Annotated in this window: 228 protein-coding genes, 1 tRNA gene and 1 pseudogene (2 of these 230 running past the window's edge); 115 read left to right on the forward strand and 115 right to left on the reverse strand. The window is 68.9% G+C overall.

Annotated elements, in window-relative coordinates:
• Positions 1-265, forward strand: the end of a protein-coding gene (groL, locus tag FKO37_RS07280) for a chaperonin GroEL (RefSeq protein ID WP_037807888.1). Its footprint begins 1,364 nt before the window's first position; only the last 265 of its 1,629 coding nucleotides appear in the window; its start codon lies off the left edge, out of view; it ends in the stop codon at positions 263-265.
• Between the two features lie 67 nt (positions 266-332).
• Here the strand turns inward: groL and FKO37_RS07285 are convergent, their stop codons facing one another.
• Both FKO37_RS07285 and FKO37_RS07290 read right to left on the reverse strand, forming a co-directional pair.
• A complete protein-coding gene (locus FKO37_RS07285; RefSeq protein ID WP_037807882.1) occupies positions 333-542 on the reverse strand; it encodes a PspC domain-containing protein in 210 nt (69 codons plus the stop codon).
• An 85-nt stretch (positions 543-627) separates the two neighbouring features.
• Complete coding sequence (locus FKO37_RS07290; protein WP_134661898.1) at positions 628-1,566, reverse strand: o-succinylbenzoate synthase; 939 nt, start codon at positions 1,564-1,566, stop codon at positions 628-630.
• 68 nt (positions 1,567-1,634) lie between these two features.
• Here FKO37_RS07290 and FKO37_RS07295 point away from each other — a divergent pair, with 68 nt between their 5' ends.
• On the forward strand, positions 1,635-4,421 hold the full coding sequence (locus FKO37_RS07295) for a BTAD domain-containing putative transcriptional regulator (protein ID WP_238604046.1): 2,787 nt from the start codon (positions 1,635-1,637) through the stop codon (positions 4,419-4,421).
• 962 nt (positions 4,422-5,383) lie between these two features.
• On the opposite strand, the gene FKO37_RS07300 is transcribed toward FKO37_RS07295, so the two are convergent.
• From FKO37_RS07300 to FKO37_RS07310, 3 genes are all read right to left on the reverse strand, one after another.
• The gene (locus FKO37_RS07300) at positions 5,384-6,235 is read right to left on the reverse strand and encodes a DUF72 domain-containing protein (RefSeq protein ID WP_238604047.1); all 852 of its coding nucleotides are present in this window, start codon (positions 6,233-6,235) and stop codon (positions 5,384-5,386) included.
• A gap of 604 nt (positions 6,236-6,839) precedes the next feature.
• Positions 6,840-7,601, reverse strand: a complete 762-nt coding sequence (locus tag FKO37_RS07305) for a DUF4253 domain-containing protein (RefSeq protein ID WP_037807874.1) — start codon at positions 7,599-7,601, stop codon at positions 6,840-6,842.
• A 132-nt stretch (positions 7,602-7,733) separates the two neighbouring features.
• Positions 7,734-8,375 (reverse strand): DedA family protein, encoded by a 642-nt coding sequence (locus tag FKO37_RS07310; protein ID WP_238604048.1) that lies wholly within the window; start codon positions 8,373-8,375, stop codon positions 7,734-7,736.
• 654 nt (positions 8,376-9,029) lie between these two features.
• On the opposite strand from FKO37_RS07310, the gene FKO37_RS07315 reads away from it, so the two are divergent.
• Positions 9,030-10,148 (forward strand): sensor histidine kinase, encoded by a 1,119-nt coding sequence (locus FKO37_RS07315; protein ID WP_238604049.1) that lies wholly within the window; start codon positions 9,030-9,032, stop codon positions 10,146-10,148.
• Positions 10,139-10,783, forward strand: coding sequence for a response regulator transcription factor (locus tag FKO37_RS07320; protein WP_238604050.1), 645 nt, complete (start codon positions 10,139-10,141; stop codon positions 10,781-10,783). Before FKO37_RS07315 ends, FKO37_RS07320 begins: the two co-directional genes overlap by 10 nt.
• A gap of 1 nt (position 10,784) precedes the next feature.
• On the opposite strand, the gene FKO37_RS07325 is transcribed toward FKO37_RS07320, so the two are convergent.
• Complete coding sequence (locus tag FKO37_RS07325; RefSeq protein ID WP_238604051.1) at positions 10,785-12,431, reverse strand: DNA repair helicase XPB; 1,647 nt, start codon at positions 12,429-12,431, stop codon at positions 10,785-10,787.
• Positions 12,432-12,509: 78 nt separating this feature from the next.
• On the opposite strand from FKO37_RS07325, the gene FKO37_RS07330 reads away from it, so the two are divergent.
• The gene (locus FKO37_RS07330; protein ID WP_238604052.1) at positions 12,510-13,130 is read left to right on the forward strand and encodes a hypothetical protein; all 621 of its coding nucleotides are present in this window, start codon (positions 12,510-12,512) and stop codon (positions 13,128-13,130) included.
• 4 nt (positions 13,131-13,134) lie between these two features.
• Here FKO37_RS07330 and FKO37_RS07335 read toward each other — a convergent pair whose 3' ends face one another.
• On the reverse strand, positions 13,135-14,154 hold the full coding sequence (locus tag FKO37_RS07335) for an ABC transporter substrate-binding protein (protein WP_134661894.1): 1,020 nt from the start codon (positions 14,152-14,154) through the stop codon (positions 13,135-13,137).
• A 136-nt stretch (positions 14,155-14,290) separates the two neighbouring features.
• Here FKO37_RS07335 and FKO37_RS07340 point away from each other — a divergent pair, with 136 nt between their 5' ends.
• From FKO37_RS07340 to FKO37_RS07360, 5 genes are all read left to right on the forward strand, one after another.
• Complete coding sequence (locus FKO37_RS07340) at positions 14,291-16,960, forward strand: nitrate- and nitrite sensing domain-containing protein (RefSeq protein WP_238604053.1); 2,670 nt, start codon at positions 14,291-14,293, stop codon at positions 16,958-16,960.
• A gap of 3 nt (positions 16,961-16,963) precedes the next feature.
• Positions 16,964-17,641 carry a copper homeostasis protein CutC gene (locus FKO37_RS07345; RefSeq protein WP_238604054.1) on the forward strand — a complete coding sequence of 226 codons (678 nt, stop codon included), beginning with the start codon at positions 16,964-16,966 and terminating at the stop codon, positions 17,639-17,641.
• Between the two features lie 327 nt (positions 17,642-17,968).
• The gene (locus tag FKO37_RS07350; RefSeq protein ID WP_238604055.1) at positions 17,969-19,609 is read left to right on the forward strand and encodes a protease pro-enzyme activation domain-containing protein; all 1,641 of its coding nucleotides are present in this window, start codon (positions 17,969-17,971) and stop codon (positions 19,607-19,609) included.
• A gap of 101 nt (positions 19,610-19,710) precedes the next feature.
• The gene (locus tag FKO37_RS07355) at positions 19,711-20,928 is read left to right on the forward strand and encodes an acyl-CoA dehydrogenase family protein (RefSeq protein WP_238604056.1); all 1,218 of its coding nucleotides are present in this window, start codon (positions 19,711-19,713) and stop codon (positions 20,926-20,928) included.
• A 91-nt stretch (positions 20,929-21,019) separates the two neighbouring features.
• Complete coding sequence (locus tag FKO37_RS07360) at positions 21,020-21,736, forward strand: hypothetical protein (protein WP_238604057.1); 717 nt, start codon at positions 21,020-21,022, stop codon at positions 21,734-21,736.
• Here the strand turns inward: FKO37_RS07360 and FKO37_RS07365 are convergent, their stop codons facing one another.
• The 4 genes from FKO37_RS07365 to FKO37_RS07380 are packed head-to-tail and all read right to left on the reverse strand — an operon-like array spanning position 21,737 to position 25,155.
• On the reverse strand, positions 21,737-22,588 hold the full coding sequence (locus FKO37_RS07365; RefSeq protein ID WP_037807849.1) for an ABC transporter ATP-binding protein: 852 nt from the start codon (positions 22,586-22,588) through the stop codon (positions 21,737-21,739). It lies immediately after the preceding gene.
• A gap of 14 nt (positions 22,589-22,602) precedes the next feature.
• Positions 22,603-23,427 (reverse strand): ABC transporter permease, encoded by an 825-nt coding sequence (locus FKO37_RS07370; RefSeq protein WP_043827293.1) that lies wholly within the window; start codon positions 23,425-23,427, stop codon positions 22,603-22,605.
• Entirely contained in the window at positions 23,424-24,191 is a 768-nt protein-coding gene (locus FKO37_RS07375) for an ABC transporter permease (protein ID WP_037807847.1), read from the reverse strand. The genes FKO37_RS07370 and FKO37_RS07375 overlap by 4 nt, the downstream gene beginning before the upstream one ends.
• Before the next feature lies 1 nt (position 24,192).
• On the reverse strand, positions 24,193-25,155 hold the full coding sequence (locus FKO37_RS07380) for an ABC transporter substrate-binding protein (protein WP_037809278.1): 963 nt from the start codon (positions 25,153-25,155) through the stop codon (positions 24,193-24,195).
• Between the two features lie 701 nt (positions 25,156-25,856).
• Between FKO37_RS07380 and FKO37_RS07385 the strand changes: the two genes are divergently transcribed.
• The 6 genes from FKO37_RS07385 to FKO37_RS07410 all read left to right on the forward strand — a co-directional run bounded on the left by FKO37_RS07385 (position 25,857) and on the right by FKO37_RS07410 (position 32,717).
• Positions 25,857-28,937 carry a nitrate- and nitrite sensing domain-containing protein gene (locus tag FKO37_RS07385; RefSeq protein WP_238604058.1) on the forward strand — a complete coding sequence of 1,027 codons (3,081 nt, stop codon included), beginning with the start codon at positions 25,857-25,859 and terminating at the stop codon, positions 28,935-28,937.
• Positions 28,934-29,410 carry a roadblock/LC7 domain-containing protein gene (locus tag FKO37_RS07390; protein ID WP_369871052.1) on the forward strand — a complete coding sequence of 159 codons (477 nt, stop codon included), beginning with the start codon at positions 28,934-28,936 and terminating at the stop codon, positions 29,408-29,410. The genes FKO37_RS07385 and FKO37_RS07390 overlap by 4 nt, the downstream gene beginning before the upstream one ends.
• Before the next feature lie 27 nt (positions 29,411-29,437).
• Positions 29,438-30,214: a DUF742 domain-containing protein gene (locus FKO37_RS07395; protein ID WP_037807839.1), complete on the forward strand. Its 777-nt coding sequence runs from the start codon at positions 29,438-29,440 to the stop codon at positions 30,212-30,214.
• Positions 30,195-30,800, forward strand: coding sequence for an ATP/GTP-binding protein (locus FKO37_RS07400; protein WP_037807836.1), 606 nt, complete (start codon positions 30,195-30,197; stop codon positions 30,798-30,800). The genes FKO37_RS07395 and FKO37_RS07400 overlap by 20 nt, the downstream gene beginning before the upstream one ends.
• 453 nt (positions 30,801-31,253) lie before the next feature.
• Positions 31,254-31,685, forward strand: a complete 432-nt coding sequence (locus FKO37_RS07405) for a roadblock/LC7 domain-containing protein (protein ID WP_009083953.1) — start codon at positions 31,254-31,256, stop codon at positions 31,683-31,685.
• Positions 31,686-31,688: 3 nt separating this feature from the next.
• Positions 31,689-32,717, forward strand: a complete 1,029-nt coding sequence (locus FKO37_RS07410) for a DUF742 domain-containing protein (RefSeq protein ID WP_238604059.1) — start codon at positions 31,689-31,691, stop codon at positions 32,715-32,717.
• A 557-nt stretch (positions 32,718-33,274) separates the two neighbouring features.
• Here the strand turns inward: FKO37_RS07410 and FKO37_RS07415 are convergent.
• Positions 33,275-35,515, reverse strand: a complete 2,241-nt coding sequence (locus FKO37_RS07415) for a helicase-associated domain-containing protein (RefSeq protein WP_238604060.1) — start codon at positions 35,513-35,515, stop codon at positions 33,275-33,277.
• Positions 35,516-35,607: 92 nt separating this feature from the next.
• Between FKO37_RS07415 and FKO37_RS07420 the strand changes: the two genes are divergently transcribed.
• The 4 genes from FKO37_RS07420 to FKO37_RS07435 all read left to right on the forward strand — a co-directional run bounded on the left by FKO37_RS07420 (position 35,608) and on the right by FKO37_RS07435 (position 38,816).
• Positions 35,608-35,787 (forward strand): hypothetical protein, encoded by a 180-nt coding sequence (locus tag FKO37_RS07420; protein ID WP_037807827.1) that lies wholly within the window; start codon positions 35,608-35,610, stop codon positions 35,785-35,787.
• A gap of 147 nt (positions 35,788-35,934) precedes the next feature.
• The gene (locus FKO37_RS07425; protein WP_037807825.1) at positions 35,935-37,329 is read left to right on the forward strand and encodes an NAD-dependent malic enzyme; all 1,395 of its coding nucleotides are present in this window, start codon (positions 35,935-35,937) and stop codon (positions 37,327-37,329) included.
• 96 nt (positions 37,330-37,425) lie between these two features.
• Complete coding sequence (gene moaC, locus FKO37_RS07430) at positions 37,426-37,896, forward strand: cyclic pyranopterin monophosphate synthase MoaC (protein WP_037807821.1); 471 nt, start codon at positions 37,426-37,428, stop codon at positions 37,894-37,896.
• Positions 37,893-38,816, forward strand: a complete 924-nt coding sequence (locus FKO37_RS07435; protein WP_238604061.1) for a molybdenum cofactor biosynthesis protein MoaE — start codon at positions 37,893-37,895, stop codon at positions 38,814-38,816. The genes moaC and FKO37_RS07435 overlap by 4 nt, the downstream gene beginning before the upstream one ends.
• 161 nt (positions 38,817-38,977) lie before the next feature.
• Here FKO37_RS07435 and FKO37_RS07440 read toward each other — a convergent pair whose 3' ends face one another.
• From FKO37_RS07440 to moaA, 3 genes are all read right to left on the reverse strand, one after another.
• Positions 38,978-39,601 carry a transglycosylase family protein gene (locus FKO37_RS07440; RefSeq protein WP_037807815.1) on the reverse strand — a complete coding sequence of 208 codons (624 nt, stop codon included), beginning with the start codon at positions 39,599-39,601 and terminating at the stop codon, positions 38,978-38,980.
• 663 nt (positions 39,602-40,264) lie between these two features.
• A complete protein-coding gene (locus FKO37_RS07445) occupies positions 40,265-40,546 on the reverse strand; it encodes a MoaD/ThiS family protein (protein WP_238604062.1) in 282 nt (93 codons plus the stop codon).
• 4 nt (positions 40,547-40,550) lie between these two features.
• Positions 40,551-41,615: a GTP 3',8-cyclase MoaA gene (gene moaA / locus FKO37_RS07450; RefSeq protein WP_238604063.1), complete on the reverse strand. Its 1,065-nt coding sequence runs from the start codon at positions 41,613-41,615 to the stop codon at positions 40,551-40,553.
• 86 nt (positions 41,616-41,701) lie between these two features.
• Here moaA and FKO37_RS07455 point away from each other — a divergent pair, with 86 nt between their 5' ends.
• From FKO37_RS07455 to FKO37_RS07475, 5 genes are read left to right on the forward strand one after another with little or no spacing between them, the layout of a single operon-like run.
• Positions 41,702-42,160, forward strand: coding sequence for a MarR family transcriptional regulator (locus FKO37_RS07455; protein WP_238604064.1), 459 nt, complete (start codon positions 41,702-41,704; stop codon positions 42,158-42,160).
• A gap of 33 nt (positions 42,161-42,193) precedes the next feature.
• Entirely contained in the window at positions 42,194-42,598 is a 405-nt protein-coding gene (locus FKO37_RS07460) for a molybdopterin-binding protein (RefSeq protein ID WP_009083933.1), read from the forward strand.
• Complete coding sequence (modA, locus tag FKO37_RS07465; protein ID WP_238604065.1) at positions 42,595-43,392, forward strand: molybdate ABC transporter substrate-binding protein; 798 nt, start codon at positions 42,595-42,597, stop codon at positions 43,390-43,392. The genes FKO37_RS07460 and modA overlap by 4 nt, the downstream gene beginning before the upstream one ends.
• 49 nt (positions 43,393-43,441) lie before the next feature.
• Complete coding sequence (locus FKO37_RS07470; protein WP_037809276.1) at positions 43,442-44,209, forward strand: ABC transporter permease; 768 nt, start codon at positions 43,442-43,444, stop codon at positions 44,207-44,209.
• Entirely contained in the window at positions 44,206-45,285 is a 1,080-nt protein-coding gene (locus FKO37_RS07475) for a sulfate/molybdate ABC transporter ATP-binding protein (RefSeq protein ID WP_037807804.1), read from the forward strand. Before FKO37_RS07470 ends, FKO37_RS07475 begins: the two co-directional genes overlap by 4 nt.
• 300 nt (positions 45,286-45,585) lie before the next feature.
• On the opposite strand, the gene FKO37_RS07480 is transcribed toward FKO37_RS07475, so the two are convergent.
• On the reverse strand, positions 45,586-47,364 hold the full coding sequence (locus FKO37_RS07480) for a multicopper oxidase domain-containing protein (RefSeq protein WP_078870248.1): 1,779 nt from the start codon (positions 47,362-47,364) through the stop codon (positions 45,586-45,588).
• A 194-nt stretch (positions 47,365-47,558) separates the two neighbouring features.
• Between FKO37_RS07480 and FKO37_RS07485 the strand changes: the two genes are divergently transcribed.
• Positions 47,559-48,353 carry an HAD-IIA family hydrolase gene (locus FKO37_RS07485; RefSeq protein WP_037807803.1) on the forward strand — a complete coding sequence of 265 codons (795 nt, stop codon included), beginning with the start codon at positions 47,559-47,561 and terminating at the stop codon, positions 48,351-48,353.
• A 37-nt stretch (positions 48,354-48,390) separates the two neighbouring features.
• Positions 48,391-49,185 (forward strand): metallophosphoesterase, encoded by a 795-nt coding sequence (locus tag FKO37_RS07490; RefSeq protein ID WP_037807802.1) that lies wholly within the window; start codon positions 48,391-48,393, stop codon positions 49,183-49,185.
• Here the strand turns inward: FKO37_RS07490 and FKO37_RS07495 are convergent.
• The 4 genes from FKO37_RS07495 to FKO37_RS07510 form a co-directional block, all read right to left on the reverse strand.
• A complete protein-coding gene (locus tag FKO37_RS07495; RefSeq protein ID WP_134661881.1) occupies positions 49,182-49,739 on the reverse strand; it encodes a dihydrofolate reductase family protein in 558 nt (185 codons plus the stop codon). The two genes, FKO37_RS07490 and FKO37_RS07495, sit on opposite strands and share 4 nt — an antisense overlap.
• Before the next feature lie 129 nt (positions 49,740-49,868).
• Positions 49,869-50,240 (reverse strand): YccF domain-containing protein, encoded by a 372-nt coding sequence (locus FKO37_RS07500; protein WP_043827307.1) that lies wholly within the window; start codon positions 50,238-50,240, stop codon positions 49,869-49,871.
• Positions 50,240-50,986, reverse strand: a complete 747-nt coding sequence (locus tag FKO37_RS07505) for a PhzF family phenazine biosynthesis protein (RefSeq protein WP_238604066.1) — start codon at positions 50,984-50,986, stop codon at positions 50,240-50,242. The genes FKO37_RS07500 and FKO37_RS07505 overlap by 1 nt, the downstream gene beginning before the upstream one ends.
• Before the next feature lie 57 nt (positions 50,987-51,043).
• Positions 51,044-51,802: an ESX secretion-associated protein EspG gene (locus tag FKO37_RS07510; RefSeq protein ID WP_134661878.1), complete on the reverse strand. Its 759-nt coding sequence runs from the start codon at positions 51,800-51,802 to the stop codon at positions 51,044-51,046.
• A gap of 142 nt (positions 51,803-51,944) precedes the next feature.
• Between FKO37_RS07510 and FKO37_RS07515 the strand changes: the two genes are divergently transcribed.
• Entirely contained in the window at positions 51,945-53,603 is a 1,659-nt protein-coding gene (locus FKO37_RS07515) for an AMP-binding protein (RefSeq protein WP_238604067.1), read from the forward strand.
• A gap of 44 nt (positions 53,604-53,647) precedes the next feature.
• Here FKO37_RS07515 and FKO37_RS07520 read toward each other — a convergent pair whose 3' ends face one another.
• Positions 53,648-54,619, reverse strand: coding sequence for a R2-like ligand-binding oxidase (locus FKO37_RS07520; protein WP_037807791.1), 972 nt, complete (start codon positions 54,617-54,619; stop codon positions 53,648-53,650).
• A complete protein-coding gene (locus tag FKO37_RS07525) occupies positions 54,616-55,227 on the reverse strand; it encodes a TetR/AcrR family transcriptional regulator (RefSeq protein WP_134661877.1) in 612 nt (203 codons plus the stop codon). Before FKO37_RS07525 ends, FKO37_RS07520 begins: the two co-directional genes overlap by 4 nt.
• A gap of 109 nt (positions 55,228-55,336) precedes the next feature.
• Between FKO37_RS07525 and FKO37_RS07530 the strand changes: the two genes are divergently transcribed.
• Complete coding sequence (locus FKO37_RS07530) at positions 55,337-55,957, forward strand: HAD family hydrolase (RefSeq protein WP_238604068.1); 621 nt, start codon at positions 55,337-55,339, stop codon at positions 55,955-55,957.
• A 7-nt stretch (positions 55,958-55,964) separates the two neighbouring features.
• On the opposite strand, the gene FKO37_RS07535 is transcribed toward FKO37_RS07530, so the two are convergent.
• On the reverse strand, positions 55,965-56,192 hold the full coding sequence (locus FKO37_RS07535; RefSeq protein WP_037807785.1) for a hypothetical protein: 228 nt from the start codon (positions 56,190-56,192) through the stop codon (positions 55,965-55,967).
• 130 nt (positions 56,193-56,322) lie between these two features.
• Between FKO37_RS07535 and FKO37_RS07540 the strand changes: the two genes are divergently transcribed.
• Entirely contained in the window at positions 56,323-56,709 is a 387-nt protein-coding gene (locus tag FKO37_RS07540) for a cold-shock protein (protein WP_037718500.1), read from the forward strand.
• 83 nt (positions 56,710-56,792) lie between these two features.
• On the opposite strand, the gene FKO37_RS07545 is transcribed toward FKO37_RS07540, so the two are convergent.
• From FKO37_RS07545 to FKO37_RS07555, 3 genes are read right to left on the reverse strand one after another with little or no spacing between them, the layout of a single operon-like run.
• Positions 56,793-57,269 (reverse strand): DUF2771 family protein, encoded by a 477-nt coding sequence (locus FKO37_RS07545; protein WP_037807782.1) that lies wholly within the window; start codon positions 57,267-57,269, stop codon positions 56,793-56,795.
• 9 nt (positions 57,270-57,278) lie between these two features.
• Positions 57,279-59,285 (reverse strand): MFS transporter, encoded by a 2,007-nt coding sequence (locus tag FKO37_RS07550; RefSeq protein WP_238604069.1) that lies wholly within the window; start codon positions 59,283-59,285, stop codon positions 57,279-57,281.
• A 38-nt stretch (positions 59,286-59,323) separates the two neighbouring features.
• Positions 59,324-60,097 (reverse strand): glutaminyl-peptide cyclotransferase, encoded by a 774-nt coding sequence (locus FKO37_RS07555; RefSeq protein ID WP_238604070.1) that lies wholly within the window; start codon positions 60,095-60,097, stop codon positions 59,324-59,326.
• 51 nt (positions 60,098-60,148) lie between these two features.
• On the opposite strand from FKO37_RS07555, the gene FKO37_RS07560 reads away from it, so the two are divergent.
• Positions 60,149-61,228: a DUF3027 domain-containing protein gene (locus FKO37_RS07560; RefSeq protein ID WP_238604071.1), complete on the forward strand. Its 1,080-nt coding sequence runs from the start codon at positions 60,149-60,151 to the stop codon at positions 61,226-61,228.
• Positions 61,225-64,017, forward strand: coding sequence for a sacsin N-terminal ATP-binding-like domain-containing protein (locus FKO37_RS07565; RefSeq protein ID WP_238604072.1), 2,793 nt, complete (start codon positions 61,225-61,227; stop codon positions 64,015-64,017). Before FKO37_RS07560 ends, FKO37_RS07565 begins: the two co-directional genes overlap by 4 nt.
• A 6-nt stretch (positions 64,018-64,023) precedes the next feature.
• Here FKO37_RS07565 and FKO37_RS07570 read toward each other — a convergent pair whose 3' ends face one another.
• Positions 64,024-64,251, reverse strand: a complete 228-nt coding sequence (locus tag FKO37_RS07570) for a DUF2530 domain-containing protein (RefSeq protein WP_037809264.1) — start codon at positions 64,249-64,251, stop codon at positions 64,024-64,026.
• A gap of 83 nt (positions 64,252-64,334) precedes the next feature.
• On the opposite strand from FKO37_RS07570, the gene FKO37_RS07575 reads away from it, so the two are divergent.
• The 3 genes from FKO37_RS07575 (at position 64,335) to FKO37_RS07585 (ending at position 67,697) form a co-directional block, all read left to right on the forward strand.
• Positions 64,335-65,798 carry an NCS2 family permease gene (locus FKO37_RS07575; RefSeq protein ID WP_238604073.1) on the forward strand — a complete coding sequence of 488 codons (1,464 nt, stop codon included), beginning with the start codon at positions 64,335-64,337 and terminating at the stop codon, positions 65,796-65,798.
• Between the two features lie 43 nt (positions 65,799-65,841).
• Entirely contained in the window at positions 65,842-66,273 is a 432-nt protein-coding gene (locus tag FKO37_RS07580) for a MarR family winged helix-turn-helix transcriptional regulator (RefSeq protein WP_037807762.1), read from the forward strand.
• A 167-nt stretch (positions 66,274-66,440) separates the two neighbouring features.
• The gene (locus tag FKO37_RS07585) at positions 66,441-67,697 is read left to right on the forward strand and encodes an MFS transporter (RefSeq protein WP_238604074.1); all 1,257 of its coding nucleotides are present in this window, start codon (positions 66,441-66,443) and stop codon (positions 67,695-67,697) included.
• Between the two features lie 258 nt (positions 67,698-67,955).
• On the opposite strand, the gene FKO37_RS07590 is transcribed toward FKO37_RS07585, so the two are convergent.
• The 5 genes from FKO37_RS07590 to FKO37_RS07610 form a co-directional block, all read right to left on the reverse strand.
• Positions 67,956-68,756 carry an arylamine N-acetyltransferase gene (locus tag FKO37_RS07590; RefSeq protein ID WP_238604075.1) on the reverse strand — a complete coding sequence of 267 codons (801 nt, stop codon included), beginning with the start codon at positions 68,754-68,756 and terminating at the stop codon, positions 67,956-67,958.
• Between the two features lie 93 nt (positions 68,757-68,849).
• Positions 68,850-69,473, reverse strand: a complete 624-nt coding sequence (locus tag FKO37_RS07595; RefSeq protein WP_009083877.1) for a superoxide dismutase — start codon at positions 69,471-69,473, stop codon at positions 68,850-68,852.
• A 114-nt stretch (positions 69,474-69,587) separates the two neighbouring features.
• Positions 69,588-70,262 (reverse strand): heme oxygenase (biliverdin-producing), encoded by a 675-nt coding sequence (locus tag FKO37_RS07600; protein WP_238604076.1) that lies wholly within the window; start codon positions 70,260-70,262, stop codon positions 69,588-69,590.
• A 79-nt stretch (positions 70,263-70,341) separates the two neighbouring features.
• Complete coding sequence (locus tag FKO37_RS07605) at positions 70,342-70,944, reverse strand: TetR/AcrR family transcriptional regulator (protein WP_037819986.1); 603 nt, start codon at positions 70,942-70,944, stop codon at positions 70,342-70,344.
• A gap of 53 nt (positions 70,945-70,997) precedes the next feature.
• Positions 70,998-72,494: a glutamate-cysteine ligase family protein gene (locus tag FKO37_RS07610; protein WP_037819966.1), complete on the reverse strand. Its 1,497-nt coding sequence runs from the start codon at positions 72,492-72,494 to the stop codon at positions 70,998-71,000.
• A gap of 217 nt (positions 72,495-72,711) precedes the next feature.
• On the opposite strand from FKO37_RS07610, the gene FKO37_RS07615 reads away from it, so the two are divergent.
• Genes FKO37_RS07615 through FKO37_RS07625 form a run of 3 tightly spaced genes read left to right on the forward strand, consistent with a single transcriptional unit; the run spans position 72,712 to position 74,528 of the window.
• Positions 72,712-73,533 (forward strand): RNA methyltransferase, encoded by an 822-nt coding sequence (locus FKO37_RS07615; protein ID WP_037819964.1) that lies wholly within the window; start codon positions 72,712-72,714, stop codon positions 73,531-73,533.
• Positions 73,534-73,565: 32 nt separating this feature from the next.
• A complete protein-coding gene (locus FKO37_RS07620) occupies positions 73,566-74,156 on the forward strand; it encodes a DUF2537 domain-containing protein (RefSeq protein WP_238604077.1) in 591 nt (196 codons plus the stop codon).
• 18 nt (positions 74,157-74,174) lie between these two features.
• Entirely contained in the window at positions 74,175-74,528 is a 354-nt protein-coding gene (locus tag FKO37_RS07625; protein WP_037819959.1) for an MmcQ/YjbR family DNA-binding protein, read from the forward strand.
• A 360-nt stretch (positions 74,529-74,888) separates the two neighbouring features.
• On the opposite strand, the gene sepH is transcribed toward FKO37_RS07625, so the two are convergent.
• On the reverse strand, positions 74,889-75,725 hold the full coding sequence (gene sepH, locus FKO37_RS07630) for a septation protein SepH (protein WP_037819957.1): 837 nt from the start codon (positions 75,723-75,725) through the stop codon (positions 74,889-74,891).
• Positions 75,726-75,982: 257 nt separating this feature from the next.
• Entirely contained in the window at positions 75,983-77,107 is a 1,125-nt protein-coding gene (gene serC / locus FKO37_RS07635; RefSeq protein ID WP_043830521.1) for a phosphoserine transaminase, read from the reverse strand.
• Positions 77,108-77,174: 67 nt separating this feature from the next.
• Here serC and FKO37_RS07640 point away from each other — a divergent pair, with 67 nt between their 5' ends.
• Positions 77,175-78,323 carry a hypothetical protein gene (locus FKO37_RS07640; RefSeq protein WP_238604078.1) on the forward strand — a complete coding sequence of 383 codons (1,149 nt, stop codon included), beginning with the start codon at positions 77,175-77,177 and terminating at the stop codon, positions 78,321-78,323.
• Position 78,324: 1 nt separating this feature from the next.
• Here the strand turns inward: FKO37_RS07640 and FKO37_RS07645 are convergent, their stop codons facing one another.
• The 5 genes from FKO37_RS07645 to FKO37_RS07665 are packed head-to-tail and all read right to left on the reverse strand — an operon-like array spanning position 78,325 to position 83,135.
• Positions 78,325-79,671 (reverse strand): serine hydrolase, encoded by a 1,347-nt coding sequence (locus FKO37_RS07645; RefSeq protein WP_043830522.1) that lies wholly within the window; start codon positions 79,669-79,671, stop codon positions 78,325-78,327.
• A 23-nt stretch (positions 79,672-79,694) separates the two neighbouring features.
• On the reverse strand, positions 79,695-80,318 hold the full coding sequence (locus FKO37_RS07650; protein WP_037819947.1) for a response regulator transcription factor: 624 nt from the start codon (positions 80,316-80,318) through the stop codon (positions 79,695-79,697).
• Positions 80,315-81,502, reverse strand: coding sequence for a sensor histidine kinase (locus tag FKO37_RS07655; protein WP_238604079.1), 1,188 nt, complete (start codon positions 81,500-81,502; stop codon positions 80,315-80,317). Before FKO37_RS07655 ends, FKO37_RS07650 begins: the two co-directional genes overlap by 4 nt.
• Positions 81,481-82,284: an ABC transporter permease gene (locus tag FKO37_RS07660; RefSeq protein WP_037819984.1), complete on the reverse strand. Its 804-nt coding sequence runs from the start codon at positions 82,282-82,284 to the stop codon at positions 81,481-81,483. The genes FKO37_RS07655 and FKO37_RS07660 overlap by 22 nt, the downstream gene beginning before the upstream one ends.
• Positions 82,285-82,295: 11 nt before the next feature.
• Entirely contained in the window at positions 82,296-83,135 is an 840-nt protein-coding gene (locus tag FKO37_RS07665; protein WP_134729450.1) for an ABC transporter ATP-binding protein, read from the reverse strand.
• A gap of 151 nt (positions 83,136-83,286) precedes the next feature.
• On the opposite strand from FKO37_RS07665, the gene FKO37_RS07670 reads away from it, so the two are divergent.
• Positions 83,287-84,993, forward strand: a complete 1,707-nt coding sequence (locus FKO37_RS07670; RefSeq protein ID WP_134729489.1) for an SDR family oxidoreductase — start codon at positions 83,287-83,289, stop codon at positions 84,991-84,993.
• A gap of 14 nt (positions 84,994-85,007) precedes the next feature.
• Entirely contained in the window at positions 85,008-85,577 is a 570-nt protein-coding gene (locus FKO37_RS07675) for a TetR/AcrR family transcriptional regulator (RefSeq protein ID WP_037819941.1), read from the forward strand.
• 49 nt (positions 85,578-85,626) lie between these two features.
• Here the strand turns inward: FKO37_RS07675 and FKO37_RS07680 are convergent, their stop codons facing one another.
• Entirely contained in the window at positions 85,627-86,766 is a 1,140-nt protein-coding gene (locus tag FKO37_RS07680) for a citrate synthase 2 (RefSeq protein ID WP_037819940.1), read from the reverse strand.
• Between the two features lie 480 nt (positions 86,767-87,246).
• Here FKO37_RS07680 and FKO37_RS07685 point away from each other — a divergent pair, with 480 nt between their 5' ends.
• The 10 genes from FKO37_RS07685 (at position 87,247) to FKO37_RS07730 (ending at position 96,193) form a co-directional block, all read left to right on the forward strand.
• Positions 87,247-87,549, forward strand: a complete 303-nt coding sequence (locus FKO37_RS07685) for an urease subunit gamma (protein WP_134729449.1) — start codon at positions 87,247-87,249, stop codon at positions 87,547-87,549.
• 10 nt (positions 87,550-87,559) lie between these two features.
• On the forward strand, positions 87,560-87,865 hold the full coding sequence (locus FKO37_RS07690) for an urease subunit beta (protein ID WP_037819934.1): 306 nt from the start codon (positions 87,560-87,562) through the stop codon (positions 87,863-87,865).
• Positions 87,865-89,586 carry an urease subunit alpha gene (locus tag FKO37_RS07695; RefSeq protein ID WP_238604080.1) on the forward strand — a complete coding sequence of 574 codons (1,722 nt, stop codon included), beginning with the start codon at positions 87,865-87,867 and terminating at the stop codon, positions 89,584-89,586. The genes FKO37_RS07690 and FKO37_RS07695 overlap by 1 nt, the downstream gene beginning before the upstream one ends.
• A complete protein-coding gene (locus tag FKO37_RS07700; protein ID WP_134729443.1) occupies positions 89,586-90,272 on the forward strand; it encodes an urease accessory protein UreF in 687 nt (228 codons plus the stop codon). Before FKO37_RS07695 ends, FKO37_RS07700 begins: the two co-directional genes overlap by 1 nt.
• Complete coding sequence (gene ureG, locus FKO37_RS07705) at positions 90,262-90,963, forward strand: urease accessory protein UreG (protein ID WP_238604081.1); 702 nt, start codon at positions 90,262-90,264, stop codon at positions 90,961-90,963. Before FKO37_RS07700 ends, ureG begins: the two co-directional genes overlap by 11 nt.
• A complete protein-coding gene (locus tag FKO37_RS07710) occupies positions 90,960-91,673 on the forward strand; it encodes an urease accessory protein UreD (RefSeq protein WP_134729441.1) in 714 nt (237 codons plus the stop codon). Before ureG ends, FKO37_RS07710 begins: the two co-directional genes overlap by 4 nt.
• A 128-nt stretch (positions 91,674-91,801) precedes the next feature.
• Positions 91,802-92,467 (forward strand): pyridoxamine 5'-phosphate oxidase, encoded by a 666-nt coding sequence (gene pdxH, locus FKO37_RS07715; protein ID WP_037819929.1) that lies wholly within the window; start codon positions 91,802-91,804, stop codon positions 92,465-92,467.
• Between the two features lie 358 nt (positions 92,468-92,825).
• Positions 92,826-94,121 (forward strand): MFS transporter, encoded by a 1,296-nt coding sequence (locus FKO37_RS07720; RefSeq protein ID WP_255443303.1) that lies wholly within the window; start codon positions 92,826-92,828, stop codon positions 94,119-94,121.
• 92 nt (positions 94,122-94,213) lie between these two features.
• The gene (locus FKO37_RS07725) at positions 94,214-94,774 is read left to right on the forward strand and encodes a DUF3558 family protein (protein ID WP_238604082.1); all 561 of its coding nucleotides are present in this window, start codon (positions 94,214-94,216) and stop codon (positions 94,772-94,774) included.
• 45 nt (positions 94,775-94,819) lie between these two features.
• A complete protein-coding gene (locus FKO37_RS07730; RefSeq protein ID WP_134665377.1) occupies positions 94,820-96,193 on the forward strand; it encodes an APC family permease in 1,374 nt (457 codons plus the stop codon).
• Here FKO37_RS07730 and FKO37_RS07735 read toward each other — a convergent pair.
• The gene (locus FKO37_RS07735) at positions 96,153-97,781 is read right to left on the reverse strand and encodes a thiamine pyrophosphate-binding protein (protein WP_238604083.1); all 1,629 of its coding nucleotides are present in this window, start codon (positions 97,779-97,781) and stop codon (positions 96,153-96,155) included. The two genes, FKO37_RS07730 and FKO37_RS07735, sit on opposite strands and share 41 nt — an antisense overlap.
• Positions 97,778-98,575: a cyclase family protein gene (locus FKO37_RS07740; RefSeq protein ID WP_238604084.1), complete on the reverse strand. Its 798-nt coding sequence runs from the start codon at positions 98,573-98,575 to the stop codon at positions 97,778-97,780. The genes FKO37_RS07735 and FKO37_RS07740 overlap by 4 nt, the downstream gene beginning before the upstream one ends.
• A 243-nt stretch (positions 98,576-98,818) precedes the next feature.
• On the opposite strand from FKO37_RS07740, the gene FKO37_RS07745 reads away from it, so the two are divergent.
• Complete coding sequence (locus tag FKO37_RS07745) at positions 98,819-99,961, forward strand: aminotransferase class V-fold PLP-dependent enzyme (RefSeq protein WP_238604085.1); 1,143 nt, start codon at positions 98,819-98,821, stop codon at positions 99,959-99,961.
• Positions 99,962-99,970: 9 nt separating this feature from the next.
• Positions 99,971-101,401, forward strand: coding sequence for an amino acid permease (locus FKO37_RS07750; protein WP_238604086.1), 1,431 nt, complete (start codon positions 99,971-99,973; stop codon positions 101,399-101,401).
• Here FKO37_RS07750 and FKO37_RS07755 read toward each other — a convergent pair whose 3' ends face one another.
• A complete protein-coding gene (locus FKO37_RS07755) occupies positions 101,402-101,965 on the reverse strand; it encodes a TetR family transcriptional regulator (protein WP_238604087.1) in 564 nt (187 codons plus the stop codon).
• A gap of 87 nt (positions 101,966-102,052) precedes the next feature.
• Between FKO37_RS07755 and FKO37_RS07760 the strand changes: the two genes are divergently transcribed.
• Positions 102,053-102,778: an SDR family oxidoreductase gene (locus FKO37_RS07760; RefSeq protein ID WP_238604088.1), complete on the forward strand. Its 726-nt coding sequence runs from the start codon at positions 102,053-102,055 to the stop codon at positions 102,776-102,778.
• Here the strand turns inward: FKO37_RS07760 and FKO37_RS07765 are convergent.
• The 4 genes from FKO37_RS07765 to FKO37_RS07780 are packed head-to-tail and all read right to left on the reverse strand — an operon-like array spanning position 102,765 to position 105,761.
• Positions 102,765-103,517 (reverse strand): MBL fold metallo-hydrolase, encoded by a 753-nt coding sequence (locus FKO37_RS07765; RefSeq protein WP_238604089.1) that lies wholly within the window; start codon positions 103,515-103,517, stop codon positions 102,765-102,767. The two genes, FKO37_RS07760 and FKO37_RS07765, sit on opposite strands and share 14 nt — an antisense overlap.
• An 8-nt stretch (positions 103,518-103,525) precedes the next feature.
• On the reverse strand, positions 103,526-104,374 hold the full coding sequence (locus FKO37_RS07770) for an MBL fold metallo-hydrolase (protein WP_238604090.1): 849 nt from the start codon (positions 104,372-104,374) through the stop codon (positions 103,526-103,528).
• Complete coding sequence (locus tag FKO37_RS07775; protein ID WP_134665361.1) at positions 104,371-105,186, reverse strand: MBL fold metallo-hydrolase; 816 nt, start codon at positions 105,184-105,186, stop codon at positions 104,371-104,373. Before FKO37_RS07775 ends, FKO37_RS07770 begins: the two co-directional genes overlap by 4 nt.
• Positions 105,186-105,761, reverse strand: coding sequence for a TetR/AcrR family transcriptional regulator (locus FKO37_RS07780; RefSeq protein WP_037819906.1), 576 nt, complete (start codon positions 105,759-105,761; stop codon positions 105,186-105,188). Before FKO37_RS07780 ends, FKO37_RS07775 begins: the two co-directional genes overlap by 1 nt.
• A gap of 88 nt (positions 105,762-105,849) precedes the next feature.
• Here FKO37_RS07780 and FKO37_RS07785 point away from each other — a divergent pair, with 88 nt between their 5' ends.
• From FKO37_RS07785 to FKO37_RS07795, 3 genes are read left to right on the forward strand one after another with little or no spacing between them, the layout of a single operon-like run.
• On the forward strand, positions 105,850-106,755 hold the full coding sequence (locus tag FKO37_RS07785; protein ID WP_037819903.1) for an aldose 1-epimerase family protein: 906 nt from the start codon (positions 105,850-105,852) through the stop codon (positions 106,753-106,755).
• Positions 106,722-107,225: a GNAT family N-acetyltransferase gene (locus FKO37_RS07790; protein ID WP_238604091.1), complete on the forward strand. Its 504-nt coding sequence runs from the start codon at positions 106,722-106,724 to the stop codon at positions 107,223-107,225. The genes FKO37_RS07785 and FKO37_RS07790 overlap by 34 nt, the downstream gene beginning before the upstream one ends.
• A gap of 20 nt (positions 107,226-107,245) precedes the next feature.
• The gene (locus FKO37_RS07795; RefSeq protein ID WP_238604092.1) at positions 107,246-108,466 is read left to right on the forward strand and encodes an amidohydrolase; all 1,221 of its coding nucleotides are present in this window, start codon (positions 107,246-107,248) and stop codon (positions 108,464-108,466) included.
• 29 nt (positions 108,467-108,495) lie between these two features.
• On the opposite strand, the gene FKO37_RS07800 is transcribed toward FKO37_RS07795, so the two are convergent.
• Positions 108,496-109,071 (reverse strand): Uma2 family endonuclease, encoded by a 576-nt coding sequence (locus FKO37_RS07800; RefSeq protein WP_238604093.1) that lies wholly within the window; start codon positions 109,069-109,071, stop codon positions 108,496-108,498.
• A gap of 5 nt (positions 109,072-109,076) precedes the next feature.
• Positions 109,077-109,901, reverse strand: coding sequence for an NmrA family NAD(P)-binding protein (locus tag FKO37_RS07805; protein WP_238604094.1), 825 nt, complete (start codon positions 109,899-109,901; stop codon positions 109,077-109,079).
• Between the two features lie 67 nt (positions 109,902-109,968).
• Between FKO37_RS07805 and FKO37_RS07810 the strand changes: the two genes are divergently transcribed.
• The gene (locus FKO37_RS07810; RefSeq protein WP_238604095.1) at positions 109,969-110,331 is read left to right on the forward strand and encodes a helix-turn-helix domain-containing protein; all 363 of its coding nucleotides are present in this window, start codon (positions 109,969-109,971) and stop codon (positions 110,329-110,331) included.
• Here FKO37_RS07810 and FKO37_RS07815 read toward each other — a convergent pair.
• Positions 110,328-111,473 (reverse strand): acyl-CoA dehydrogenase family protein, encoded by a 1,146-nt coding sequence (locus FKO37_RS07815; protein ID WP_238604096.1) that lies wholly within the window; start codon positions 111,471-111,473, stop codon positions 110,328-110,330. The two genes, FKO37_RS07810 and FKO37_RS07815, sit on opposite strands and share 4 nt — an antisense overlap.
• Before the next feature lie 102 nt (positions 111,474-111,575).
• On the opposite strand from FKO37_RS07815, the gene FKO37_RS07820 reads away from it, so the two are divergent.
• The 4 genes from FKO37_RS07820 to FKO37_RS07835 all read left to right on the forward strand — a co-directional run bounded on the left by FKO37_RS07820 (position 111,576) and on the right by FKO37_RS07835 (position 116,090).
• Positions 111,576-112,163, forward strand: coding sequence for a TetR/AcrR family transcriptional regulator (locus FKO37_RS07820; RefSeq protein WP_037369544.1), 588 nt, complete (start codon positions 111,576-111,578; stop codon positions 112,161-112,163).
• Positions 112,164-112,218: 55 nt separating this feature from the next.
• Positions 112,219-113,160, forward strand: coding sequence for a carbohydrate kinase (locus tag FKO37_RS07825; RefSeq protein WP_037819887.1), 942 nt, complete (start codon positions 112,219-112,221; stop codon positions 113,158-113,160).
• 191 nt (positions 113,161-113,351) lie between these two features.
• Positions 113,352-114,668, forward strand: a complete 1,317-nt coding sequence (locus FKO37_RS07830; protein WP_009083788.1) for a citrate synthase — start codon at positions 113,352-113,354, stop codon at positions 114,666-114,668.
• A 63-nt stretch (positions 114,669-114,731) separates the two neighbouring features.
• A complete protein-coding gene (locus FKO37_RS07835; RefSeq protein WP_238604097.1) occupies positions 114,732-116,090 on the forward strand; it encodes a deoxyribodipyrimidine photo-lyase in 1,359 nt (452 codons plus the stop codon).
• Here FKO37_RS07835 and FKO37_RS07840 read toward each other — a convergent pair.
• Entirely contained in the window at positions 116,077-116,514 is a 438-nt protein-coding gene (locus tag FKO37_RS07840; protein ID WP_238604098.1) for a MerR family transcriptional regulator, read from the reverse strand. The genes FKO37_RS07835 and FKO37_RS07840 overlap by 14 nt on opposite strands.
• 37 nt (positions 116,515-116,551) lie before the next feature.
• On the opposite strand from FKO37_RS07840, the gene FKO37_RS07845 reads away from it, so the two are divergent.
• Positions 116,552-117,175, forward strand: a complete 624-nt coding sequence (locus tag FKO37_RS07845) for a class I SAM-dependent methyltransferase (protein ID WP_238604099.1) — start codon at positions 116,552-116,554, stop codon at positions 117,173-117,175.
• 59 nt (positions 117,176-117,234) lie between these two features.
• Here the strand turns inward: FKO37_RS07845 and FKO37_RS07850 are convergent, their stop codons facing one another.
• The 5 genes from FKO37_RS07850 to FKO37_RS07870 form a co-directional block, all read right to left on the reverse strand.
• Positions 117,235-118,413: an ABC transporter permease gene (locus FKO37_RS07850; protein ID WP_238604100.1), complete on the reverse strand. Its 1,179-nt coding sequence runs from the start codon at positions 118,411-118,413 to the stop codon at positions 117,235-117,237.
• On the reverse strand, positions 118,410-119,309 hold the full coding sequence (locus FKO37_RS07855) for an ABC transporter ATP-binding protein (RefSeq protein WP_240014641.1): 900 nt from the start codon (positions 119,307-119,309) through the stop codon (positions 118,410-118,412). The genes FKO37_RS07850 and FKO37_RS07855 overlap by 4 nt, the downstream gene beginning before the upstream one ends.
• 2 nt (positions 119,310-119,311) lie before the next feature.
• Positions 119,312-119,554 carry a helix-turn-helix transcriptional regulator gene (locus FKO37_RS07860; protein WP_037819875.1) on the reverse strand — a complete coding sequence of 81 codons (243 nt, stop codon included), beginning with the start codon at positions 119,552-119,554 and terminating at the stop codon, positions 119,312-119,314.
• 65 nt (positions 119,555-119,619) lie between these two features.
• Entirely contained in the window at positions 119,620-121,155 is a 1,536-nt protein-coding gene (locus FKO37_RS07865) for a glycerol-3-phosphate dehydrogenase/oxidase (protein WP_238604102.1), read from the reverse strand.
• Positions 121,152-121,796: a TetR/AcrR family transcriptional regulator gene (locus FKO37_RS07870; protein ID WP_037810967.1), complete on the reverse strand. Its 645-nt coding sequence runs from the start codon at positions 121,794-121,796 to the stop codon at positions 121,152-121,154. Before FKO37_RS07870 ends, FKO37_RS07865 begins: the two co-directional genes overlap by 4 nt.
• A gap of 16 nt (positions 121,797-121,812) precedes the next feature.
• Between FKO37_RS07870 and FKO37_RS07875 the strand changes: the two genes are divergently transcribed.
• Positions 121,813-123,423: an FAD-binding oxidoreductase gene (locus FKO37_RS07875; protein WP_238604103.1), complete on the forward strand. Its 1,611-nt coding sequence runs from the start codon at positions 121,813-121,815 to the stop codon at positions 123,421-123,423.
• A gap of 28 nt (positions 123,424-123,451) precedes the next feature.
• Positions 123,452-124,159, forward strand: coding sequence for a class I SAM-dependent methyltransferase (locus FKO37_RS07880; RefSeq protein ID WP_238604104.1), 708 nt, complete (start codon positions 123,452-123,454; stop codon positions 124,157-124,159).
• Here FKO37_RS07880 and FKO37_RS07885 read toward each other — a convergent pair.
• From FKO37_RS07885 to FKO37_RS07935, 11 genes are all read right to left on the reverse strand, one after another.
• A complete protein-coding gene (locus tag FKO37_RS07885; RefSeq protein WP_238604105.1) occupies positions 124,152-124,709 on the reverse strand; it encodes a gamma-glutamylcyclotransferase in 558 nt (185 codons plus the stop codon). The genes FKO37_RS07880 and FKO37_RS07885 overlap by 8 nt on opposite strands.
• Before the next feature lie 65 nt (positions 124,710-124,774).
• Positions 124,775-125,872, reverse strand: coding sequence for an S-(hydroxymethyl)mycothiol dehydrogenase (locus FKO37_RS07890; RefSeq protein ID WP_238604106.1), 1,098 nt, complete (start codon positions 125,870-125,872; stop codon positions 124,775-124,777).
• Between the two features lie 127 nt (positions 125,873-125,999).
• On the reverse strand, positions 126,000-126,506 hold the full coding sequence (locus FKO37_RS07895) for a DinB family protein (RefSeq protein WP_238604107.1): 507 nt from the start codon (positions 126,504-126,506) through the stop codon (positions 126,000-126,002).
• Positions 126,507-126,551: 45 nt separating this feature from the next.
• Positions 126,552-127,808 (reverse strand): peptidase C39 family protein, encoded by a 1,257-nt coding sequence (locus FKO37_RS07900; protein ID WP_199817516.1) that lies wholly within the window; start codon positions 127,806-127,808, stop codon positions 126,552-126,554.
• Between the two features lie 74 nt (positions 127,809-127,882).
• Positions 127,883-128,284: a PaaI family thioesterase gene (locus FKO37_RS07905; protein ID WP_037810973.1), complete on the reverse strand. Its 402-nt coding sequence runs from the start codon at positions 128,282-128,284 to the stop codon at positions 127,883-127,885.
• Positions 128,285-128,336: 52 nt separating this feature from the next.
• A complete protein-coding gene (locus tag FKO37_RS07910; protein ID WP_238604108.1) occupies positions 128,337-130,052 on the reverse strand; it encodes a TIGR03767 family metallophosphoesterase in 1,716 nt (571 codons plus the stop codon).
• A 576-nt stretch (positions 130,053-130,628) separates the two neighbouring features.
• The gene (locus FKO37_RS07915; protein ID WP_134729392.1) at positions 130,629-131,087 is read right to left on the reverse strand and encodes a DUF4190 domain-containing protein; all 459 of its coding nucleotides are present in this window, start codon (positions 131,085-131,087) and stop codon (positions 130,629-130,631) included.
• A gap of 91 nt (positions 131,088-131,178) precedes the next feature.
• On the reverse strand, positions 131,179-131,997 hold the full coding sequence (locus FKO37_RS07920; protein WP_238604109.1) for a carbohydrate ABC transporter permease: 819 nt from the start codon (positions 131,995-131,997) through the stop codon (positions 131,179-131,181).
• Positions 131,994-132,905, reverse strand: coding sequence for a carbohydrate ABC transporter permease (locus FKO37_RS07925; protein WP_037810979.1), 912 nt, complete (start codon positions 132,903-132,905; stop codon positions 131,994-131,996). Before FKO37_RS07925 ends, FKO37_RS07920 begins: the two co-directional genes overlap by 4 nt.
• A complete protein-coding gene (locus FKO37_RS07930) occupies positions 132,902-134,206 on the reverse strand; it encodes an ABC transporter substrate-binding protein (protein WP_238604110.1) in 1,305 nt (434 codons plus the stop codon). Before FKO37_RS07930 ends, FKO37_RS07925 begins: the two co-directional genes overlap by 4 nt.
• A 99-nt stretch (positions 134,207-134,305) precedes the next feature.
• Positions 134,306-135,934, reverse strand: a complete 1,629-nt coding sequence (locus FKO37_RS07935; protein WP_238604111.1) for a long-chain fatty acid--CoA ligase — start codon at positions 135,932-135,934, stop codon at positions 134,306-134,308.
• A gap of 461 nt (positions 135,935-136,395) precedes the next feature.
• On the opposite strand from FKO37_RS07935, the gene mihF reads away from it, so the two are divergent.
• Positions 136,396-136,707: an integration host factor, actinobacterial type gene (gene mihF / locus FKO37_RS07940; RefSeq protein ID WP_020664542.1), complete on the forward strand. Its 312-nt coding sequence runs from the start codon at positions 136,396-136,398 to the stop codon at positions 136,705-136,707.
• 92 nt (positions 136,708-136,799) lie between these two features.
• The gene (locus FKO37_RS07945) at positions 136,800-137,960 is read left to right on the forward strand and encodes an isochorismate synthase MenF (protein WP_037810985.1); all 1,161 of its coding nucleotides are present in this window, start codon (positions 136,800-136,802) and stop codon (positions 137,958-137,960) included.
• Between the two features lie 3 nt (positions 137,961-137,963).
• Here FKO37_RS07945 and FKO37_RS07950 read toward each other — a convergent pair whose 3' ends face one another.
• From FKO37_RS07950 to FKO37_RS07970, 5 genes are all read right to left on the reverse strand, one after another.
• Entirely contained in the window at positions 137,964-138,653 is a 690-nt protein-coding gene (locus FKO37_RS07950) for a 4'-phosphopantetheinyl transferase superfamily protein (protein ID WP_037811207.1), read from the reverse strand.
• Between the two features lie 127 nt (positions 138,654-138,780).
• Complete coding sequence (locus tag FKO37_RS07955) at positions 138,781-139,107, reverse strand: hypothetical protein (protein WP_037810987.1); 327 nt, start codon at positions 139,105-139,107, stop codon at positions 138,781-138,783.
• Positions 139,108-139,153: 46 nt separating this feature from the next.
• Positions 139,154-139,801 carry a TetR/AcrR family transcriptional regulator gene (locus FKO37_RS07960; RefSeq protein ID WP_037810989.1) on the reverse strand — a complete coding sequence of 216 codons (648 nt, stop codon included), beginning with the start codon at positions 139,799-139,801 and terminating at the stop codon, positions 139,154-139,156.
• Positions 139,798-141,336, reverse strand: coding sequence for an ATP-dependent acyl-CoA ligase (locus FKO37_RS07965; RefSeq protein WP_037810991.1), 1,539 nt, complete (start codon positions 141,334-141,336; stop codon positions 139,798-139,800). Before FKO37_RS07965 ends, FKO37_RS07960 begins: the two co-directional genes overlap by 4 nt.
• Positions 141,333-142,076 (reverse strand): enoyl-CoA hydratase/isomerase family protein, encoded by a 744-nt coding sequence (locus FKO37_RS07970; protein WP_037810993.1) that lies wholly within the window; start codon positions 142,074-142,076, stop codon positions 141,333-141,335. The genes FKO37_RS07965 and FKO37_RS07970 overlap by 4 nt, the downstream gene beginning before the upstream one ends.
• Before the next feature lie 47 nt (positions 142,077-142,123).
• Between FKO37_RS07970 and FKO37_RS07975 the strand changes: the two genes are divergently transcribed.
• The 7 genes from FKO37_RS07975 (at position 142,124) to FKO37_RS08005 (ending at position 148,897) form a co-directional block, all read left to right on the forward strand.
• Positions 142,124-143,701, forward strand: a complete 1,578-nt coding sequence (locus FKO37_RS07975) for an amidohydrolase (protein WP_238604112.1) — start codon at positions 142,124-142,126, stop codon at positions 143,699-143,701.
• A 398-nt stretch (positions 143,702-144,099) separates the two neighbouring features.
• A complete protein-coding gene (locus tag FKO37_RS07980; protein ID WP_043830620.1) occupies positions 144,100-144,540 on the forward strand; it encodes a GNAT family N-acetyltransferase in 441 nt (146 codons plus the stop codon).
• A 313-nt stretch (positions 144,541-144,853) separates the two neighbouring features.
• Positions 144,854-145,537: a metal-dependent transcriptional regulator gene (locus FKO37_RS07985; RefSeq protein ID WP_009083739.1), complete on the forward strand. Its 684-nt coding sequence runs from the start codon at positions 144,854-144,856 to the stop codon at positions 145,535-145,537.
• A gap of 68 nt (positions 145,538-145,605) precedes the next feature.
• Complete coding sequence (locus FKO37_RS07990) at positions 145,606-146,424, forward strand: LLM class flavin-dependent oxidoreductase (protein ID WP_037810999.1); 819 nt, start codon at positions 145,606-145,608, stop codon at positions 146,422-146,424.
• A gap of 72 nt (positions 146,425-146,496) precedes the next feature.
• On the forward strand, positions 146,497-146,847 hold the full coding sequence (locus tag FKO37_RS07995) for a hypothetical protein (RefSeq protein ID WP_037811001.1): 351 nt from the start codon (positions 146,497-146,499) through the stop codon (positions 146,845-146,847).
• Between the two features lie 194 nt (positions 146,848-147,041).
• Positions 147,042-148,097 carry an alcohol dehydrogenase catalytic domain-containing protein gene (locus FKO37_RS08000; RefSeq protein ID WP_238604113.1) on the forward strand — a complete coding sequence of 352 codons (1,056 nt, stop codon included), beginning with the start codon at positions 147,042-147,044 and terminating at the stop codon, positions 148,095-148,097.
• A gap of 176 nt (positions 148,098-148,273) precedes the next feature.
• On the forward strand, positions 148,274-148,897 hold the full coding sequence (locus FKO37_RS08005; RefSeq protein ID WP_240014168.1) for an alpha-ketoglutarate-dependent dioxygenase AlkB: 624 nt from the start codon (positions 148,274-148,276) through the stop codon (positions 148,895-148,897).
• Here the strand turns inward: FKO37_RS08005 and FKO37_RS08010 are convergent.
• The 5 genes from FKO37_RS08010 to FKO37_RS08030 are packed head-to-tail and all read right to left on the reverse strand — an operon-like array spanning position 148,866 to position 153,141.
• Positions 148,866-149,741, reverse strand: a complete 876-nt coding sequence (locus FKO37_RS08010) for a biotin-dependent carboxyltransferase family protein (RefSeq protein WP_238604115.1) — start codon at positions 149,739-149,741, stop codon at positions 148,866-148,868. The two genes, FKO37_RS08005 and FKO37_RS08010, sit on opposite strands and share 32 nt — an antisense overlap.
• Positions 149,738-150,343 carry an allophanate hydrolase subunit 1 gene (locus tag FKO37_RS08015; protein ID WP_238604116.1) on the reverse strand — a complete coding sequence of 202 codons (606 nt, stop codon included), beginning with the start codon at positions 150,341-150,343 and terminating at the stop codon, positions 149,738-149,740. Before FKO37_RS08015 ends, FKO37_RS08010 begins: the two co-directional genes overlap by 4 nt.
• Positions 150,340-151,089: a LamB/YcsF family protein gene (locus FKO37_RS08020; RefSeq protein WP_037811012.1), complete on the reverse strand. Its 750-nt coding sequence runs from the start codon at positions 151,087-151,089 to the stop codon at positions 150,340-150,342. The genes FKO37_RS08015 and FKO37_RS08020 overlap by 4 nt, the downstream gene beginning before the upstream one ends.
• A 1-nt stretch (position 151,090) precedes the next feature.
• Entirely contained in the window at positions 151,091-151,885 is a 795-nt protein-coding gene (locus FKO37_RS08025; protein ID WP_037811014.1) for a putative hydro-lyase, read from the reverse strand.
• Positions 151,882-153,141, reverse strand: coding sequence for an MFS transporter (locus tag FKO37_RS08030; RefSeq protein WP_037811016.1), 1,260 nt, complete (start codon positions 153,139-153,141; stop codon positions 151,882-151,884). Before FKO37_RS08030 ends, FKO37_RS08025 begins: the two co-directional genes overlap by 4 nt.
• Positions 153,142-153,249: 108 nt before the next feature.
• On the opposite strand from FKO37_RS08030, the gene FKO37_RS08035 reads away from it, so the two are divergent.
• Positions 153,250-153,966: a GntR family transcriptional regulator gene (locus FKO37_RS08035; protein ID WP_199817519.1), complete on the forward strand. Its 717-nt coding sequence runs from the start codon at positions 153,250-153,252 to the stop codon at positions 153,964-153,966.
• Positions 153,967-154,263: 297 nt separating this feature from the next.
• Here FKO37_RS08035 and FKO37_RS08040 read toward each other — a convergent pair whose 3' ends face one another.
• Entirely contained in the window at positions 154,264-155,481 is a 1,218-nt protein-coding gene (locus tag FKO37_RS08040) for a glycoside hydrolase family 16 protein (protein ID WP_238604117.1), read from the reverse strand.
• Between the two features lie 295 nt (positions 155,482-155,776).
• Between FKO37_RS08040 and FKO37_RS08045 the strand changes: the two genes are divergently transcribed.
• Entirely contained in the window at positions 155,777-156,505 is a 729-nt protein-coding gene (locus FKO37_RS08045) for a DUF2306 domain-containing protein (protein WP_240014169.1), read from the forward strand.
• 66 nt (positions 156,506-156,571) lie between these two features.
• On the opposite strand, the gene FKO37_RS08050 is transcribed toward FKO37_RS08045, so the two are convergent.
• Both FKO37_RS08050 and FKO37_RS08055 read right to left on the reverse strand, forming a co-directional pair.
• Positions 156,572-157,717, reverse strand: coding sequence for an acyl-CoA dehydrogenase family protein (locus FKO37_RS08050; RefSeq protein WP_238604118.1), 1,146 nt, complete (start codon positions 157,715-157,717; stop codon positions 156,572-156,574).
• Positions 157,714-160,065, reverse strand: a complete 2,352-nt coding sequence (locus tag FKO37_RS08055) for a bifunctional salicylyl-CoA 5-hydroxylase/oxidoreductase (protein ID WP_238604119.1) — start codon at positions 160,063-160,065, stop codon at positions 157,714-157,716. Before FKO37_RS08055 ends, FKO37_RS08050 begins: the two co-directional genes overlap by 4 nt.
• Before the next feature lie 66 nt (positions 160,066-160,131).
• On the opposite strand from FKO37_RS08055, the gene FKO37_RS08060 reads away from it, so the two are divergent.
• Positions 160,132-160,524, forward strand: coding sequence for a RidA family protein (locus FKO37_RS08060; RefSeq protein WP_037811023.1), 393 nt, complete (start codon positions 160,132-160,134; stop codon positions 160,522-160,524).
• Here the strand turns inward: FKO37_RS08060 and FKO37_RS08065 are convergent.
• Positions 160,514-161,362 (reverse strand): PaaX family transcriptional regulator C-terminal domain-containing protein, encoded by an 849-nt coding sequence (locus FKO37_RS08065; RefSeq protein WP_037811024.1) that lies wholly within the window; start codon positions 161,360-161,362, stop codon positions 160,514-160,516. The two genes, FKO37_RS08060 and FKO37_RS08065, sit on opposite strands and share 11 nt — an antisense overlap.
• An 81-nt stretch (positions 161,363-161,443) precedes the next feature.
• Between FKO37_RS08065 and FKO37_RS08070 the strand changes: the two genes are divergently transcribed.
• The gene (locus FKO37_RS08070) at positions 161,444-162,115 is read left to right on the forward strand and encodes a GNAT family N-acetyltransferase (protein ID WP_037811025.1); all 672 of its coding nucleotides are present in this window, start codon (positions 161,444-161,446) and stop codon (positions 162,113-162,115) included.
• On the opposite strand, the gene FKO37_RS08075 is transcribed toward FKO37_RS08070, so the two are convergent.
• Positions 162,101-162,559, reverse strand: coding sequence for a MarR family winged helix-turn-helix transcriptional regulator (locus FKO37_RS08075; protein ID WP_238604120.1), 459 nt, complete (start codon positions 162,557-162,559; stop codon positions 162,101-162,103). The genes FKO37_RS08070 and FKO37_RS08075 overlap by 15 nt on opposite strands.
• Positions 162,560-162,645: 86 nt before the next feature.
• Between FKO37_RS08075 and FKO37_RS08080 the strand changes: the two genes are divergently transcribed.
• Positions 162,646-163,050: a nitroreductase family deazaflavin-dependent oxidoreductase gene (locus tag FKO37_RS08080; protein ID WP_037811027.1), complete on the forward strand. Its 405-nt coding sequence runs from the start codon at positions 162,646-162,648 to the stop codon at positions 163,048-163,050.
• A 1-nt stretch (position 163,051) separates the two neighbouring features.
• Here the strand turns inward: FKO37_RS08080 and FKO37_RS08085 are convergent, their stop codons facing one another.
• Positions 163,052-164,194 (reverse strand): FAD-binding oxidoreductase, encoded by a 1,143-nt coding sequence (locus FKO37_RS08085; RefSeq protein WP_238604121.1) that lies wholly within the window; start codon positions 164,192-164,194, stop codon positions 163,052-163,054.
• Between the two features lie 70 nt (positions 164,195-164,264).
• Here FKO37_RS08085 and FKO37_RS08090 point away from each other — a divergent pair, with 70 nt between their 5' ends.
• From FKO37_RS08090 to FKO37_RS08105, 5 genes are all read left to right on the forward strand, one after another.
• A complete protein-coding gene (locus FKO37_RS08090) occupies positions 164,265-165,140 on the forward strand; it encodes a LysR family transcriptional regulator (RefSeq protein ID WP_037811030.1) in 876 nt (291 codons plus the stop codon).
• Positions 165,141-165,343: 203 nt separating this feature from the next.
• Positions 165,344-165,421, forward strand: coding sequence for a tryptorubin family RiPP precursor (locus FKO37_RS47715; protein ID WP_350539724.1), 78 nt, complete (start codon positions 165,344-165,346; stop codon positions 165,419-165,421).
• A 78-nt stretch (positions 165,422-165,499) separates the two neighbouring features.
• Positions 165,500-166,543 carry a cytochrome P450 gene (locus tag FKO37_RS08095; RefSeq protein ID WP_037811031.1) on the forward strand — a complete coding sequence of 348 codons (1,044 nt, stop codon included), beginning with the start codon at positions 165,500-165,502 and terminating at the stop codon, positions 166,541-166,543.
• A 42-nt stretch (positions 166,544-166,585) separates the two neighbouring features.
• Complete coding sequence (locus FKO37_RS08100) at positions 166,586-167,365, forward strand: oxygenase MpaB family protein (RefSeq protein ID WP_238604122.1); 780 nt, start codon at positions 166,586-166,588, stop codon at positions 167,363-167,365.
• A gap of 39 nt (positions 167,366-167,404) precedes the next feature.
• Positions 167,405-168,370: a DNA polymerase domain-containing protein gene (locus FKO37_RS08105; RefSeq protein ID WP_238604123.1), complete on the forward strand. Its 966-nt coding sequence runs from the start codon at positions 167,405-167,407 to the stop codon at positions 168,368-168,370.
• Here FKO37_RS08105 and FKO37_RS08110 read toward each other — a convergent pair.
• From FKO37_RS08110 to FKO37_RS08120, 3 genes are read right to left on the reverse strand one after another with little or no spacing between them, the layout of a single operon-like run.
• On the reverse strand, positions 168,353-169,090 hold the full coding sequence (locus FKO37_RS08110; RefSeq protein ID WP_308196517.1) for a class I SAM-dependent methyltransferase: 738 nt from the start codon (positions 169,088-169,090) through the stop codon (positions 168,353-168,355). The genes FKO37_RS08105 and FKO37_RS08110 overlap by 18 nt on opposite strands.
• Positions 169,087-169,485, reverse strand: a complete 399-nt coding sequence (locus FKO37_RS08115; RefSeq protein WP_037811036.1) for a 6-carboxytetrahydropterin synthase — start codon at positions 169,483-169,485, stop codon at positions 169,087-169,089. The genes FKO37_RS08110 and FKO37_RS08115 overlap by 4 nt, the downstream gene beginning before the upstream one ends.
• 11 nt (positions 169,486-169,496) lie before the next feature.
• Positions 169,497-170,471 (reverse strand): zinc-binding alcohol dehydrogenase, encoded by a 975-nt coding sequence (locus FKO37_RS08120; protein WP_238604125.1) that lies wholly within the window; start codon positions 170,469-170,471, stop codon positions 169,497-169,499.
• A gap of 33 nt (positions 170,472-170,504) precedes the next feature.
• Between FKO37_RS08120 and FKO37_RS08125 the strand changes: the two genes are divergently transcribed.
• The gene (locus tag FKO37_RS08125; protein ID WP_238604126.1) at positions 170,505-171,221 is read left to right on the forward strand and encodes a CDP-alcohol phosphatidyltransferase family protein; all 717 of its coding nucleotides are present in this window, start codon (positions 170,505-170,507) and stop codon (positions 171,219-171,221) included.
• A 379-nt stretch (positions 171,222-171,600) separates the two neighbouring features.
• On the opposite strand, the gene FKO37_RS08130 is transcribed toward FKO37_RS08125, so the two are convergent.
• The 8 genes from FKO37_RS08130 to FKO37_RS08165 form a co-directional block, all read right to left on the reverse strand.
• Positions 171,601-172,314: a nucleotidyltransferase domain-containing protein gene (locus FKO37_RS08130; RefSeq protein WP_238604127.1), complete on the reverse strand. Its 714-nt coding sequence runs from the start codon at positions 172,312-172,314 to the stop codon at positions 171,601-171,603.
• A 21-nt stretch (positions 172,315-172,335) separates the two neighbouring features.
• Positions 172,336-172,731, reverse strand: a complete 396-nt coding sequence (locus FKO37_RS08135) for a VOC family protein (RefSeq protein WP_238604128.1) — start codon at positions 172,729-172,731, stop codon at positions 172,336-172,338.
• A 60-nt stretch (positions 172,732-172,791) separates the two neighbouring features.
• Positions 172,792-173,520, reverse strand: a complete 729-nt coding sequence (locus FKO37_RS08140) for a cyclopropane-fatty-acyl-phospholipid synthase family protein (RefSeq protein ID WP_238604129.1) — start codon at positions 173,518-173,520, stop codon at positions 172,792-172,794.
• A 42-nt stretch (positions 173,521-173,562) separates the two neighbouring features.
• Positions 173,563-174,186 (reverse strand): TetR family transcriptional regulator, encoded by a 624-nt coding sequence (locus tag FKO37_RS08145; RefSeq protein WP_037811040.1) that lies wholly within the window; start codon positions 174,184-174,186, stop codon positions 173,563-173,565.
• Between the two features lies 1 nt (position 174,187).
• Positions 174,188-175,390 (reverse strand): NAD(P)/FAD-dependent oxidoreductase, encoded by a 1,203-nt coding sequence (locus FKO37_RS08150; RefSeq protein WP_238604130.1) that lies wholly within the window; start codon positions 175,388-175,390, stop codon positions 174,188-174,190.
• On the reverse strand, positions 175,387-175,578 hold the full coding sequence (locus FKO37_RS08155) for a ferredoxin (RefSeq protein WP_037811043.1): 192 nt from the start codon (positions 175,576-175,578) through the stop codon (positions 175,387-175,389). The genes FKO37_RS08150 and FKO37_RS08155 overlap by 4 nt, the downstream gene beginning before the upstream one ends.
• The gene (locus FKO37_RS08160) at positions 175,578-176,978 is read right to left on the reverse strand and encodes a fatty acid desaturase (RefSeq protein WP_238604131.1); all 1,401 of its coding nucleotides are present in this window, start codon (positions 176,976-176,978) and stop codon (positions 175,578-175,580) included. Before FKO37_RS08160 ends, FKO37_RS08155 begins: the two co-directional genes overlap by 1 nt.
• A gap of 123 nt (positions 176,979-177,101) precedes the next feature.
• Positions 177,102-177,977, reverse strand: coding sequence for a LysR family transcriptional regulator (locus tag FKO37_RS08165; protein WP_134729337.1), 876 nt, complete (start codon positions 177,975-177,977; stop codon positions 177,102-177,104).
• A gap of 129 nt (positions 177,978-178,106) precedes the next feature.
• Between FKO37_RS08165 and FKO37_RS08170 the strand changes: the two genes are divergently transcribed.
• Genes FKO37_RS08170 through FKO37_RS08195 form a run of 6 tightly spaced genes read left to right on the forward strand, consistent with a single transcriptional unit; the run spans position 178,107 to position 184,859 of the window.
• Positions 178,107-179,273, forward strand: a complete 1,167-nt coding sequence (locus tag FKO37_RS08170) for a CaiB/BaiF CoA-transferase family protein (RefSeq protein WP_182889621.1) — start codon at positions 178,107-178,109, stop codon at positions 179,271-179,273.
• Between the two features lie 3 nt (positions 179,274-179,276).
• Complete coding sequence (locus FKO37_RS08175) at positions 179,277-180,449, forward strand: acyl-CoA dehydrogenase family protein (RefSeq protein WP_037811046.1); 1,173 nt, start codon at positions 179,277-179,279, stop codon at positions 180,447-180,449.
• A 13-nt stretch (positions 180,450-180,462) separates the two neighbouring features.
• On the forward strand, positions 180,463-181,626 hold the full coding sequence (locus FKO37_RS08180; protein WP_238604132.1) for an acyl-CoA dehydrogenase family protein: 1,164 nt from the start codon (positions 180,463-180,465) through the stop codon (positions 181,624-181,626).
• Positions 181,627-181,640: 14 nt separating this feature from the next.
• Positions 181,641-182,498, forward strand: a complete 858-nt coding sequence (locus tag FKO37_RS08185; protein WP_238604133.1) for a 3-hydroxyacyl-CoA dehydrogenase NAD-binding domain-containing protein — start codon at positions 181,641-181,643, stop codon at positions 182,496-182,498.
• The gene (locus FKO37_RS08190; protein ID WP_238604134.1) at positions 182,495-183,976 is read left to right on the forward strand and encodes a CoA transferase; all 1,482 of its coding nucleotides are present in this window, start codon (positions 182,495-182,497) and stop codon (positions 183,974-183,976) included. The genes FKO37_RS08185 and FKO37_RS08190 overlap by 4 nt, the downstream gene beginning before the upstream one ends.
• Before the next feature lies 1 nt (position 183,977).
• Positions 183,978-184,859, forward strand: coding sequence for a hypothetical protein (locus FKO37_RS08195; RefSeq protein WP_238604135.1), 882 nt, complete (start codon positions 183,978-183,980; stop codon positions 184,857-184,859).
• Here FKO37_RS08195 and FKO37_RS08200 read toward each other — a convergent pair.
• On the reverse strand, positions 184,856-185,455 hold the full coding sequence (locus tag FKO37_RS08200; protein WP_238604136.1) for a TetR/AcrR family transcriptional regulator: 600 nt from the start codon (positions 185,453-185,455) through the stop codon (positions 184,856-184,858). The genes FKO37_RS08195 and FKO37_RS08200 overlap by 4 nt on opposite strands.
• Positions 185,456-185,579: 124 nt before the next feature.
• On the opposite strand from FKO37_RS08200, the gene FKO37_RS08205 reads away from it, so the two are divergent.
• Positions 185,580-186,572, forward strand: coding sequence for a fumarylacetoacetate hydrolase family protein (locus FKO37_RS08205; protein WP_238604137.1), 993 nt, complete (start codon positions 185,580-185,582; stop codon positions 186,570-186,572).
• Positions 186,573-186,582: 10 nt separating this feature from the next.
• A complete protein-coding gene (locus FKO37_RS08210) occupies positions 186,583-187,524 on the forward strand; it encodes an MBL fold metallo-hydrolase (RefSeq protein ID WP_238604138.1) in 942 nt (313 codons plus the stop codon).
• A 4-nt stretch (positions 187,525-187,528) separates the two neighbouring features.
• Here FKO37_RS08210 and FKO37_RS08215 read toward each other — a convergent pair whose 3' ends face one another.
• Both FKO37_RS08215 and FKO37_RS08220 read right to left on the reverse strand, forming a co-directional pair.
• Complete coding sequence (locus FKO37_RS08215; RefSeq protein WP_205670062.1) at positions 187,529-187,912, reverse strand: hypothetical protein; 384 nt, start codon at positions 187,910-187,912, stop codon at positions 187,529-187,531.
• Positions 187,913-188,005: 93 nt separating this feature from the next.
• Positions 188,006-189,193, reverse strand: a complete 1,188-nt coding sequence (locus tag FKO37_RS08220; protein ID WP_238604139.1) for a cytochrome P450 — start codon at positions 189,191-189,193, stop codon at positions 188,006-188,008.
• 206 nt (positions 189,194-189,399) lie between these two features.
• Here FKO37_RS08220 and FKO37_RS08225 point away from each other — a divergent pair, with 206 nt between their 5' ends.
• On the forward strand, positions 189,400-189,750 hold the full coding sequence (locus tag FKO37_RS08225; RefSeq protein ID WP_238604140.1) for an antibiotic biosynthesis monooxygenase: 351 nt from the start codon (positions 189,400-189,402) through the stop codon (positions 189,748-189,750).
• Here the strand turns inward: FKO37_RS08225 and FKO37_RS08230 are convergent.
• Positions 189,747-190,346: a TetR/AcrR family transcriptional regulator gene (locus FKO37_RS08230; RefSeq protein WP_238604141.1), complete on the reverse strand. Its 600-nt coding sequence runs from the start codon at positions 190,344-190,346 to the stop codon at positions 189,747-189,749. The genes FKO37_RS08225 and FKO37_RS08230 overlap by 4 nt on opposite strands.
• A 98-nt stretch (positions 190,347-190,444) precedes the next feature.
• Here FKO37_RS08230 and FKO37_RS08235 point away from each other — a divergent pair, with 98 nt between their 5' ends.
• Together FKO37_RS08235 and FKO37_RS08240 are read left to right on the forward strand one after the other, a co-directional pair.
• Positions 190,445-191,449 carry a hypothetical protein gene (locus FKO37_RS08235; protein WP_238608233.1) on the forward strand — a complete coding sequence of 335 codons (1,005 nt, stop codon included), beginning with the start codon at positions 190,445-190,447 and terminating at the stop codon, positions 191,447-191,449.
• A 32-nt stretch (positions 191,450-191,481) separates the two neighbouring features.
• Positions 191,482-192,795 (forward strand): MFS transporter, encoded by a 1,314-nt coding sequence (locus tag FKO37_RS08240; protein WP_037811062.1) that lies wholly within the window; start codon positions 191,482-191,484, stop codon positions 192,793-192,795.
• Here FKO37_RS08240 and FKO37_RS08245 read toward each other — a convergent pair whose 3' ends face one another.
• Together FKO37_RS08245 and FKO37_RS08250 are read right to left on the reverse strand one after the other, a co-directional pair.
• Entirely contained in the window at positions 192,796-193,458 is a 663-nt protein-coding gene (locus FKO37_RS08245; protein ID WP_238604142.1) for a TetR/AcrR family transcriptional regulator, read from the reverse strand.
• A gap of 55 nt (positions 193,459-193,513) precedes the next feature.
• The gene (locus FKO37_RS08250; RefSeq protein WP_238604143.1) at positions 193,514-194,146 is read right to left on the reverse strand and encodes a TetR/AcrR family transcriptional regulator; all 633 of its coding nucleotides are present in this window, start codon (positions 194,144-194,146) and stop codon (positions 193,514-193,516) included.
• A gap of 214 nt (positions 194,147-194,360) precedes the next feature.
• On the opposite strand from FKO37_RS08250, the gene FKO37_RS08255 reads away from it, so the two are divergent.
• Positions 194,361-195,296, forward strand: a complete 936-nt coding sequence (locus FKO37_RS08255) for an acetylserotonin O-methyltransferase (protein ID WP_238608234.1) — start codon at positions 194,361-194,363, stop codon at positions 195,294-195,296.
• Here FKO37_RS08255 and FKO37_RS08260 read toward each other — a convergent pair.
• Positions 195,293-195,853, reverse strand: coding sequence for a TIGR03086 family metal-binding protein (locus FKO37_RS08260; protein WP_238604144.1), 561 nt, complete (start codon positions 195,851-195,853; stop codon positions 195,293-195,295). The genes FKO37_RS08255 and FKO37_RS08260 overlap by 4 nt on opposite strands.
• 66 nt (positions 195,854-195,919) lie before the next feature.
• On the opposite strand from FKO37_RS08260, the gene FKO37_RS08265 reads away from it, so the two are divergent.
• The 3 genes from FKO37_RS08265 to FKO37_RS08275 are packed head-to-tail and all read left to right on the forward strand — an operon-like array spanning position 195,920 to position 198,507.
• Positions 195,920-196,888, forward strand: a complete 969-nt coding sequence (locus FKO37_RS08265; RefSeq protein ID WP_238604145.1) for a sigma-70 family RNA polymerase sigma factor — start codon at positions 195,920-195,922, stop codon at positions 196,886-196,888.
• On the forward strand, positions 196,882-198,048 hold the full coding sequence (locus tag FKO37_RS08270; protein WP_238604146.1) for an AAA family ATPase: 1,167 nt from the start codon (positions 196,882-196,884) through the stop codon (positions 198,046-198,048). The genes FKO37_RS08265 and FKO37_RS08270 overlap by 7 nt, the downstream gene beginning before the upstream one ends.
• Before the next feature lie 39 nt (positions 198,049-198,087).
• The gene (locus FKO37_RS08275; protein WP_238604147.1) at positions 198,088-198,507 is read left to right on the forward strand and encodes a hypothetical protein; all 420 of its coding nucleotides are present in this window, start codon (positions 198,088-198,090) and stop codon (positions 198,505-198,507) included.
• Here the strand turns inward: FKO37_RS08275 and ftsW are convergent.
• Positions 198,504-199,820 (reverse strand): putative lipid II flippase FtsW, encoded by a 1,317-nt coding sequence (gene ftsW, locus FKO37_RS08280; protein ID WP_238604148.1) that lies wholly within the window; start codon positions 199,818-199,820, stop codon positions 198,504-198,506. The two genes, FKO37_RS08275 and ftsW, sit on opposite strands and share 4 nt — an antisense overlap.
• A 111-nt stretch (positions 199,821-199,931) precedes the next feature.
• Positions 199,932-201,173, reverse strand: coding sequence for an LCP family protein (locus FKO37_RS08285; RefSeq protein WP_238604149.1), 1,242 nt, complete (start codon positions 201,171-201,173; stop codon positions 199,932-199,934).
• Positions 201,174-201,489: 316 nt separating this feature from the next.
• Between FKO37_RS08285 and FKO37_RS08290 the strand changes: the two genes are divergently transcribed.
• Positions 201,490-201,990: a pyridoxamine 5'-phosphate oxidase family protein gene (locus tag FKO37_RS08290; RefSeq protein ID WP_238604150.1), complete on the forward strand. Its 501-nt coding sequence runs from the start codon at positions 201,490-201,492 to the stop codon at positions 201,988-201,990.
• 62 nt (positions 201,991-202,052) lie between these two features.
• Positions 202,053-202,922, forward strand: coding sequence for an SDR family oxidoreductase (locus tag FKO37_RS08295; protein ID WP_238604151.1), 870 nt, complete (start codon positions 202,053-202,055; stop codon positions 202,920-202,922).
• On the opposite strand, the gene FKO37_RS08300 is transcribed toward FKO37_RS08295, so the two are convergent.
• Positions 202,843-204,333, reverse strand: a complete 1,491-nt coding sequence (locus tag FKO37_RS08300; RefSeq protein ID WP_238604152.1) for an MFS transporter — start codon at positions 204,331-204,333, stop codon at positions 202,843-202,845. The two genes, FKO37_RS08295 and FKO37_RS08300, sit on opposite strands and share 80 nt — an antisense overlap.
• Between FKO37_RS08300 and FKO37_RS08305 the strand changes: the two genes are divergently transcribed.
• The gene (locus FKO37_RS08305) at positions 204,289-205,242 is read left to right on the forward strand and encodes an Lrp/AsnC family transcriptional regulator (protein ID WP_037811078.1); all 954 of its coding nucleotides are present in this window, start codon (positions 204,289-204,291) and stop codon (positions 205,240-205,242) included. The two genes, FKO37_RS08300 and FKO37_RS08305, sit on opposite strands and share 45 nt — an antisense overlap.
• Here FKO37_RS08305 and FKO37_RS08310 read toward each other — a convergent pair.
• The gene (locus FKO37_RS08310; protein WP_037811079.1) at positions 205,239-205,985 is read right to left on the reverse strand and encodes an ABC transporter ATP-binding protein; all 747 of its coding nucleotides are present in this window, start codon (positions 205,983-205,985) and stop codon (positions 205,239-205,241) included. The two genes, FKO37_RS08305 and FKO37_RS08310, sit on opposite strands and share 4 nt — an antisense overlap.
• A 71-nt stretch (positions 205,986-206,056) precedes the next feature.
• Between FKO37_RS08310 and FKO37_RS08315 the strand changes: the two genes are divergently transcribed.
• From FKO37_RS08315 to FKO37_RS08330, 4 genes are all read left to right on the forward strand, one after another.
• Entirely contained in the window at positions 206,057-206,677 is a 621-nt protein-coding gene (locus tag FKO37_RS08315) for a TetR/AcrR family transcriptional regulator (RefSeq protein WP_037811080.1), read from the forward strand.
• 16 nt (positions 206,678-206,693) lie between these two features.
• A tRNA-Arg gene (locus FKO37_RS08320) sits at positions 206,694-206,766 on the forward strand.
• Positions 206,767-207,104: 338 nt separating this feature from the next.
• A complete protein-coding gene (locus FKO37_RS08325) occupies positions 207,105-207,614 on the forward strand; it encodes a hypothetical protein (RefSeq protein ID WP_134665210.1) in 510 nt (169 codons plus the stop codon).
• Between the two features lie 115 nt (positions 207,615-207,729).
• Positions 207,730-207,975, forward strand: coding sequence for a hypothetical protein (locus FKO37_RS08330; RefSeq protein WP_167754140.1), 246 nt, complete (start codon positions 207,730-207,732; stop codon positions 207,973-207,975).
• 72 nt (positions 207,976-208,047) lie between these two features.
• Here the strand turns inward: FKO37_RS08330 and FKO37_RS08335 are convergent, their stop codons facing one another.
• On the reverse strand, positions 208,048-208,980 hold the full coding sequence (locus tag FKO37_RS08335) for an IS3 family transposase (RefSeq protein ID WP_238604153.1): 933 nt from the start codon (positions 208,978-208,980) through the stop codon (positions 208,048-208,050).
• A gap of 126 nt (positions 208,981-209,106) precedes the next feature.
• Between FKO37_RS08335 and FKO37_RS08340 the strand changes: the two genes are divergently transcribed.
• From FKO37_RS08340 to FKO37_RS08360, 5 genes and pseudogenes are all read left to right on the forward strand, one after another.
• Entirely contained in the window at positions 209,107-209,487 is a 381-nt protein-coding gene (locus tag FKO37_RS08340) for a hypothetical protein (RefSeq protein WP_037811083.1), read from the forward strand.
• 309 nt (positions 209,488-209,796) lie between these two features.
• Positions 209,797-210,105 carry a type VII secretion target gene (locus FKO37_RS08345; protein WP_037811085.1) on the forward strand — a complete coding sequence of 103 codons (309 nt, stop codon included), beginning with the start codon at positions 209,797-209,799 and terminating at the stop codon, positions 210,103-210,105.
• Positions 210,105-211,760, forward strand: coding sequence for an alpha/beta hydrolase (locus tag FKO37_RS08350; RefSeq protein WP_134665200.1), 1,656 nt, complete (start codon positions 210,105-210,107; stop codon positions 211,758-211,760). The genes FKO37_RS08345 and FKO37_RS08350 overlap by 1 nt, the downstream gene beginning before the upstream one ends.
• A complete protein-coding gene (locus FKO37_RS08355; protein WP_200864272.1) occupies positions 211,757-212,278 on the forward strand; it encodes a hypothetical protein in 522 nt (173 codons plus the stop codon). Before FKO37_RS08350 ends, FKO37_RS08355 begins: the two co-directional genes overlap by 4 nt.
• A 118-nt stretch (positions 212,279-212,396) precedes the next feature.
• Positions 212,397-212,885 (forward strand): annotated as a pseudogene (locus tag FKO37_RS08360) (LppA family lipoprotein).
• Between the two features lie 84 nt (positions 212,886-212,969).
• Here the strand turns inward: FKO37_RS08360 and FKO37_RS08365 are convergent.
• The 4 genes from FKO37_RS08365 to FKO37_RS08380 all read right to left on the reverse strand — a co-directional run bounded on the left by FKO37_RS08365 (position 212,970) and on the right by FKO37_RS08380 (position 214,294).
• On the reverse strand, positions 212,970-213,191 hold the full coding sequence (locus FKO37_RS08365) for a hypothetical protein (RefSeq protein WP_037811091.1): 222 nt from the start codon (positions 213,189-213,191) through the stop codon (positions 212,970-212,972).
• Positions 213,188-213,559 (reverse strand): hypothetical protein, encoded by a 372-nt coding sequence (locus FKO37_RS08370; protein WP_051171965.1) that lies wholly within the window; start codon positions 213,557-213,559, stop codon positions 213,188-213,190. The genes FKO37_RS08365 and FKO37_RS08370 overlap by 4 nt, the downstream gene beginning before the upstream one ends.
• 108 nt (positions 213,560-213,667) lie before the next feature.
• Complete coding sequence (locus FKO37_RS08375) at positions 213,668-214,033, reverse strand: hypothetical protein (protein WP_051171967.1); 366 nt, start codon at positions 214,031-214,033, stop codon at positions 213,668-213,670.
• A 21-nt stretch (positions 214,034-214,054) separates the two neighbouring features.
• Positions 214,055-214,294 carry a hypothetical protein gene (locus FKO37_RS08380; protein ID WP_238604154.1) on the reverse strand — a complete coding sequence of 80 codons (240 nt, stop codon included), beginning with the start codon at positions 214,292-214,294 and terminating at the stop codon, positions 214,055-214,057.
• Positions 214,295-214,311: 17 nt separating this feature from the next.
• On the opposite strand from FKO37_RS08380, the gene FKO37_RS08385 reads away from it, so the two are divergent.
• Complete coding sequence (locus FKO37_RS08385) at positions 214,312-214,482, forward strand: hypothetical protein (protein ID WP_238604155.1); 171 nt, start codon at positions 214,312-214,314, stop codon at positions 214,480-214,482.
• 269 nt (positions 214,483-214,751) lie between these two features.
• Here FKO37_RS08385 and FKO37_RS08390 read toward each other — a convergent pair whose 3' ends face one another.
• Positions 214,752-214,961 carry a hypothetical protein gene (locus FKO37_RS08390; RefSeq protein WP_134729292.1) on the reverse strand — a complete coding sequence of 70 codons (210 nt, stop codon included), beginning with the start codon at positions 214,959-214,961 and terminating at the stop codon, positions 214,752-214,754.
• Between the two features lie 106 nt (positions 214,962-215,067).
• On the opposite strand from FKO37_RS08390, the gene FKO37_RS08395 reads away from it, so the two are divergent.
• On the forward strand, positions 215,068-215,463 hold the full coding sequence (locus tag FKO37_RS08395; RefSeq protein WP_051171969.1) for a hypothetical protein: 396 nt from the start codon (positions 215,068-215,070) through the stop codon (positions 215,461-215,463).
• Positions 215,464-215,527: 64 nt separating this feature from the next.
• Here FKO37_RS08395 and FKO37_RS08400 read toward each other — a convergent pair whose 3' ends face one another.
• Complete coding sequence (locus FKO37_RS08400) at positions 215,528-216,112, reverse strand: TetR/AcrR family transcriptional regulator (protein ID WP_037811096.1); 585 nt, start codon at positions 216,110-216,112, stop codon at positions 215,528-215,530.
• 70 nt (positions 216,113-216,182) lie between these two features.
• Between FKO37_RS08400 and FKO37_RS08405 the strand changes: the two genes are divergently transcribed.
• On the forward strand, positions 216,183-217,619 hold the full coding sequence (locus FKO37_RS08405) for a carboxylesterase/lipase family protein (protein WP_238604156.1): 1,437 nt from the start codon (positions 216,183-216,185) through the stop codon (positions 217,617-217,619).
• Here the strand turns inward: FKO37_RS08405 and FKO37_RS08410 are convergent.
• The 3 genes in view from FKO37_RS08410 to FKO37_RS08420 are tightly spaced (each overlapping or abutting the next) and all read right to left on the reverse strand, a layout consistent with a single transcriptional unit that may run on beyond the window.
• Positions 217,603-219,516 carry an acetoacetate--CoA ligase gene (locus tag FKO37_RS08410; RefSeq protein WP_238604157.1) on the reverse strand — a complete coding sequence of 638 codons (1,914 nt, stop codon included), beginning with the start codon at positions 219,514-219,516 and terminating at the stop codon, positions 217,603-217,605. The genes FKO37_RS08405 and FKO37_RS08410 overlap by 17 nt on opposite strands.
• Positions 219,501-220,316, reverse strand: coding sequence for an SMP-30/gluconolactonase/LRE family protein (locus FKO37_RS08415; protein WP_238604158.1), 816 nt, complete (start codon positions 220,314-220,316; stop codon positions 219,501-219,503). Before FKO37_RS08415 ends, FKO37_RS08410 begins: the two co-directional genes overlap by 16 nt.
• Positions 220,313-221,348, reverse strand: partial view of a bifunctional 3-(3-hydroxy-phenyl)propionate/3-hydroxycinnamic acid hydroxylase gene (locus FKO37_RS08420; protein ID WP_238604159.1) — the 3' portion only. 416 nt of this gene lie beyond the right edge of the window; 1,036 of the gene's 1,452 nt are visible here — the last part of the coding sequence; its start codon lies beyond the right edge, outside the window; it ends in the stop codon at positions 220,313-220,315. The genes FKO37_RS08415 and FKO37_RS08420 overlap by 4 nt, the downstream gene beginning before the upstream one ends.

Genomic DNA, 221,348 nt, shown 5'->3' on the forward strand with positions numbered 1-221,348 from the left:
CGCCGGTCTCGAGGGCGGCGTCGTGGCGGAGAAGGTCAAGTCCCTCCCGCAGGGCCACGGCCTCAACGCCGCCACCGGCGAGTACGAGGACCTGCTCGCGGCCGGCGTGCCGGACCCGACGAAGGTCACCCGCTCCGCGCTGCAGAACGCCGCTTCCATCGCGGCGCTGTTCCTGACCACCGAGGCTGTCGTCGCGGACAAGCCGGAGAAGGCTTCCGCCGCTCCGGCCGACCCGTCCGGCGGCATGGGTGGCATGGACTTCTGAGTTCGGCTGCTTTTCCGGCGAAGCCCGGTTCACCCTCGCGGTGGGCCGGGCTTCGCCCGTTCCCGGCTCAGTCTTCCGGAGTCAGGACGGCAGCGGCGGCGTAGACCGGCAGGATCACGCCCGCCGAGAGCACGGCGCCGGCGACCGCGGCGATGCGCACCATCGAGGGGTCGACGTTGAGGTAGTTGGCCCATCCGCCGCACACGCCGGTGAGCATGCGGTCGGAGCGGCTGCGGAAGATCTTCTTGGCCGGTGCGGCCTGCACGTTGTCCGTCATGCCAGCAATACTCCGCGACCGGGCCGCCCCGCACATCCGGGATCGCCCCGGAGAAAGCCCCGGGGCCGCGACCCTGAAGTCTCCCTTAGCCGCTGATCTTCCGGACCCGCTCGAACCGGTCCAGCCACACTCGGGACACCTCGGGCGACGCGGCGAACTCGGCGTAGGCGTCGGGTTCCGGGGCCTGGCGCAGCACTGGCAGGTAACCGTCCACAGGGGACAGTGTCTCGGTGCAGACATCCCCGCGCAGCAACGACATCGTGCCGAGTCCGCAGGCGAAATCCAGCTCCGGCAGCGCCCCAGCGAGCGCGAGCCCGGCGGCCAGCCCGACACTCGTTTCCACGGCCGACGACACCACGCATGGCAACCCGCACGCCTCCGCGACCTCCAGCGCACGCCGCACCCCGCCGAGCGGGGCGACCTTGAGCACGGCGATGTCGGCGGCTCCGGCCACGGCGACCTTCAGCGGGTCCTCCGCGCGGCGGATCGATTCGTCGGCCGCGATCCGCACCGACACCCGGCGGCGAACGGCAGCCAGGTCGTCGATCGTGGGGCACGGCTGTTCGGCGTACTCCAGTCCACCGGCCGCACGGTCGAGTTCGCCCAGCGCGTGTACCGCGGTGTCGACGTCCCATGCAGTGTTGGCGTCGACCCGGATCGCGCCGGACGGACCCAGCGCGTCGCGGACCGCTTCGACGCGCGCGCAGTCCTCGGCCAGCGTCGCGCGTTTGTCGGCGACCTTGACCTTCGCCGTGCGGCAGCCGGACTTGCGGACCAGTTCGTGTGCGCGTTCGGGCGACAAAATGGGGACTGTCGTGTTGACCTCGATCCGGTCGCGGACCGGCTCCGGCCAGCCTTCTTCGCTCGCTTCGAGCGCGGCGGCGAGCCACGGCACGCTTTCGGTGTCCGAATAATCCGCGAACGGGCAGAACTCGCCCCAGCCGGCGGTGCCGCGGAGCAGCAGTCCTTCACGGACGGTGATGTCCCGGAACCGGGAGTGCAGCGGGAGCGCGTAAACCTGCATGACTGCCGATCATGCCATCGTCGCGGCGCCGGGAACCGAGGTGCCGCGGGGGCCGTCTCAACGCCACAATGGAACGTGTGGACGGCCTCGACTTCCGGGTGCTCGGCCCGGCCGAGGTGCTGGCCGGGGACCAGGTGGTGCCGCTGGGCGGCAGCCGCCCGCTGATCGTGCTCGCCGGACTGCTGCTGCGGGCCAACCGGCTCGTTTCGGTCGACGTGCTCGGCCACTGGCTGTGGGGCGACGACCAGCGCCGGTCCAAGGGCGCGCTGCAGACGTATGTGCTGCGGCTGCGCCGGGCGCTCGGCGACGGCGCGGCGATCCGCACCGAACGCGGCGGCTACCTGCTGGAAGTCGACGAGAACGCGGTGGACCTTGGCCGCTTCCGCCAGTTCGCGGCGCGGGGCCGCAGCGCGGCGGAACGAGGCGAACACCGCCGGGCGGCCGGGTACTTCGAGGACGCGCTCGGGCAGTGGCGAGGTCCGGCGCTGCAGAACGTGGAGTCGGATGCGCTGCACCGGGACGAGGTCGGGCAGCTCGCCGAGGAGCGCACGCGGGTCCGCGAACTGTGGGCCGAGACGATGCTGACGGTCGGCGAGTACGACACTGTCGTGCCCGAACTGGAGCGGCTGACGCGCGAACATCCGCTGCGGGAACGTCCGCACGAGCAGCTGATGTACGCGCTGCTCCGCTCTGGGCGGCAGGCCGAGGCACTGGAGGTGCACCGGCGGATCAGCGGATTGCTCGCCGAGGAACTGGGCCTTGACCCCGGTGCCGGACTGCAGCGCGCGCACCGGCTCGTGCTGGGCGGTGACGAAGGCACGCGCTTCCGGACTCCGCTGGAACCCCATATCCCGCACCAGCTTCCAGCCGACCTGGGTGCTTTCGCCGGTCGAGCCGCGGATCTGAAAGCCCTGCGCGCCTTGCTGCCGGAGGCACTCGACGTCGGCACCTCCACGCCGATCGCCTCGGTGGAAGGCATGGGCGGACAAGGGAAAACGACCCTGTCCGTCCACTTCGCACACCAGATCGCCGACCGTTTCACCGGCGGGCAAGTATTCTTGGATCTCCGCGGCTACGGCCCGGGCGCGCCGGTGTCGCCGATCGCCGCGCTGGAGACGATGCTCCTCGCGCTGGGCGTGCCCGCCGACCGAATCCCGTCCGGTTTGGACGAACGCGCCGCGACCTGGCGCACCTACACCACCGGCCGGCGACTGTTGATCGTGCTGGACAACGCGAACAGCACCGAACAAGTGCGCCATTTGCTGCCCGGTCCCGGATGTCTGGTCGTGGTCACGAGCCGCTGGCAGTTGCGCGGACTGGTCGCGACGCACGGTGCCCGACGGATCGCTCTGTCCGAATTGGACAGCGAAGAGGCGGTGGAACTGCTCGCGTCGGCCATCGGCGTCGAACGAGTGCACGAGGACCCGATCGCGGCTGGCAAGTTTGTGGAGTATTGCGGCGGACTCCCGCTAGCGATCCGAATCCTCGCTGTCCGCGCCGCGCAATTCCCGCGGCTGCCACTGGGCGAGTTCGTGGCAGCCTTGCCCTCAGACGCCGGCCGGTTGAGCACCTTCGACCTAGGCGACGGCGACGAAACCAATATCCGCACGGTTTTTTCGTATTCCTACCGGGTTCTGTGCCCTGCGGCGGCTCGGCTGCTGCGATTGCTGGCGCTGTCAGTCGGCCCGGATTTGTCGCTGGGCATGGCAGTCGCGCTCAACGGACGGTCCGAAAAGGACACTCGCGGAGCTCTCGATACGCTAGTTTCGACGCACTTGCTCACCCAGCCGAAACCGGGCCGGTACCAGTTCCACGACCTGATTCGCGCCTACGCGACTGAGCTGTCGGATCAGGAAGACGACTCCACCGAGCGCACAGCGGCCAGCGCACGCCTGCTCGACTGGTACATCGCGTCGGCGCGAAACGCGGGTTTGGCGATGCGTCCGCACCAGCTGATGGACGAAATCGGCCCCATCCCGCCTGCTGGCGAGCTCGAGTTTTCCGACTACCACCGGGCGCTGGCGTGGTTCATCGAGGAGCACGGCAACCTGCTGTCGGTGATCCAATGGTCGTTCCGGATCGGGCGATACGCGCAATGCTGGCGTTTGGCGTGGTCGCTGTTCACCTACTTCGCCGGCCGCGCCCGGGTCGACGAATGGCGGTACGTCTTCGAGGTCGGTTTGCGAGCCGCACGCAATTCCGGCGAGCGGCATGGTGAAGCGGCGATCCTCAATGGACTAGGCGTGATCGAGGGAGTCGCCCGGAATTACGTGCTGGCGCGCGGATATCTGGAGCAAGCCCTGGCGGTGCAGCTGGAACTGGGCTCGCTGCCGGGGGAGGCGCGGGCGCGTTACAACCTGGCGATGACCGCGCAGGGCATCGAAGATTTCCCGGAGGCTTACCGGCACGGCCTGCGGTCGTTGGAAATCACTCGGGAACTGGGATTCACCTCGGTGGAGGCGAATGTCTTGCGCGCCTTGGGAGACCTGTGCGCGATGATGGGGGACTACCCGCAGGCCTTGTCGCTCGCGGACGAGGCACTGGCGTTGGTCCCGCCGGACGATTTGCCGCAGGGCCGCTTCTCCCTGGCCGCGAGGGCCCGCGCGCTGCTCGGCTTGGGACGCCATGTGGAAGGAATCGAGTGCCTGTCCGAGGCGGTCGACATGTTCTTCGCGATGGATGAGGAATATGAGGCCGCGGATGTGCTTTCGGAGCTGGGCACCGCACATCTGCGTTACGGACGCACCGCCGCGGCGCGAGATTGCTGGCTACGGGCGGTTCGGTTGCTGACTCGGTTGGATCACCCGGACGCGGAGCGGGTGCGGGCGCAGTTGGCTGGGTTGGTGCGGGGGTAGTTCTTGCTTCGGTGTCGCGACGTTGGACTGCGGGCGGCGCGGCTTCGCTGCTGGCGTGCTGGATTGCCGGACGCCGTGCGGGTGGTTTTGCTGCGGTGCCGCGATGTTGGACCGCGGGCGGCGCGGTCTGGCTGCTGGCGTGACTGGATTGCCGGACTTAGTGCGGGTGGTTTTGCCGCGATGCCACGACGATGGGACTGTAGCGGCGCGGCTTGGTTGCTGGCGTGGCTGGATTGCCGGGACGCGGTGCGGGTGGTTTGCGGCGATGCCACGACGTTGAGACTGTAGCGGCGCGGCGGGATTGTTGACGTGGCTGGATCACTCGGATGCGGTGCGGGGTGGTTTGTCGCGGCGTCGCGACGTTGGACCGCAGTGGCGCGGCTCGGTTGCTGAGGCGGCTGGATTGCCGGGCGCGCGGCGGGCGCGGCGGGTAGGTGCCCGGGGTAGTTCTTGCTGCGGTGCCGCGAGCTGAACCGCAGCGGCGCGGCGCGGTTGCTGACGCGGTTGGATTGCCTGGATGCGGTGCGGGATGGTTTGCCCCGTGCCGCGACGCTGGAATGCGGCGGCGCGGCTCGGTTGCTGACGTGACTGAATCACTCGGATGCGGGTCGGGCGCGGGCGCAGTCGGCTGGCTTGCGGTGGGGTGAGGTCCGTCCGTACTCGCTGCGGTGCGTGATTGGTTGAACCAATCCGATGCGGATCGGGTGCGCTCGGCCGGTGGGCGCGGGCAGCTTCGGCCGGTCGCCGCAGCCCAAGATCGCTGGCCGCGCGGTCTGGCTGGATGCATTGCGCGATAGACGGGTGCGGCTGGCGCGGGGCTGATCGGCCGTTTGGCGGAACGCTTCCCGCGGGGTCGCCGGAGGGCAGCCGGGCGCGGTGGTCCGCGTGCCGACCCCCAGCGGCAGCACGTAGACCACCGGCGGCCCGTACCGCTACCCAACCGAAGTGCGCTCACTGTCCGCTCACTGTGCCGGGTCGGTTTGGGTGGGGAGGCCGAGGAAGCGGGTGAGCGCGACGGCGTTGTGCGGGGCCGCGACTTTGCTGTCGTTGTCGAAGTAGACGTGCACGTCGCGGCGGCCGCCGTCGTGCCATTCGGTGATCTTCGCTGCCCACTCGCGCAGGGCTGAGTCGGAGTAATTGCTGGTGTAGAGCTCGTCCGAACCGTGCAACCGGACGTAACTGAAGTCAGTGGTCTGGTCCTCCCGGTACGGCCACGGCGCGGCGGCGTCGGAGGTCACCAGAGCGACCCGGTGTTTCTTGAGCAGGTCCAGCGCTTCGGGCGTGGTGAAGCTCGGGTGGCGCACTTCGAGCGCGTGCCGCACTGGCCGGTCGGGGCCGGGTTTCAGGAACGGCGGGGACTTGAGTTTGTCGTCGTGCTTCTTCCCGAGCGCGGCTGCCTCGCGGGTGGTGCGGGGGAGCTGGCCGATGAACGTCGAGACGCGATCAGGGTCGAAGGCCAGTCGCGGCGGGAGTTGCCAGAGGAACGGTCCCAGTTTGTCGGCGAGGGCTAGGACGCCGGACGCGTAGAAGTTGGCGAGCGCGGTTTCGACGTCGCGCAACTGTTTGAGGTGCGTGATGAACCGACCGCCCTTGACCGCGAAGAGGAATCCGGCCGGGGTTTCGGTGTGCCAGGCGAGGTATCGCTCCGGGCGTTGGAGCGAGTAGAAGGACCCGTTGATCTCGACGGCGTTCATCTGCCGGGAGAGATGCTCGAGTTCGCGCCGTTGCGGCAGGCCGGATGGGTAGAACGCGCCACGCCACGGCGGGTATCGCCAGCCGGACGTGCCCACTCGGATCTGGCCGATCTTGCTCACCGCCTTTCGCCGCCGAGGATTCCCGCCGGGACGGTTGCGGTAAACGCGTCCGCGCGGCTGTTTTTGGGACAGCCGGGCTAAGGATCGGGACAGATGTCCTGGGCGAAGGGACGTGGGTCTCATGGCGCGGACTCCGTTGCCTGCTCGTCGGGACGGGGCTCGGAGGGGACGGTGAGGAGAACAGGGGAAGCGAGCCCACGGAACGGGGGAGGTGGAGTTGAGGTGGGCGGTGGGCCCGGGCGGATTGCGGGGCGGCTGTTATCGCTAGTGCTCACGGTGGCATCGAAGAAAGCGGTGGCGTCGAGGGGAGCGGCGGCATCGACTGGAGCGGCGGTGCCGAGACGGGCGGAGGAGCCGGAATCAGCAGCGGTGGCGGGGTGGCCGGGAGTGACTGTGCCGGAGCCGCGAGAGGCGGCCGAAACCCCGCGAGAGGTAGCCATCCCGTTCGGTGGGCCAGTCTTGCCGCCTTCCTGGCCCACCGGACGGGCTGGACTTGCCTGCTCCCCGTGCATTCCCGCACCGGTCAGGTCCGTCGGACTGGCCTCGGTCGTGGCGAGCCCGTCTCGGGCCGCGGATCTGCCCGGCCCACGCATCCCTCACTCCCTCAAGCCCACGAGAACCTCCACCGGCGGGACTGCACCAGCGACGTCGCGTACTCCCGCAAGTTCCCCGGCTGCGTGAGGTACGTGGGGAGGCTGAAGGCACGGTGCTCCGCCGCCACTGTCAGTGCCCTGGCGTGGGTGCGGGGTGGGGCGGAAACTGACAATTCCAGTGAGTCGAAGCCCAGCGTCACCAAGGTTGCGCCGAAGCGGTCTTCCCAGCTGCGCAGGACTGCCGAGAGTTCCGCGACCTGGTCTGTCGACTTGATCATTCCCGTCCAGCCGATGAGGGCTGGGACGTCGGCCGGACGATCGGCTTGGACCAGGCCCAACCGGTGCGGGGTGCGGGCGGCCAGGATGGAGCCGGTGTTGCCTGCTTCGGCCAGTGGGTCCGAGCGGCGGTGCGAGCGTTTCGCCAGCCCGGGGAAGCGGGTGCCGAACGGGCGCAGGCAGGCTCCGTCGCAACAAGAGCCGTCCCACCAGCGGGCCAGGACTTCGGCGGGGTCGGCGTTGGCGACGCGGTGACCGGCCGGGGCTAGGCGGCCTCGGTCGTCCAGCCAGTCTTCGCCGCGGGCGGTGAAGCGCTGGTCGGGCGGGATCAGCACGGGCCACAACCCCGACCGCTCGAACTCCGCGACGCAGCTCAGGTACCGCTGCGGGCGCGTGAGCGGTTCCTCCGACACCCAGATCCGCCCGTGCCAGCGCCCTGGCGGCAAGGTCTGGACCGGCGGTGCCCCGACGCCGGGGCGGAACGGTGCGATCGTCATGAGCTTCCCCTCGAACTGGTGTTCGGTTCCTGCATATCGAACAGTAGTTCGAACCACCGACAATTTCCAGGGCACCGCTCGCTCATCCGTTCGGGTGAACCTCAGGAAAGCCCAGGTCGAGGGGCAAAAAACTCAGCGCCGGGAGACGCGGCGCACCCGGACCGCGACGAACAGGCCGATGGCGATCGCCACCGCGGCGAGCACGGCGTACTGGAACACCGACGCGTAGCGGTCCACCAGCGACCAGCTCTCCCCGAGCAGGTAGCCGGCCACGACGAAGGCGGTGTTCCACAGCAGGCTGCCCGCCGTCGTCAGCAGCATGAACCGGCCGAACGGCATCCGTTCGACGCCCGCGGGCAGCGAGATCAGGCTGCGGAAGATCGGCACCATCCGGCCGAGGAAGACCGCCTTGCCACCGTGGCGGGTGAACCACGCCTCGGTGCGGTCGAAGTCGGCGGCGTCCATCAGCGGCAGGCGGCTGAGCAACGCGCGGCATCGGTCGCGGCCGAGCAGGGCGCCCAGCCAGTAGACGATCACGGCGCCGGCGACTGAGCCGAGGGTCGTCCAGAAGAGGGCGCCGAGCAGGCTGAAGGTGCCGCGGCTCGCGGAGAAACCGGCTAGCGGGAGGACGAGTTCGCTGGGGATCGGCGGGAACAGGTTGTCCAGGCCGACGACGATCGCGGCGCCGATGCCGCCTAGCGAGTCCATCAGGCCGACGGCCCAGCCGGCCAGTCCGGTGAGGGGTTCGGCGGGGGTGGCGAGCAAGAGGTGCACGAGGGGTCCTTTCACGACGAAAGCTGACGTTGTTGACGGTAGGAAGCCAAGGCGCGCAACACATTGCGGTCGGCCACCCGGGGAAATGCGGGAAACCGCAGTGGGGTTTGGGGTGGGGCAGCGCGTTCGTTTGTGGAAGGCGGGGGATGTGGCTGGACGGGCAGGGCTCGGAAACCGAGGGGCTGGCGAGAGGCGGAAACCGCAGTGGGGTTGGGGCGGAGGGTTGACGAGTTCGGTCGCGGGAGTCGGCGGGATGTGGCGGGGCAGGCGGGGTTCGGAGGCTGCGGTGGGGTCGGGGTGGAAGAACAGCGAGTTCGGCCGCGGGAGGTGGGGCATGCGGGGTTCGGAGGCTGCGGTGGGGTCGGGGTGGAAGAGCAGCGAGTTCGGCCGCGGGAGGCGGGGAATGTGGCTGGACAGACGGAGTTGGAAGATCGCGGTAGGGCCGGGTGGAGGGGCAACGTGCTCGGCCGTGGGAGGCGGGGAACGTTGCTGGACAGGCGGGCTTCGAAGACAGCAGCGGGTCGAGGTGGAAGGGCAACGAGTCCGAGGAAGACGGGAGATGTGCCCCGACAGGGCGGGTCGAGAACCGAGGACCAGGCGAAATGCGGAAAACCGCAGTACCCCGCCCCCAGCAGGCTGGCTAGCCTGGGCGGCGTGAACAGACTGCGCCGTACAGCAGGTGTCGGCCTAGGTGCGCTGACGGCGCTCATCGAGCTCCCGTACCTGGTACTCGCCGCACCGCTCCTTGTCATCCCCGCGGCACGGCAGCGGGTCTTCCGCGGCGCGCGCGGGCTCGCCGAAATAGAACGCGCCCGTCTGAAGCGGTTCTTCGACGCCAGCAACGGCGACGATTACGACGGTCGCCGCGCCCTCCAGTACCTCCTCCCGCGCAGTTTGACCGGGCTTCTCGCGCTGGGGGTGTGGGTGTGCGTCGGCGCGGGGGTCGCGGCGGGGGCGTTCTACTTCGTCCAACTCGTCACCGGGCGGGCTCCTGGCGGTGCGGGTGATGGGAAACTTCTGGACTGGCTCCCCGTAGTGGCCCTCGGCGCGATCGGGGTGTTCCTTTGTGGACAGGGGCTGATCGGCGTAGCCGCGCTCGATCGGCGGTTGGCGCGGAGGTTCTTCGGGCCCAGCAGCCAGGAACTGTTGCGGCGCAGGGTGTCTGAGTTGGCGACCACGCGGAGTGAAGTGGTCGAGGCGGTCAACGGGGAGCGTCGCCGGATCGAGCGGGATTTGCATGACGGGGTGCAGCAAAGGCTGGTCGCGTTGGGGGTGTTGCTCGGCCGGGCGCGGCGGGCGGACGACCCGGAGCGGTCGGCGGAGCTGGTCCGCCAGGCGCACGAGGAATCGCAGGAAGCGTTGAGAGAGCTGCGAGAGGTTAGTTGGCGCGTGTACCCGATCGCGCTCGACGAGAGTGGTCTTGAGGCTGCGCTGGAGTCTCTGGCTGAGCGGGCCACGCTCCCGGTCGACCTTCGTTACGCGATTGACGAGCCATCGCCGGAATTGGCGACGGTGGTCTACTTCGTGGCGTCCGAGTCGGTCACCAATGCGGCTAAGCATGCCAACGCTAATAAGGTCACGATTGACGTCCGGCGGCAAGAAAACAGGCTGGAAGCAGAGATCACGGACGATGGTTGCGGTGGCGCACAGGTGGGCGAGAGTGGCGGGTTGTCTGGGCTGGCGAGGCGAGTGGCGGCAATGGATGGCGAGTTTTCTATACAGAGTCCCGAAAACGGGCCGACCACAGTGCGGGTGACGTTGCCGTGCGAGTGATTCTGGCCGAGGATGCGACCTTGCTCAGGGAAGGTCTCGTACGGCTGCTGGCGGAGGAAGGCCACGACGTCGTGGCTGCGGTCGGCGATGGAGAAAAGCTCCTCGAAGCGACGGCCGAGCATCAGCCCGACATCGTCGTCACCGATGTTCGCATGCCGCCGACCCACACTGACGAAGGATTGCGTGCCGCGCTGGAAATTCGTGAACGTTGGCCGGACACCGGTGTGCTCGTGCTGTCCCAGTACGTCGAGAAACGGTACGCGGCCAAGCTGATCGGCGGCGACGGCGGACGCGTCGGGTATCTGCTCAAGGACAGGGTCGCCCAGGTCGGCGACTTTCTCGACGCGCTGGACCGAGTCGCGGCCGGTGGTGCGGCCTTCGACCCGGAGGTGGTGCGCAGGCTGGTCGCCCGCACGTCGCACGAGGACGCGCTCGCTCGGCTGACTCCGCGCGAGCGCGACGTGCTGGAGAAAATGGCGCAGGGGCACACGAACGCGGGCATCGCCACGCTGCTGTACATCTCGCAGAGCGCCGTGGAGAAGCACGCGAACGCGATCTTCGACAAGCTCGACCTGCCGCAGGCAAAGGGTTACAGCCGACGTGTGCTGGCCGTTCTCCGTTACCTCGGTTCGTGATTCACAGCGGTCGGCGCAGGTCCTCCGCGTCGACGATGTGGTACGCGTAGCCCTGTTCGGCCAGGAAACGCTGCCGGTGTGCGGCGTACTCAGTGTCCACTGTGTCCCGCGAGACGATCGAGTAGAAGTGCGCTTGCCGTCCGTCGCCCTTCGGACGCAGGAGCCGGCCGAGGCGTTGCGCTTCCTCTTGCCGTGAACCGAAAGTGCCCGAAACCTGGATCGCCACCGACGCTTCCGGCAGGTCGATCGAGAAGTTCGCGACCTTCGACACCACGAGCGTGCGCAGTTCGCCGCGGCGGAACTTGTCGAACAGTTCCTCCCGCTCCTTGTTCTTCGTCGCACCCTGGATGACCGGGGCCTCCAGTTCCGCGCCCAGCATCTCCAGCTGGTCGAGGTACGCGCCGATCACCAGGGTCGGCTCGCCGGCGTGCTTGTCCACAATGGACCGGATCACCGGGATCTTCGTCATCGCCGTCGCCGCGAGCTTGTACCGCTCGTCGGAGTCCGCGGTGGCGTACTGCAGACGCTCGGACTCGGTCAGGGTCACCCGCACCTCGGTGCATTCCGCCGGAGCGATCCAGCCCTGCGCCTCGATGTCGCGCCACGGCACGTCGTACCGCTTCGGGCCGATCAGCGAGAACACGTCGCCCTCGCGGCCGTCCTCGCGCACCAGTGTCGCGGTGAGCCCGAGCCGCCGCCGCGACTGCAGGTCCGCGGTCATCCGGAACACCGGCGCGGGCAGCAGGTGCACCTCGTCGTAGACGACCAGGCCCCAGTCGCGCGAATCGAACAGCTCCAGGTGCCGGTACTCGCCCTTGGTCTTGCGCGTGACCACCTGGTACGTCGCGATAGTGACCGGCCGGATCTCCTTCTTCTCCCCGGAGTACTCGCCGATCTCGTCCTCGGTGAGCGACGTGCGCGCGACCAGTTCGCGCTTCCACTGCCGACCGGCGACGGTGTTGGTGACCAGGATCAGCGTGGTCGCCTTGGCGTGCGCCATCGCGGCCGCGCCGACCAGCGTCTTGCCCGCGCCGCACGGCAGCACGACGACGCCGGAACCGCCCGCCCAGAACGCTTCCGCCGCCTTCCGCTGGTAGTCGCGCAGGTGCCAGTTGTCCTCGGCGAGATCGATCGGGTGCGCTTCGCCGTCGACGTACCCGGCGAGGTCCTCGGCCGGCCAGCCGACCTTCAGCAGCGCCTGCTTGAGCCGCCCGCGTTCGGACGGGTGCACGATCACCGTGTCGTCGTCGATCCGCGAGCCCAGCATCGGGCTGATCTTCTTGTGGCGCGAGACCTCTTCGAGCACGGCGCGGTCGGTCGTGGTCATGACCAGGCCGTGCGCCGGGTGGTTGGCGATCTGCAGCCGCCCGAACCGGCCCATCACGTCCACGACGTCGATCAAGAGCGGCTGCGGCACCGGGAACCGCGAGTACGTGGTGAGCGCGTCCACCACCTGTTCCGCGTCGTGCCCGGCGGCGCGCGCGTTCCACAACGCGAGCGGCGTGATCCGGTAGGTGTGCACGTGTTCGGGCGCTCGTTCCAGTTCGGCGAACGGCGCGATCGCGATCCGCGCGTCGTCGGCACGCGGATTATCGACCTCGAGCAGCACGGTTTTGTCGGACTGGACGATCAGGGGGCCATCAGTCACCTCTCCTTTATACGTTCCCTCCCGGACCGCGGCCCGGGGATGCCAAGATGGCGGGACGAAGCCGCGGGAGGGGACCCAGTGACCACACCACCGTTCGGCATGCCGCCGGCCGCGAACCCGTACCAGCCGCTCCCGCAGCAGCCGGTCCAGGGCGGCCCGAAGCGGGTGTCGGGCAAGCAGAAGGGGCTCTTCGCCGCACTCGTCGTCGTGGCGCTCGGGCTCGGCACGCTCGGCGCGTTCGGGTTCGCCGCGGTCGTGCGCTCGGCGGGACCGCCGGTCGCGGGCAGCTGCCTTTACCTCACTTCGCTGGGCTCGAGGACGCAGACCTACACCGGAGCGGACTGCTCCGACCGGGCCGCCACCTACCGCGTCGACACCGTCTCGAAGGGCCGGTCCTCCTGCCGCGGCGAGGACTACGTGCCGTTCGAGCTGTACTCGTCGGCTCGCAGCACCACCAGCAGGCCGACCCAGACGCTGTGCCTCGCGTTGAACGTCGTGTCCGGCGAGTGCGTCCGCGACGTTTCGGACGAGTCGAAGGTCGGCAAGGTCGCCTGCGACGACCCCAAGGCGGAAGCGCGGGCGGTCGTGCACGACGGCGCGAAGTCGGCGTCGAGCTGCGGCGAGAAGGACTTGTCGCTGGTGTACGCGGGACCGCCGGTGCGGACGATTTGCCTGCAGCCGACCGGGGCGAGCATCTAGCGCCTCACAAGGCGTTCGGGAGCATCGCCGCCACGTCGAGCCGGTTCGCCAGCTGCCCGGAGCTGTGCATCAGGTCGGCCACGCGCTGCAGCCGGGTCGCCGACAGCGTGGTCGGGTAGCTGCCGAGCGAGATCAGCGCGGCGGTGGTCTGGTCGATGTCGGAGAACGACGGCAGCGCGTCGCGCACCTTCGCCGAGTCGGACGCGGCGAGCTGGGCCTGGGTGAGGACGTTGCGGAACGCCGTCAGCGTGCGCGGGTTCGCGGCGGCGAACTGGCCGGTCGCGGCGTAGCCCGACGCCGGGAAGTCCAGCGTCGCGCCGGTCGAACCGTCGGCGAGGACCTGCGCGCCCAGTTCCTTCTCCGCGCGGGTGATGTACGGCTCGACCATCAGCGCCGCGTCCGCGTCGCCGGACTGCAGCGCGGCGGGCATCTGCCCGAACGGCCGGGTCACGAACTCGATCTTCGACTTGTCGACGCCTGCCGTGCCGAGGACCGCCCGCGCGGTGAGCGCGCCGATGTCGTCGGGCGAGTCGACGGCGATCTTCGGCGACTTCTTCGCGGTCGGTTCGGAGTAGTCGGAACCGGGCAATGTGACGAGCGCGATAGTCGTGCGGCCGAAGGTGTACGCCTCGCCCTGCAATTGCAGCGCGGTGCCGGACCCGGCGGCGCGGAACAGCGACACGTCGCTGCCGAACGTCACATCTATCTGTCCGGACTTCAGTTTCTCCACGCCGTCGCTGTCGCCGAGTTCCACCAGTTGGACGTTCAGCCCGGCCTGGCGGAACTTTCCCGCGGCGACGGCGATCCGCAGCGGGGCGGTGTCGATCGGGCTCGCGACGCCGACCCGCAGCGTCGCGCGTTCCGGCGGTTGCGCTTGTCCGGTGTCACTGGATCCGAACACGGAGCAGCCGCTGAGTGCGAACAACGTCGCCACCAGCGCAAACCTCAGACCGGTCGCTTTCACTCGCCATCCCCTGCCGGGAGAATCTCTGCCTCGTGCTGGATCGTATGGGCCGCTGCCCATACGATCGCCCGCAGGGCCGTGCCCCCGCCAGGGTGGCTTCCCGATCTTTTCGCCGGCAACTACCGAGCGGTAGTTTCCGGCTGGAGCCCGATGACGTCCGTGGGCAGAGGTCCCCGCGGTGGAAAAGGAAGCACAGGTGACCCGTCGCGACGACCGTCCCCGTTCGGGTGACGCGACGGATCCGGCTGCCTCGCGCCCGGTCGGCGGCGGGTGGCGGCTGCGGAACTGGCGGCTGCGCACCAAGCTCTTCGTCGTCCTGCTGATCCCGGCGCTCGCCGTGGTCGTGCTGGTCGGCCTCCGGGTCAACAGCGACCTGCGCGACGCCCGCCAGCTCGCCGAGTTCGCCGCTCGCTGCCGGATCGACTCGACGGTCGCCGAGGTCGTGCACCAGTTGCAGCGCGAACGCGACGTCACGGTGCGGTTCGTCGCGGGCGACCGCAAGGGGGCCACTGACGTCCTCGTCGGCCAGCGCACCCGCGTCGACCTGGCGATCGGCGCGTTCGAGCGATCGCTCGCCGACAGCAAATCGCGGCTCGACGAATCCGCGGCGGGCGATCTGCAGCAGAGCGACGACCGGCTGCGAGTGCTGGGCGGCCTTCGGTATTCGGCTGAACACTCCGCGTATCCGGCGGACGCGGTGCTCCGTTCCTACAGCGAGCTGATCTCCGGCCTGCTCGACATCAGCGACACCGCCGCGGCCGACGTCACCGAACCCGACCTGGCCCGGCTGCGGCTCGCCGGGAACGCGCTCGCGCGGATCAAGGACCAGATGTCGGTCAAGCGCGCGATCATGTCCGAGGCGATCGCGCAGGGCACGCTCAACCGGGACCGGACGCGCGCGCTGCTCGGCGCGGAAGCCGAACTGGCCGCCGCGCGCAGCGACTACCGCACCTTCGCGACTCCGGACGAGCAGCGGATGTACTCGGACACGGTGATCGGCATCGTGGTCGACATCGGCAACGACATGGTCGAGTCGGCGCTCACGCGCACGGAGAACAACCAGCCGCTGTCCGGTCTGGACGCGGACCAGTGGGACACCGCGTCGACGTACACGGTCAATCTCGCCCACCAGGTGCAGCAGGCGCTGCTCGTCCAGCTTCAGGAGAAAACGGACGCGCGGGCCGCCAGCGCCCGCGCCTCGACGATCTGGGACGGCGGAATCGTCATCGGCGTCCTGTTGGTCGCCGGTGTCCTGTCGGTGGTGATCGCGCGCTCGCTGCTGCGGCCGTTGCGGATCCTGCGCCGCACCGCGCTGGAGGTCGCCGACCACCGGCTGCCCGAGGCGGTGCAGCGGCTGCTCACCGAGCCCGATCCGGCTCCGGAGAACCTGCGGCACCGGGCGGCGGTCGCGCCGGTGCCGATCTTCACCCGCGAGGAAGTCGGGCAGGTCGCGCGCGCGTTCGACGCGGTGCACGGCGAGGCGGTCCGGCTGGCCGCCGAGCAGGCGATGCTGCGCGAGAACGTGAACGCGATGTTCGTCAACCTGTCGCAGCGCAGCCAGGACCTGGTGGAGCGGCAGCTGTCCGTGCTCGACCGGATGGAAGCCGGCGAACAGGACCCGGAGACCCTCGGCGGGCTGTTCGAACTCGACCACCTCGCCACCCGGATGCGGCGCAACAGCGAGAACCTGCTGGTGCTGTCCGGCACCGACCTGGTGCGCGAGGACACCGGACCGGTGGTGGCCGACGAGATCATCGGGGCCGCACTGTCCGAAGTGGAGGATTACCAGCGGATCGAGATCGGCCCGGCCCCCGCGCTCGCGGTGCGCGGCGACGCGGTCAACGACCTGGTGCACGTGGTGTCCGAGCTGCTGGAGAACGCCACCCGGTACTCCGGGCCGCAGACGGCGGTCACCGTGGAGAGCGCGCGGACGGCCGACGGCGCGTGGCGGATCGAGATCACCGACCGCGGCGCGGGCATGCCGCAGGCGGAGATCGACCGCACCAACGCGCGGCTGGCGCATCCGCCGGAGGTCGACGTCGAGGTGTCGCGCCGGATGGGCCTGTTCGTGGTCGCGACGCTGGCCGAACGGCACGCCATCGCGGTGCGGCTGAGCCCGGCCGAGGGACGCGGGCTCACCGCGACGGTCGTCGTCCCGGCCGCGTTGATCACCGAGGCCCCGCCGTTGCCGCAGCCGCCCGCGCCGGTCGAACCGGAACCCGCGCCCGAGCCGGAACTGCTGGCCCCGCTCGCGCCGCTGGCCCCGGCCGAGGAGCCGGAGGAGCCCGCTGAACTGGTCGCGCCGACCCTCGACGACGCTGGTCCGCTGCGGCGCGCGCCGGTCGTCGAGGAGGCGCCGTCGTGGCCGGGCCCGGCGTCGCGGTCGCATCTGGAGATCGACGCGCCGACGGACCGGATGCCTGCTTATCGCGACGTGCTGTCGCGCTGGTTCGACCTCTCGGCGCCGCCGGAGGAACCGGTCGCGCCGGAGCCGCGGGTGGTCGCGCCGATGCCGGAGGTCCCCGCCTTCGAGCCCGAGCCCGAGCACGCCTACGCGGAGCCGCCGGAGTTCCCGACGGAAGACCCGGACGAGGCGGCCCCCGAATGGCCGACGCCCGCGCACGTAGAACAACCGGAGTGGCCGTCGCCGGAGCACCTGGAACAAGAGGACGGGGCCGAGGACACCTGGCCGTTCCTGCGGGTTGCCGACGTGGCGGGCGGCCCCGCCGCGGAGCCGGAGCCGCGGCCGATACTCTCGCTTTCCCCCGACGCGGTGCGCGCCCGGATGACGAGCCTGCAAGGCGGCTTCCGGCGCGGCAGGCACGCCAGGGGGGAAGACACCCCGCCACTGGATCGAAACGGATGAGGCATGAGTTCGAACACCGCCCTGCTGGAAGTGATCGCGCTGGGCTGCCACGACGCGGAGCGGGCGCAGGAGGGCGGAGCGGACCGGCTCGAACTCGTCTCCGACATGGCCAGCGACGGGCTCACCCCGAGCGAGGCGACGGTGCGCGAGGTGCTCGCGGCCACTGATTTGCCGGTGCGCGTGATGCTGCGCGCGGAGAACACTTTCGACGCGCGCGCCATCGACGAGCTGTGCGCTTCGGCGGCCCGGCTGGTGTCCGCGGGTGCGCAGGAGTTCGTGTTCGGGTTCCTGACCGAGGAGGGCGAGGTCGACGCCGAGGCGTGCCGCGCGCTGCTGAAGGAGATCGACGGGCGGCCGTGGACGTTCCACCGCGCCATCGACCGCTCGCGCAACCCGATCGCCGCGTACGACGTGCTGGCCGAGCTCGGCTGCGACACCGTGCTGGCGGCGGGCCACGCGAACGGTGTCGCGAGTGGACTGTCGGTGCTGCAGCAGCTGGCGCGGCGCACCGACGGTCCCGCGCTGTTGGTCGGCGGCGGCTTGCGGGCGCAGCAGGTGCATTTGCTGCGGGCCGGCGGCGTGCGCGGCTTCCACGTCGGTGGCGCGGTGCGTCCGTCCGGTTGGGACGCTCCGGTGGACGCGGCCGCCGTGCGCGAGTGGGCCGAACTCGTCAAAGGCTGACGCTCCGCTCCACTGGGGAAGGGAACCTCGCCGGGAATTCCAATTCCGGCAAGGTTCCCTTTTTTTGCTTGACGAGCACAGCGCGCGTGTGTGCGCAAGGGGTCCGGATTGTCCGGGGCTTCCGCATTCCAACGTCCGATGGTTTCCGGATGCGGCGGGACATCGCGGCGGGAATCAGTCATAAATCGTGCAAGTGGAAAACAAACCAACCGCGTTAAGGTCAGCCAAAAGTAGGTTTCTTTGTTTCGAGCGGTTTTTTAGGGTCGGGGATACGGGTCGGTACCGCGATTTAGCCGGCCCGGTCCCCGCCTCTCGAGAGGAATTCTCATGCGCTTGCGCAAGCTCGTCGCCGCCGCGGTTCCGCTGCCGGCGTTGCTGTGCCTGTCCGTGGCCGGCGTCGCGAACGCCGATCCGCTGGTCGCCCTTTCCGGCAACGCCGCACCGCTCGCCGCCAGCGCGCGGTCCGGTGACGTCGCCGCTGAGCAGCAGATTCCCGCCGCCCTGTCCCTGAAACTGCACAACCAGCAGGCGCTGGCCCGCTTCCTCGCCGACGTGCAGGACCCGGCCTCGCCGCAGTACCACCGATTCCTCTCTCCGGAGCAATTCACTGCTGCATTCGGCCCAACGCCAGCCGAAGCCGATCAGGCGGTGAATTTCCTCAAGCGCAGCGGTGCGCAGGGTATTGAGGTTTCCGGAAACCGCCAGGCGATCACCTTCTCGGCAACTGCCGGACAGCTGGAATCCGCCTTCCATACGCGCATCGGCAATTACACCGACACCGTCACCGGCCGGAAGTTCTACGCCAACGACTCCGCGCCGGAATTGCCCGCTTCGGTGTCCTCGGTGGTCGATTCGGTCGTCGGACTCGACAATCACGCGGTGAAGCACCACGCGAAGCCGACGCAGGCGCCGCGCACGGTCAAGCCGGTGACGCCGAGCATCCTCAAAACCGCGTACGGCACCAGCGGCATGTCCGCTACCGGCGCGGGCGTGAATGTCGGTTTCGTGGAGTTCGACGGCTACAAGAAGTCCGACATCACCGCGTACGACACCAAGTACGGCCTCAAGGGCGGTTCGGTCAGCACGGTTTCGGTCAACGGAGCCAACTACGACTCGAGCCCCGGCGACGGCCAGACCGAGGTCGACCTGGACATCGAGGTCGTGCACGCGCTCGCCGCACCGGCGAACGACTACGTGTACGAGGCCCCGAACTCCAACGCGGGCGAGCTGGCGATGTACCAGAAGATCGCGTCGGACAAGAAGGTCAGCGTCGTCTCGATCTCGTGGGGCTCCTGCGAGGCGGCGGAAGGCTCGGCCGCGGCCAACAGCGTCGACAAGGCGCTCGCGACCGGCACCGCCGAGGGCATCAGCTACTTCGCCGCCGCGGGCGACGACGGCACCACCGACTGCGCCCGCCAGACCGGCAGCAAGGCCCAGGCGGTGGACTTCCCGGCGTCGAGCCCGAACGTCTCCGGCGTCGGCGGCACGCAGCTGACGGTGAACTCGTCGAACGGCTACAGCAGCGAGACGACGTGGAACGACGGTGCTTCCGGCGGAGCGGGCGGCGGCGGCATCTCGACGATCTTCGCCGCGCCGTCGTGGCAGTCCAAGCAGAGCACGACCAAGCGCAAGGTCCCGGACGTCGCCGGGGACGCCGCGCAGGGTTCGGCGTACACGATCATCTCCGGCGGACAGACCGGGAACGTCTGGGGCACCTCGGGCGCGGCTCCGCTGTGGGCGGGCTTCGCGGCGCTGCAGAACGAGGTCCACAAGGGCGGCCTCGGCAACCTGAACGCGAAGTTCTACAGCATCGGCAACGGTTCCTCCTACGGTTCCGGTTTCCACGACGTGACGACCGGCAACAACACCTTCAACGGCACCACCGGCTTCTCCGCAGGCAAGGGCTACGACCAGACGACCGGCTGGGGCTCGTTCAACGGCTCCGGACTGTCCAAACTGATCGGCTGAGCGCACCGCACGGGAGCGCCTGTCCTGGGGTCCACCCGGGACAGGCGCTCCCGTGCGTTCGGCCGATTGACCAAGATCCGGGACGCTGTTTTGATGGCCGGGTGCAGCCTCTCCTGACGCCGAAGCAGCAGGCCCTCGTCGACCGTGCCGCCAAGCTCGCGGACATTTTCGCCGAGCGCGCGGCCGAGCACGACCGGGAAAACACGTTCCCGCACCAGAATTACGACGACCTGCGGGAAGCGGGCTTCCTCCGGCTGTCGGTCCCGGAGGAACTCGGCGGCTCGGGGGCCGGGCTGCCGGAAATCCTGCCGGTGCTGGAACGGCTCGCGATGGGCGACGGCGCGACCGCGCTGGCGTTCACGATGCACCTGTCCCCGCTGGGACAGTGGGCGAGCGTCTGGCGGCGCACGAAGGCGCCCCGGCTGGCGGAACTGCTGCGCAAAGCGGTGGACGGCGAACTGGTCTGGGCGTCGATCACCAGCGAAACGGGCCTGCGCAACGACATGACGGACGCGAAGACCCGCGCGGTCCGCGTCGAAGGCGGTTTCGAACTGTCCGGCCGCAAGAGCTTCGCGACCAACTCGGCGGTCGCCACGCACTGCTCCACCACCGCCCGCTACGAGGACGCCGACGGCGGCCCGCGGCTGTTGCTGTGCCAGATCGCGCTGGACGCGCCGGGCGTCACGATCCACCAGACGTGGAACACCATGGGCATGCGCGGCACTCAAAGCAACGACGTCGAACTGGACAAGGTGTTCGTCGAGGACGCCGCGGTGGTGCACTCGCTGCCGGTGAAACACCTCGACTCGCGGGTGCTGGAAACCGTCTGGGCCTGGGCGATGCCCGCGTTCTCGGCGGTCTACACCGGAATCGCGGCCGGCGCGCTCGACTGGACCGTGCGGACGCTGGTCCAGCGCGGCAAGGCCGAGGACCCGGTGCTGCAGGACGTGATCGGCGAATGCCAGATCCTGCTGGAAAGCTCCCGCGCGCTGATCTACCGCCAGGCCGACGAGGTGACGAGCCGCCGCCTGTTCACCGGGGACATCCAGGACGGCGTCGCCCGCAGCGCGATCGTGAAGTACACGGCGGCGAACAACGCGGTCCAGGTGATGCAGCGGCTGGTCGACGCGCTGGGCGGCATGTCCTACACGAAGGCGCTGCCGTTCGAGCGCATGTGGCGGGACGTGCAGGCGAGCACGTTCATGCCGATGGGCAACCTGGCGACCCGCAAACTGGTCGGGGCGAACGTGCTGGGCGTGCGGACGCTGCCGGAGATCGGCCCGGACGAGACCGGACCGGATTCCCGCGCCAAGGGCTGAACGGGTGAACCCGGCCGGAACCGGGTGAGTTCTCGCTGCTCAGCGGCTATCTTGATCGCTTCGGTCTTGGTGTCCAGGGGAGGGACAGCGAGTGGCGAAGCAGAAATTCCGCACGCTCAAGGACGGGCGAGTAGTCCCGATCAACGAGGGCGGCGGGGCGAAGGTTTTCGTGGCCGGAGTGGCGGTCGTCGCCGCTGTCGGGGGCGGCACGGCGGCCGGGATCGGCGGTTCCGCGAGCGTGGGATCCGGGGCCGCCGCGGAGGCGCTGCCGGGAAACCTCGCTGGGGATGTCGCGGATTCCCTGCCCGGCCGCAGTCTCGAGACGCGCAAAGCCGAGGGCAAGAAGTCCGCGAAGCGCGGCCGCAAGGACGAAACCTTCAGCCGGTTCAAGCTCAAACAGCTCAAGCAGGCCGCGAAACACGAGATCGACTGCCTGCTGAACTCCACCGACCGCGTCCGGGATTACCTCGCGGAGCACCGCTGCACCTCATTGAACCGCAACCTCTTCGCCGTCGGCGACGGTCACGGCAACGCCGCGGTGATTTCCGTTGCCCGCGTGGGGTTTCCGAAGAAGAGCGACGCTGAGGGCTGCGAGAAGGTTGAAGAGGTGCAGGGCAGCGGGGACGTCAAACCCCTTGGCGCTGCCCTGCTCGGCCTCGACGGCGTGAAGTTCTCCGGCCACCACTTCAAGTCCAGAGTGGACGGTCGGGCGATGGTGGTCGCCGAGACGGAAACCGTTGCCGGACACGTAGCTCCCGGCACCCTCGACGCGCTTGCCGACGTCTCGGTGTGGTTCCCGAAGCTGTGACTACTTCTTCTCCGGAACGACAGCGGCCTCGGAAGCAGCGGCCTCCGCCGCCTCCTGCTCCGCCAGGTCGGCCGCCGCCTGCACGGCCGGACCGTGCAGCAGCCGGGCCACTTCACCGCGCAGCGAAACGAATTCCGCCGATTCCCGCGTCGTGATCTGGTCCCGCTGAGCGGGCAGGTCCACCTTGAGATCCGCCACGATCCGCGCCGGCGACTTCGACAGCACCAGCACCCGGTCGCCGAGGTACACGCTCTCGTCGATGTCGTGCGTCACCAGCAACACCGTCGTGCCCTGTTCGACCTGGACCCGGCGCAGCAGGTCTTCCAGCTCGAACCGCGTCTGCGCGTCCACCGACGCGAACGGCTCGTCCATCAGCAGCAGCGCCGGACGGCTCGCCAGCGCGCGGGCGATCGACACCCGCTGCTGCATGCCGCCCGAAAGCTGCCACGGGTATTTGTTCACCGCGGCCGAAAGTCCGACCGCCTCGAGCGCTTCGGCGGCCCGGGCACGCCGGGTCGCCTTGTCGAGTTTGCTCCAGCGCAGCGGGAATTCCACGTTCTTCGCGACCGACAGCCACGGGAACAGGGAGCGGCTGTAGTCCTGGAACACCACGGCGAGATCGTCCGGCACCGAGGTGACGCGGTCGCCGTGCAGGCTCACCGTGCCCGCGCTCGGCGGGATCAGGCCGGCGATCGCGCGCAGCAGGGTGGACTTGCCGCAGCCGGACGGGCCGACGATGCACGCCAGCTGCCCGGTCTCCACCGTGAACGACAGTTCGTTGACCGCGACGTGCGCGGACTCGCCGCTGCCGTAGCGGTGGCTGAGGCCGGAGACCTCGAGCATGGTCGACATAACGGGAAACCTTCCTAGTTCCGGCCGGGCTGCCAGCCGAGCACCCGGCGTTCGATGCCGAGCAGCGCGGCGTTGAACCCGTACCCGAGGATGCCCAGCAGCACGATCCACGCCCACATCTGGTCGAAGTCGTACGAACGCTGGGCGGCGAGCAGCGCGTAGCCGATGCCGTTGAGCGCCCCCACCAGTTCGGAGATCGCCATCAGGATCAGCGCGATCGAAAGCGACACGCGAAGCCCGGCGAAGATCTTCGGCAGCGCCGAGGGCAGCACGACCAGCCCGATCCAGTACCGCTTCGGCGTCCGGAACGCGCGGGCCGTCTCGACCTTGACCTTGTCGACCGAGCGGACGCCGTCCACTGTGTTCATCAGCACCGGCCACAGCGAGCTGAAGATGATCGTCGCGGTCTGCATGCCCGGTCCGATGCCGAACAGGATGATGAACACCGGCACGAGCGCGGGCGGCGGAATGGCGCGGAAGAACGCGAAAAGCGGTCCCACGTAATCCATTCCGGTGCGCGAGCGGCCCAGCGCGGTGCCGAGCGCGACGCCGATCACCACCGCGAGCAGCCAGCCGCCGAGCAGCCTGCCGAGGCTCGGCAGGATGTGGTCGAACACCGGCTCGCCGAGGAACAGGTGCGAGGCCGGGCCGGAGAACCACAGTTTCGCGGCCGCGGCGGCGATCTTCGACGGCGGCGGGAAGAACACGTTTTCGCTCAGCTGCGCCGCGATCTCCCACAGCACCACCAGAATCGCGAACAGCAGCCACTTGCGGGCGAACCCGCTGAGCCCGCGGCTCATCCGGCGCGTGACGGTGGAGGGTTTTTCGACCACACTCACGCGGCGGCTCCTTCGACAGCGTTGCTCCAGCGGAACAGCCGGTTGCCCAGTCGTTCCAGGCCCTCGTTCACGAGGAAGCCGAGCAGCCCGGCGACCACGGTCCCGGCGAGCACCAGGTCCATCCGGCCCGGTCCGGAACTGGCTTCGAGCACGAACTGCCCGATGCCGAGTTTCGCCCCGGCCAGGAATTCCGTGCTGATCACCAGGATCAGCGAAATCGCCGCGGACAGCCGGATCCCGGTGAACACGAACGGCGCGGCGTGCGGCAGCGCGACCGAGGTCAGCACCCGCGAACGCGGAGTTCCGTAGGTGCGCGCGGTTTCCAGCAGCAGCGGGTCGATCTCGGCCAGCGCGTAAATGGTGTTGAAGAGAATCGGCCACACCGCCGCGTACACGGCGAGGGTGATCTTCGCTTCCGGACCGCCGCCGACGACGATCAGCACCAGCGGAATCAGTGCCACGGAAGGAATCGGCCGCAGGAATTCGACGATCGCCTTGGTCGCGTCGCGCAGCCAGCGGACGCTGCCGAGCAGCAGACCGGCCGGGACCGCGATGGCGATCGAGATGAGCAGCGCGATCAGCCACGCGAGCACGGAGGCGACCACGTCGCGGACGAATTCGACGTCGCCGAACAGTTCGCCGATCCGGGCGAACACCACGGTCGGCGGGGGAAGGTCGTTCTGGTCGATCAGACCGGCCCGCACGACGGCCTCCCAGATCAGGAGGAAGCCGAGCAGGCCGGTCAGGTTCCGGACGAGGCGCACGTCAGGACGCGTTCGCCTGCGGGACGATCATCGACTGCACGTCGATCTTCGACTGGATGGAACCGAACTGCTGCAGCAGGTCCGGCACCCGCTGGATGCGCCGGGCGTCCAAAGTGGACTGGAAGGTCAGCAGGTTCGTGATCTTCGCGGTCGCCTCGTCCACCTTCGAGAACTGGATCATCAGCGGCTCGATCTTGGAGCGGTCGGCCGATTCCTTGGTGGCGCGCAGCATCGCGCGCTGGAACGCGGCGACCGTCTTCGGGTTCGCGTCGGTGAACTTGCCGAGCGAGCCGTAGCCCGCGGTCGGGAAGTCCTTGGTGCCGCCGGAAGCGGTGTCGATGACCTCGACCGTCCCGTTGACCTTCGCCGACTGCGTGATGAACGGCTCGGTCAGGAAGCCCGCGTCGATGTCGCCGCGCTTGACCGCGGGGCCGATGTCCGGGAACCGCAGCGAAACCCACTTCACGTCGGTGAAGCTCACGCCGTTGTCGCGCATGACCGACTTGGTCAGCGTGTCGCAAATCGTGTTGGTGGCGGTGATCCCGATCCGCTTGCCCGCCAGGTCGTGCACGTTCTTGATGTTGCTGTTCGGCATCGCCACGACTTCGGTGCTCTTCGGGCCCGCCGAGGAGGCGTCGGCGACGAGCTTGATGTCCGCGGCGCCCTTGCTCTTGGCGATGAAGAACGGCGTGTAGCTCGCGTAGGCGATGTCGACCTCGCCCGCCTGCAGCTTCTGCAGCGACGCGTCACCGCTGGCGGCGTCGACGGCTTCGACCTCGAGTCCCTCGTTCTTGAAGTAGCCGTTCTGGACCGCGAGGTGGAAAGGCACCACGTCGATCGTCGGCATGATCGAGACCTTGATCTTGGCCTTCTCGACCCCGGAGCCGCCCTTCGCGCTGCCCGAATCGTCCGATCCGCCCAGCAGGCCGCATCCGCTGGCAGTCAAGGCAACGCCGCCCGCCATAGCGAGCGACAGGAACCCGCGCCTGCCGTAGTCGCGCCGGCTGCTCACCGCTTCATCAAACAAGGTCGCTCCTAGCACATGGGCCCGCGTCTGGCATGGACGCGGGGGGAAGGTGGCTCATTGTCCGGAGTCACGCGGCTACTGTAGAGAACCAGGACGATCACTCACAATGGGTGTTCATATACGATTCAGAAGTGGTGCTGGTCACTCGATCAGGTGATCGAATCCGCTGGTATGTCGGGGTATGTGAACGACCCGTGGGTGCCCGATGGGCCTTGATCCGCTGCCTGGGTGCTCTCCGGGCAACTTCTGGAGGGTTACAAATGGGCCAGGCGTTCGCTACCCTCTGCTCCGGCAATGTGAGGTGTGGACCACCGATGTAGTGAGAGCCCGGACTTGGGAAAAGGGCTCTCCGCGTACTCCGGCGACGAGCCGGTGGGGGGTGGCCTCGGCCGAACGGACTAAGAGATCGACCACGTGCGGGGACCGAACGTCATGTCAGACCTGAACCGATTCCGCGCCCGAGGCGACGGGCAGCCGCACCGCGAAGTCGATCTTTTCACTCGAAAGGGTGTAACAGTCCGGGACGCGGTCCAGACCACTCAGGTGGCGGATTACCTGCCGGGAGCGTGCGCGTAGTGGCCACGAGCACGGCAGGTTCGGAATCAACGGGCCCCTCGGGCCCGGACGGTGGTGCGGCGGTGCCGAACGAAGACACCGCGGGGGCAGGGGAGGCCTCCGCTCAGGAGAACGCGGGGACCGCGCAGCAGCGGTCCTGGCTCGCGCTCGGCAACTGGCGATTGCGGTCGAAGCTCGCGCTCATTCTCCTCATCCCCACGATCACCGCGCTGGTGCTCGGCGTGCTGCGCGTGGTCGACGACGTGCGGTCGGCGGTCGACCTCAACCACACCGCCAACCAGGTCGCCTTCGCCGAGAAGGTCACCGCGGTCGTGCACGACCTGCAGCGCGAGCGCGCGCTGGCGGTGGTCCGGATCTCGTCGGCGGACCCGCTGCGCCAGACCGGCCTCGACGCGCAGATGGCGAAGGTCGACCGCGACGTCGACGACCTGCGCAACGCCGCGGTCAACCTCGACAACGACGACCAGGCGGCCAGCGACCGCTACGCGCACGGTCTCCAGCGCCTCGACGCGCTGCGCCCGCTGCGCGCGGCGATGACCACCTCGGCCTACTCCGACCGCGCGGTCCTCGACACCTACTCTTCGGTGCTCGACTCGCTGATCCAGCTCGGCCGCGAGGTCTCCACCGCGACCACCAACCGCGACCTGCTCCGCCTCGGCACGAGCACGCAGTCGATCAGCGAGGCGAAGGAGTTCATCCTCCGCGGCGACTCCGCGCTGCAGATCGCCGCGTTCCGCGACGGCTTCCCCGGCAACCTGATCGACGAGACCCGGGCCGCCGAGGCCAGCGGCGACGCGTCGATCACCGCGTTCCTCGCCAACGCCACCGGCGACCAGGTCCAGCTCTACAACGACACCTACTCCGGACCCGAGGTCGACGAGCGTCGGCGTTTGCAGACACAGGCGTTCTCCTTCGCTCAGCAGAGCCAGCCGCTCAACCTCGACGGCACCAAGCTCGGCCAGGACTCCACCGTCGCCGCCGACAAACTGCGCGCGGTCGAGGTCAACCTGCTGACCCAGCTGCGCGCCCAGGCCGACGAACTGGCCAGCAACGCGGTGCGGTCGGCGTGGGTCGGCGGGGTCATCGTCCTCGCCGCGCTGGTCGCCGCGCTGATGCTGATGCTCGTCATCGCCCGGCTGATGCTGCGCCCGCTGCGGGTGCTGCGGAAGACCGCGCTGGACGTCGCCTACACCCGGCTGCCGGAAACCGTGCAGGCGATCCTGGACGACCCGGACCCGGTCAACGCCTCGAAGAAGGCGGTCGACCCGGTCCCGGTCCTCACCCGCGACGAGATCGGCGAAGTGGCGCGCTCGTTCGACGTGGTCCACGAGCAGGCGGTCAAGATGGCCGCCGAACAGGCGCTGCTGCGCGAGAACGTCAACGGCATCTTCGTGAACCTCTCCCGGCGGTCGCAGCGGCTGGTGGAACGCCAGCTCGGCGTCATCGACCGGCTCGAGGCCGACGAGCAGGACCCGGACCATCTCGCGAGCCTGTTCGAGCTCGACCACCTGGCGACCCGGTTGCGCCGGAACGGCGAATCGCTGCTGGTGCTTTCGGGCGCGGGCCTCGCGAAGTCGGTGCCCAAGCCGGTGCCGGCGGCCGACGTGATCGGCGCGGCGGTGTCGGAGATCGAGCAGTACGCCCGCATCGAGATCGGCATCGTGCCCGAGGTCGCGGTGCAGGGCCTCGCGATCCACGACCTCGTGCACGTGCTCGCGGAACTGCTCGACAACGCGACCTACTTCTCCGAACCGGAAACCAAGATCACCGTCCGCGCGGTCATCACGCGCAAGAAGGCGCTGGCGATCCAGGTCACCGACCACGGCGTCGGGATGAGCGAGGAGCGCCTCGCCGAGGTCAACGAGCGCCTCGCCGACCCGCCGGACCTGGACGTGTCGGTGACTCGGCGGATGGGTCTGTACGTGGTCGCGCGGCTGGCCCAGCGGCACGGCATCGAGGTGCGGCTGCGCGAGAACGAGGACATCGAGGGCGGCGTGATCGCCCGCGTCGTGGTCCCGGTCGAGCTGCTCACCCAGGTCCGGACGGTTTCGCCGACGATGCGGAACACCCCGCCGCCGCCGAACCGCAACGAGGTCTCGCACCCGAGCCTCCCGCCGCTGAACCGCGAGCCGGAACCGTCGAACCCGCTTCCGCTCTCGCCGCCGCCCGCGGCCGCCGAGCTGACCGAGGCGATGGGCTCGACCGGCTCCGGCGGAGCGGCCGACAACGGCGGACTGGTGCCGCTCGACCAGCCGATCAGCCTCGACGACCTCGTCGCGGGCAACCGCGCGGCCGGTCCGTTCCTCAGCCCGGCGACGCCCGCCTCGGAAGCCCCGGCGTGGCCGACCGCGGAAGACCTCGCGCCGCTCACTCGCGAGTCGTACGGCGAGGGCGCGAGCCTGGCGCAGACCGAATTCCCGCCGCTGGTGCTGCCGAAGCGGGAGCCGAAGTACGTCGCTCCGGAAGCGCCGAAGGAGCAGCCGCCCGCCGAGCCGGACGGTTCCGCCGCGCTCGAGGACGACGTGCCGACCCGGCGGCTGCCGATCTACCAGTCGGTGCTGTCGCGCTGGTTCAGCGAGGGCGAGGACAGCGAGCCCGGAACCGGAACGGCGCAGTCCGCCGCGTCGGAGCCGGAGCCGGAAGCCGCCGAGGCTCCCGCCGCCGAGCCGCGGGAGCGGGACGAGACTCCGGCCGAGCCGGTGCGGCAGCAGGCGAGCGAGCCGCTCGAGTCGACGCCGCTCTACCCCGGTTCCGACGAGCCGGAGGACGACAGCTGGCACAGCGTCTCCGACGAGGGATGGCAGGCGGCGCAGTCGCTGCTCGAATCCAAGAACGAGGAGATCACGCCCGCCGGGCTGCCCAAACGCGTGCCCAACGCGTACCTGGTCCCCGGCTCGATCGGCAACGCGCCGGAACCGGCGCAGCAGAACTCGTTCACGGACGCGACCACCGGAATGCCCGGAACGGGTGCGATCACCCGCTCGGCGACGGCTGCCCGCAGCCGGATGGCAAGCTTCCAGCGTGGGTACAAGTCCGGAAGGCACGCACTGAAGGAGCGGCCGCCGGACGCCCGGCTCGACGACGACGGGGTTCGCGTCACCGGGGCCGGGTATGTGAGCGACAGCAGTGAGGAGCGAGAGTGACACGGGCGGGAGTGCAGCCGGGAGGCGGCTCGGTGCAGCCGAACGGCAGGCAGGCCGGCGGCAGCGCGGCGAGCAGCTTCGCGTGGCTGATCACGGACTTCGTCCACCGGGTGCCCGGTGCGGCGCACGCGGTGGTCGTCTCGGCCGACGGTCTGCTGCTCGCGTCTTCGCGCGGGCTGCCGAAGGACCGGGCGGACCAGCTGGCGGCCGTCGCCTCGGGGCTGACCAGCCTCGCGCGCGGTGCGGCGAAGGTGTTCGAGGGCGGCCCGGTCGCGCAGACCGTGGTCGAGATGGCGAACGGATTTCTCTTCCTGATGTCGGTGTCCGACGGCTCGTGCCTCGCGGTGCTGGGTTCGCCGGAAAGCGACATCGGCTTGGTGGTGTACGAGATGACTCTGCTGGTCGAACGGGTCGGCCAGCAGCTGACACCGGAGATGCGGGCACAACTGCAGGGCGCTGCGGTCCGTCGCTAGGCGGACCTAGGACTACAGGAGTAAACCGTGGACGACGGGCGCTTGCGCGGCGACGGCCGGCTCGGTGACGAGCACACCGGGGGCTGGGGCGATCGGGACCAGAGCCGGGAGGACTGGAAGTCCTTCCGGGACCGGGTCGACCGCGAATGGCGTTCGAGGGACGTCCAAGCCGCGGATTCCGAACCGGTGCGCGAACCGCCGAACTGGCTGACCGATTCCAACGCCGGGCAGCAGCCGGGCATCACCGCGGTGCCCGGGTACCGCGAGCGGCTGCTCGGCGGACCCGGTTCGGAGCTGTTCGGCGGGGCGAGCGGACCGCTGTACGACTCGGCCGAGTTCGCCGCGTTCAGCGCCGAACGCGACGGGTCGCCGGGACCTTCGAGCTTCCCGTCGAACGGATTGGCCGCCGCGCTGCCGATGCAGGCGGCGGGCGAATACGTGGACGAGCCCGCCGAGGTGGAGACCTCCGGGCTGGTCCGGCCTTACTTCCGCACCCGCGGACGCACGAAGCCGACCTACGACCTCGCGATCGAGGCGCTGGTGTCGACGAGCGAACAGGGCAGGGTGCTCGACCGCGTCCGCGTGCCGGAGCACCGGTCGATCTGCGACCTGTGCCTCGACACCCGGTCGGTCGCCGAGGTGGCCGCGCTCCTGCGGCTTCCGCTCGGCGTGGTGCGGGTGCTGATTGGTGACGTGGCGGGCCTCGGCCTGGTGCTCGTGCACACGAGCAGCAGCACGAATTCGGGCGACCGCCCCAGTATCGAGTTCATGGAAAGGGTGCTCAGTGGGCTTCGGAGAATTTGACTCCGACGCGAACACACCGCAGACGGGTCCGACCTCGTCGGCCAAGATCGTGGTCGCGGGTGGGTTCGGTTCGGGCAAGACGACTCTGGTCGGGGCGATCTCCGAGATCGACCCGCTGACCACCGAGGCCATGATGACCGAGGCCAGCGTGGGCCACGACGACGTGTCGGCCACGCCGAACAAGTCGACCACCACGGTGGCCATGGACTTCGGCCGGATCTCGCTCGACTCCGACCTGGTGCTGTACGTGTTCGGCACGCCGGGCCAGCACCGGTTCTGGTTCATGTGGGACGACCTCGCCGTCGGCGCGATCGGCGCGGTCGTGCTGGTGGACACGCGCAGGCTCGCGGACGCGTTCCCGTCGATCGACTTCTTCGAGAACCGGAAGCTGCCCTACGTCGTGGCGATCAACTGCTTCGACCGGCTGCTGCACCACCAGATCGAGGACGTGCGGCACGCGCTCACCATCTCGCCGTCGGTCCCGATCATGGCGTGCGACGCGCGCGAGCGGGACTCGGCGAAGCAGGTGCTGATCTCGGTCGTGCAGCACGCGATCGCGCACGACACGGCTTTACGGGCGGGCTAGTCCCGTTCGCGGTCCCCGCCGCCGTCTGCGAAGGAGGCTTGCGCCGACTCCCAGATTCCCGTTACACCCCGGCTCGGGTGCGGCCGTTGGAGTGAACTCCACGGGCTTCACCCGCTTCGGGGAGTGGTGCCTCCGAGCGGGGCAGCTGAGTAGTCCTGTCCCGCTCGCGGCCGAGGCCGGCCGCCCCTGATCGGGGCGTCGGACCGGCGGTGACCTGCACGGACATCCCGCTGCGCACGGTGGCCGCCGCCACCACCGAGTGACCCGCGAATGCGTGGTTGTGCATGCGTTCGCGCGACGTTACATCCGGCAGACACGTACCGTGCCCGGGCACACGCTCGACACGACCGGGTGCGTGAATACGCTGGAACGACGACTTCACCGCGGCCGGGCGAGGATGGCCCGAGGGCGGCGAACGGGCGTCCGGCAGCGTTCGAGGAGCTTGGAGGGGCAGTGACCGATTCCGACCGGCCAGCGGACCAGGGCACGTTCAGCTGGCTGATCTCGGATTTCGTGCGCCGGGTCCCGGGTGCGGCGCACGCGGTGCTGGTGTCGGCGGACGGACTGATGCTCGCGCCTTCGGAGGGCTTGCCGCAGGAACGCGCCGAGCAGCTCTCGGCGGTGGCGTCCGGGCTGATCAGCCTGACCCAGGGCGCGGCGCGGTGCTTCGAGGCGGGCGGCGTGAACCAGACCGTGGTCGAGATGGAACGCGGGTACCTGTTCCTGATGTCGGTCTCGGACGGGTCCTGTCTGGCCGTGCTGGCCGCGCCGACGTGTGACATCGGGACAGTCGCGTACGAGATGACCCTGCTGGTCGAGCGGGTCGGCGAGCAGATCACGCCGGAACTGCGCGCGCAGCTGCAGGGCGGCGGGGTGCTGGGGTAGCCGATGAAGATCTCGGGTTTCGGAGACCAGGACACGGGCGCCTGGGACGCCCTCCACAAAGGCACGGAACGGGAGTCGTTCGACTCGCCGAGCCGGTACGACATGAGTTCGCTGAGCCTCCGGCTGCCGCATCGGCAGCCTCGGGCCACGCCTCCGCCGCCTGCTTCGCGGCACGCCCAGCCGCCTGCCCGGCGTCCGGAGCCCGCGCCTCGCCCGGCTCCCGCGCCGGTCGCGCCGCGCCCGGTGCAGCAGGCGGTGGCCCCGCCGCCCGCTCCGGTACCGGCTCCGGTGTCGGCTCCGGTGCAGGAGGAGAGCTGGGACGACGGCTACGAATGGGTCGAGGACGGCGAATCCGGTTACTGGGAAGAGCCGCGGCCGAACCACCGGTGGGAAGAGCCCCAGCAGCAGCGCTGGGAGGAACCGCCGCCCCCGCCGAGCCGTCCCGCGGCGCACGACCCGTACTCGTTCGACGAGTACGCCGGTTCGCCCGGCCCGGACGACCGCGTGGTCCCGGAAGGCTCGGCGTACCAGCGCCAGCACGTCGAACAGGCCACCCGCAGCAGGCACGCGCTGGCCGAAGAGCCCCCGGCGGAGGAGCGGTACTCCGACCCCGGCGCGGCTTCCGGAGTGTCCGAATTGGACCGGTTCTGGTCCGAAGAGGAGCCCGCGCAGCCCGAGCCGCCCGTACAACCGACGAAGTCGCGGGTGCGGCCGTACGCGCGGACCCGCGGCCGTACTCACTCAGACCACAACCTGGCGCTGGAGGCTCTGGTCTCCACCAGTGACGAGGGCCGCCGCTACCGCGGAGTGCGCTCGATCGAGCACCGGCGGATCTGCGATCTGTGCCTGGACACCCGGTCGGTCGCGGAGATCGCCGCGCACCTGCACCTGCCGCTCGGCGTGGTGAAGGTCCTGGTGGGGGACATGGCGGACATCGGGCTGGTCATGCTGCACCAGACCGACCTGGTGCTGGGCGACCGTTCGTCGAGGGAGTTCATGGAGCGGGTGCTGCAGGGGCTGCGCAACCTCTGACCGCGCTCACGGCGCATTGTCTCCGCTCGTGCCGTGGTGGCGCGCTTATGCCGCGCTGCCTCTGCTCGTGCTGTGGTGGCGCGCTCATGCCGCGCTGCCTCTGCTCATGGTGTGTTCGCGCGCCAACACCGCGCTGCCTCCGCTTCGCCTCACCCTGCCCCGCCTTGCCGCGCCTTGGCCCGCCTGACCCGGCCCCGCCTTGCCCTGCTCGCTCGCGTCCGGACTGCCCCAGCCGAAACCGCCCCAATGTGGCATTGGGTGCGTCAGACGCACCGAACGCCACATTGGGTGCGTGGGGCGCACCGAACGCCACATTGGGTGCGCGGGATGCACCCAATGCCACATTGGGTGCGTGGGGTGCACCGAACGCCGCATTGGGTGCGTGGGGTGCACCGAACGCCGCTTTGGCTGCTCCGGCCATGCCCCTACCACCGCGCTCAACGGAACCCGCTGGCTCGTAACGCACCCAATGCCATCGCCGCGGGTGCGGCGCTGCCGGGCCGCGAGATGGAGATGTCCGTGAGGGGAATCCTCACGGACCTTTCGGTCGTGCGATCTCAGTCCTCGACCAGGGCAGCGGAAGTGATGCGGTGCAACGGATACCGCTCATGGTTCGCACCCTCCAGCACCCCACCGCCGACCCGCAACGGACGCACCACGCGCTGGCTAGCCGTACCGCGCGAGTCGACGAAGCCGATCCACACCTCGCGTTGTTCGAGCGTCGCGCGGGACAGCAGGTCGAGCGTCGCCGTCGTGTCCGCACCGCCGCCGCCTGGGGCGCGCACCGTCGAACCGCGGCGGCGGGCCGAAGCTTGGTCTCCTGCGCGGAGATTCGACACGATCCGCGTCGCCTGTTCGTCGGTCAGCACCGCTTGTTCGCCCGGCCGGGCGCGGGCCCCGCGGGCGCGAGCGGGCAGGCGGCGTCCGGTGGGGCGCAGGTCGACCACTCGGCCGTCCGGGCCCTCCGCCGCGGGGGCGAAACCCGCGCCGCGCAAGGCTTCCAGTACCTCGGCCAGCGGGGCGGAGCTGATCAGCACAGTCGGCGCGATCAGTCGCAGGTCGTACTCGGCGGCGACCGGATTCGCGAGGACTTCGGCGAGCAGCGCCTCGTCGTCGCACCGCAGGAACGACCCTGCGGTGCCGCCGCGCAAGCGGCCGTGGCGGCGGGCGACGTCGTCGATCAGGTACGTGAGGCCTTGCGGCACCGGGGTCGCCGACTTGTTGCGGAACATCGCGTGCAGTTCGTCGGCGGTCCGTCCGGTGTCGAGCGCGCGCCGCACCGACGGCTCGGTGACGCGGTAAACCGTTGCGTGGCCAGCGGATTCGACGTCCGCGACCGCGGCCATGTCCGCCGCCAGTTCCGGTTCCAGCGGGCCCGGCGCGACAACCGTCAGGTCGGCCTGCACCAAGATGTGGTCGACTGGTGCGGGCAGCGCGTCGTGCATTGCCTCGACCGCGCCGGAGCGGTCGTCCTCCAGCAGCAGCCGGGTAGCGGTGGTGAGGGCACCGAGACCGACCAGGCCCAGCGCGGTCGCTTCGGCCATCGTCCAGCGGACGGTTTCGTCGCGCAGCCGGCCGCCTCGCCGAGGCGCGCGCCAAGCCAGTACCGCGACTAGCTCGTCGACACTTTTGACGCCTGCGCCCGGATTCAGTTCAGCCAGCGCGGTAAGCACGCGGTGCCGCGAAACCGGCGCGAGCGGCCGTCGCAGCTCTTCGGACAGCGGCGCGATCGGCTTGTCCTTCGCGTCGCGGCCACCGGCGAGCCCGGGCAACCGCGGAAGTTCCAGCCACGCCTGCGCGAGAGTCATCCACCGCTGCACCGAAGGCGACGCGAGCCAGCTGTCGGTGAGCATGGTGGGCACGTATTCGGGGGCGGTGTTTTCGCTGTCCGCAACGAGTCCCGCGCCGACGACCAGCTCCACGAGCAGCGTCGCGCGGGTCTCGTCGATCTCGAGATCTTTAGCGATCTTCTTCAGTTCCCGTACGCCGAGCCCGCCCGCTTTGAGCACCGGCGGCGGCGAATCCGACCACATCCGCAGCAGAGACTCGGTCTGCCGCAACAACTCCATCGCTTCACCGGCGGCGGTTTCGTCCACTGTGTCCGTCCGATGTGGATGGACGGGCAGCTCCGGCTCGACGAGCGTGTCCGGTTCGAACGCGTGCCCGCCACGCAGCAGCAGGCCGAGTTCGCGGGGCAGTTCGACGGTCTGGTCGTCCCGGCGCAGCAGCAGGCCGCGCGCGAGGAGCTTCTGCACCGGCGTGGCCGCGTCGGACAGTCCGACGTCGAAGCTCGCGTCGCGGGTGCGGCCGATCGGCGGCCCGGCGGCCAGCGCGGTGAGCACGGCCCGCTCGTCGTCGCCGACCTCCGCGAGCCGCGCGTCGATGTCGGTGGCGGCCAGCGCGGGCGACGGCGCGCCGAGCCCGGCTGGGAACGGCCCGAGAGCGTCGCGGGCCGCGGGTGGCACTCGCAGTTCGTCGTCAGCGCCCCAGACGAGCGCCCGGGCGCGCAGCCGGGCGAGTGGTTCGCTCACGTCGCGGCCGACCAGCGCCGTCACCGAGGACACCGGCGCCGGCTCGACGTCGGCACCGGCGACCAGCAGCGCGTCGATCACCGCGAGGGTGAACGTGTCGAGGTCTTCGCAGGCGCGGGCGACCGACCCCGGGGTGCCCGCGCGGGTGGCGAGCACGGTGGTGTCGGACGGAGGAGGGGTGGACAGATCGCGACGCGTGCGCAGCAGTTCGGCGAGTGCGTCGTCGGACTCCGCACGCAGCCAGTCCGCCAGAGAGGTCGCGGGCATAGACACCCAGGATACCGGGCGGGTGCGCGCGCACGACCGGTGTTCGGGCAGACTGTGTGCGAGTTTGCCGGACGAGGGCCTCGGAGGAAGCAGTGGCGAAGGGCGACAAGCAGAGCAAGGGCATCGACCCGACGTGGCCGGGCGAACCGGGCGAGCACCCGGTCACCGAGCTGTCCTCGGACCGGCAGGGAGCGCTTTCGCCGTTCGGCGACCTGGCCTTCCCGCTCGAGCAGGTGCCGTACGTGCACCCGGAGACCGAGATCAACCGCTGACCTGCGGACCGCGTTCGGGAGCGCCGCGCTGGTGGCGCCCCCGAACCTGAAGTTACTGGTCAGTCACCCGGTTGGGGTGTGGTGGCGCGGGTCACCGGACTAGATTCGAGCCGTCCGAACCCACACCACCTGCGGGGAGTACGTGTCATGCCGGTTCCCGGTCCCGGGTATTCGATCACCGTCCGGGTCGAGGCCCCGGCCTCGTCAACGGCCGCGGGTGATCTCACCACCGCGGTCGGCCGCGTCGGCGGCGTGCTGACGGCGTTCGACGTCGTCGAATCGCACGCGGACTCGATCGTCGTCGACATCAGCGCCAACGCGCTCTCGGAAAACCACGCGCAGGACATCACGCAGGCGCTCGACTCGCTGCCCGGCGTCCAGGTGCGCAAGGTCTCGGACCGGACGTTCCTGATCCACCTCGGCGGCAAGATCGAGGTCAGCCCCAAGGTCGCGCTCCGCAACCGTGACGACCTCTCCCGCGCGTACACCCCGGGCGTCGCCCGCGTGTGCCAGGCGATCGCCGCGAACCCCGAGGACGCGCGCCGGCTGACCATCAAGCGCAACACCGTCGCGGTGCTCACCGACGGCTCCGCCGTGCTCGGCCTCGGCAACATCGGCCCGGCCGCCGCGCTGCCGGTGATGGAGGGCAAGGCGGCGCTGTTCAAGAAGTTCGCCGGCGTCGACGCGTGGCCGGTCTGCCTGGACACCCAGGACACCGAAGAGATCATCATGATCGCGAAGGCGCTCGCGCCGGTGTACGCGGGCATCAACCTCGAGGACATCGCCGCGCCGCGCTGCTTCGAGATCGAGAAGCGGCTGCGCGAGCAGCTGGACATCCCGGTCTTCCACGACGACCAGCACGGCACCGCGATCGTCGTGGTCGCCGCGCTGCGCAACGCGCTGCGCGTGGTCGGGAAGAACATCGAGGACTGCAAGATCGTGGTCAGCGGCGTCGGCGCGGCAGGCTCCGCGATCATCCGCCTGCTGCTGCGCAAGAACCCGGGCGACATCGTGGCCGCCGACATCGACGGCATCGTCTACCCCGACCGCGGCAACCTCGACGACAACCTGACCTGGATCGCCGAGCACACGAACAAGGACGGCAAGTCCGGCACCCTGCACGACGCGCTGGTCGGCGCGGATGTCTTCATCGGCGTCTCGGCCCCGAACCTCTTCGGCGCGGAGCAGGTCGCCACGATGAACGACGACGCCGTCGTCTTCGCGCTGGCCAACCCGGACCCGGAGATCGACCCGCTGGAGGCGCAGAAGCACGCCGCGGTCGTCGCCACCGGCCGCAGCGACTTCCCGAACCAGATCAACAACGTCCTGGCGTTCCCTGGCGTCTTCCGCGGCCTGCTCGACGCCGCCGCGCACAACATCGACGACAACATGCTGCTGGCCGCCTCCGACGCGATCGCCGACGTGGTGGACAACGGCAAGCTCAACGCGTCGTTCATCGTGCCGAGCGTGTTCGACAGCGCGGTGGCCCCCGCGGTCGCGGAAGCGGTGCGCAACGCAGTCCGCGCCGAACGCGGGCAATAACCTCGCTCCGTCCGTGAAGGGCTCCTTGAGGGAATCAGATTCCCTCAAGGAGCCCTTCACGGACTTTGGGCGAAGTTGCGCAGTAGCCTCGCGGGCGTGAGTGAACTCAGCCACGTCGACGAGTCCGGGGCCGCCCGGATGGTCGACGTTTCCGGCAAGACCGCGTCCGCGCGCACCGCGCTGGCCGGCGGGACCGTCCACACCACGGCGGAGGTCGTCGGCCTGCTTTCGGCCAACGGCCTTCCCAAGGGCGACGCGCTGGCGACCGCGCGGATCGCCGGGATCATGGGCGCCAAGCGGGTGCCCGAGCTGATCCCGTTGTGCCATCAGATCGCGCTGTCCGGGGTCAAGGTGGAGTTCGAACTGGCCGAGACCGCCGTGCACATCAGCGCGACGGCCAAGACCAAGGACGTCACCGGGGTCGAGATGGAGGCGCTCACCGCCGTCGCGGTCGCCGGGCTGACCCTGCACGACATGATCAAGGCTGTCGACCCGGCCGCGACGCTCGACAACGTGCGGCTGATCCGCAAGGACGGCGGCAAGACCGGGACCTGGGAGCGGCCATGACCAAGACCGCGCGCGTCATCGTCGCGTCGAACCGCGCCGCGCGAGGCGTCTACGAGGACAAGACCGGCCCGGTGCTCGCCGCCTGGCTGGCCGAGCGGGGCTACGACGTGCCGCCGCCGGTCGTCGTCGAGGACGGCGACCCGGTGGGCGGCGCGCTGCGGGCCGCGGTGTCCGACGGCGTCCAGGTGATCCTCACGACCGGCGGCACCGGCATCTCGCCGACCGACCGGACCCCGGACGTCACCCGCGCGGCGCTGGATTACGAGCTGCCCGGCGTCGCGGACGCGATCCGGGCGGCCGGGCTGCCGAAGGTGCCCACCGCGGTGCTCTCGCGCGGCGTGGCCGGAGTCGCGGGCCGGACCCTCGTGGTGAACCTTCCGGGGTCGAGCGGCGGCGTGAAGGACGGTCTGCGGGTCCTGACGGACATTCTCGACCACGCGGTGGACCAGCTCGCCGGTGGCGACCACCCGCGCGAGGCGGTGCCGTCGGGTCCGGCGGTCCGGATTCTGCGCGCGGACGTGAGCGACCAGCCGCTGTCGGTCGAGGAACACGCGCAACTGGTGGAGGACGACGCGGCGGGTGCGGTGGTCACATTCTCCGGCGTGGTCCGCGACCACGACGGCGGCAAGGGCGTGCGCGATCTGACTTACGAAGGCCACCCGACGGCCCGCGACGTGCTCGCCGAGGTGGTCAACGACCTGGCGGCGCGCTGGAAGGGCGTGCGGGCGGTGGCGGTGAGCCATCGGGTCGGGGCGTTGGCGATCGGCGACGTCGCGCTTGCTTGCGCGGTCGCCGCCGAGCACCGCGGTCAGGCGTTCACGGCGTGCGCGGAGCTGGTCGATGAGGTCAAGGCACGGCTTCCGGTGTGGAAGCACCAGCACTTCACGGACGGCACCGACGAATGGGTCAACTCTCCCTGACCACCTCGTGCGCGGCGATGCCGGTAAGAACCGGCGTCGCCACTCACGAGCCCGGACACGACGAAGGGCCCCACCGCCAGGGGATTGACGCGGTGGGGCCCTTCGGGCGTTCTGTCACAGCAGATGCTGCGCCGGAACCAGCCTCACGAGGAGGCCAGGGTTCACTTGGTGGCGAGCTTCTGGCCGACCACGATGAAGTTCGCGTTCGACACGTACTGCTTGTTCAGGTCCTGCAGCTTCTGGTAGCCGCCCTGGATGTTGTGCTCCTTGGCGATCTTCGAGAGCGTGTCGCCAGCCTTGACGGTGTAGTCGCCGTTCGGGTTGGAGTTCGCCACCAGCGCGGCCACCGGCTGGGTGACCTTCTTCGGGGCAACGCTCTTCGGGGTCGCCTTCTTGGCGGTGCTCTTCTTCGGGGTCGCCTTGTGCGCGGAGGCCGAGCTGCCGGCCTTCTTGCTGCACACCGGCCACGCGCCGGGGCCCTGGCCCTGCATGACGCGCTCGGCGACGGCGATCTGCTGCTCACGCGACGCGCCCTGCGGGCTGCCGGTGCCGCCGTAGGCCTTCCAGGTGCTCTGGGTGAACTGGAGGCCACCGTAGTAGCCGTTTCCGGTGTTGGTGCTCCAGTTGCCGCCGCTCTCGCACTGCGCGATGGCGTCCCAGTTGGTCGCCGACGCGGGGGTCGCGGCGATCGCGAGGGGGGCGCCGACCGCGATACCCGCGACTGCGACACGGGCAATGGTGCGGGTGGCGGCGGACATCTTGCGGTGCTTGCCTCGGTAAGACATCTGAAAACTTCTCGATTCCTGCGCCTACGAGCTCGATGCTGCGGGTCGGGTTGGGAGCCCGTCCGTCCGTTGCCGGGCGGCTGACGCGGACGTCGCACGACGCGCCGTCTTCGTCCCCTCGTCTCTGTCCGGAAATGCTTTCGCTCGGGGTATGGGTCCGGGGATCCGTTGGACAGAGCTGGGCGCTACGGATTCCCGGTGTTGCTTGGTCGGTCGGGGCCAACCGAAAAGCGACGGTACGTAATTCGCGGCGTGATCGGAAATCATTCGGGGTGTGACCTACGTCACAGTAACGGCACGCAACCTGTCTCGATCCGCCTGTTTCCTCTGGTCAGAGCGTCGTTATCTGCCCGTTTTCTTGCCGAGATATTTCACGGATCGTGAGGCTTGGGTCACGTCGATAACGCGTCAAGGGGCCATTCGCGGCAGATAAGGGAGGGCACTCTAAACCACTCGTCAACGGTCGGCCACTGCCCGCCGAGTGGTTCTTTGAGCTGCGGAAATACGCCGTGAGCGAAACGCTTCGGAGAGTAGGGATAAAGCGTGCCGACCGCTCAGCGCGCCAGTGCCGCCATTCGCCGTGGTCCGGACCAATCGGCCGGAAACCGCCGCTCCGGCCGTGCACGCGGCGCTCAGCCGCGTGAACGGGGGCTTTCCGGTCGGTCATCCGCCGGCGAACGGCGGGAGGACGTCCAGGTAGGAGCCGTCACCGAGCGCGCGGCCGCGATCGCGGACCGCCACCTCGTTGACCAGGAAGCTCGCCGCGTCGAGAACGCGGGAAAGTTGCCCGGGGTGCAGCTCGCGCAGCACCTGGACGGCGTCCGCCACCGTCGCGCCCGCCGCCAGCTCCACCTTCTCCTCCTCGGTGCCCGCCGCGGCCCGCGCCGAGGCGAAGTACCGGACGACGACCGTCACCGGGGAAGAAGGCGCCGTGGGAGAGGTCATGGGCTCAACCGCCGATCGCGCTCATCGGCCGGATCGGCTGCGCGAAGCCGGCCTCGTTGATCTCGTGGCCCGCGAGCTTGCGCCACATCGTGTCGCGCCACGCGTCCGCCACCTCCTCATCGCGCGCGCCCGCGCGCACGAGGGCGCGCAGGTCCGTCTCGTCGTTCGAGAAGAGGCAGGAGCGGACGGCGCCGTCGGCGGTCAGCCGGGTGCGCTCGCAGGCGGAGCAGAACGGCCTGGTCACGGACGCGATCACGCCCACGTCGCCCGGTCCGCCGTCGACCAGCCAGCGCTCGGCGGGCGCGCCGCCGCGCGGGGCCGGGAACGGAGACAGGGTGAAGGCCTCGCCGAGCATCGCGAGGATCTCCTCGGCGGTGATCATGTCGCGGCGGTTCCAGCCGTGCTGCGCGTCCAGCGGCATCTGCTCGATGAACCGCAGGTGGTAGTCCTCTTCGAGGGCGAACCGCAGCAGCGGCACCGCCTCGTGCTCGTTGTACCCGCGCATCAGCACGGAGTTGATCTTGACCGGCGACAGCCCGGCGTCGCGGGCGGCGGCGAGGCCGGCCAGCACGTGCGGCAGCCGGTCGCGGCGGGTCAGTTCGGCGAAGCGCTCGCGGTCGATGGTGTCCAGCGACACGTTGATCCGGTCGAGCCCGGCCGCGACGAGGCCGGGGGCGCGTTTGGCCAGCCCGATCCCGTTGGTGGTCATGGACACCCGGGGACGGGGTTCGAGCGCGGTGATCCGCTCGATGATTCCTTCCAGTCCCGGGCGCAGCAGCGGTTCGCCGCCGGTCAGCCGGATGTCGGTGACGCCGAGCATCTCGACCGCGATCCGCATGAGCCGGACCAGTTCGTCGTCGGAGAGCACCTGCTCGCTCGGCATCCAGTCGAGGCCCTCGGCCGGCATGCAGTACGTGCAGCGCAGATTGCACCGGTCGGTGAGGGAGACCCGCAGGTCGGTCGCGACGCGGCCGAAGGAATCGACGAGACCGGGGTGCTCGGGCCGGGGCGTGCCGGACGGGCCTCGGTTGCCGGGGACGCGAGGAAACCCGAGATGTACTGCTGTCATTACGCTCAGGATAGCTTGCGCGGCCTGAAAAGGCAGGCTTGCGAAAAGCTGGAAAACCACCCTCGGTTCCGATGTGGAGGCACTCGGTGAGCACCGCTGAGACGAATAGTGAGCTGACTCACTTCGCGGCGCTGGCGGCTCAGCTGCGCACGCACGTCGTCCTCCGGCACGCCCGCGACGCCGCCCTCGAAGGGCTCTCGGCGACCGAACTGCAGGCGCTCGAACTCGCCGGGCAGACTGCCGATTCCCTTACCCCGGGCCGAATCGGGCAGCTCACCGGCCTGTCGACGGGTGCGGTGACCGGCGTGCTCGACCGGCTGGAGAAGTCCGGTCTGGTGCTCCGCGAACGCGACCGGACCGACCGCCGGAAGGTGCTCGTGACGATCACCGAGGCGGGCCGCGAACGCCTCGACGCGATCTCCGCGCGGGTCGCGCGGCGTCTTGCCGGGGTGCTCGCGGAGTTCACTTCCGCAGAACGGAAAGTCCTCGGGCGTTATCAGTTCGCAATGCTCGAAGCGTTACGCGAAAATGCGCATCCCGCATAGCTTTTCCGCATCTGCGGGGATAATGTTCCGGCCATGCCGCAATTTCGGTTGTCCGAGGCCGCTCGGCTGCTCGGCGTAAGCGACGACACCGTCCGCCGGTGGGTTCGCGCGGGTCAGTTGACCGCGACGGACGACGCCGCCGGTCGCAAGGTCGTCGACGGCGCTCAGCTCGCCGGGTTCGCCCGGGCCCAAGCCAGCGAACCGGACGACCCGTCGGCGGTCGGCCGCTCCGCCCGCAACCGCTTCGTCGGACTCGTCACCGAGGTCGTCGCCGACAAGGTGATGGCGCAGGTCGAACTGCAGTGCGGGGCGCACCGAGTCGTGTCACTGATGAGCACCGAGGCGGTCCGCGAACTCGGGCTGCGCCCGGGCGTGCTCGCGGTCGCCGTGGTCAAGGCGACCACCGTCGTGGTGGAAACCCCGGAAGGATCCCGATGAAGAAGCTCGCCCTCGTCGCCGCGGCGGCGATCGCGTTGTTCGCCAGTGCCTGCAGCTCCGGCGACCAGCCCAGCTCGAACCCGGGTGCGGGCTCCGCGTCCGCGCCCGCTCCGGGAGGCGGCACGCTGACGGTGTTCGCCGCGGCCTCGCTCACCGAATCCTTCAACGTGCTCGGCAAGCAGTTCGAGGCCGCGCACCCGGGCGTCAAGGTCGTCTTCGACTACGAGGGTTCGTCCGCGCTCGTGCAGAAGCTGGACAACGGGGCCAAGGCCGACGTGTTCGCCTCGGCCGACCAGAAGAACATGGACAAGGCCGTGCAGGACGGCGTGATCGACGGCCAGCCGACGGTCTTCGCCACCAACAAGCTCGCGATCGCCGTGGCCAAGGGCAACCCGAAGGGCATCAAGACCTTCGCCGACCTGACCAAGCCGGGCCTGAACGTGGTCGTGTGCGCACAGCAGGTGCCGTGCGGTTCGGCCACGCAGAAGGTCGAACAGAGCACCAAGACCACGCTCAAGCCGGTGAGCGAGGAGACGAACGTCAAGCAGGTGCTGGCCAAGGTCCAGTCGGGCGACGCCGATGCCGGGCTGGTGTACGTCACCGACGCGACGTCGGCGGCGGGCAAAGTGGACAAGGTCGACTTCCCGGAGTCCGCGGGCGCGGTGAACCAGTACCCGATCGCGGCCGTCAAGAACGCTCCGCAGGCGGCGCTGGCGAAGCAGTTCACCGACTTCGTCCTCGGGGAGCAGGGCAAGGCCGAACTGGCCAAGATCGGCTTTGGCCCTGGCAAGTAAGGCGGGCGCGGCGGCCGAGACCCGGCCGCCGCACGCCCGGGTTCCGCTGATCCTCTGGTTCCCCGCCGTCGTCGCGCTCGCGCTGGTGGTGCTGCCGGTCGTCGGCCTGCTCGTGCGGTCCGATCTGACCCGGCTGCCGTCGCTGCTGGTCACGTCGTCGTCGCTGAACGCGCTCCGGCTGTCGCTGACGACCGCCGCACTGTCCACAGTGGCCTGTGTAGTGCTCGGCGTTCCGCTGGCGATCGTGCTGGCCCGCTCCCGGGTGCCGGGCGTGCGGATGCTGCGTTCGGTGGTGCTGCTTCCGCTCGTGCTGCCGCCGGTGGTCGGCGGCCTTGCCCTGCTGTACCTGCTGGGGCGCAAGGGTTTCCTCGGCATCCTGATCAACTGGCTGACCGGCGAACAGGTGCCGTTCACGACGGCCGCGGTCGTCATCGCGCAGACGTTCGTGGCGATGCCGTTCCTCGTCGTCAGCCTGGAAGGCGCGCTGCGCGGCTCCGGCGACCGCTACGAGCAGGTCGCCTCGACGCTCGGCGCGCGCCCGTGGACGGTGTTCCGCCGGGTGACGCTGCCGTTGCTGCTGCCCGCGCTGGGCTCCGGCGTCGTGCTGAGCTTCGCTCGCGCGCTGGGGGAGTTCGGCGCGACCATCACGTTCGCGGGCAGTTTGGAAGGCGTGACCCGGACGCTGCCGCTCGAGGTCTACACGCAGGCCGAAGTGGACATCGACAGCGCGGTCGCGCTCGCGTTGCTGCTCATCGTGGTCGCGATCCTGGTCATCGCGCTCGCACGGCCGCGGTCGTGGGAAGGCGGGCTGCGGTGACCCTGTCGGCGAAGCTGGCGTTGAGCCGCGGCGAGTTCTCGCTCGACGTCGAGTTCACCGTGCCCGGCGGCTCCGTGCTCGCGCTGCTCGGGCCCAACGGCTCCGGGAAGTCCACTGTGCTCGGCAGCCTCGCCGGTCTGCTGCCGGTGAGCTCGGCGGACGTCACGCTCGCCGACCGGCGGCTGGCCGGGAACGGCGTCGACTCGCCGCCGCACGAACGGCGGATCGGCCTGCTGTCCCAAGACGCGCTGCTGTTCCCGCATCTGTCCGCAATGGACAACGTCGCGTTCTCGCCGCGCTCGACCGGTGCCAGCCGGGCGGAAGCGCGGGCGATCGCCTCGCGGTGGCTGGCCGAAGTGGACGCGGCGGAGTTCGCGAACCGGCGGCCGAGCCAGCTGTCCGGCGGGCAGCAGCAGCGGGTGGCGATCGCCCGGGCGCTGGCTTCCGCGCCGGACCTGCTGTTGCTGGACGAACCGTTCGCCGCGCTCGACGTGGACTCGGCCCCGGCGATCCGCGGCTTGCTGCGCCGAGTGCTGCGCGACGGCCCGACGACCGTCCTGGTCACGCACGACCCGCTGGACGCGTTGGCTCTTGCCGACCACGTGGCGGTGATGAACGGCGGCCGCATCGTGGAACGCGGCCCGACGCGCGAGGTGCTGGCCGCGCCGCGGACGCCGTTCACCGCGCGGATCGCCGGGCTGAATCTGGTGTCCGGAACAGCGGTGGACGACGGATTGCGCACGCCGTCCGGCGAAGTGGTGACGGGTTTGCTGACGCCGGACACCGTGGTGGGCGAGGCGGCGGTCGCGGTGTTCGCACCGAACGCGGTCGCGGTCTACCCGCACGACGGCGACCACCACGGCAGCCCACGCAACACGACCGACGCCGTCGTGGCGGCCCTGGAACCGCACGGACCGGTGATCCGAGTCCGGACCGAGGGCAGCGGCTGGGCACACGGCCTGACCGCCGACCTCACCCCGGCGGCGGTGGCCGAACTCGCGCTGGAACCCGGTTCGGCGGTGGCGCTGTCGGTGAAGGCCGCGACGGTGGCGGTACACCCGGCTGCGGCTTCCTGAGCCTCGCTTCCCCCGCGTGGGTTCGGTTCTTCGCTGCCGCTGGATGTCCGTGAGGGGAACCCTGACGGAATCTGATTCCGTGAGGGTTCCCCTCACGGACGTTCGCCTCGGCGGACCGCGTCTATCGGCCAAGGGCAACTTCGCGCACGGCGGCCGCTGTGCCCGCTATTGAGAAAACCCAATGCCACATTGGGTGCGTGGGATGCACCGAATGCCACATTGGGTGCGTGGGATGCACCGAACGCCGCATTGGGTGCGTCAGATGCACCCAATGCGGCATTGGGGCGCAAGCGATCCCGCTCAGCCGCCGTGGTGGTGGCCGCCGCCGGGGTGGACGTGGAATTTCGCCACCTCGGGCGGGTGGACGACGAACGGCCGCATCATGCCCTCGTCCTCGTGGTCGAGGATGTGGCAGTGGTACATGAACTCGCCGGTGCCGCCGCTGAACTGGCCGGCGACGCTCACCCACTGCCCGGGGTTCACGATGATCGTGTCCTTCCACCCCTCCTCGTACTTCTCCAGCGGGACTTCCGCGAACCCGTCGATCGGCCGGGAAGTGCGCTCGGCGGCCGGGTCGAACGTCGTGGTGAAGCTGCGGCGGAAGAGCGCCTGGAATTCGGTCAGGTGGATGTGGAACGGATGCGCGGGCCCGCCGTTCGCGACGTGCACGATGTTCCACACCGCCCATTTGCCGTGGTCGATGAAGATGCCGGTGGTGTCGTCGAAGAGCCGCCCGATCATCCGGAACGTCTTCAGCCCGCCCGCCGGGTCGTTGATCTGGATGATGCCCTTGCCGCCCGGATCGGCGTCGACCTGTTCGAGGTCCCACATCTCCGGATGGCCGCTGGCGTTGAGCAGCAGCGCGACCCAGACGTGGTCGTGGTCCTCCGGCAGCGTCGAACCGTGCTTGATCCGGACGTACGACGACGAGAGCTTTTCGGGCAGCTCGAACGAATCGTGCCGCGCGCGGCTTTCCACCCGGAACTCCATGACGTCCGGTTCGACCCCGCCGAGGTTGGGATCGGCGTTGCGCAGCTTGACTTTCTGCCCCTGGAACCGGCTGAAGTCGATCAGCACGTCGAACCGTTCGGCGGGCGCGACGGTCAGCCCGCCGGACGGCAGCGGCGCGGGAGCGGGCAGCAACCCGCCGTCGGTGCCGATCAGGCGGACGGCGTCGTTGCGCGGCACGTTGTTCTCGTCGACCAGGTTCAGCGTGAAGAACCGTTCGTTGGCCGCGTTGAGCAGCCGGAAGCGGTACCACCGCGCGCTGACGTCGAGGTGCGGCCAGATCACGCCGTTGACCAGCGTGAACGGACCGGAGAACGGGATCATCGGCCCGTTCGGCACGTACGGGAACTTGTACAGCAATTGCCCGGTGAGCGCTCCGGTCGCCGGGTCGGTGTCGAGGTTGCGGTCGGTCAGGATCAGCGGCAGTTCGCGATCGCCGCCGGGCAGGTCGAGCTCGTCCTCCTCGTCGTCGCGGATCAGGTACAGGCCCGCCAGACCGGTGTGGACGTTGAACCGGGTGATCGCCATGGCGTGGTCGTGGTACCAGAGCGGCATGGCCTGCTGCCGGTTCTGGTACTCGGCGAGCTGCGAAGTGCCCCGGAGACCGGCGTTGTGCGCCCATCCGTCGTTGCTCGCGTTGGTGCGCGCGCCGTGCAGGTGAACCACGGTCCAGGCGGGCAGGTCCGCGACGCCGTCGACGATCGAGTAGCCGGGCCGGTCGAGCTCGCGGCCGGGGCGGGTGGTCGGTGCGTCGCCCACCGGTCCTTGCACGGCGACCAACGGGAACTCGCCTTCTATTTCGTTCGACCACGAAATCCGCAGTTGTTTGCCGCTGCGCACTTCGATTGTCGGTCCCGGGAAATGTCCGGCATAAGTCCACAATGTACTCGGCGGCAATTGCGAGTGCAGCCGTTGCCGCTTCGCCACCATCGGAATGGTGATCATGTCCTGCCCCCACCACGGCGGCCGCAGCACCGGCGGAACCGGCAGCGGGTCAAGGAACTTGGTGAGCCCCCAGTTCGGCCCGGTGATCGGGGCCGCGGCGGCGGGCCGGTCGACAATTTCTGTCATCAGGTTGTTCCCCCTTCAAATCAAGGGGCAGGAAGAATTGCGCCACGGCGAATACGCCGGAGCTTACGGAAAAGATTCCCCCGAACCCCCTCGGTAACCGGTCCCGCGACTCCCCTCGCGTTACCGGCAATTTCCACTGTAGCCGTTTTCGTCGTATGCCGCAGGCGTCTCGCGCGCGTGATAGGTTTTCGCGCATGAGCGAAGGCCGGTGGACGTATCTCTCCGACATGGACGGTGTGCTGGTCAGGGAGGAACACCTCGTCCCGGGGGCGGACGAGTTCCTCGACGAACTGCGGAACAACGGTATCGACTTTTTGGTGCTCACCAATAACTCGATCTACACCCCGCGCGACTTGCGGGCGCGGCTGCTGCGCACCGGTCTGGACATCCCCGAGGAGTCGATCTGGACCTCGGCGCTGGCGACCGCGAAGTTCCTCGCGTCGCAGCGGCCGAACGGCTCGGCGTTCGTGATCGGCGAGGCCGGGCTCACCACGGCGCTGCACGAGGTCGGCTACGTGCTGACCGAGCGCGACCCGGACTACGTCGTGCTCGGCGAGACCCGCACGTACAGCTTCAGCGCGATCACCCGCGCGATCCGGCTGATCGAGGGCGGTGCGAAGTTCATCGCGACCAACCCGGACGCGACCGGCCCGAGCGTCGAGGGCTCGATGCCGGCCACCGGGTCCGTCGCCGCGCTGATCGAGCGGGCCACCGGCCGCTCGCCGTACTACGTCGGCAAGCCGAACCCGCTGATGATGCGGTCCGCGCTGCGCCGGCTGGGCGCGCATTCGGAGTCGACGCTCATGATCGGCGACCGGATGGACACCGACGTGCACTCCGGGATCGAGGCCGGACTGCAGACCATTCTGGTGCTCACCGGCATCTCGAACGAGGAATCGGTGGAGAACTACCCGTACCGGCCGACGAAGGTGATCGGCTCGGTCGCCGACCTGATCGGGCGAACGCTCGACCCGTTCGGCGAAGGCTGACCGCCCACCGCCCGGGATCAGGGCATATCGTCGAACGATGAGCGTCTATGTGGTGGGCGACGTCCACGGGCACCGGGACGCCCTGGTTGACGCACTGCGCGCCGAGGGCCTGGTCGACAGCGACGGCAAGTGGGCCGGCGTCGACGACCGCTTGTGGTTCCTCGGCGACTTCACCGACCGCGGCCCGGACGGCGTCGGGGTGATCGACCTCGTGCGCGAGCTGCAGGAGCAGGCGGCGGAGGCGGGCGGCTCGGTGCAGATGCTGCTCGGCAACCACGAGATCCTGCTGCTCGGGATGTACCACTTCGGCGACCGCCCGGTGCCGTCCGACTTCGGGCCGCGCAGTTTCGCGCGCAGCTGGGAGATCAACGGCGGCCTGCTGTCGGACCAGGACCGGCTCACTCCCGAGCACATCGAGTGGCTCACCGAACGCCCGCTCGTCGCGGTCGACGAGGACCACCTGCTGCTGCACTCGGACACCCTCGAGTACCTCGACTGGGGCGAGGACCTCGACTCGATAAACGCCACCGCGCACGACATCCTCTCCGGCAGCAACATCGAGGCCTGGTGGGACGTGTGGCGGCGGATGACCACCCGGTACGCCTTCCGCGGCCCGGACGGCGAGGAGAACGCCGACCGGCTGCTCAACGCACTGGGCGGCTCGCGGATCGTGCACGGGCACAGCGTGATCGCCGACCAGCTCGGCATCCACCCGACGCAGATCGAAGGCCCGTACCTCTACGCCGGAGGGAAAGCGCTGGGCATCGACGGCGGCCTGTTCGTCGGCGGCCCGTGCCTCGTGGTGAAGCTGCCCTTCGAGCCTGAGGACTAGCTGGCCGCGTACCGCAGTTCGAGGATCCCGGACGGGAAGGCGGTGCTCTTCACCAGCCGCAATCGCCGGGCTTCGCCGAGTTCCGGGAACAGCGCCGCGCCCTTGCCGGTGACGGCGGGGAGCACCCAGAGCCGGTACTCGTCCACGACGCCGAGCTTGATCAGCGAGTGCAGGAATTCGGTGCCGCCCGCGGCGACGAGGTCCTTGCCGGGTTCGGCCTTGAGCTGGGCGATCTCCTCTGCGAGGTCTCCGCTGGCGATCCGGGTCTCGGCCCAGTCCGCGCTGGTGAGCGTTCTCGAGAACACGACCTTGGGGATCGCGTTCATCGCCTTGGCCGAGGGATGGTCCGAGGTGGGCCAGAAACCCGCCATGGCTTCGTAAGTGTTGCGGCCCATGAGGAAGGCCCCGGCCTCCCAGAGCTGGTCGACGAAGTATTTCTCCTGCTCGGGGTCGTCGATGGACATCATGACGTCCCGGATGCCGTTGTCGGCGTCGGCGCTCTTGCCGTCGAGCGAGACGTAGAAACCGAGGATCAGCTTGCGTGCACTTGTCATGCGGCACAGCTTGCTGCCGATGGTTTGAGTTGTCAAGACAAAATTATTTTTCGGTAGGACTCGCGAAGAGGCCGCGAGGCGAACCGAACTGGCCGGTTCGCCTCGCGGCAGGTCAACCGGGGACGGACCTCAGGAGTCGACGATCTCCTTGCCCAGCGGCATCAGCGAGATCGGGATCATCTTGAAGTTCGCCAGGCCCAGCGGGATGCCGATGATCGTCAGGCACTGCAGGGCCCCGGTGATCAGGTGGCCGATGCTGAGCCACAGTCCGGCGACCAGGAACCAGATCACGTTGCCGACGAACGAACCGACCCCGGCCTCGCGGCGGTCGACGACCGTGCGGCCGAAGGGCCACAGCGCGTAGTTCGCGATCCGGAACGACGCGATGCCGAACGGGATCGTGACGATCAGGACGCAGCAGACGACTCCGGCGAACAGGTAGCCCAGCGCCATCCAGAAACCGGCGAGGACGAGCCAGATCACGTTGAGGATCAGTCGCATCAGACGTACAACTCCCCGCTCACTACGGTGACGGCCTGGCCGCGCAGCAGCACGCGGTCGTCGCGGACTTCGGTGCGCACGGTTCCGCCGCGGGCGGAGATCTGGTGACCGACGAGGGCGTTCTTGCCCAGTTTCCGCGTCCAGTACGGGGCCAGCGAGCAGTGCGCGGAACCGGTGACCGGGTCCTCGTCGACGCCTACCCCGGGGCCGAAGAACCGGCTGACGAAGTCGTCGCCCGCCGCGGTGATGATCAGCCGTCCGGTCCAGGTGGTGCGCAGGGCGTCGAGGTCCGGCTGTGCCTGGCGGACCGCTTCGGCGCTTTCGAGCTCCACGAAGAGGTTCTCTCGCGCCCGTCCGGTGAACTTCGCCGGCAGGTCGAGGATGCGGGAGAGGTCTTCGCCGGTCTCGACGGGCGGGTCGGCGGGGAAGTCCATCTCGATCCAGCCGTCGGCCTTGGTGCAGGTGAGCCTGCCGCTGAGGGTGTCGTAAACCTGGTGTCCGCCAAGGACATGCGTGACCGCGATGGTGGCGTGCCCGCAGAGCGAGACCTCGTCGGTCGGGGTGAACCAGCGCAGGGATTTCGCGCCCTCGCCGGTGGCGACCACGAACGCGGTCTCGGAGTGCTTCATCTCCGCCGCGACCTGTTGCATCCACTCGGCGTCCGCGGGTTGCTCGAGCACGACGACGCCCGCCGGATTGCCGGCGAACGCCTGGTCGGTGAAGGCGTCGACTAGGTGGAATTGCATGAAGCCGATCTTGCCCTGCCGCACGCGGGCAGGGCATCGGGGATTAGCCCTGAATTCTCAGCGCACGCCCTCTTCGATCGTCTCCAGCAGCCACGTCCGCAGGTGCGCGCCCGTCGACGGGGTGAAATGCAGCCGGAACCCGCCGTCGGGCAACGGTTCCGAGAACGTCAGGTACCGCCCGCCGTCGGTGTCCACGAACGTCGCGGTCGAGACCGGGCGGAGCGTGCCTTGTCCTGGCCGCAGCGAAAGTTCCACGGTTCCGTGCCGGTGCAGCGGCCACTGCGAGTACCCGGCCAGCGCGTCGCGATCCTGGCGCGACGGCGCGGGTGCCGCGGCGTTGCGTTTCGGCGGCGGGCCCTGGGTGATCGCGACCGGGGAGACGGGCAGCGCCGGATAGGGCGGGAACATGCTCAGCACCAGATCCACCAGCCGCTCCGGCCGGACCTGCTGGAAGCGAAGCCCGTCGTCGACCTGCTCCGAGAACACGCCGAGGCCCTCGCCGATGCACGCCCGGTACAGCACGGTCCCGGACGGCAGTTCGGCCGCGCGCACGATGATCAGCACGTCCGGCCTCGTCCACGCGCGCAGGGTCGCTTCGACATCGCGGTCGAGTTTCTCCGCGTCGGCCAGCCCCCGGCCGCGCAGCGCGGTCCACGCCTCCTCGGCCAGCCGGTTGTGCTCGGTCATCGTCGCGCCCGCGCTGCGGATCTCGAACGGATGCCACGACGCGGGCAGCCCGGTGCGCCGCACCGCCACGTCGGTCTCGGTCCAGCCCAGGGAGAATTCCTCTGGCAACGTCCCAGTCCCCTCGTGCACGAAACAACCCGCACCGAGGGTAGCGGAACGCGCACGACCATCAGCCGCTCGTGCGAGCGCACCCCATAACTAGGGTGGCGGAAAGGTCCGAAATCGAGCTTAGACTCGGGCTCGTCGACGAAGACCGCCACGGGAGGCACCGATGCCTGACGCGCCTGCACTGCCGAGTTACGCCTCCGGGACCTCCAGCGTCCCCCTGCTCGGCGACACGATCGGGGACAATTTCGACCGCACGGTGGCCGCGTTCGGCGACCGGGACGCGCTCGTCGACCGCGAGGCAGGCGCCCGCTGGACCTACCGCGAACTCGCCGCCGAGGTCGACACCCTCGCGCACGGGCTGCTGGCGTCGGGCATCGGCAAGGGCGACCGCGTCGGCATCTGGTCGCCGAACCGGGCGGAATGGACGTTCCTCCAGTACGCGACGGCGAAGATCGGCGCGATCCTGGTCAACATCAACCCGGCCTACCGCTCGCACGAACTGCAGTACGTGCTCAACCAGGCGGGCATCCGGATGCTCGTTGCCGCGGACAAGTTCAAGACGTCCGACTACGGGGCGATGATCGAGGAGGTGCGGCCGAACTGTCCCGGACTGGAAGCGGTCGTGCTGCTCGGCACCGCGTCGTGGACCGACCTGATGGAGTCCGGCCGCGGCGGCGACACGGAACGGCTCGCGCAATTGCAGGCCGGGCTGTCCGCGGACGACCCGATCAACATCCAGTACACGAGCGGCACCACCGGTTTCCCCAAGGGCGCGACCCTCAGCCACCACAACATCCTCAACAACGGCTATTTCGTCGGCGAGCTGTGCAATTACACCGAGGAGGACCGGGTCTGCATCCCGGTGCCCTTCTACCACTGCTTCGGCATGGTGATGGGCAACCTCGCGTGCACCAGCCACGGTTCGTGCATGGTCATCCCGGCCCCGGCGTTCGACCCGAAGGCCACGCTCGCCGCGGTCGCCGCCGAACGCTGCACGTCGCTGTACGGCGTGCCGACGATGTTCATCGCCGAGCTGAACCACCCCGAGTTCGAGACGTTCGACCTCGGCTCGCTGCGCACCGGCATCATGGCCGGATCGCCGTGCCCGGTCGAGGTGATGAAGCAGGTCATCGACCGGATGGGGATGACCGAGGTGTCCATTTGCTACGGCATGACCGAGACGTCTCCGGTGTCCACGCAGACCCGCGCGGACGATTCGGTGGAGCGCCGGGTGTCGACGGTCGGCCGGGTCGGCCCGCATCTGGAGTCCAAAGTGGTCGATCCGGAAACCGGGCTGACCGTGCCGCGCGGCATGCCTGGCGAATTGTGCACCCGCGGCTATTCGGTGATGCTCGGCTATTGGGAGGAACCGGAAAAGACCGCCGAGGCGATCGACGCCGCGCGCTGGATGCACACCGGCGACCTCGCGATCATGGACGACGAGGGGTACATCAACATCACCGGCCGGATCAAGGACATGGTGATCCGCGGCGGCGAGAACATCTACCCGCGCGAGATCGAGGAATTCCTCTACACGCATCCGGACGTGCTGGACGCGCAGGTGATCGGCGTGCCGGACGTCAAGTACGGCGAGGAATTGATGGCCTGGATCCGGATGCGCGAGGGTGCGCAGCCGCTGACCACGGAAGCGGTGCGCGAGTTCTGCCAGGGCAAGCTGGCGCATTACAAGATCCCGCGCTACATCCACGTGGTCGAGGAATTCCCGATGACGGTGACCGGGAAGGTGCGCAAGGTCGAAATGCGCCAGCAGTCGGTGACTTTGCTGGGGTTGGAGCAGGCGGCGTCGCAGAAGCACGCGTGAGCTGACACCGGCGGCCGTCCGATGTGGACGGCCGCCGGTTCGCGTCAGGCGGAAGCGGCCGCGGCGGCTTCGGCGAGGGCTTTTTCGTCCTCCTCGCCGAAGGTCTCCTCGAGTTGCTCGGGCGAGTAGTCGAGGTCGATCTGCTCGACCGGCGTGCCCCGCGCGGATTCGATCGCACCGAGGCGGCGCTGGGCGCGGTCGGCGGCGTACTGGATCAATTCCTCGGGGTCGTTGTCGAACGGGACCTCCTCGAATTGGTCCTGCACCCACTGGATCATGCCGAGCGCGTGCGGCAGCAGTTCGCCCATGCGTTCCTGCACGGCGTCCCACATCGCGTCGTCCGCGGCGACGTGCCGTCGGCAGGTGAACGTGCCCCACGCCATGTGGCGGCGTTCGTCGTCGCCGATGCGGCGCACCAGTTCCTGCATTCCCGGCAGGATCTGGTTCTGCGTGCAGATCAGCTGCCACGAGTAGTACCCGGTGAGCGCGAGGCTGCCTTCGATCACGTGGTTGTATGTCACGCTCGCGCGGATCTGGTTGAGCGGACTGGGATCGTCCTCCAGCGCGCGCAGCGACTGCGGCAGTTCCTCGTAGAAAAGCTTGCGGTAGTGCGGGTTTTCCGCGACGTAGGAATGCAGGTCGTCGTCCAGTCCGACGGCGTCCATCCAGCGCCGGAAAACCTCGACGTGCTTGGCCTCCTCGAAACAGAACTGCGTCAGGTACATCTCGTCGCCGAACCGGCCGGTCGACGACATCGCGCGCATGAACGGCTGGATGTCCTCGGTCACCGCCTCCTCGCCCGCGATGAACTGCGCGACGAGGTAGGTGGTCGAGCGCTGCTGCTCGGGCGTCAGGCTTTCCCAGCCCTCGCGTTCCCTGCTGAAATCGAGGTCCGCCGGGTTCCAGAACTTCTTGTTGCCCTTGACGAACAGCCGCAACGGGAACGAGTCCCAGTTCAGCCCGCCCTTGCGCAGGGACGAGAATCCGCTGCGCAGCTCCGGAAGCGTCTCGGTCATGACTGGCCCTCTCGTTTCACTCCATTGTGGACGAATTGGTCGATGGCGGGGGCGAGCACCGCGAGGACCGACTCGGCGGCCTCGGACGCGGAATGCGTCGGCAGCACCAGGTGGCTGAGCGACAGCCGGACCACCGTTTCGGCGAGCAGCGCGGCGGCCTCCTGGGTGAGCCGGGGTTCGAGCGCGAGGTACTGCTGCGCCGCGAGTTCGGCCGACGCGGTGAGGATCGGTTCGCCGCGCGAGGTCAGCAGGGGGAGCAGGTCCTCGCCCGCCTCGGTGCCGAGCGCCGCCGCGATCAGCCGGTTCTCCCTGGCGTGTTCGATCGTGTAGACGACCGCGCCGCGGATGCCCGTGAGCAAACTCTCGGCGTCCTCGAACCGGCAGCGGATGCCGTCGAGGAACTCCGCCGCGACGCGCAGCGCGACGGCCTGCGTGAGCGCCGCCTTGCTGCCGAACTCGTTGTAGACCGTCTGCCTGCTGACCCCGGCTTTCGCGGCCACGTCGGCCATCCGGAGGCCCTGGTGGCCGCGATCGGGGAGCAGGTCCGCGGCCGCGTCGAGCAGCGTTTCGCGAAGCGTCGCCTTGGTCCGCTCGGTGAAGCTGGTCACACCGCCAGCTTGACACAGACTGAATCTGTGTCAAGAACCTTTACCTGGATGGTGCACGTGTACAGCGGACCGTCCGGAACTGTCGGTCCGGACAGCTACCGTGTGGGACGTGGGCATCACGGTGGGGTTCGACCTCGACATGACATTGATCGACCCGCGGCCCGGCATGGTCGCGGCGATGAACGCGCTGGGCAAGAAGTCCGGGCTGACGTTCGACGGGGAGGCGTTCGCCTCGAACCTCGGGCCGCCGCTCGATCAGGCGCTGCGCGATTTCGGCGCGCCCGAGGACCGGATTCCCGAGCTGATCTGGCAGTTCCGCGAGCTGTACCCGGAGACGGTCGTGCCGAGCACGGTCGCGCTGCCCGGCGCGGCCGAGGCGCTGGAGGCGGTCCGGGCGGCAGGCGGGCGGACGGTCGTGGTCACCGGGAAGTACGGGCCCAACGCGCAGATGCACCTCGACGCGCTGGGCATGAAGGTCGACGCGCTGGTGGGCGAGCTGTGGTCCACGCAGAAGGCGGCGGCCCTGCTGGAACACGAGGCACGGGCGTACGTCGGCGATCACCTCGGCGACGTGCGGGGCGCGCGAGCGGCCAACGCGATGTCCGTGGCCGTGGCGACCGGGCCGTGCAGCCGCGAGGAATTGGCCGCCGAGGGCGCGGACGTGGTGCTCGACTCGCTGGTCGAGTTCCCCGGGTGGTTCGCCAGGACGTTCGTGGAAACCGCGGTGTAACCGCTGGTCAGCCGTGCTTTCCGGCGCGGGCTTCCTGGATCAGCGCGATCAGCCCGAGCAGGAGGCCGAGCGGGGTGATCACGCCGGCGGCCGCGCTGAGCCACACCGGCAGGTTCTCGAGTCCGGCGGCGAACAGCACGAACACTGTCGCCACGGCGAGCATGCCGATGGCGAACAGGCCGATGCCGAGCCGCATGAGGATCGGTTTGCCGGTCTGTTTCGCTGCGTTCTCCATGGGGTGAGAGTAACGGGACTATCCGCTTCTCCCCAGCGCCTGTGGCGAGATACGCTTATCGGACGCGCGCCTCGAGATCGCTCGGGGCGCGTTCGTCGTGACCTGCACAGCAGAAGGACTGGTGAGGGAAGTGCCGACCGGCAAGGTCAAGTGGTACGACGCGGAGAAGGGGTTCGGCTTCGTCACGCAAGACGGCGGTGCGGACGTCTACATCCGCAAGGCCGCGCTGCCCCACGGCGTGGAGGGCCTGAAAGCCGGGCAGCGGCTCGAGTTCGGCGTGGCCGACGGCAGGCGCGGACCGCAGGCGCTCTCCGTCCGGCTGCTGGACCCGCCGCCGTCGGTCGCCGAGGCGCGCCGCCGGCCCGCGGAGGAGCTGCACGGCCTCGTCGAGGACATGATCAAGCTGCTGGAGCTGAAGGTCCAGCCGGACCTGCGGCGCAACCGGTACCCGGATCGCAAGAACACCAAGCAGATCGCGGAGATCATGCGGGCGGTCGCGCGCGACCTCGACCCGTGATCAATCACGCCACCGCTTGAAAACAGTGAAGGGCTCCGTACGGGAATCTCCCCGCGCGGAGCCCTTCACGGCTTTTGGCCGGATCAGGCAGGCTGGACCTGCAGCGACCACAGCGCCGTCGTGACGGCTTCCGCGTCGTTCGGGTCGCCGGTGCGGCTGATCACCGATGCCTGTGCGATCTCGACCACCACGATCTGGTCGTCCTTCGCGGGCGGCGTCGCGGTGTAGGCGTAGCGGTCGCGGGAGGTGATGATGTCCTCCTTGAGCGGCTGGGGCTCGCCCTTGCCGTTCACGTACTGCACGGTGACCTTCCACGGCGTCTCGGCGATCTCCTTCGGCACCGAGATCTGCACCGAGCGGCCCGGCCGCACCTTGAGCTTGCCGGTCGCGCCGGGGTTGGCCGCGCAGACGCCGGACTTGATGTCGCAGTTGCCGATCGGGGCGACGTTGATCGTGTGCCCGTCGGCGTAGAAAGTCACCTCGGCCGGGCCCGGCGCGGAACAGCCGGCCACCGCGAAACCACCGGCCGCGAGCACGGCCACCACCCGGGAACGTCGCATGGCCCGAGATTACCGGCGGCCTCGCGCGGGCCCCTGGGCGGGGAAGCTGCCGGTCGGCTCCGGGCGCAATGGGCGATTTCCGCCGAGGCCGGGCAGCAGCGAACCGCCGCGCTGCACCAGGAACGTCTGCGTCAGGCCGACCGCCAGCAGGAGCGTGACGACCAGGAAGCCGATCCAGTACGTCGGCGGCAGCAGCAGTCCGACCGCGCCGCCCATGCACCACGACAGCTGCAGCACCGTCTCGGAACGCCCGAACGCCGAGGCGCGCGACTGCTCCGGCAGGTCCTCCTGGATCACCGCGTCGAGGCTGATCTTCGCCAGCGCGCTGGCGGTCGCGCCGATGAGGCCGACGATCGCCGCCGTGGCGAGGCCGGGCAGCAGCGTCGCGATCAGCGTCGTCACGACACACGCCGCCACGCAGGCAACGATCACCTGGTCCGCCGAACCGAAGTGCAGCCGCGAACCCAGTGCGTTGCCGACGAATCCGCCGACGCCCGCCGCCGCGCCGATGATGCCCAGCAACAGCAACTGGACGAACGGGCTGTGCCCGGCGTGTTCGGTCTGCGCCTTCACCGCGAAGGCGGCGAACATCATCAGGAAGCCGGTCAGCACGCGGACGGAACCGTTGCCCCACAAGGCAACGACGATGTGCCGTCCCATCGGCTGGCGCTGCCGCTTCTGCTTCGGCTCCGGCCGCGCGGACAGCGACGTCGGGACCTCGCCCTCGGTCACCTCGACCCACGACGGGATCCGCATCGACTGCACGGCCGCGGCCACGCAGATCACCGCGGTGAACCACAGTGCGCCCGAGGAGTTGGAGAGGCTGCTCACCCCGCTGGCCAGCGCGCCGAACACGCCGCCCGCGATCAGGCCGAAGACGGTGATCCGCGCGTTGGTCTTCGACAGCGTGATCTCCGGCGGCACCACGCGCGGCGTGACCGCCGCCTTCAGCACGGTGAACGACTTCGACAGCACCATCATCCCGAGCGCCGCCGGGTACAGCAGCCAGTCGTCGAAGTGCAGTGCCATCACCACGGCCATCAGGCCCTGGCCGATCGACGAGACGCACATCGCGAGCCGGCGGCCGCGCTGGATCCGGTCCAGCGCTGGGCCGATCACCGGTGCGACGAGCGCGAACGGCGCGATCGTGATCAGCAGGTACAGCGCGACCTTGCCCTTGCTCTCGCCGCTGGTCGCGGCGAAGAACAGCGTGTTCGCCAGCGCGATCGCCATCGCCGCGTCGCTGGCGTAGTTCAGCATCACCGCGTACATCAGCGAGGTGAGACCGGACTTGTCCGCGCCGTCTGCCTTGGTGGCGCGCTGGAACGCGCCGATCGCCTGTCCGCTCAGCTGACGGCTGCGCAGCGCGGCGACCCGCGTGACGGTGAGCTTCTTCGGCAGTTTCGGAACCGACCCGGCGCCGGGGACGGCGGTGGTGTTGAAGGCCTCGTCCTGCTCGTCTTCGACGCGTGGCTCGCCCGCGTAGCCGCCGGTGTCGTAGTGCTCGTAGCCGGCGCTGCCGGGACGGTCGTCGTACGGCCGCGGGTGGACGGGCTCGGTGCGGTGGTCGCGCGGCGGGTACGGCCGGGCGCCGCGCGGGGGCGGCGGCGGACGGTGTCCCATCGGGACAGCGCCGGTGGGCGCTTCCTCGGCGTTCGGCGGGAACGGCGGCGCGTCGTCGTAGAACGCGCTGCGCGGCTCCGGCCGTCCGGGATAACCGCGGGGAGGGCGCTGATCGACGTGCTCGGTTCGCGGTTCGGCCGGGCGTGCGCGCGGAGGTTCGGGCTGGATGCGCTCCGGCCGGGCCCGCGGCGGTTCCGGCGCGTACTCCGGCGGAGCCTGGCGAACGCGCTGGTCAACGGCCTGATCGACCCGGGTCGGCGGGGTGTCGCGCCACGAGCGGGCCTGCGCCGCGCCGGGCTCGGGAGTCCAGCGGCGCTTCTTCTTCCCACGGCCTTTGCCCGACTGCCCGCCGAGGGGGCTGTCGGAACCGGAGCGCGAGCTGAAGAGGGCCACGGTTCAATCCTGCCTCATCGAGGTCACGTACCGCCCGCTCACGTGCCGGTTCGCTGATTTTCCGGGACGAACTTCACGCGGAACGACGTCGGCCACAGCTTCCCGGTCAGCAGGAATTCGTCCGTGCCCGGGATCGCGGCGATGCCGTTCAGCACGTCCTCGCCGGGCCGGGACGGCGTGCGGAGCTTGCCGGCGTCGATCTTCGCGGTGATCCGTCCGGTGCCGGCGTCGATGCGCAGAATGGTTCCGGTCTGCCAGACGTTCGCGTAAACGGTGTCGCCGACGCACTCCAGTTCGTTCAGCTGGTCCTGGCCGACGTCGACGGAACCGGTGACCGCAAACGTTTGCGGGTCGCGGAAGGTGAGCATCGACGACCCGTTGCTCATCACCAGCCGTCCACTGGGCTGATGGCACAGTCCCCAGCCCTCGCCGTCGTAGTGCACGCGCCGCAGTTCGGCGAGCGTCTGGGAGTCGCGTTCGATCGCGATCCCGTCGCGCCAGGTCAGCTGCCACAGCTTCGGCCCGAGCACGGTGATGCCCTCGGCGAACAACGGCGACGGCACCGTCACCTGTTTGGCTGGTGTTCCGCCTGCCGGTCCCGCGGTGAGCGCGGACTTGCCTTCGAGCCCGCGGCTCTCGTACAGCGTCGTGCCGGAGTACTCGAGTCCTTCGGTGAAGGCGGTCGAGTCGTGCGGCAGCGTTCCGAGCACCTGGACGGTGAGCTGTTCGGGCTGGGCGGGCGTGGCTTGGGTGCCCGCGCATCCGCCGAGCAGGGCGGCGGCCACCAGGGGCCAGACGATCCGGGTTCGCACGAGGAACAGCCTGGCACGGGCGGCGCGGATGCGTGCGGCACAATTGGGGGTATGACGCTGCTGTTGACCCTGGACGACGGCTCTCTCCACCGGAAGCTCGCGGACGCTGTCGAGGCCGCGCGGGAGGCCGTGCTGGCGGAAGCACCCGCTGACCAGGTCGGCGAGCACGTCGGAGTGGAACGCGAGGACGCGGTCTCCGCGAGCCACCTCTTCGAAGCCTCGGTGCCCGGATACCGCGGCTGGCGCTGGTCGGTCACCGTCGCGGTGGCCGGGCCGGACGAGCCGGTCACGGTGAGCGAACTGGTGCTGCAGCCGGGCCCGGAGGCCCTGGTCGCGCCCGCGTGGGTGCCGTGGGAGCAGCGGGTGCGCGCGGGGGACCTCGGCGTCGGCGACCTGTTCCCCGCGGACAAGGACGACCCGCGCCTCTCGCCCGCGTACCTCCAGTCGGACGACCCGGCCGTCGAGGAAGCGGCGCACGAGGTCGGCCTCGGCCGGGTGCACGTGCTTTCGCGCTACGGCAGGCTCGACGCGGCCGCTCGCTGGCACGGCGGCGAGTTCGGCCCGCGTTCGGACATGGCCCGTAGCGCGCCCGCGACCTGCGGGACCTGTGGGTTCTTCGTGCCGCTGGCCGGGTCGCTGCGCGGCGCCTTCGGGGCGTGCACGAACGACATCGCGCCCGCGGACGGGCACGTCGTGGACGTGGCTTACGGATGTGGGGCGCACTCCGAGGTACGGGTCGAGGTGACGTCCTCGGTCCCGGTCGCGGAGCTGGTTTACGACGATTCGCTGATCGACTTCACGCCCGCTCCGGAGCCGGCTCCGGAACCGAGCGTCGCCGCGGACCCGGCGGTGGTGGAAGAGGCGGCGGCCGCGGCGGCCGAGGAGACCGCTGAGGTCGCGGCGGTGGAGCCGGAGGCGGCCGCGGAGGTGGCGGTCGAGGAAGCTGCCGTCGAGGTGGCTGCCGAGCCGGCTTCGGACGCGGCGGAGGAGTCTGCGGCGAAGGAGCCGGACGTCGTCGAGGCTTCGGCGGCGGGCACTGCTGCCGAAGTGGTCGTCGAGGCCGTTGCTCCGGACGCTTCTGATGCGACTTCGGGCGAGGACGACTCCGACGGGAGCGATGTCCTCCGGTGAACGAAGTCGCTGGGGGAGCGGCTGATCCTTTCGGGACAGTCCGGCTGCGGGAAGCGGCGCTGAGCGCCTGGCGCGATTCGCCCACCCGCTTCACCGAGGACACCAACTCGGAACGCGACCTGCGCGTCGGCGCTTACCGCGACCGGTTGTTCGTCGAACTCGCGCAGAACGCCGCCGACGCCGCGCAGATCGCGGGCGAACCGGGGCGGATCCGGGTGTCCGTTGTGGACGGTGAACTGCGGTTCGCCAACACCGGCGCGCCGCTGGACACCCGAGGGGTCGAATCGCTAGCGTCGTTGCGGGCGTCGGCCAAGGAAGGGACCGTCGGCCGGTTCGGAGTCGGATTCGCGGCCGTGCTGACCGTCACCGACGAGCCCCGGGTCGTTTCGACCTCGGGCGGGGTCGCGTTTTCCGCGCAGCGCACCCGGGAGGAATCCGGCCGGGACGGCGACGTTCCGGTGCTGCGGCTGCCGTTTCCCGTCACGGAACAGCCGCCTGCCGGATTCGCCACCGAAGTGCGGTTGCCGCTGAAGGAATCCGGGCAAGGCCTGCTCGACGGTCTGGCGAACGAGATCGAAGACCTCCTGCTGGCCCTGCCGTGGCTCGCCGAGGCCGAAGTGGACGGTCGCAAGTGGACTCGAAGCGGCGACGAGACCGTCGAGATCACTTCGCCGACCGGGCAACGACGGTGGCTGAAGCACGGAGTCTGGGCCGTTCCGGTCGACGCCGACGGCGTCCCGCAGCCGCTCGAAGACGATGTGCTGCACGCGCCGACGCCAACCGACGAAGGCCTTTCGCTCCCGGCCCGGTTGATTGCCGAAGTGCCGCTGGAGCCGTCTCGCCGCCGGGTGCTTCCCGGCGCGGAGCTCACTCGCGCGCTGGAGAGGGCGGCGAGTGAATACGTCGAACTGGTCCGGGCGGTCAAAGCGGAACACCGGCCAACCTTGGTCCCCGCCGCGGGATTCCCGCTGTCCACTGTGGACTCACAGCTGAAAGACCTGGTTTACACCTCGCTCGCGCAGGAACCCTGGCTGGCCACTGTGGACGGTCAGGAAGTCTCCGGACAGCAGGCGCGGGTGCTCGACGTCGACGGGCTGGCTCCGCTGCTGGCCGACGTCATCCCGGGCTTGGTGCAAGCGAATCCCCGGCTGCTCAAGCCGGTCTCCGCGCACATCCTCGGCATCGGCGACGTCCTCGAAGTCCTGACTGGCATCGATCGCGAACCCGGCTGGTGGCAGAAGCTGTACGCGGAGCTGGCGGTCGCGGTCGAGAGTCACGCGCTCAGCGCGAATCAGCTCGACGGACTGCCGGTCCCGCTGTCGGACGGGCGGACGTTGCCGGGCGTCAAGGGCGCGCTGCTCGTCGACGGCAGCAGCGAACTCCGCGAACTTCTGTCCGATGTGGACGTTCCCGGCCTCCGGCTCGTGCACCCAGGTGCGGCGCATCAGTTGCTGGAACTGTTAGGAGCCAAGCACGCGGACGCGCGGCAGCTGCTCGAAGCGGAACAGCTGCAGTACGCGGTCGAGCACAGTGTCGCCGACGTTCAGTCCGGTTTGGACGGAATGAACCTCGCGGGCGCGGTGCTCCGGCTGGTCACCGATTGCGGCGATCAGGCGCCGGAGTGGATCGGCGCGCTGGCGCTGCCCGCGGAGGACGGCTGGCGGCGCGCGGACGAACTGGTGCTGCCGACGTCGCCGTTGCTGGACGTCATCGACCCCGAGGTGTTCGAGCCCGGCGGCGCGCTTTCCGTGCTGGACGAGGAATTCGCCGAAGACTGGCCGACGGGAACCCTCGTCGCGGCGAAGGTGCTCGATTCGTTCGCGGTCGGGCTGGACGAGGATCCGCACGAACCCGACCACCACCTGCCGGACGAAGAGCAGTGGTGGGATTCGTTCGAGCAGCCGCCGACGACGGTCGTGTCCATTCGCGACCTCGACCTTGTCGCGGACGACGCCTGGCCGGACGCGCTCCGCTTGATCGCGTCCCGTCCGGAAACGTGGCAGGCACTGCACAGCCCGGACGGCCACGCGGGCTGGTGGCTCGCGCGGTACGCCCTGCTGGCCGGCGAAGCCCCCGGCGCGTGGCGGCTCGCTTCGGCGACCGCACTGGCGGGCCTGTACGACCCGGTGCCCGACCTCGAGTTGAGCGACGATCTGCTCCGCGCCGTCGGCGTCCGGACCGGACTGGACCTGGAGACCGCGGAGGACGTCACCGACCTGCTCGAACGACTCGGCGACCCGCAACGGACGCCGACCCCGGGCTTGGTCGCCCGCGCACACGCGGCGTTGGTGGCCGCACCGATCGACATCTCCGACGTCGACGCCCCCGCCCGAGTCCGTGCGGCGGACGGGAGCGTCGTCGAGGAAGCCGTGGTGCTGGACGTGCCGTGGGTCGCGGCTGCTTTGGACCCGGCGAAGCTCCTCGTCGCGCCCGCGGATCCGGAGCGACTGGCGGAACTCCTCGACGTCCCCGTCGCGAGCAGCCTGAAAGCCGAGGTCGAGAGCACCGGCGAGTACGTCGCGTGGGCCGACCTGCCCGCCCTCGCGCTCGCCGCGGACCAACTCGGCATCACGCTGCCGGACGGCGGGGTGCTGCTGCACGACCCGCTCACGGTGACGATCGAGGGTGCTTCGGCGGAGGTGCCGTGGTGGTCAGACGACCGACTGCACGCGGCGGACACGTCCGAGGGGCTGGCGCGCGCGTTCGCGTGGGCGAGTGATCGGTGGGGCGAGCGTTATCGCATCACGGCGCTGCTGGAAGACCCGGCGCCGCGCACCCTGCTGAACTGACGAGCCCTAAAGCCGCTGCGCCGACTTGGACCCGCGCCGAGCGGCAGCACGCTGCCAGAAAATAATCCCGAACCCGATGAACCCGAGCGCGATCCCGGCGAGGCACGTCTGCACCCACACGCCCTCGCTGGTGAAGAAAAGCACCACGAGCGCGACAAGCCAGAGCGCAGTACCTACGATCACCACCGGCGTCAGGTCGGTGAGCCGCTTCGGCAGGTCCGGCGTGTGCCGCAGGGCGGCCGGAGTGTCCGGGGCGCTGGTCGGTTCTTCCACGGGCCAGAGTTTACCCGGACGGAAACAGCGAGACAGGCGGGGAAATGGCGGAGCAGCGCGAGCGGGCGGGGTCCACACTGGACCGCTTCTTCCGGATCAGCGAACGCGGGTCGAGCACCGGGCGGGAGATCCGCGGCGGCGTGGTCACGTTCGTGACGATGGCCTACATCGTGGTCCTCAACCCGCTGATCATCGGCAGTTTCGCGGCCGACACCCCGTCCGCGCACAAGGACGTGCTCGGGCACATCCTCCCGGTGCCGCAGGTCGCGGCGGTGACCGCGCTCGTCGCGGGCGTGCTGACGATCCTGATGGGGCTCGTCGCGAACTATCCGTTCGGCATCGCGACTGGGCTCGGCATCAACAGCCTGCTCGCGGTCACCATCGCGCCGCAGATGAGCTGGCCGGAGGCGATGGGCCTGGTGGTCATCGAGGGTGTGATCATCGTCCTGCTCGTGCTCACCGGCTTCCGAACCGCGGTGTTCCGCGCCGTGCCGCCCGCGCTCAAATCCGCGATCGCGGTCGGCATCGGGCTCTTCATCTGCCTGATCGGCCTGGTCGACGCCGGGTTCGTGCGCAGGCTGCCGGACGACGCGCACACCACGGTGCCGGTCGGGCTCGGCATCGGCGGTTCCATCGCCTCGTGGCCGACCGCGGTGTTCGTCGTCGGCCTGCTGCTCACCGCGGTGCTCGTCGCCAAGAAGGTCAAGGGCGCGATCCTGATCGGCGTGCTCGGCTCGACGGTCCTCGCGATCGTGGTCGAGGCGATCGTGAAGGCCGGACCGTCGAACGGCACCGACCCGAAGGGCTGGAACCTCGGCTACCCGGCGCTGCCGAGCAAGGTCATCGGCCTCCCGGACCTGTCGCTGGTCGGCGACGTGTCGTTCGGCGCGTGGACCCGGCTGCCGATCATCACCGTGGTGCTGCTCGTCTTCACCCTCGTGTTCGCGGACTTCTTCGACGCCATGGGCACGATGACCGGCCTCGGCAAGGAAGCCGGGCTGGTCGGCAAGGACGGGCAGCTGCCGAACGTCGGCAAGGCGCTGTTCGTCGAGGGCCTCGCGGGCGCGGCCGGCGGGTTCGGCTCGGCCAGCTCGAACACGGTGTTCGTGGAATCCGCGTCCGGGATCGCGGAGGGCGCGCGGACCGGTCTGGCGAACGTCGTGACCGGTCTGCTGTTCATCGCCGCGATGTTCCTGACCCCGCTGTACCAGGTCGTGCCGGTCGAGGCGGCGGCTCCGGCGCTGGTCGTGGTCGGCGCGCTGATGATGGCGCAGGTCCGCGACATCGACTTCACCGATTTCAAGATCGCGCTGCCCGCGTTCCTGACCATCGTCGTCATGCCGTTCACGTACTCGATCGCCAACGGCATCGGCGCCGGATTCGTCAGCTACGTCGTGATCCAGGCGGTCACCGGCAAGGCCCGCAAGGTGCATCCGCTGATGTGGGTGATCGCGGTGGCGTTCGTGGCCTACTTCGCCGTCGGGCCGATCCAGGCCGCACTCAGCTGACCGGCGTAAACACCGGGCGCAGGTCGTGAGGTATGCTAACTATATGTCCGGCGACCCGCACGAGCGTTCCCTGGCGAGCCGCTTGCGTCTCGCGGTGGTGCGGCTCAACCGCCGTCTCCGGGCACAGCGGGTGGCTGACGACGTGTCGCTCACGCAGATCGCGGCGTTGTCCACCCTGCACAAGTGCGGCCCGCTGACCCCCGGTCAGCTCGCCGCGAAGGAAGGCGTCCAGCCGCCCTCGATGACGAGGGTCATCGCCGCGCTCGAGGAGATGGGGTTCGTCGAGCGCAGGCCGCACCCGACCGATGGCCGCCAGGCCATCGTCGAGCTGTCCGACGACGGGCTCACGTTCGTGCGCAAGGCCATCTCGGTGCGGGAGGCGTGGCTGGACCGGCAACTGGCCGAACTCGGCGAGGAAGAGCTCGAAGTGCTCTCCCGAGCCGCGGAGATCATCGACAGGATGGCGGGGAACTAGCACAGGTGACCACCACGGGTAGCGAAACAGGATGTCCGGCCCAATCCACTGCTACCCGGGACACGGCACCGCCGCCGTCCAGTTCCGCTCCACCCGGCCCCTCTTCCGTCCCGGCCGGGAAATCGTCTTCCGCCGCGGAATCCCCGGAGACCAAGACCCGCCGCACGATGTTCTCGTCGCTGCGCGTGCGGAACTACCGGCTCTTCTTCAGCGGCCAGGTCATCTCGAACATCGGCACCTGGATGCAGCGCATCGCCCAGGACTGGCTGGTGTTCACGCTGTCCGGCAACGACCCGGTGGCGCTCGGCGTCGCGGTCGCGCTGCAGTTCATCCCGACCGTGCTGCTGTCGCTGTGGGCGGGCGTGCTCGCCGACCGGGTCGACAAGCGCAAGCTGCTGATGCTCATCCAGGCGGCGAACTGCCTGCAGGCCGTGCTGCTCGGCGTGCTCGACCTGACCGGCGTCGCCCAGCTCTGGCACGTCTACCTGCTGTGCGTGATGCTCGGGACGACCTCGGCGATCGAGGTGCCGACGCGGCAGTCGTTCGTCGCCGAGATGGTCGGCCGGGACCAGGTGGCGAACGCGGTCGCGCTCAATTCGTCGATCTTCAACATGGCCCGCATCGTCGGACCGGCCATCGCCGGGTTCGCGATCACCTGGGTCGGCACCGGCTGGCTGTTCATCGCGAACGCGGCGAGCACGCTCGCGGTGATCACCGGGGTCGCGCTGATGAACCCGGCGAAGCTGTTCCGCGGTCCGGCGATCCCGCGCGCCAAGGGCCAGCTCATGGAGGGCCTGCGCTACGTGCGCGGACGGCCGGACCTGGTGACGGTCATGGTGCTGATGTTCTTCGTCAGCACGTTCGGCATCACCTACTTCACGTCGCTGCCGATCGTCGCCGCGAACGTCTTCCACACCCAGGCTGACGGGTACGGCCTGCTGTCGACGCTCGTCGCGGTCGGCACCTTCACCGGTGCGCTGGCGTCGGCTCGGCGCGGGGTGAAGAGCCGTCCCCGGGTGCGGCTGATGCTGGTGTCGGCGGCGCTGCTCGGGGTGTTCGAGTTCGTCACCGCGTTCATGCCGACGTACCTGGCGTTCGGGATCGGGCTGATCCCGCTCGGCTTCGCCACGATCACCTTCCTGAACACGGCGAACGCGCTGGTGCAGACGTCGGTGTCGCCGGAGATGCGCGGCCGCGTGATGGGCATCTACGTGCTGGTGCTGATCGGCGGCAACCCGATCGGCGGGCCGATGACCGGCTGGATGGCCGACGCGTTCGGCGGCCGGTCGCCGTTCTACATCGGCGGCGCGATTTCGGCGATCGCGGCGGTGGTGTGCGCGGTGGTGCTGATCCGGCGCGGCGGAGTCCGGATGCCCCGGCGGCTCGGCAACGGCTTGCGGATCCTGTCGCGGGAACGGGTCTGACCTGCGGAAATGGCTGTCCGGAGACAGCGGAGACCGCCGAAAGTCGTCACTCGGGAGGGTGAGACTGAGGTCTCCGCAGGGACGGGCTTGCCTCTATTGGTGAGGTTAGGCTAACCTCATACATGTCCGCTTCGTGGTGGGAGCGGCAGTCAGTTCGGGAACGGACAGAGCCCCGCGACCTGGGAACCCCGGGACGCGGGGCTCTGTTCATGGTCAGGGCTCTTCCCCGCGAGGGCAAGGCCGTTCACGGGGTGAGCGTCAGGACGGGTGCGGGGTCGGGGTCTCCAGCGGATGCTCGCCGGGCCGCATCGGGAGCCGGCGCAGCCGCAGGCCGAAGTACACGTGGTAGGCCACCCGCACGGCATCGTCGTTCGGCAGCAGCACCTCGTGGCGCACGCCGTCGACCGTCTCGATCAGCCGGTCGCCGGACAGCGTCACGCGGCCCTGGGCGGTCGGGCGCGAGCACGTGAGGGTCTGCGTGAAGTGCGACTGCGGCGACGTCGACTGCCACCACGCCATCGGCGCGAAGTCCGACAGTTGCCGTGGGCGGCGCTCGAGGCGGTACTCGGGCTTGCCGTCGCGCAGGACGTCCACGTCGCCGTACGGAGCGTCCAGGAGGAGGTATTCGCCCTCTGGATCGCTCTGCGGCTCGACCGCGGACAGCGCGAGCGGCTGCCGGCTGAACTTGCCGAAGCCGACGTCCACCAGGTACTGCTCCTCGCCGAGTTGGACGAGGATGGCGGCGTGGTCGAGCGGCGGTCCGGGCACCCCGGCGTCGTTGAAAACGCGAGCCGCGTGCAGCGTCGCGGCGAAGCCCAGCTCTCGCAGCAGGGCGGCGAAAAGACCGTTCAGCTCGTAGCAGAATCCGCCCCGATGGTGGCGCACGAGCTTGTCGAAGAGTGCTTCTTCGGTGAGTTCGATGGGTTCCCCGAGGTGCACGCTGAGGTTCTCGAACGGGACGTGCATCAGGTGCCGCTCCTGCAGCAGGCGCAGCGCGGCCAGGTCAGCCGCCGGAGGCACCGGCAGGTCCAGGCGAGCGAGGTAAGCGTCGACGTCCATGGGTTCCACTCTCACACCTCCAGTGCACTCCAGGTCAAGCGAAAAAACGGGGTCCGGCCTGTCGCCAGGCCGGACCCCGGGGTGCCGCTGGCCTCAGCTGAGCAGGAGGCCGTTGCCGCCGGCGACGGCGTTGTCGAAGCGCTTGCTGATCTCGGCCCAGTTGAAGATGTTCCACAGGGCGTTGACGTAGTCCGGCTTCACGTTCTTGTAGTCCAGGTAGAACGCGTGCTCCCACACGTCGACCAGCAGGATCGGCACGGTCGGCAGGATCAGGTTGTTGTGGTGGTCGCGCAGCTGCTGGGTGATCAGCGTCTTGCCGATCGGGTCCCACGACAGCGCGCCCCACCCGTTGCCCTGGATCGTGGTCGACACCGCGGTGAACTGGGCCTTGAACTTGTCGAACGAGCCGAACGCCTCGTCGATCGCCGCGGCCAGCTCGCCGGTCGGCTTGTCCCCGCCTTCCGGCGAGAGGATCTTCCACCACACCACGTGGTTGGCGTGCCCGGCCAGGTTGAACGCCAGCGTCGTCTCCAAGCCCACGATCGAGCCGAAGTCGCCCGCCTCCCGCGCGGCGGCGAGCTTGTCCAGCGTGTCGTTCGCGCCCTTCACGTAGGTCGCGTGGTGCTTGCTGTGGTGCAGCTCGTTGATCTCGCCCGAAATGTAGGGCGCGAGAGCGCCGTAGTCGTAATCGAGTTCGGGCAGCTCGTACCGGGCCATGGGCCCTCCTTCTGGTCGACGCGCGGTTGTGCTTGGCGGCTTCCCTCGCGGGAGCCTTCTGAAACCGAGCCTCGTACTTCGAGCTAGGTGGAGGTCAACCCGCTGTGACCCGGCTCATGCCGCCGGGTCCCGGTACCGCGCGAGGTCGAGGGCCAGTTCGTCGAACACCGCCACGTTGTGCTCGAACGCGACCACGGATTCGTCGATCACCCGGGCGCGGTCGTCCTCGCTCCACGGCGCCTCGTCGAGCTTCGCGCGGTAGCGGTCGCGGAACGCCGGGGCGCTGCCGATCTCGTCGAAGCGGTAGAAGAGCGTGCCCGCCTCGGCGAGGTCGAACTTCTTCTCCAGCAGCCGCCGGATGATCTGGCCGCCCGCGATGTCGCCGAGGTAGCGCGTGTAGTGATGCGCCACGAACCCGCCGGACCAGCGTGCCGCCTCGGCGATCCGCGCGGTGTAGGCCTCGGTCGCGGCGAGCGGGGCGATCTCGGTGCGCCAGCCGGGGCCGACCAGGCGGGCGAGGTCGCGTTCCAGCGCGGGCAGCCGGCGCAACTCCTCGAACACGAACTCGCCGCCGACCGGGTCGTCGGCCATCGCGTCGCCTGCCCGCTCGATCGCCTCGTAGATGAAGTAGTACTGGGTGGCCAGCGCCGCGTAGCCGTCCAGCGTCAGCTCGCCGCCGAGCAGCGCGTTCATGTACGTGGAGTGGTTGGCCTTGTCGTGGACCGTCCTCGTGGACGCGCGCAGCTGTCCGGAGAACGGGCTGGCTTCGAGGTCCGCGGTCACCGTCATCAAAGGCCTCCCGACGTTCTTTCTGACAAGCTGTCAGAAAGAACTGTAGGCCACGACCGGTACTTAGGCTACCCTAAAATCAGCGGTTTTCACTCGAACCGACCGCTCGCCGGACGAACCGCACGGCGGCCTCGATAGCGCCTTCGAGCTGGTCAGCGGGCACATCGATGACCTGACGGCTGCCGAGCGCGGCGGTGATCATCGGGACCACCACGTCGAGGTCCTGCGCGGGCCAGCTGCCCGCGTCGACTCCGGCGAGCAGTACCGAGCGAAGCTGTTCGATGATCGGGTCGGCGTGCGCGCTGATCCGCTGATACGCCGCGGGCGCGAGCGCGGACTCCAGCGCGGTGCCCGGCGGAAGGTGGTGTTCGGCCAGCACGCGCAGCTGCAGCCGGACGAACGTGGCCAGCTGGGCGACTGGGTCCGGTTCGGCGTCCACCGCCGCGCGCAGCCGCTCGACGTACCGCGCGGACTCGTCTTCCACGAACGCGACGAGCAGGCTCTCTTTGTCCGGGAAGTGGTTGTACATCGCGGTGCGGCCGAGCCCGGCCTCCGCGGCGACGCCGGCGAGCGTGATCGCGTCGAACCCGCGCTCGTACAGCTGCGCGCGGACGACGTCGAACACTCGCGACCGCACCTCGCGGCGGTGCGCTTCGAGCGAACCGCCCAGCACCTTCGGCACGCGCGCCACCCCCTTCCCGTGCGAAACACTGTAGGGGACCGCGCGAAAACGGCTCAGTCGTCGAGCGGCCAGGTGTGCACCGGCTCGCCGGCCTCGGAGAGTTCCAGGTACCGCCGCAGCATCCAGTTGAGGGCGGTTTCGCGGTCGGCTCCGCGTTCGTGCGCGCGCAGCACGTAGTCGCGTTGCCAGGCCGCGCCGCTGCGGCGGGCGAGGCAGCGGCGTTCGATGATGCCGAGGTAACGCACCCGGGCTTCGTCGGAGACGTCCGACCGGCGCAGGCCCTCGTGCGCCAGCGGCAGCAGGACGCGCAAGGCCAGTTCGTCCGGCGGGATCCAGCCGATGCCGGGCCAGTACAGCTGCGCGTCGAAACCCTTGCGCGCGCCCTCGTACAGGTTTTCTTCCGCTGCCTGGAACGACATCTGCGACCAGACCGGCCGGTCCTGTTCCGCGAGCGCGCGTTGGGCGCCGTAGAAAAACGCCGCGTTGGCCACGATGTCGGCGACCGTCGGACCGGCGGGCAGCACGCGGTTTTCGATCCGCAGATGCGGCAGGCCGTCGACGACGTCGTACACCGGCCGGTTCCACCGCCAAATCGTTCCGTTGTGCAGCCGCAGTTCGGAAAGTTTTGGCGCCTGCCCGGATTCGAGCGCTTCGATCGGGTCCTCGAGATCGGTCTCCGGCAGCAGTCCCGGGAAATAGCGGACGTTTTCCTCGAACAGGTCGAAGATCGACGTGATCCACCGTTCGCCGAACCACACCCTCGGCCGGACGCCCTGGTTTTTCAGCTCCTCCGGCCGGGTGTCGGTGGCCTGCTGGAACAAGGGGATCCGGGTTTCGTGCCACAGCGCCTTGCCCAGCAGGAAAGGAGAGTTCGAGGCGAGCGCGATCTGGACGCCCGCCAGGCATTGCGCGGCGTTCCAATGCGCCGCGAATTCCTCGGGGGCCACCTGCAGATGCAATTGGACTGAAGTACAGGCGGCCTCCGGGAGAATGGACTCCGCGTAGTGCCGCAGCCGCTCCGGCTGGGCCCCGGGCAATGCCGGACCGTCCATCGCGAGCGCGATCCGTTCGCCGCGGGCGGCGAAGATCTCGTCGTTCAGCGACGTGTAGCGCGTTTTGTGGGACAGCCACTTCTGGTCGAAATGCTCCGCTCCCAGCGTGGGCAGAATGCCGATCATGGCCACCGACGAGCCGGTGTGCGCCGCGCTCTCCTGCGCTTTCGCGAGGTAGGAGTGCAGGTCTTCTTCCAGGCGCAGCGCGGAATCCCCGGCGAGCGGACGCGGCGGCACGTTCAGTTCCAGGTTGTGCTGGCCGAGTTCGGTGGTGAACGACGCGTCGTCGAGCGCCTCCAGCACGACCGAGTTGGTCATCGACGGCCGCAGCTGCCCGTCCACCAGGTTCAGCTCGACTTCGAGCCCGATGTTCTTGCGGGGAAAGGAAAAACTCCCGTCGGTGAGCATCCGGGCCAGGGTGTCCAGGCATCGCTGGACCTTCCGGCGGTACCGTCCGCGATCGAGCCGGCCGGGGTGTGCCGAGAGATCCGTACCCATGGTTCGACGCGCTCCTTGGCTGCTGTCCGCAGTGGTCTGGGCGGCTAGTACGCCAGGCAGACCACCGTCGCACAGCGCCGCGCCATGGGCTAGCGGCCAAACTGGTGCTCTCCGTCACCGGCGGTTGACCCTGCGCGTAACTACGCCGTTTGCCCTAAAGCGCCTCGCACGTTCGGACCAGTGGGCACGGGTTCGGGCGGGTGCGAGACTGTCCGATGTGGCTCAACTGATCTTCACCGAGGACCGGGCGCATCCGGGGCTCGACGACTTCCGCGACCTGTCCACAGCGGACCGTCGGCCGGACCGCCCCGGCGGGCGCGGGCTGGTGATCGCCGAGGGAACCGTCGTGGTCGGGCGGCTGCTTGCTTCGCGCTATCCGGTGCGAGCGCTGCTCGGCGTGGAGCGACGGCTGCGGGAATTGGAAGACGAACTCGCGGGCGTCGACGTGCCCGCGTATGTGACGTCGGCGGAGACGATGGCCGACGTCGTCGGTTTCCACCTCAATCGCGGGGTGCTCGCGGTCGCGGATCGCCCGGAACCGCCGACGGTCTCCCAAATCGTGGACAGCGCACAGGTTTTGGCCGTGCTGGAAGGCGTCGGCGATCACGAGAATCTCGGCGCGCTTTTCCGCAATGCCGCCGCGCTCGGCGTCGGCGGGATATTGCTCGGCCCGGGTTGTTCGGATCCGCTTTACCGGCGCAGCGTGCGCGTTTCGATGGGCCACGTGCTGCGCGTCCCGTTCGCGACTTTCGACAGCTGGCCCGGCGGCCTGGATGTGCTGCGGGCACGGGGTTTTACGGTGGCCGCGCTCACTCCGCGCGCGGATTCCGTACCGCTGCGCGGATTGCGCGAAAAAGTGCCGGGCCCGATCGCGCTGCTGCTCGGCGCCGAGGGGCCGGGGCTGACGGACGAGGCGATCGAGGCCGCGGACGTCGCGGTCCGCGTGGAGATGGTGGCCGGGGTCGATTCGCTGAACGTCGCCACGGCTGCGGCGATCGCGTTCCACGAGGTCTCGGCGGGCGTCGCCCCACTAGAGTGACCCCCGGCACGTTTCTTGCGGGGAGGGGCACGATGGAGCTGCGCATCCGCGGCGAGCAGGCGGTGCTCGCCGGGCCGGGCGGCGAGCACGCGCGAGAGGTCGACCCGCGCCGGCTCGCGATCGGTGCCGAGCTCGCGCAAGCCCTGCACGAGTGGGCGCGCGTGGCGTCGGCGGTGGCGCGCTCCGACTCGGACGTCGACGTCGCCGGTTCGGTCGTGTCGCAGCGCGGACGTCAGCTCGCCGCGCGACTGGCCGCGGTGATGGGCACCGAGGTGCGCTTCGTCGACCCGGTGACCGGCGTGGAAACGGTGGTCGAACCGCCTCGGCGGCCGGATCAACCCGCGCGGGCCCGCACGCAGGAAGAGCCGACGCCTTGGCTCACCGGGCTGACCGTGTCGGTGTTCGCGGCCGCGGTGGTGGTCGTGGCGATGCTCGCGCTGGCCACCACGCTCGCCCGCGAGACGAGCGTGTGGCTCGCGTTGATCGCGGCGCTGGTGGTGACCGGCGGCGTCGCACCGTCCCTGTGGCTGGGCCGGAAGGTGCCGATCCTGCGCTGGGCGGTGTACGGCGCGGGCGGCGGCTTGGCCCTCGCGTGGATCGGCGTGCTGGCCACGGTGTTCTGACTCGCGGATACTGACGCGATGGCTCCGCTCGACAAGCTGCGCGCCCTCTGTCTCGCCCTGCCCGAAGCCACCGAACGACTCAGCCACGGCGAACCGACGTGGTTCGTCCGCGGGCGCAAGACGTTCGCGATGTTCGCCGACCGGCACCACGACGACAAGCTCGCGTTCTGGTGCCCCGCGCCGCCCGGTGTGCAGGAGGAACTGGTGCGCACCGAGCCGGAGCGATTTTTCCGGCCGCCCTACGTCGGAGTGCACGGATGGCTCGGCGTGCGGCTCGATGTGGACGTCGACTGGACCGAGGTGGACCAGATCGTGCGCGAGGCGTATCGGCACGTGGCACCCAAGAAACTGGCCGCGTTGCTGGACGCCTGACCCCGACCGCTGCGCTTCCGCCGCCGTCCGTGAGGGCCACCCTGAGGGAATCGGATTCCCTGAGGGTGGCCCTCACGTACCAGGATGCTGCGAGCACCGGCCGACGAGCCGCGCTGGGCGGCTTTCTTTCCTGCTGAAAGTCCGTGAAGGGCTCCTTGAGGGAATCAGATTCCCTCAAGGAGCCCTTCACGGACCGAAGCTGTCTCAGGTCGGGGGGGGCACGATCCGGAGGGTTCCCCTCACAGACGTCGGCAGGAGCGGAGAGCTGGCCGCACACCACAGCTACCGAGAAAACCCCAATGCGGCATTGGGTGCATCTGACGCACCCAATGTGGCATCGGGGCGCTTGAAGCGGGCAGGTCAGCCGCGCTGGGTGCGGACTCCGAGCAGCACGTCCTCCCAGGACGGCACGATCGGATGGTTCTTCTTCGCCTTCGTGCGCGGCTGCTCGGCTTCGTCGCCATCGGACTCGCCCGGGACACGAGGGATCTCGCGGGTCTCGTCGTCGCCCTCGTCCGGACCCTCGATGGCGCGCGGTTCCTCGACGGCGTCGAGCGTCGGCTGCACCACCGAATCGCGGGCGGGGGCCAGCGCCCGCACGGTGCGCGGGGCGACGTAGGAGTTCGGGTTCAGCAGGACTTCGGCGTTCTCGTCGAGCGCGTGCACCGTTCCGCCGTGCGCGCCGGGCGAGAACGACCAGTGCGCGCGGTTGTCGGAGCGGCCGGCTTTCCAGCGCAGCACGACGACCCACTTGCCGTCGTCGCCGCGCCAGGCGTCCCAGGCGGCCTGGTTGTAGTCGTGGCCGCGGACGCCGAAGGCGTAGGCGATGACCTCGCCGAGCGTCTGGACGTCGGGCCCGTCCTCGCGGACCGGGTGCGCCGACTGCGCGAGTTCCGCCGTGCGGGACCGTTCGAGCAGCACCGGATAAGCGAATCGCTCCACCCGCTGCGTCGAGACGCCCGCGCTGCTCGCGACCTGCTCGACGGACTCGCCCGCGCGGATTCGCGCCTGGATCTCGCGTGGCCGCATCTGGCTCTCCAACTCGATCTCGATCTGGCCCAGCCGGGCTATGTCCCCCCTCGCCGCCGCACGCAGTCTCTCGTCGGCCGGGAGCAGGAAGCGCGTACGGCTCGCCGGGTCCTCCAGCACGAGGGACTTCCCGTCCTCGTGCAGCCCGACCACCCGCAACGCCCGCATTTCTCGCCTCCCCGGTGTTCACCTTTGTGGGTGCCCACGTTAGAACGGCGCGTCGGCTTGACGTGCGAGGCGCGCCGACGCCTCACCCATCCGAACTCAATCCGACGGCACTTTCCCGGCCATTTTCGCCGCGCCGGGGATCGGTCACACTCGTGACACGCCGACCACGGTCTGTCACGAACGAGTGGTCATGAACGCGAACCGCCCCGCGAGCCGGAGGGCTGGCGGGGCGGTTTGGGCGTTTCGGCGCGTTCGGTTCAGCCGAGCCGTTCCACGACGTATTCGATGCTCTGGGTGAGCTTCGTGACGTCGTCCGGGTCGATCGCCGGGAACAGGCCGACGCGCAGTTGGTTGCGGCCCAGCTTCCGGTACGGCTCGGTGTCGACGATCCCGTTGGCGCGCAACGCCTTCGCGACCGCGGCGGCGTCGACCTCGTCGGCGAAGTCGACCGTGCCGACGACCTGCGAGCGCAGCTCCGGGTTCGTCACGAACGGCGTGGTGTACGAGGTCTTCTCGGCCCATTCGTACAGCCGGCTCGAGGATTCCTTGGTGCGCGAGGTGGTCCAGTCGAGGCCGCCCTGGCCGTTCATCCACTCGATCTGCTCGGCGAGCAGGAACAGCGTGGAGACGGCGGGGGTGTTGTAGGTCTGGTCCTTGCGCGAGTTGTCCAGCGCGGTGGTGAGCGACAGGAATTCGGGGATCCAGCGGTCGCCGCCGCCGATCTCGCCGATCCGCTCGATCGCGGCGGGCGAGGCGAGGGCGATCCACAGCCCGCCGTCGGACGCGAACGACTTCTGCGGCGCGAAGTAGTAGACGTCGAAGTCCTCGGCCTTGACCGGGAGACCGCCGGCGCCGGACGTCGCGTCGATCGCGACCAGCGCGCCGTCGCTGCCCTCGGGACGCCGCACCGGCACCGCGACGCCGGTGGAGGTCTCGTTGTGCGCCCAGCCGACGAGGTCCGCACCCTGCTGGTAGGCGATCTCCGGCGCGCTGCCCGGGTCGGCCTTCACCACGATCGACTCGCCGAGGAACGGTGCCTTGTTCGTGACGGTCGCGAACTTCGAGGAGAACTCGCCGTAGGTGAAGTGCTGGGCGCGCTCGCGCACGAGGCCGAACGCGGCGGCGTCCCAGAACGCGGTCGTCCCGCCGTTGCCGAGGATGACCTCGTACCCGTCCGGGAGCGAGAACAGCTCGGACAGCCCGGCGCGCACGCGGCCGACGAGCGACTTGACCGGCTTCTGCCGGTGCGAGGTGCCGAGGTAGGTGGAACCGGACCGGGCGAGGGCGGCGAGCTGCTCTTCGCGGACCTTCGAGGGTCCGCAGCCGAAGCGGCCGTCGGCCGGCTTGAGGTCTGCTGGGATCGTCAACTCAGCGTCGGTCATGTGCTTAGTCTCTCAGGTCGGGACAACGCAGGTAACGGCGGTTGGCGGGTGTCCGACATGTGGAATCGTGACGGAAACGCACGGTTACCGGCCGCGCTGGCGATGGTTTGCGCTCTTCGCCCTGGCCGCGCTGGTGCACCCGTGGGATTCGACTGCGCTGATCGGCCTTCCCCTCGGCCTGGTGGCGACCCTGGTGCTGGTTTTCGTGCCGAGGTGGCCGCGGTGGTCGTTCCCGCGGCGACTGGCCGCGCCCGCGGTGTTCGGGCTTGCGGTCGTGCTCGCTGGACTGTTCGCCGGAGCCTTGGTCATGGAGCCGCCGGACCCGGACGAGGTCGGCTCGGCGGTTTTCGTGCTCGTGCTCGCCGCCGCGTTCGTCATCGGCTCGTTGTGGTGGTGGCGGCCGTGGAGCCGACCGGCCCGGGCACGGCCGAAGGGACCAATGCGCGAGGTCCGCGCGACGCTTGACGGGGACACCACTCAGTGGGACTACGGGCAGGAGTCGCCGAGCCTGCTGCGCGTCGTGGTTCATCCGCGCGGCTACCTGACTTTGCTCGACTGCACGCCGGAGCAGGCGCGTGAACTTCGGCGGACCGGACGGCTGCGGCTGGACGAGCCGGACGCGCGGGGCCGGGTCGCGGTGGAGATCGGCGGGGTGGCGACGCCGGGGCTCTTCACGACCGATCCGACGGGATTGCCGCGGCGGAAGCCGTCGCTGCGAAGGTTGCGCTGGCAGGCCGCCATCGCCGTGCCCGCCGCGGGGTCGGCGGTGGCGGTCGCGGCAGGCGGGGCGGTCGCGGCGTTCTGGTTTATCGGCGGCTCGGGGTGGCCGGTGCTGATTCCCGCGCTGGTCTGGTGCGGGGTCGCGGTGGCGTGGGCGAGGCAGGCCCGCGAAACCGGGCAGTGGATGCGGGGCTCGCTCACTCCGGCCCGCGCGGCGCTGCCGGACCGGCACGTGTGGCCGGGCACGGCGGTGACCGGCTGGCTCGTGCTCGAACCCGGCTGGCCGGCGCGGTTCGGGATCGAGCGTTGCCCGCCGGAACTCGCCGCCGAGCTGATCGAGCATCGGCGGCTGTGGGTGTTCGGCACGCCGGAGATGGGCGAGGTTCTGCTGGGACTGCCCGGCCAGGGTTTCTACGCGAAGGCGTGGTTGTCCCCGGCCGGGCGAGCGCCTGCCTATGACGCCGAAGACCCCGGCGTCAAGGCCGCAGCGGAGTGACTCAGCGCCACCCACCCTCGTCCAGTCCGCCCGGGATCGGTGCGGCCGGGTCGTACGGCGTGCGGCTGAAGATGAACGTGGCGAGGTTCAGGTGGTTCGCCGTGCCGTTCGCGTCGCGGCCGACGGTGAGCGTTTCGCCCGCGTAATAGCCGTCCAGGCCGATCCACGTGTCCGGGCCCTCGGGGCGGAACCGGGACGCCCGGCCGGCGCCGACGGCCGGGTTCAGCGAGATCAGGCCGTCGCCCTGCACGCGCAGGAAGTACGGCGTCGGGCCCCAGTGCCACAGTCCGGTCAGCGCGAGCAGCTCCGGGTCCACAGTGGACGGGAGCCATTCCTCGGGCAGCGCGGGTTCGAGGTCGTCGGCGGTGGTGATCAGGTCGAGGCACAGCTGGGTGATGTTGACGCCCGAGGTCGAGTTCGCGAGGCACAGCGCGCCGGTGCCGCTGCGCGGGTCGACGATGGTCGCGGCGAGGAACCCGGGCATCGATCCGGTGTGCCCGGCCAGGTGCCTGCCCTGGTAGCGCACGACCATCAGGCCGAGCCCGAACCCGGTCGACCACACCTCGGTGTCGTCGACGGTGTTCATCGTCCGCATTTCGTCGACGGTGTCCGGCGAGAGCACGTCGCCGGTGTGGCCGCCGAGGAACGACGTCCAGCGGCCGAGGTCGGTGACGGTGGACCAGAGCTGCCCGGCCGGGGCCATCGCGCCGGCGTCCGGCCACTTCTCCGGCATGAGCACGTCGGCGAACGGGTGCACGGCGAATCCCTCGGCGTGCGCGCCTTCCGGGTGCGGCGTCGTGCGGTTCATGCCCAGCGGGGTAAGGATTTCGTCGCGCACGACGTCGAACCACGGCCGCTCGCGGAGCCGGGAGACCAGTTCGCCGAGCACGCCGTAGCCGACGTTCGAGTAGTGGAATTTGGATCCGGGACGCAGCTTCGTCGCGCCCTTCTCCAGGCTCGAGACCAGCGCCGCCCAGTCCGCGCCGGGCGCGCGTTCCCACCACTGGCCGGGCGATTCCGACGTGAGGCCCGACGTGTGCGACAGCAGCTGCGCGACGGTGACCGAACCGAACGCGGTGCCCGGCAGGTGCCGTTCCAGCGGGTCGGTGAGGTCGAGTTTGCCCTCGTCGCGCAGCCGCAGGACCGCGGTCGCGATCATCGTTTTGGTGATCGACCCCAGCCGGTACTGCGTGTTGTCGTCCGGGCGCTGGTCGCCGACGCGGCCGCGGGCTCCGGACCAGACGACGTCGCCGCCTCGGACGACAGCGGCGACGAGGGACGGGGCGCGGCTGACGGACTGCTCGTGTGCGAGCCGTCGGTACAGGGCGAGTTCGGTGGTGTCGAGCATGGCCGTCATTCTGCCCGGGCAGTTCAGCCGAGCAGTTGCCGGTCCAGCGCCGTCGTGACCGCTGCCGTGCGGTCGGAAACACCGAGCTTCGAGAACACCCGCAGCAGGTGCGTTTTCACCGTCGCCTCGCCGATGTGCAGCTCGCGGCCGATTTCCGCGTTGGTGCGGCCCTTCGCGACCAGTCGCAGCACTTCCACCTCGCGCGCGGACAGCGGCGAGGCCGGCGTCGGGTTCCGCATCCGGTGCACGAGCTTGCCCGCGACCGACGGCGCCAGCACGGTTTCGCCGCGATGCGCGGCCCGGATCGCCCCGGCCAACTCGGCGCGCGACGCGTCTTTCAGCAGATATCCCGACGCGCCCGCCTCGACCGCGCGGAGGATGTCGGCGTCGGTTTCGTACGTGGTGAGCACGACGATCCGGCGCGCGGGCGTTTCCTTGAGGATCGCGTGGATCGCGCCGACGCCGTCTAGGCCCGGCATGCGCAGGTCCATCAGGACGACGTCGGGCTGTTTCACGCGGTCGAGCGCCACCGCTTCGTCGCCGGAACCGGCCTCGCCGACCACCGTCAGGTCGTCCTCGGCTTCGAGCATGCCGCGCAGTCCTTCGCGCACCACGGGATGGTCGTCGACCAGCATGATGGTGATCACGCGGGCACCTCCAGTTCCAGTTCGGTGCCGCCGTTCGCGCCGGTCCGCACTTCCAGGGCGCCGCCTACCTGCTCGACCCGCGAACGCATGCCGCGCAACCCGAATCCGGCTCCGTCGGCATCCGGGGTGAAGCCGCACCCGTTGTCCTCCACGCGCAACCGTATCGCTCCGTCCACAGCGGACAGCCGCACGCGGACGAGAGTCGCGCCCGAATGCTTGCGTACGTTCGACAGCGCCTCTTGCGCCGCGCGCAGCAGCACAACTTCGACCGCAGTGGACAGTGGCGGCAGCGCATCGTCCACTTCGCACTCGACCGGGATACCGATCTCTTCGGCGAGCCGATCTGCCTGCCGCTGCACGGCTTCCGGCAACGAACCAGTGGCCAAATCGGACGGTGCGAGCGCGGCGACCATCGCACGGGCTTCAGCGAGATTCTCGCGCGCGGTGCGGCCGGCGAGCGCGAGATGTTTGCGCACTGTGGACAGATCAGTGTCCAGTTCGGACTCGATCGCCTGGGTCAGGGTGATGATGCTGGTGAACCCCTGTGCGAGCGTGTCGTGGATTTCCCGCGCCAGCCGTTCGCGTTCGGCCGCGGTGCCCGCTTCCCGCGACAGCCGGGCGACCTCGGCCTGACTGGATTCCAATTCGCGGATCAGCTCGGCGCGGGCGCGGCTCTGCTTCAGCACGTCGCTGGTGAACTTCCCGGCAAGCAGGCTGAAGACGATCAGGATCGCGGTCATCGGCAGCAGGACCGAGAGCAACTGGTTGTCCCAGCCGCCGTTCAGCACCGCCGAGACTGGCTCGAGCAGGATGAGCAGCGTCGTCGCGACCACCCCTGGCCGCAAATCCAGCAGCATGAACAGCAGCGGGCAGGCGAGGAACAGCACGAAGCTCGCCGAAGTGGTCGCGAGAATGGCGGTGCCGGTCAACGCGATCAGCGCCGCCGCCGCGACGGCCCGGGCGGTTCCGTTGTCCTCGCCGTGCACGACGCGCCGTCCCACGGCCAGGTAGCCGACCGCGATCGCGCCCATCGCGGACTCGGCCACGATCTTCTCCGCCGCCGATCCGTCGTTGAAGAGCACCAGGAAGGCGGTCGCCAGGTAGGCGACCGCGAACAGCACCTCCCAGGACCAGTACGACCGCTCCCACGCGTCGGCCTGGTTCACTTCGCTTCGTTCGTCCACCGGAACGTCACCCTCGCGAGCACCAGGCCCACCACGCACCACACCGCCAGCACCAGCGCCACCTTCGGAAGCTCCCATGTCCCCGCCATTTCCTGGGTCGCGGCCTCCGGCGGAAGGAACACCGAGCGGAAGCCCTGGCAGATCCACTTCAGCGGGAAGAACGACGCGACGTCGACCATGATCCTCGGCAGGTTCGTGATCGGCGTGACGAACACCCCGGAAATGAACTGCAGCACCAAGTACACCAGCTGCACGAGCGCCACGGTGCCGTTCGCGGTGCGGGTGGCCGAGCTGATCGCGATGCCCAGCAGCGTCGAGGAGACGATCCCGAGCAGCAGCACCCAGAGCAGGGTCAGCCACTTCGCCGGATCGGAGGGCAGTTCGAGGCGGAACAGCAGCATCGCCACCGCGGCCATCAGGACGGTCTGCGACACGCTGGTCACCGCGACCATCACCATCTTGCCGACGAAATAAGCCGCCGCGGGCATCGGCGTGCCGCGCAAGCGTTTCAGCGCACCGATTTCCCGGTCCGCGGCGATGCCGATGCCGACGCTGTTGAACGACGTCGACACGATGCCCGCGCCGATCATCCCGGCGGCGAGCAGTTGCCCGGACGACACTCCGCTCTGCCCGGTCGGGCCGTCGAGGATGGAGCCGAGCAGGATCATCAGCACCGCGGGCAGCGAGAAGGTGAACACCACCTGCTCGCGGTTGCGGAAGAACTGCCGCAGTTCGAGCCCGCCGCGGGCGAGGCCCAAGCGGAACGTCCCCGGCAGCGCCATGGTCGTCGTGGTCACGGTTGCTCCCCGATCAGGTCAAGATAGACGTCTTCCAAGCTGGGGCGCGTCACGGTGAGACCGGCGAGTTCCCCCTGCGTGCCGGCGAGTTGCGAGACGAGCTTCGTCGGGAACTGCGTGCGTTCCTCGTGACTGCCGCGTTCGTCCTGCCACCGCACGACCGCCTCGGCGCGTTCGCGGCCGCCGAGCGTCGCCGGCGTCCCCTCCGCGACGACCGAACCGCGCGCGATGACCGCGAGCCGATCGGCCAGCGCCTCGACCTCGTCCAGGTAATGCGTGGTCAGCAGGATCGTGGTGCCCTCATGGGCGAGTCCGTCGATGAGCCCCCAGAACTGCCGCCGCGCCTCGGGATCGAAACCGGTCGTGGGCTCGTCCAGGAACAGCAATTCCGGACGGCCGACGATGCCGAGCGCGACGTCCACCCGGCGGCGCTGCCCGCCGGACAGCGCCTTCACCCGCGCGCCCGCCTTCGCGGTGAGGCCGACCTGGTCGATCACCTCTTCCGGATCCCGCGGGTTCGGGTAGTACTTCGCGAAGTGCCGCACGGTCTCCGCGACGGTCAATTCCGCCGCGTCGCCGGCCGTCTGCAACACGATGCCGAGGCGGGCGCGCCACGCGCGTCCCGCGGTACCCGGGTCCTCGCCGAGGACAGTGGCTTCCCCCGCCGTCCGCTGCCGGTGCCCCTCCAGGATCTCGACGGTGGTCGTCTTGCCCGCGCCGTTGGGCCCGAGCAGGGCGAACACCTCGCCGTCACGGATGTCGAGATCGATCCCGGCCACGGCGAGGTGGCCCGGGTACTCCTTGCGCAGTCCGCGCACTCGCACTGCTGTGCTCATGGGTTCAGCGTGCGCCGCGGAGGGCGGTTCGCGGGACGTCCGGGCAGTGGAATCCGGCTGTCCGTCGAACGGTGGACACGCTGGTTTCCCGTGGAACCACGACGGCCTCTGTTGACAAGTTGTCTAACATGACAAGATGTCTCACAAGCAGGTGACGGCCAGTGACGGAGTTCGCCTTTCGGTCCGGGTGAGCGGCAACCCGGACGGGCCCACGGTCGTGCTCGTGCACGGATATCCGGACAACAGCTCGATGTGGGACGGCGTCGCCGAAGAGCTGCGCCGCGACCACCGCGTGGTCGTCTACGACGTGCGCGGCGCGGGCGAATCCGACAAACCGCGGGAGCGTCGGGCGTACCGGCTGGACCAGCTCGCCGACGACCTCGCCGCGGTGGTCGACGAGGTGCAGCCGTCCGGCAAGGTCCACCTCGTCGCGCACGACTGGGGTTCGATCCAGGCGTGGCACGCGGTCACCGGCGACCAGCTGCGCGGCCGGATCGCTTCGTACACCTCGCTTTCCGGGCCCAGCCTCGATCACGCCGGCGCGTGGTTCCGTGCCCAGCTGACCCGGCCGACGCCGCGTCGCCTCGGACACGCGCTTCGGCAGTTCCTGCACTCGTATTACATCGTCGCGTTCCAGGTGCCGCTGATCCCGGAACTGTTGTGGCGCACCGGAATCATGCGCACGATGATCCGGAAGCTGGAGCCCGCCGAAACGTCGCCCAAGACGTCGGACGGGGTGCACGGCCTGAAGCTGTACCGGGCGAACATGGGCCCGCGGCTGTCCCGCCCACGCCCGCGTCCGGCGGAAATCCCGGTGCAGGTGCTCGCGCCGACCGGCGATTCGTACGTCACCACGCCGCTGCAGACCGAGGTCGAGCGCTGGGTGCCGGATCTGCGTGTCCGGCGCGTGATCGGGTCGCACTGGATCACCCGGACCAAGCCGGAAGTGGTTGCTGCCGCGGCAGCTGAGCTGATCGCGTCGGTGGAAATCGGCGAGGAAACGCGGGCGCTGCGGCGGGCGCGGGTCGGCGGCGGCAGCGGTCGCTTCGCGCACCACCTCGTCGTCGTGACCGGTGCGGGCAGCGGGATCGGGCGGGAGACCGCGCTGGCGTTCGCGGCCGAGGGTGCCGACGTGGTCGTCAGCGACATCAACGGCGATTCAGCTGCGGAAACGGCGAAACTGGTGCGAGAGCGCGGAGTCGACGCCGGTGAGTACACAGTGGACTCTTCGGACGGCGAGGCGGTCGCCCGGTTCGCCGCGCAGGTGCGGGACGAGTTCGGCGTGCCGGACATCGTGGTGAACAACGCCGGGATCGGCATGTCCGGCCCGTTCCTCGACACGACGATCGAGGACTGGGAGAAGGTCGTGGACGTCAACCTGTGGGGCGTGATCCACGGGTGCCGCGCGTTCGCGCCGATGATGAAGGAACGCGCTGAAGGCGGGCAGATCGTCAACCTCGCTTCTGCCGCGGCATACCTGCCGTCGAAGATCCTCACCGCTTACGGCACCACGAAGGCCGCGGTGCTCGCGTTGAGCAATGGCTTGCGCGCGGAGTTGGCGTCCGAGGGAATTGGCGTTACCGCGGTTTGCCCGGGATTGGTGAACACCAACATCACCAAGACCACTAAGTTCGTCGGCGTGGACGAGGTCGAGGAGAAGCGGCGCCAGAAGGAATCGTCGAAGCTCTACGCCCGGCGCAATTTCGGTCCGGAACGAGTGGCGCGCGACATTCTGCGTGCGGTGGAGAAAAACGTCGCGATCCAACCGTCCACTCCGGAAGCGAAGGTCGCGCTGGTCCTTTCGCGGCTGACGCCAGGTTTGCTGCGCGCGGCGGCGAAACTGGACGTCACGCCGTGAGCCGTCCGCGCCGGATGACCGCGCAGGCCCGGCGGGACGATCTGATCGCGGCCGCGCTGGATTTGTTCGGCAGCCGGGCCCCGGAATTGGTCACGGTGGACGACATCGTGGCGCGCGCCGAGGTGTCGCGGCCGTTGTTCTACCGGTATTTCCCGAGCCTGCGGGAACTGCAAATGCAGGCGTTGCGCACGGTCACCGACGGTTTGGTCGACCGGCTCGCGACGCTTGAGGAAGGCCCGCCGGAAGAACGGTTGCGCGCGGCCGTACGGGGACTGGTTGATGTCGCCGCGCATTACCGCGAAGGCTATGTCGCGTTGCTGCGCAGCGGTTCGGTCATCGCCACTTCGGAGACGGACGCGGCGATCGACGAGGTCCGCAACCGTGCCGTCGAGCTGATCCTGGAAGCGCTGCCGATCCCCGAACCGTCACCGTTGGTGCTGCTGACCCTGCGCTGCTGGACCGCGGTGGTCGAGGGCGCGTTGTTGTCGTGGCTTCAAGAAGGCACCGTCCCGCGCGAAACGCTGGACGGCTGGCTGGTCGACCAGCTCACCGCGATGCTCGCCGCCACCGACGCGCACGTCTGAAAAGCCGTGAAGGCCCCCTTGGAAGCAAGGAGGCCTTCACGGACTTGGCTCAGATCTGGGTGACGCTGTCCCAGCCGTCGACCTCGGACGGCGTGCGCGGGCCGGGGCCGACGTACTTCGCCGACGGACGGACCAGGCGGCCGGTCTGCTTCTGCTCCAGGATGTGCGCCGCCCAGCCGGCGGTGCGCGCGGAGGAGAACATCGCGGGCATCATGTGCGGCGGCACCTTCGCGAAGTCCAGGATCACCGCGGCCCAGAACTCGACGTTCGTTTCGATCGGGTGGTCCGGACGGCGTTCGCGCAGCTCGGCCAGCGCGGCCTGCTCCAGCGCGGCGGCCACCTCGTAGCGCTCCGCGCCCAGTTCCTTGCAGGTCCGGCGCAGCACGCGGGCACGCGGGTCCTCCGCGCGGTACACGCGGTGGCCGAAGCCCATCAGCCGCTCCTTGCGGTCGAGGATGCCCTTGACCAGCGCGCGGGCGTCACCCGTGCGCTCGACCTCCTCGATCATCGGCAGCACGCGCGCCGGGGCGCCGCCGTGCAGCGGGCCGGACATCGCGCCGATCGCGCCGGACAGCGCCGCCGCGACGTCCGCCCCGGTGGAGGCGATGACGCGCGCGGTGAAGGTGGAGGCGTTGAGGCCGTGCTCGGCGGCGGAAACCCAGTACGCGTCGACCGCCTTGACGTGCGCCGGGTCCGGCTCGCCGCGCCAGCGGATCATGAACCGCTCGGTGATCGACTTGGCCTCGTCGACCCGCGACTGCGGCACCGCGGGCTGTCCGATGCCGCGCGCGGACTGCGCGACGTAGGACAGCGCCATCACCGAAGCGCGGGCGAGCTGGTCGCGCGCCTCTTCGTCGGTGATGTCGAGCAGCGGCCGGTAACCCCAGATCGGGGCGAGCATGGCGAGCGCGGCCTGGACGTCGACGCGGACGTCGCCGGTGTGTACCGGAAGCGGGAACGGCTCGGCGGGCGGAAGCCCGGTCCCGAACCGCCCGTCGACCAGGAGACCCCATACGTCGCCGAAGGTCACCTTCCCGGCGAGGTCCTCGATGTCGACGCCGCGGTAGCGCAGCGCACCGCCGTCCCGGTCGGGTTCGGCGATTTCGGTCCGAAACGCGACGACGCCCTCGAGCCCGGGCCGGAACCCGTCGTCGGCGTCGTTCGTGGTGCTGATCGTGGAGGTAGTCACTCTTCGCGAACCCTTTCGATGCGCATTCCCCGGCTGTGTTGTGCACGCGCGGACGGGATACACGCTGGCTCCTTGCGCGCCTCATCGCACGGTGGGACAAACCATGCTCCCTTTGCCCGGCCGGGGCAACGGAAGATGTCGTGGTTTCGGTCACGATTACGAGAACGATTCAGTCCAGGTGAGCGCTGGACGCCACTTTCTCCCGTCCGGTGAGGTGACCGCAGACTGGTACCCCGGTGGCGCGGAGGTGAACCCCGGCTTGCGGAGGCGGGCGGAGGTCACTCTCGGTGAGCGGGACGGGCGCCCTGCGTGCTCCGAAGTGGCAGGCCGCGCGCCGGGGTGAAATTGCGGAATCCTCGCCGCGGCGTTTCCGGCTTGTCCGAATTCTTTTCTGGTTCGGCGGACAACCGCGGTCCACGCCGCGTAAACACTGTGTTGCCGAATCAGGCGGAGCGGTCGCTCCGGTGGTAGACCTTTGCCATGCACCTGAGCCCGCAGGAACGCGACAAACTGCTGGTCCACGTCGCGGCGGACGTTGCTCGCAAACGGCTCGAACGCGGTCTTCGGCTCAATTATCCCGAAGCCGTCGCGCTCATCACCGATTACGTCGTGGAGGGTGCTCGCGACGGACGCACGGTCAGCGAACTGGCGGCGGGCGGGCGCGCCGTGCTGACCCGGGCGCAAGTCCTCGACGGGGTGCCGGAAATGGTCGATTCCGTGCAGGTGGAAGCCACGTTCCCGGACGGCACCAAGCTCGTCACGGTGCACGAACCGATTGCTTGAGGAGGAATTCGTGCGGCCAGGCGAGATCATTCCCGGCGACGAGCCGGTGCCGCTGAATCCGGGGCGCGCCCGGATCCGGCTGCGCGTGCGCAATCTCGGCGACCGGCCCGTGCAGGTCGGATCGCACTATCACTTCGCCGCGGTCAATCCCGGCCTGGAATTCGACCGCGAAGCCGCCCGCGGGCACCGGCTCGACGTGCCCGCCGGGACCTCGGTGCGGTTCGAGCCGGGCATCGACCGCGAGGTCGACCTGGTTCCGCTCAGCGGAAACCGGCGGGTGCCGGGGCTGCGGGCCGAATACGCCGGGGAGTTCTGATGCCGGAGATCGACCGCGTCCGCTACGCCGAACTGTTCGGCCCGACCGCGGGGGACCGGATCCGGCTCGCGGACACCGATCTGCTGATCGAGGTGACCGAGGACCGGTCGATCGGTCCCGGCGGCAGCGGCGACGAGGTGCTTTTCGGCGGCGGGAAGGTGATCCGCGAGTCGATGGGCCAGGGCATGGCGACCCGCGCCGAGGGAGCGCCGGACCTGGTGATCACCGGCGCGGTGATCCTCGACCACTGGGGCGTGGTGAAGGCCGACGTCGGCGTCCGCGACGGGCGCGTCGTCGGCATCGGCAAGGCGGGTAATCCGGACACTATGGACGGTGTCGATCCGGCACTGGTGATCGGCCCGGCGACGGAAGTGCTGGCGGGCAACGGGAAAATCCTCACCGCCGGTGGCATCGACTGTCACGTGCATTTCGTCTGCCCGCAGCTGGTGGACACCGCGCTCGCGGCCGGACTGACCACTTTGGTCGGCGGAGGAACCGGGCCGAACGAGGGCACCAAGGCGACCACGGTGACTCCCGGTGCCTGGAATCTCGGACGGATGCTGTCCGCAATGGACGGACAGCCGGTGAACGTGTTGCTGCTGGGCAAGGGAAACACCGTCCGGCAGGAAGCTCTGCGCGAACAGCTGGCGGCCGGAGCGGGCGGGTTCAAGCTGCACGAGGATTGGGGTTCGACGCCGGCCGCGATCGACGCCTGTCTCACGGTCGCGGACGAATCCGGCGTGCAGGTCGCGATCCACACGGACACGCTCAACGAGGCCGGGTTTCTGGAGTCCACGGTGGAGGCGATCGGCGGCCGGTCGATCAACGCCTACCACACCGAGGGGGCAGGCGGCGGACACGCGCCGGACATCATCGAGGTGTCCGGAATGGCGAACTTCCTTCCCTCGTCGACGAATCCGACCCGACCGCACACCGTCAACACTCTCGACGAGCACCTCGACATGCTGATGGTGTGCCATCACCTGAACCCGTCGGTGCCCGAGGATCTCGCGTTCGCGGAAAGCCGGATCCGGCCGAGCACGATCGCCGCCGAGGACGTGCTGCACGATCTGGGCGCGATCTCGATGATGAGTTCCGATTCGCAGGCGATGGGGCGGATCGGCGAGGTGATCATCCGGACCTGGCAGACCGCGCACGTGATGAAGGGTCGCCGCGGCGCGCTTCCCGGCGATGGTGCCGCGGACAACCTGCGCGCCCGTCGTTACGTCGCGAAGTACACGATCAACCCGGCGATCGCGCACGGAATGGACGCGGAGATCGGCTCGGTGGAGGTCGGCAAGCTCGCCGACCTGGTGCTGTGGGAACCGAAGTTCTTCGGCGTGCGCCCGCATGTGGTGTTGAAGGGCGGTTTCCCGGCGTGGGCGGCGATGGGGGACGCGAACGCTTCGATTCCCACGCCGCAACCGGTGCTCGCGCGGCCGATGTTCGGTTCCGCACCTGCGGTTGCGGCCGCGTCCAGTCTGCATTTCGTGGCTCCGGAAGCGCTGGATTCCGGTTTGGCGGAGCAATTCCGCATCGCCCGGCCGTTGGTGCCGGTCGCCAACACCCGCCGCCGGACGAAGGCCGACATGGTGCTGAACGACGCGACCCCGGAGGTGCGAGTGGATCCGGACAGCTTCGCGGTCCGCGTGGACGGGGAACTGATCGAACCGCATCCGGTGGCCGAATTGCCGATGGCACAACGGTATTTCCTGTTCTGATGGACCCGGTCGCTCTCATTCTCGCCGACTCCCGGTTCCCGGGCGGCGGGCACGTGCATTCCGGCGGCCTCGAAGAGGTGGCCGCACGCGGTCTCGTCCGGTCCGAACGCGACCTGCCCGGATTCCTTTTTGGACGGTTGCGTACCGCGGGATTTCTCGCCGCCGCGTTCGCCGCTGCCTCAGCGCACGCCGCGGCGCGGGCTGTCGAGAGTGTCCATTGGCGACGGCTCGATCAGGAACTCGACGCCCGCACGCCCTCGCTCGCGCAACGGGAAGCGTCGCGAGCGCAAGGCCGCGGCACCGCGCGAGCCGGACGTGCGGCGTGGCCGTCGCCAGTGCTGTCCCAGCTGCTCGCCGAGACGCCGCGCCCGCACCATCCGATCGTCAGCGGCGCGCTCGTCGGAATCAGCGGCGGCAGTCCGTTCGACGCGGCCATGGCGATCGCTTACCTCGCTGTGAGCGGCCCGGCGAGTGCGGCGGTTCGCCTGCTCGGGCTGGATCCGTTCGCCGTGAACGCGGTGGTCGCGCGGCTGGCCGGACCGTTGCGCGAAGTCAGCGGCCAGGCCGCCGAGACCGCCGGTGCCGATCCGGCCGATTTGCCCGCGCCAGCGTCGCCGGCGCTGGATCTGTTCGCCGAGGAACACGCTCGGCATCACCAGGAAGAGGTGCGTCTCTTTGCCAGCTGAACACGGTCACGGGCATTTCCACGCGGTCAACTTCGACCCGACCGCCGCCGAACCGGACCACTACGCCGCGGCGCCGACCGGCGGCCGGGCGTACCGGATCGGCATCGGCGGCCCGGTCGGCAGCGGCAAGACAGCACTCACCGCCGCACTGTGCCGCGCGCTCGGCGGAGAGCTGAATCTGGCCGTGGTCACCAACGACATCTACACGACCGAGGACGCCGACTTCCTGCGCCGGGCGGGCGTGCTGGACCCGGAGCGGATCGAAGCGGTGCAGACCGGCGCGTGCCCGCACACCGCGATCCGCGACGACATCACCGCGAACCTCGACGCAGTCGAACGGCTGGAGGAGAAGTTCCCGGGCCTGGAACTGGTCATCGTGGAAAGCGGCGGCGACAACCTCACCGCGGTGTTCAGCCGCGGCCTGGCCGACAGCCAGATCTTCGTGGTCGACGTCGCGGGCGGGGACAAGGTGCCGCGCAAGGGCGGCCCCGGCGTGACGACGGCCGACCTGCTGGTGATCAACAAAACCGACCTCGCCCCGCTGGTCGGCGCCGACCTGACCGTGATGACCTCCGACGCCCACCACATGCGCGGCGACCTCCCGGTGTTCACCCAGTCCCTAGTGGACACTCCGGACGCGCCCGCGGTGGCGGACTGGGTGCGCTCGCTGGTGCCGGTCCGGCAGGGGTGAAAGCCCACGCACGCCTGGTCGCCGCCTGCGACGACGGGCGGACGGTGCTGCGAGAACTGAAGTCGATGGCGCCGCTGACGCTCGTCCCGCGTCGCCAGCGCGGCCGCGGTGCGGTGGTGCACCTGGTCAACTCGGCCACCGCTCCGCTCGGCGGCGACGAACTGCGGCTCGAGATCCACGTCGGGGCGGGTGCGGAGCTGAAGCTGTCCGGCGTCGCGGCGACCCTCGCCCTGCCCGGTCTGCGCGACGTGCCCAGCTTGTCCACTGTGGAGGTCGTCGTCGAGCCCGGCGGTTCCTTCGCATACCTGCCGGAGCCGACCGTCGTCACCGCCCGCGCCGACCACGTCGCCGTGCTGCGCGCCGACCTGGCCTCCGACGCCCGGTTCCACACCCGCGAGGTCCTCGTCCTCGGCAGGGAAGGCGAACGTCCGGGCCGGTTGTCCTCCACAGTGCACGTGACCTGCGGCGGAGTTCCGGCACTCCGGCAGACGCAGACCGTCGGCGACGCCATTTTGGACGCGAGCCTCGCCGTGCTGGCCGGACATCGGGTGCTGGTGACGGAGATCGAGTTCGGCCGCGGATGCGGCCCGGCGGAGTCAGGCCCGTGGTGGTCGCGGACGCCGCTGGCCGCGGGCGGGATGCTGACCACTGCCCTGGCCCCCGACGTCGTGACGGCCACAGCTCTGGATCGATCCCGGACCAGCAGGTGAACAGCGGATGGCGGCCAGGCGTGGCAGGAGTCACCGTTCGGTGGGTTTCGCCGGGACCGGCGACCCAATACCGTCGCTGAATAGCCGTGATTCGACACCCTCACCAGGGGTAACGGAGGTTGGGCCGGATGACACCGGAGATCGACGAGGCGGTCGTGCGGCTGCCTGGCATGCGGGTGGCTTACGACAGCGCGCCGTTTGACGAGTCGGCGCTCGCGGCCACGTGGCATGACCAGCTGGAAAGCTGGCTGAGCCAGGCGGTGTCCGAAGCACTCGCGGAACCCAACGCGATGGTGCTCGCGACCGCCGACGCCGAGGGCAGGCCTTCTTCGCGCACGGTGCTGTGCAAGGGCTTCGACGAACGCGGAGTGGTTTTCTACACGAACTACACGTCGGCGAAGAGCCACGACCTCACGGCGACGCGCTACGCGTCGGCCACCTTCCCCTGGTACCCGCTGCACCGCCAGGTCACGGTCCGCGGCGAGGTCGAGAAGGTCAGCGCCGACGAGACGGCCGCCTACTGGGCCCAGCGCCCGCGCGGGTCGCAGCTGGGAGCGTGGGCGTCGCCGCAGTCGCGCGTGGTCGAGGGGCGGCGGGCGTTGGACAACGCGCTGCGCAATATCGAGCGCCGGTTCGGCGATGTCGAGCAGATCCCGGCTCCGCCGCATTGGGGTGGTTGGCGGATTCGGCCGGACTTTGTCGAGTTCTGGCAGGGGCGCGAGGATCGGATGCACGACCGGTTGCGGTTTCACCGGACTCATGACGGGTGGCATGTGGAGCGGTTGGCTCCTTGATCGTTGCTGCTCGTCGCCTGGCGGCGACATTGCGTCCGGCGGTGAGGCGGGGCACCCCGATTTTTCAGTGTGACTACGGCGCTGGGGTGCTTGTCAAGGCGGGAAAGATGCCTTGACAAGCACCCCAGCGCCGCGTTTTTGGCTTCGTATCGGGGGCGGGGGAGGTGTGGGTGCCTCGCTTTGGGTGCATCGGCTGCGGTTCGGTGGGTGGCGGGACCGTCGAGGGTCGTGAGGGGAACCCTGAGGGAATCTGATTCCCTCAGGGTGGCCCTCACGGACTTTCCCCAAGGGTGCGCGGGCCTCCGTGCGGGGAAAATCACCTGCGCCAGCTTCGTTAGCACAACTAAGCTGATAGCTCGTGACTTCAGAACCGGGGATACGCCCGCCCCGTACCGGGGCTCGCAAGCTCCTCGGCCGGATCGTTGTCGACACTCGTCCGCTCCGGATTCCGGCGTTTCGGCGGCTGTGGATGTCCACCGCGGTGACCGCGGTCGGGTCGCAGCTCACCGCGGTCGCGGTGCCGAAGCAGGTTTTCGATATCACCGGATCGTCCGGGTACGTCGGGCTGACCGGTGCGGTCGCGCTCGTTCCGTTGCTCGTGTTCGGGCTGTGGGGCGGGGCGATCGCGGACGCGGTCGACCGGCGGAAGCTGCTGCTCGTCACCAACGTCGGCGTCGCGATCACCTCCGCGCTGCTGTGGCTCCAGGCCTTCACCGGGATGCATTCGGTGTGGCTCGTGCTCGGGCTGCTCGCCGCGAACCAGGCGTTTTTCGCGATCAACATGCCCACGCGCGGCGCGGTCGTCGCGCGGCTGGTGCCCGCTCCGCTCCTGCCGTCGGCGAACGCGCTCAACACCACCATGGCCACGTTCGGCGCGGTGTTCGGGCCGCTGTTCGGCGGGGCGCTGATCCCGGTGATCGGACTGTCCACTTTGTACTTGGTGGACGTCTGCGCGCTGGCGATCACGCTGATCGCGGTGTGGCGGCTGCCCTCGATCCCGCCGCTCGGCGAGGGGACGCGCCGGGCGGGGATCGGCTCGGTCGTCGACGGATTCCGTTACCTGGCGCACCAAAAAGTGCTGCTGGCGTCGTTCGTCGTCGACATTATCGCGATGGTCGCCGGCATGCCGCGCGCGTTGATCCCGGAGATGGCCGAGCGGACGTTCGGCGATCCGCCCGGCGGCGGTCCGGCGCTCGGCATGCTCTACGCCGCGCTGCCCGCGGGCGCGATGCTGATCGGGTTGTTCTCCGGCTGGCTGCACCGGGTGCAGCGGCAGGGCGCGGCGGTCGTCATCGCGATCTGCTGCTGGGGTGCGGCGATGGCCGCGTTCGGGCTCGCGCATTCGCTGTGGCTGGCGGTGATCTTCATGGCGCTCGGCGGTGCGGCGGACATGGTCAGCTCGGTTTACCGGCAGGCGATCCTGCAGACCGCCACCACCGACGAGATGCGCGGACGGCTCCAGGGCGTCTTCACCGTGGTCGTCGCGGGCGGGCCGCGGATCGCCGACCTCACGCACGGCTGGTCCGCGGCGGCGTGGGGGACCAGGATCGCGGCGACCGGCGGCGGGCTGCTGGTGATCGTGCTGGTGGTGGCTTCGCTGGCTGTTCTGCCTGGGTTCTGGCGGTATCAGGCTCCGGTCGAAGAGGGCCACTGACAGTAGTGTTACTCCACCAAAACAACGCTGCGTAGCGCAGCTACTCCGATGAGGGCGGTGGTGGGGAGGAAGGTGGAGATAGCATGCCCGATATGCGTGCATATCCGATCGCTCTGCTGATCTCCGCCGCCGCTGTTCTGACCGCCTGCTCTTCTGGTGAGCAGAAGGCCGCCGCACCGACGCCGCCGCCCGCGAGCAAGGCGCCTGCCTCCTCGTCCGCGCCCGCCGCCAAGGCCGCCGACACCTGCTCCTTGCTGCCGTCCGACGACGTCTCCAAGGCGATCAAGATCCCGAACATCACCTCGAAGGCCGGGCCCGCCCACGACAATCCGAGCAACGGCGGCAAGGCCACGAGCTGCGAATACGTCGTCGAAGGCAAGACGGCAGGCGCGCTCGCGGTGACCCGCTACGAGGGCCGCAAGGCCAAGCCCGCCGACATGATCGCCGCGATCAAGAAGGCCAAGCCGGGCGCGGTCGACGTGCCGGGCTTCCCGGACGGCGCCGTTTTCTACACCGACGAGCAGAAGACCGCCACACTCGCCGCGGCCAAGGTGGCCAACGGGGTTCCGGTGCTGGTCAACTACACCGGACCGGTCAAGATGACCAAGGAAATGATGACCCCGCTCGTGCACACGGCGGTCGCCAAGGCCTGACGGCCGACTTCCCGTAAGCGTCCGGACAAGGCACACTAATCGCCCATGACGGACGTGAGCGAGGGCACATCCAAGGTCGCCGAACCGGCTTTGCTGCGGGTCATGGGCCCGAAGCTACTGCTGTTCTTCGTGGTCGGCGACATCATCGGCACCGGCGTGTACGCGCTGACCGGGCAGGTGGCCGGACGCGTCGGCGGCGCGTTGTGGCTGCCGTTCCTGCTGGCGTTCGTGGTCGCCTTCATGACCGCGTTCAGCTATCTCGAACTGGTCGGCAAGTATCCGCGCGCGGCGGGCGCGGCGCTGTACACGAACAAGGCGTTCGGGGTGCCGTTCCTGACCTTCATGGTCGCGTTCGCGGTGATGTGCTCCGGGATCACGTCCGCGTCGTCGGCCGCGGTGGCGTTCGGCGCGACCTATCTCGCGGCGTTCGTGAAACTGCCGACGGTGCTGGTCGGCATCGCGTTCGTGCTCCTGCTGGCGTTGATCAATTTCCGCGGCGTCGGCGAATCGGTGAAGGCCAACGTCGTCCTCACCTGCATCGAATTGTCCGGGCTGTTGATCATCATCGGCGTCGGCGTGTGGGCGGTGCTGAACGGGAACGGCGAACCGTCGCGGCTGGTCGAGATCGACACCGCGGACAAGACGTGGCTGGTCGCCATCTCCTCGGCGACGTCGCTCGCGTTCTTCGCGATGGTGGGCTTCGAGGACTCGGTGAACATGGCCGAGGAATGCCATGACCCGGTGCGGATTTTCCCGCGCGCGATGCTGTGGGGCATGGTCATCGCCGCGACGATCTACGTCCTCGTCTCGGTGACGTCCTCGCTGCTGGTGCCGGCCGCGGAACTGGCTGGCGCGAAGAGCGACGCGCTGCTGAGGGTGCTCGACATTGGTGCACCGGGCTTCCCGCGGGAGATCTTCTCCGCCATCGGCCTGTTCGCGGTGATCAATTCCGCCTTGATCAACATGCTGATGGCCAGCCGTCTGCTGTACGGCCTGGCGAACGAACGCGTCCTGCCGCCGGTGTTCGGCCGCGTGCACCCGACTCGCCGGACGCCGTGGGTGTCGATCATTTTCACCAGCGTCATCGCCATCGGTCTGGTGTCCTTTGTGGACATCAGTGCGCTCGGCGGGACGACCGCGTTGCTGTTGCTGGTCGTGTTCGCCATCGTCAACATCGCGCTTTTGGTGCTGCGCAAGGACAAGGTGGCGCACAAGCATTTCCGCGCGCCGACGGTCGTGCCGGTGCTGGCCGCGGTGTTCTGCCTGTACCTGGTCAGCCCGCTGTCCGGCCGCCCGGCGCAGGATTACCAGGTGGCCGGCATCCTGCTTGCCGTCGGCCTCGTGTTGTGGGTGGTGAACCTCCTGGTGAAGCGGGCGCTCAGTGGTGCGTCATCGCGGCCTGGAGCCACCAGGCGCTGAACCCGGCGATCTTCGCGTCGACCACCAGCGGACGCTCGAGCCCGGCGGCGACCCGCGTCGCGACCTCGTCGAGGTCTTCCTTGGCGCGGACGGTGACCGCGTCGCAGCCGTAACCGCGCGCGATGGCGGCGATGTCGGTGTCCGGGAAGGTGACGGTGTCGGCCGGATGTCCGCCGGGCTCGAAGAAATACACCTCGGCGCCGTAGGCGTGGTCGTTGTAGATGACGATGAGCATCGGCAGCTTCAGTCGTACGACGGTTTCCAGTTCGGCGATGCTCATCAGGAAACCGCCGTCACCGCACGCTGCGACCGGGAAGCGGTCCGGCTGGGCGAGTGCTGCGCCGATCGCGGTGGCGAGTCCGAGGCCGATCGACTGGAACGCCTGGGTGAAGCAGAAACCGTTCTCGTCCGGGACGTCCAGGTACATCGTGGGGTAGCCCATGAAGTTCCCGGAATCGACACCGACGACCCGGTTGGCCGGAATGAGTTCGTCCAGCGCGGCGGACAGCGTCCGCGGGTCGATGACCTCAGCGGTCCCGGCGTCGTCGTGTTCGTTGTCGCGCCAACGGATTTCCCGGGCGATCCGGTCCTTGAGCTCGTCACTGCGGTATCCATTGTGGACTTCGACCTGTTCGGACACCGCCGCGGCGGTACCGGCGACATCGCCGACGATGCCGAGGTTGACCGGCCGATTCCGGCCCAGCGCGGCGGACTCCAGATCGACCTGCACCAACGTGGTTTCCGGGGAGAGCAGCCGCCCGTGCGCCGTCGTCCAGTCATTGAGCGCGGATCCCCAGCCGACGACGACGTCCGCGCCCTGGATCAGCTCGGTGGTCAGCGGCGACGAAAACCCGCCGGACACCCCGATCGACCACGGTTCGCCAGTGAACAGTCCTTTCGCGACCGCACCCTCGGCAAGCAACGCTCCGCAACGGTCTGCCAGCGCGACCAGTTCGGCCCGGGCTTTCCGGGAACCCCGTCCACAAAGGAATACTGGACGCTCGGCTCGCTGCAGGAGCGAAGCGAGCGCCTTCACGTCCTGCTCAGCGGCGCGTGGTTGCGGCAGTGCCTCGATCGCGGTCAGTCCATCGAGGAGGCCTTCATCGAACGGCTCGGCCTGCACTTCCAACGGAAGTCGCAAAAGGACAGTCCGCCGATCGCGCCGAGCTTGCGTGAACGCTCGTCGCACATCGGCCAGCGCGGTTTTCGCTGACCGCACCAAAATGCTGCTCGCCCCAACGGACCGAGCGAGCGCGTCCTGGTCGATATGGAAGTTCGACAGCGGATCGGTCGCTTCGCCGGTGACGATGACCAGCGGGGTCCGGCTCTTCGCCGCCTCGCCGATCCCGGTGGTCGCGTTGCCCAGCCCGCAGCCCTGGTGCACCGATACCGCCGCGACCTCGCCGCTGCACCGCGCGTAGGCGTCGGCCATCGTGGTCGCGCCGCACTCGTGCCGAGCGGCGACGAACTCGGCACCACCCTGGATCAGACCGTTGGTGAAGTGGAAATTCCCGCTCCCCACCACGCCGAACGCCTTGCGGACGCCGAACCGGGCCAACGCGATTCCGACGGCTTGGGCAACGTTCACGATTCAACTCCCGGCGTTACCGCGAGCACGCGCGCCGGACTGCCGGTCCCGCCGACGATCGGCAGCGGGCAGACCACGACGAGCGCGCCGGTCGGCGGCAGCGAGCCGAGATTCTGCAGGGAAGTGATGCCGTACTTGTCCGCGCCGAGCAAATGGTGGTGCGCGGGCATCGGCGGGTCGAGCGCGAAGCCGTTCCCGGCGTCGATGCCGACAGTTTCCACGCCGTACCCGGCGATCGGCGTTTCCTCGGCAAGCCATTTCGCCGCGGCGGCCGAGATGCCGGGCGTGTGGCTGGCCCCGTCGGAGAAGTTGAGGAACGCGTCGCGGTCTTGGGCGTATTGATCCCATCCGGAGTGCACGAGCAGCCAGCCGCCCTCGCGCAACGGTCCGTGCTCAGCCTCCCAAGCCTGGATGTCGGCGATCTCCAGCAGGAAGTCCGGATTGCCGGCGACGCGCGCGGAGATGTCGAGGACGTGCGCGGGGCCGATCAGCCTGCTGACCGGCAGCTCCGAAACGTCCGCGCCGTCGCGGTTGGAGATCCAGTGCCGCGGCGCGTCGAGGTGCGTGCCGATGTGCTCGCCGGTGTGGATGTTGTTGTGCCGCCACAGCGGTCCGGAATCGTCGAACTCGCTGACGGACTCGAGGCTGAAGTCGATCAGGTTCGCGAACGGTTCGGGCAACTGCAGGGTCGGCGTGGCGGCGCTGAGCTTGTTGGTGAGGTCGACGATCCGCAGCCGGCCCTGCGCGAGCTGGGTCAGGAGCTGGTCGACCCCGGTTTCGGCGGGGGTGCTCATCGGTGCGTCCTCTCGGTCGCGGGGCGCGCTATTGCGGATCCTTGACGGTCGTTGACAGCGCGGAAGGCCATATCTACAGTACCGGTTTCAGCAGCACTGACGGAATAGCTGCCAGAGATCAGTCAGAGTGAACGCGGAGCCCCGACCAGGGCGTCTGGAGCCAGACGGAGCATCGACGCACGGTGCTCGCGCCGTTACGGTGGCGAACGGACCGGTCGCCCGCCAGTCAAGGAACGGAGTGTCGTGACCGACCAGCCCAGCCCAGCCGCTTTCCGGGCGCATTTCCCCGCCTTCGCCGACTCGGTGCACCTCGCGAGCTGCAGCCAGGGCGCGCTGTCGGACGCGCTGACCGCGGAGCTTTTCGAGTTCCAGCACACGATCCGCGAGCACGGGGCGCCGTGGGACAAGTGGATGGCGAAGGTCGCCGAGGCGCGGGCCTTGTTCGCCCAGCTGATCGGCGCGGACCCGGACGACATCGCCGTGGTGCCGTCCGCGTCCGAAGGCGCGTACCAGGTCGCGTCCACCCAGGCGTGGTCGGAACAGCCGGGAATTGTCACGACCGACCTCGAATTCCCTTCGCTGGGCCATGTTTGGCTCGCTCAGCAGGGGCGCGGCGCGGACGTTCAGTTCGTCGCGCACCACGACGGGCTGGTCGACACCGAGGATTACGCCGCGCTCATCACCGAGCGGACGCGACTGGTGTCCGTTCCGTTGGTCAGCTACGCCAACGGTTTGCGTTTCCCGGTGCGCGAAGTCGCCGCGCTGGCCCGGGAAAACGGCGCGCGGAGCTTTGTCGACGCGTATCAGGGGCTCGGCGTCGAGCCGGTCGACGTGACCGAACTCGGCTGCGACTACCTCGTCAGCGGCAGTCTGAAATACCTGCTCGGCATCTCCGGGATCGCGTTCCTCTACGTCCGGCCAGGCTTGCGCGACGCGGTTTCCCCGCCGCTGACCGGCTGGTTCGGCCGCACGAACCCGTTCGAATTCGACCCGCGGCACCTCGACTACCCCGAGCACGCGCGCCGCTTCGAGACCGGGACGCCGTCGATCCCGTCCGCGTACGGCGCGGTCGCCGGGCTGAAGCTGGTGCACCAGGTGGACGCGCACCGGGTCCGTGACCACATTGGACTGTTGACCGGGCAGCTGCAGCAGCGGTTGCTCGACGCTGGGGAACAGCTCCGGTCCCCGCTGGACGACGCGCGGCGCGGTCCGCTCGTCGCCTTGGCGGACCGGGATCCCGACGCGCTGGCGGCGTTCCTCGCCGGGCGGCGGATCGTGTGCAGTGCCCGCGGCGACGTGCTGCGGATGTCCTTGCACTACTACAACGTCGAGTCCGACCTCGACGCCGTCGTCGCGGCGATCGCCGAGTACCGGGCGAGCCAGTAGGGAGCAGACATGGCCGAGTCCCCGTCCCCGAACCGGTTGCAGCGGAGGCTGCGCAGCAGGCAGTTGACGATGATCGGAATCGGCGGGGCCATCGGCACCGGCCTGTTCCTCGGATCGAGCCTGGCGATCTCGCACGCGGGACCGGCCGTGGTGCTCGCCTACGTCCTTTGTGGACTGGTCGCGCTGGCGATTTCCTGGGCGCTGGCGGAAATGGTGGTGGTGCACCCGGCCGCGGGCGCGTTCGGCAGCATCGCGCACAAGTATCTCGGCGCGGGCAGCGGATTCGTGGTGCGCTGGGCGTATTGGGCGATGCAAGTGATCGCGATCGGCGGCGAGACGATCGCGGCCGGCGTGTACGTCCAGTTCTGGTGGCCGCAGATTCCGCTGTGGGTTCCGGTCGCGGTGTTCTCGCTGCTGGTGATCGTCGTCAACGGCGCGGCGGTGCACATTTTCGGCGAGTTCGAGTACTGGTTCGCGATGATCAAGGTGTGCGCGATCCTCGTGTTCGTCGCACTCGGTCTGATTCTCGTCTTCTTCGGCCTGCCGAAGGCGCCCGCGCCCGGTATCGCGAATCTCAGCGCGGGCGGCGGATTCCTGCCGAACGGCGTGTCCGGACTGTTGCTGGCCATGGTGTTCGTGCTGTTCAGCTACATCGGCACCGAGGTGGTTTCGGTGACCGCGGCCGAATCGGAAAACCCGACTCGCGACATTCCGCGCGCGGCCCGGGCCATGGTGGTGCGGCTGGCGATCTTCTACGTCGCCGCGATGCTCATCGTCGTGCTGGTGGTGCCGTGGACGGTCACCGGCGAAGGCGGGTCCATTACGGCCAGCCCGTTTGTCCGCGTCTTCCAGGCTGCCGGCGTTCCGGCGGCGGCAACGATCATGAACTTCGTGGTCCTGACCGCCGCTTTGTCGAGCGCGAACACCAACCTTTATCTCACCACGCGCATGCTGCATTCCCTTGCCGAGCACCGATTCGCCCCGGCCTGGGCCGGACGGCTGACGCGTTCTGGAGTGCCGCGCAACGCACTCGTGCTGTCTACCGCAGGACTGGTGATCGCGACCATCCTGTCCAAGAATTCCGATTCCAACGCGTATCTCGTGCTGTTCGGCATTTCGATCTTCGCCGCGCTCGTGGTGTGGATGATCATTCTGGTGACGCACCTGGCGTTCCGGATCCGCCGTCGCCGCGCCGGGCTGCCGCCGTCGCCAGTGCGATTGTGGGGTGCGCCGGTGGTGAACGTCGTGGTGATCGCTTTCCTTGCCACCGTACTGATTTCGACGTTCTGGATCGAAGGGCTTGACCCGGCGTGGAAGTTCGGGATCCCGTTCTTCGTCCTGCTCGTGGTGGCCTACCTGGTGCTGCGAATGACCGGACGGACGAAGCAAGCCGCGGAAGTGGAATTGGAAGATTCGACGCTGGTACGCGAGAAAGCCTGATCACGGGGCGAGGTGGGCGGCGAGTTCGTCGGCCGCCTTCCGCGCCTGTTCGGCAAAATTCGGGCCATCGGGCTGTTCGGTCCATCGCTCGAACGCGGTTTGAAAGATCGCGATACCGACCTGCGCGAGCATCTTCGCGCTCGATTCGGTCGCCCCGCGTTCCTGCAGTGCTTCGACGACCGCGGTGGTGACAGCCGCGAGTTTCGTCCGCTCGCGTTCCTGCAGCTCCGGGCTGGACGCGACGATCGCCCGGCGTTGCGCGGCATGCGAAACCAGGCCCGCGAACAAATCGCCAGCGTCGACCATCGCGGCCAATACCGCCTGGAACGGCGGCAGGGCAGGGTCGGCGCGTCGGACCGCGTCGGCCATCGCGGCCGGGAGTCGCTCCGACCCGGCGAACAGCACGTCGCGCTTGTCGGCGAAGTAGCGCGAGAACGTCCGGCGGGTCAGCCCGGCGCGCTCGGTGATCTGCGTGACCGTGGCGTTGTCGTAGCCGTGCTCGGCGAACAGCTCCAGCGCGGCCGCGCGGAGCCGCTCCTTGGCTTCGGGATCCCAGCGCGGCATGCAGCCATCTTAGCAGTGATGACACAGTGGGTCATCACTGCTACTGTTGATGTCTCACTGAGTCATCACGCTCCGGAAGGAACCCTCATGTCTTTGCTTGACCAGCGGGTTGTCGTCATCGGCGGCAGCTCGGGAATGGGATTGGCGACCGCTCAGGCCGCCGCGGAAGCGGGCGCGGCCGTCACGATCGCGGCGAGCGGCAAGGAACGGCTGGACGCGGCGCTCGCCGAATTGCCGGATACCTGCGAAGGATTCGTCACCGACGTACGCGACGAAGCGAACGTCGCGGCTCTGTTCGAGCACGTCGGCTCGCTGGACCATCTCGTGTACACCGCGGGTGACACGCTGGATCAACGGCCTTGGACAGAGCTGCCTCTCGAGACCGTGCAGAGCCTGTTTTACGTCCGTTTCTGGGGTGTCGTCAGTGCGGTGAAGCACGCCGCGCCGCGGATCCGCCCGGGCGGTTCGATCGTGCTGACGTCCGGGATCATCGGCGTCCGCCCGACACCCGGTGCGGCGCTCGCGGCCGGTTCCGTCGGCGCGGTCGAGGGGCTGGCGCGCGGCCTCGCCGTCGACCTGGCCCCGGTGCGGGTCAACACGGTCCGCCCGGGGCCGGTCCACACGCCGATGTGGGACGGCCTTCCGCAACCGCAGTTGGACGCGATGGTCGCCGCGTTCACGGAACGAACGCTGACCAAATCGGTCGGCGAGGCGGAGCAGGTCGCGGCGACCAACGTGTACCTGATGGAGAACCGTTTCGTCACCGGTGCGGTGATCACCGTCGACGGAGGGTTCGTGCTTACTGGAAGCTGACCTGATCTCCTGGCTTGAGCAGATGCAGCCGCTCTTCGAGCCCGGCCTGCGCGAAAGCCGGTCGGAGAGTGTCCGGGCCCTGGGTGAAATGCGCCCAATGCTCGAAGTGCAGCGGGACGACCTGACGCGCGTTCAGGATCCGGGCCGCCTCAGCCGCGTCGTCGCTGGGCAGCGTGAGGTACGCGTCGCCGACCAGCGGAGTTTGCGCTCCGCCCGCGAACAGGACGGCGATGTCGATCCGCTCGAAGCGCTCGGCGATCTGCCGCACCACGTCGAGGGAAGCGTTGTCCCCGCTGACGTAAACGGTCGGCTGGCCCTCGCTTTCGAGCACGAAACCGGTGACCTCGCCGACGAGATGCTCGCTGCCGTCGGGCCCGTGCTGCGCGGGCACTCCGGTGACGCGGACGCCGCCGAGGTCGTACGACTCCCAGTTCGCCAGCGCCCGAACGGGGTCGCCGATTCGTTCCCTCGCCGAGGCGGTGGACAGGACGAGCGGGGCGGCGAGGGCGTACTCCCGCCCCGCCGCGTCCAGGTTGTCCGGGTGGTGGTCGTGCGAAAGCAGCACCGCGGCCACCTCGCCGACCTCCGCCGCGGTGACCGCGGGACCAGCGGTTTTCGCCAGCTTCCGGGCACCGATCGGGTAATCGCCGGGGCCGTCGAAGGTCGGATCGGTGAGCAGGCGGGTCCCGCCGTACTCGATGAGGGCGGTCGGGCCGCCGACGTACCGGATGCGCGTCATGCGGGTAGTCAACTCGCGGACGGTTGCGCGGTATTCCGGCGCAGTGCCTGGAATTCGACCGGGCTGTGCGCGCTGAACACCGAGATCTCGTCCTGGTGTTCGCGGGCGAGGGTCTGCAGCCGGGCGAGGTTGGCGCGGCGAGCGGAGCCGTCCATCTGGTTGATCACCTCGAACGCGCGCATGCCGGGCGGGCAATGCGGGCTGACCGGGGCGACTTCGCCGTGGAAGAAGTACGCGTCGCCGGCGTGCAGGAGCCAGCCGTCGCCGGTGTCGACTGCGACGCCGGAGTGCCCGTGCGTGTGGCCGGGAAGCGGGACGAGCAGGATTTCCGGCGGCAGACCGCGCAGCGGCCGCACCGCGTCGAAGCCGAACCAGTTTTCGCCGGCCTCGTCGTAGGTGCTCCACAGTGGACTGTGCGCGAATTGCTCGGCCCGGTACCGCGTTTTCTCCGGGAAACTCTTCGGGTTGTCCGCGGCGCGACGTTCGGTGGTGCGGACATGCACGGTGGCGTCGGGGAAATCGGCGAGCCCGCCGGCGTGGTCGACGTCGAGGTGGGTCATCACGATGTGCCGGACGTCGGCGGGATCGTGGCCCAGCGCGCGGATCTGCGCCACCGCGGTTTCCTCCATGGTCGGCTTCGCCCCGACCATCGCCATGAACGGACCGCCGAGCCAGCGCCGCGATTCGGTGACTCCGCGAGTGCCGAACCCGGTGTCGACCAGCACGAGCGCGTCGGCGGTCTCCACGAGCAGGCAGTGCGCCACGATCGTGCTGCGCCGCAGCATCCCGGGGCGGCCGTCGAGCGCCTTGCCGCCGAGCGGACGCATCGTGCCGCAGTTGAGGTGGTGCACCTTCATACCGTGCTCCTCTCGCTGAGCCGGACGAAATCGGTCAGGTCGTGCGAGGCGAACACGGTCACCTCGTCGGCGTGGTCCCGGCGCAGCTCGCGCAACCGGCGCTGGTTCTCGCGCCGGGGCCCGGGCAGCGTCTGGACCCGCCGTTCGAACATAGCCAATCCAGGCGGGCAATAGGGCTCGGCGTCGATCTCCCGGTGGAAGAAATACGAATCACCCGCGTTGAGCACCCAGCCGGACCCGGTGTCGACAGCCACCCCGGCGTGTCCGACGGTGTGCCCGGCGAGCGGCACGAGCGCGACGCCCTCGACCCCGTCCAGCTCGCGGACCGCGTCGAGGCCGAACCAGCTGTCGCCAGCGTCCGAATAGGACTTCCACTGTGGACCGTGCCGGAACTGGACGTCGCGGTACCGCGGGTTTCCGGCGCGGTAGGCGTCGAGTTCCTTGCCGTAGACGTGCACGCGCGCCTGCGGGAAGTCGACGAGCCCACCGGCGTGGTCGAGGTCGAGGTGGGTGAGGACGATGTCGCGGACGTCGGCCGGGTCGAAGCCCAGCGCGCGGATGCGGCTCAGCGCGGTTTCGCTTTCGTCCGTCATCGGATTCGACGTGCGCAGGAAGCGCGGGCCGAGCCAGCGCGCGGCGTCGGTGACGGTGGGCGAACCCATTCCGGTCTCGATGAGGGTCAGTCCGGTGCCGGTTTCGACCAGCATGCAATGGCACACGAGGGTGGCGCGGCGCAGCAGCCCGGGTTTTCCGTCGACCAGCTTGCCGCCGATCGGACGCATGGTGCCGCAGTTGAAGTGGTGTACACGCATTAGGCGAACTCCCGTTCGACGGTGGTGTGCAGGTGAGCGGCGACGGCCTGCAGCGGCGCGGTATCCCGCCGAGTGCGCGCGAGCAGCAGCGCGCCTTCGATCGCGGACAGCACGATCGTCGCCAGCGAAGCGGCACGGTCCTCGGCGAGGCCGTGCGAGGTGAAGTAGGCGGAGATATCCCGCAGCCAGCCTTCGTAACCCTGGTCGCAGGCGGCGCGGATTGGCTCGCTGTCGGCGGCTTCCAACGCGACAGTCGCGATGGGACAGCCGCAGCGATAGTCCGATTCGGACAGTGAGGTGGCGAGTGCGGTGACGATGAGATCGATGGCAGTGGCCGGATCCGGTGCGCCAGCGGTGATTTCGCGGAACTGCCCGGCCAGCCGCTCCCCGGAAAGCTGTACCGCCTCGGCGGCCAGTTGTTCCTTGCCGCCGGGGAAATGGAAGTACAGCGAGCCCTTCGGGGCCCGGCTTTCGGACACGAGCTGGGTCATCCCGGTGGCGTGGTAGCCCTGGGTGCGAAACAGCTCAGCCGCCGATTCGAGCATCCGGCGGCGCGTGTCGGTGCGGTTGACCATGCGCCTACCGTAGCTCAAACTATGACGACCGGTCTAGTTAGTTTCGAGGCGTGCCCGCGCGGCGCGGCCGATCGGTAATCTCAGCGCCATGGCGAACCCCACCGGAGAGCAGTTCGAGATCACCCGCGGCAACGCGCGCGCCGTCATCACCGAGATCGGTGCCGGACTGCGCGCGTTCGAGATCAGCGGAGTGCCGTATGTCGAGACGTTCGCCGAGGACGAGAAGCCGCCGAAGGGGCTCGGCCAGGTGCTGCTGCCGTGGCCGAACCGCACCAAGGGCGGCAAGTGGGAGTTCGAGGGCGAAGAGCAGCAGCTGGAGATCACCGAGGAAGCGCGCGGCAACGCCATCCACGGCCTGACCCGGCACCAGGAGTGGGAGCTGCTGGAGCACGCCGAAACGTCGATCACGCTCGCCATCGACGTCGAGGTCCAGCCCGGCTGGCCGGTGCCGCTGCGCGCGACGATCACCTACGACCTGCAGCCGCGCGAGCTCGTGATCACCCACGAAATCCGCAACGAAGGGGAGAAGCCGATCGGCGTCGGCGTCGGCACCCACCCGTACTTCCGGATCGGCGACGCGCCGACCGACGAGCTGGCCCTCACGCTGCCTGCCACGCGCGTCCGGCCGTACGAGGGCGATCAGCAGATGCCGTACGCGGACGAGCAGGACGTCGAGGGCACCGAATACGACTTCCGGCAGGGCAAGCTGCTCGAAGGCGTCGACCTGGACACCGCGTTCGGCGGGCTGGAACTTGCCGCGGACGGCACCCACCACTACGTGCTGTCCCACGGCGACCGCCAGCTGGTGGTCTGGACCGGTCCGGACTTCCGCTGGGTGCAGGTGTTCACGCCGGACGACCTGGTCGGCCGCGGCCGCGCGGTGGCGATCGAGCCGATGACCTGCCCGGCGGACGCGCTCAACACCGGCACCGACCTGATCGAACTGGAACCGGCCACGTCGTGGACGGGCAGCTGGGGGATCCGGGTCCCGTGAAACTCGAACTGCTGCCCGAGGCCGCCGCGGGCGAGCTGCTGACCTTGCAGCAGGCCGCGTACCTCACCGAGGCGCGGGCGCACCAGAACTTCGACCTGCCGCCGTTGCTGGACACCCTCGACGACGTGCGCGCGGCCATCGCGGACCCGTCGATCACGGTCTGGGGATTCCGCGACGGCGGCAGGCTGGTGGCGAGCGTGCGGATGCGAGTGGCCGGCCCGGTCGGCGAGATCGGCAGGCTCGTGGTGGCGCCGGATCGTCAGGGCGAGGGACTCGGCACCGCGCTGCTGGCGGCCGCGGAGGAGGCGACCCCGGCGGAGGTGACGGTGTTCCGGCTGTTCACCGGCGAACGTTCGGCCGGGCCGCTCTATTTGTACCGAAAGCTCGGTTACCGCGAGACGCATCGGTCGCCGGAGGCGGACTATCAGTTGGTGCACCTGGAAAAACCCCGGATGCGCGAACCCGGGTGAGTTCGTTAGCGTGTCAAACTATGGCTTACAAGGCGATTGTCGGGGGCTATGTGGTCCCCGTCGGCGCCGCTCCGATCGAGGGCGGCACTGTGCTCATCGAAGACGGCCGGATCACCCACGTCGGGGCTGAGGCCGACGTCGAGGTGCCGGAGGACGCGGAACTGGTGGACGCGTCCGGCAGCTGGGTCTTGCCGGGGTTCATCGACGCGCACGCGCACCTCGGCGTCCACGAGGACGGCGAGGGCTGGGCGGGCAACGACACCAACGAAATGACCGACCCGAACGGCGCCCGCTTCCGTGCGATCGACGGGATCGACCCGTACGAACCGGGCTTCGACGACGCGCTGGCGGGCGGCGTCACGAGCGTGGTGATCAAGCCGGGGTCGGGCAACCCGATCGGCGGGCAGACCATCGGCGTGAAGACGTGGGGCCGGTCCATTCTGGACATGGTGTTCGCCGAGCAGGTGAGCGTGAAGAGCGCGCTGGGCGAGAACCCGAAGCGGGTTTACGGGGAGAAGAAGGTCACGCCCTCGACCAGGCTCGGGGTGGCCGCGATCCTGCGCGAGGCGTTCACGAAGGCCCGCAACTATCAGGAAAAGCGCGAGCACACGCGGTCCGAGGGCAAACCGTTCGAAACGGACCTGACGAACGAAACCCTGGCGAAGGTCCTCGACGGCGAGCTGTACTGGGACCAGCACGTGCACCGCGCCGACGACATGGTGACCGCGATCCGGCTGGCCGACGAATTCGGCTACAAACTGGTGATCAACCACGGCACCGAAGGCCACCTGATCGCGGACCTGCTGGCCGAACGCGACGTCCCGGTGATCCTCGGCCCGCTCTTCACCACGAAGTCCAAGGTGGAACTGCGCAACCGCACCCTGCGCTCGGCCGGAATCCTCGCGCGCGCCGGGGTGAAGATCGCGATCACCACGGACCACCCGGTCATCCCGATCAACTTCCTGGTGTACCAAGCCGCACTGGCGGTGAAGGACGGCCTGGACCCGGAGACCGCGCTGAAGGCATTGACCCTGCACCCGGCGCAGATGCTCGGCCTGGACGACCGGATCGGCACCCTGACCCCCGGCCTGGACGCGGACGTGGTGCTGTGGTCCGGCGACCCGCTGGACGTGATGAACCGCGCGATGCGGGTGTTCGTGCGGGGCCAGGAGGTCTACCACTTCGACGAGACGACCGGCGAGGGCGTTTCGGCGGATCGGCGGTACCGGGAAGCTCGCTGAGGTTGGTTGAGGCGGCCTGGTCGGCCGCCTCAATCGAGCAGTGCGGCGAGGTCCAGCTCGAACGGGAACGGCTCGGCGGTGCGGAATTTCCCCGTGACGGCGGGGGAGTTCCGATAGCCGAGTTCCCCGGCCTGGTGGCAGGCGACAAGGGAGACCGGGTCGTCGAGGTCGAGGATCCAGTAGAACGGGATTCCGGCGTCGGAGTACTCCTTGTGCTTCGTGACGTAGTCGGTGCGTTTCGACCCCGGCGTCGCGACCTCGACCACCAAGACGAGGTCTTCGGCGCGGAGTGCGTCCTCCTCGGGAGTCCGGGCGATCGCGGCCGACGTGGTGACCAGGAGATCGGGGCACCGGGAAAAACCTGGTGCCCCGTCCGGCGCGAGCCCTAGATCGATATCCACGCGTGGCACCACGGAAAACTCGTCCGGCAGCTGATCATGCAGTTGGAAGGCGAGCGCGTACGTCGCGTGGTTGTGCCATGCGCCCGGCGACGGAGAGAAGACCAGACGGCCTTCGACGAGTTCGGTGAATCCCGGCTCGACCTCGCCGAGCGCGAGGTATTCCTTGATCGAGAGCAACTGCCGCGGAAGTGTCCTGGTGTCCATGCCGCTCACGGTAAGCGAGGGGTACGACACTTTCCGCCAACACAGTCCGCCAGGAACGCCCCCAACCCCCGCGGCGAACCCCCGGTCACCGCGGCGAAATCGTCGCTCAGCCAAGCCCCGTCCCCGGCCGCCAGCAGCTCGAAGACCTGCGCATTCGACCCCGCCTCCGGCACCCCGTTCGACTCCATCACCGCCTGGTGCTCCGCAGCCGAAATCCGCCGGTACTCCACCGGGCGGCCGGTAACCGCAGCCCACTCCCGGGCCACGTCGGCGAACGTGACCAACTCCGGCCCAGTCAGCAGATACGTCCGCCCGGCATGCTCCGCCGGGGCCGTCGCGATCGTGGCAGCCGCGGCGGCGACGTCTCGGGCGTCGATCATTCCGATCCGGCCATCGCCCACGGACGAAGAAAAGCCGCCCGTCGCCGCGATCTCCGGTGCGAGGGCGAGCAGATTCTGCATAAAGAAGTTCGGCGCCAGCAGCGTGTACTCCATCCCGGACGCCTTGAGGTGCGCGTCAATCCGCGCGTGCTCCCGCCGCCGGGCGACTGGCGAATCGTCAACAGCCTTGTGGTTGGTGACCCGCACGACGTGCCGCACTCCGTTCGCGGCCGCGCGGTCGAGCACCGTCAGCTGCGACGCCACCGCGGGCCCGATCAGCACGAGGGTGTCGACCCCGCGCAGTGCCGCGTCGGGGGTGTCCGGCCGGTCGAAATCGCCGACCACCTCATCGGCCCCGCCCGAAGGGGTGCGGACGAGCGTCCGGACAGGTCCGAGCAGGCGGACGACTTCGCTGCCGATTTTTCCGGTGGCACCGGTAACCAAGATCATGCGACCAAGACTGCTCGCCGCCAGTATCGTCTGTGAAGAAGGCACCTCAACGAACCATAGGTACCCAATGGATACCAAGTATGCGAAAGCGTGTCCCTCGCGCACCGTGATGGACGTGCTGGCGAACAAGTGGACGCTCTACGTCCTCGGTCTCCTCCGCCAGTACGAACGCCCGCTGCGGTTCACCGAACTGCGCCGCGGCGTCGAAGGCGTGACACAGAAATCGCTCACCCATGTGCTGCGCAACCTCGAACGCGACGGAATGGTCACCCGCACGATCTACCCGACGATCCCGCCGCGCGTGGAGTACGCGCTGACCGATCTGGGCCGGGACGTCGGGGCCTTGACCAGTGCGATCGCCGACTGGTCGAAAGCCAACGCGGGCCGCGTGCAGGCCGCCCGCGTGGCTTATGACGACAGAAAAGACTAGGCGTTCTTCAGGGAACGCGCGATCACCATCCGCTGGATCTGGTTCGTCCCCTCGAAGATCTGCGGCACCTTCGCCTCCCGCATGTACCGCTCCACCGGGAAGTCCCGCGTGTACCCGGCACCGCCGAGGACCTGGACCGCGTCCGTCGTCACCTTCATCGCGCCGTCCGTCGCCACCAGCTTCGCGATCGACGAATGCCGCTGGAAGTCCAGGCCGCGGTCGCGGCGGCGAGCGGCGTCCAGGTAGGTTGCGCGGGCCGACTCGACCGTCGCCGCCATGTCCGCCAGCAGGAACTCCAAGCCCTGGAAATCCGCGATCGGGCGGCCGAACTGCGTGCGGCCCTTCGCATACTCCACGGCCTCGTCCAGGGCCGCCTGCGCCAGGCCCACCGCGCACGCGGCGATCCCGAGCCGTCCCGAGCTGAGCGACGACAGCGCGATCTTCAGGCCGGCACCCTCGCCGCCGATCAGCCGGTCGGCCGGGACCCGGGCGTCCTCGAACAGCATCTGCGCCGTCGGGGACCCGGTGAGGCCCATTTTCCGTTCGCGCGGAGCCGCCGACAGGCCCGGAGTCGACGAGTCGACAAGCAGGCAGGAGATGCCGTGCCCGCCGTCGTCGCTCGTGCGGACCATCGTGGTGTAGAAGTCCGCCACTCCGGCGTGGGTGATCCACGCTTTCGTGCCGTTGACGACGTACTCGTCCTCGGAAAGCCGCGCGCGGGTGGACAGCGCGGCCGCGTCCGAGCCGGCGTGCGTTTCCGACAGGGCGTACGCGCCGAGCAGCGAGCCGCCCAGCATGTCCGGCATCCAGCGGTCCTGCTGTTCTTCCGTGCCGTAGTGCGCGAGCGCGTAGCAGGACATCGTGTGCACCGACAGCCCGACGCCCACGCTCATCCACGCGGCGGCGATCTCCTCGAGCGCCTGCAGATAGACCTCGTACGGCTGCTCGGCACCGCCCCAGCGCTCCGGGTACGGCAGGCCCAGCAGTCCGGACTTGCCCATCAGGGTGAACAGGTCGCGCGGGAACTTCTCGGCCTCCTCGTCGGCCGAAGCACGCGGTTTCAGCTCGTCACGGGCGATTTCCGTGACGAGTGCGAGCAGGTCTTCGGACTCCGGCGTCGGCAGCAGACGGTCGACCGGCATGGCTTCCTCCCAGGCGGCGGTACTGAAAACAGTACTGACGGATGATTGAGAGTACCGTATCCGGAGCGGGACTGTCCCTGATCGGTAGGAGATAGTGACGTGATGTCCACCCCTGAAGCCCGTCGCCGGCCCACCGCGCGGCAGCAGGCGCTGCTGCGCGAGCTCGAGGCGTTGTTCCTGGCGGAGGGCTTCGCCGGCTTCACGCTCGACGACCTGGCCGCCCGGCTCCGCTGCTCGAAATCGACGCTGTACGCGCTCGCGCCGAGCAAGGAGCAGCTCGCGGTCAAGGTCGTCGCGCACTTCTTCCGCGACGCCGCCGAACGCCTGGAAAAGCGGATCGCGGGCATCGACGACGCGCGCGAGCTGATCGGCGAGTACCTCTCCGGTGTCTCCGAGCACCTGAACCGGGCGTCGCCGGAGTTCATGGCCGACATCGCCGCCTTCGCGCCCGCCCGCGACACCTATCAGCTCAACAGCCGCGCCGCCGCGCGCCGGATCCGCGCGTTCATCGACAAGGGCGTCGCCGACGGAGTGTTCCGCGACGTGCACGCGCGGCTCGTGGCCGAAATGACCGGACTGATCATCGAGGGCATTCAGACCGGCGTGCTCGGCAGGCGCACCGACGTGTCCGACGCGGAAGCTTTCACCGCGCTCGGCGAACTTCTGCTCGGCGGGCTCGACAAGAACTGATTTGTCCGCATCGGGACAGGAATTGTCAGCGCCCGTTCCTCTACACTCGCCGCTTGTGATCGTGGTGGGTGGAGAGGCGCTGGTCGACCTCGTTCCTGGCGAACCGTTGGATTCCACTGTGGACGGTGGGCTGCGCGCGCTGCTGCCCCGGCTCGGCGGTGGTCCATACAACGTCGCGCTCGCCGCGGCCCGGCTCGGCGTTCCCGCGTCGTTCCTGTCCCGGATTTCCACCGACCGGTTCGGCGTCGCGTTGGCGAATCGCCTTACCGCTTCGAACGTCGACACTTCCTTGCTGCAGCGCGGCAACGAGCCGACGACGCTCGCCGTCGTCGCGCTCGACGAACGCGGCGCCGCGCAATACACCTTCTACGTCGAGGGAACCGCCGATCGGCTGGTTTCCGATCCCGGCGCGCTGCCGGAAGAAACCACCGCGCTGTCGCTCGGAACGCTCGGCATGGTGCTCGAACCCGGCGCGAGCGCGTACGAGCAGATTCTGCGCCGCGAATCCGCGCGTGGGACCCTGACCGTGCTCGACCCGAACATCCGGGAGGCGCTCATCGCCGACCCGGCGGCCTATCGCGCGCGTTTCGCCTCGTGGCTGCCCGACGTGCGGCTGTTGAAAATCTCTGACGACGACGCCGCGTGGCTCGCCGAGGGGGCCGACCCGGTGGCCGCCGCGAAAACGTGGGTGGAGTCCGGTGTGGACGCCGTCGTGCTCACCCGGGGCGCGGACGGCTTGTCTGTGATCACTTCGGCTGGTGAGCTGGCACACGTTCCGTCCCGCAAGGTCGAGGTCGCGGACACGATCGGCGCCGGCGACACCGTGCAGGGCGCGTTGCTCGCCTGGCTGCACGAGCGCACCGTGCGCGACCTGGCCGCACTCGACGCCGGCGCGTGGACCGAAGCGCTTGCTTATGCGGCGAAAGCGGCGTCGATCACGGTCTCCCGCAGCGGAGCGGAGCCGCCGACCGCCGCGGATATGGCGGCCACCGTGTGAACCTGGTCCCAATGGGGCCTTTTGGGGCAACGCAGCGAGTGCGGACTGACCCACCCTTCGACTAGCGTAGTGGTGAATTCATACCCAGCGGGGCGGTGTGCAGCGAGGCGCGTGTTTCCTCGCGTGAACACGTGGCTACTGCGGAACCTTGCAGGCGCCGCCGTCCCGTGCCCAACGTGAGAGGGACCTGCATGTCCGACGCGACGAATGCGGGGCAGTCCGGCGGCGAAACCGCGACGCTGCGCCTGCCGAGTGGCGAGCACGAGTTCAAGGTCGTCAACCCGGTCGAGGGCGCGCCGGGGATCGAGCTGGGAAAGCTGCTGGCGCAGACGGGGTACATCACCTACGACCCCGGGTTCGTCAACACCGGCGCCGCGTCGTCGGCCATCACCTACATCGACGGTGATGCGGGCATCCTGCGCTACCGCGGCTACCCGATCGAGCAGCTGGCGGAGAAGTCCACCTTCATCGAGGTGTCCTACCTGCTCATCTACGGCGAGCTGCCGACCGAGGCCCAGCTGGCCGACTTCACCGAGCGGATCCAGCGGCACACCCTGCTGCACGAGGACCTCAAGGCGTTCTTCTCCGGCTTCCCGCGCGACGCGCACCCGATGCCGGTGCTGTCCAGCGCCGTTTCCGCGCTGTCGACCTTCTACCAGGACTCGCTGAACCCGTTCGACGAGCCCAACGTCGAGCTGTCCACCATCCGCCTGCTGGCGAAGGTGCCGACGCTCGCGGCGTACGCGTACAAGAAGTCCGTCGGCCAGCCGCTGCTGTACCCGGACAACTCGCTGGGCCTGGTCGAGAACTTCCTGCGGATGACGTTCGGCTTCCCTGCCGAGCCGTACGAGGTCGACCCGGACGTCGCGAAGGCGCTCGACCTGCTGTTCATCCTGCACGCCGACCACGAGCAGAACTGCTCCACCTCCACGGTGCGGCTCGTCGGCTCGTCCGAGGCGAACCTGTTCGCCAGCATCTCGGCGGGCATCAACGCGCTGTTCGGCCCGCTGCACGGCGGTGCGAACGCGGCGGTGCTGGAGATGCTCGAGGGCATCCGCGACGACGGCGGCGATGTCGCGACGTTCGTCAACCGCGTGAAGAACAAGGAAAAAGGTGTCAAGCTCATGGGCTTCGGGCACCGGGTCTACAAGAACTACGACCCGCGCGCGAAGATCATCAAGAACACCGCGGACGAGATCCTCGGCAAGCTCAAGGGCGGCGACCAGCTGCTCGACATCGCCAAGAAGCTCGAGGAAACCGCCCTTTCCGACGACTACTTCGTCGAGCGCAAGCTGTACCCGAACGTGGACTTCTACACCGGTCTGATCTACCGCGCGCTCGGGTTCCCGACGAAGTTCTTCACCGTGCTGTTCGCGCTCGGCCGGCTCCCCGGCTGGATCGCGCACTGGCGCGAGATGATCAACGACCCGCAGACGAAGATCGGCCGCCCGCGCCAGATCTACACCGGCTACGCCTCCCGGGACTACACCCCGATGTCGGAGCGCTGAGCCGCTGCTTGGTGAAACGCCCCGCCGTGCTGTTGCGCGGCGGGGCGTTTATCGTTGTGCGGCATGACGATGGAAGCGCCGGTCGTGCTGTGGTTCCGCCGGGATCTCCGGGTGCGGGACCACGCCGCGCTGTTCGAGGCGGCCAAGCACAGCAAGCACATTCTGGCGCTGTACGTGCTGGACGACCGGCTCCTCGAACCAGCCGGTTCGCCGCGGGTCGCGTTCCTGCTGAATTCCTTGCGGGAGCTGGACAAAGCGTTGTCCGGCCGGCTGATGGTGCGCTACGGCGATCCGGTGCGGGAGGTCGTGGCCGCGGCACGGGAGATCCGCGCGGCGGCGGTGCATGTCTCCGCGGATACCGCACCATACGGACGCGAGCGTGACGATGCCGTGGCTGAAGCCTTGGCAGAGCATCGAATTCAGTGGGTGCCGACAGGTTCTCCGTATGCCGTGACACCGGGGCGGGTCACGAAGCCGGACGGGACCCCGTATCGGGTGTTCACTCCGTTCTACCGCGCTTGGGCGCAGCACGGCTGGCCTCGTCCGGCGGACACCGATGTGTCTATTGTGGACTGGGTCAAGCCTTCTTCTTCGGATCCTTTGCCGGAAACTCCGGAGGTGGAGTGCGAGCTTCCGCCAGCGGGGGAGGACGCCGCGTCGGCGGTGTGGCAGGAGTTCCTTTCCGACGGCCTCGCGGATTACGCGACCGAACGCGATCGTCCGGATCATGCTGGCACCACCAGGATTTCGCCCTACCTGCGCTGGGGTGCGATCCATCCGCGGACGATGCTGGCCGACCTGGCCGGGAACCGATCCGAGGGCGCGCAGGCGTTGCGGTCCGAACTGTGCTGGCGCGAGTTCCACGCCGACGTCCTGTGGAATCGCCCGGAAACCGCGCGGCAGAACTACGACCGGCGGTTCGACGGAATGCGTTACGACACCGGGAAAACCGCGCGGGAGATGTTCGCGCTGTGGTGCGAAGGCCGGACCGGCTACCCGATCGTCGACGCCGGAATGCGGCAGCTGCTGGCCGAGGGCTGGATGCACAACCGGGTCCGGATGATCGTGGCGAGTTTCCTGGTGAAGGACCTGCATCTGCCGTGGTGGTGGGGCGCGCGGCACTTCATGAAACATCTGGTGGACGGCGATCTGGCGTCGAATCAACTGAACTGGCAATGGGTCGCCGGTTCCGGGACGGACGCCGCGCCCTATTTCCGGATCTTCAATCCGACCACGCAGGGCCAGAAATTCGACCCGCAGGGCGATTATGTGCGCCGGTACGTGCCGGAATTGCGTGGGGTGGAAGGGAAAGCGGTGCACGTGCTGAAGGAGCGGCCGGAGGAGTATCCGGAGCCGATCGTGGACCACGCCGAGGAGCGGCAGGTCGCGTTGCAGCGGTACGGGGCGATTACGGGGTCTTAGTGTCGTGTGCCCGTTCGTGGCTTTCCGCCAGCGACAGGCCGCGTTGCCGTTCCTCGATGATCGTCCAGAATCGCGGGCACTTCAGCGGATCGCTGGCCGGACAGTGCCGCCCGTGTTCGAGCGCGGCGCGGGCGACCTCGATGCGGCGTTGCTGCTCGGCCAGTTCGGCGAGTTTGCCGTCGATCATTTCCTGCCGACCCGGCTGTTCTCCGGTGAGGAAACGGCCGATTTCGGACAGCGTGAAGCCGATTTCCTGGAAGAACAGCAGCACGCCGACGTCCTTGACCGCGGACTCGGCGTAACGCCGCCGGCCCGCTTCCCGTTCCGCCGGGCGCACGAGACCGAGTTCGTCGTAGTAACGCAGCGCGCTCGTCGGCACGCCGGTGCGCTCGGCCAGTTCGCCGATGGACAGGGTGGCAGTCATTTGACTTCAAGCGTACTCGAAGTGGTTCGCTCGCCCCATGAACGTTTTGGAGCGCGCTCTGCGCTGGTGGGGCCCGCGTGGCGGGATCGCGCAGTTTCACCGGCCGACCGGGATTCCGGGACACGTCGCCGGATTGATCATGGGACGGCGGTCGTCGAATGTGACGCGCAATCGGTGGGCGGTGCGGTTGCTCGACATCCAGCCGTCCGAACGGGTTCTCGAACTCGGCTGTGGTCCGGGCGTGGCCGTTGCCGCACTGGCGGACCGGGCGGCGCTGGTGGTCGGCGTCGACCACTCGTCGGTGATGATTCGGCAAGCACGGCACCGAAACTGGTCGGCAGTCCGGGCCGGGCGGGTGCGTTTGATGTGCGCTTCGGTCGAGAATCTGGCGTTCGGCGAGGGGTTGTTCGACGCCGCGTTGGCCGTCAACACGATGGGCATGTGGCCGGAGCCGGTCGCCCGGCTGCGAGAACTGGCCCGGTTGTTGCGTCCTGGCGGGCGCATCGCACTGGTATCTCAACCACGGCAGCCTGGTGTCACGTCGGCCGCGGTGGTCGAGGAGTTGACCGGAGTACTCGCGGAGGCTGGCTTTTCCCGGCTCCGCACCGAAATGCTCGACTTGGATCCACCAGTCGTTTGCGTACTGGCAGTGTCTGACTGAGCACGTCCGCCGGATCGAACTCATCCGGTCCTCCTTGGCCGCGGGACTCTCCACGGGTCCTAACGGCGCAACGCGTCAACCAGCCGCACCCGGCTGCCCACGCGAAGTACCCCATTCCGGTAGACGCGCGCCCCCACCCAGGTGACCACCGCGATCAGCGCGACAGTCAGCACCAGCGACAGCGCGATTTCCCAAGCCTCGACCGTGCCGAGCGCGATCCGGGCGGGCATCAGAACCGGCGACAGCAACGGGATCAGCGACACGATCCGCGTCGCTGCCCCCTGCGGTGCTTGCGTCAGCAGGTTGATCCCCGCGACAAAGCCGATGACCAACGCGATATTCACCGGCCCGACGACGGCCTGCGTGTCCTCCTGGCGGGACACGAGAGCACCAGCCGCGCCGTACAGCATGGCGTAGAGGAGGAAGCCCAGCAGATACCAGACGAGTCCCCAGCCCAGCGTCCCCAACGCGACGCTCGAAATCGAGAAGACTCCGGAAGCGCCGCCTGCCACCAAACCCGCCACGGCGAGGATCGCGAGCTGGGCCAACCCGACCAAGCCGAGCCCGATGACCTTGCCCAGCAGCAAATGCACCGGCCGGACCGTCGCGAGCAGGATCTCCACCACGCGGCTGGATTTCTCCTCGACCACGCCCTGCGCGACGAACATTCCATACGTCATGATGCTGACGTACAACAGAATCGCGACCACGATCCCGGTCACGAGTTTCGTCCCGGCCTGCGGATCGGCCGGTTCGAGAGCCTGGACGTCGGCGTGGGTGGCGGACACGGCCTGGTGCACGGCGGCGGGGTCGAGGTTCGCGGAGTACAGCTGAGCGTCCAGGACCTGTTGCTGTGCGATGGCGTCCAGCGCCGTCCGCAGCTTCGAGTCCAAAGTGGACTTCACGGTCACCCTTGGCCGGGAGGCGCTGCCGGACACGAGCGCGTCGACGTCGCCGTCGCGGACCTGGGTGAGTCCGTCCGATTCGGACTGTACGAGGACGATCTTGAGGTTCCGGTCGTTGTTCTCCAGTTGCGTGGCGATGCCCTGCGCTTGCCCGGCGAGCGCGACTTTCGTGGTCGACCGGTCGTGGGCGAGGAACACCTGCAGCGTGACGTAACCCAGCAGCAGCAACAGCATCACCGCGGTGCTGACCACAAAGGACCGGGTGCGCAGCCGCGCGTTGAGTTCCCGTTTGGCCACCAGCCGCACCGCGCGGGTGGGACGGATCCGGTTCATCGAGGTGCTCCCGGCGTGGCGACGGAATCGCGGAACAGCTCGGCCAGCGTACGGCGGCGGTGGCTGAATTCCGTCACCGGGCCGGTAGCCAGCGCGGCGGCGAGCACGGCCTGGTCGTCGGCGCTCGGCGACAGCTCCAGCACCGTCGTACTGCCGCGGTTCTCGACCACGCGGGCACCGGGAACCGTTGTCGCCCAACCAGGATTGGCGCTGGGTGCGGTGACCACCAACCGGCGCGCGGCGTCGCGGGTCAGCTCGTCCACGGTGCCGACCGCGACCATCCGGCCGTCGCGGATGATGCCGACCCGGTCGCACAGCCGCTCCACGAGGTCGAGCTGATGGCTGGAAAACACCACCGGCACACCCGTCGCCGCCTTCTCGCGCAACACGCCGCTCAGCACGTCGACGGCGAGCGGGTCGAGACCGGAAAACGGTTCGTCGAGCACGAGCAGCGCCGGGTCGTGCACCAGCGCGGCGGCGAGCTGTACGCGCTGCTGATTGCCGAGGCTGAGCTTATGGATGTCGTCCTTGCGCCGCGGCCCGAGCCCAAGCCGCGCGATCCACAACTCGGCGGCGCGGTGTGCGTCGTTGGTGCTGAGGCCGTGCAGTTCGGCGAGGTAGACGAGCTGGTCGATGACCTTCATTTTCGGGTACAGACCGCGCTCTTCGGGCATGTACCCGATCTGCGCGCGGGTGTCGTGCGTGACCGGCCGCCCGGCGAACCGCACCTCGCCGGAATCGGCGGCCAGCACGCCGAGCGCGATCCGCATCGTGGTGGTCTTGCCCGCCCCGTTGCTGCCGACGAACCCGAACAGCTCGCCGGGCGCCGCGGCGAAACTCACGCCGTCCAGCGCGGTTTTCGTGCCGAACCGCTTGCTGATCCGGTCGATCTCCAGCGTCACGCGTCCCCCTCCAGCGGCGCACGGCTGAACACGGCCTCCACCGGCAGGTCGAACACCGCGCAGATGCGCAACGCCAGGTCGAGACTGGGGTAATGGTCCCCGCGCTCCAGCGCCCCGATCGTCTGCGGATTGACCTCGACCGCCCCGGCGAGCTCCGCCCGGCTCATCCCGCGCTCCGCACGCAACCCCGCCAGCCGGTTGTGGATCGGCAGCACCTTGCCACGCCGCACCGGGCTCATGGACCGCACTGTTGCAAAAACCCAACGACCCGTCAAGCTGCCTTGCCGGTAGTTGTCCGGGGTTTTCAGGACAGTCCGGCCAGCGTTTTCTCCACCAGTTCCGCCACCCGCTCGCGCGCGGCTTCAGCGTCGGCAGGGACGAGGGCCAGGCGGGTGCGGCGTTCGAGGACATCCTCGACGGTCGCCGCGCCCTCGTGGCGGACGGCCCACACCACCTCGGCCGCAGTGATTTCCGTCGACGCGCACAGTGGGGCCGCGAATTCCGGCTCCAGTTCGCCGAGCGCTGTCACGCGGGGTGCTTCGGTGCCGTACTTGGCCACCAACCGCGCTGGAGCGTCCACAAGCGACAGACGCGAGCGCGGTGCGGCACCGAGCAGCGGCAGTTTCGAGGTACGCGACGGGCCAGCGGGCAATCCGGCGTGCGTCAAGGCGGCGTCGACGGCGTCCTCGGCCATGCGTCGGTACGTCGTCAGCTTCCCGCCGACCACCGTGAGCACGCCGTCGGAACCGGTGACTACCGCGTGTTTCCGCGAGAGATCCGCGCTGCGTCCGGCGGAACCGGAGACCAGCGGTCGCAGCCCGGCATAGGAACCGATCACGTCGGAAGCGGTCAACGGGCGGTCCAGGACCGACGAAGCAGTCGACAGCAGGAAGTCCACATCGGACTCGGGAACCGTCGGGACGTCCGGGACTCCGCCGGATACCGGCTCGTCGGTGAGTCCTAAGTAGACCCGTCCGTCGAGCTGCGGCAGCAGGAACACGAACCGGTTGGTCTCGCCGGGAACCGGGATGTTGACCGACGTCGCTCCGACCCGGACGGTGTCCGGCGCGAGCACCAGGTGCGATCCGCGGGAAGGACGTAGCTGCACAGAGTCAGTCAGGGTGTCTGCCCAGACGCCGGTCGCGTTGATGACCTGCCGCGCGCGCAGCGTGTACGACGAAGTGCCGTCACTTACCTGAGCCTCGTTGCCAGACAAGGAAACCGCCGACAAGCGCGGGAGAATCCGAGCGCCGAGCAACGCTGCGGTACGGGCGATGTTGACCACGAGGCGCGCGTCGTCAACCAAAGCACCGTCGTACGCCAGCAGGGCGCCGCGAAGGCCGCCGGGGGCGAGGCCGGGGGACAGCGCCAGCGCCTCGGCAGCGGGGATCCGGCGCGGCCCGGGCAGCACGGACGAAGGGGTACGCGCGGCCCGCCGCAGCCCGTCGCCTGCCCGGAGACCGGCGGCGATCAATGCCTGCTGCGCAGCGGAAGTGCCGGGGTAGAGCGGAAAGAGCTGCGGCATCGCGCGCGTGAGGTGCGGCGCGGTGCGCGTCATGAGGATCCCGCGCTCCACGGCGCTCTCGTGGGCAAGCCCGAGTTCACCCTTCGCGAGGTACCGCAATCCGCCGTGCACGAGCTTGCTGGACCAGCGTGACGTACCGAACGCGAGGTCGTGCGCTTCCACCAGCGCGACGGAGAGCCCCCGCGCGGCCGCGTCGAGCGCGATGCCCGCGCCGGTGACCCCGCCGCCGACCACCAGGATGTCGACGCGTTCGCCGTCGACCAGCCGGGACAGTTCGCGCTCGCGGCGGCGCGCGTTGAGGGATCCGGTGCTCATGGTTTCAACCCCGATTCGACCAGGTGCCGGAATTCGGCGAGCAGCGCGGCCTCGTCGACGTCGGCGGTGGCCGGGCGCAGCGAGAACGCGAACGACTGCACGACCAGCAGCACCGATCGCGCCTGCGCGGCGACCCCGGCGACGCGCACCGAGCCGTCTCGGTGCCCTTCTTCGAGCAGGCTTCGGAGCACGTGCTCGGCGAAGTGCTGAGTCGCACCGAGCCGCTCCACGATGTACGGCAGCACCAGTTCGGCGTCGACGTCCAGCAGCGTCCGGAACAGCGGATCGGCGGAGAGCGCCCCGACGCTGGCCGCAGCCAGGTGCACGATGCGGTCGCGCGCGTGCGCGGTCTGGTCGCCGGTCTCGGTCACCCGTTGCAGCAGGCCGCTGAACTCGCGCGTCATCAGCGCGGCGAGCACACTGCGGACATCGGGGAACCGCCGGTACACCGTCATGCGGCTGACCTGCGCGGTTCGGGCGATTTCGGCCAGCGTGGTGCGCCGGACGCCGACCGCGAGCACGCACTGGCGCGCGGCGTCGAGGAGCTCGTCGTCGGCGACGCGAGCCGAGGTCGGGCGGCTGCGGGCGTCCGCGAGTGCGGAGGGGGCCGCTCCCGGGCGGGAGTGACGTTTGACGTCCATGTGTCACACTGTAGTCGTGAGCGATCTCATCAACCACCGCATCCGGCGTTCGTGGACCGAACAAGGCGCGGCCTCGGCCGGTCTGCCCGACCGCGCCGTCCGGTGGCTTGGCCAGCGTATCGGCCAGGTCGGCCCGGATCGAGGAGGGAAAACCGGCGCTCCGAGGTCGGTCGCGGACTCCGCGCTGACTGTGCCCGTCCGTACCGAGTTCGAGGAACTTCTCGGCGCGGACCACGTGCTGGTCGATCCTCAGGAGCGGCTCGGCCGCACCGGTGGTCTGTCCTATCTGGACCTGCTGCACGCGCGGGCAGGCGACGAGGTGCCGGTGCCGGACGCGGTGCTGCTGCCCGCGGACCCGGACCAGGTGCAGGCCGTGCTGGACGTTTGCGTGCGGCACGACATCGGGGTGGTCCCGTTCGGCGGCGGCACGTCGGTGGTCGGCGGGGTCGCGGCGCTGCGCGGCGACAAGGCCGCGGTGGTGGTGCTGGACCTGGTGCGGCTCGACGAGCTGGTGTCGGTGGACCCGGTGTCGCGGATCGCGGTGCTGCAGGCCGGCGTGCGCGGCCCGGAGGCGGAGCGGCTGCTCGCGGCGCACGGATACACGCTCGGCCACGTGCCGCAGTCGTTCGAGCGCGCGACCATCGGCGGCTTCGCGGCCACGCGTTCGGCCGGGCAGGCGTCGTCCGGTTACGGCCGGTTCGAGGACATGGTCGCCGGGGTTCGGCTGGCCACGCCGAAGGGCGAGTGGCGGCTCGGTGTCGCGCCGGCGTCCGCGGCCGGACCGGATCTGCGGCAGCTCGCGGTCGGCAGCGAGGGCACACTCGGCGTGATCACCGAGGTCGCGCTGCGGGTCCGGCCGTTGCCCGAGCAGCGGCATTACGAGGGCTGGATCGTTGACGGCTGGGAGGCCGGAGCGGCGGCGGTCCGAAAGCTCGCGCAGGACCACGCGCTGGCGGACGTCACCCGGCTGTCCGATGTGGACGAGACGAACGTGTCGTTTTCGCTCAACGCCGGGCTGAAGACCACGGCGCTGAAGACGTACCTGGCGGCGCGCGGGATCAAGAACCCGTGCCTGCTGATCGTCGGCTGGGAAGGCGACGTCGCTCGGCGTCGCCGCCGGACGTCAGCGATGTTGAAGTGTTCCGGTGCCGTGCGGATCGGCAAGGTGCTCGGCGAATCCTGGCGGCACGGCCGGTTCAACGGCCCTCGGCAGCGGGACGCGTTGCTGGATCTGGGCGTGTGCGTGGAAACCCTCGAGACCGCGGCGTATTGGTCCAATTTGGACGAACTGCACGACGCGGTGCGCGCGGCATTGGTGGCCTCGCTGGGCCGGGCGATCGTGATGTGCCACGTTTCGCACGCTTACGAAACCGGTGCCTCGCTGTACTTCACCGTGCTGACCTCGCGCGACGACACCGATCCGGTCGGACAGTGGCAGCGCGCGAAAGCAGCGGCGTGCGAGGCGATCACCGGCATCGGGACGATCAGCCACCACCACGCGGTCGGGGTCGACCACGCGCCGTACCTGGAGGCGGAGATCGGCCGGATCGGGCTGGACGTGCTGCGCGCGGCCAAGTCCGCGGTGGACCCGACCGGGATCCTGAACCCCGGAAAACTGCTCGGCTGAACGCGCCCGCGCGGGCAGACTGGCGCGGGTGAGCGATGCAGTGGGTTCCTTTCCGCAATACGAAGTGTTCGCCGACGAATTCCTCGACCACGCGCAGAACGGGTTCTACAACGCGCACTACGACCGTCCGGCCTGCCTGGAATTACTGGGCGACGTCGCCGGGCAGCACGTCCTCGACGCCGCGTGCGGTCCCGGCCTCTACGCCGAAGAACTGACCGCCCGCGGCGCGCGAGTGACCGGCTTCGACCTCAGCCCGCGCATGGTCGAGCTGAGCCGCGAGCGGGTGCCGGCGGGTGAGTTCCGCGTCCAGGACCTGGCCGAACCGCTGAGCTGGCTGCCGGACGCGTCGGTCGACCAGGTGCTCTTCGCCCTCGCGCTGGAGTATGTGGACGACCGGGTCGGTGCCCTGCGCGAGTTCCGCCGGGTGCTGCGGCCGGGCGGCGCGCTGGTGCTGTCGAGGCAGCATCCGACCGGCGACTGGCTCCGGCACGGCGGCAACTACTTCGACGTCCGGGTGATCGAGGAGGTCTGGAGCCGCGGCTGGAAGGTGCGGTACTGGCTGGCTCCGCTAGAACGCACCTGCGAGGAGTTGCGCGAGGCCGGGTTCCTGATCGAGCAGTTGCGCGAGGGGTGTCCGTCCGACGAGGCTGCCTTGGTCGATCCGGAGCGGCACGCCCGGCTGGCGCGGGAACCGCTCGGCTTCCTCACCGTGCGCGCGATTCCGCGGGTCAGCTGAAGGTGCGCTCCGGCGGCAGGACGGTGCAGGCGAGACCGTGTCCGGCCGCCGGTTCGCCGATGAGCGAGGCCGCGTCCGCCTGGGCGACGTCGGCGACGCGGACCGGGGATCCGTTGACCAGCAATGGAAACCGGATCGGCGAGACACCGACGTAAGCGTGCACTCCGGACAGCAGCACGCCGTCCAGCCGGATGTCGGCGTGGTCCAGCATCGCCAGGTCGTACCGATTGCCGCGGCCCTCGCAGACGTCCAGCACCGCCAGCTGTTCCGGCGTCGCGAACCAGACGAAGTGGTCCTCCGTCACGCCCGGCAGCGCGGTGAGCGTTGCCGGGCGCTGGCCGTCGCGTTGCCGCAGCCCGTCGGCCCACACCGCGGCGAGCCCGGTGCACTGCACGCGCGCCGCGACGACCGGCCCGGTCAGGCCGAGCTGGCTGCGCAACCAGGTGATCTTCGACGGGCACGCGTTCGACCCGTACGCGAGCACCGGCGTGCGCGAACGCCACCCCGGCGGCGCGGTGTCCAAGGCGTGGCCCGCGCCGTCGAGGTGCACGAACGAACAATCCGGCCGGGTTCCCGGGTACGGGTCGGCCGGATAGTCCGCGTCGGCGAAAAGGATCAGAACTCCACCACGCTGCGCAGCACGTCGCCGTGGTGCATTCGCTCGAAAGCCTGTTCCACGCCGTCGACGCCGATCCGCTCCGTGACGAACTTGTCCAGCGGCAGCCTGCCCTGCAGGTACAGGTCGACCAGCATCGGGAAGTCCCGCGACGGCAGGCAGTCGCCGTACCACGACGACTTCAGCGAACCGCCGCGCGAGAAGAAGTCGATCAGCGGCAGGTCGTTGAGCTTCATGTCCGGCGTGGGCACGCCGACCAGCACGACGGTGCCGGCGAGGTCGCGGCCGTAGAACGCTTGCCGCCAGGTCTCCGGGCGGCCGACCGCGTCGATCACGACGTCCGGGCCGAACGAGTTCGTCGCGTCCTGCATCGCGGCGACCACGTCCTCCTCGCTCAGGCCGCGGCTGTTGACCGTGTGCGTGGCCCCGAAGTCCTTGGCCCACTGGAGTTTTCGGTCGTCGGTGTCGATGGCGACGATCGTGGTCGCCCCGGCCAGCTGCGCACCCGCGATGGCCGCGTCGCCGACGCCGCCGCAGCCGATCACCGCGACCGAATCGCCGCGCCCGACCGAGCCGGTGTTGATCGCCGCGCCCAGTCCGGCCATCACGCCGCAGCCCAGCAGCCCGGAGACGGCGGGTTCGGCCCGCTCGTCGACCTTGGTGCACTGTCCACTGTGGACGAGCGTCTTCCCGAGGAACGCGCCGACGCCCAGCGCGGGGGACAGCTTCGTGCCGTCGGTGAGGGTCATCGGCTGCTCGGCGTTGAAAGTCGAGAAGCAGTACCAGGGCTTGCCGCGTTTGCAGGCCCGGCACGTGCCGCAGACCGCGCGCCAGTTGAGGATCACGTAGTCGCCGGGCGCGAGATCGGTGACGCCCGCGCCGACCTTGTCGACCCGCCCCGCGGCCTCGTGCCCGAGCAGGAACGGGAACTCGTCGTTGATCCCGCCCTCGCGATAGTGCAGGTCGGTGTGGCACACCCCGCACGCCTGCACCGAGACGACCGCCTCGCCCGGTCCGGGATCCGGCACCACCACTGTCTCGAGCGTGACCGGCTCACCCTTGGCCCGCGACACCACTCCCTGGACCTCGTACGGCATGCGCACAACCTTTCACCCGCGACGGCGTTCTCGAGCGCAGCTAATCACGGATCATGCACATGTGGCCATAGCCCGGTCTTGTGAGTGTTTAGGCCGGTTAGAACCGGCTTTGCCGCGCACGAGCCACCTACTCGCCGGTCGCGCCGTCGGCAAGCTCGCGGACCACGTCGAGCTGCCCCACATGCCGCGCGTACTCCTGCAGCACGTGGAAGAGGATCCAGCTCAACGCCGGGGGCTGCTCCTGAGCCGAGAATCGCCCGCTGCCACGCGCGACGTCCTCGAGCTGCGCACCGGACACGATCGCCCGGGAATCCGCGCACGCGTCCAGGAAGAGCGCCCGGATTTCGTCCGCCGATTCCTGCGCGCCGACCGACCACTTCCCGGTCTCGGGATCGTTCTCGCCCCAGACCGGATCGATGTGCTCGCCCAGGAATCCCCAGCGCAGCCACCGGCGCTCCACGAACGCGAGGTGCTTGAGCAGTTCGAGCGGGGTCCAGCCCGACGGCAGCCTGCTGGTGCGTAACTCCTCGTCGGACAGGCCGTCCAGCTTGCGCAGCAGCGTGTCGCGGTAGTAGTCGAGGTAAGCGAGCAGCAGCTCGCGGGGGTCCGACAGACTGTCCGGAGGCTCGGTCACGGACGGCACCCTAACCCCGCGGTGGCTAGGCGAACCAGCCAATAATCACGGCGTGATGAGGTAAACCACCCCGCCCGGACCGCCGGCCACCGCGCCGCTTTCGGTGTGCCGCTTCGTGCGCTGCCAGATCTTCTCGAACTGGTCCCGCTTGTACACCGTGCGCACGCGTCCGTCCGAGCTGGACGCCGGGTCGTTCGCGATCACGTCGCCCGCCTGGGTGAAGCCGACGACGACCATCAGGTGGCCGGCCGTGCCGTAGCCCGCGCCGTCGAGTTCGCTGGCCAGGAACGACTGCGAGGTGATCACCGGGATGCCGCGCGCGATGTAGTCCTCGAGTTCGTTGAGGTCGTGCAGCCGCGTGATGTGGCCGCGCAACCCGAGCGAAGCGGCGTACGCGGTGTTGAACGGCCAGTTGCCGGTGCCGTCGTACGCGTAGTCGTAGGTGCCGCGCGCGGCGTAGACGACCGACCGGTCCTGGTAGTCCGCTGGGATCCAGTCCATCTGCTGCTCGGTCGGCTTGCGGCCCCAGTACTCGGCGACCATCTCGGTCGAGGTCGGGCTGCACCAGGCTTCCCCGCCGCCGCCGTACTGCGGGAACTGTCCTTTGTGGATGTTCTGGGCGAACGGCGGCACCTTCAGCTCGATCCCGCGCGCCCGGCCGGGCTTGGTGGTCTGTACGTCGAACCGGTCCGGAACGTTCGAGGTCATCGCGCCGAGCGAGGACAGCGTCGGCGTGGTCGGCGAACCCTGCTCGCGGTAGAGCGTCACGCGCAGCTGGTACGAGCGCAGCGTGACGCCTGCCTTCGTGGCGAGCGTGTCGACGTCGACCGAGGCGTTGTCGTCGCTCTGCCCGTCGACGCTGGTGCGGTGGATGTCCGCGTCCCCGCTGGCCCAGCGGCCCATCGTGTACCAAGTGGTCTCGGCCCCGGCGGAAGTCCGGCCGCGGGCCTGCACCTCGAGCCACGTCTTGGCCGGGGTGCGCGCGTTCCACGACGCGATCAGCTGCGTCGCGTCGAAGCCCTGGCGGTACTTCGGCGAGGTCCAGGTGCCGTAGTCGTAGGTGCGCGTGGTGCCGAGCCCCGGTTCGGTGTGCGCGACGCTGCCAGCCGGATGCGTGATCCGCAGGCCGCCGTAGCCGAAGCCGAGCCCGTCGAGCCTGCCCGCGAAGAACGAGCCGGACGACCATTCGTGGTAGTCGATGGCCTCGTCGTTACGCGCGTGCCGCGGTTCCGCGGCGGCCTGAGCCGCACCAGCCGTGAGCATGACGATGGACAGTAACGTGACCAACCCGCGAACCCGCATTCCGGCTCCGTCCCCAGACCCCAGTGGTAGCCAAAGATTTTCGCCTTCCGGAGCGGGTAAGTAAAGAGCCGCCGCTACAACACTGCTTGCGTCTGGGTGATTTTCGCGGCGAGCTTGCCGTCGTCGTCGCGGATTTCGGTCTCGACGACCACGACGCGGCGTCCCGCGTGCAGTGGTCTGGACGACGCGGTGGCGTACCCCGAACGGACGCCGCGCAGGAAGTTCGTCTTGGACTCCAGCGTCGTCGTGCCCTGCGCGCCCTCGGGAAGATTGAGGAACGCGCAGACCGCGCCGGTCGAATCGGCCAGCGCCATCAGCGCCCCGCCGTGCAGCACGCCGCCGAGCGTGCACAGCGATTCGTCCCACGCGAGCCGGCTGCGGACCAGGTCCGGGCCGTGCTCCAGCACCTCGATGCCGAGCCGCTCGCTGAACGGCATCGTTTGGTGGAACAGCTGGGTGCCTTCGACGTCGGTCATGCCGAGCAGTCAACCGCAGCCGGGCGCGTGGCGTCGATTACCTCGAAGGTAATCAGCTGAGCGGGTTAGTCAGCAGCAGTTCGGTGTTGCGGTCGCCCGCCTCGCCGACGTGGCTGAGGTTCGCGTGGATGTCGTTGTAGGAGAACTCGCGGTACATCGAGGCGAGCGCGTCGGGGGTGCGGGCGGAGTAGTCCACGGCGTACGGGGCGTCGGCCTCGATGAGCGTGGTGAACACCGACAGCGTGCCGTCGTGGTTGTCGGCCAGTTCGATGATCCGCGCGTGCTGCGGGAAGTCGATGTGGCTGGCGGTGTTGATCTCCCAGAAGCTCTGCGCCGGGGTTTTGCCGACGTGCGGGGTGATCTTGTTGAGGTGGGTGTGCCCGTTGACCCACGCCACGACGTTCGGGAAGCGCTGCAACATCGCGACGAACGTGTCGCCGCCCAGCCGCGGGTCGAGCAAGTGGCGCGCGTCGGGCAGGAGGTTGCCCATGGTGCCGCTGGTGTGGTGGCTGAAGAGGACGAACAGCTCGTCGGTGACGGAGTGGGTGACCTTGCGGCCGAAGAAGTCGTAGTACGTCGAGCTGTTGCGCTTCAGCGTCGCCTCGACCCAGTTGAACTGCGCCAGCCCGATCGAACCGTCGGCGAACCCGCCCTGCGTGGTGGTGTCGAGGCTGATCCCGGTGACGCCGGGCGCGATCCGGAAGGTGTAGTAGACGTTGCGCCCGTCGGAGTTGGCGTCGGTAAAGCCGTGCCCGACCGGCCCGGGCCCGGTGTTCTTCGTGGCCAGATGCGCCTTGACGAACTCCGAAGTGCTGAACGGACGCCGCCGCGCATCCGGCGTGACCTCGCGAATGGTGCCCCCGCCGAACAACTCGCCGAGCGGCACACTCTTGCCTTGTTGGATGGCGGTGCCAAGCTTGCGCGCGCTGCTCTCGTCCTTGCCGATGACCTTGTATTTGCCGGTGTACCAGCCCTCGATGCCCGGGATGCCCTCCGGCAACGTGCCGACGACGCTGTCGTCGTGATTGCCGAATGTGCAGTACCAAGGCAGGTTCAACCCAGGCGCGGTGAACGGCGCGATCCCGGCTTCGAGCAGCCCGGGGATCTGCGGAAAGCCCTTCTTGGTGTAGTCGTCGGCGAGCCGCGTGCCCGGATTCCAGAACTCCGGATTGCCCGACGCCTGGACCCCCTCGTAGCGGTTCGGATCGCCGGAGTTGGGCGTGATCGCGCCGCCGTTGAGCGTGGTGAGGAACCAGTCGAGCTCAAGCAGCTCGTGGTTGTCGGTGTTGTCGCCGGTAGTCATGACGAAGTCGAACTGCCGCCCGGTGAACGGCCCCGCGCGGAGGCTGTTGACCCGCTTGACGAGCGCACTGGTCGCCACGGTCCCGAGCGTTTCCTGCGGCCGATGCGCGGACCCGATGAACGGGTGCAGATACTCGAACCGAGCAGGCGATTCGGTGTCGGTGATATGCAGGTCAGTGAACTGCACGAACGCCCCGAGCGCAGTCCGCCGATCGTCGCGCCCGGCCTTGCCCGCTACGAGATCCGCCCGGACCGCAACCGGCCACCCAGGCCCGGCAGACAACCGCGAGTACCCGGTGGACGCCCCGGAAGCAGCCTGGTCAAGCGTGGTCCCCACAGTCCGCACGGCCCGCTGCGTGGTCCGCCTCAACGCCCGATCCAGCGCGTTGGCCGTGGGAGTGCACAGCAACAACCCCACCCCAGCCGCCCCCGCGGTGGTGAACGCCCGCCTGGTCAGTTCCGCCATGTTTTTCACTCCCCGTCTCGCCGCCCCTCGACGCTCCCGGACGCCCATGACGGGCCGGTGAACTAAGCTGAAGCAGAACGCGAAGGTCTCTCACATTTGCCGTGACAATGCGGGAGACTCTGTCACATCCGAGAGGCATGCCACTACCGCCGAACGGAGGGCGAGATGACGGCTGCCGCCAGTACGTGAGGGCCACCCTGAAGGAATCTGATTCCGTGAGGGTTCCCCTCACGACCCGCTCGCCCGCCCCCGCACCCGCCGCCCACCCGGGATGCGCCCCAATGCGGCATTGGGTGCGTCCCACGCACCGAACGCCACATTGGGTGCGTCAGATGCACCCAATGCCACATTGGGGCGCTAGCCCCAGCTAGAAACCGCCACCGATGCACCCAACGAGCGTTGCACCCACACCACCCCCGCACCCCGATACGAAGCCAAAATGCGGTCTGAGGGTGCTTGTCAAGGCATCTTTACCGCCTTGACAAGCACCCTCAGACCGTCATCACAATCAAGCTTCGGGGTGCCCCACGCAACCACAAGCGATGTCGCCGCCAGGCGACGAGCCGAAGTACCCCCTCAGCAGTAAAACGCGCAAGTAGCCCCCACCGCAGACAACGACACAAAGAACCAAACCAAAAAGATCACCGCAGGAATAGCCGCCAAGATCCCGCACACCAGCCCGGCGATCCCCATCCCCTGTCCGGTCCACCCAGGCTTCCCGCCCTGCACCATCCCGGCCCACGACAACCCGATCGCCGTAATCGCCGCGACCACGTCGAAGAACGGAACCCAGAAGAAGATCAACGCGACAATCCCGACCACCATCCCGGCGATCGCGAGCCCGCTGGTCTTCAACGGCGTGACCCCGGGATACGGAGCCGCGTACGGCGTCCCGTACATCGGCGCCCCGTAGGGCACCGGCGCCTGACCGTATCCAGGCGTGGCCGGATACCCCGGCGCGGGCACCGGTCCGGAGGGATGCCCCTGCGCCGGGTCCTGGCCGGGGTAAGGCTGCTGCTGATACGGGTCCGTCATGGGTGCACTCCTGCTGCGACTGTCGCGACGGTGAGTCGTCGGCGGCTAACGGCGAAACGTTACGCGCGGTCGCGGGTCGATGTGACGGTTTTCAGCCTTTCAACCCGGATTCGGTGACCCCGCGTACCAGATATCGCTGGAGGAACGCGAAGAGCAGGACAATCGGCACAATCGACAGCACCGCGGCCAGGAACAGCAGGTTCAGCTGCGGGTTCTGCGCGGTCAGCAGCCCGGACAGGGCGACCTGCACCGTCCACGAGTCCGGCGACTGCGCGATGATCAGCGGCCACAGGAACGCGTTCCAGCTGCCGATCACGGTGATGACCGCGATCGCGGCGAAGAAGCCCCGCGAGTTCGGCACCACGATCTTGCGGAAGACGCCCCAGCGGGACAGGCCGTCGACGCGGCCGGCGTCTTCCAGTTCCTTCGGGAAGTCCAGGAAGTACTGCCGGAACAGGAAAACGCTGAACGCGCTGAACAGGCCAGGGATGACCAGGCCGCGGAAATCCGAGAGCCAGCCGAGCGTCGACACCACCACGAAACTCGGCACGAACGTCACCGACGTCGGGATCATCAGCGTCGCCAGCACCGCGTAGAAAACCGGCTTCGAGTACCGGTACGGCACTCGCGCCAGGCCGTAGCCGGCGAGCGAGCACACCACCAGCAGGCCCACGGTTTGCAGCACCGCGACGACGACCGAGTTCACGATGCTGCGCGCGAACGGCACGTCCTGCTGGTCGAACAGCTTCGTGAAGTTCTCCCAGTGGATCTCCTTCGGCCACAGCGTCCAGCCCGGCGCGGTGAGCTCCGCGCGCGAGGCGAGACCGTTGCGCAGCAACAGGTAGAACGGCAGCAGGAAGAGGACCGCGGACACTGTGAGTGCTGTCCAGCGAAGCACCGCGCGGATCATGTCGCGCTCCGATCGAACCGGAAGAGCTTGCCCTGGAGGAGGGTGACCACGGCGATCAGCAGCGCCAGGATGATCGCGCCCGCGCTGCCGCGACCCAGATCCTGGCCCCCGGAGCCGAGCGAGGTGTAGTAGAGGTACACCAGCGGCGGCCGCGCGAACGGCGGATAACCCCGGGAATCGCCCATGATGTTGTAGAACTCGTCGAACGCCTGGTAGGCGTTGATCAGATTCAGCAGCAGCACGGCCACCGACGTCGCGCGCAGCTGCGGCAGCGTGATGTGCCGGAAAACCTGCCATCCCGGCTTCGCGCCGTCGAGCCACGCCGCCTCGTACAGATGCTGCGGAATCCGCTGCAGCGCGGCGAGGAAAAGGATCATGTAGAAGCCGAGCTGCAGCCAAAGCCGGGCGGTCACCAGCACCACCCAGTACAGCGGCGGGTGCACGGTGCCGGTCCACGCCACCGGGTCGATGCCGAAGACGCCGAGCACGGTGTTCGCGAGACCGTAGCGGACGCCGGAGAACAGCGACGTCTTCCAGATCAGCGACGCCACCACGTACGAACACGCGAACGGCAGGAAGAACACCGAACGGAAGAACGCCTTCGCGAACCGCAGCTGGTTCACGCCGACCGCCAAGGCCAGCGACAGCACGAACGTCAGCGGGACGATGAACAGGGCGAACACGCTGAACGTGCCGAGGCTCGCGACGAACGGGCCGTCGGAGAGCATGTGCGCGTAGTTGTCCAGTCCGACGAAGACGCTGGGGGTGACCGTGTTGCGCGCGTCGAAGAACGACAGGTACAGGCTCCACCCGATCGGCACGTAGGCGAAGATCGCCAGGCCGAGCAGGAACGGACCCACGAACCCCCAGAACGCCAGCGTGTCCCGGGTTTTCCGGGACAGCTTCATCCGAACAGGCGTTTCAGCTCGGCCTGCGCGACGGTGACCGCGGCCTTCGTCTGCGCCACCGGGTCCGCGCCCTCCTTGGCGATCTTCGCGACCGCGTCCGACAACGCGGTGTTCGACGTCTGCGTCCACACCGGACCGCCGATGAGGTGGCTGTTCTCCTTGACGAACTTCACCACGTCCGCGGCCGGACCGCTTTGCAGCGTCTGCGCTTTGTCGATGAGGCTCTGCCGGGCGGGCACGTGGAAGCCGTAGCGGGTGGCGAACTCCAGCTGGCTGTCGGTCTGGTCGATCCACAGCCACTTCACGAACGCCTTGGCCTCGTTGACGTGCGCGCTCTTCGCGTTGACCATCGCGCCGTACGCGCCGACCGGGACCGACGGCTTGCCGCTGTCGTCCAGCTTCGGGAACGGCAGCACGCCGAAGTCGTCGTTGAGCGAGTCGCGGATCTTCGGGACGTTCCACAGCCCGGTCCACTGCATCGCGCAGAGCCCGTCGATGAACGCGCCGGGATCCGACCAGTCGGCGGGCGCGCCGAGCAGCAGGGAACCGTTGGCGTTCAACGTGTGCAGCTTGCTGAACGCGGCGGCCGCGCGCGGATCGTCGAAGCCGACCTCGCGGTTGTTGTTCTTCAGGTAGTCCAGCCCAGCCGACCACATGAGCGGCCCGGTGAGCGTGCCGACCCCGCCGTCATTGCCCGCGAAGAACCCCTTCACGCCGTCCTTCGACAGCTTGCTCGCGGCGTCGATCAGCTCGTCCACGGTCTGCGGCGGCTGCACGCCGGCGGCCTGCAGCATGCTCTTGCGGTAGAAGAGGACCTGCGTGTCGGTGGCCTGCGGAATGCCGTAGACCTTGCCTTCCACGGTCTGCGCGGCGAGCACGGCGGGGCTGAAGTCGTTCTTGACCGGTCCGATGATGTCGTCGAGCGCCACCACCTGGTTCTGCCGGACCCAGTCGATCTTCACCTGCGCCTCGAAGACGTCCGGCACCGGGCTGTTCTGCAGCGCGGTGACGATCTTCGAGTCGTAGTCGCCGGGGTTCCACACCACGTTGACCTTCGCGCCCGGATAGCTGGCCGCGTAGTTCTTGACGGCTTGCTGCACGCCGTCCTCGCCGTAGGCGTGGTACCACTGCTGCAGCGTGACCTTCGGGGCCTGCGACGGGGTCGAGGCTCCCGCCGACATCGCCGTGGACGGCGGCGGATCCCCCGGACGCCCGGTGTTCGACCCGCACGCGGCCGCGACCGCGCCCACCGCCGCCGTTCCCGCCAACGACAGGAACGACCTCCTGCTCCGCTGCTGCATCCCCAGTTCTCCTCCGACGTGCTGGGAAGGGCTCCTTGCCTGCAACAGATTCCCTTACGAAGCCCTTCCCAGGCCGACAACTCGCCGGAGATTTACCGCTCAGAGGTGTGAGATGTCGAGCTTTCCCTCGGAGTAGGACGCGCGCAGCCGCTTCTTGTCGAACTTGCCGACGCTCGTCTTGGGCACCTCCTCCACGAACGTCCAGTTCTCCGGCAGCTGCCACTTCGCGACCTTGTCCGACAGGTACTCGCGCAGTTCCTCGGCGGTGGCCTGCTGGCCCTCCTTGACCACGACGGCGACCAGCGGGCGTTCGTCCCACTTCTCGTCCGGGATGCCGACGACCGCCGCCTCGGCGACCGCCGGATGGCCCATCACCGCGTTCTCCAGGTCGACCGACGAGATCCACTCGCCGCCGGACTTGATCACGTCCTTGGCGCGGTCGGTGAGCGTGAGGAAGCCGTCCGGGCTGATCTTGCCGACGTCACCGGTGCGCAGCCAGCCGTCGTGGAACTTCTCCGGGTCGATGTCGGATCCGCCGTGGTAGGCGCCGGCGATCCACGGACCGGACACCTCCAGTTCGCCGACCGCCTCGTTGTCCCACGGCAGTTCCTCGCCGTCGTCGCCGATCAGCCGGGCCGCCACGGACGCCGGGAAGCGGCCCTGGGTGTAGCGGTAGGCCCAGCGCTCCTCGCCGGTGGCGCTGGCCGGCGGACGCGCGACGCTGCCGAGCGGCGACGTCTCGGTCATGCCCCACGCGTGCAGGATCGGCACGTCGTAGCGCTCCTCGAAGGCGTGCATCAGCGACGGCGGCGCGGCCGACCCGCCGACGACCACCTCGCGCACGTGGCTGATGTCCTGCGGGTTCGCGTCCAGGTGCGCGAGCAGGCCCTGCCAGATCGTCGGCACCGCGGCGGCGAAGGTCGGCTTCTCCGCGGCCAGCAGCGCGGCGATCGGGGCGGGCTGCAGGAACCGGTCCGGCATCAGCAGCGAGGCGCCGACCATCATCGCCGCGTACGGCAGGCCCCACGACATGGCGTGGAACATCGGCACGATCGCGAGCGCCAGGTCTTCCTGGGCGAGCCGCATGCTGTCGGTCATGCAGACCTGCATCGAGTGCAGCCAGATCGACCGGTGCGAGTAGACGACGCCCTTCGGGTCGCCCGTGGTGCCGGAGGTGTAGCACATCGCGGCGGCGGCCCGCTCGTCGATCTCCGGCCAGTCGAACTCGTCGGACTGCCCGGCCAGCAGCTCGTCGTAGGAGTGCACGGTGACGCCCTCGGGCGCGGTCAGCGCGGACGCGTCGCCGTTGGCCACGATCACGTGCTTGACCGTCTTCATCCCCGGCAGGTTGCTCGCCAGCAGCGGCACGAGCGTGCCGTCGACGATGATGGCGTGGTCTTCCGCGTGGTTCGCCACGAAGACCAGCTGCTCCGGGAACAGCCGGATGTTCAGCGTGTGCAGCACCGCGCCCATGGCGGGCACTGCCAGGTAGGCCGCGAGGTGCTCGGCGTTGTTCCACATGAACGTGCCGACCCGCTGGTCGCCGGTGACGCCGAGACCGCGCAGCGCGTTCGCGAGCCGGGCGGCGTGCTTGCCGAGCTCCGCATAGGTCTCCCGGCGGGCTTCTGAACCGGTCCAGGTGACGACTTCGCTCTTCGCGTGCACCTTCGTGCCGTGGCGCAGCAGCTTCGCGAGCGACAGCTGTCCGTCCTGCATCGTGCTCAACATGGGTGACTCCCGTGGTGCTCGTTCGCCGGTGAACTGGGGTGCGCCCGACTCTAATGCGGATCCGCCGGATCGGGCACGAACAAGTTCGGTCACGGCTTGTCGGCCCTCTCCCGCCATCGGGTGGCGCCCCCGCGCTTCCATGATCCACTTCTGTCGCGATTCCCGTTGCGGGACAAGAAAATGCGTTGTGTTAACTGCGGTGAAATACACTCTCGTTCGGGTGAGGTAATGGGGGTGGAAATGAGCCCATCGAGGCCGTTTTCACAGGTCGCGAGGGGTCCCCTCGCGCAGGTCCGCCGCGCCCGTCGACGGGTGATAAGTGCGTGTCGGTTGCGCGTACTGCGGGCACGTGGCGTTTACTGGGGCCGTGGTAAGTGATGGCTGGCCAGCGCTTGCAGCTGCAAGCATCGGCTGAGACCGTCGGCCGCGAAAGCGGAGACCTGAGAGGAAAGGACATTACGTTGGCTCTGCCCACGTTGACTCCGGAGCAGCGCGCCGAGGCCCTCGCCAAGGCGGCAGAGGCTCGTAAGGCGCGTTCGGAGCTGCTCGCTTCGATCAAGTCCGGCAAGGAGAGCATCGAGTCGGTGCTCAAGCGGGCCAAGGAGAACAAGACCGTCGGCAAGACGAAGGTCACGCAGCTTCTCAAGGCGGTGCCCGGCCTGGGCGCGGTCAAGGTCGCCGCGCTGCTCGAGCAGGCGGGGATCGACCCCGACCGCCGGGCCGCTGGCCTGGGCGAACGGCAGCGCGAAGCGCTGATCGACGCGCTCAAGTAACGCTGATCCGGCGGCCGCGGGGAAGGTGGCGCGAGGTGTTGCACCGGCGACACTTTCCCCGCGGCGCTCCCGGATCCTGAGACGCTGGTGAAGTGACGACCAGTACCGCGCCGGCGACCCCGGCCGAGACCACCGTCCGCTACCAGCGTGGCGACTTCTTGTTCGCGACCGCCCGGCGCGCCCTGCTCGCCCGCGGTGCGCTCGGGACAGTCACCGACGCCGACCCACGCCGCCTCGCCCGCTCGGCTGCCGCTGAGCTGGACAGTTCCGGCGTGCCGCTCGCCGTCGGCGTGCTGCCGTTCGACACCGGACCCGGCGCTGCCTCGCCGGGGCACCTCGTGCTGCCCCGGACGGTGCACCGCGCCCAAGGCGAGGCCTCGGCCGCGCCGCCCGCCGCCGACCTGCCCGCCCCGGCGGCCACCCGGCGGCTTCCCTCCGCCGACGGCCACCGCGAGAACGTGCGGGCCGCCGTCGCCGCGCTGCGCGACCGTGACCTGCGCAAAGCTGTGCTGGCCCGTGCGCTCGAGCTGGAGTTCGACGCGCCGATCCCGGTCGAGGCGATCGTGCGCAACCTCGCGCGCGGCAACCCGCGCCACTTCACTTACGCCGCCGAACTGCCCGGCGGCCGCACGCTCGTCGGGGCCACCCCTGAGCTGCTGCTTTCCCGGACGGGCGACTCCGTGTTCACGACCCCGCACGCCGGGTCGATGCCGCGTTCGGCTGACCCGGAGACCGACCGGGCCAACGGCGAAGCCCTCCTAGCGTCCGCGAAGGACCGGGAAGAGCACGACCTGGTGATCGACTACGTCGTCGAGTCGCTGCGGCCGTTCTGTCGCAAACTCGACGTCCCGGCCGGCCCTGAGCTGGTCTCCACGCCCGCCATCTGGCACCTGCGGACGTCCATCACCGGCGAGCTGGCGGACCGCTCGGTGACCGCTCTCGACCTCGCTGCCGCGATGCACCCGACCCCGGCCGTCTGCGGCACCCCGACCGTCGCCGCGCGCGACCTGGTGCAGGAACTGGAGCCGTTCGACCGCGGGTACTACGCGGGCGCGGTCGGCTGGGTCGACGCGGCGGGAGACGGCGAGTGGGCCGTCGCGATCCGCTGCGCCGAGGTGGCCGAGAAGTCGATGCGGCTCTTCGCGGGCGGCGGCATCGTGCCCGCGTCGGACCCGGACACCGAGTACCAGGAGACGATCGCGAAGTTCCGCACGCTGCTCGGCGCGATGGGGCTGGACGACAGCGCGTCCTGAGGCTTACGGCAGCCAGTGCTCCTCGGTGACGCTCAGGCTGTCCGAGGTCAGCGCCGCGACCGCCGCCCGGTGCCCGTCCGCCGCCTTGAGGTCGGCTAGCCGGGTGCGCGCCGGGTCCAGCGCCTCGTCACCGGAGGCCATCAGCTCGGCGGGAGCGTCGTAGCGGGAGAACGTGATGCTCTGCAGCGGGATCTTCAGCCCCTTGCCGGTGGCCTTCATCACCGCTTCCTTGCGCGTCCAGTAGATGAAGAAGGCTGCCGAACGCTCCTCGTCCGACAGGCCCGCGACCGCTTCCCGCTCGGCCGGGCTCAGCGCGTACTCCACGAGCGACGCGTCCGCCTTGCGGCTGGCGGTTTCGACGTCGAGGCCTACCGGCACGCCGTCGGCGACCGCGAGGCCGATCAGATTGCCCGAATGCGAGATCGACAGCACGAGGTCCGAACCCGGCACGCGCGGACGGCCGTGCGGTTTGCCGCAGTCGTCGCAGGTCGCGTCGAAGCGCACGGACTCCGCCCCGCCGCCGAGCCGTTCCGCGACGAGGGTCTTCGCGAGCACCCGGCCGGTCAGAAAGCGGCGCTGGTCGATTTCGAGCCGGTACGCGTCGTAGCGGCCTCTCTCCAGGTCGTCCAGCAGCTTCAGGTAGCGGTCCTCCGCGGGCAGCGGTTCGGACCAGCGCACCACGATTTCGGTCACCGGCATACCCTCCCTCGTCCGCCTCCGATCTTGCCCGGGCGCGCCGAGGTTTGTCATGCCCCTATCCCGAACGCGGCGAAGGCCCCCTCGGAGTCCGAGAGGGCCTTCGCGGCGGAGATGACGAGTGCTAAGACTTGTTCTTGTCGCGCATCGCGATCGGGACCCCGGCTAGGTCCTCCTCGTTGCACAGCAATTTCACGTCGTAGTAGGGCGAACCCTGTCGCTCGTCGTAGTCTAGGTGGATCGCGAGGACGTCGAGCGGTTCTCCCAGCCACTCCTGCGCTTGGCGCAGCCAGACTGCGCAGCGCTCGAGCGCGCTGGGCAGGTCGTCGTCACGAAACTCGACTGGTCGATACGGCACGTCCTGGACCTGATCGCGCGGGTTTGAAGGCGCGGGCAGGCCAGGAGAGAGACCCGAGTCGTCCAGTTCGAGTTGGATCGTTTGCTCAGTCACCCTTCGAGCGTCCCCCACGTTCGCCGTCTGAGCAAGGCGTACGGCGCTAAAAGCCCTCTTGGACAGGCAAGTCCCACACCTGGGCGACCACTTCGAGGCATTGCCGGAGGTCGTGCGCACGCACCGCGACCGGATGTCCGAGGGCCCGCAATGCCAGCTCCGCGTAGTGCGTGGCCAGGTCTTCGAGCTTGAGCGGGCCCTTCGGGGAATACCACCGGGCCACGCCGCTGCACATTTCCAGCAATGCGAGCCGCGTCACGGCCGGTTGTGCGGTGTGGAACACGTTCGCCGCGGCGCCGTCTTCGATCGCCTTCGCCCAGAACTGCTCGTATTCGTCCCGCAGCGCGACGACCTGGGCACGCGCCGGAGCCGAAAGCGCGTCGACTTCGTTGTCCACCACCCGGGTTTCGCCCGGCTGGGCGGCGTGCGCGAGGACATGCAGCGCGACCAGCGTGCGCATCCGGGCCACCGGATCGTCGCTGCCCGCGGTGGCCTTCGCGACCGCGTCGATCAGGCGGTGCAGCGAGGTCGTCATGATCTCGACAAGAAGATCTTCCTTGGTGCCCATGTAGTGGTAGAGCGTCGCCGAAGAAAGTTCGGCTTCCTGGGCCAGATCCCGAATGCCTGTGCCGTGGAAACCCTTGGTGGCGAACAGTTTCACGGCGGCCGCCCGGACGCGTTCGGCGCTGCTCATCGCCACTCCCCGGTGCTGCGGTCCCAGGAACCGGCGCGCAGGTCGGCGACCTTCCGCAGTTCGCCCTTCGCGACGCGTTCGGACGGCGTGCGCGGCAGGTCGTCCGCGAAGGCCCAGAAGCGCGGCACCTTGAAGTACGCCAGTTGCTGCGCGCAGAACTCCGCCAGCTCCTCGGGTGACGGCCGGTTCTCGCCGCACACCACGTACGCCTTCACTTCCTCGCCGCGCAGCTCGTCCGGTACCGCGAGGACGGCCGCGAGTTGCACCTTCGGATGTTGCAGCAGCGCGCGCTCGACCTCGTCGGCGGAGATGTTCTCGCCGCTGCGCCGGATCATGTCCTTGGTGCGGCCGAGGTAGTAGACGCGGCCTTCGTCGTCCATCCGGGCGAGGTCGCCGGTGTGGAACCAGCCGCCGGCGAAGGCGCGCGCGGTCGCTTCGGGATCCTCGTGGTAGCCGTGCATCAGCCCGATGCCGCGGATCAGCAGCTCGCCGGTTTCCCCACGAGGCAATGGTTTCCCGTCCTCGCCGGCGATCATCGCTTCGCGGTCGCGGGTCGGCCGTCCGATGCAGCCGGTGCCCACCGCGGCGTCGTGGTCGGATTCGGAAACCCGGATGTCCCCGCCGGTCTCGGTCATCCCGAACGCCTCGTACCACGGCACGCCCCAGCGTTCTTCCAGCTGAGCGTGCAGGTCCGGCGGGATCGCCGACGCGCTGATGGCGCGGACGCGGTGGTTCCGGTCGTCCGGATGCGGCGGCTGGCGCAGCAGCAGCGTCGGCATCAGGCCGAGGCAGTAGAACCAGGTGACCTCGTACTCGCGGACCTTCGCCCAGAAGGTGGAGGGGTGGAAGCGGTCCAGTACGACGAGCGTCGCTCCGGCGGCCAGCGCGAGCGCGACGTTCCACTGTGGATCAATGTAGTGGAACGGTTGTGCGGTAAGCAGAATGTCGTCTTCGCCGACGGCGGGGAAGTCGGTGGCGAGTCCGATCGCGAGCGTGGTCCAGTACCGGTGCGGCAGCACGCAGCCCTTCGGCGCGCCGGTGGTGCCGGAGGTGTACTGGATGTTGACCGGCTGTTCGGCCGCCACCACCAATTCAGGTTCGCAGCGTGTTTCCGACTTGAGCGCGTCCGGCGTGAGGACGCGTTCCACGGCTGTTTCCGGCGCGATTTTCTCCAGCAGTTCCACGAACTCTTCGGCGGCTACCGCCAAGCGCGCGCCGGAGTGGCGCAGGACGTGCGCGCCGTCGAATTCGCGGTAGTTGATGTTCACCGGAACCAGAACGGCGCCGAGTTTGGCGAGTGCGAGCCACATGAGCGGGAATTCCGGCTCGTTGCGGAGCATCACCGCGACGCGATCGCCTGCCCGGACGCCTTGTTCCTGGAGCGCTTTAGCCAGGCGTCCGCTGCGGTCGTCGACCTCGGCGAAGGTGAACCTGGTGCCGGTGCTGTCGAAGATCCACGCGGTGCGGTCCGGCCAGAGCTGCGCGGCGCGCGTGACCAGCGCGACCAGCGTGTCGACGTTCTGCAGCGGCGTCACGCCCGGCTCCGGAACGCTTCGGTCGACTCGCGGACGGCGGCCGAGTGCTCGGTGATTAGGGCATGGGTGACCTCGAGTTCCAGCGCTGAGTCGAAGGCGTGGTCGATCCCGGCGTCGAGTGCTCGCTTCGCCATCGTGGCGGCCTCCGGCGGGTGATGCGCGATCTTCTCCGCCCAGCCGAGCGCGAGGGGCATCAGCTCGTCCGCTGGCACGGCGGCGTTGACGAGGCCGAGGTCGTGCGCGCGACGGCCGTCGAACCGGTCGCCGAGCAGCAGCAGTTCCTTCGCCTTGACCGGCCCGACCAGCAGCGGGAGCAGCCTCGACGCGGCACCGGTGACGCTCAGCCCCAGCGACACCTCGGGGAACGCGAACACCGCGTCCTCGGCGGCCAGGATCAGGTCGCAGCCCAGCGCGAACTCCGCGCCCGCGCCGATCGCGTACCCGTGCACGGCGGCGATCACCGGCTGCCGCAGCGCGCGCAACCGGCGCGTGACGTCCTGGAGCCGCTCCAGCCTGGCGCGGGAGTCACCCTCCGGGGTGGGTTCCTTCAGGTCGTGCCCGGCGCAGAAGGCGCGGCCGTTGCCGGTGAGGAGGACGACGCGGGCTTCGCTGTGCGCGACCTCCTCCAGTGCGGTGAGGAAGTCGTCCACCAGCACGGGCGCGACGGCGTTGAGCCGCTCGGGCCGGTTCAGCCGGATCTGCGCGATGCCGCCCTCGAGGGCCAGGTCAACGGTGCTCATGGAGGGGAGCCTAGACGTTCGATCGATCGATCGATAGTGTCCAGGGCATGCAGGTTGACGCGGTGTACGAGAACGCCAGGCTGGTCACCGGCGACACCGCGCTGGCGGTGCTGCACGGCCGGATCGTGGCGCTGGGCGACGACGCGCGCGAACTGTCCGCCCGCCGCCGGGTAGACCTCGGCGGGGGTTTCGTCGCGCCTGGGTTCCACGACGCGCACAACCACATGGCCTGGTTCGGCATGGGCCTGGACGACGTGCCGCTCAGCGACTGCCGCAGCGTCGACGAGGTGTACGACGCGGTGGCCCGGCGCGCGGCCGAGCTGCCCGCCGGGAGCTGGGTCGTCGGCAGCGGCTACGACCAGAACAAACTCGCCGGAGGTGAGCACCCCGACCGGCACGGCCTCGACCGCGCCGCACCCGGCATGCTCGTGCGGCTCAAGCACACGTCCGGCCACATGACGCTGGTCAACTCCGCGGTGCTGGACCAGCTGGACCTCGCGAACGTCCCCGTCGGCGGCGACGTCGTCCAGTCGGCCGACGGCTCGCCGACCGGTTTGCTGCGCGAGCAGGCGCAGTTGCTGCTGCGCCCGCTGACGTACCCGACGCCGCTCGAATCGGTGGTCCGAGGCCTCGACCGGGCGAGCCGGCAGTACCTGTCCGAGGGCATCACGAGCGTCCAGGAAGCCGGCATCGGCGGCGGCCTGGTCGGCGAGACGCCAGCGGAGCTGGCCGCGTACCAGCTCGCGCGCGAACGCGGCGTCCTGCGAGTCCGCAGCACGGTGATGGTCGCCGCGAGCGTCCTGCACGACCTCCCCGACGGCGCCGGCTTCGGCCTGGACCTAGGCCTGCGCACCGGCCTCGGCGACGAGTGGCTGCGGATCGGCCCGATGAAACTCTTCGCCGACGGTTCGCTGGTCGGCCGCACCTGCGCGATGCACGAACCGTTCGACGGCGAACCGGACAACCGCGGCTACTTCCAGGTGCCCGAGGACGAGCTGACGGCCACCATCCGCCAGGCTCACGACGCCGGCTGGCAAATCGCGACCCACGCCATCGGCGACCGAGCCATCACGGTCGTCCTGGACGCCTACGAAGCCGCCCTGGCCGCCAACCCGCGCCCGGACCACCGGCACCGCGTCGAACACTGCGCCGTACTCCCGCCCGCGGAACTGACCCGCCTGGCCGCGCTGGGCCTGATCGCGTCACCACAAGGCCGCTTCGTGAACGAACTGGGCGACGGCATGCGCGCAGCCCTCGGCGAAGCGCGGGTGCCGTGGTGCTACCGCCTCCGCAGCGTCCTCGACGCCGGATGCGTCCTGCCAGCCAGCTCAGACCGCCCCGTCGTCGACGGCGCCCCCCTGCTCGGCCTCGCCGACATGGTCCACCGCCGCACGTCCACCGGCGAACCGTTCGCGGTAGAGGAAGCGCTGACCCCGGCGGAGGCCCTGCGCGCTTACACCTACGGCTCGGCCTACGCGACCTTCGCGGAGAGCTACCTGGGCACCCTGGAGCCGGGCAAGCTCGCGGACTTCGTGGTGCTGTCCGCGGACCCACTGTCCACTGTGGAGGACGCCCGCGTGCTCGGCACCGCGGTGGGCGGAGAACTCCGGTACGAGGCCTCGTGATGGGGAGGCCCGTCGTGCGGTCGGCTGGTGGGCTGGTTTTCCTGCCAGTTGGGGTGGGTGGTCGCCACCGCTCGGTGACGGCTTGGTCGGGTGCTCCGCGCCGCTCGGTGGTTGGCTTGAACGCTCGCCAACGATTGTCGGTTGGCTTGCGTGTTCGCCAACGTCCGTGGATCGGCTTGCGCGCTCCTCGCCGTCCGGCGGTCAGCGAGTGTGCTCGCCACTGCTCGACGGCTCCCTGGCCGACTCATGCGCCTATTCACTTGTCGATTCACCGATCAACCGTCACCAACTCCTTCCCTCTCGTACCGCTCCACACCGGCTCCGCCGCGCCGGATTTCCATTGCCCTGCTCTGATACCTGCACCGTAGCCGCCACCACCGACAAAAAAGGGGTGCCCGATGCCCGTTCGCGACGCCGTCTTCGAGGATGTCGAGGAGATCTGCAGCCTCATCGAGGAACACGCGGTCTACGAGGACAAGCACGACCTCAAACTCGACCGCGCCGAGATGAGCAGCCACCTGTTCGGTCCGGAGCCGAAGGCGTGGGTGCTGATGTGCACGCCGCCGGGACGTCCGGACGTCGTTGCCGGGTTCGCCTTCTGCAGCTGGAATTTCTCCACGTGGGAGGGACGCCCCGGTATTTGGCTCGATGACCTGTTCATCCGCCCGGAGCACCGCAGGCACGGGCTGGGCAGGGAACTGCTCGACGCACTGCGCGCCCGCACGACGGGGCGCGTCGAGTGGGACATGCAGGCTGGCAACGCCAAGGCGGAGGCGTTCTACGCGCAACTCGGCGCGGAACCGGTGCCGGGCTGGATCCGCTACCGCTGGCGGCCGTGATCTGACAGTCGGGGCGTCGCGTCGATAAGCACGCGACAGCTGTCACCGGGCGGCTGCGGAGAACAGCGCGATCGCGAACGGCAGGGACACCGGCGGCGGATGGCCGGGTGCCTCCGCCGCGGAACGCGCACGCCGACCTGCCAGCTGGGAAGAATGAAGAGCGGCATCCGGACAGCCGCCTAGGACCTGACCGAGCACCAGGGAGCCGACCAACGCTCCCACCGACCGCAGTCCCGCGACAACAACCCCCGGCCCACCCCCACCGCCCCTGACCGGGCGACCCCGGCAGGCTTGGCCCCGTATCGTATGCGGCATGGGAGATGGTTCCGTCCGGAGGTCGTCGTCGGTCGAGGACTACGTGCGCGTGATCTACGGGCTGGTCGAACGGGGCGAGGCGGTCACCAACGCGTCGCTGGCCGGGCGGCTTGAGGTGAGTCCGTCGTCGGCGTCGGGGATGGTCACCAAGCTTTCCCAGCTCGGCCTGGTCGCGCATGTGCCCTACCGCGGCATCGAGCTGACCTCCGAGGGGCGGCAGCTCGCCCGGTCGGTGCTGCGCAGGCACCGGCTGATCGAGACGTACCTGGTCTCCGAACTCGGCTACACCTGGGACGAGGTCCACGCCGAGGCCGACGCGCTGGAGCACGCCGTCTCCGATCGGCTTGTCGACCGGATCGCGGCCAAGCTCGGCAACCCCGTTCGGGATCCGCACGGGGATCCGATCCCGGCTCCGGACGGCAGCGTCGAGGAGCTTCCGATGCGCATCCTGGACGACCTGCCGCCCGGTGCGGTTGGCGAGATCGTCCGCGTGTGGGACACCGATCCGGACCTGCTTCGCTACCTCACCGAGCACGCGATCGGGCTCGGCGAGCGCATCGAGGTCGTCGAGCGGCAGCCGTTCGGCGGGCCGATGGTGGTGAAGGTCGGCCAGCCGCCGGACGCCGCTACGCACGCTATCGGCAAGGAGATCGCGCAGGCGTTGTCGGTCACCCTGCGCTGAGGGGCGTACGCGCGAGTGTCGCTGCTGGGCGGATGTGTCCGGCAGCTGACCCGCCGACGATGGGTCGCATGACCACTACCAAGCCGTTCCGTTTCGGCATCGTCGCCGGGTTCGCCCCGGATCTGGAGTCCTGGACCGCGCAGGCCCGCCGGATCGAGGAGCTCGGGCTCGACACGATGTTCGCGACCGACCCGGTCGGCGGGCTCGACCCGTTGACGCTCGTTCCGGCCGCCGCCGCGGTCACGAGCACGCTCACCGTCGGCACCTTCGTGCTGGCCGATCCCTTCCGCGACGCCCGGAACCTCGCGTGGCAAGCCGATTCACTGCATCAGGCGACTGGCGGCCGCTTCCTGCTGGGGCTGGGCGTCGGGCATCCCGGGGCAGGCAAGCACGCCGCGACGCTGGGCCGCGAGTTTCTTTCGCCGGGTGAACGCGTCGCCCGGTTGGCGGACACCATCGAGGTGCTTTCGGAGCGCCCCGAGCGGCCGCGGCTATTGCTCGCGGGGTCCGGGCCCAAAATGCTCGCGCTCGCCGCGCGCACCGCCGACGTCGTGACGTTTTCCTGGGGGCCGCGCACGACCGAGGACCAGGCTGACTCCATTGTGGACACTTTTCGCTCGTTCGCGGGAAGCCGGGACGTCGAACTGGCGGTGAACCTCACCGCGATCGGGGACAAGTCTTCCCCGCAGCTCGCCCGCTACACCGGGGTCGACGTGCCGCAGCTGGTCGAGGAGAAAGCGGTCACCGTGGTGCCGGAAAACCCTGACGCCGCCGGGGAAATGCTTCTCCGCTGGCGCGAGCGGTGGGGGATTTCCTGTGTCACGGTCAATTCCGGCTACGCCGAACCGTTCGCCGCGATTGCCCGGGCACTCTCCGCACAAGGGTGAAAGCCCTTCCGATCATGCGGTGTCCGGCCTACGCTCCGAGGTTTCCCAGCGACGTGGTTCGGAGCGTGTGCGATGACCGGTCAGCGAACACCGACGATCGACCGGGGGAGTATTGCGGGACGGGATCTCGGGCAATTGCTCGAAACCGGCCCGTTCGCCGAAGCGCTGCGCGCGGCCATCCGGGCCCGCGGGCTCGGCCTCGAACGCATCAGATATCGGCTGCGGGGAAGGGGAACCACGGTCAGTCTCGCGACATTGAGCCACTGGCAATCCGGCCGCTGCCGTCCGGAACGCCCGGAATCGTTGCGGGCATTGCGAAATCTCGAGCAGATCCTCGGCGTCCCGGACGGGTCGTTGCGCAGGCTGCTCGGCCCGCCGCGTCCGCGCGGCCAGTTCCACCAGCCGGGCCAGCCGCTCTCCTGAGCGCGCCCGGCCGCGGCGGACGGCGCAGTGCGCAGGCGTATCCCGACGCTTACGCACCGTCGTCCGCCGCGTTCGCAAGATCCGCGCATGGATAAACCCGATGCGGTTTTCCCGGAAGGCCGACGGGACGTGGCGGTACGTCGGAAGCGGCGGCGAAGCCAGCCGTCCGCGAGGCGGCTTCTACTATCGGCCCCATGCGTGCGGTCGTGATCGAAGAGTTCGGCGTGCTTCCCGAAGTGCGGGAGGTACCGGATCCGGTGGCCTCGGACGGCGGGGTCGTCATCGCGGTCGAAGCGACCGGGGTGTGCCGCAGCGATTGGCATACCTGGCAGGGGCACGACGAGGCGGTCCGGCTGCCGCACGTCGCCGGGCACGAGCTCGCGGGGCGGATCGTCGAGGTCGGTGCGGGTGTCGTTGGCTGGACGAAAGGCGACCGGGTCACTGTCCCGTTCGTGTGCGCGTGCGGCGTCTGTGCCCAGTGCGCCAAGGGCGACCAGCAGATCTGCGACGACGAGTTCCAGCCCGGTGCGACCCACTGGGGTTCCTTCGCCGAGAAGGTCGCCATCGAGCACGCGCAGACGAACCTGGTCGCGTTGCCGGACTCGATGTCGTCGGCGGAAGCTGCTGCGCTCGGTTGCCGCTTCGGGACGGCTTTCCGCGCAGTGTTGCGCCAGGGCGGCGTACGCGCGGGGCAGTGGGTCTCTGTGTACGGCTGTGGCGGCGTAGGCATCTCCGCGGTCCTCCTGGCGACTGCTGCGGGCGCGAAGGTGGTTGCGGTTGACGTCTCGCCGAAGGCGCGTGCCGCGGCGGAGCGTGCTGGCGCAGTGCTGAGCGTCGACGCCAGCGCGTTCGACGGGCCCGAAGCGCTGGCCGCGTACGTCCGTGAGCGCACTGACGGCGGTACGCACGTGTCGCTGGACTGCCTTGGCTCCCCGGCCACCTGTGCGGCTTCGGTGGGCAGCTTGCGCAAGCGCGGGCGCCACGTGCAGGCCGGGTTGATGCCGCCCAGTCAGGGGGTGCCGCCGATTCCGATGCACCGGGTGGTCGGCAGCGAGCTGGAAATCGTCGGGGTTCATGGGCTGCAGGCGTATGAGTATCCCGAGCTGCTGGGCGTGGTGGAGCGGTCCGGCATCGATCTGGCCGGGTTGATCGGCACGCGGATCGGGCTGGACGGGGTGCCAGCGGCGCTCGCTGCGATGAGTGACCCGGTGCCTGCCCGGGCCGGGGTGACTGTCGTCGAGTTCGGGTGACGAATGGTGACCGGCATACACCCTGGGTGGCGAGTCCGAGTTGTAGCTGATCGAGGCCTGGCGGGACCCTCGGCGGTGTGGAATTCTCCGAAGCTTGGCGGCAAGTGGCGAGGGGAATCCGCCGCAGGAGCGCCCGTCCGGGTGGCTCCTGCGGCCGCCGGCCCCGGGGCGGCGTGATGGAGCTGCTCCCGCGTCCGCGCCGGGAAATCTCCCCGGGCGCGGTGCACGTCCCGGATTGGCTCACCGAGCAAGAACAACGCGACCTCGTCACGGCCTGTCGCGGCTGGCGCGGTTACCGGGCGACCCGGCTTCCCGGCGGCGGAGTGATGTCGGTGCGTACGGTCTGTCTGGGCTGGCAGTGGCGACCGTACCGCTACGAACGGCTGCGCGAGGACGGTTCGCCGGTGGAGCCGTTTCCGGACTGGCTGGTCGACCTCGGCCGACGCGCGCTCGCCGACGCCTACGACCGGCCCGCCGACGACTACCAGCCCGACGTGGCACTCGTGAACTACTACGACGCCACCGCGAAAATGGGCATGCACCAGGACAAAGACGAGCTCTCGACGGACCCGGTGGTCTCGCTGAGCCTCGGCGACACGTGCGTGTTCCGCTTCGGCAACACCGAGCATCGCAACCGGCCGTACACCGATGTCGAGCTGCGTTCGGGCGACCTGTTCGTGTTCGGCGGCCCGGCGCGGCTGGCGTTTCACGGGGTGCCGAAAACCCTCCCCGGCACGGCGGATCCGGATCTTGGCTTGACCGGGAGGCTCAACCTGACGTTGCGGGTGTCGGGGAAGTGAACCGGACCCGCTGCCCGGGCCGGAGCTGGGCGGCGAGGTCCAGATCATCTTCGTCCACGACGGCGGCGACGGGGTAGCCGCCGGTCACCGGGTGGTCGGCCAGGAACAGGATCGGCACTCCGGAAGGCGGCACCTGGAGCGCCCCGGGCACGGCGGCTTCCGGGGCCAGTTCGCCGACGCGGGCGCGGGTCAGCGCGGGGCCGTCCAGCCGGACGCCGACGCGGTCGAGGTCGCTGGTCACGGTGTAGGCGGCAGTGAGCAAAGTGGACAGTGCGGACGGGGTGAACCAGTCCAGCCGCGGGCCGGGTTCCAGGCGCAGCACCGGTTCTTCCGCGAGCTGGCGCAGCGGGGCGAGATCGACACAAGGGTCGCGCTCGATCACCGAACCGATCGGCAGCGTCATTCCCGCCGCGAGGACGGGCGGGCCGAGTTTGCCCAGCGTGTCGGTGGCTCGCGCGCCGAGCACCGGCGGTACGTCCAGGCCGCCGCGCACCGCGAGGTAGCTGCGCAGGCCGAGCGACGCGACGCCGAGTTCGAGTTCTTCGCCAGGGCGCAGGACGATCGGCGCACCGACGGCCGCGGCCCGTCCGCCAGCGCGGATCGGCAGCTGCGCGCCGGTGACCGCGACGACGGTGTGCTCCGAAACCCGCAGCCGCAGGCCGCCGAGGGTGACCTCGAGCGCCGCGTGCGTTTCCGGATTGCCGACGAGCCGGTTCGCCAGTTTCAACGAACCCCGGTCGGCCGCGCCGGACCGGCCGACGCCGACTGCCGCGTATCCCGGGCGGCCGAGGTCTTGCACGGTCGCGAACGGACCGGGCGCGAAGATCTCGATCTTCCCGGTCACCGGATCGCCTCGAACCGCACTCGGGTGCCCGGGACCAGCAGGTTCGGCTGTTCGCGGCCGATGTCCCAGACCTGCGCGTCGCTGTGGCCGAGCAGGTTCCAGCCGCCGGGTGAGGGATGCGGGTAGATCGCGCTGTACTCGCCGGCGATCGCGACCGCACCCGCGGGCACGCGTGTGCGCGGCGTGCTGCGGCGCGGCAGGTGCAACACCGGGTCGAGGCCGGTCAGGTAGGCGAAACCGGGCGCGAAACCGCAGAAAGCCGCGACGTAGGTGGCTGCCGAATGCCGTTGCACGACCTCGGAAACCGACAGTCCGGCGGCCTCGGCGACGTCCGCCAGGTCAGCGCCGTCGTAACGCACCGGCAAGGTGACGGTGTCCGCCGAGCGTCCGGAAACATCCATTGTGGACAGTGAAGCAAGCGAACGAGCGAGCGTGGCCGAATCGGTGCGGGCCCGATCGAACCGGACCAGCAGAGTGCGTGCGGCGGGCACGAGTTCAACGACGCCCTCGGGCTGGGCGGCTTCGCAGGCCGCCTGGAACCCGAGTACGTCGTCGACCTCCACCAGCAACGCGGAGCGGCCGTAGCGCAAAACAGTGCTCACACGAACGACCTCAGCACCACGCCGGATTCGGTGAGCAGCTCGCGAATCCGCCGGGCCAGCTCGACCGCGCCGGGCGTATCTCCGTGTACGCACAGGGAATCCGCCCGTAGCGTGAGCTTGCCGCCGTCAGCGTCGACCACCTCGCCGGTGGTCGCCATGGTGAGCGCACGCGCGGCGACTTCGTCAGCGTCGTGGAGCACCGCGCCCGGCAGCTTGCGCGACACCAGTCGTCCTTCAGGCGTGTACGCGCGGTCGGCGAACGCTTCTGCGTACGCAGGCACGCCCGCCGCTTGAGCCGCGCGCAGCATTTCGGAGTCCGGAGGACACAGCAGTGCCAGATCGGTGTGATAGCGCCGTACGCCTTCGACAAGCGCAGCCGCCTGCTCCGGATCGACAGCTGCGGTGTTGTACAGCGCGCCGTGCGCCTTCACGTAACGCACGCAGCTGTGCGCCGCGCGCGCGAAGGCGTCGAGAGCGCCGATTTGGTACAGAACTTCGTCCGCGAGGTCTTCCGGCGCGATGTCGAGCGCGCGACGGCCGAAGCCGGCCAGGTCGCGGTAGCCGACGTGCGCGCCGATAGTGACGCCGCGTTCGGCCGCGCGTTCGCACACGCGGCGCATCACGCGCGCCTCGCCCGCGTGGAAGCCGCACGCGATGTTCGCGCTGGTCACGATGTCGAGCATGGCTTCGTCGTCGCCCATGGTCCAGGCGCCGAAGCCTTCGCCGAGGTCGCTGTTGAGGTCCATGTCATCCCACCTGGTAATCGCGATCGGGTTGGTCGGTCAAGAACATGTACCCGGGGGCGTGCGTGACGGCGAACGGCGGCCGTGACGCCATCAGCGCCGCCTGCGGGGTGACGCCGCAGGCCCAGAACACCGGCACGTCCCCGGGCTCGGCGTCGACCGGATCGCCGAAATCCGGCCGGGCGAGGTCGGCGATGCCCAGGTCGGCCGGGTCGCCGACGTGCACCGGAGCACCGTGCACCGCGGGCATCGCGGCGGTGATCCGCACCGCGTCCTCGACCTGGGCTTCCGGAATCTGCCGCATCGACACCACCATCGGGCCGCTCATCCGGCCAGCCGGTTCGCACTGCCGGTTCGTCACGTACATCGACACGTTGCGGCCCTGATCCACGTGCCGCAGCGGGACGCCCGCGGCGCGCAGCAGCGTCTCGAAGCTGAAGCTGCAGCCGATGGAGAACGCGACCATGTCGCTGCGCCACACCCCGGTGGCGTCGGCGATTTCGCTGGTCAGCGCGCCGTTGTGCCAGACGCGATAGCGCGGCAGGTCGGTGCGCAGGTCAGCGCCGGGCGCGAGCCGCGTGGTCGGGTCGCCGGGTTCGCTGACGTCGAGCACCGGGCACGGCCGCGGGTTGCGGGCGCAGAACTCGCGGACGTCGTCGGCCCAGTCCGCGGGGACGGCGATCAGGTTGGTCTGGGCGTAACCGTCGGCCCAGCCGGTGGTCGGGCGTTCGGTGCCGGCGCGGAAGAGCGCGCGGGCCTCGGCCGGAGTGAGCGTCGAAGGATCGTAGGAAGTCGTCATACCTCCACCAGTTCCTTGCCTCGCGTTTCCGGCAGCCCGAGCAGCGCTACCGCGGCGATCGCGTAGCCGACCGCGCCGAGCACGATCGCGCCGCCCGCACCCAAAAAGCCCACCACGGCGGGGAAAGCGGCGCCGACCGCGCGGCCGAAGTTGTAGGTGAAGCCCTGTCCGGTGGCGCGCAGGGCGGTCGGGTACAGCTCGGCGAGGTACGCGCCGAAGCCGCTGAAGATCGCCGAAGTCGAGAAGCCGAGCGGGAAACTGATCAGCAGCATCAGGCCGTTCGCGCCGTAGGGCAGCTGCACGAACAGCACGATCAGCAGCGCGGACACGACGGAGAACAGCAGGAACGTCTTCTTCCGGCCGAGCAGGTCGGTGAGGTAGCCGCCGCAGACGTAGCCGATGAACGCGCCCGGGATCAGCAGCGCGAAGTAGCCGCCGGTGTTGACCACGGACAGGCCGCGGCTGCTCTGCAGGTACTTCGGCATCCAGGTGAACAGTGTGTAGTAGCCGCCCTGGACGCCGGTCGCGAGGAGCGCGGCGAACACCGTGGTGCGCAAGAGATTCGGGCGGAAAATCCCGGCGAGCGAGCCCTTGACCTTCGCTGAGACCCGTCGCGCGGCTGCTTCGGGCGCGTCCTCGACACTGCGCCGGACCCACAGCACGAGCAGCGCTGGGATCACGCCGACCCAGAACAGCACGCGCCAGGCGATGTCCTGGTCGAGCACGCTGAACAGCACCGTGTAGACGATCACCAGCAGGCCCCAGCCGACCGCCCACGCGCTCTGCACGAACGCCACCGTGCGGCCGCGGTACTTGGCCGAGCAGTACTCGGCGACCAGCGCGGCGCCGACCGCCCATTCGCCGCCGAACCCGAGGCCCTGCAGACCGCGGAAGATCAGCAGCGTTTCGAAGTTCGGCGCGAAACCGCAGAGCACCGTGAAGATCGTGTACATCGCGATGGTGAGCTGCAGCGTGCGGACGCGGCCGATGCGGTCGGCGAGCACGCCGGCTCCGACGCCGCCGATCGCGGACACGACCAGCGTGACGGTGCTGAGCAGGCCCGCTTCTCCGGACGTGATGCCGAAGTAAGCGGTGATCGCGGCCAGGCCGAAGGGCAGGGTCTGGTAGTCGAACGAATCGAGGCCGTAGCCGCCGAACGCGCCGAGGAAGGCGCGGCGGCCCTTGTGGCCGAGCGAGCGATACCAGCCGAACGGGCGGGCCGCGTTCGCGGTGCCGTCGGCGACGTTGACGTTCATAGGGCACCTCACAGGGGGACGAACTCATGGTGGCACGAGTCACATGGCCACTACCGTACGGATCGTTCAACAATCCCACAAGTCCCTCATTTTATTGTTCATCGTCCGATGGCTACGCTGGGCGACGTGGTCACCGACGGAGAGCCGATGGGCCTGGAAGCGGATCGCGGGCTGCTCGGCCGGACGAGCACCGCGGAACGCGTCGCGGGCGTGCTGCGCACGCGCGTTTCCGAGGGGTACTTCCTGCCCGGAGTACGGCTTTCGGAGCAGGACATCGGCAGCGCGCTCGGGGTGTCCCGCAACACGCTCCGTGAGGCTTTCCGGTTGCTGACTCACGAACGGCTGCTGGTGCACGAGCTGAACCGCGGCGTGTTCGTGCGCGTGCCGAGCGTCGACGACGTGCGCGACATCTACCGCGTCCGCAAGATCATCGAGTGCGCGGCGGTCCGCGACGTGACCGAGAAGCCGGCGGCGTACGAGAAGATCGCCAGTACGGTCGCGGACGGCGATCGCGCGGCGAAGCAGGCGCAGTGGCAGGACCTGGGCACCGCGAACATCCGTTTCCACGCGGAACTGGCGGCGCTCACCGGCAGCGAGCGCATTGTCGAGCTGATGCAGGCGCTCGCCGCGGAGCTGCGGCTGGTGTTCCACGTGATGGCCGACCCGCGCCGCTTCCATGAGCGGTATCTGCCGCGGAACCACGAAATCCTGGACGTGCTCGTGACCGGCGACGGGATCCGTACGGCGGAGATGCTCGCGGTCTACCTCGACGACGCCGAGGCGCAGCTGGTCGAGGCCTACGCGGAGCTGGCCGAGACCCGCTGAGCGGTTCGGCCGAAACCGGCCGGTTTGCCCGGGAAGGCAGCGAGCATGGCCGTTCGGCCCCTCCTGTCATCCGGAGGCTCCACGGCGCACGCGGTCTGGCTACCTTCGGCAGTAGGCCGCGTGAGCGTGCCGCCCCGGGCGTCGGGACCCCCAGCCGACGCGCGGAAGGCGGCCGGTGGCCGGGCGGCAGATCTTGGTTCCCGCCCGGCCAGCGCGGTGTCCGCGGCGGGCCGTGGCCACCGGGGGGTGGTTACGGCCCGCCGCTCATTCTTTGCCGACAGTGTCCACAGTGGACGGCTACTGGTTCACCGACCATTTCTGGTTGACGTTCCCGGTGCACGTCCACAGCTGCAGTTTCGTCCCGTTGGCCGAACTGACCCCGGCGGCGTCGAGGCATTTGTTCGCGTGCGGGTTGACGATGTCGTGCGCGGCGGTCACGACCCACTGCTGTGCGTCGCTGCCGTTGCAGTCGTACATCTGGACCGGGGTGCCGTCGGCGGTGCCGGAGTACTTGACGTCCATGCACTTGCCGAGCGCGCGAATGGTCCCGTCACTGCCGACAGTCCAGTCCTGCGCGGCGTTGCCGTTGCAGTCGGTGATCTGCAGCTGAGTGAAGTTCGCCGGATTGGCCCAGGGCACGTCGACGCATTTGCCGCCGATGCCGATGATCCGGCCGCTCGACCCGCCGGTGCCGCTCGTGGTCACGTGCACGTAGTCGACGACCAGCTGTTGCGGGAATTGCGTGCTCCCGTCCGGATCGCCGGGCCAGTCGCCGCCGACCGCGAGGTTCAGGATCAGGTAGAAGGGGTGGTCGAAGACCCAGCGGTTGCCGTTCAGATCGGCGGGGGTGCGGGTCTCGTAGGCGTTGCCGTCGACCGACCAGACGATCTTGTTCGGCGACCAGTCGACCGCGTAGGTGTGGAAAGCGTCGGCGAAGACCGGGCCGTTGTACGCCGCGCCGATGCCGCCGGCGCCGGAGTAGCCGGGGCCGTGGATGGTGCCGTGCACGGTGTTCGGTTCCTTGCCGATGTTCTCCATGATGTCGATTTCGCCGTCGTTAGGCCAGTTTCCGCCGCCGAGCATCCAGAACGCGGGCCACATGCCCTGGCCGCGCGGGATCTTCATCCGGGTTTCGACGTGCCCGTACGCCTGGCTGAATTTCCCGGCGGTGTTGAGCCGGGCGGAGGTGTACTGGCAGGTGCCGTACCAGCAGGTGTGGCCGGAGTTCTCGCGTTTCGCGGTGATCACCAGGTGGCCCTGGCCGTCGAGGGCGCCGTTCGCGGCTCCCGCGGTGTACCACTGGCGTTCGTGGTTGTTGCCGTTGTTGTCGCCGGTTTCGTAGGTCCATTTCGACGCGTCGGCGGCGGCTCCGGCGGGGCCGTTGAAATCGTCGGTGAAACTGTCGGCGGCCGCCGCGGTGGGCGGGGCGAGGACGGCTGGCGCGGCTTGGAGGCCTAGCGCCAGCAGTGCGGCCGCGGCGAGGGCGGTGGGGAGACGTCTCAGGAAACTGGACATGCTTGGTCACCTCGGTTTCGGGGAGGAACCTAGAGCGAGGGAGTGCTTTGTTGTGGCGGGCAACAAAGTAGGAGAAGTATGCCTGGTCTGGACCTCTGCGGCAATGGGCCGGGAAGGGCTCCTCGCGGGAAGCAGAGTCCGGCGAGGAGTCCTTCACGGACGGCCCGCGGGGTCACCTGGCCGAGGGTAAGGCTGCCCCCACCGCCGTGACGCCAGTCGGCACCATGGTTCGCCGGAAGCCCCCGTCCTACGTTCGGAAGTGCCAGCCGAGACCGAACACGGGAGAGAGGCCGACATGACGGCGGGGACGGATCTTCGACCACCGCGGGTGCAGCCCGCAGCGGAGCGAACCATACGGGTCGAGCCGGGAAAGCACTGGTGGCGGCGGCCGTGGATCGCGCCGCTCGGCCTGGTGGTGGTCGCGTTCCTGGCGTATGCGCTGCCGCCGTACCTGGCGTTCGACCCGGCGCTCTCGCGGGTGCCGTCGACCTTCCCCGCGCACTACCTGTTCCTGGTGGGGCACGTGGTGTTCGGGTCCATCGCGATGGTGACCGCGTTGCTGCAGGTCTGGCCGTGGATCCGGCGCAAGCACCCGGTGCTGCACCGCTATTCCGGCCGCGCGTACGTGTTCGCCGGCGTGCTGCCGTCCGGGCTGCTGGCGCTGACGATCGGCGCGGCGACCCCGTTCGGGCCGGTGACCCGGGCCAGCGACGTGCTGCTCGCGGTCTTGTGGCTCGGTACGACGTGGGCGGGTTACCGCGCCGCTCGCGAACGCCGGTTCGGCGATCACCGGCGCTGGATGGTCCGCAGTTTCGCGCTGACGATGTCGATCATTCTCAACCGGCTCATCGGCCCGATCGCGGCGATCTTCCTCGGACCGCAGCTCGCCACCACGTTCGGCGGGAGCGAGATCGCGCTGGGGCAGTCGATCGCGGCGCTCGGGGCGTGGGTGAGCTGGACCGTCGCGCTGATCGCGGCGCAGCTGTGGCTCGACCGGAAGCCGAAACGCCGCGCGAGTGTTTAGCCCTGGCTGAATAGTGTGGTGTCCGCGCCGCCTGCTGGTCAGAAAACCAGCAGGCGGCGCGACGGCTCATCCGCGCCGCTGCAACGACCGCGCGATGATCGTCCGCTGGATCTCGGACGCGCCTTCGTAAATGCGCGGCGCCCGGACCTCGCGGTAGAGATGCTCCAGCAAATGTCCCCGCCGCAGTGCTCGTGCGCCGTGCAATTGCACCGCTTGATCCACGACGTATTGCGCGGTCTCGGTCGCGAACAACTTCGCCATTGCCGCGCGACCGGCCAGGTTCTGCTCGCCCGCGTCGTAAGCGGCCGCCGCGGCGTACACCAGCAGACGGCCGGCTTCGGTCCGCGTCGCCATTTCGGCCAGCGTGTGCGCCACGGTCTGCTGTTTCACCAACGGGCCGCCGAATGCTTCGCGCGAAGCCGTGTACTCCACGGTCGCGTCGAGGGCGGCTTGCGCCATGCCGACCGCGAAAGCGCCGACGCTCGGACGGAACAAGTCCAACGTCCGCATGGCTACGGCGAAACCGCGGTTCTCCTCGCCCAGCAGTTCGTCGCGATTCACTCGGACACCGTCGAATACCACCGTGCCGATGGGGTGCGGGCTCACCAAATCCAGGTGCTCGCCGCTGAGCCCAGCGCGGTCGCCGGGGACGACGAACGCGCTGACGCCGCGGGATCCGGCGTCGGGAGTGGTGCGGGCGAAGACTGTGTAGAAGTCGGCTTCCGGGGCGTTCGAGATCCACATTTTAGTGCCGGTGAGCCGCCAGCCGTCCCCGTCCGGTTCGGCGGAGAGCTGCAGTGCGGCGGCGTCGGATCCCGCGTCCGGTTCGGTCAGTGCGAACGCGGCGACGGCGTCACCGGCGGCGACGGCGGGGAGCCAGCGCTGGACCTGTTCGTCCAAACCGGACTGGAGTACCGGGTAGCTGCCCAAGCCCTGCAATGCCAAAGCGGTCTCGGCTTCCGTGCTTTGGGTGGCGAGGGCTTCGCGCAGCAGGCACAGATCGGTGGCGGCGGCTTGCCGGGTCGGCTGTCCACTTTCGACTCCGGGGAACAGCCGGGCGAGCAAACCGTGTGAGCCCATCGCCTTGAGCAGCGGACGGTTTACGGCGCCTTCGGCACCGGCGGCGGCCAGTTCGACGAGTTGCTCGGCGGCGATTTTCCGGACGGAAGCGGCGTACGCGGTCTGTTCCGGAGTGAAGGCGAAAGCGTTCATCGGGCGTCCTCCGGTCGCCAGCGGGCATGGGCGGTCTGGTGGCCGCCGGTGCGGACCAGATCGAGGCGTGGTTCCGGACCGTCGGTGCGGCCGGTCTGCGGCGGGCGTTTGCCCGCTGCCCACTGTTTCGGCCACGCCACCGGATACTCCTGCGCGGCGGCCGCGTGCAGGGTCCATTGTGGATTGAACAGGTGGGTGCGGCCGAGTGCGCACAGGTCGGCCCGGCCCGCCAGGATGAGCGAGTTCACGTCGTCGTAAGAGGAAATCGCTCCCACAGCGATCACCGCGGTGCCGTAACGGCGTCCGACTTCGTTGCGGATCCGGTCAGCGTACGGCGTTTGGTAGCTGCGGCCGAACTTCGGCTTCTCCTCGCTGACCACCTGGCCGGTCGACACGTCGATGGCGGCCGCGCCATGCTCGGCAAAAGCTTGTGCGATGGCCACGGCTTCGTCGGCGTCGTTGCCGCCCTCGAACCAGTCGGTGGCGGAGATCCGGACGGTCAGCGGACGGTCGGCCGGCCACACGGCGCGGACCGCGTCGAAGACTTCCAACGGGAAGCGCAGCCGGTTTTCCGGGGAGCCGCCGTAGGAATCGGTGCGCTGGTTGGTGAGCGGGGACAGGAAGGACGACAGCAGATAGCCGTGCGCGCAGTGCAGTTCCAGCAAATCGAACCCGGCGCGTGCGGCGGCTTCCGCGGCCGACACGAACTGGTCCTTGATCTCGCCCAGTTCGGCGACGGACAGCTCGCGCGGCGTCTGGTTGTTCGGCGAGTACGGCAGCGCGGACGGCGCGCAGACCTCCCAGTTGCCCTCCGGCAGCGGGTCGTCGATGCCTTCCCACATCAGTTTCGTGGAGCCCTTGCGGCCGGAATGCCCCAGCTGCAACCCGATCTTCGCCGGGGTTTCGCGGTGCACGAACTCGACGATCCGCTTCCACGCGGCTTCCTGCTCGGAGTTGTAGAGCCCGGGGCAACCCGGCGTGATCCGGCCTTCGGCGGACACGCAGATCATCTCGGTCATGACCATCCCGGCCCCGCCGAGTGCCTTGCTTCCCAGGTGCACCAAGTGGAATTCGCCGGGCACGCCGTCGACCGCGGAGTACATGTCCATCGGCGACACGACGATCCGGTTCGGCAATTCCAGCGAACCGATCCGCACCGGCTGGAACATCGGCGGCGCGACGGAGGTGCCGAGCGAATCAGCGAACCACTTATCCAGCGAGGCAGCGAATTCCTTGTCCCGCAGCTTCAGGTTGTCGTACGTGACGCGGCGGCTGCGGGTAAGCAGGTTGAACGCGAACTGCTCTGGTTCCTGATGCGTGTACTGCGCCAGATTCTCGAACCACTCCAGGCTCGCCTGCGCCGCACGCTGCGTAGAGGCGACAACCGGACGGCGCTCTTCTTCATACGCGGCAAGGGCTTCCGGAACACTCGGCTGTTCGTGCAGGCACGCGGCGAGCGCGAGCGCGTCCTCCATCGCGAGCTTCGTGCCCGATCCGATGGAGAAATGCGCGGTGTGCGCCGCGTCGCCGAGCAGTACGACATTCTCGTGGACCCAGCTATCACAGCGAACCGTGCCGAAGGTGGCCCACTTGGAGTTGTTGGCCAGCAACTGATGTCCGTCGAAAATGTCGCCGCACAGTTCGCGGATCAGCTCGATCGACTTCTCGTCGCTTTCGCCAGGGCCGAGTCCGGTGGCGGCGATCGGCCCGAATGCCCGCTGCCACACGTCCTCGTGCATCTCCAGGATGAACGTGCTGCCGTCGCGGCCGTACGGATAGCCGTGGACCTGCATGATGCCGTGCGGGGTTTCGAGCACGTAGAACTTGAACGCGTCGAACACGAGGTCGGTGCCGAGCCAGATGTAGCGGCACTGCCGGGTCTCGACGCTCGGCCGGAACGAATCGGCGAACGCCGTGCGCACCGCGGAGTTCACGCCGTCCGCCGCGACCACGAGATCCGACGAAGCGGCCAGTTCGGCGGGATCCGGCGCGACAGTGCGGAATCGGACATCGATGCCCATTTCGCGACACCGCTGCTGCAGGATCGCGAGCAGTCGTTTGCGGCTCATCGCGGCGAACCCGTGCCCGCCCGAGGTCGACACGGTGTCGCGGTAGTGCACGTCGATGTCGTCCCAGCGCGCGAACTCCCGGCTCATCGCCTCGTGCACGGCCGGGTCGGCGTGCTCGATGCCGCCGAGCGTCTCGTCGGAGAAGACGACGCCGAAGCCGAACGTGTCGTCAGGCGCGTTGCGCTCCCAGACCGTGATCTCGTGGTCCGGGCCGAGTTGTTTCGCGAGCACGGCGAAGTAGAGGCCCGCTGGCCCGCCGCCGACTACTGAAATCCGCACGCAAGCCAGGGTATGTCGTCTGAAGTACGGTCGTCAAGAAGACGATAGATGGGTTACGCTCCCGGCATGGAGCGGATCAATCCCCCCGAACTGGGCAAGCCGTCGGGGTTCTCGCACGCGGTGGCGGCGCAGGGCAGGCTCGTGTTCCTCGCCGGGCAGACCGCGCTGGACGCGGACAACCGGATCGTCGGCGACGGCGTCGTGGAGCAGTTCGAGCGTGCGCTCGGCAATCTGCTCACCGCGTTGCGCGCGGCCGGCGGAGAGCCCGCGGACCTGTGCAGCCTGACCGTCTACATCGTCGACATGGACGATTACAAGGCGCACGCGCGCGAGATCGGCCGCGTGTGGAAGCGGCTGGTGGGCGCGGATTACCCGGCGATGGCTGGCATCGGCGTGAACCGGCTGTGGGACGTCGAGGCGCTGGTGGAAGTGCAGGGCTACGCGGTGGTCAACCGCTGAGCACCTGGCGCAGGTGCGTGCGCGCGGCTTCCTCGAGCCGGTCGTGCAGCGTGAAGAACACCTCGGCGGCGCGGATGCCGGACCAGCCCTCGGGCAGCAATTCGGCGGGCAGGCACGGGTCGAGATACGGCATCCGCCGCCAGCCGGTGAGCACGCGCAGGTAGTCGGCGAACGCTTCGTCGCCGGGCGTCGTGCGGCGGCGCTGCCACCGGCGCAGCGCCGGTTCGTGCTCTTCGAGGAACGCCGTGTACAGCTCGTCCAGCTGATCCAGGTCCCACCACTCGCGCACCTTCTCGCGCGGATCGCCGAAGGCGAGGTGCTCGGCGCGAAACACGTCGGCGTACTCGGCGAGCCCAAGTCGCTCCAGGGTGCCGACAGTGACCTCGTACAGGTGCGCCGGCGCGATCCAGACGCCCGAGGACGCGGTGCCGAAGCCGAGCCGCGACAACTGTGTCCGCAGCACGTGCCGCTTGTGCCGTTCGGCTTCCGGCACCGAAAACACCGCGAGCAGCCAGCCGTCGGCGAGTTTCGCGCGGTCCCGGCGGAAGATCCGTTCGTCGCCTTCGCGCAGCAAATCCAGTGCGGTACCGGACAATTCGTACCCGGCGGCTCCGTCGCGGCGCACCGCTTCGAGCACCCCGCGCCGTTTGAGCCGGGAAATCGACGACCGCACGGCGGGCTCGTCGACCCCGACCGCGGCGAGCAGATCGATCAGCGAGGCGACCGAAAGCCATTCGCCGCCCGCCTGGTGATGCACGCCGTAGACCGACACGATGAGGTGCCGGGGCTGGGCCGCGCGCCCGCCGTCGGCATCGGCTGCTTCCGGTACGGCCGTCACCCGCTCACCATACCGTGCCGTCCGTCGCGAATCCGACTACAGACGGGCGGGCAACCGGCGCGGGGTAGCATTTCCGGCGCGATGGCGTTTGTGAGCAATGCACCTTTGGTGAGCCGGCTGACCCGCCGCGGACGGCTGATGGCGAAGCGCACCTGCGACCGCCGTGGACACGCCTTCGCGCTCGGCCGGTTCCTTTTCCGCACCCCGACCGCGTGGGAGTACGCGGCGGCGGTCGCGGGCGGCAGCGATCCGGCGGCGCAACGCTGGCTCGGCTGGCTGGCCGAGTCCGTGGTGGCCGAACCGATGCGCGGCGAGGCGCTGCGCGTCGTCCCCGGCACCGGACCGGACTGGACCACGCCGGACCCGCATTCGGTGGACGTCGTCGCGATCGATCTCGTGGCGGGCCGCTGCGCCGGTCTCGTGAGCGTGCACGCGGGCGAGGACGGCGGCCCGGAAACCGGCGGCTATCTCGCGCCGGAGTACCGCGGACAAGGCTTCGGCCGCGATCTGTTCGCCGCCGGTCTCGTGCTGGCGCACGAGCATCTCGGGCTTTCGCGGGTGCGCGCGGGCGCGGAGGTCGGCAACGTCGCGAGCGGCCGTTCGCTGGAAGGGGCCGGACTGCGCCGGGTCCCGGGGCCACCGCAGTACACGCTGCCGGACGGACGGGCCTGCGAAGCCTGGTGGTACCAGCACGACGCGGCCTGGCCGCGGAAATGCGCGGGACCGCAGGCGCAGTGGCTAGTCGCCTCGTGAGCCGTACTCCTCGTACGCCCGCAACGTCCTGATTACCAGCGCCCGTTCTCCCGGGCTCAACGGCGACAACGCCGCCTCCCACGCCTTCGCTCCGCGAGCCAGCCACGCGTCGACGGCGGGCCGCTTGTCCGAGTGGATGCTCACGATGGTGCGCCGCCGGTCGTCCGGGTCCTCGGCGCGCTCCAGCACGCCTTGCCGGGACAGGTCGCCGATCATCAGACTCGCTGTGGTGGGCGCGATTTCGAGCCGGGCGGCGAGTTCGTTGACCGTCATCGGGCCGTCGAACAACAGATAGGCCAGCAGGGACAAATGCCGCGGCGCGAGCGCGACGTCGTCGAGTTCCGGCGGCGGCGGCGTCCGCTTCGCGCGCCCGACGAGACGGGGCATGAGAAGCAGCAGTTCGCGGACCCCGTCCTCGACGGTCGGGCCGGATTCGGTGGCCATGCGGCGACAGTACCTGCGCGTGTGTTGACAGCCCGATTCGCGCGATCCTAGGTTTGTTGTTACATCATCAATCAGGGAGTTTTCCGATGTCGGACTGGAACCAGCAGATCATCGACGAGTTCCGCGCCAACGCGGGCAAGGTCGGCGGCATGTTCGAGGGCAAGAACATGGTGCTGATCACGCACACCGGCGCGAAGAGCGGCAAGCAGCGGGTCAGCCCGCTGGTGTACACCACCGACGGCGACCGGATCGTGATCGTCGCGTCCAAGGGCGGCGCGGACACCAACCCGGACTGGTACCACAACCTCGTCGCGAACCCGGCCGTCACGGTCGAGATCGGCACCGACAAGTTCCCGGCGAAGGCGAAGCTCGTCACCGACCGCGCCGAGCGCGACCGGCTCTACGCCAAGATGGTCGAGCACGCGGAGGGCTTCGCGGAGTACGAGAAGAAGACCGAGCGCCTGATCCCGGTCTTCGTTCTCGAGCGCTGACTCAGCCCAGCGGCTGTCCGTAGACGAAGCTCCGCAACCGTCCAGTCGACATCGGGTCCAGCGGAGCGAACAGCTTGGCGTGCGCGGCCTGCACGGTCGCCGCGTCCGGCTCGACCATCGACAGCGCGCGCACGGTGTAGCGCGAATCGGCGGTGAAATCCGGCGCGGACGAGTGCTGGTACGCGCCGCCGAGCAGGTCGATGATCAGCACGGTCGGAACCGGGGCGTCCGGGCCGGCGTGGTCGAGCACAGTGCTCAGCACGTCGTCCCGGAGCTCCGGCAGCACGCGGTTGTCGCCGAGGTACGAGTGCGGGTTCGGCGGCTCCGCGGCGATCTTGCCGGAGTCGGTGAACGGCATCGTGGTCAGCGTTTCCTGGAGCGGGCCGAGTGCGCGCAGGGGAGCCACGAGCTGGTCTCCGTCGGTGCCGAGGCAGGCCACGCGGATGTGTGCGATGTGCTTGCCCCGCAACGGTTCCGGCACCATCGGCAGATCCGGGTAGGGCACCATCGCGACCGAGGTGCCGACGGTGTCCGGCAGGTCGCGGGTCCAGTCGCGCCAGGTGCGCAGGACGTCCGGGATCTTGGCGGTGTCGAAGTACAGTCCGCCGCCGTACAGCGTGGTCACCGGCACGAGTTCGAACTCCAGCGCGGTCACGATCCCGGCGTCGAGCGGGCCGGTCGTGCGCGTGCCGTCGGGACGGACGATCTCGGCGGAGCGGACGCGGTCGGACGCCAGGCCGAAGTGCCGGCCGAGGAGGCCGAAACCGCCGCCGAGGGTGTAGCCGACCACGCCGACGCCCGGTGACGAACCGCTCAGCGGCGCGAGCCCGTGTTCCGCGGCGGCGGTGATGACGCTGCCCCAGGTGGTTCCGGCTTCGACGCGTGCCACGGCGCGGTCCGGGTCGATGGTCACGCCGGTCATCCGGCGCGTCGAGATCAGCACGCCCTCGGCCGGCGCGCGCAGCCCGTGGCCGGTCGCCTGCACGGAAACCGGCAGGTCGCGCTCGGCCGCGAGCCGGACCGCCGCGGCGACGTCGTCGGCGCTGGTAGCGGCGACGACCAGGTGCGGAGTAGAGGTGATGCCGGTCTGGAACCCGGCGATCTCTTCGCGGTAGCCGGGCTGGTCTGCGGTGAACGTCTGCATGCCTTCAGCGTGCTGGCTGTTCGACGATAAGTCCAAGAGATACTAGTTCCAGCAGCTAGAATTGCTGATTATGGAACTGCATCAGCTGGAGTACTTCGTCGCGGTCGCGGAAGAAGCCAACTTCACGCGCGCGGCGGCCCGGATGCACGTCGCGCAGCCGGGGGTCAGCGCGCAGATCCGGCGGCTGGAACGCGAGCTGGGGCAGCCGTTGTTCGACCGGTCCGGGCGCACGGTACGGCTTACCGGCGTCGGCGAGGCCGCGTTGCCGCACGCCCGGGCGGCGCTCGCCGCGGTCGCGGCGGTGCGCGAGACGGTCGCCGAGCACGAGGGGTTGGTGCGCGGTCAGGTCGCGATGGGGATGGTGACCTCCGCCGGGCCCGTGGCGCTGCCGGAGTTCCTGGCCGGGTTCGCGGAACGCTACCCGGGAGTGGAAATCACGCTCAGCGAAGCGAATTCCGACCTGATGGTCGACGCGCTGCGCGAAGGACGGCTGGACGTCGCGGTGATCGGCCTGGCCGACGGGGTGCCCGCTGGGTTGACCACTCAGATCGTGCTCGACGAGGAGCTGGTCGCGGTCACCGCGCTGCGTGACGAGTTCGCTGACCGCGCCTCGCTCACCTTGCCGGAGCTGGCCGAGCGGTCGCTGATCTGCCTGCCGAAGGGCACCGGCATGCGCGGTGTGCTGGATCGCGGGTTCGCCGCGGCCGGGCTGCGTTCGCGGGTGACGATCGAGGCCAGCGACCCGAACGTGCTGGCCAAGCTCGCGATGCGCGGCCTCGGCGTGGCGCTGGTCCCGGAATCGCTGGCTCGCTACTACGCCGAGGAGCTGCACGTCCTGCGGTTGCGGCCGGAGTTGCGCGGGCAGCTGGCGCTGGCTTGGCGGTCCGACGGGCCGGTGGGGCCCGCGGCGCGGGTGCTCATCGAGTTCGCCCGGTCAGTGCTTTAGCGAGCGGCGAAGGATACCGACGCGGCCTCGGATTCGCCAATGAATTCGGGCCGGAATTCCCGAACCGACGACCGGGAACTCCCGAACTCATCCAGCCGAGTGGGCCGTTCAGGTTATCTTGCCGCGTATTCCCGGAAATTCGTCGTACTGTCGGCAGCGGCCGCGAGTGCGGTCGAAGTTTCGGAGAAGACGGAGGAATTTCCGTGAAGCTTGTTCGTCTCGTGCGCAAGGCCCTTCCGAGCAAGAGCCTGAAGTCTTACGCCTGGTACGGCTGGATCTGACGGTCCCATTAAACGGTACCGGCCGGTTCCGGAATTTCCCGGAACCGGCCCGTGCCGCCGCTCACGAGGAGTTGCGCGGTGACCATTCCCGCTGAACGGAACAAAGTGCGCCAGGTGGTATTCGCGCCGCGCATTCAAGAACTGTTCGACCGTTATCGGGGGAAATCCTTCTTTCGGCTGGAACCGGACACTGTCGGCGTCGCCGGGGCCGAGCTGATGGACGCTTTGCTGCGCAGCCGGCCGGCGAACGCCGAGGAACGGCCGACGTTCAAGCCGGTGCGCGGCCGGGTCGTCACTAGGCCGGAATCGTCGGCGCTGATGCGCGCGGTCGGCGCGGACGTGCGCGCCGCGCTCAAGAAGCCGCTCGGCGAGGCCGATCTCTCCGGGACGTGGCCCGCCGTGCCGCACAACTACCTGCGGGACCTGGTGTTCGGCCGCGAACAGTGGCGGTTCCGGGTCCTCGTCGACCGGCGGCTGGAGCTGACGCCGAAGATCACCTGGGCGGCGGTCGCCGCCGGAGCCGCGCTCTGGGGCCGGCCCGCGCCCGAGGTCGCGCTGTCCACTTTGGCGCGGATGGTGCTGGAAGCGGACACCTACGACCAGCGGCGCTTCGCGATGTACCTCTACCGGCGCGTGGCCGGGCCGGTCTGCTTCACCGTCGCCGCGCTGGTCACGAACGCTTTGTGGCTCAGTTCGCCGCTGGACGACGACGTGCCCACCGAGTACGTGCTCAACGAGGCACTGCGCCTGCTGCCGCCGTCGTGGAACATCCTGCGCGTGCGTTCGCCGGAGTTCGCCGAGGTGGATGCGCGGATCGGCCCGGGCGACGACGTCCTGCTGCTGCCGCTGCTCAGCCACCGCGACCCCGAACTGTGGGACGCGCCGGACGAGTTCCGGCCGAGCCGCTGGGCCTCGCTCGACCCGGACACCCACCCCGGTTACCTCCCGTTCGGGCACAGCAACGAACGCTGCTGGGGCCGGCACATGGTGCTGCCGCTGGCGGAACGCGTGCTCGACCTGGTCCGGCGCGACGGACTGGTCGTCGATCCGGCGCAGACGCGGGGCCGGGTGCACCTGGACGGGCTGCTGGAGGTTTCGGACGTGCGGGTCGTGCGCGCCTGAGGGCTCTTGACAACGTGTCAACGGAGGCGTTCCCCTGGACGGATGCTCCAGGACGGCGTGCTCGGGGTCAGCCTGCTCGCGGGCGGCGCGAACGTGATCATGCAGCTGGGCCGGCCCGAGGTCGGGTACGGCGTGATGGAAAGCCGCGTCGACTCGGGGAATCTGTTCAAGCATCCGCTGAAACGCACGCGCACGACCGTCACCTACCTCGCGGTCGCCGTGCTGGGCACGGACGCGGACCGTGCGGCGTACCGGCGGGCGGTGAATTCGGTGCACGCGCACGTGGTCTCGACTGAGGCGAGTCCGGTGCGGTACCGGGCTTTCGACCGGGAGCTGCAGCTGTGGGTCGCCGCCTGCCTGGCCCACGGCGTCGAGGACGTGCATCGCGTGTTTCTCGGCCGGCCCGCTCCGGAATCGTGGTACGCCGAGGCCGCGGTGCTGGGCACGACGCTGCAGGTGCGTCCGGAAGACTGGCCGGAGGACTTCGCCGCGTACTGGGCGGACGGACTGGCTCAAGTGGACATCGACGACCGGCTCCGCGAGTACCTCACCGCCATCGCGAATCTGGAATTCCTGCCGCGGCCGTTCGCGTTCCTCTTCGGACGGTTCCACCGCTTCGTCACGACCGGTTTCCTGCCGGAGGTGTTCCGCGAGCAGATGCGGCTGCCGTGGTCGGCCGCGGACCAGCGCCGGTTCGATCGGCTGATGCGCGCGATCGGCCGAATGGTCGAACCGCTTCCGGTACGGGTGCGGCGGTTCCCCTACGACGCGTGCCTCGCGGACTTCCGGCGGCGGTTGCGCAAGGGGAAACCGCTCGTCTAAGCGGTTGACCGGAATGCTGCGGTCGGCAAGGGTTGGCGTATGGCCAAACCGGATGAGGTGCGCGAAGGGGTTTCCCTGACCAACCTCGACCAGGAGCTGTTCGCCGACGCCGGGGCGACGAAGCGCGACCTCGTCGACTACTTCGACGCCGTTTCGGACCGGTTGCTGCCGGTGCTGCGCGACCGTCCGCTGTCGGTGATGCGCGTGCTGCGCGGGCAGGACGCGTTCATGCAGAAGAACCTGCCGAAGTACACGCCGGAGTGGGTGCCGCGGGCGAAGCTGTGGGCGGAGAGTTCACAACGGACAGTCACCTACGGCCTGTGCAACGATCGCCGGACGCTGCTGTGGTTCGGCAATCAGCGCGCGGTGGAACTGCATCCCGCGCTGACCCGGGTGGAGCCGATCGGTCAGACCGACCTGATCATGGACCTCGACCCGCCCGAGGGCGCTGACTTCGGCGTCGCGGTGGCGGCGGCGCGGCTGGTGCGGCAGGCGTTGGCCGACGCCGGGCTCGCTGGTGCGTTGAAGACCAGCGGCTCCAAGGGCGTGCATGTGTTCGTGCCGCTGGTTCCCGGTCTGTCCTTTGAGGACGTAGCGGCGGCGACCCGGGCGGTCGGCGCGCGGGCGGAACGGATCGATCCGCAGCTGGCGACCACGGCGTTCATCCGGGAAGACCGGCACGGCAAGGTGTTTCTCGATTCGACCCGGGCGGGCGGGGCGACCGTGGCGGCGGTTTACAGCCCGCGGATCCGGCCGGGCACGCCGGTGTCGTTCCCGGTTCGCTGGGCGGACGCGGACAACGTCACGCCGGCGGATTTCACGGTGAAGACCGCGGTGGAGCTGCTCGGCAGTGCCGACCCGTGGGCGGAGGAATTGCCGGAACCGCAGGAACTTCCGGCGGATCTCGTGGCCGAGGGGCACACGATCCCGGTCGCCCGGGTCGCGGCGATGCACGAGGGCAAACGCCGGGCCCGGGCGCGCCGGGAATCAGGGGAGAGCCAGTAAATCCTGGTGGTGCACGGTGACCTCGGTGATCTGCCGATCCACGGGTACCGCCAGGTCTGGTTGTTCTTCCCGGGCCGCGGCGACGAATCCGCGGTACCAGGTGTCGATGAGTTCACGGTGTTCCGGGCCGAGTTGCCACGGTGACGGTCTGGTGTGGACGGTCCAACCGTGCCGCTGGAACTCCGCTGCGGTGAAGGCGGCGGCTTCCGGGCCTAGCTTGCCGTCTCGGCGTTGATGGTTGTTGAAGGCGGCGTTAAGTGCTTCGTCTGCCGCGTCCGCTGGCGTGAGGTGAGCCGATCCGGTCACGGACAACGTGAACAGCGCTGGGCTCTGCGCGTCCACACAGGACTTCACCAATCGCTGGATTTCATCCTTGGTAAGGAGATCCAGTAACGCGGAAGCTGTTACCAAAGAAGTGCCGGTCAGGTTCAGCCGAGTCACGTCGGCCTGTTCCGTCTCAACACTGATCCCCGGTGGAAGGCTGCGTGCGGCGATTTCGAGCAGTTGCGGGTCTTGGTCGTGCAGAATCCATCGCTGCGGTTTCGGGAGGCGACCGGACAGCCAGCGTCCCATCGCCCCGGTGCCGCACCCGAGATCCCGGATGACCGCAGGACTGGCCGGGAGCAAGGCGACCAGATCGGCCGCCCGCGCCGCCGTGTCGGCCGGTTCTCTGAGCCGCAGCCATTCCGGTGCGTAACCGGAGGAGTCCACTGTGGTCACAAGGAACGCTCGTATCCGGCCGAAGCGGCGTGGGATTCGTGCAGGGTCACCGAAATCTGGGCCAGCCCGCGCGCGTTCTCGCCGAGTTCCCCGGCGTGGATCCGGTCCGCGAGCCGGTCGGCGATCACCTTGGCGAGGTATTCCGTCGACGTGTTGATCCCGGCGAAGTCGGGTTCGTCGTCCAGGTTGCGGTAGTTCAGGTCCGCGAGCACCGCGCCGAGCTGCTGGGTGGCGAGCCCGATGTCGACGACGATGTTGTCCGAGTCCAATTCGGACCGCCGGAACGTCGCGTCGACCACGAACGTCGCGCCGTGCAAGCGCTGCGCCGGGCCGAAAACCTCGCCGCGGAAACTGTGGGCGACCATGATGTGATCGCGCACGGTGACACTGAACAACGCGTTCTCCTTTACGGGTAGGTGATTCGGTGAGCCAGTCCGTGCAGAGTTCCGTCCGCTAGCCGTGCCGCGACATCCGGCAGCTCGGCGAAAGTGGATTCGCTGGTGATCAGCGCGTCGAACGCGGGGTCCGCGAGCAGCCGCAGCGCCAGCGCCATCCGGTCGCCGTAACCGCGCCGCGCCGCGCGAGCCGGCGAAACGGTGCCGACCTGGCTGCTGCGTACGGTGAGCCGTCGCGAATGGAAGTTCTCGCCGAGCGGTATCGACACCTGACGGTCTCCGTACCAGCTCAGCTCGACCACCGTGCCCTCGCGACCCAGCAGTTCCAGCGAACGCGCGAGCCCGGCGTCGGTCGCGCTGGCGTGCACCACGAGGTCGAGGTCGCCGCTCGCGGTTTCCGGGGTGGCGTACCGGATGCCGAATGCGTCCGCGACCTCGGCGCGGTCCGGGTCGGGGTCGACGAGCTGGACGGCCACGCCGGGAAACCGGGACAGCAGCCGAGCGACACTGCACCCGACCATCCCCGCCCCGACCACCGCGATCCGGTCGCCGACCAGCGGGGCCGCGTCCCAGAGCGCGTTCACCGCGGTCTCGATGGTGCCGGCGAGCACCGCCCGCGCCGCCGGGACGTCGTCCGGCACCACCGTGACCGCCGACGCGGGCACGACGTACTCGGTCTGATGTGGATAGAGGCAGAACACCGTGCGGCCGGTCAGCTCCGGCGGTCCGGAAAGGACCTCGCCGACGTTCAGGTAGCCGTACTTGACCGGCCACGGAAAGTCGCCCTCCTGATACGGCGCGCGCATGATGTCGTGCTGGCTCTCCGGCACCCCGCCGCGCTGCACCAGACTTTCCGTGCCGCGGCTCAACGCCGAAAATCGCGTTCGGACCAGCACTTCGTCGGCTTGTGGAGCAGCCACCTCGGCCGATCGGAGCTCCCCGCCCTCGGCCGAAGTGAACCAGAAGGCCTGCGCCGCCCGTGTCAAGGTTGTCCTCCGTTGCTGCCGGATCGAGGAGAAATGGCTGTCTCCACCTGTACACGAACCCCGGCCGAGCTGGGTTCAACCGTCGTCCAGCAGGCCCCCGCGCTGCTGGCGCAACTCGCGCTGCTGACCCTGCTGACGGTGACAACCGGCCTCGGCCCGGCCGGCTGGGCAGTCGGCGTGGCCTACCTCCTGGGCTTGTTGGTGCTGCTCACGCAGGGCGCCTGGCGAATCAGGGTGTACCGGCTGGGCCCGGCCGACCAGGTGACCCTCGCCCGGGCGGCCCTGATCGGCACCGTGACCGCTTTAGTCGCCGACCGCCTGGGCGGGCACCCGCAGCTGACCTTGATCGTCCCCATCGCCGCGGTCGCCCTGGCCCTGGACGCACTCGACGGCTACGTCGCCCGCCGCACCGGAACCGTCTCCGCGCTGGGTGCCCGCTTCGACATGGAAGCGGACGCCTTCCTGATCCTGGTGCTGAGCGTCCTGGCCGCCACCACGGTCGGCCCATGGGTGCTGGCAATCGGCCTGATGCGCTACGCATTCGTCGCCGCGGCCCGGCTGTGGTCGTGGCTCCGTGCCCCACTGCGCCCCAGTCGAGCCCGGAAGGCAGTCGCGGCTCTGCAAGGAATCGCCCTGACGGCCGTGGTGGCGGGGTTCGCGCCGGTGGTCCTGGCGGGAATTGCGGTGGCGACCTTGAGCTGGTCGTTCGGGCGCGACGTGTGGTGGCTGTACCGGAACCGCGCCGCCTAGAGAATTCCGCTGCGACGATTCTTCTTCAGCCAGGGTTTCGGCGCCGGGAAACCGTCGTGGCGCTTGATCCGCAGTACGGCAAAAAAGGGCCAGCCGCTTGCCCTCGCAGCACCGTCCGAGCGGGACTACTGCAGGTAAACGGCTGGCCCACGGGATGAGGTATCGGCCCCCCTCAGGCTGATTGCCAACCTCCCAATGCCCACCATAGCGGGGTCCGAATAGCCCCGCTTAACCCGTCCGTGGGTCACCGGTCCGTATTTCTCTTCGCGGTATCTGTCGCTGGGCCAATAGCGTCGGGAATTGCGCTCGAGCTGCGGATCCGTGATGGTTAGCAATCGCAAAAAGAAACCGTACGCGTATCTTGCTGTCCAGGGCGGGGTCAAGGACAGCGGGGATCGGTGACCCGGTATCCGTCTCGCAGCGGTCCGCCTGTGCGGTCAAGCACCGCACGGGCGACCGCGCCGAGTCGTGGTGCGTCGGGCAAGGCGGTGGCCAATTGATCAGCCAGGCCGGGATCGTGGTCGTGCAGTTCACGCCACAGCCATTTGCCGCTGCCCTGCCAGTGTTGTCCGGCCAGCAGGGCCAATTGCGCGGACTTGGTCAGCACCCGAGCGGCGATGAAGGCGATCTCGGCCGGGTCGTCGGCTCCGGTCAGGTCGTCGAGCAGGTCGGTGAGTTCGTACCGCTGCGCGTCGAGTTCGCTTGCCGTCGCGGCGGCGGGTCCGGCGGACAGTCGTTGCCGCATTTCGGTCTGCAGCCGGGTGCCGACGCCGTCTTGGTCGGCCACGAGCGCGCCCTCGGCGATGAGCCGCGGGATTCCGGCCCAGCGGCGGGCCAGATTGTCGGTGCAGTGGGCACGCAAGGTTTCTTCGTCGTGCACCAGTGCTTCCACCGGCCAGTTTCCCCAGGTGAACGAATGCCGGTACGGGGCGTCGCGCGGGCCGGTGACCACTACGAGGTCGAGGTCGGACATCGGCGTCCGCCGGTTGGTCAGCACGCTGCCGCCGACGATCACGACCCGGGCGTCCGCGAACAATCGACGCGCAATCTCGCCAGCGACGGCAACCGGCTCCCCTTCGCGCGGGTCAGCCACGCAATCCCCCTCTCGAATTGCTCAGCCCTTGGCGCTCAACTGCCAGGACACGCCCCACCGGTCGTTCACCCAGGCGAACGGGCCGAAGCCGTAATCGTCCAGCGGCATCAGGGTTCCGCCGCCCTCGCCGAGTGCCTCGTAGATCCGCTTCAGTTCGTCGGTCGAGTCCACAGTGACGAACAGCGATGTGGACGGCGTGAAGTCGAAGGCGTGCTGGACGAAGCTGTCGCTGCACCGCACCCGCTGTCCGGCGACGGTGAACTCGGCCATCACGATCGTTCCCTCCGGGCCGGGTCCGTCGGTGCCGTAGCGCTCCTCGGACAGCACGGAGTCGCCCGGGAAGAGCGAGGTGTAGAAGGCCATCGCCTCGGCGGCGTCGCGCTTCTGGAACATCAGGAACGGGACGAGGTCGGTCATCGGACTGCCCTTTCTCGGGGTGGGGGTCAGGTCCGAACGTCGCATTGACAAGAAGTTTTGTCAAGCGCGCGCCACCACGCAGGCGAAGCCGAACGAGGCGCGGTAGTCGCGGAGCCACTCGTCGCGGTGGGTGGCCGCGGCGGTGAGTGCTTCCGCTTGGTCCGGGTCTTCCGGGTGGTCCAGGGCCCATTCGGTGAGGCTGCCGGTCCACGACCATTCGTACGCGTCCAGTTCGCCGCGGGTGCTCGTGTGGCCGTGGGTCGGCGTCCAGCCGGCGGAAATCACCTGGTCGAGGAGTTCCGGCAGGTCTGGCAGGTCGCCGAAGATCTCGAGCGCGGCGGGGGTCGGCTCGGTCTCCCAGTAGGCGTCGCCGATCAGGGCGCGGCCGCCGGGGCGGACGTGGGTGCGCAGGGCGGCGAGGGTGGCTGGCAAACCGCCGAAGGCGTGGGTGGAGCCGATGCACAGGACGGTGTCGAACTCTGGCGCGGCGGGGAATTCGGTGGCGGATTGGTGGTGGAGGGTCAGGCGGTCGGCGACGCCTCGGTCGGTCGCGGCGGTGCGGGCGCGGGAGAGGGCGAATTCCGATGTGTCGACGCCGACGGCGCGGAGTTTCGGGTACGCGGCGAGGGCGCGGATGAGCCATTCGGCACCGCCGCAGCCCAGGTCCAGGATGACCGCGTTTTCGTGCGGGATGCTGCGCTCGAGCAGACGCTGGACCTCGTCGTCGCTGATCGGGGACGCGATGGGGTGCCAGGTGTGGGCGAGTGCGGAAAGTCGTTCACGGTTCACGCGCGCCACGCTGACACGCACGGCCCGAACCGCGCACCTGGTTTACGAGCGGGTGCGCATCGATGCCGACGGGGCGGTGCCGAGCACGCGAGCGGCGACCCAGGCCAGGCCGTCGGCGGTTTCAGCTGGGGTTCCCGACGGCTGCATGACGTGGCTGAGCACGGTGCGCACGACGAGGTCCATGACCACGGTGAGTTGGCCGTCGTCGAGCGGCGGCGCGTAGCCGCGGACCCGGCCGCGCAGAACGGCCTTCGCTTCCGTGAGCAGGGTGCCGGCGCGGGTGGTCAGCAGGGGCAGGAATTCGTTGTCGGTGCCGTGCGTCGCGGAGGCGATGGCGCGCAGGAGGATGTTGTCGTCGGCCAGTTCGAGCACCGCGCGGACGGCGTCGTAGATCGCCTCGACCAGGTCGTCCGGATGCCGGTCGAACGCGGTGCTCACGACGGCGAGGAACCGGCGCAGCTCGTGCGAGATCATCGCCTCGGCGAGCGCGGTTTTCGAGCCGATCTCGTTGTAGACGGTCTGCCTGCTCACTCCGACCAGATCGGCGAGCCGCGCCATGGTGACCGCTGACCAGCCGGATTTCGCGGTGAGTTCGATGGCGGCGGTGATGATGGGCTGCCGGTACTGGCCGCCTGCGGGCACCGGAAGCACGCTCATAGCGGTCATTCTAGGCGGCCGTTTCCAAAGCGAAGGCCACTGCCTCGGACCATGGTGCCCGGGCGGCGATCCGCTTGCGGTACTTCATGATGTCGCGCGGCCGGTCGACCGTGAACGCGCCGACGAGCCGGTCGCCGCGCCGGTACAGCGCGGTGAAGCCGTGCTCGGCCGGGACCGCGACGACGACCTCGTCCGCGCGCGGCGTCCCGACGAACTGGATGCGGTGCGAGTACCAATCGGACCAGAAATACGGCACGGCGCTGAACACCCGCGCGCTCGCGGGGTCCAGCGCGTGCCGCGCCGCGGCCGCACCCTGCTCGGCCGCGTTCGTCCAGTGTTCCAGCCGCATCAGCTCGCCGTCGAACAACGCGTTCGCCACGTGCGCGACGTCTCCGGCCGCGTAAACGCCGTGTGCGGCGGCGAGGGTGCCGTCGCAGATGACGCCGCCGTCGCGTTCGTGCAGCAGGAGTCCGCTGTCGCGCAGCCAGCCGGTGGCCGGGGCCGCACCGATTCCAGCGACCACGAGGTCGGCTGGGAGGACTTCGCCGGTGGACAGTTGGACGCCGGTCACCGCGCCGTCTTGCGACGTGAAGCCGGTGACCCTGGTGCCCAGGCGGAGATCGGTGCCTGCCGCGCGATGCAGATCCGCGCAGACCTCGCCGACCTCGGGACCGATCGCGCGCACCAAAGGCGTTTCCAGCGTTTCCACAATAGACACTGGCAGGCCGCGTTTGCGGGCGGCTGAAGCGACTTCCGAGCCGATGAAACCGGCTCCGATCACGACTGTCCTAGCGCCACTGTCCAAAGCGGGCCGTATGGCGACCGCGTCGTCCGCGGTGCGCAGCGAGTGAATGCCGGAGATTCCCTCGGTGCCGGGAAGAACCCGGGCGGCGGCTCCGGTGGCGATGACGGCGGCGTCGTAGCGGACGGTCGTGTCGCCGGTGCGGATCTCCCTGGCGATCGGGTCGAGCCCGGTCGCGGGAGTGCCCAGCCGGAGTTCGACGCCGAGTTCGCGCAGGTCGTCCGCGCTGAGAAACGGTTCCACCGCAACCGGTCCGTCCGCCGCGAGGAAGGATTTCGACAGCGGCGGCCGGTCGTACGGCAGGTGGCCCTCCGCGCCGATCAGCACGATCCGGCCGTCGTATCCGGTCCGCCGCGCGGATTCGACCGCGCGCAGTCCGGCCAGCGACGCGCCCACCACCGCGAGCGTCATGACACCAGCTTCAGCGCGAGCACCGGGCAGGCGTCGACCGCCGCGGCGAGGTCGGTCCGGTGCTCCTCGCCGGGGTTCTCGTCGAGCACGACGACCGTGCCCTCGTCGCCCACCTCGAAGAAGTCCGGGGCCATCGCTTCGCACATGCCCAGTCCGTCGCACTTGTTCAAATCCGCTTCTATCCGCATCACACACTCATCCTTCCGGGAGCAACGAAGTCGACCTTTTCCCTTACCCCGCAGTCGGGACAGCACCAACTGTCCGGAATGGACGACCACGGCGTACCGGCCGGGAAGCCTTCTCGCGGGTCGCCACGCTGCTCGTCGTAGACGTATCCGCAGCCGGGGCACATTCCGCCTTCGCTGGCGTCACCGCGCACGTCGTCCGGCGCGATCACCGGATCAACAGTGGGAGTTCCGTACCGGGCAAGGATTTTCTCTCGCTTCGACGGCTGGATGTTCGCCCGGCTGATGTCGCCGTCGAAGTGGTTGAGCACCCGCTGGTCCATCACGCGTCGCCACAGCGGCGGGAAGAGCGCGAGCACGATCATCCCGGCGTACCCGGTCGGCAGCACCGGGGATTCGGCGAAGTCGCGCAGGGTCTGGTAGCGGCGCGTCGGGTTGGCGTGGTGGTCGCTGTGCCGCTGCAGGTGGTACAGCAGGACGTTCGTCGCGATGTTGTTGGAATTCCAGCTGTGGCTGGGATCCACGCGCTCGTACCGACGGCGCTCCGGCGGCCCGACCTTCTGCCGCAGCATCCCGTAGTGCTCCATGTAGTTCACGACTTCCAGCAGCGAGAACCCGATCACCGCCTGGATCACCAGGTACGGCAGGATCCCGACGCCGAGCCACCCCACCATCGCCACCCACAGCACCGCGGACATCAGCCACGCGTTGAGCACGTCGTTGCCGATCCGGAACGGATGCTTGTCGCGGCGGGCGTAACGCTTGCGCTCCAGCCCCCACGCGGATTTCAGCGAGCCGAACACCGTGCGCGGCCAGAACCGGTAGAAGCTCTCGCCGACGCGGCTCGACGCCGGGTCCTCCGGAGTCGCGACGCGCACGTGATGGCCGCGGTTGTGCTCGATGTAGAAGTGCCCGTAAAAGCTTTGCGCCAGCGCGATCTTCGACAGCCAGCGCTCGTGGCTTTCCTTCTTGTGGCCCAGTTCGTGCGCGGTGTTGATGCCGATCCCGCCGATGCAGCCGATCGAGATCGCCAGCCCGATTTTGTCCACAACGGACAGATCGCCGCGCGCGATGAGCCAGAACGCGAAGACGAACCCGACGTACTGGATCGGCAGGAACAGGTAGGTGATCCACCGGTAGTAGCGGTCCTGTTCGAGCCGCTCGATGACGTCGTCCGGCGGATTGCTCCGGTCGAGGCCGGCGATCAGGTCGATCGCGGGCACGATCGCCAGGATCACAATCGGCCCGATCCAGAACCACACGCCCCAGCCGGTCGCGGCGTGCAGGCCGATCGCGAGGAACGCGAGCGACGGCACGACCAGCCCGATCAGCCACAGGTACCGCTTCTTGTCGGTCCATCCTTCGGTCGACCCCAGCGGCACCGTGCCGGTCATCTCGCTCATCGCGCCCTCCTCCGTTGGCTGGCTTTACATGACGGTAAGACATGTACACCGCGATTGACAAGAGGAGTTGAAATGTAAAGCCGCCACGGCCGGGTGAACCCGCAGGTCGGGCATTGGCCGAGGTCAGTCGGGTACGCGGGCGTGCCGCAGCACCTCGACCACCGGGTCCAGCCGCGTGTCGGCGGTGCGCCGGATGAGGAACGTGGTGAGGGTGGCGACGAGATCGTCGATCGGCAGGACCGCGCATTCGTTCGGGTCCAGCGCCAGCGCGGTCGCGGATTCGACCGGCGCGAGGGTGAAGCTCTTGGTGCTGCGCAGGAAGATCAACAGCCCGCTGACGTCGGAGAACTGTGCCTCAGGATCGACCAGCACGCCCTTGGCGGCGAGCTGCTCGGCGCGCCGGGAGCCGAGATCCCAGTGCCGCGGCCCCTGCAGATACTGGAATCCGCGCAGGTCGGCGAGGGTGAGCGAGGTCCGGCCGGGGAACCGCGACGCGTCCACTACCGCGCCCAGCGGTTCGCGGTAAAGGACGATGGTGGACAGCCGGTCGTCCGAAGTGCCGAGATGCGACACGGCGAGGTCGAGCGAGTTGCTGAGCAGCGCCGATTCCATCCCGAGCGACGGCATCTGCCGCAGGGTGAACCGGTAGGAGCCGTCGAGCGCGCGGATCGATTCGCTGAGCTGGCGGCGGTGCGCGGGATTGAGCACGTCGGGGATGGCGAGCCGGACGTCGGCGCGCTGGTCGCGGGTGCGCATGCGGACCGGAATGGCGTCGAAGCCCGAAACGACCGATTCGGCGAGCGGCAGCAGCGCCTCGCCCGCCTCGGACAGCCGGGTGTGGTGGGTGGAGCGGTCGAACAGCGGTTCTCCCAGCTCGCGTTCGAGGTCGCGAATCCGCTGGCTGAGCGGCGGAACGGACATGTTCAGCGCCCGCGCCGCACGGGTGAAGTTCAGCTCGCGCGCGACCGCGAGGAAGTACCGCAGGTGGTGAATCTCCACGCTGAGCAGCGTACCCACGGTGTTATCACGGTGGTCATACCGATCTGATGCACTCGGTCATTCCCTTCTGGTGAGCAAGCGCTTAGCGTCAGTGGTGAAGCAAAGATCGTCAACGGGAGGACCGCGAAGATGGATGCCACCGGACCGCTTTCCGGGGTGAAGGTGCTCGACCTGTCGTCCGCGGTGATGGGCCCGTACGCCACGCAGATCCTCGGCGACTTCGGCGCCGACGTGATCCGGGTCGAACCGCTGCGCGACGTCGCCCGGCACTCGCCGGCCAACACCGGCCGCACGCCCGGGATGGCCCCGCTGTACATGCAGGTCAACCAGAACAAGCGCAGTATCGAACTCGACCTCAAGGACCCGGCCGGCCGCGAAGACCTCTTCGCCCTGCTCGCCGACGCCGACGTCCTCGTCACCAACATGCGCGCCGCCGCGCTCGACCGGCTCGGCCTCGGCTACGAGCAGCTGCGCGAACGCTTCCCCCGCCTGGTCTACGCCCACGCGCAGGGCTTCGCGCCCGGCTCGTCGCGCGCGAACCGGCCCGCCTACGACGAGGTCATCCAGGCCACGTCCGGCCTCGTCAGCCTCCAGGACCGCGCGGGCGGCACGCTGCAGTTCGTCCCGACCTTCATCGCGGACAAGACCGCCGCGCTCTACCTGCTCAACGGCGTGCTCGCCGCGCTCTTCGACCAGCAGCGCACCGGCAAGGGCCAGCAGGTCGAACTCGCGATGGCCGACGCGATGATCGCGGTCAACCTCGTCGAGCACCTGGCGGGCGACGTCTTCGTCCCGGCCGCCGGCGACGTCGGCAACCCGCTTTCGCTCAGCGACACGCACGCGGCCATGCGCACGGCCGACGGCGGCGCGATCGCCGCGGTGCCCTACACCAACGACGCCGTGCGGACGCTGCTGATCGGTGCCGGCCTCGAGGACGCCGCGGCCGATCCGGCCTGGGACTCCCCGGTGATCGACCGGGAGATTTTCACCGCGGGGGTGGAGAAGGTGCTGGCCAACTCCGCCAGCCGCACCACCGCGGAGTGGGAGGAGTACCTGACCGCCCACGACGTTCCGTACGCGGTCGTCGTCGACATCGCCGACCTGCCGACCGACCCGTACGTTCAGGAAGTCGGGCTGATCACCGAGCGGGAACACCCGACCGAGGGCACTATCCGCGTCGTGGAGAGCCCGCTGCATTTCTCGCGGACCCCGGCCGGGTTCCGCAGGCACGCCGAACGCGCTGGCGCGAGCACCGCCGAAGTCGTCGGAGCCGTACGCACCACTGAAGGGGTTTGATCGATGGATCTCGAACTGTCTCAAGAGGACCTCGCGTTCCGGGACGAATTGCGGGAGGTGTTCCTCGGTGCCATTCCGGAGGAAGTCCGCAAGCGCAGCGCACTCGGCCTGATCACGCGTGACGACATCGTCACCAGCCAGCGGATCCTGAACGAGCACGGTCTGGCCGTGCCGCACTGGCCGGTCGAATGGGGCGGTCGCGATTGGACTCCGACCCAGTCCCACATCTACGCCTCCGAACTGCAGCGCAACGCGGTGCCGCAGCCGCTCGCCTTCAACGCGAGCATGGTCGGCCCGATCATCGCCGAGTTCGGCAGCGAGGAGCAGAAGCAGAAGTTCCTTCCCGCCACCGCGAATCTCGACATCTGGTGGTCGCAGGGCTTCTCCGAGCCGGAGGCCGGTTCCGACCTCGCCGGGCTGCGCACCACCGCGAAGCGCGACGGCGACCACTACGTCCTCAATGGACAGAAGACCTGGACCACGCTCGGCCAGTACGGCGACTGGATGTTCGTGCTCGCGCGGACCAACCCGGACGCGCCGCGCAAGCAGCAGGGGCTGTCCTTCCTGCTGCTCGACCTGAACACCCCGGGCATCGAGCGCCGTCCGATCAAGCTGGTCGACGGTTCCGCCGAGGTCAACGAGTTCTTCTTCGACAACGTGGTGATCCCGGCGGAGAACCTCGTCGGCGAGGAGAACAAGGGCTGGACGTACGCGAAGTTCCTGCTCGGCAACGAGCGCAACGGCATCGCCCAGGTCGGCACCGGTCAGCGGATCTTCGCCGACCTCGCCGCCGCGGCCGCCGATCTGCCCACTGAGGACGGTCCGCTCGCGCAGGACGCCGAGTTCCGCGCCGCGATGCACACCGCGAAGACCACGCTGCTCGCGCTGGAGGCGACCCAGATGCGGGTCACCGCCGCTTCCGAAAACGGACAGCCGAGCCCGGTGTCGTCGCTGCTCAAGATGGAGGGCACGCAGGCCCTGCAGGCCCTGACGAAGCTGCGCATGCGCGCGGCCGGTTCCGACGGCATGCTGCTGGACACCGAATCGCCGGTGCGCGCCGACGAGGCCGCGGTCGTGGCCGCGGCGCAGTACCTGAACCAGCGGAAGCTGTCGATTTTCGGCGGCTCCAACGAAATCCAGCGCGGCGTCATCGCGAAGACGATCCTCGGTCTGTAAGGGACGGCGACTCATGAACCTCGAATTCAACGAAGACCAGAAGCTGCTGTTCGAGACCGTCGACACGGCAGTCGGCCGCGGTTACCCGGCAGGCGGCCGCGCGGCCGCGACGAGCAGCGAACTCGGCTGGAACGACCAGGTCTGGAGCACCCTCGGCGAGCTGGGTCTCGCCGGTCTCCCGATCTCCGCGGACCACGACGGCGCGGGCGCGGGCCCGGTCGAGGTCTACGCGACGCTGGAAGCGATGGGCAAGCACGCGGCGGCCGAACCGCTGCTCGACGGCGTGTTCCTGCCGTCGTGGATCATCGCCGAGCTGGGCACCGACGACCAGGCCAAGGAGCTGCTTCCGCTGCTCGCCAGCGGTGGCACCACGATCGCGGTCGCGCACGCCGAGCCGGGACGTCCGTGGGGCGTCGCGCCGTCGGTGTCGGCGGCCGGTTCCGCGCTGACCGGCGTGAAGTCCCCGGTGCGCAACGCCGACCAGGCCGACAAGTTCCTGGTCACCGCGGTCGACGAGAACGGCCGCACCGGGGTGTACCTGGTCGAGGCGACTGCCGAAGGCATCACTCGCGTCGACGGCCGGGCCGCGGACTGGGGACACACGTCGCAGGTCGAATTCGCTGGTACGCCGGCGGTTCTGCTCGGCACCTCGGACTCCGACACGCCGGCCGGGTTGCGTCGCGCGTTCTCGCGGGCGCGGGTCGCGGTGACCGGCGAGGCGATCGGTCTGATGGAGACCGGGCTCGCGATGACCGTCGAGTACCTCAAGACCCGCAAGCAGTTCGGCGTTCCGCTGGCGGCGTTCCAGGCGCTCGTGCACCGTGCCGCTGACCTGTACGCGAAGGTCGAGCTGGCGCGTTCGCTGGCGCTGTGGGCCACCGCGACGGTCGAGGCGTACGACAACGGTGCGTCCACAGTGGACCTCGACGCCACGGCAGACGACGCGTTCGTGTTCGTGTGCGACGCGGCGACCGCGACCGCCGAGGAGATCGTCCAGCTGCACGGCGGCATCGGAATGACTTACGAATCAGAGGTCGCGCACCACGCGGCGCGCCTCATTTCCATTACGGAGAGTTACGGCGGAGTGAGCGCGGCCCGTCGCCGCGCGCTAGCGTCGGACGCGTTGCTGACGCCGCCTAGCGCGCTGCTCAACAACGCGGACGCGGTCACCGCCTGAGAAAGGAGCGCGCCATGCCGGTCGTCGCGATCGTCGGCGCTGGGGTCATCGGAGTGTCGTGGGCTCGGCTGTTCGCCGAGGCGGGCTGGACGGTGCGAGTCACCGATCCACGCCCGGACCTGCGGGAAATCGTCTCTCGCGACCTCGCCGGGCTGCCCGCCACGGCAGTCGCGGACCTCGCGGAAGCCGCTGCCGGAGCCGACTTCGTCCAGGAGTCGGGCCCGGAGCGGATCGAGCTGAAGCGGGAAATGTTCGCGACGCTCGCCGCCGCCACGCGCGACGACGTAGTACTGGCGTCCTCCTCGTCGTCGCTGTTGCCCTCGGTGATCGCCGAGGGCAACGCGGCGGCCTCGCGGATCGTCATCGGGCATCCGTTCAACCCGCCCGAACTGATGCCGCTGGTCGAGGTGGTGCCCGGGGTTTCGACCGCTGAGGAGACCGTGGCGAAGGCCGTCGAGGTCTACCGGGGGCTGGGCAAGAAGCCGATCACGCTGAAGAAGGAAGTGCCCGGCTTCGTCGGGAACCGGCTGCAGAAGGTCTTCAACGACCAGGCGATGTACCTGGTGCAGCAGGGCGTGATCTCTGCGGCGGACCTGGACGAGCTGGTCAAGGCGTCGCTCGGGCCGCGCTGGGCGACCATCGGGCCGTTCGAAAGCATGCACCTCGGCGGCGGTCCGGACGGGATCCGGCACCTGGTGAGTCACGTCGGCTCGCAGATGAAGTTCGAGATCGGCCGTCCGGACCGGGAACACCTCGACGCGGTGATCGACGAGGTCGAGCAGACCTACGGGACCGCGGACACTTACGCCGAGCGGGTCGAAGCGCGCGACAGCCGTACTCGCGCGGTGGTGGACGCGCTGGAGAAGGCATGAGCCTCACCGAGCAACTCGAGGCCGCGCTCGCCAAACCGGCCACCACCGACGAATACGATCTGCACCAGCCGCTCGCCGATCTCCTCGGCTCGGTCGGCCTGCAGGAATCCGACGCAGGCGGCCGGATCGAGTTCACCGGAGCCGACCCGGTACTGCCGGGCGCGCTGCGGCTGGCCGGGGCGACGTCGATCGCGCTGGCGGCGAAATCCGTTGCGGTGGCGAAGATCTGGCAGCTGCGCGGCGGACGCGGGCAGGACATTTCGATGGACCTGCGGACCGCGCCGCACCGGCTGTGCCCGTTCTACGACAAGAAATGGGAGTTGCTCGACGGTTACCCGCAGGGCGACCCGGCGCGCGTCGATCCCGCCTTTGGCACCGATCGGTTTTACTCCACCGCGGACGGCCGCTGGGTGCACCCGATCAGCCCGTATCCCAAGCTGCGCAACGACGCTGCCGCGCTGCTGGGCGTTCCCGAGCGGGATGCCGTGGTGCAGCAAGCGATCGCGCAGTGGAATTCGTTCGAGCTGGAAGACGCCGCCGAAGCCGCGGGCGTCATCATGCCGGTGGTGCGCACGACCGAAGAACTGATGGCGACCGAGCAATACCAGTCGGTGTTGTCGACGATGCCGCCCGTGATTGTCGAGCGAATTGGCGACAGTGCTCCGGAGCCGTTGCACCCCAACCCTTCCACGCCGCTCGAAGGAATCCGTGCTCTCGGTCGAGCGCACATCATCGCGGGCGCTGGCTGTGGCCGGGCGCTGGCGTTGCACGGCGCGGACGTGCTGAACGTCTGGGATCCAGGCGAGTACGAACTGCCGGTGCTGTACGCGACGTCCAATGTGGGCGTGCGCTCTACCCGGCTCGACTTCCGTCGCCCCGCCGACCAGGAGCGGATGCACTGGCTGCTCACCGGTGCCGACATCTTCTACGCCAATCGCCGCCCTGGATACCTAGCGCGGCACGGTCTCGACGCGGAAACCGCCGCTGAGATTCGGCCCGGAATTATCCACGCCGAAGTGACGCTCAACGGCGGCACCGGCCCGTGGTCCGGCCGAGTCGGCTTCGATCAGACGGCTGGCTGCCTGTCCGGCGTCATGCTGCTGGAAGGTAAAGGTGGGGTTCCGTCACTGCCCGCGGTGCCGGTGGTGAACGACTACATCACCTCCTGGTTCCTGCAACTGGGAATACTGCGCGCACTCATGCTCCGCGCCGAATGGGGCGGTTCCTACCGAGTGCAGGTTTCGCTCACGCGCGTCGCCTTGTGGTTGCTGAGCCTGGGAATCTTCGACAAGGGCTACGCCGCGGAGGTCGCCGGTGTCGCGCCCGGGCACGAATACTTCGACCCCGAGACGTTCACCGCGGACACCCCGCTGGGCCGCTACCGCGGCGTCACCGAACAGATCCGGATGTCCGAGACTCCGGGCTATTACACGAATTCGCTGATCCCCATGGGGTCGCACCGTCCAGAGTGGAGGTGACATGTTCAGCGAGCTAGTGGTGCTGGGCATTCGCACCGGGACGATTTACCGCGTCGGACTCCCCGACGGGCAGGTTACCCCGCTGTACAAAGACGCTGGCGTCTCGCCGGATGGCGTTGTCATCGCCGATGGCACTGTTTACTGGACCACCATGGGCATGCCTTCGCGCGACCCGTCGGTACCGGGCGAAGCGGGTCTCGACTACTCCGCGCGAAACGGCGGCCTGCACGCAGTTTTCTTCGACGGCACCGGTGCCCGCGACGTCGTCCCGAATGGAACCCTGACGACCGGGAAACAGTTGGCGTACAACGGTTCCCTGTATTGGGGCGACCGGGAAGGCTACCGGATCACCCGGGTGCGTCCAGACGGCACGGGCCTCGCGGACCTGATCGTGAACGAGCCGGACGACAGCGGCATGCAGGAATGCGTCGGCGTAACTGTGGACGCCACGCATCTCTACTGGACGCAGAAGGGTCCGGCGAAGGGCGGCGTCGGCCGGATTTTCCGTGCTGGACTGGAGATCCCTGCGGGCGAGACCGCGCGCGAGCGGTCCGATGTGGAGACCCTGTGGGATCACCTGCCGGAACCGATCGACCTGGAAATCCATGGCGGGTACCTGTATTGGACCGACCGCGGTGCGGCCCCGAAAGGCAACACGCTGAACCGCGCGCCGATTCCCGGCCCGGGGGAGAAGGGCGCGGAGCCGGAGATCCTGGCGGGCGGCTTCACCGAGGCGATCGGCCTGGCGGTGGACGACGAGGTCGCTTACGTCTCCGATCTCGGCGGGCGGATCACCGAGGTGCCGTTGAACGGCGGCGAATCGCGGGTAGTGGTGGACATGGGCGAGCTGCTGTCCGGGATCGCCGGGGTCGTGCGCAGCTAGCTCACCGCGATCCCGCGCAGGAGCATCTCCACCAGGTTCAGCAAATGCTCCTGCAGATCGAACGGCGCGGCCTCGCTCTCGATCCATGAGCTGAGCGTCCCGAAATACCCGGTGGCGAGCAGCAAACCCGCCTGCGCCGGATCGACGTCCGCGCGAATCTCCCCGGTCTCCTGCGCCCGCGCGACGAACGCGGCGAACTCACGCGCCAGTTCCGGATTGCCGAACACGTTGGTGGAGTGGATCGCCGCGCCCATGCAGGCGACGGTTTCCGCGCGGGAGTCGAGGCTGTTGCGCGCCAGTTCGATCAGGTACCGGCTGAGCACCTCGCGCAGCGGCCGGTCCTCGAGGTTCTCGGCGCGCACCGCGGTCATCGCGCGTTCGCGGCGGCGCAGGCTCCACTCGTCGAGGAACGCCGTCTTGCGCTGGAAGTGGTTGAACACGGTGGCGCGCGCGGTGTCGGCGCGTTCGGCGATGTCCTCCATCGTGGTGTTCTCGTAGCCGCGTTCCACGAACAGCTCCACGGCCGCCTGGAACAGCCGGTCCCGGCGTTCGTGCCGCTGCCTGGTCCGCCGGTCGGTCGTCGCCTCTGCCGTCATGCCTCGCAGTCAACCATCATTTCTTCGCGGCGCCTGCTGAACGGCGCCCTTGACGGTGCCTCCGCCGCGGCTTAGCTTGATTGTACGCAAGTCTAAAATTGGACTCCAGTTCAAGGAGGCGGCGGTGCGTCTGGTCACCTATGAATCCGCGGGCGCGGCCCGGCTCGGGGTACTGCATGGCGATGCCGTGGTGGATCCGGCGCGGGTCTTACGAGCGTCGCGAGCAGGGGAAACCGAAGTCCCGACGGAGATGGTCGCCTTCTTCGAGGGTGGAGCCGATGCGCGGGCCAGGGCGGAACAGGCGCTTCAGCTGGCCGACGCTGCGGCCGAAAAGGGCGACGTCCTGGTCGACGAAGGTCATCCGGCAGTGCTTCCGCAAGCGAACGTTCGCCTGCTCGCGCCAGTGCCGAGGCCGCGCCGGATTCGCGACTATCTGACCTACACCCAGCACGCCAAGGGCTCTGGACTCGCCGTTCCGCCAGCCTTCGCCGCGATGCCGATCTGCTACCAGTGCAACGTCGAGACGGTGATCGGGCCGGACGAACCGTTGCTGTGGCCGTCCTACACCACGCAGCTCGACTTCGAGCTTGAACTGGGCTTCTTCACGTCCGGCGGCGGCAAGAACCTCACGCCAGCCGAGGCCGCCGGGTGCATCGCCGGGGTCACGATCTTCAACGACGTCAGCGCCCGCGACATCCAGATGTTCGAGATGAGCATGACCATCGGTCCGTCCAAAGGGAAACACTTCTGCACCGCGATGGGTCCGTGTGTGCTGACCATGGACGAGGTCGACGAATGGGCGGTGCAGATGACGGCCACAGTGAACGGTGAAGTCTGGGCGTCAGGGTCCACAAAGGACAGGAAATTCTCGTTCGCGGAGGTGCTCGCGTGGGCATCGCTGGACGAAGACGTTTATCCAGGCGAATTCTTCGGGCTCGGCACCGTCGGCGGCGGGTGCGGGCTGGAGCTGGACCGTTGGATCCAGCCGGGCGACGTGGTGGAACTCGCCGCGGCCGGCGTCGGGGTGCTGCGAAACCCGGTGGGGCAACGGCAGACCGCGCCGGACGGTGCGGGGCTGGCTTCGTATCAAGGCGCACCTGAAGTGCACGTCCACTAGGAGGCAGGCAATGCGCAAGGACATTCCCTACACCAAAGGACATCACCGGCTCACCGAACACTGCTCGGCCTGGCTGGTCCCGGACGGCACCTGGGGCTGGAGCAATGCCGGGCTGATCGCCGGGAAAGAAGAATCCCTCCTCGTCGACACGCTCTTCGACGTGCCGATGACCCGGGAAATGCTCGACGGGCTGCAAGACACCACAGTAGACAGTCCAATCAAGACAGTCGTGAACACGCACGCGAACGGAGACCACTGGTTCGGCAACGAACTGGTCGCCGACGCGTCCATCATCGCGTCCGAAGCCACCGCGGAAGAGATGCGCACCAACGGCCCCGACCTCATGCGTGGCCTGGTGAATCAGGAAGGCCCGCTGGGGCGCTTCGCCCAGCACATCCTCCACCCGTTCGACTTCGACTCCATCACCGCGACCCCGGCGACCCGGGCGTTCGCCGGGCAGTTGAAGCTCGACATCGGTGGCGTCACCGCGGAAATCCGCTGTCTCGGACCGGCGCACACCGAGGGCGACAGCGTCGTGCTGGTCCCCGACGAGGGCGTGCTGTACGCGGGTGACCTGTTGTTCATCGGCGGCACCCCGATCACCTGGGCGGGACCGGTGACGAACTGGATCGCCGCCTGCGACGCGATGCTCGCGATGAACGCCGAGTTCGTCGTTCCCGGCCACGGACCGGTCACCGACGCCAACGGCATCCGCTCGGTCCGCGACTACCTGGAGTGGGTGCGAGCCGAGGCCGCCGACCGTCACCGCCGGGGGATGACGGCGGAGGAGGCGATGCGGGACATCTCGCTCGGCCGGTTCGCCGACCTCGACGAACACGGCCGCCTCGCGCAGAACGTGCTCGCGGTGTACTACGAACTCGACCCGGAGATGGAGCGCGTGGACACCCGCGAGGTGTTCCGCCGCATCGCGGAACTGGAGGGGTTCGCGTGAGCCGCTAGCCCGCCACGGTCAGGATCCCGAGCGCCAGCAGTACGAGCACCTTCACGGTTTCCGTGGCGATATAAACGAAATGCGCCCGGGAACGCGGCAGCTCCACGCCTTCCGGAGCGGCGAGGACGCGGTCCGTCCGCCGGTTCAACGCCGGACGGACCGCCCCCAGCTGCCCGATCAGCACCACGACCGCCACCGCCGCCAGCACCGTCACCGCGGTGCCCGGCTGCCCCACCGCGACCGTGACCACGATCCCCGCCGCGAGCAGCATCTCGGCGATGTTCAAGGCCCGGAACACGATCCGGCCGATGCCGAGGCCGATCGGGATGGTGACCCCCGGTGCGCGAAACTTCAGCGGGGCTTCCAGGAACGAGATGGCGAGCACCATCCCGAACCAGACGAACGTGAAGGCGCCAATCAGAGCAATCGCGTGCACAGCGCGGAAAACCTCGATTCCGGTGTTCGATCCGCCGCCGCCAGGCTACTCCCGCCGCCAGGTCACCGGCAGCCGCACCGGACCGTAGATCGACGCGTCGTGCGGCAGGTCCACCTCGGCGAACGGCACCGCGAGCCGCAGGTCCGGGAACCGCGCGAACAGCCGGAACAACGCGATCCGCATCTCCACCCGCGCCAGCTGCTGCCCGAGGCATTGGTGCACGCCGTGGCCGAAGCCGAGCTGCCCGGCCGCCTTGCGCGTGACGTCGAGGCGGTCCGGGTCCGGGAACTTCTCCGGATCCCGGTTGGCGACCGGAAGCGACATGACGACCGGATCGCCCGCCTTGATCCGCACGCCGCCGAGTTCGACGTCCTCGAGCGCGGTGCGGATCGGGCCGATGTGGATCACGCTGAGGTAGCGCATCAGTTCCTCGACCGTGCCCGCGGTGAGCTCCGGGTCGGCCTTGAACTTCGCCAGCTGCTCCGGGTTTTCGAGCAGTGCCAGCGTGCCGAGCGCGATCATGTTGCGGGTCGTCTCGAATCCGGCGACCAGCAGCATCATGCCGATGTTGGCGAGTTCCTCGTCGGTCAGCTCGTCGCCGCGGACGAGATCGGACAGCAGGTCGTCGCCCGGATTCGCCCGTTTCTCCTTGATCTGCCCGGCGATGAACGCGACGACGCCCTGTGTCGCGTCGATCCGCTCGGCGACGGGGATGTCCTTGGAGAACATGGTCCTGGCGTAGCCGTCGAACTCGGCGCGGCGTTCGTAGGGCGCGCCGAGCAGTTCGCAGATCACCAGCGACGGCACCGGCCGCGCAAACGCTTCCACCAGGTCGACCGCGCCGTCCGCGGCGGCCATCGCGTCGAGGTGGGCGTCGACGATCTCGGCGACGCGGTCCTCCAGCGTGCGCATCCGGTGCACGGTGAACGCCCCGGTCAGCAGCTTGCGGTAGCGGTGGTGGTCCGGGTCGTCCATCCCGGTGAACACCCCCGGGTCGGCCGGCTTCGGCGGCGGCAGCGGACCGAAGTCGAGCGGAACCTTCGCGAGTTCGGCGCGCGCGGACATCCGCTTGTCCGCGAGGACTGCCCGCACCTCCTGGTATCCCGTGACGAGCCAGCCCTGGGAGCCGTCGGGATACGTCATCGGCTCGACCGGAGCCTGCGTGCGCTGGGCCGGCACCGGATCGAACGGACACGCGCCCCTTTCGAGCGGGAGTCCTGCCTGACGGGTCATCGTCGCTCCTTCCCCTCTGAATAGTTCAGAAGGTACACAGCTTTCACAAAGTTGTGAAGTGAATGTCGGAGCTGAACGCCGGGCGGGCGGAGAATCACCGGCCCGGCCTAGTGCTAGCACTGCTAGACAACCGAGCGACAGCAGTGCTAGCGTCGAACCAGTAGCTAGCGATGCTAGATTCAGTCGACAGCAAGGGAAGTTCCGAAATGGCCCAGTTGCAGAGCCTCGACCCGCACACGCCGATGTTCGCTCAGTTCAAGGAGAAAACCGGGCAGATCGTCCTCGCCAACACCTTCGTCGTCCCGAGGGGGCGGACCGACGCGTTCCTGGCTCTCTTCCGGAAGCAGGCCGAGTTTATGAAGGCTCAGCCTGGATTCGTCTCACTGCGCATGCACCAGGGAACGGCGGGCAGCCAGCTGCTGCTGAACGTCGCGGTCTGGGAGTCGACCGAGGCGCTCGCCGCGGCTTTGAGCAATCCGGAGTTCCAGCGCGTGGCGGCGGAGTTCCCCGACGACGTCGTGTCCTACCCGCACATCTTCGAGGAGATCGCGGCCTAGTCCGCTTCCGCCGCGTCGAGCGCCGGAACGAGTGGTTCCAGCGTTCGCCGCAACAGATCCGGCAGTGAACCGGACACCACAACCAGTCCGTTGCCCGCCGGTTGCGTCCACTGCTCCAGTGCGACCCGGACCGCCGCGGCGATCGACGCGGCCAGCACGCGCGCGGTTTGCGGATTGCCGACCCGGGCCGCGATCACCTCCTGCAGCGGGGCCGCGAGGGTGGCCGGAGCGTCGAGAAAAGCCGTGCGCAGCCCGGGATTCGTGGTGATCAGCAGGAGGGCGTCGCGGCTCTGTTCGCCGGGATCGGTGTACTGCTCCGCGATCGCGTCGAGGATCGCCTCGGCCAGCCGGGTATCCGGCGAGCGCTCGGCGACAGCGGCGGCGATCCGGTTCTCGCGGTCCGCGGTGACCGCCGCGACGATCGCTTCCTCGCGGCTGGAGAAGTAGTTGTTGTAAGTCCGCGGGGACACTCCGGCCGCTTCGGCGATGTCGTCGACGCGCACGTTCGCCGGCCCGTGCTCGATCGCCAGCCGCAGGGCCGCTTCACGCAAGGCGACGCGAGTGGCCTGCTTCTTCCGTTCGCGCAATCCGGTCACCCGGCCAGTCTCGCAGGGTTCCTGCGCCTACGCAAACTTGCGTGTACGCAAGTTTCGTGCGTAAGGTGGGCGGCGTCCCCGAGCGAGAGGAAACCGCCATGCGCGGCAAGGGAATGACGTACGACACCGGATTCGTCCGCAATGGACGGTCGTCGCGGGAGAGCTTCGAACCGGAGGCGGTGAAGCGCGAACTGGCGATCATCCGCGACGACCTGCACTGCACCGCGGTGCACGTCGTGGGCGGCGATCCGGATCGGCTGGAGCAGGCCTCGCGGTGGGCGGCCGAACTGGGGCTGGAGGTCTGGTTCTCGCCGTATCCGCTGGAGCAGACCCAGGACGAGATGCTCGCCCTCTTCGCCGACTGCGCCACCCGCGCGGAACGGCTGCGCGCCACCGGGGCGAACGTCGTGTTCGTGACCGGCGTCGAGTTGAGCGTGATGAACGAAGGCTTCCTGCCCGGCAAGGACACCGCCGAACGAGTCGGCCTGCTGCTCGCCGAACCCGAGGGCCGCGCCGAGCGGCTGGCCGAGGTGGGCAAGCGGCTCGACCCGTTCCTCGACGCCGCGGTCAAGATCGTGCGGGAACGGTTCCACGGCCCGGTCACCTACGCGTGCATCCAGTTCGAGCAGGTGGACTGGAGCCGGTTCGACTTCGTCACGGTGGAGCTCATCCGCTCCGCCGAGGTCGCCGACCTCTTCCAGACTGGCGTGCGAACCCTGGTGGCGCAAGGGAAACCGGTCGCGATCACCGGTTTCGGCACGGCGACCTGGCGCGGGTCCGGCGACGTCGCGCCGCGGAGCATGGAGATCGTCGAGTACGACAGGGAGACCGGCGACCCGCTCCGCATCGACGGCGAGTACGAGCGGGACGAGGCCGGACAGGCCGCGTATCTGCGTGAGCTGCTGGAAATCTTCGACGCGGAGGGAGTGGACAGCGCGTTCGTGTTCCTTTTCGCGCTCTACAACTACCCGGACGATCTTGACCTGGCCAGCTTCGGACTGGTGAAAGTCCTGGAAGGACGGTCGGGCACGGCGTACCCGGGGCTGAACTGGGAACCGAAGGAGGCGTTCGCCGCGGTCGCCGAGCATTACGCGAAACCTTGACTCAGCGGGGTCCGGGCGGGTGAGATCCGGACATGCCGACGAAGACGAGCGCGCTGGGCAACCGGGTCATGGCCAAGGCGGCGGTGCGGATCATGCCGCTGCTGATGCTGCTGTACTTCGTCAATTACCTGGACCGGGTCAACATCGGGTTCGCCGGTCCGAACGGGATGAACAAAGAACTCGGCCTCACCGCGACCGCGTTCGGGCTCGCGTCCGGGATCTTCTTCATCGGCTACCTGATCCTCGAGGTGCCGAGCAATCTCGCGCTGCACCGGTTCGGCGCGCGCCGCTGGATCGCGCGGATCATGATCACCTGGGGCGCGGTGGCCGTCGCGATGGCGTTCGTGCCGAACACGACGACGCTGGTGGTGCTGCGGTTCGTGCTCGGCGTCGCCGAGGCGGGGTTCTTCCCCGGCATCATTTTGTATCTGACGTACTGGTTCCCGGCGGCGCAGCGGGCGAAGGCGGTCGCGCTGTTCATGTGCGCGGTGCCGGTGTCGAGCGCGATCGGCTCGACCGTTTCGAGTCTGCTGATCAGCGGCGGGCACGGCGTGTTCGGCCTGTCCGGCTGGCGGTTCATGTTCCTCGTGGAAGGCGTTCCGGCGATCCTGCTGGCGGTCGTCACGTGGTTCTGCCTGAGCGACCGGCCGGAATCCGCGAAGTGGCTGACGGCCGAGGAACGCGACTGGCTCACCAGCGAACTCGACGCCGAACGCCGCGCCACCGAAGCCGAACACCACTGGCCGCTGCGGAAAGCGCTCACGCACCCGCGGATCCTCGGGCTGGCGTTCGTGTACTTCGCGGTGGTCTACGGCCTGTACGCGCTGGGCTTCTTCCTGCCGACGATCATCGCCGGGTTCGGCGAGGAGTTCGGCACCAAACTCACCGTGCTGCAAGCGGGTCTGGTGAATGCGATCCCGTACGTCGCGGGTGCGCTGGTGATGGTCCCGTGGGCGCGCCACGGCGACCGGACCGGGGAACGGACGTGGCACGTCGCGCTGCCGATGCTCGTCGGCGGCGCGGCGATCCCGGTCGCGCTGTATCTCGGAAACCCTTACGCCACCATGACCGCGGTGACCATCTGCGCGATGGGCGTATGTGCGGCGCTGCCGACGTTCTGGGCGCTGCCCTCGAACTTCCTGTCCGGCGCGGCGGCCGCCGGCGGGATCGCGTTGATCAACGCGCTGGGCAACCTGAGCGGGTTCGTCGCGCCGTACCTGACGGGCTGGCTGCGCGACCTGACCGGTACGCAGCGGACCGGATTGTGGGTGGTCGGCGCGTGCATGGTTGCCGGAGCGGTGCTGGCAGTGGCGTTGGGGGCGAAGCCGCGCGCGTCTCGCCGGTGATCAGCAGGCGCGGCGGACCCGGTCCGTCAGCACCTGTACTTCGGTCTCGAACAACGCGTCGGCGTCGAGGCCCATCGCGGTGAAACCGCCGCCGATTTCGAGGCTGACAAAGCCATGCAGCCGCGACCACAACGCGACCGCCAGCTGGTGGTTCTCGGTGTTCGCGCGCCGGGCGTCGAGGACTTCCTCGTTGTCGTAGGGCTTTCCCGCGGTGTCGGGGTCGTGCAACACCCCCAGCACCACGCCCATCAGCGCGCGGGCCGCGTCGGCGAGCGGCTTGGCGTGCGCGTCGTAGCCGGGGAACGGCGCCTTGAACAGCAACTCGTACCGGTGCGGCTCTTCCCTCGCCCAGCCCCGGTAGGCGGCGGCCAACAGCCGGATCCGCGCTTCCGCGTCGGGTGCGTCGGCGTCGAGCGCTCGCGCCATGGCGTCGCGGAGGTCGTGGTACGCGTCGATGACCAGGACGTTCAGCAGTTCGTCGCGGCTGGAGAAGTAGCGGTACAACGCCGGTCCGCTGACGCCGAGCTGCTTCGCGATGGCGTTGATGGAGATCGCCTGCGCACCCCCGGCCGCGAGCTGGTCGAGCGCGGCGGATTTGACCTCCTCGCGCACCTGCTCGCGGAACCGTTCGCGCATCGGTTTGCGGGTGCCTGCTGCGGGCATCCCCACCTCCTTGACGACGCCCGACGGTAACACGGCCGATCGTTCGGAAGACCTTCTAACTGTTCGTCCGGTCTTCGAAGGCTCGCTCGACGTCGTCGCGCTCGACAGCGGGACCAGGCACTTCGATCGGTCCCCCGGCGGCGAGGCCGTTGAGGAAATGCGCGATCTGCCGCCTCGCCAGGTGGGTCCAGTCGAGGACGGACGCCTTCGGCTGCGTGAGCAGGGTGCTGAACGCGAGGAGATCGGTGGCGTTGACCGGGCCGCGGATGCTGCCGTCCTCGCGGCCGGTCGCGAGGAAGAACTCGAGCCGCCCGTAGATCGACTTCCGGGCCGCGACCGCTTCCGGGGTGACGAGCGGGGGCGCGCCGTGCAGCGGAAGGACGAGCTGGTCGGCGATGTCGACGGTGCCTTCGAGATAGCGGCGGACCTGGTCGAGGCCGGTGCTGGTGTCGTCGATCTGGTCGAGCAGGCTGTTGAGCAGGCCGTACGCACGGTGCTCCAGGGCTTGGAGCAACGCGTCGCGGTCGGCGTAGCTGCGATAGAGCGTGCCGATCCCGAGACCGGCCTCGGCGGCGATGGCGGCCAGCGGCACATGCCGTCCTTCGCGAAGCATCGCCGAGGCAGCCGCGGAGAGCAGCCGTTCACGGTTGGCCGCCGCGTCCTTGCGGACCTTGCGCGGGCGGGACATCGGTTCTCCTTACCCCGATCTCGGGCGACTGGCGCGAGCCCGTACGTTCGCGAGCAATTCCGCTACTGCGTCCACCCGGCCAGCGTATACGCGCGGACCTCGAGGCGAGCTTGTCAACCATGGCCCGGAAAGCCGGTTGACCACGCTGGCAAAGTGGAGCCACGTGAGTGATGACGCGACCCACCTTCTCCGTGCCGCCAGCTTGGCGACCCCCATGGCATTGCGCGTCGCGGTGACGCTCGGCTTGCCCGACCGGCTGCGCGCGCCTGGCACGGTCGACGACGTCGCCGCAGAACTGGATCTGTCGCCGATCGCGCTCGACGTCCTGCTCGGCCACCTGGTCACGCTCGGCGTGGTCGAACGCACCGACGAGGGTTACCTGACCACCGCATACGGCGCGAATCTCTGCCAGGACAAGGAAAACGGCATAGCTAACCTGCTGCACCTGGACCGCGCCGCCGGCCGCGCCGAACTCGCGTTCGTCGAGCTGGCACACAGCATCCGGACCGGCGAGGCGGCTTACTCCCGGCGTTACGGCAAGGATTTCTGGGCTGATCTCGCTGAGCAGCCACACCTGCGAAAGTCTTTCGATCAGCAGATGATCAACCGGTTCCGCACGGAGATCCCGCAAGTGGTCGCCGGAATCGACTGGGCTTCTTTCACTACGGTAGTCGACGTTGGCGGCGGCCGAGGAGATTTGCTCGCCGCGATTCTCGAAACCAATCCGAAATTGCGCGCTCACTTGGTCGACCTCGAACCGACCGCGAGCGAGGCCCGCGCCGCCTTCGCCGCACGCGGCCTGGCCGACCGGGTCGAGGTGCGCGGCGGCAGCTTCTTCGATCCGCTCCCGGCGGGCGCGGATGCCTATGTCCTGGTGGACATCCTGCACAACTGGGACGACGAAAACGCCCGCCGCATCCTGAAGCGATGCGCCGAAGCGGCAGGCCGGTCCGGTCGGATTCTCGCCATCGAAGCGGTCAGCGGAATTCACGCGCGCACCGAAATGGACTTGGTCATGCTGGTCCATTTCGGCGGCCGTGAACGACGGGTGGAAGAATTCCACGCACTCGCCGATTCCGCGGGTTTGGTCTTGGAATCGGCGGCCCCGTTGACCGACCAGCGAGGCCTCCTGGAATTCCGTGTCGCTTAACTCGGTGACCGTCCGAGCAACGCGACCAGCCGATCCAGCGGTGGCGCGTCCTCGGCAACCGGCACCGGTGGCGCGAAGGGGCTCCGTTCCGGCGGCAGGTCGGCGAGTTTCGCCGCGCTGAACGCGATTTCCCGCTCCACCAAGGCGTCCTCGAACTTCGCCTCCTGCCCGGTGGCGCGAGCGAGGTCCCAGCCGTGGACGAGTTCCTCGACGATCCGCAGATGCACCGCGACGATCCCCGGAACCGTCCCGGCCGGGACCTCGACCACCTGCTCCAGCGCCCCCGGCTGCCGGAACGCCGCGAGCAGACCGGCAACCGCGTCCCGATAGGACGCTACGGGGTCGTCGCCGAGCGCGTCCGAGCCGCGTGGGTCCAACGACGCGCCCTTCGCACCGCTCAGGGCGGCGGTGAACAGCCGGTGCCCGAGGACCAGATGGTTCACCAGTTCGCGGACCGTCCACTCCGGGCACGGCGTCGGCGCGTCCCAGCGAGACACGCCGGAGACCAGCGCACCGGTGGAATCGAGGACCGCGGACAGATCGTCGACAGGGTTCATCGTTTCGCCTTTCTCAGGGGTCACCAGTACAGACACCGCCCGCCCCGGAAACGGAACGATGGCAGTATGCGAAAGGTGGGCCAGGACATCCTCGATCGCGCACGCGCCGGAGACGCGCACGCCTTCCGCGAGCTGGTCGAGCCCTATCGGCACGAGCTGCAAGTGCACTGTTACCGCATCCTCGGCTCCCTCACCGACGCCGAAGACCTGCTGCAAGAGACCCTCCTCGCCGCCTGGCGCGGGCTGGACGGCTACGCCGGTCGCGCCTCGGTGCGCTCGTGGCTGTACCGGATCGCCACCAACCGCTGCCTCAACGCCCTCCGCGACGCTGGCCGTCGTGCCCCGGCCGAGCCTTCGCCGCCGTTCACCCCGACCGAGCCCACGCGCCGTACCGAGGTGACCTGGCTGCAACCCGCGCCCGACGACCCCGCTGCGCAGTACAGCGCCAAGGAAACGTTCGAGCTGGCGTTCGTCGCGGCCCTGCAGAAACTTCCGCCGCGCCAGGCCGCCGTCCTCCTGCTCCGGGATGTGCTCGACTACTCGACCGCCGAGGTCGCGGACATGTTGGAGACTAGCTCCACCGCGGTCAAAGGCGCTCTGCAACGCGCGCGAGCCCAGCTGCGGCAGACCGTCGAACCCGCTCCGCCAGCACCGCGGGAACGGGAGATCGCGCAACGATTCGCGGACGCGTTCAGCGAGGGAGACGTCGACGGCGTAGTCGCCCTCCTGACCGACGACGGCTGGCTCGCCATGCCGCCCGCGCCGCACGAATACGTCGGCCGCGAAGCTGTCACGGCGTTCCTCGCGATGTTCGGGCAGTGGCGTGGCACCCGACGGTTCCGTCTGCTCCCGACGCGCGCCAACACCCATCCCGCCTTCGCCTGCTACCTCACGGAACCCGACGGAACGGTGGGGCATCCCGCGGGAATCCTCGTTCTTGCCCTGTGGGGCGACCGAATCCGCACCGTCACCTGGTTCCTCGAACCCGAGTTGTTCCCGCGCTTCGGCCTGCCCGCGGAGGTGAAGGTGTGCTGACCACCCTGGCGATCCAGAACTACCGCTCGCTGCGAGACCTGGTGCTGCCGTTGTCGCAGCTGACCGTGATCGTCGGCGCGAACGGCACCGGCAAGTCCAGCCTGTACCGCGCGCTGCGGCTGCTGGCCGACGCGGGACGCAACGGTGCGGTCGCCGCTCTCGCCGGAGAAGGCGGTCTGCCGTCGACGCTGTGGGCCGGTCCGGAGAAGATCGGCCGAGCCGTCCGCGAGGGCCGGTCACCGGTGCAGCCCGTGCAGCGCACCACCGCGGTCGGTTTGCGGCTCGGCTTCTCCGGCGACGAATTCGGCTACGCCCTCGACTTCGGCCTGCCCGTGCCCAGTCGCGAACGCCGTCCGACGGCCTTCAACCTGGACCCGGAATACAAACGCGAATGCGTCTGGCACGGCCCGGTACTGCGCCCGTCCGCCCTGCTGGCCGACCGCTCCGGCACCCGGGTCCGCATCCGCGACGAGTCCGGCTCCTGGGTCGAAGGCGGCCACTCGATCGCCCTCACCGACAGCATGTTGAGCGAATTCGCCGACCCGCGCCGGTGCCCGGAACTCCTGATCGTCCGCGACCGAGTCCGCGCGTGGCGGTTCTACGACCACTTCCGCACCGACGCCGACGCCCCGGGAAGGCAAAGCCGCATCGGCACCCGCACCTGGGCCCTGGACCACGACGGCGGCGACCTGGCCGCGGCCCTGCGCACCATCCAGGAATCCACTGACGCCGACGCACTGACCACCGCGATCGACGACGCCTTCCCCGGCTCGTCCGTCGAAGTAGCCACCGCCGACGGCCGCTTCGACCTCCGCTTCCACCAGCACGGCCTGCTGCGCCCGCTCAGCGCCGCCGAACTCTCCGACGGCACCCTGCGCTACCTGCTGTGGGCCGCGGCGCTGCTCAGCCCGCGCCCGCCGGAGCTGCTCGTCCTGAACGAACCGGAAACCAGCCTGCATCCGGACCTGCTGCCGGCACTGGCCGCGCTGATCACCGCGGCGGCGAAGAAGACGCAGTTGCTGGTGGTGTCGCACTCCCAGCTGCTGGTCCGGTTTCTCGAGGACGCCTCGGTACTGGAACTGGAGAAGGACTTCGGCGCGACGGTGGTCGCCGGACAGGGACGGCTGGACCAACCGGCTTGGCATTGGCCGAAACGGTAAAGCCTGGCAGGATTGCCGGTATGCCGATCAGAAAGGGCCATGCCGCGTAGGCGCCCGTCGCAGCTCCGGGTCCGCGAGTCGCCCTACCCTCAGCCTGGTCCGCCGTACGCGCAGGTTCCGTGCGTTTCCTCTTCGACGCTTCGGGCAATCGCGCACTACGAACGAACGCACCTTTACCCCGGCGGGATCGCCGAGGCACTCGCCGTGTGGACGCGGCTCGTCCATGCCTCGTACCGGGAGCTGGACCGGCACCCGCCGGAAGACCACGTTCCGTACTACGGCGAGTACGGTCCGGCGACTGATCCAGTGTCCGCGCGGGCCCGGTTAGGCCAGGCGTTGCATCGATTGCCGCGCAACGCTTCCCGCGAGCTGCGTGCGCGGGTCCGGCCGTTGGACGAGAGATACCTGTCCCGCTCGATCCCCGCACCGGAGGTCCAGCACCTCCGGGCGCTGCCCTAACGTTTCGCCCGCTGCCCGTCCGTCAGCTCCGGCGGCCTCCGCCGTTGGGGCGCTGCGGCCGGCCGCCGTGCGCGACTCGATTTCCCCGGCGTCCGGACCGGCCGGTACGGCTCCGGCACCGGCAGCCGCAGGATCCGTCCGATCTTGCCCGGCCCGAGATGGTTCAAGTCCGCCACCGCCGCGGGTTCGTGCCGGGCGCAACTGGCGAGCACGCCGAACAGGAACATCGTCACGATCAGCGACGTCCCGCCGTACGACACCAGCGGCAGCGTCACCCCGGTGACCGGCAGCGCGTTCACCACGTACCCGATGTTGACCGCCGCCTGCGCCACCAGCAGCACGGTGATCGTCGCGGCGACGATGCGGATCCACGGGTCGAGGTTGCGCGTCGCGATCCGCAGGCCGACCAGCGCGAGCCCGCCGAACAGCAGCAGCACCACCGCGCAGCCGAGGAAACCGAGTTCCTCGCCGATCAACGCGAAAATGAAGTCGTTCTGCACGTTCGGCAGGTACTTCCACTTCGACGCGCCCTGTCCGAGCCCGACCCCGAACAACCCGCCCTCGGCGAGGGCGTACTGCGCCTGCACCGCTTGGTATCCGGCACCGGAGGTGTCCGCGTCGGGGGAGAGGAACGACAGCACGCGCGCGAGCCGGTAGTCCGCGACCAGCGCGAGCACCACGAACCCGCCGACGCCGCCGGCCAGAAGCGCGGCGAAGAGCCGTCCCGGCGCGCCGGAGAACCACAGCAGCGCAAGCAGCACGATGCCGAGCGAGATCGTCCCGCTGAGGTTCGGCTGCGCCATCACCAGCGCGAACATCAGCAGCGCGACCGGCACCAGCGGCACCAGCAGGTGCCGCCAGTGGTGCAGCAGCCGGGCTTTGACGACGAGAATGTGCGCGCCCCACAGGGTCAGCGCGACCTTCGCGACCTCGACCGGTTGCAGCGTCAGCGGTCCCAGCGCGAACCACCGCTGCGCACCGTTCACCTTCGCGCCGAGCGGGGTGAGCACGAGCGTGAGCATCGCCAGCGTCACGAGCATCAGCATCGGCGAGAGGGATCTGATCCGCCGCAACGGAATCCGCAACCCGGCCCACAGCGCGACCAGGCCGATGAGGACGAAGATGACGTGCTTCTGGAACGTGCTGTACACGCCGCCCGGCTGCGCGGAGGACGCCGACAGCACCATGATGACGCCGAGCAGCGTGAGCAGGCCGCACAGCGCGAGGACGAGGTGGAACGACGCCAGCGGCCTGGAAAGCCAGCCGACGATCGCGACCGGAACCCGGGTTCGTCTGTTCCGTGTCGTAGCCACTCGCGCACCGCCGTCCGCCGATTTTCCGGCGCGCGGAAGGAACGCGCCGGGCCGATTATGCCCTAACCGTCCGCATCGGATAGTGCGGCGCGCGGGCATTCGCCGCTGAAGCTATTTCACACAAGGGATTCCGCCTCCGCTCAACGCCGGCGGGGGAGCGGGAACGCCGCTGCTGTGCGTCATCGGGAGCACATACGCGGCCGGTGTCGGCACCGGAGCGCCGCTGAGCAGTTGCGCGACCAGGGACTGGATTTGCCCGGTATTCACGAAGTTGACGTCTTCGCCGGACGGGCTCTTGCCGAAATGGTCGACCGGAAGGGTAACGAAACTGACATTCCCGCCGGTCAGGCTGGACGCTTGTTTCGCGAGCGCGAGCAGGTCCAGCCCGCTGTCGACCGCGGTGTTCTGCTTCGCGACATCCAGGATCCCTTGGAGTTTCGCCGGATTCGTGAAGGTACCGCCCTGTTTGAGCTGATAGGCCAGCGAAGAGATGAAAGCCTGTTGTCTGCGTTCGCGGTCGAGATCGGTGAAATTGAGCGCCGGATGCACGTTGTCGCGGCGCTGCCGGACGAATTCGACGGCCTGTTCGGCGCTGATCTCCTGCTGGCCGGCGTGGAAATTCGCGCCCGAATAGCTGTCCTGGGTGTCCTCGTTGAGGCACACCGTGATCGGCTGGACTACCTGGGCGATCTCGAAGAACGCCACGAGGGTGACCTCGACGAAATGGTCGATCGGGACACCGCCGAGGAATTTTCGCACGGTGTCGATTTCCGCCCGGCGGCCCGCGTCCCGGGCTTGCTGCTCGCGCTGGGATTTGTCGGTGACATTCTGCGAGACGAGCTGTTTGGCCTTTTCATCGAACGCCAGCCCGTAGGCCTGTTTGATCTTGCCCTGGCACACGTTGTCCGGACAGCCCGCCAGCGGCACGTAATCGTCGCGTGGAATCGAGATCGACGTCGCCCTGCCGCCGTCGCCGGGGACGTGCAGCAGCATCAGCACATTCGCGTTGTAGCCGCCGTCCTGCTGATCTCCGGCGTGCAGCGAGTTGTAGATGTCCTTCGGCAGCGGGTTGCCGTTCTCGTCGAGCCGCGAATCGAGGCCCATGATGAGGATGTTGGTGTCGCCGCCGCTCGAGGTCGACTGCCCGTCGAGCACGTCGGAAACCTGCAGCCCGGACACGACACCGTGGTAGGCCGCCCAGCCGTAGCCGGTCAGCGAGAGCGTCAACGCGGCCGCGAGCGCCAGCGCGACCCGGCCGGTGACCCGCCGCCGCCGGGCCGCGGCACGGGCAGCGACACCACGCGCCGCCGCACTTCGGGACGCGGCGGCACGTCTGTCGTGAGGGTCGGTCATCAGGCCTTCCGGTGCCAGGGCGTCATGGTTACCACTGTTCTGCACACACGCTGTGTACATGCTGAGAACGAAGCTCACGCAGAGTTAACTCAGGGGCGGCGGTGGTAATGGCACGCACTCCCTCCGGCCCCGCTTCCCGGGCCGATCGCGTTTCCCGGCTCGCGGAGTACTCAACGCCCTCCGCCGGATAACTGTCAATCAGTTGTACAAGTGTTGTAGTTATCAAAGTGACCCAGATCACAGTCGAGGTAATGTCGAGAACGCCGTCCGGGCTCCGTCCCCGCAGCACCTGACCGAAGCCGAGAAGGAGACCACGATGGAACCGCAGGAAGTCGCCGAAGTCCTGAACCGCCCGCTCAGCCGTGAACTGCTCGCCCGCGACATCACCCGGCTCGCCTACGTGGCGAAGGACGGCACCCCGCGCAGCGTCCCGATCTCGTTTACCTGGAACGGTGCCGAGGTCGTCCTGTGCACCACCAAGAACGCGCCGAAACTGCCTGCGCTGCGGGCGAACCCGATGGTCGCGCTGACCATCGACACCGAGTCGCACCCGCCGAAGATCCTGCTCGTCCGCGGCCGCGCCGAACTCGACTACGTCGACCACATCCCCGACGAGTTCCTCCAGATCAACGGCACCTACGAGATGACGGCGGAACAGCGCGTCGAATGGGAGGCCGAAGTCCGCTCCCTGTACGCGGACGGCATGGTCCGCATCGTCGTCACGCCGACTTGGGCGAAGCTCATCGACTTCGACACCACGCTGCCGTCCGCGGTCGAGGAACTGGTGCAGCGGCGAGCGGAAGCGAACGCCGGATAGCCCGTCCGCTGATCCACTACACTGAATCGCCTACACGCCCCCGACGCGCGAAGGCGGAGCGCATGATCCTGGTGACGGGTGCGAGCGGCAACGTGGGATCGGCGCTGGTCAAGCAGTTGCGCGCGGCCGAGGTGCCGTTCCGGGCCGCGTACCATTCCGCGGAGAAAGCACAGAAAGCCGCCGCGGACGGAATCGACGCGGTCACCGTCGAAATGTCCGATCCGGCTAGCGTGCAACCGGCGCTGGCCGGGGTGTCGAAGGTTTTCTTGCTGGGCGCGATGAGCCCCGGACAGACCGGCAACGAGTCCAATGTGGTCGAAGCCGCCGTGTCCGCCGGGGTCTCGCACGTGGTGAAACAGTCGCTGTGGCGGGCGGACGAGGAACTCACCCCGATCGCCCGGCTGCACCGTCCGGTCGAGCGGATGCTGGAAACCTCGCCGCTGTCCTGGACCTTTCTCCGGGCGAACTTCTATCTCCAGGCGTTCTCGGGAAACTGGGCCGGAACCATCCGGTCCGGGAATTTTTTCGCCAGCCCGCTGATCCGCGGTCCGATCGCCTTCGTGGACGCCGAAGACATTGCCCGCGTAGCGTTTCGGGCACTGACCGAGGACGGCCACGCAGGCAAAGCGTACGCGCTCAGCGGTCCCGAAGCACTGACGTACGACGAGGCCGCGGCAGTGCTGTCCGAAGTGCTCGGCCGTCCGATCACGTACCGCGGAATGTCGAACGAGCAAGCACTTTCCGCGCTGGCCGAAGCCGGAATGTCGTCGTTCCATGCGAAGGCGCTGGTCGAGGTCTGCAATACATACCTGGACGGCGGCGCGGAAACCGTGACGTCCACAGTCGAGGACGTCACCGGCCAGCGGCCGCGGAGCTTCCGCGAGTTCGCGACGGCGCACCGGCATTGTTTCGAGGCAGCACAAGGCAGCTGAGCACGGCGGCGACGAGACTGAGCCCGGTGGTGACCAGGAAGACGTCGCCGAGGTCCGCGGCGTAAACCAGCCCGAGCACGGCGACGCCGAGCGTTTGGCCGAGCTGCCGGAACGTAGCCATGGCACCCGACGCCATCCCCGCGCGGTCCCCGGGAACCGCGCTGAGAATCGCGGTGCTGCCCGCTGGCCCGGCGATCCCCATCCCAGCGCCGGTCACGATCAGCCCGGGCAGCAGACTGAGCCACGTCGAATCGCGGTCGAGCAGCACCCACTCCAGGCCGCAGCCCGCAGCCGCCAGCAGGGCCCCGAGCCCGAGCACGATGCCCGGCGAAACCGCGTGCAGCCGCTTGCCGATCAGCATCGAGGCGAGAAAAGACGTTGCCGCCAACGGAATCAGTGCAAGCCCAGCATCGGTCGGGCTGAGGTGTACCGTGGTTTGCAGCCAGATCGACACGTAAACCAGGCAGGCGAATACGAAAGAACTCGCGACAACCACGACCAGCACTGTCACGAATGATGCCCGGCGGAACAGTGCGAGATCGAGCATCGGGTGCTTCACTCGTCGCTCGACCACAACGAAACCTGTCAACGCCACGGCCGCGAGAGCGAACACCGGCCACGCATGCTGGATCAACGCGTAGATCACCGCACCCGAACCGACTCCGAAAGCCAGCATGCCACCGAAGTCGATCCGGGTGCCAGCCGGTCGTTTCGGTGCCTCGGCCAGATACTTCCGGGTCAGCAGCAGAGTCAGCACGCTCAACGGCAAATTGAGAAAGAATATCGCCTGCCACCCCGCCCACTGCGTCAAAACGCCACCGAGAAACGGGCCCGCCGCACCAGCGCCACCGAGCACCGCCGTCCACGTCCCGAACGCGGCACCTCGCTCCTTGCCCGCGTAATTGGCTCCCAGCAACGACATCGCAGCCACCATCATCGCCGCGCCGCCGATCCCTTGCACCGCCCGCGCGCCAATCAGCACGCCGACATTCGGTGAGAGCGCGCATCCCAGCGACGCCACCGCGAACAACGCGACCGAACCGACGAACACCCGACGCTGTCCTACGATGTCGCCGATCGCGCCCGCGCTCAACGCGAGAACGGCGAGCACCAAGGTGTAGCTGTTGACCACCCATTGCAGGCTGGCCAGCGACGCTCCCAGCCCGCGCGCCATCTCCGGCAACGCAACCGTCACCACGGTGGTGTCGAGGATCAACATGAACGACCCGAGGCAGATCGCCGCCAACGGCCCCCATTTGCGCATCACAGCTCCCTTTCTCATTCCCTGAAGAGTGCTCACGCTGTCGGCGTGCCTCAAGCAAACTGGCCTTTGGTGGCGGATCCCGTCATCAACTACCGTGGAGTGATGAAACCCGTCACGCTGGACTCCGTGGACCGCCAGCTGATCCACGCGCTGGATCTCGACGGCCGCGCCGCTTTCGCGCGGATCGCCGACGTGCTCGGCGTTTCGGAGAACACCATCGGCAGGCGCTACCGGCGGTTGCGACAGGCCGGGGTGCTCCGGGTAGTAGGCGCGGTCGCGAGCGCGAGACTCGGGTACGCACTGTGGACGGTCCGATTCGCCTGCGCGCCCGCGTCCGGCCTCCCGATCGCGACGGCGCTCGCCAAGCGCCCGGATACGTTTTGGGTCCATTTGCTGTCCGGCGGCACGGAAATCGCGTGCACGACACAGTCGTCCATTGTGGATGAACCCGACGTGCTGCTGCTGGACAAACTCCCGCGGAGCAGCCGGATCACGTCCGTGTCCGCACACCAGATGTTGCACGGGTTCACGCGCCTAGGCCGATGGTCGGCCTTGTCCGACGAGCAGATCGCCGCGCTGCAAGTCCCGGTCGACCCCGCCGAGGAGACCACCTTCGACGACGCCGACCGGCAGTTAGTGCAAGTCCTGGCCGACGACGGCCGCGCCAGCTACGGCGAACTGGCCGCCGCGTCGGGCCTGTCCGAGTCGACCGTGAAGCGCCGGATCGAAACCCTCCGCCGAGCCGGGGTGCTGTCGTATCAGCTGGACATTTCCCTGCGCGCCTTGGGCTGTCAGGCAGAAGCGCGACTGTGGATGATCGTCCGCCCCTCAGCCGTCACCTCGGTGGCAAGTGCCTTGGCGGAACACGAAGAGGTGCAATTCGCCGCAGTCACCACCGGCCCGGCGAACCTGGTCGCCGCGATCGCCTGCCGCAACGCGACGCACCTGTACGAATACCTAACCGAACGCGTCGGAGCGCTCGACGGGATCCAGCAAATGGAAACCGCCCCCGTGGTCCGCACGGTGAAGCGCAGTGGATCGTTGCTGCCGCTCTAAACCGCGGCCTTCCCGCTGTAAGCGCTCAGCACCTCGGACAGCGAACCGTGCTGCTTCACGTGCCCCTCGTCCATCCACAACGCGGTATCGCAAAACTCCGCGAGCAGTTCGTCGGAATGATTCGCGAACACCAGGATCCCGGACCGCCGCACCAGGTCCTTGAGCCGATCGCGCGCCTTGGCGAGAAACGCCGCGTCGACCGCGCCGAGCCCCTCGTCGAGCAGCAGGATCTCCGGATCGATCGTGGTCACCACCCCGAGCGCGAGCCGCACCCGCATCCCGGCCGAGTAGGTGCGCAACGGCAGTTCGAGATAGTCGCCGAGCTCAGTGAACTCCGCGATGTCATCGACCCGTTTCGTCATCTGCCGCCGGCTCATCCCGAGAAAGAGCCCCTGGATCAGGATGTTCTCGCGTCCGGACACCTCCGGATCCAGCCCAACCCCCAGATCGAACACCGGCGCGACCCGCCCCACGACCTTCAGTGCGCCGCGCGTCGGCTCGTAAATCCCGGACAGCAACCGCAGCAACGTGGATTTGCCGGCCCCGTTGTGCCCCACCAGCCCGACCCGATCGCCCTCGCCAAGCCGGAACGACACGTCCCGCAACGCCTCGATCACCGGCACCCTTGCCCCGTCGGCGATGGTCCCGCCGACCTTCCCGAGCACCCGCTTCTTCAACGACCGGGTCTTGGCGTCGAAGATCGGAAAGTCGACGTAGGCGTTGCGCACCTCGATGCTGACCATGGCTCCCCCTCCTAGATGCGAACGGGAATTATCATTCGCATATCCGCGACGCTACCAGTAACGTGCCGCGAGTGAGCGAGACCAGCGAGGGCTTCCGCCCGCCGCAACAGGCCCGCAGCCGCGCCGCGCTGCAGAGACTCCTGACCGCAGCCGAACAAGTCCTGGCCGAGCAGGGCCTGGAGTCGTTTACTGTCGCCGCGGTGGCCTCGCAGGCAGGCATGTCGGTCGGCACGATCTACCGCCGCTTCGACGGCAAGGAACAGCTGCTGCACGCCGTGAAGGACCGCTTGCTGACCCAGCTGGAAACCAGCGTCCGAGACGCCCTCCGCTCAGCGCCCCCGGACCTGCGCTCGATCTTCACCGCCTTCGTGGCAGCCCTGGCACAGACCTTCGAAGAACACGACGGGATCTTCCCGGAACTACTGGACGCCCAACGCTCCGACGGCCGAGACCGCGGCCTGGCCGCCCTGTCCGCGATCCAAGACGCCCTGCTGGAAGCCCTGCCGCTCTCCTCGGCCGAGGTCGAGAACCTGAAAATGGCCGCCAGAACGATCATCGGCGCATGCGTCCACCGCGCCGCGACCAGCAGATTCTGGCCAGACGACCGCCCGTGGGAGACGTGGGCAGAGGAAGCGGCGGAGATGGCACTGGCGTACCTGACTTCACCGCCCACGGGCCCCGCTAGGATGTAGCCAGCAGCACGCGACGGCCCTCGTAGCTCAGGGGATAGAGCACGGCTCTCCTAAAGCCGGTGTCGCAGGTTCGAATCCTGCCGGGGGCACACATCCGCAGGTCAGATCCTATTTCGATCAAGAAGGTTCGAACCGGGAAGCCTCAAGAGTCAGAAAACTGTCTGAATTCAGCGCGTGACGGTTCGGCCCCCGACCGTACCTCTCCGCACACGGTCCGCACCTCCCGCGGCTTCCCGCGTAACAGGTCCGCTTCGCTCTGCGATCCCCTTTGCCGGACCATGACGAGGGGGACACCGTGGGGGACGACTCCGACAGACCGAGATGCTTCACCTCGCGATCGATCGGGGCGCTGCTGGCAACCCTGGTCGTTGCATTCGGTCTGACCAGCTTCGCGCCACCGGTCGACCCGGTCGCACGGTCGGCCGGGTTGAGGCCGACCGATCGCAAAGCGCCGACGTGCGACCAGGCCACGGTGATGAACCGGCGGCTCGACGAGCTCGGTCGCGGCGGCTTCACCTGGACGATCGCCGAGCCGCCCGACAATCTGTGGGGCGTGGTCGACCTGCACGGCACGATGCAGGTGCGCATTTCCCCGCGGGTTCCGTGCTCGCACATGATCGACGTGATCAACCACGAGTGGGTTCATACGCGGCAATACGCCAAGTACGGCGACCGCACCATGCAAGCCTACGGCGACGTGCTGGAACCGGTCGCCGACTGCGGCTCGCGACTGCTCGGCTCGGCGTACACGCCGTACCTCGACCAGCGGGGGGACTGGCTGCACCGAGTACGAGGTGGCGTCCGCGCGGTCACTGCTCGCCGCCAACCGACCGGGTTAGCTCTGGTCAGAGCCGAACGCCTGCCCATCGCGCGAACCCAGCCAGAGTCGCGGTGGTGCGCCGCTCGGAAGCGGCGAGCGCCCGCACCGTCTCGGTGACCGATGGGTGGTGACGGGTCGCGTTCGGTGCGACTTCCCTGGCCGCGTTCAACTCTGCGAGAGTGCGCTCTCGGTCACCATGGAGCATCCATGCGCGCGCCATGTCGATGTGGTGGTGCCCGACCCGTTCCGGTCGACGCGGGTCCGTAACTTCGACGGCGGAGGCACGCCGGACGGCTTCGGTGCCGTTGTAGTTCTCGACCGGCTTCGCGCACCAGTGAACGACGATGTTCGTCGTGCTGGCGTCGACGCCGTAGTACGGGACCGCGGGCGGCTGGAACTCGTCCGCGAACGCGCGTACCTCGCCCAGATAGTCGTCGGCCTCGACCGGGTCGCCGGCACGAGCGGCGAGGATCGCTGAGCGCAGGTCCAGTTGGATTGCCACTGACCGACTGGGGCTGACCCGTTTTGACGGACAGGGTCGTTGAGGCGGTCAGGCTATCCGGTGGGTGGGTTCGTAGGTGTTGGGGCTGAGGTAGCCGAGGCTGGAGTGCAGTCGGCGGGTGTTGTACCAGCCTTCGATGTAGCCGAAGATCGCTTTGTGCGCGGCAACCCGGGTAGGCCAGCCGCGCCGGTCGAGCAATTCCGCTTTGATGGTAGCGAAAAACGATTCGGCGACGGCGTTGGGCCAGCACTGTCCCTTGCGCCCCACCGACAAACGCGCGCCGTGCTCGTCGGCGAGGGCACCGAACTGGGCAGGCGTGTATTGACAGCCGCGATCGAAGTGGAAGATCACCCCGGGTTCCGGTCGGCGCTGGGCAACGGCGTTGTTGAGCGCGTCGGCGATCAGGTCGGTGCGCAGGTGATCGGCGGTGGCCCAGCCGACAACGCGGCGGGAACCGAGGTCGATCACCGTGGCCAGATACAGCCAGCCTTCCCAGGTGCGGATGTAGGTGATATCGCCGCACCAGCGAGTGTTGATATCGCTTGTGCTGCAGGAGAAGTCCCGCTTGATCAGATCGGCCGGAGTGTGCGCGCCCGGGTCGGGGACGGTGGTGGTGCGCCACGGTTTCGGAGCTCGTCCGGCGCGGCCGGCGGCGCGCAGGAGCCGGGCGATGCGCTTGCGGGAGTGCCGCCGCCCGCGGTGGCGCAGTTCGGCGTGCAGCCGGGGCGTTCCGTAGGTGCCGTTCGACTCGTCGTGGATCGCGGCGACCACCACGCCGACGACGAATGTGGGATCAATCCCCTGTTCCTCTTCTCCGACTGGCTGCGCCGAGCGCCGGGCTTCGCTCGCATTGGTCCGCCGCGCCGTCCAATCCGGATACGACTCGCCTGCAAAGCCTGCGGCGCGACCGCCAAGCACACGGACCACCGATGCGGCGAGTGCGGCGAAAGCTTCCGTTTGGACATCTAGACAGCCCGGCACCGCGGCGGTGATCCCTCGACACGCTGCGGCACCGGGTGCGCCCCCACCGGACGGGGTGCGGGGGACGGTGGTCTATCCCGAAGACCACCGCCCCCATCCAACAGACTGCGATGACAGGAACACCGGATGGAAACGCCGGACGAGGCGCGCGCGAAACGGATCAAGCGAAACCGCCGGATGATCGAATCCTGGCGAGCCGGTGAGTCGGTCACCGAGATCGCTCGGGAGCACGGGCTGTCGCTGAGCTGGACCGGGCGATTGCTGCGGCAGGAAGGGGCCGTGCTGCCGCCCATCCGACAGGGTGTGAAGCGCACCGACCTCGACATCGAACAGAACATTCTCGACTACGAAGGCGGCGCATCCATACAGGCAGTCACCGACGCACACAGTACGTGCTATGCCACGATCCGTCGGCTCCTGAAGAAACACAAGGAGACGATTCGCCCGCACGGCGGCCAGAACGCCATCGAGCTCTCGCCCCTGCTAACCCTTCGATCCCGCACATAACCACGACCCCATGCCGCACGTCCGCATGCTTCCCTCTCGCAGGCGCGTGGCGGGGCGGTTCCGTTGTCCGGTGAAATGTGCCGGTCGAGCGACGCGCATGGCGGCGATCTAGCGTTCACGAGTCCTTGGGCGCTGCACATCAGGTCGTGCCACGCGTCGCTTCTCCTCCTCCTGAGTAGTTCTATCTAGCTGCGCCTAGGTAGGCCTTCGCGTGTTCGCTGGCGAGCCCCCCGTTTGAGGGGTAGACACCGTTGATCTCCGAGCCCCGGTGCCCGTAACGTGACTCTCGGTTACGGGAAGGGGAGGCCGATGGGGTTCACGAGTGTGCCCGCTGCGTTGAGAGCGGCGGGGCGGTCCGCAGGGGAGAAAACGGCCGGTCTGCGCGGCGCGGATTGCGCCGGTCTGGTCGGGCGGGTCTCGGCTGCGGTGCGGGGCGGGAAGGCCGCGGCGGCGGCCGGGGGCTGCCAAGAAGCGTTGTCGTCGACCTTCGCGCAGTGGTGTGCACAGGCGCAGCGGTTCGGCGAGAATCTTGGTGCAGCAGCCGACCGGTACGAGAAGGGCGACCACAGCGCGGCCGGGGTGTTCCCCGTCGCTCCGACGATGCGGGGGCCGCGCTGATGGTGTCACTGGCCGATGTGCGCGCCTGGAACCCGAACGTGCTGGACGAGGTTTGCTCGGCCGTGCGGGCGAAGGTGCAGGTTCTGGTCAGCGAGGGCGACGACTACGGCAAACTGCTCCCGGTGGACGGCTGGAGCGGTCCCGCCGCCGAGGGCGCGGCCGCCCAGCACAAGACCCACATGCAGGGCCTGGACACCTACGCCGCCGGAGTCGCCGCGATCGGCAAAGCCGTCGGGCAGGCCGCCGACGCGATCCTCGCGCTGCAGGCCGCGATCAAGAACGCCGACGAGCTGGCCCGCAAATACGGGTTCGCGATCACCGCCGACGGCGCGATCGTCTGCGTCTACGCAGGTGACCCGCCACCGGAACTGCACCCGCAGGACCGGGCACGAGCACAACAGCAACTGGCCGACGACGTCGCGCAGATCCTGCGCACCGCCGAAGACATCGACAGCGACCTCGCCGCCGTCCTGGACAAAGCAGCCGCCGGCCAGTTCGGCACCGGGAACGAGTCCACCGTCGCCGCCGCGGCCGCCGACGGATTAAACGCTCCTGGCCTCACCGCGCCCGAACCTCCGCCCAACGCGACGCCATCGCAAGCCTCGGCGTGGTGGGCCACCCTCTCCCCGGCCGAGCGGGACATCCTGATCCGCGACCGCCCCGGCCGGATCGGCGCGATAGACGGACTGCCCGCCGTCGACCGCGACCGCGCGAACCGGGCCGTGCTCGACCGCGACTACGCCGATCTGCAACGGCAGCGCGACGACATCCGCCACCGGCTCGACGGGGTGAAACGCAGCGATCCGCAGCAACAGAAGGAGTACTACGCGCTGGAAAAGCAACTCGACGAGCTCAACGGCAAGATCGCCGGAATGGACCAGATCAAACACCGGCTCGACCAGGCCCTGCCCGGTCAGCCGCCCGCCTACCTGCTTGGCATCAACCCCGCGAACTCCGGGCAGGCGATCGTCGCCATCGGCGATCCCGACCACGCCGCCAACGTCGCCACCTACGTCCCCGGCACCACTGCCGGGCTCAACGACGGCATGCACACCGACATCGAACGCTCCGACGCCATGGCAGCCAAAGCCACGCAGTTGGGTTCCCCGTCCACGTCGGTGATCACGTGGGTGGGGTACGACGCGCCGCAAAGCGTCCTCCCGGACGCGGCCAGCACGAGCTTCGCCGACAAAGCCGAACCCGCGCTGCGCGGTTTTCAGGACGGGCTCGGGGCCGCGCACCACGGGCCGGTGAACACCACCGTCATCGGACACAGCTACGGCACCACCGTCGTCGGCCAAACCGCCCGAGACCTCGGCCTGCCCGCCAACAACCTCGTCATGGTCGCCAGCCCCGGAGTCGGCGTCGACCACGCCAATCAGCTCCACCTCGACGGAACTCCTCAAAACCAAGTCGGCCAGCACATCTACTCCACCGCCTCCACTACCGACCCCATCCCCGCACTCACCAACCTCGACTTCTCCCCGCTCGACGGAATCGACCCCCTCGGACCCGCCCCCACCACCCCCTGGTTCGGCGGGCAGACCTTCGATTCTGACACCGGAAACCCCGCCACCTCCCACAGCGACTACTGGAACAAAGACTCTTCCTCACTCAAGTCGATAGGCAAGGTAATTGCCGGAAGCAAACCATGACTCGTAACTATCAAAAAAAACCTGTGCAGCCGATGAGGCTCGCAACGCTTGCCGCCGTCTTGATCGCAATGACCGCCTGCGGAGGTGCCCCCATGCAGCCAACCCTCACGTCCGAACAGGCCAAGCAGGCGGCGGCGGACGCCGTTCACGCTGCCGCGTCGATCTCCTTCCCTGTCGGGTACAAGCTGACCGAAATCGTATTTCCCGCAGAGTCCTGCACTGACTCGTCGGACAAAGAAACCGGTCAAGTCAGGGTCGGCGTCACCTACTGGGTAGACGGCCCGGACCGCGCGCAAAATAGTTCCTACTACGAAAAGCTAAAAAAGTGGTGGACGGACAACGGCTGGACAATCGAAACCGACACCTGGCAGGGCGACCAATTCGCTAACGCCCATAACGGTGACGGCTACGTCATGAGCCTGACTGGCACGGTGACGGGAACGGTCCTGGGGCGCCTGAGCATCGGAGCTAGTTCGCCGTGCGTCTGGCCCAACGGGACGCCCGAGCCCAAGTCCTGAGGCCCGGATGAGCCGTCGACTGGATCAGCCAAGGTCAGCAGTCCTGCTCATTGCTGGGCTGTTCGCTGCAGTCCTGACTGCGTGCAGTGTCGAGAAATCGCCCTTCCCAGGAGACAACGTGGACCGAGACCCCGCAGAAGTCTGGGCCGCACTGATGCGCCTGCCCGACACCGACCAAGCCCGCCAGCAATACCAGCAACTCGACACCGAACTCCGCCAAGCCCTCACCGCCGCCATCCCCAAACTGACGCCCTGGACGCCGCTTGGCAACGGCTCGCGAGCAGCGTGCGGCGCACGATTCCCCGGCGTCGGCAACGACGGCGAACAGGCAAGCCTGGGCGACCACGGGGTGACCGGGAACCTGCCGGACGCGGACTAGGAGAAAGCCCTCACCATCATCGGGACCATCGCCCAGCGCTACGGATTCGACCCGCGTCCCCAGCGTCTGCACGACGCGCCCGGATCACACGACGCCGTCTTCCATAACCGGACCGATGAAGGAGCGATCTCCTTCGGCACCGCGCTCAACACCAGCCTTGGCCTCGACCTTGGCTGTCGCCTCTTCTCTGCGGCCAAGCAACGTGGCACCCCGTCGGCCACGCCCTAGCCGGGCGCACCGACCCGCCATCTGCTCAGTTCCGCCCCGCCGCGCTTCCCCCTCGGTTGCGCGGCGAGGCGGTTCCATGCCCGGTTAGTCCTGGTCGAGCTTGGCGACCGGCACGACAGGGCGGCGGACGAGCACGCTGCTCACGACGGACAGGATCGTGCCGACCGCGGACACGATCACGTTGATGGTCTGGTCCGGGATCACCCACCACCCGATGGCGACGACGGCGACGAGGACCAGGCGCACGGCCTCGGCGATGCTCGCGGGCTCGGTGCCGGCGCGGCTCGGCTGATCCGGCGCGGTCACTGCGCGACCGCCGGTTTCGTGCCGAGCCGAGCGGCGGGCTTGTCCACGATCTCGTCGGCCTGCTCGGCGTTGTCGTCGCCGAGCACTGCCACGACGTCGGCGCGCAGCTGCGCGCGGAAATCGTCGAGGCCCGCGCCGACGGCCTTTGGCGACCATGGACAGGATCGACGGCATCGGGTTGCCGTCCGGCGCCGCGATGTAGTTCGACGCGAAGAAGAGCATCCGTACACGTTGGCGAGCATGTCGTTGAGCGGCTTGGCGTTTGAGCGCGGGGCGATGCCGTCCGCGTTGTTCGGCCCGATCTCAAGCGAAAGCGGGCTAAGCCAGGAATGCAGCTCGGCCAGCTGCCGGGCTCGGGTAGCGTCCATGTCGGGAGCCTCCGCGCTGATGAGTTGAGCGTTGGTGTAGGACTGGTTCCAGCCGACGGCTCCGGCCGAGCCGGGGAGTGCGCCGTCGTCGCGGTACTGATGGATGTCTTAGTGGCCGGTGTATTGCACGCCGTTCCTTGGGGTCTCCGGTTTGAGCCCGTATCGGGCGACCCAGACGACCGGGACTTCCGGCCAGAGATCCGGCCGGGTCGCCTGCTCCAGCGACGCGTTCATGTAGACCGCCTGCCGGACGCCGAGCTGGCGCATCTGCGAGCAGTACGCGCGGCCGTGGTCCTTGGCCTCAGCGTTCGACCAGATGTGAATCTTCGGGTCGCTCTCGATGTCGCAGCCGGGCGCGACCCCGGTCCAGCCGAGCCGCTTGCACTCCGCCCACAGCACGCGGGCTTCGGCGGCACCGTCGCTGGGCTGGGCGTAGACGTAGCCGCCGAACGGGATGCCGAGACGGCGGAACAACGCGGCGTGCGCGTCCGCAGTTCAAACCCGGCCGTCGGCTTTCTTGCTGCAGACGCGCGCCATCGGCCCTCTTGAGCCAGCCGTATTCCAAGCCGGGCAGCGCGGTGACTCCGCGTTGAGCGCGTCTGCGTCACCGGCGGCGTTGCCGCTCATCGACCACGCGGGCTGGAAGTCGAGGCCGTCGACCTGCCACGACTGGCCCGCGCGCGCCTGCGCGCAGGCGACCCACTCGGGTTTGCTGGCCGAGTTCGCCGGGCGCATCCACCGTCGGTACGCACATGGCCGATCAGGGCGGCCGGGTCGAGGAGGCGGCCAGCCAGCTGGGCAACACCAAGGAGATGGTTGAGAAGCACTACTGGCGCAAGCAGGTGACGAACGAGCGGGCCGCGGCGCTGCTGGAGACGTTGCTCGACGCCGAGCCGAAGATCGGCGATTTGAGGGGTCACTAGTGTCAGTAAACCGTCAGAATTCAACTCGATACAACGATGTCCAACTGAGTCACTGCGGGACGGATTCCGTTACACCACAACATAAATGGAGCTAACATGGCCATGATTCTGCGACAGCCGGTGTCGCAGGTTCGAATCCTGCCGGGGGCACAAAACATGGTGATCGGCATGCCCTCTGGCTCGCGACAAGCCCTTCCTTTCAGTTGGACAAGAGCGGCCGCTTCTCTGCTGTGAGGTCCATTCTCTTCGCGGTGCGCATCAATGATTGCTCACAGCTGCCGGAGCTCCTTCAGGATGTGGAGCACGAGCTTGACGGTCACCACAAAAGCGCCTGCCCCAGCGGTCAGCACGACTTCCGTTCGGGTGCCCACTGCGGCCGCCACGATTCCGGCCACCAGGCAGGCGATCACTCCAGTGAGCACTGCGACCAGGACAAGCAGAGTCCGCTGGCGGGACGACGTCGCACGAGGCTTGGTCATGGGGTAGGAGCCCTTCACTCATCGGACAGCGGCTTCGGACTGTCGCCGCTTGCGCAACCCAGTAGAGAATACTACTATCTTCTCAGCAACCAGAGAGGAATGAGAATTGAAAAAACTGGATCTTGTGGACAGCGACTACGACCGAGTCATGCTGCTCGCACGTGCGTGGCAGGTCTCAGGCGGTGAGGCGGTGCGACGTCTGCTCGACCATTTCGTCCGTGAGGTCGGAACGCCCGCCGCCGCTGGGCAGGAACCTGCTGATGACGGCGTGTCCATCTACGCCGACTACGGAGGCGAGCGCATCGAGGCGCTCTACCACAAAGCTACTAAGCGAGTCGACATTACGAGCGGCGTGCTCGCTGGGTGCTCGTACAAGAGCCCGAGCGGTGCGGCGATGGGGGTTGTCCAAGCACTCAACCCCAATGTGCACAACAACCGCAACGGATGGTCGTTCTGGTTCATCGCCGAGAACGGGGAAGCGCTGCAAACAATTCGGCCGTAGCCGGCCGCGTTCGAGTCTCTCTGCGGCGTGGCCCGCTCGTGCAGCACTGCTTGACCGGCGCGGGTTAAACGAAAAGCTGATCCAGATACCGATCGATCGCCACGCGCGCGGCGCGAGGATCGATCACGTCCAGCTCAAGCAGCGGCGTCAATCCAGTCAACGCGAGGACAAGATTCGTCTCGACGGCCGGGTCCCGATCCTCGGCGATGTGCCCGTCCGCGATGGCTTGCCGGATCATCTGTTCGACGAGTGCTCGTTTCTCGCGCAAGTCGTCGCGCAGCTTCGCGTGCAACTCAGGGTCGTGCAGGGCTTCGAGGACGTACGCGGCGCTCATCCGGCTGGTCGCGCGGGCGTCGGGGTGCAGCGGCAGCATCTCGGTGAGTGTCACCCGCAGCACCTCGCGGGGGTGCGTGACGTCCACGAGCCCCTCGGCGACCCGGTGCGACGTCTGCTCCGCGGCGAACTCCATCGCGAACGTGAGCATCGCCGTCCGGGTCGAGAAGTAGTGCTGAACCTGCCCGAGCGACGCGTCCGCCTCCCGGGCGACCTCGCGCATGGTCGCGCGGTTCCAGCCTTGCTGCGCCACCACCCGCCACAACGCGCGCGCGATCGCTTCCCGGCGCTCGCGGTGGTCGACCTTCTTCGGCACGGCAGCCCTTTCCCTCGTTCCAATACAAGTGACATAATACACTTGACTTGAAACCGGAGGGGGAACGAGAATGGACGACAAGACGCAGCCAGTGGTCCGGACGGTCGAGGGGGCCGTGGCGGGCCGCTGGCGAGCGGGGATGGCGGAGTTCCGCGGGATTCCGTACGCCCAGCCGCCGGTGGGCGATCTTCGGTTCGCTGCGCCGGTCCCGGTCTCGCCCTGGGAGGGCACGCGACAGGCGACCGAGTTTGGTCCGCTGCCTCCGCAATCCGGACCGGTCCAGGTGGAGTCGGCGCACGAAACGGACTGGCTCACCCTCAACGTCGCAACGCCCGACCCAGGGGCGGCTCTGCCCGTGCTGGTCTGGTTGCCAGGCGGCGGATACGTCATCTCGGTAAGCAGCGACCCGAGCTACGACCCGACGCTGCTGTGCGCGGCCGGGTTGGTCGTGGTGAGCGTGAACTACCGGGTCGGCGTCGAAGGGTTCGCGCTCATCGGCGGCGCTCCGGCCAACCGCGGCTTCCTCGACCAGATCGCAGCTCTGGAATGGGTGCAGCGCAACATCTCCCGCTTCGGCGGCGACCCCGCGCGAGTGTGCGTCGCCGGTCAGTCCGCGGGAGCGGGATCGGTCGCGTCCTTGCTCGTGACGGCGCAAGGCCTGTTCCAACGCGCCATCGCCCATTCCGTACCCGGTGCGTTCGTCCTCCCTTCGCTCGCCAAGCAGGTCACCGCGGCGCTGGCGAACGGGGAAGACCTCCGCAACGTCGACCCGTGGCAGCTGGCCGACAGACTCACCGCGTTCAACGCCAGCCTGTCCGGCCAACGCGACCGCTGGGGGCCGATGGCGCAAATCGGGGCCGGAGTTTGTCCTGTGCTGGACGAGGATTCCCTGCCGCAGACGCCCTGGTCGGCGCTCTCGGACGGCGTCGACCTCCTCGTCGGCCACACCCGCGACGAGTTCCGGCTGTTCTCCGTCATGGCCGGTCGAGTCGGCACGTTCACTGCCGACGACGTGCAACGGGCGCTCGACCTCTTTGCCCCGTCGCCAGACGGCTACCGCGCAGGCTATCCGGAAGCTAGCGCGGAGGAGTTGATGGAGACCGTCTACTCGGACGCGCTTTTCCGGATGCCGAGCCAGCAGTTGGCCGAAGTCAACGCTCTGGCGGGCGGCCGGTCGTACCTGTTCGAGCTGTGTCTGTCCGCGCCCGGTCTGGGCGCGTGTCACAGCCTCGACGTGTGTCTCGCTTTCGGAACTCTGGACAGTCCGGTCGGCCGCCAGGTCTTCGGCGAGATGCCTGGTGCCACCACGCTTCAGACGTCCGAGGAGCTTCGGCAGGCCTGGGTCAGCTTCGCAGCCACTGGCGATCCGGGGTGGGCCGCTTATCGTCCCGGCCAACGGCTGACCCGCGTGCTGGACGTCGAGTCGAAGACCGTTCCCTATCCGGCAGAAGCTTCACGGAAGATTTGGGAGCAGCACACCCCGGCCCCGTTCAGCCTTCCCGCTTAGTCATGCCGACCTGCCGATACCAGTCAAGAAGATCCGGCCGATCAACGCTCCCCGGATCAACCACGTTGTCCGGCTCTTCTCCGCGCAACAGCCGCTTCACCGGAACCTCGAGCTTCTTCCCCGTCCGAGTATGCGGAATCCCCGGTGCCGCAAGGATCTCGTCGGGAACATGCCGTGCGGAAGCACCTCGGCGGATGGCTGCGAGGATCCGGTGTCGCAGCGTTTCATCGAGACGTACCCCGTCGGTCAGCGTGACGAACAACGGCATCCAGTACCCGCCATCGTCCAGCTCAACGCCGACAACCAGCGCCTCCGCGACCTCCGGAAGTTCCTCGACCGGCCCGTAAATATCGCTGCTGCCCATGCGCACGCCGTGCCGATTCAGCGTCGCGTCCGAACGGCCGTGGATGATCACCGAACCGCGATCGGTGATGGTCGTCCAATCGCCGTGCCGCCACAGCCCCGGAAACGTGTCGAAATACGCGGCTCGGTACCGGCTGCCGTCGGGATCATTCCAGAACCGCACCGGCATGGACGGCATCGGCCGCCGCACGACCAGCTCACCGACCGCGCCGCGCACCGATTCCCCGTTGTGTCCCAGCGAATCGAGCGCGACACCGAGGCAAGGGGCGGACAACTCGCCCGCCCACACCGGCGTGGTGGGCGCCGCGCTCGCGAAGGCGGTGACGACGTCCGTCCCGCCGCTGCTGGAAACGACCTGCACTCGCGTCCCCAGTTCGCCCTCGACCCAGCGGTGCAGGTCAGCCGGGAACGTCGAGCCAGTGACGCCGAGCCGTACCAGCGCGCGCAGGTCATGGTCACCGAGCCGGACCCCGGCCTTGCGGCACGAGGCGAGGTAACCAGGACTGGTGCCGAGCGTGGTGACCTGCAGGCGAGCGGCCAGCTGCCACAACGCATCCGGGCGGCCGAACGTCGGACTGCCGTCGTAGCACACCGCGGTCGCTCCGGTGAGGAGAGCGCCGACGAGTGAGTTCCACAGCATCCAGCTCGGCGTCGTGTACCAGAGGATCCGGTCGCCAGGCCGCAGGTTCTGGTGGAACGCGGAATGTTTCAGCTGCTCGAGGACTACGCCGCCGTGTCCGTGCACTATCCCTTTAGGACGGCCGGTGGTCCCGGAGGAAAAGAGAACCCACAGCGGGTGCTCGAACGGAACGGGCACGGGTGCCAAGACAGCGTCGCCATTGACGATTGACGACCAGGGGATCGCGCCGGGCACCGAGTCATCGAGCACCACAGTCGCGACCAATGTGGACAGTCCGGCGCGCAAAGCCGCCACGTCGGCGCTGCGTTCGACGACGCGGCCGCCGTGCCGGGATTGGGTCGCGGTGATCAACACGGTCGGCGATAGCTGCGCGAACCGCGCGAGCGCGGCCGATCCGACGTAGTCCAACCCGCATCCGGCCCAGATCGCCCCGAGGCTCGCGGTCGCCAGGAACGCCACGATCGCCTCGACCGAATTGGGCAGGTAACCCACCACCCGGTCGCCCGGCGATACTCCCAATTCAGTCAGCGCCGCCGCGACCGAGCCGACTTGCCGGCGCAGCTCACCCCAGCTCAGCTCGACCGGCACCGCGTCCTCGGCCACCGCGATCACCGCAGTAGCGTCCTCGTCGCGATCCCGGAAGACCTCGGCCGCATAGTTCAACGTGCTCCCCGGGAACCAGACGCTGCCCGGCATCGCCTCGGTCGCCAGCGCCGGTTGTCCCTCCGGGCGCGCTGGCAGCCCGAAGTAGTCCCACACCGCGGACCAGAACCCGTCGAGATCCTGCACCGACCATTCCCACAGCGCCCGGTACCCGCTGGTCAGGTCGCGTCCGGTGCGGGCCGACGCGTACCGGGCGAAATCGGTGATCCGCGCGGTCATTCGAGTTCCCATTCCGCGACCGTGGTCCGCACATCCTTGGCGGCGAGGGCCTCGAACAGCGGCCGTCCGCCGGTGTCGGCGAGGGTGACGAACAGCCGGTTTCCGCCATCGGTGCAGCACGCGATGGGGAACGCGGTGCCGGTCTTGATCGTCTCGCGCACCGTGTTGTCCCGGACCAGCACAACTGCGTGTCCAGTCGTGGTCGCCACCCAAATCCCGTCGGGCGCGGGCCAGATTCCGTCCGGACGAGCGTCGGGGCCGACCAAACGCGCGAGGTCGGCGTAAAGCCGCCGGTCGGTCAGCGTGCCGTCCGGGTCGACAGTGAAGGCCGTCAGCCGTTGCGCCGCGGTCTCGGCGACGACCAGGGTGCGCCCACCGTCGAGGAAGGCGAGACCGTTCGGGAAGTCGAGGTCCTCGGCAGCGACAGTGGCTGAGCCATCGACGCCGATCCGCACCAAACGGCCTGGTCGCGGCGGTTCACCAGGGACGAACCCGACGTCGTCGACGTACAGATTGCCCTGCTCGTCACCGACGAGATCGCCGAGCGGACCAGCCACGGCGCTGAGATCCGCGTAGGTGGAGAACTGCCCGTCCGCCCAAACGCCGATGCGCTTCTCGTGCATCATGGCCGCGACCAGCCTGCCGTCGGGCAAGAACCACAGTCCGTTCGCCGGTGAGTCCAGCTTGGTGGCGCTCCAGGTCCCGCCGTGATCCGTCCACAGTCGACTGCCCTGGGTGTCCGACAGCCACAGCGCGCCCTGATGCCAGCGGGGTCCTTCGCCCCAGATCATCCCGGTGCCGTAAGGCTTCACGCGCGCACCTCCATGCGTCGCGCGAGTTCCTTCGTCGCCGTCTCGAGTTCCGCAGTGTCGGCCGCGAAGGCGAACACGTATCGGTCCGGGCGGATAATGGCCGCGGTGGCCGAATTCGCGGCCAACCATTCCTCGACCACCAGGCCGCCATCAGCGACCACCGCGACGTCGAGGTGCCGCCACAGTTCCGCGATCTCCGCCGATACGGCCTGTTTGCCGACGACGACGAAGTTGTATCCGGTGACCTCGTCGAGTCGCGTGCCGTCCGCGGCCCGGGGCTGCGGGCTGAGTCGGCTGACCGAGGTGCTCAGGCCGGGGCCGAGCGGCGGACGGAGCGGTTCGAGAGTCTGCGGCTCCGTCAGTTCCGGATGGGTGTCGCCGATGCCGAAGGACTCGATGAGGTTGGCCTGTCGGGCGGACTCGGCGATATATGGGCGAACGTGCGGGGCGCGCTCGGTCTCGTAGGTGTCGAGCAGGCTGTCGGGGCTGCCGCCCTGGACGACGGCGGCGAGTTTCCAGGCGAGGTTCGCCGCGTCGCGGAGTCCGGAACACATGCCCTGCCCGAGCATCGGCGGCATCTCGTGCGCGGCGTCGCCGGCGAGGAGCAGCCTGCCGGAACGCCAGCCGTGCACGAGCCGCGCGTGCCATTCGTAAGTGTCGGCGCGCATGATGCGGTAGCTGCCCGGTTCGATCCAGCGGCTGAGGGCGTCGTACACCGCCTGCGGACGTTCGAGCGCGGCGGCGTCGTCTCCGTCGAGGAGCATGAATTCGAACCGCAGCATTGGGGGAAAGATCGGCACATAGGTGATCGGCCGTTGTCCCTGGCACAGAATGAATCCGGATTCCTGGGGCAGCGCCGGCGGATGTTGGAACGGATGGATGTCGACGATGAGCGAACGTTGCGTTCCCTCGAGATCTTCGACCTCGGCGTTCATCAGCCGCCGGACGAATGAATTCGCCCCGTCCGAGCCGACGGCGTAGGCCGCGGTCAGCGTCCTGACCTGGTCCCGGCCGGTCACGGTGAGGCGGACG

Source organism: Amycolatopsis sp. Poz14, from assembly GCF_006704225.1.
Lineage (GTDB): Bacteria > Actinomycetota > Actinomycetes > Mycobacteriales > Pseudonocardiaceae > Amycolatopsis > Amycolatopsis nivea.

Excerpts from the sequence above, each read along its gene's own strand:
- FKO37_RS07285 (WP_037807882.1), bottom strand. The coding sequence starts at position 542 with ATGACGGACAACGTGCAGGCCGCACCGGCCAAGAAGATCTTCCGCAGC.
- FKO37_RS07290 (WP_134661898.1), bottom strand. The coding sequence starts at position 1,566 with ATGCAGGTTTACGCGCTCCCGCTGCACTCCCGGTTCCGGGACATCACC.
- FKO37_RS07295 (WP_238604046.1), top strand. The coding sequence starts at position 1,635 with ATGGAACGTGTGGACGGCCTCGACTTCCGGGTGCTCGGCCCGGCCGAG.
- FKO37_RS07305 (WP_037807874.1), bottom strand. The coding sequence starts at position 7,601 with ATGACGATCGCACCGTTCCGCCCCGGCGTCGGGGCACCGCCGGTCCAG.
- FKO37_RS07335 (WP_134661894.1), bottom strand. The coding sequence starts at position 14,154 with ATGGGCAGCGGCCCATACGATCCAGCACGAGGCAGAGATTCTCCCGGC.
- FKO37_RS07345 (WP_238604054.1), top strand. The coding sequence starts at position 16,964 with ATGAGTTCGAACACCGCCCTGCTGGAAGTGATCGCGCTGGGCTGCCAC.
- FKO37_RS07350 (WP_238604055.1), top strand. The coding sequence starts at position 17,969 with ATGCGCTTGCGCAAGCTCGTCGCCGCCGCGGTTCCGCTGCCGGCGTTG.
- FKO37_RS07365 (WP_037807849.1), bottom strand. The coding sequence starts at position 22,588 with ATGTCGACCATGCTCGAGGTCTCCGGCCTCAGCCACCGCTACGGCAGC.
- FKO37_RS07380 (WP_037809278.1), bottom strand. The coding sequence starts at position 25,155 with ATGGCGGGCGGCGTTGCCTTGACTGCCAGCGGATGCGGCCTGCTGGGC.
- FKO37_RS07410 (WP_238604059.1), top strand. The coding sequence starts at position 31,689 with ATGAAGATCTCGGGTTTCGGAGACCAGGACACGGGCGCCTGGGACGCC.
- FKO37_RS07415 (WP_238604060.1), bottom strand. The coding sequence starts at position 35,515 with ATGCCCGCGACCTCTCTGGCGGACTGGCTGCGTGCGGAGTCCGACGAC.
- FKO37_RS07425 (WP_037807825.1), top strand. The coding sequence starts at position 35,935 with ATGCCGGTTCCCGGTCCCGGGTATTCGATCACCGTCCGGGTCGAGGCC.
- FKO37_RS07435 (WP_238604061.1), top strand. The coding sequence starts at position 37,893 with ATGACCAAGACCGCGCGCGTCATCGTCGCGTCGAACCGCGCCGCGCGA.
- FKO37_RS07440 (WP_037807815.1), bottom strand. The coding sequence starts at position 39,601 with ATGTCTTACCGAGGCAAGCACCGCAAGATGTCCGCCGCCACCCGCACC.
- FKO37_RS07445 (WP_238604062.1), bottom strand. The coding sequence starts at position 40,546 with ATGACCTCTCCCACGGCGCCTTCTTCCCCGGTGACGGTCGTCGTCCGG.
- moaA (WP_238604063.1), bottom strand. The coding sequence starts at position 41,615 with ATGACAGCAGTACATCTCGGGTTTCCTCGCGTCCCCGGCAACCGAGGC.
- FKO37_RS07460 (WP_009083933.1), top strand. The coding sequence starts at position 42,194 with ATGCCGCAATTTCGGTTGTCCGAGGCCGCTCGGCTGCTCGGCGTAAGC.
- modA (WP_238604065.1), top strand. The coding sequence starts at position 42,595 with ATGAAGAAGCTCGCCCTCGTCGCCGCGGCGGCGATCGCGTTGTTCGCC.
- FKO37_RS07480 (WP_078870248.1), bottom strand. The coding sequence starts at position 47,364 with ATGACAGAAATTGTCGACCGGCCCGCCGCCGCGGCCCCGATCACCGGG.
- FKO37_RS07485 (WP_037807803.1), top strand. The coding sequence starts at position 47,559 with ATGAGCGAAGGCCGGTGGACGTATCTCTCCGACATGGACGGTGTGCTG.
- FKO37_RS07490 (WP_037807802.1), top strand. The coding sequence starts at position 48,391 with ATGAGCGTCTATGTGGTGGGCGACGTCCACGGGCACCGGGACGCCCTG.
- FKO37_RS07495 (WP_134661881.1), bottom strand. The coding sequence starts at position 49,739 with ATGACAAGTGCACGCAAGCTGATCCTCGGTTTCTACGTCTCGCTCGAC.
- FKO37_RS07500 (WP_043827307.1), bottom strand. The coding sequence starts at position 50,240 with ATGCGACTGATCCTCAACGTGATCTGGCTCGTCCTCGCCGGTTTCTGG.
- FKO37_RS07505 (WP_238604066.1), bottom strand. The coding sequence starts at position 50,986 with ATGCAATTCCACCTAGTCGACGCCTTCACCGACCAGGCGTTCGCCGGC.
- FKO37_RS07515 (WP_238604067.1), top strand. The coding sequence starts at position 51,945 with ATGCCTGACGCGCCTGCACTGCCGAGTTACGCCTCCGGGACCTCCAGC.
- FKO37_RS07520 (WP_037807791.1), bottom strand. The coding sequence starts at position 54,619 with ATGACCGAGACGCTTCCGGAGCTGCGCAGCGGATTCTCGTCCCTGCGC.
- FKO37_RS07535 (WP_037807785.1), bottom strand. The coding sequence starts at position 56,192 with ATGGAGAACGCAGCGAAACAGACCGGCAAACCGATCCTCATGCGGCTC.
- FKO37_RS07545 (WP_037807782.1), bottom strand. The coding sequence starts at position 57,269 with ATGCGACGTTCCCGGGTGGTGGCCGTGCTCGCGGCCGGTGGTTTCGCG.
- FKO37_RS07560 (WP_238604071.1), top strand. The coding sequence starts at position 60,149 with ATGACGCTGCTGTTGACCCTGGACGACGGCTCTCTCCACCGGAAGCTC.
- FKO37_RS07575 (WP_238604073.1), top strand. The coding sequence starts at position 64,335 with ATGGCGGAGCAGCGCGAGCGGGCGGGGTCCACACTGGACCGCTTCTTC.
- FKO37_RS07580 (WP_037807762.1), top strand. The coding sequence starts at position 65,842 with ATGTCCGGCGACCCGCACGAGCGTTCCCTGGCGAGCCGCTTGCGTCTC.
- FKO37_RS07585 (WP_238604074.1), top strand. The coding sequence starts at position 66,441 with ATGTTCTCGTCGCTGCGCGTGCGGAACTACCGGCTCTTCTTCAGCGGC.
- FKO37_RS07590 (WP_238604075.1), bottom strand. The coding sequence starts at position 68,756 with ATGGACGTCGACGCTTACCTCGCTCGCCTGGACCTGCCGGTGCCTCCG.
- FKO37_RS07595 (WP_009083877.1), bottom strand. The coding sequence starts at position 69,473 with ATGGCCCGGTACGAGCTGCCCGAACTCGATTACGACTACGGCGCTCTC.
- FKO37_RS07600 (WP_238604076.1), bottom strand. The coding sequence starts at position 70,262 with ATGACGGTGACCGCGGACCTCGAAGCCAGCCCGTTCTCCGGACAGCTG.
- FKO37_RS07610 (WP_037819966.1), bottom strand. The coding sequence starts at position 72,494 with ATGGGTACGGATCTCTCGGCACACCCCGGCCGGCTCGATCGCGGACGG.
- FKO37_RS07620 (WP_238604077.1), top strand. The coding sequence starts at position 73,566 with ATGGAGCTGCGCATCCGCGGCGAGCAGGCGGTGCTCGCCGGGCCGGGC.
- FKO37_RS07625 (WP_037819959.1), top strand. The coding sequence starts at position 74,175 with ATGGCTCCGCTCGACAAGCTGCGCGCCCTCTGTCTCGCCCTGCCCGAA.
- sepH (WP_037819957.1), bottom strand. The coding sequence starts at position 75,725 with ATGCGGGCGTTGCGGGTGGTCGGGCTGCACGAGGACGGGAAGTCCCTC.
- serC (WP_043830521.1), bottom strand. The coding sequence starts at position 77,107 with ATGACCGACGCTGAGTTGACGATCCCAGCAGACCTCAAGCCGGCCGAC.
- FKO37_RS07645 (WP_043830522.1), bottom strand. The coding sequence starts at position 79,671 with ATGCTCGACACCACCGAACTCGCCCTGTACCGACGGCTCGCACACGAG.
- FKO37_RS07660 (WP_037819984.1), bottom strand. The coding sequence starts at position 82,284 with ATGGCGCTGCCGGGGACGTTCCGCTTGGGCCTCGCCCGCGGCGGGCTC.
- FKO37_RS07665 (WP_134729450.1), bottom strand. The coding sequence starts at position 83,135 with ATGAGCACAGCAGTGCGAGTGCGCGGACTGCGCAAGGAGTACCCGGGC.
- FKO37_RS07675 (WP_037819941.1), top strand. The coding sequence starts at position 85,008 with ATGACCGCGCAGGCCCGGCGGGACGATCTGATCGCGGCCGCGCTGGAT.
- FKO37_RS07685 (WP_134729449.1), top strand. The coding sequence starts at position 87,247 with ATGCACCTGAGCCCGCAGGAACGCGACAAACTGCTGGTCCACGTCGCG.
- FKO37_RS07695 (WP_238604080.1), top strand. The coding sequence starts at position 87,865 with ATGCCGGAGATCGACCGCGTCCGCTACGCCGAACTGTTCGGCCCGACC.
- FKO37_RS07700 (WP_134729443.1), top strand. The coding sequence starts at position 89,586 with ATGGACCCGGTCGCTCTCATTCTCGCCGACTCCCGGTTCCCGGGCGGC.
- pdxH (WP_037819929.1), top strand. The coding sequence starts at position 91,802 with ATGACACCGGAGATCGACGAGGCGGTCGTGCGGCTGCCTGGCATGCGG.
- FKO37_RS07725 (WP_238604082.1), top strand. The coding sequence starts at position 94,214 with ATGCGTGCATATCCGATCGCTCTGCTGATCTCCGCCGCCGCTGTTCTG.
- FKO37_RS07730 (WP_134665377.1), top strand. The coding sequence starts at position 94,820 with ATGACGGACGTGAGCGAGGGCACATCCAAGGTCGCCGAACCGGCTTTG.
- FKO37_RS07740 (WP_238604084.1), bottom strand. The coding sequence starts at position 98,575 with ATGAGCACCCCCGCCGAAACCGGGGTCGACCAGCTCCTGACCCAGCTC.
- FKO37_RS07750 (WP_238604086.1), top strand. The coding sequence starts at position 99,971 with ATGGCCGAGTCCCCGTCCCCGAACCGGTTGCAGCGGAGGCTGCGCAGC.
- FKO37_RS07755 (WP_238604087.1), bottom strand. The coding sequence starts at position 101,965 with ATGCCGCGCTGGGATCCCGAAGCCAAGGAGCGGCTCCGCGCGGCCGCG.
- FKO37_RS07760 (WP_238604088.1), top strand. The coding sequence starts at position 102,053 with ATGTCTTTGCTTGACCAGCGGGTTGTCGTCATCGGCGGCAGCTCGGGA.
- FKO37_RS07765 (WP_238604089.1), bottom strand. The coding sequence starts at position 103,517 with ATGACGCGCATCCGGTACGTCGGCGGCCCGACCGCCCTCATCGAGTAC.
- FKO37_RS07770 (WP_238604090.1), bottom strand. The coding sequence starts at position 104,374 with ATGAAGGTGCACCACCTCAACTGCGGCACGATGCGTCCGCTCGGCGGC.
- FKO37_RS07775 (WP_134665361.1), bottom strand. The coding sequence starts at position 105,186 with ATGCGTGTACACCACTTCAACTGCGGCACCATGCGTCCGATCGGCGGC.
- FKO37_RS07780 (WP_037819906.1), bottom strand. The coding sequence starts at position 105,761 with ATGGTCAACCGCACCGACACGCGCCGCCGGATGCTCGAATCGGCGGCT.
- FKO37_RS07785 (WP_037819903.1), top strand. The coding sequence starts at position 105,850 with ATGGCGAACCCCACCGGAGAGCAGTTCGAGATCACCCGCGGCAACGCG.
- FKO37_RS07795 (WP_238604092.1), top strand. The coding sequence starts at position 107,246 with ATGGCTTACAAGGCGATTGTCGGGGGCTATGTGGTCCCCGTCGGCGCC.
- FKO37_RS07800 (WP_238604093.1), bottom strand. The coding sequence starts at position 109,071 with ATGGACACCAGGACACTTCCGCGGCAGTTGCTCTCGATCAAGGAATAC.
- FKO37_RS07805 (WP_238604094.1), bottom strand. The coding sequence starts at position 109,901 with ATGATCTTGGTTACCGGTGCCACCGGAAAAATCGGCAGCGAAGTCGTC.
- FKO37_RS07810 (WP_238604095.1), top strand. The coding sequence starts at position 109,969 with ATGGATACCAAGTATGCGAAAGCGTGTCCCTCGCGCACCGTGATGGAC.
- FKO37_RS07815 (WP_238604096.1), bottom strand. The coding sequence starts at position 111,473 with ATGCCGGTCGACCGTCTGCTGCCGACGCCGGAGTCCGAAGACCTGCTC.
- FKO37_RS07820 (WP_037369544.1), top strand. The coding sequence starts at position 111,576 with ATGTCCACCCCTGAAGCCCGTCGCCGGCCCACCGCGCGGCAGCAGGCG.
- FKO37_RS07830 (WP_009083788.1), top strand. The coding sequence starts at position 113,352 with ATGTCCGACGCGACGAATGCGGGGCAGTCCGGCGGCGAAACCGCGACG.
- FKO37_RS07835 (WP_238604097.1), top strand. The coding sequence starts at position 114,732 with ATGACGATGGAAGCGCCGGTCGTGCTGTGGTTCCGCCGGGATCTCCGG.
- FKO37_RS07840 (WP_238604098.1), bottom strand. The coding sequence starts at position 116,514 with ATGACTGCCACCCTGTCCATCGGCGAACTGGCCGAGCGCACCGGCGTG.
- FKO37_RS07845 (WP_238604099.1), top strand. The coding sequence starts at position 116,552 with ATGAACGTTTTGGAGCGCGCTCTGCGCTGGTGGGGCCCGCGTGGCGGG.
- FKO37_RS07850 (WP_238604100.1), bottom strand. The coding sequence starts at position 118,413 with ATGAACCGGATCCGTCCCACCCGCGCGGTGCGGCTGGTGGCCAAACGG.
- FKO37_RS07860 (WP_037819875.1), bottom strand. The coding sequence starts at position 119,554 with ATGAGCCCGGTGCGGCGTGGCAAGGTGCTGCCGATCCACAACCGGCTG.
- FKO37_RS07865 (WP_238604102.1), bottom strand. The coding sequence starts at position 121,155 with ATGAGCACCGGATCCCTCAACGCGCGCCGCCGCGAGCGCGAACTGTCC.
- FKO37_RS07870 (WP_037810967.1), bottom strand. The coding sequence starts at position 121,796 with ATGGACGTCAAACGTCACTCCCGCCCGGGAGCGGCCCCCTCCGCACTC.
- FKO37_RS07890 (WP_238604106.1), bottom strand. The coding sequence starts at position 125,872 with ATGCCGTACGAGGTCCAGGGAGTGGTGTCGCGGGCCAAGGGTGAGCCG.
- FKO37_RS07900 (WP_199817516.1), bottom strand. The coding sequence starts at position 127,808 with ATGCGGGTTCGCGGGTTGGTCACGTTACTGTCCATCGTCATGCTCACG.
- FKO37_RS07905 (WP_037810973.1), bottom strand. The coding sequence starts at position 128,284 with ATGACCGACGTCGAAGGCACCCAGCTGTTCCACCAAACGATGCCGTTC.
- FKO37_RS07910 (WP_238604108.1), bottom strand. The coding sequence starts at position 130,052 with ATGGCGGAACTGACCAGGCGGGCGTTCACCACCGCGGGGGCGGCTGGG.
- FKO37_RS07915 (WP_134729392.1), bottom strand. The coding sequence starts at position 131,087 with ATGACGGACCCGTATCAGCAGCAGCCTTACCCCGGCCAGGACCCGGCG.
- FKO37_RS07920 (WP_238604109.1), bottom strand. The coding sequence starts at position 131,997 with ATGATCCGCGCGGTGCTTCGCTGGACAGCACTCACAGTGTCCGCGGTC.
- FKO37_RS07925 (WP_037810979.1), bottom strand. The coding sequence starts at position 132,905 with ATGAAGCTGTCCCGGAAAACCCGGGACACGCTGGCGTTCTGGGGGTTC.
- FKO37_RS07930 (WP_238604110.1), bottom strand. The coding sequence starts at position 134,206 with ATGCAGCAGCGGAGCAGGAGGTCGTTCCTGTCGTTGGCGGGAACGGCG.
- FKO37_RS07935 (WP_238604111.1), bottom strand. The coding sequence starts at position 135,934 with ATGTTGAGCACGATGCAGGACGGACAGCTGTCGCTCGCGAAGCTGCTG.
- FKO37_RS07960 (WP_037810989.1), bottom strand. The coding sequence starts at position 139,801 with ATGAGCAGCGCCGAACGCGTCCGGGCGGCCGCCGTGAAACTGTTCGCC.
- FKO37_RS07970 (WP_037810993.1), bottom strand. The coding sequence starts at position 142,076 with ATGAGCACCGTTGACCTGGCCCTCGAGGGCGGCATCGCGCAGATCCGG.
- FKO37_RS07975 (WP_238604112.1), top strand. The coding sequence starts at position 142,124 with ATGCAGGTTGACGCGGTGTACGAGAACGCCAGGCTGGTCACCGGCGAC.
- FKO37_RS07980 (WP_043830620.1), top strand. The coding sequence starts at position 144,100 with ATGCCCGTTCGCGACGCCGTCTTCGAGGATGTCGAGGAGATCTGCAGC.
- FKO37_RS07985 (WP_009083739.1), top strand. The coding sequence starts at position 144,854 with ATGGGAGATGGTTCCGTCCGGAGGTCGTCGTCGGTCGAGGACTACGTG.
- FKO37_RS07990 (WP_037810999.1), top strand. The coding sequence starts at position 145,606 with ATGACCACTACCAAGCCGTTCCGTTTCGGCATCGTCGCCGGGTTCGCC.
- FKO37_RS07995 (WP_037811001.1), top strand. The coding sequence starts at position 146,497 with ATGACCGGTCAGCGAACACCGACGATCGACCGGGGGAGTATTGCGGGA.
- FKO37_RS08000 (WP_238604113.1), top strand. The coding sequence starts at position 147,042 with ATGCGTGCGGTCGTGATCGAAGAGTTCGGCGTGCTTCCCGAAGTGCGG.
- FKO37_RS08005 (WP_240014168.1), top strand. The coding sequence starts at position 148,274 with ATGGAGCTGCTCCCGCGTCCGCGCCGGGAAATCTCCCCGGGCGCGGTG.
- FKO37_RS08020 (WP_037811012.1), bottom strand. The coding sequence starts at position 151,089 with ATGGACCTCAACAGCGACCTCGGCGAAGGCTTCGGCGCCTGGACCATG.
- FKO37_RS08025 (WP_037811014.1), bottom strand. The coding sequence starts at position 151,885 with ATGACGACTTCCTACGATCCTTCGACGCTCACTCCGGCCGAGGCCCGC.
- FKO37_RS08030 (WP_037811016.1), bottom strand. The coding sequence starts at position 153,141 with ATGAACGTCAACGTCGCCGACGGCACCGCGAACGCGGCCCGCCCGTTC.
- FKO37_RS08035 (WP_199817519.1), top strand. The coding sequence starts at position 153,250 with ATGGCTACGCTGGGCGACGTGGTCACCGACGGAGAGCCGATGGGCCTG.
- FKO37_RS08040 (WP_238604117.1), bottom strand. The coding sequence starts at position 155,481 with ATGTCCAGTTTCCTGAGACGTCTCCCCACCGCCCTCGCCGCGGCCGCA.
- FKO37_RS08045 (WP_240014169.1), top strand. The coding sequence starts at position 155,777 with ATGACGGCGGGGACGGATCTTCGACCACCGCGGGTGCAGCCCGCAGCG.
- FKO37_RS08050 (WP_238604118.1), bottom strand. The coding sequence starts at position 157,717 with ATGAACGCTTTCGCCTTCACTCCGGAACAGACCGCGTACGCCGCTTCC.
- FKO37_RS08060 (WP_037811023.1), top strand. The coding sequence starts at position 160,132 with ATGGAGCGGATCAATCCCCCCGAACTGGGCAAGCCGTCGGGGTTCTCG.
- FKO37_RS08070 (WP_037811025.1), top strand. The coding sequence starts at position 161,444 with ATGGCGTTTGTGAGCAATGCACCTTTGGTGAGCCGGCTGACCCGCCGC.
- FKO37_RS08075 (WP_238604120.1), bottom strand. The coding sequence starts at position 162,559 with ATGGCCACCGAATCCGGCCCGACCGTCGAGGACGGGGTCCGCGAACTG.
- FKO37_RS08080 (WP_037811027.1), top strand. The coding sequence starts at position 162,646 with ATGTCGGACTGGAACCAGCAGATCATCGACGAGTTCCGCGCCAACGCG.
- FKO37_RS08085 (WP_238604121.1), bottom strand. The coding sequence starts at position 164,194 with ATGCAGACGTTCACCGCAGACCAGCCCGGCTACCGCGAAGAGATCGCC.
- FKO37_RS08090 (WP_037811030.1), top strand. The coding sequence starts at position 164,265 with ATGGAACTGCATCAGCTGGAGTACTTCGTCGCGGTCGCGGAAGAAGCC.
- FKO37_RS08100 (WP_238604122.1), top strand. The coding sequence starts at position 166,586 with ATGCTCCAGGACGGCGTGCTCGGGGTCAGCCTGCTCGCGGGCGGCGCG.
- FKO37_RS08105 (WP_238604123.1), top strand. The coding sequence starts at position 167,405 with ATGGCCAAACCGGATGAGGTGCGCGAAGGGGTTTCCCTGACCAACCTC.
- FKO37_RS08125 (WP_238604126.1), top strand. The coding sequence starts at position 170,505 with ATGGCTGTCTCCACCTGTACACGAACCCCGGCCGAGCTGGGTTCAACC.
- FKO37_RS08135 (WP_238604128.1), bottom strand. The coding sequence starts at position 172,731 with ATGACCGACCTCGTCCCGTTCCTGATGTTCCAGAAGCGCGACGCCGCC.
- FKO37_RS08145 (WP_037811040.1), bottom strand. The coding sequence starts at position 174,186 with ATGACCGCTATGAGCGTGCTTCCGGTGCCCGCAGGCGGCCAGTACCGG.
- FKO37_RS08150 (WP_238604130.1), bottom strand. The coding sequence starts at position 175,390 with ATGACGCTCGCGGTGGTGGGCGCGTCGCTGGCCGGACTGCGCGCGGTC.
- FKO37_RS08155 (WP_037811043.1), bottom strand. The coding sequence starts at position 175,578 with ATGCGGATAGAAGCGGATTTGAACAAGTGCGACGGACTGGGCATGTGC.
- FKO37_RS08160 (WP_238604131.1), bottom strand. The coding sequence starts at position 176,978 with ATGAGCGAGATGACCGGCACGGTGCCGCTGGGGTCGACCGAAGGATGG.
- FKO37_RS08170 (WP_182889621.1), top strand. The coding sequence starts at position 178,107 with ATGGATGCCACCGGACCGCTTTCCGGGGTGAAGGTGCTCGACCTGTCG.
- FKO37_RS08175 (WP_037811046.1), top strand. The coding sequence starts at position 179,277 with ATGGATCTCGAACTGTCTCAAGAGGACCTCGCGTTCCGGGACGAATTG.
- FKO37_RS08180 (WP_238604132.1), top strand. The coding sequence starts at position 180,463 with ATGAACCTCGAATTCAACGAAGACCAGAAGCTGCTGTTCGAGACCGTC.
- FKO37_RS08185 (WP_238604133.1), top strand. The coding sequence starts at position 181,641 with ATGCCGGTCGTCGCGATCGTCGGCGCTGGGGTCATCGGAGTGTCGTGG.
- FKO37_RS08190 (WP_238604134.1), top strand. The coding sequence starts at position 182,495 with ATGAGCCTCACCGAGCAACTCGAGGCCGCGCTCGCCAAACCGGCCACC.
- FKO37_RS08195 (WP_238604135.1), top strand. The coding sequence starts at position 183,978 with ATGTTCAGCGAGCTAGTGGTGCTGGGCATTCGCACCGGGACGATTTAC.
- FKO37_RS08200 (WP_238604136.1), bottom strand. The coding sequence starts at position 185,455 with ATGACGGCAGAGGCGACGACCGACCGGCGGACCAGGCAGCGGCACGAA.
- FKO37_RS08210 (WP_238604138.1), top strand. The coding sequence starts at position 186,583 with ATGCGCAAGGACATTCCCTACACCAAAGGACATCACCGGCTCACCGAA.
- FKO37_RS08215 (WP_205670062.1), bottom strand. The coding sequence starts at position 187,912 with ATGGTGCTCGCCATCTCGTTCCTGGAAGCCCCGCTGAAGTTTCGCGCA.
- FKO37_RS08220 (WP_238604139.1), bottom strand. The coding sequence starts at position 189,193 with ATGACCCGTCAGGCAGGACTCCCGCTCGAAAGGGGCGCGTGTCCGTTC.
- FKO37_RS08225 (WP_238604140.1), top strand. The coding sequence starts at position 189,400 with ATGGCCCAGTTGCAGAGCCTCGACCCGCACACGCCGATGTTCGCTCAG.
- FKO37_RS08235 (WP_238608233.1), top strand. The coding sequence starts at position 190,445 with ATGCGCGGCAAGGGAATGACGTACGACACCGGATTCGTCCGCAATGGA.
- FKO37_RS08240 (WP_037811062.1), top strand. The coding sequence starts at position 191,482 with ATGCCGACGAAGACGAGCGCGCTGGGCAACCGGGTCATGGCCAAGGCG.
- FKO37_RS08245 (WP_238604142.1), bottom strand. The coding sequence starts at position 193,458 with ATGCCCGCAGCAGGCACCCGCAAACCGATGCGCGAACGGTTCCGCGAG.
- FKO37_RS08250 (WP_238604143.1), bottom strand. The coding sequence starts at position 194,146 with ATGTCCCGCCCGCGCAAGGTCCGCAAGGACGCGGCGGCCAACCGTGAA.
- FKO37_RS08255 (WP_238608234.1), top strand. The coding sequence starts at position 194,361 with ATGGCATTGCGCGTCGCGGTGACGCTCGGCTTGCCCGACCGGCTGCGC.
- FKO37_RS08260 (WP_238604144.1), bottom strand. The coding sequence starts at position 195,853 with ATGAACCCTGTCGACGATCTGTCCGCGGTCCTCGATTCCACCGGTGCG.
- FKO37_RS08265 (WP_238604145.1), top strand. The coding sequence starts at position 195,920 with ATGCGAAAGGTGGGCCAGGACATCCTCGATCGCGCACGCGCCGGAGAC.
- FKO37_RS08275 (WP_238604147.1), top strand. The coding sequence starts at position 198,088 with ATGCCGCGTAGGCGCCCGTCGCAGCTCCGGGTCCGCGAGTCGCCCTAC.
- FKO37_RS08285 (WP_238604149.1), bottom strand. The coding sequence starts at position 201,173 with ATGACCGACCCTCACGACAGACGTGCCGCCGCGTCCCGAAGTGCGGCG.
- FKO37_RS08290 (WP_238604150.1), top strand. The coding sequence starts at position 201,490 with ATGGAACCGCAGGAAGTCGCCGAAGTCCTGAACCGCCCGCTCAGCCGT.
- FKO37_RS08295 (WP_238604151.1), top strand. The coding sequence starts at position 202,053 with ATGATCCTGGTGACGGGTGCGAGCGGCAACGTGGGATCGGCGCTGGTC.
- FKO37_RS08305 (WP_037811078.1), top strand. The coding sequence starts at position 204,289 with ATGAAACCCGTCACGCTGGACTCCGTGGACCGCCAGCTGATCCACGCG.
- FKO37_RS08310 (WP_037811079.1), bottom strand. The coding sequence starts at position 205,985 with ATGGTCAGCATCGAGGTGCGCAACGCCTACGTCGACTTTCCGATCTTC.
- FKO37_RS08340 (WP_037811083.1), top strand. The coding sequence starts at position 209,107 with ATGGAAACGCCGGACGAGGCGCGCGCGAAACGGATCAAGCGAAACCGC.
- FKO37_RS08345 (WP_037811085.1), top strand. The coding sequence starts at position 209,797 with ATGGGGTTCACGAGTGTGCCCGCTGCGTTGAGAGCGGCGGGGCGGTCC.
- FKO37_RS08350 (WP_134665200.1), top strand. The coding sequence starts at position 210,105 with ATGGTGTCACTGGCCGATGTGCGCGCCTGGAACCCGAACGTGCTGGAC.
- FKO37_RS08355 (WP_200864272.1), top strand. The coding sequence starts at position 211,757 with ATGACTCGTAACTATCAAAAAAAACCTGTGCAGCCGATGAGGCTCGCA.
- FKO37_RS08370 (WP_051171965.1), bottom strand. The coding sequence starts at position 213,559 with ATGGACGCTACCCGAGCCCGGCAGCTGGCCGAGCTGCATTCCTGGCTT.
- FKO37_RS08380 (WP_238604154.1), bottom strand. The coding sequence starts at position 214,294 with ATGCGCCCGGCGAACTCGGCCAGCAAACCCGAGTGGGTCGCCTGCGCG.
- FKO37_RS08385 (WP_238604155.1), top strand. The coding sequence starts at position 214,312 with ATGGCCGATCAGGGCGGCCGGGTCGAGGAGGCGGCCAGCCAGCTGGGC.
- FKO37_RS08390 (WP_134729292.1), bottom strand. The coding sequence starts at position 214,961 with ATGACCAAGCCTCGTGCGACGTCGTCCCGCCAGCGGACTCTGCTTGTC.
- FKO37_RS08405 (WP_238604156.1), top strand. The coding sequence starts at position 216,183 with ATGGACGACAAGACGCAGCCAGTGGTCCGGACGGTCGAGGGGGCCGTG.
- FKO37_RS08410 (WP_238604157.1), bottom strand. The coding sequence starts at position 219,516 with ATGGGAACTCGAATGACCGCGCGGATCACCGATTTCGCCCGGTACGCG.